Source organism: Paenibacillus spiritus (assembly GCF_008710135.1).
In the GTDB taxonomy this organism is placed as follows: domain Bacteria; phylum Bacillota; class Bacilli; order Paenibacillales; family Paenibacillaceae; genus Paenibacillus_AQ; species Paenibacillus_AQ glufosinatiresistens.
Window position 1 is genome coordinate 397,454 of sequence record NZ_VYKK01000004.1, and the last position, 208,293, is coordinate 605,746.

Consider the following 208,293-nt stretch of genomic DNA (forward strand, 5'->3'; position numbering starts at 1 on the left):
CCCACCTGATACGTGGGGTTGTCCATGACGCGGCCGCACAGCGGTCACGATTTCACATGCTTTTGCATTTGCTGAATGGCCGATTTCTCCAGCCGGGAGACCTGGGCCTGGGAAATGCCGATCTCGTCGGCGACTTCCATCTGGGTCTTGCCTTCAAAAAAACGCATGGATAGAATCCGCTTCTCGCGCTGGCCGAGCCGCTGCATCGCTTCCCGAAGCGCAATCTCCTCGATCCAGGACACATCCTTGTTCCGGTCGTCGCTGATCTGGTCCATCACATAGATCGGATCGCCGCCGTCATGATAGATCGGCTCGAACAGCGATACGGGGTCCTGAATGGCGTCCAGGGCGAATACCACATCCTCCTTCGGAACGCCGAGCGCCTCGGAAATCTCGAAGATCGTGGGCTCGCGCGAATTCTGATTGGTCAGGCTGTCGCGGACCTGAAGCGCTTTGTAGGCGATGTCCCGCAGAGAACGGGATACCCGGATCGGGTTGTTGTCCCTGAGATACCGGCGGATTTCTCCAATAATCATCGGAACGGCGTAGGTGGAGAACTTGACATTCTGGGATAAATCAAAGTTGTCAATGGCTTTCATCAGCCCGATGCAGCCGACCTGGAACAGATCGTCCACGAACTCGCCGCGGTTGTTGAAACGCTGGATGACGCTGAGCACCAGCCTCAAATTGCCGTTGACCAATTTCTCTCTGGCGGATAGCTCCCCCTGCTGCTGAAGCGAAGTGAAGAGTTCGCGCATCTCCGCGTTCGTCAGAACGGGAAGCTTGCTGGTGTCCACGCCGCAAATCTCGACTTTGTTACGGGTCATGATGATTAACCTCCCAAGGAGAAACATTAATGTACATTATCTCCCCGGCAGTCCATTTTATTCCTGACTGAATTTGCGCCTTTTATTCATACCATCTTGTTAAATTCTTTGCGAAGCCGCTTGATGATCCGCTTCTCCAGCCGTGAAATATAGGATTGGGAAATCCCGAGCAGATCCGCTACATCCTTCTGCGTCTTCTCCTCTCCGCCCCTAAGCCCGAAGCGCAGCTCCATAATCATCCGCTCGCGCTCGCTCAGCTTCTCCAGCGCCTTCTCCAGCAGCTTTCGGTCCACCTGCTCTTCGATTCCCCGGTAGATGGTATCATTCTCGGTTCCCAGAACATCGGAGAGCAGCAGCTCGTTGCCGTCCCAATCAATGTTAAGCGGCTCGTCGAACGAGACCTCGCTGCGGGTCTTGCTGTTGCGCCGCAGATACATCAAAATTTCGTTCTCGATGCAGCGCGAGGCGTAGGTCGCGAGCTTGATCTTCTTCTCGGGATCAAACGTATTGACCGCCTTGATCAATCCGATCGCGCCGATGGACACCAGGTCTTCGATATTGATTCCGGTATTCTCGAATTTGCGGGCGATGTACACGACCAGGCGCAGGTTGCGCTCAATCAGCATCGCCCGGACAGCGGCGTCCCCGCTGGGCAGACGCTGAAGCAGATAATCCTCCTCTTCGCGCGTCAGCGGCGGCGGCAGCGCCTCGCTTCCGCCGATATAATAGATTTCCTGACTCTTGAGTCCCAGCAGAAACAGCACCCGGTAATACTGGAGCTGCAGCGTCATTTTCCAATGGATCATCGTGGTACCTCCTTCAAGAAGTTCGGGCCCGTACCCGCAGGCGCCCCCGCTTCCGGCTGAGCCAGATCAGGGTGGATCACGGCCCGGTAAGCCCCTTCCGCAGACAACGTGCCGCCGTCCAGCCCAATCAGCGCTCGGGCGGTCACCCGTTCTTGACCGTCCATCGTAACGGTGACTTGGTCCGGCTTCAGCGCAAGCATGAACGAGGCGGCCCGGTTCACGCCCCGGTACGGCACCAGCCGCAGCCGGTCCCGCCAGACATAAGACTGCCCGTCCGATTCCAGCAGCAGCTGATCCGCGCCGTCCCGCGACAGACGCCCTTTCCACGAAGCGGGCAGATGCTCTTCCCACAGCGCGGCTTCCATCACCAGCACCGGCGTCCGTGTCAGCGGGTCGCACAGCCGGTTGCCGGTATCAAGCAGGCCCGGGCAGCTGATCCGCACCTCGCCGATCTCAACCGTAACCGTGCCGATATAGGATTCCAGGCGCTGTCTGTCTGTGCGGGCGGTGTGCAGACGTTTGAAGAGACCCAACACCAGCAGCAGGGTTCCCGCAGTGAACCAGAACCCGATGCGCAGCCGGAAGGAGAATCCGCCCGACGCCGTATACAGAATTCCGTTCCAGAGGTCTCCGCTGCTCTGTAGCAGATAATGAATTCCGATAATGCCCCCGGCCGCCGCAAAGTTCACGAGATAGAAGTATCCGAGCTGTCGAAGAAACCCCTGCAGGCTGCCAAAGCCAAACGCAATGCCGATCATGGCCAAAGATAATGCCGCTTTGACAACAAAGGTATACATAAAGCCCAGCTCCGGCACGAACATCATCACTACATACATGGCTCCGGTGCCCGACGACAGCGCCATTCTCCACCAGGGCATCCTTCGCTTGCCGAGCCAGGCCGTCAGCCAGAGCAGGATTCCGTCGATCAGGACGTTCACCAGAAAGACCAGATCGATATAGACCGCCATGTTCCCCACCCATCCGCCGCTCTCGCCGGTTCCTGATTGCGGCTTGCATTCTCCCGTCCGGCTTGTTGGACGATATGAATAGTATAGAAAGACATCCCTTCAAAGTCTGTCTAAACCTGCGGGCGCTATCGGGCTTTTTTTGTCGAGGGTTCTTTGGCTTTCCCTTCTTCGCAATAAAAAACCCGCTTCCTCGGCTAAAGCCGAAGAGCGGGTATGCGCCATCCAGATCCGATTCGCTATTCGCTTGTCAGGGTTCCTACTCGTGGTTGCCGCCGCGCGAGCGATTGCGCAGGAAGGTCGGGATATCTAGCTGGTCCGCGCTCGGCGTGTTGCCGAACGGACGCAGGGCCGTCTTGTCTGGTTGAGCCGGTTCAGGCTGCGACGCCGCAGGACGGCGCCCCGGCATGATCGAAGCACCCTTGTGCTCAAATCCGGTGGCAATGACGGTAACCTTGATCTCGTCCTTCATGCTCTCTTCAATGATTGCACCGAAGATCATGTTGACTTCCGGATCGGAAGCCGAAGTCACAATCTCGGCGGCTTCATTGACTTCATACAGCGACAGGTTGGAGCCGCCGGTAATGTTCATGATGACGCCGCGGGCGCCTTCGATGGAAGTCTCAAGCAGGGGACTCATAATGGCCTTGCGAGCCGCTTCGGAAGCCCGGTTCTCGCCGGTCGCGATGCCGATGCCCATCAGGGCGGAACCGCGTTCGGTCATGATGGTCTTCACGTCGGCAAAGTCGAGGTTGATGAGGCCGGGGACGGCGATCAGGTCGGAAATGCCCTGAACCGCCTGACGGAGCACATTGTCCGCTTCGCGGAATGCTTCCAGCATCGGCGTCTTCTTATCTACAATCTCAAGGAGACGGTCATTCGGAATGACGATGAGAGTGTCAACCTTCTCCTTCAGCGCCTCGATGCCCAGTTCCGCCTGGGTCGACCGCTTCCGTCCTTCAAACGTGAACGGACGGGTTACGACTCCGACCGTCAATGCGCCGCATTCGCGGGCAATTTCGGCGATTACCGGAGCTGCTCCGGTACCGGTGCCGCCGCCCATGCCGGCGGTAACGAACACCATGTCCGCACCCTTCAGCGTATTGGAAATCAAATCGCGGGATTCTTCGGCGGCTTTCTTGCCCACCTCGGGGTTCGCCCCCGCGCCGAGACCGCGGGTCAGCTTGTCCCCGATCTGCAGCTTATGCTCCGATTTGGCCATATGCAGCGCCTGGGCGTCTGTGTTCACCGTAATGAACTCCACACCCTGCACGCCGTTCTCAATCATCCGGTTGACGGCGTTGCTCCCGCCGCCGCCGACGCCGATGACTTTAATCTGCGCCAAGCTCTCCATTTCAAAATCAAATTCCAACATATTGTTCCCTCTCCCCCTCGAATAGTGCTTGGATGGCCGGTCCAAGTATATCTGGACGTTTGTCTAGGCGGTTTTTGCAAGATTCTTCCCAGCCGCTCTTACGGGGCATCAGATCGACATTTGCAAAAAAGCCTTATATGAAATCGCTAAAAATGTTCTTGAGACGTTCCACGATTCCCGGTTTCTGCGGCGCGGGTTCGCCGGCCGGCGCCGGATTCGGCTTGGCTCTGCCGGCCGTCGTCTTCTTGTTCGCGCTCGTTCCGCTGTTTCTACCCCGGAAGCTGCGCACCACATGGTGCAGAATTCCGACGCCGCTTGTAAATCCGGGGTCCCGTACTCCGATATAATCGGGTACCGCAATTCGGACGGATGCGGACAGTTCGGATTGGGCGGCTTTCAGCACGCCGGGCATGGATACCGTTCCACCCGTTAGTATATAACCTCCGGGAAGCTCGCTGTAACCAAGCCGCTTGGTCTCCTGGCGGATCAGATGGAAGATCTCCTGGACGCGGGGTTCGATGATCGCCGCCAGGTCCTCCTGGTTGAACTCCTTCTCGACGTTGCTGCCGATCCGCAGCACCTTAAATACAACATCGGAGGCCGCATCGTCCATCCAGGCGCAGCCGTATTTCAGCTTGACCTTCTCCGCCTGGTCGGTCAGCGTCCGAAGCCCGTAGGCGATGTCGTTCGTTACGAACTCGCCCCCGATCGGAATCGTCGAAGTGGCGACCAGTGCGCCTTCCTCGTACACGGCGATGGTCGTTGCGCCTGCGCCGATATCCACCAGCACCGCCCCCATGGATTTCTCATCCTTGGAGAGCGCCAATCCGCCGGCGCCCAGAGACATCAGCACCAGATCCTTCACCCGCAGTCCTGATTTCTCTACGCAGCGCAGCAGATTATGTATAGGCGTCTTCGCTCCCGTAACAATCGTTGCTTCTACTTCCAGGCGCACGCCGATCATGCCGCGCGGGTCCTGGATGCCCTCAAGTCCGTCAACAATGTACTGCTTGGCCACCACATCAATGACCTCGCGTTCCGGAGGAAGCGCGATCACCTCGGCCGCCTTGAGCACGCGGGCGATATCCTCGTCGCCAATCTCGCGGTCCTCGTTCTGGACGGCGACGACGCCATGGCTCGACTGCAGACCGATGTGGTTGCCTGAAATCCCGACGTATACTTCGGATATTTGAATACCGACCATCTGCTCGGCATGTTCAACAGCGCTCTTGATGGAATGGACGGTCTGGTCGATATCGACAATCGCGCCCTTGCGAATGCCTTCCGAATCGGCCGAACCGACACCGATAATATTCAAGGTTCCGTTCGTGATTTCTCCGATTATTGCCCGAACTTTGGATGTACCGATGTCCAAACTAACAATGATGTCATTGTTGCTCAACCCCTATGGCACCTCCCGTGTTATCGATATTCTTCGTTATGGTTTCCCGCCCTGGGGAAAGGTCCTTTTACATATTCCACATGCCCATTCCTTTCCCTCTTTTTTCTACAAATTTTTTGGAGACTCCAAATACGGGTCTGGATTCTAAAAATCCGAAGAAAAAAGAGGGAGTGCTCGTGCGTGTCAATAAGAATGATTGTAGCATTTTTTATACCGAGATAGTAGTGCCAGTTAAGGCGCCTGTTCTTCTGCGGAAGCGTCATCGCCTTCGGTGTAGAACGGAACGTAGGAGTCCGCCTCCAGCATCCGAATCAAACCGGGCTCTTCCGTCTCGATGACCTGATTGAGGTAGGCCACTTTCTCCTTCAGCAGCGAAACGGCCGTGATCACCTCGAAGTGCGACCTTGTGTACAGCTTGATCCGGTCCGGAAAAGAAAGCGTCGGCGACGGAACGATCTCCGATATATCGCTGGTCAGCTCATTGGGAATGCCTGCAAGGGTCTGGCAGAGCTTCGCCTTGTAGGGATCATTCGACTTCCAGTTCGTCAGAATCGGCTTCTCCACGGCGATGCCAGCGTGGTCCACGGATACAGCCGCTCCGCTGGAGAGGATGGCCTTCAGGCTGCCCTGCCCGTCCAGTTCATAGGCCACGGCCGGAAATTCGGTGATCCGGATGACGACACGGCCCGGGAAGGACTTGTCCACTTCCGCCTTCTGGATGGTCGGGAGTTCCAGCAGCGCCTTCTCCACCTTCGAGCCGGAGACGGCGAAGAACTGGCCGTTCTGCTTCAGGCCGCTGTGCTTGAGCAGCTCCTGCCGGCTCGAATACCGGCTGCCCGTGAACTCGATATCGGTAATGCGGCTGACGGGCGACCGGAAGAAGATGACGGCCAGCAGCGCGAAAAAGAGCAGCAGCAGAATCAGGGTGACTTTTCGGCTCATTTTTTTCTTGGGCTTGTCCTCCGGGAGAACAGGCAGACGCATATTGGACATAGTTATTCTCCGTTATATCGGCCCGTCCCCCCGCCGGAAGGCTCCGGCGGAGGAACGGCAGACGATTAGTTGGCCAGATCGACGGCGCCCGGAACCTTGCGGGTAATGCGCCCGCCAAGCTTGCGGAACAGAAACTCAATGCCGTCGTATCCGCGGTCGATGTGGTGGGCCTGCTCGACTACCGTCGTGCCCTGGGCGGCCAGCCCTGCGATGACCAGCGCAGCTCCCGCCCGCAGATCGGTCGCTTCCACGGTGGCTCCGTACAAGCGGCGCACGCCGCGGATGAACGCCCGGTTCAGGTCGATGGATATATCGGCCCCCATCCGGTTCATCTCTTCCACATGCTTGAAGCGCCCCTCGAACACCGTCTCCTTGATGACGCTGAATCCGTCGGCCAGCGCCAGCAGCACCATAATCTGCGATTGCAGATCGGTCGGAAAGGACGGATACGGAGAAGTCACGATGCGGTCCACCGCTTTGGGGCGGCCCATACAGCCGATTTCAATTATATCATTGCAGACTGCGATTTGAACACCGGCGCGCCGCAGAACGTGGATCAGCGAGCTCAGATGACCCGCGTTCGTCCCGCTCAGAACTACATTTCCCCTGGTAGCCGCAGCCGCAATCATCACGGTTCCGGCCACGATCCGGTCGGGAATGACCTCATACTCGCACGGCGTCAGCCGATCGACGCCCTGGATCGTAATCGTGTCTGTCCCCGCTCCGATAATTCGTGCGCCCATTCGGTTGAGGTAGTTCTGGAGATCCTGAATTTCCGGCTCGCGGGCAGCGCCCGTGATCACCGTCGTGCCCTCTGCCGTTGCGGCGGCCATCATCAGATTCTCCGTTGCGCCGACGCTCGGATAATCCAGGTGAATGTCGCAGCCGACCAGCCGGCCTGCCCGGCAAGAGATCTGCTCCCCCGTCTCCGTAATCTCTGCGCCTAGCGCCTTCAGACCTTCCAGATGAAGGTCAATCTTGCGTTCTCCGATCGCGCAGCCTCCCGGCTGGTAGATCGTAACCTCGCCAAAGCGGGAGAGCAGCGGTCCCATCAGAAAGATGGAGGACCGCATCTGCCTCATCAGCTCCGCGGGTACATGCGAGGTCGCAACAGAGGAGGTGTCCACGGTTACGGTATCGCCGGCATGCCCGGTGGCGCAGCCGAGACGGTCCAGAATGGCCAGCATCGTCTCGATGTCCAGCAGCTTCGGCACATTGCGGAGCACATGCACACCCTCGGCCAGCAGGCTTGCCGCCAGAATGGGAAGCGCCGCGTTCTTCGCTCCATGGATACGAATGGTGCCGGACAGGGGAATTCCGCCCTCAATCACCAATTTGTCCAATGTATCACCTCCGGGATTACCGTTCATCCCCGAAGACGCTTCGGCCGGAAGGCCGGAAGGTCTGGGTGATTGTCACGATTTATACGATATCGTATGTACGATGATCCGGGAGTGTGACTGGCGAAGAGGCGGAGGCGCAGCCGCCTTCGCAGCCGCCCTCGCTACTTGCGGCCTTTGGCGGCCAGCCGGCGCAGCTCTGCCGTGACGACGGCCGCGGAGTCGCGTTTGCCCAGCCGCTTCGACGCCTCCGACATGGAGCGGCGGCGCTCCTCGCTGCCCACGATGCCGGCGACGGCCTCGTGCAGGACGGAGCCGGTCAGGTCTTTTTCGAGAATGACAACCGATGCGCCCTCCTTCTCCAGCTGTCTTGCATTCGCCTCCTGGTGATTGTTCGTCACGTTGGGCGATGGGATCAGCACGGAAGGGATGCCAAGCGCGGTAATCTCAGCCAGGAAGGAAGCTCCCGCCCGGTTGACGATCAGCGTCGTGCAGGCCAGCACCTCCGGCATGTTGTGAATATACGGAAGCACATGCAGATGATTCGGCAGACTGCCGAGCTTCGCCCGCAGCGTCTTGCGCGTCTCCTCATAGTAGCCTTCCCCGGTGACGTAGATGTAATGGACGCCTTCGGACTTCATGACCAGCGGCGCCATATCGATCATCGCTTCGTTGATCGCCTTCGCTCCCCGGCTGCCGCCGATCACCAGCACGACGGTGCTGTTCTCGGGAATGCCGAGCGTAGCGTAGCCCCGGCGGGCATTGGCCGCCGCAACGGTTGTCGCCCGCGGATTGCCGGTGTAGATGACTCTCTTCGCCCCGGAGAAGGACGATTCCGTTCCCTCGAAGCTTACGGCGACGGTATCGGCATACCGGCTGAGGAATTTGTTGGTCAGACCCGGGATGGCGTTCTGCTCATGGATCAGGGTCGGAATGCCGAGTCTGGAAGCCGCATAGACTACCGGTCCGCACACATAACCGCCTGTGCCGACGACGACGTCTGGCTTGAATTCTCTCAGCATCGCTTTGGACTCCTTGACGCCCTTCAGGAAGCGCATCACGGTCTTGACATTGTCCATCGACAGCTTGCGCCGGAATCCGGTGATATCAATGGACTTGAACGGCAGGTTCTCCTGGGGAACCAGCTTGCTCTCCAGGCCCCTCGTTCCTCCTATATACAAAAAGGCGGGATTCTCTTCCTCCGCCTCCATCTGCCTCGCTACGGCGACGGCCGGGTAAATATGTCCGCCCGTTCCGCCGCCGCTCAGTACGACGCGCATAGCGTTCACCTCGCATAACGGGATAAGTTGAGTAGTATTCCAAGCGCTGTCAGCATAAGGGTCAGCGACGACCCGCCATAGCTGATCAGCGGCAGGGTAATGCCGGTAACCGGCATGAGCCCGATGACAACGCCGATGTTGATGACGACCTGCACGGCGACCATGCAGACAATGCCGACGGCCAGGTAGCTGCCGAACCGGTCCGGCAGGCTCATGGCCACTTTCATGCCCCGCCAGATCAGGACCAGGAACAGGCCCAGCACGGCGATGCCGCCGATGAAGCCGAGCTCCTCGGCCAGAATGGAGAAGATAAAGTCCGTCTGGGGCTCGGGCACATAGCTGAATTTCTGACGGCTCATGCCGAGACCCAGTCCGCCAAGCCCGCCGGGTCCGATCGCATAGAGCGACTGGATAATCTGGTAGCCGGAGCCGAGCGGATCGGACCAGGGGTCCAGGAACGCGGTAATCCGCTTCAGCCGGTACGGCGCGGCGGCGACCAGTCCGGCGAAGCCGGCAAGCCCTGCGGCCCCGAGGCCCAGCAGATGCTTCATCCGGGCGCCGGCGGTAAAGATCATCATCAGCGAAGCGCCCATCATGACCGTGCCCGTCCCAAGGTCGGGCTGAAGCATAATCAGAGCGAAGGCGCTGCCGATAAGAGCCAGCGGCGGCAGCAGCCCCCGGGTAAAGGTCGAAATGTCATAATCGTCCCGTCCGAGCCAGTTCGCCAGGAAGAGAATCATCCCCATCTTCATGAACTCCGAGGGCTGGATGCCGAAGGAGCTGATCCCGAGCCAGCTCCGCGCGCCGCCGCGGACGACGCCGATGCCGGGAATCAGCACGACGACCAGCAGGCCGAAGCAGACCAGCAGCGCCGGCTTTGCGTAGCGCCGCCATACCCGGTAATCAATGCTGGCCGTGAAGTACATCGCGGTCAGCCCCAGCGCTGCGAACAGCGCCTGACGCTTCACAAAGTAGAAGGAATCGCCGTAGTTGCGGAAGCCCAGGACGGAGCCCGCGCTGTAGACCATAATCATCCCGATGGCGAGCAGGACCAGGATCGGAATCAGCAGCCAGATGTCCGGCGCGTGACGCGTCTTGTTCATGAGGAGCACACCTCTTGCCAAGTAGTGGAGGCTTATCCACCGCCCCCCTACTTACAGATTATGCACCGCCTCTTTAAAAATACGCCCGCGTTCCTCGTAGGACTTGAACATGTCCCAGCTTGCACAGGCCGGAGAGAGCAGGACGACATCGCCCTCCCGGGCGATCCCGGCCGCTTCCCGGACCGCGCGGACCAGCGTGCCGGCGGCGCTGTCCTCATTGTCGACGGAAATCACTGTCTCCAAACCGGCCAGTCCGGCGACGCGCGCCAGCTTCTCCCGGGTCTCTCCGAGCAAGACCACGGCTCTGACCCGTTCCTGAAGAACCGGAAGCAGCTCCATATAGTCGGAGCCGCGGTCCAGTCCCCCGGCGATCAGCACGACGGGTCTGCGGAACGAGGTGAGCGCCATGGTGGTTGCCTTGGAGTTGGTTGCTTTGGAATTGTTGTAATAGGCGGCGCCCTTCTTGTCGGCGACATACTCCAGACGGTGCTCCACTCCCCGGAATTCGGCCAGCGGAGCCGCAAGGCCCGCAGGGTCTGCGCCCGCCGCAATGGCGATGGCGCAGGCCGCCAGCGCGTTCTCGACATTGAACCGCCCCGGCAGTCCGATGGAATCGACAGCGGCAATCTCGGTCTCCTGTCCCCCGGCTGACCGGTAGACTATCGTCCGGGACAGCTCGTCCTCGGTGTCCGGAACGAACGAGGGGCGCACGAAGACGCCTTCCATCAGCTGTTCGGTCATGGAGAAGGGCAGAATTGCCGCCTTCAGGTAGGGAACCAGGTCCCGGCAGACGGGGTCATCCCAGTTCAGCACCGCGGTATCCTCCGGTCCCTGGTTGGCGAACAGCTTCGCCTTGGACGCCACATAGTCCTCCATATCGCCGTGGTAATCCAGATGCGTCTCGGCAATATTGAGCAGCGCGGCGACACGGGGACGGAAAGTCTGGGTCCCCTTCAGCTGGAAGCTGCTGAGTTCAACGACCATCCAGTTGCCGGGGTCGGCTTCCTGGGCCGCCTGGCAGAGCGGCGTGCCGATGTTCCCCGCTACGATCGGTCTCATGCCGGCGGCTTCCAGCATCACGCCTGTCCAGGTCGTGGTGGTCGTCTTGCCGTTGGAGCCGGTAATGCCGATTATCGGCGCCGCGCACAGCCGGTAGGCGATTTCCACCTCGGTCACAATCTCGATGCCGAGTTCTTCGGCCTGGCGCACCGGCGGGGCGCTGTACGGGATGCCGGGATTTTTGACGAGCAGCTTAACGCCTTCGTGGATCAGTCCTTCCGGATGACCCCCGCATACAACAGAAATGCCCAAAGCCTCCAATTCGGATGCTTCGGGACTCTCTTCCCTGCTCTTCTTGTCATTGACGGTCACAAGGGCGCCGCGTTCATGCAGCACCTTCGCCACCTGAACGCCGCTCTTGGCGAGGCCCAGCACCACGACCTCTTCACCGCGGTAAGAATCCGGATGATTCATTTGTCTACAACCCCTTGCTGATATAGAGTCCAAGAGCCGCCAGCACCGCGCTGACCGCCCAGAAGGTCATGACGACCCGCCATTCCGACCAGCCGCCCAGCTCGAAATGATGATGAATCGGGCTCATGCGGAAGATCCGCTTGCCCCGCAGCTTGAATGATGCCACCTGCAGCACGACCGACAGCATTTCGATTACGAACACGCCCCCGATGACCACAAACAGCAGTTCGCTCTTCGTTACGATAGCGACGCCTCCGATGGCTCCGCCAATCGCCAGCGAGCCCGTATCGCCCATGAATACTTTGGCGGGATGGGCGTTGAAGACGAGGAAGCCGAGAACGGCGCCGATCATGGCGGCCGCGCAGACGCCGGCCGCGATCGAAGTCGCCTGCATCGCCACCACGGCATACGCCGCCAGCGCGATGGCGCCGACACCCGACAGCAGGCCGTCCACGCCGTCCGTGAAGTTGACGGCGTTCGTGATCGCCATCATCATGACGATGATGAACGGATAATAGAACCAGCCGGTCCAGTCGAAGCTGACCGAGGTTCCCGGTACCGCGATAGCGGTGCTGTGGCCCGCTTGGATCAGCAGCACGCTCATGACGGCTCCGACGACGAGCTGTCCCAGCAGCTTCTGTCTCGGCGTCAGGCCGAGGGAGCGGCGGAACACGATTTTGATATAGTCGTCCAGAAATCCGATAAGCCCGTAACCCAGCGCCGCCACCAGCAGCACGTAGAAATCGGTGTTCACGACCGAGAACTTCAGATAGCTGAGCGTGAACGCCAGAATGATAATGATTCCGCCCATCGTGGGCGTACCGGCCTTCTTGAGATGAGACTGCGGACCGTCGTCGCGCACCTGCTGCCCGAATTTCATTCTGCGCAGCAGCGGAATCAGCAGAGGAGCGGCAATGACCGCAAGGATAAAGGATACGGCGATCGTCAGAAGCAGCAGTTGATAATCCATGGGTACACCTCCTCCATAATCAGTTGTGCGCGGTTTCCGGGCCGTCCTGCAGACGGCGCAGCACTTCTTCCAGTCTCATGCCCCGCGATGCCTTGAACAGCACAACGTCGCCGGGACGCACCAAACGAACCAGCAGATCCCCAAGCTCTTCCTTGTCTTCAAAAGCATGCACTTCGCGAATGCCGCGCTCCCGCGCAGCTTCTGCCAAATGCCGCGACAGCGGCCCGCAGGTCAGAATCGCGTCGATCCGCTCTGGATCGGCGCCGGCGCCGATCTCGCGGTGAAATTCAATCTCCCGCTCGCCGAGCTCCAGCATGTCCCCGAGAACCGCGATCCGGGAACCGCCGGCCTTCATGCCCTGCAGAACCTCAAGCGCCGCGCGCATCGAGGTCGGGCTGGCATTGTAGGCATCGTTCAGCAGCGTTACTCCAGCTGCGGTCTTCGTCACTTCGATGCGCATTCCCGTCAGCTTCAGCGCCCCGAAGCCCTCCGTGATGGCCGCTCCGTCCAGGCCGAAATGCCGGGCGACGGCGATAGCCGCCAGAGCGTTGATGACATTGTGCATGCCCGGCAGCGGAAGCGTCAGCGTCCGGTCGCCGAGCGTGCGGCAGGTGAACATCGAAGTCGCGCCGTCCGTCTGCAAAAGCCCGGTCGGGTAGTCGTCGTTGGCTTCGTCCATTCCGAAGCGCACCGTCTGCATCTCCTTCGGGCCGGCGAAGCCCGGCTCGCTCATCACCTGCGCCAGCAGCGGCTCGTCGCCGTTGAGGATCAGCAGGCCGCCCGGCTTCAGCCCTTCGGCGATTTCCAGCTTCGCCCGGGCAATCTCCAGCCGGGAGCCGAGCTGAAGCAGATGCGACTCGCCGATATTCGTGATGACGGCCACATCCGGAGGCGCAATCTGCGTCAGCAGCGCGATCTCGCCCCGGGCGCTCATGCCCATTTCCAGAACCGCAATCTCCGTGTCCTCCGGCATCGACAGAATCGTCAGCGGAAGACCGATGTGATTGTTGAAGTTGCCCTGCGTCTTGTGAACCCGGTAACGGGTTGCCAGCAGCGCCGTGACCATATCCTTCGTCGTCGTCTTGCCGTTGCTGCCGGTGATGCCCACCACCCGGGGAGCCGTCTCCTTCAGGTATGCGGACGCCAGTCTCTGCAGCGCGGCCAGTGTGTCTTCGACCAGCACGGCATTGCCTTCCGGAGCGGGACCCTTGTCCCGCTGCCACAGCAAGCCGCCGGCTCCTTCGGCCAGCGCCGCCGCGCCGTAGTCATGGCCGTCGAACCGTTCGCCCGCGAGCGGCACGAACAGGCAGCCCGGCGACAGCTTCCGGGAGTCGGTGACCACGCCCGAGACGGCAGCGTCAAGCTGCGCGCCGGGCGAAGGTACGCCTCCGCACATGGCCGCGATCTGTTCTATCGTCTTCGTAATCAATGGTTTCTGCCCCTTATCGCTTCTTTGGCAACGACCCGGTCGTCAAAATCATGCTTGACCTTGCCGACAATCTGGTACGTCTCATGGCCTTTGCCCGCAATCAATACTACATCGCCGGAGCTTGCCATTTCAATAGCCCTGCCGATGGCTTCCCGGCGGTCGGCGATCAGCTCGTAGGCTTCGGCGGCTACGCCGTCTTCCGCCAGTCCCGCTTCAATATCCTTCAGAATCTGTTCCGGGTCTTCCGTTCTCGGGTTATCGGAGGTGACGAAGACATGATCGCTGTACCGGGCCGCAATCTTGCCCATCTTCGGCCGCTTCGTCTTGTCGCGGTCGCCGCCGCAGCCGAACACGGTCAGCACCCGGCCCTCCGCGAATTCATTCACGGTGCGCAGCACATTCTCCAGACCGTCGGGGGTATGCGCGTAATCGACGATCACGGCGTAGTCCTGACCTTCATTTACCGCCTCCACGCGTCCGTCCACGCCCGGCACCGCTTCAATGCTCGCCTTGATGGCTTCCAGCGGAATCTCCTCAAGCAGCGCGGCGGTAATCGCCGCCAGCGCATTGTAGACGTTGAACTTGCCGACCATGCGCAGTGAAATATCGGCGCTGCCCCGGAAGGTATCCACGTGGAACGAGGTGCCGCGCGCCGTAATCGAGATGCCGGAGGCTCTGACATTGGCCGGGTTCTCGATGCCGTATGTAATGACTTCGGCTGCCGTCTGGGCCCGGAAGTAGGCGCTGGCCGGATCATCGCCGTTCAGCACCGCGTACTTGCGCTCCTCTTTCCAAGGGGAGGTCACATTGCCCAGCCGCGAGAAGAACAGCCCTTTGGCCGCACGGTACTCTTCCATCGTATGATGATAATCAAGATGATCCTGGGTCAGATTGGTAAAAATCGCCGTCCGGAAGTCCGTCCCCTTCACTCTTCCCTGTTCCAGCGCATGGGACGACACCTCCATCACGCAGGCTTGTACGCCGCGCGCCGCCATGTCATGCAGGCTGCGCTGCAGCTCCAGCGATTCGGGCGTCGTTCCCGACATCGGATAGCTGGCGCCGTCGTACCGCATCTGAATCGTGCCGATCAGCCCCGTCTTGATGCCGTAATCCTCCAGAATCCGTTCGATCAGGTAGGTAGTCGTCGTCTTGCCGTTGGTCCCGGTGACGCCGATCAGATTCATCCGGCTGCTCGGCGAGCCGAAGAAGGCTCCGGCCATCGTCGCCATGGCGAACCGGCAGTCGTCCACGACGATCTGCGGCAGGTCTACCGCAAGCTTCCGCTCTACAACGAGAGCGGCCGCGCCCTGCGCCGCTGCCTGCGGCGCGTAGTCATGTCCGTCTACCGTGAATCCCGGCAGGCAGATGAACAGATCTCCCGGCTTCACCTTGCGCGAATCCGCCTGCAGATCGCCAATCTCCACATCGCCGTTTCCGTACAGCCGGGCCGCCGCCAGGCAGCCCGCCAGTTCTCCAAGTTTCATACTCGTTCTCCCCCGCTTCTCATATTCGTGGACTTTCCCGGTCCTTATCATTATGGACGGGAGGCTCCCATGTAAATCCGGATCGTCGAGCCCCGCTCGACCCGCGCCCCTGCTTTGGGCGCCTGGCTGACCACCGTGTCTCCGGTACCCGAGCGGACCAGATTGAAGTTCATGTTCATCTCTTCGTAAATATCCTGCACGCTGGCTCCCGTCAGATCGGGCACCGTAACGATCGGCGTCTCGCCGTACTTGTATTCCTTCGCCAGCTGATCGGTCCGCGGCGGCACCTTGAGCACATTCAGCGCATCCCGTAAAATGCTCTGCACAATCGGCGCCGCAACCACGCCGCCGAACTGAATCCCCTTCGGGTTGTCGACCGCCGTATACACGACGATCTGCGGATCGTCGGCCGGCGCGAAGCCGATGAACGAGACGATATGCTCCGTCGCCGAATACCGGCCGTTGACGACCTTCTGGGCGGTCCCCGTCTTGCCGCCGACCCGGTAGCCGTCAATGAAGGCCGGGCGGCCGGTTCCCTTGGCCACCACGCTCTCCAGCGCAGCCCGGACCTTGGCCGAGGTCTCCGCGGAGATGACCCGCCGGACCAGCTCCGGCTTCACCTCGGATACCGTCGCGCCGGTGTCCGGATTGATCCACGCCTTGGCGACATGCGGCTTAAAAAGGTTGCCTCCGTTGATGGCGGCCGATACCGCCGCCACCTGCTGGATCGGGGTGACCGAGACCCCCTGCCCGAAGGCCGTGGTCGCCAGTTCGACCGGTCCGACCCGCGAAGGCTTGAACAGAATGCCGTTCTCCTCGCCGTTCAGGTCGATTCCCGTCTTCGTTCCGAACCCGAAATTGCGGATGTACTGGAACAGCGTGTCTTTACCAAGCCGCATGCCGAGTGTGACAAAGCCGGGGTTGCAGGAATTCTCGACAACCTGCAGGAAGGTCTCGCTGCCGTGCCCGCCTTTCTTCCAGCACCGCAGCCGGGCTCCTCCGACCTCAATGTAGCCGGGATCGTAGAAGCGTTCGTTCGCCAGATCCACCTTCTTCTCCTCCAGCGCGGCGGCAAGCGTAATAATCTTGAAGGTGGAGCCGGGCTCGTAGGTCATCCAAATCGGAAGATTCCGGTTGTATACAGCCGAATCGTATTCCTGATAGTGCGCCGGTTCATAGGACGGCCGGCTGGCCATCGCCAGAATCTCCCCGGTCTTCGGATTCATGGCAATCGCCCAGCTGGCGTTCGCCTGATATTTCACCATGGCCTGGTCCAGCTCCCGCTCCATGATCGACTGAATATCCTTGTCGATGGTCAGCTCGAGGCTCAACCCGTCCTGCGGCTTGTCGTAGATCTCCGAGGAGCCCGGCATCAGCCGTCCGGCGGCATCGGACAAATAGGAGATATCCCCTCCGATTCCCTCCAGCTTCTTGTCGTACTTGCTCTCGATCCCCGTAATTCCCTGATTGTCGATGCCGGTGAATCCGAGGATATGCGCAGCCAGGTCCCCGTAGGGATAATACCGCTTGCTGTCTTCGGCGACCACGATGCCGGGCAGCTGCAAGTCGCGGATGGTCCGGGCCAGCTCGACCGTGATTTTGCGGCCGCCGGGCTGCAGCCGCACCGTCGCCTTGAACTGCGACAGCATGTCCTTCAGCTTCTCCTGGGTCATGCCGAGCAGCGGTGCCAGCCGGGCAGCCGTCGCTTCTTTATCCTTAACCTGGACCGGAACGGCATAGACCGTCGGCGTGCTGATATTGTAGGCCAGCGGCACGCCCTGGCGGTCCAGAATTTCACCCCGTTTGGCCGTAAAGGGAATGTTGCGCCGCCAGGATTCCTCCGCCTTGGCCGACAATTCGCTTCCTTCGGACAGTTGGACGTAAGCCAGCCGGACGACCAGCGCGCCGAACAGCATGACCAGCCCCAGCAGCGTCCACAGCATGCGCCGCCGGGTGACGACTCTGGATACTCTCAACTCTCATCCCCGCTTTCCCGTATAGTGACATGCCTTCTTTCCTACATGCCTATTCGGGACAGGTACGGGTTAGAACAAGCCTCGGGGTCAGCCGCCTTCTCCCCCGTCTTCCCCGGGAGGCTCGCTCGGCACGGGAATCTGCTCGCCGTATTTGTTGACCGGCGCAAGCTCCAGACTGACCTCGGTCCGGCCGTTCACTACCGTCTGCGTCTGCTTCGAGACATAGCCTTCGCCGCTGACGTGAATGCCGACCTTCAAGAGACTCAGCACCTCCAGCGCATCGCGCAGCGACTGCCCGGACAGATCCGGGATAACCGGCTTGTCGGTGGCCTCGCCGATGAGATAGATCTTCTGGCCGGTGGCAAGCGCCGTGCCCGCCGGCGGATACTGGCTGACGACTGAACTGCCAGTGCCTACGGAATCGAAATCATAGCCCTGATTCAGCAGCTCATTGCGGGCTGTCTGGAGCGGCTTGCCCACCATATTCGGAGCAGTGCGGACGGCTGCGGCCTTCTTGCCGCTTGCCGTCTCCTTGGCGGCGCCGCTCTCGTCCTTGCTGGAGAACTCCTTGGGCACACCCATGTACTCCAGCGACTGGGAGACGATCTTCTTGAACACCGGGGCTGCCAGGGCGCCCCCGCCGTCATTCGTATTCGCTTCGTCGATAATGACGATGACCGCAATCTTCGGATCATTGACCGGCGCGTAGCCGATAAAGGATACGATATTTTTTGTATAATCGTACTTGCCGTTGACAGGCTTCACCGCGGTGCCGGTCTTACCGGCCACACGATAGCCGTCAATATAAGCTTTGCGGCCGGTGCCGATCTTCTGGTCGGCGACAACCTGCTCGAGATAGAGCCCCGTCTTCTTGGCCGTCTCTTCCGAGATGACCTGACGCACAACCTCCGGCTTGGTGACAGTCTTCTCGCCGTTGTTCGGATTGTCGATCTCCTTGACGACATACGGCTTCATCAGCTTGCCGCCGTTGGCGACCGCCGACACCGCGGCGAGCTGCTGGATAGGCGTGACCTGCACCTTCCCGTGGCCGAAGGTCATCGTCGCGTATTCGACCTCCCACTTCGGCGTAATCCGGCCGGCGACTTCGCCGGGCAGATCGATACCGGTCTTCTGGTCAAAACCGAAATCTTCAATATATTTAACCAGCCGCTCCTTGCCCAGCATCTCGTAGCCCAGATTGATGAAGGCCACGTTGCTGGAACGCTTCACGCCTTCCAGATAGGTGATTGTGCCCCAGCCGGCCCGCTTGCTGTCATGCAGCTGCGTTCCCTTGATCCGGATGGAACCCGACATATAGGTGGCATTGGGATCAAAAATGTTCTCCTCGATCGCGCTGGCCAGAGTGACGATCTTGAAGGTGGAACCCGGTTCATAGATCGACTTGATCGCATGGTTATAAAAATCTTTCTGGTCTTTCGTCGCCCCGTAATTATTCGGATTAAAGGTCGGCAGGTTGGCCAGCCCGAGAATCTCCATCGTATTGGGATCGGCGGCGATCACGGTCATGCTCTTCGGATGATACTCGTTGAACGTCTCTTTCATGGCATCCTGGATATAATACTGAATCGTGCTGTCGATCGTTAATTTCAGGCTGCTTCCGTTGACGGCCGGCTCGTAGGCCTCTTTGCCGTCGGGAAGCTTGTAGCCCTTGCCGTCGCTCTGATAATCCAAGAAACCGTCTTTTCCTTTAAGCTGATTATTGTAGAAGTATTCCAGCCCGGCCACCGGTTTCCCGTCGCGGTCGGTATAGCCCAGCACATGGGCGGCCAGATCTTCCTTCGGGTAATAGCGCTTCTGGTCCCGGACCCAGCCGATGCCGGTCTCCTGGATCTTATGCTCCTTGGCCAGCTTCTCGGAGAATTCCGTGATCTTGTCGGCCACTTCCTGCCCGACCTTCCAGCCCTCGCTCCGAACCTCGCGGTTCTTCAGCAGCTTGCCGTCCTCGCCTTTGGCGTCGATAAGCTGTTCCAATTCATTCACCGGCTTGCCCAGAATCTCATGCAGCCCCTCGACCACCTCGTCGCGGATGCCCTGTTCATGGATAACCTGCGGCTCCACCACCACGGTGTAGGCCGGAACATCGCTCGCCAGCACAATGCCGTTGCGGTCGGTGATCTGTCCCCTCTGGGCTTTCAGGACCGAGGTGTGGCTCCATTGCTTCAGGGCATAATCCTTCCAGGAATCGGCGGCCCAGACCTGAATCCAGAAGACCCGGCCGACCAGAACAAGAAAAAAGAGGGTGATGCACCCTCCGATAAACAGTGTGCGCAGCTTAATCCGCTTGACCATACGCAAACCTCACAACCTTTTATTTTGAGAATCCAAATTCAAGCCGAGAAAACAGATGCCTTCCCTCTGCAGGGAAGGCCAGGTCGTACCCTCATGAAGTTCTAGTTGCCGCCTTTGGTGCTGACAGGCTTGGGCTCCACCGAAATGTAAGTCTCGCTATCCGGCATCCGGTAGCCCTGGGCCTTGGCTTTGTCCACAACCTGCTGTTCCAGTTCCTGCTTCTGCATCTGATACACGGCAATTTGCCGTTTGGTCTGGGCGATCTCGCCGTCGAGTGTCTGCGCCTGCTTGTTCAGGTCGTAGATATGTACGTAGCGCCACACCAGGACGCCGGCTACGAGAACGAACAACGCCAGAGTCAGCAGATACCGGAGCTTCTCCTGCAAAGGGAGCGGCGTCCGCCGGGTAACCACTTTGGTCTTCTCGCGGTAGCGCGGGTTCGATTCCGGTTTCCTCTGCGGTTGAACGGCCAGATTGCCGCGGGTATACGCCATCTGTTGACTCTCCTTTGTCCCCATTTGGTTTCAGCTTACAATTTCTCGGCGATCCGGAGCTTGGACGAACGGGCGCGCGGATTGTGCTCCAGTTCGGCCTCTCCGGGTACGATGGCTTTGCGGTTCACCAGCTTCAAAGTTCCCTTACTGTTGCAGACACACATGGGAAAATCCGGAGGACAGGTACACTTGCCCACATAACTTCCCAGAATTTGCTTGCAGATCCGGTCTTCCAGCGAATGAAACGTAATGACCGATACCCGTCCCCCCGGCGCCAGACAGCGAACTGCGGCATGCAGCGCTTCTTCCAGAGCGCCCAGTTCATCGTTGACTGCGATGCGCAGGCCCTGGAAGCTGCGTTTGGCCGGATGGCCGCCGGTGCGGCGGGTCGCCGCGGGTATAGCCTCCTTGACTATATCGGCTAATTCTCCTGTACTATTAATAGGCCGGACCGCACGGCGTTCGATAATCTTGCCGGCGATTCTTCGGGAGAATTTCTCTTCTCCGTATTGAAAAAGCACCCGGGCGATCTCCTGCTCCGGCCATTCGTTCACAATCTCCCAGGCGGTCAATTCCGCCTGCTGATCCATTCGCATATCCAGCGGAGCGTCATGGTTATAGCTGAATCCCCGCTCCCCCTCGTCGAACTGCGGCGAGGATACGCCCAGATCGAACAGAATTCCGTCCACCTGAGGGACTCCGTTCGCCTGCGGAACCCATTCAAGCGATCTCAGCGCATCTTCCAATTCGCGGAAGTTGGTGCGGACCAGCGTTACCTTGTCCCCATAGGGAGCCAGTCTTTCCCGGGCATTGTCCAATGCCCAGTCGTCCTGATCCAGTGCAATCAGATGGCCTCCTTCACCCAGTCTGGAACAGATCCGCTCGCTGTGCCCGGCCCCGCCGAGCGTGCAGTCTACGTAAATGCCGTCTGGTCGGATATTCAGTCCTTCCGTCGCTTCTTCTTTCAGAACCGTGATGTGATGAAACAAGCTGCAGCCCTCCAAAACGCCTGATCGCAATTCTCTTCCTACAAATCAAAATTGAAATCCACCAGTTTCTCGGCAATTTCATTGAACGACCCTTCCGACTCTTCGCAGTACCGTTCCCAGAGTTCCTTGTTCCAGATCTCCACCCGGTTCGATACGCCCAGCACGGCGCAGTCCTTGTCGAGCTTGGCATACTGCCTCAAGACCGCCGGCACGTTCACCCGGCCCTGCTTGTCCCACTGGCATTCCGTCGCCCCCGAGAAGAAGAAGCGGCTGAATGCGCGGGCCTCCGATTTCATCAGAGAGAGGCTCTTCAGCTTGTGTTCCATCATGCCCCATTCACTCATGGGATAAACAAACAGACAGGAGTCAAGTCCGCGGGTAATCACAAAGGAGGACCCGAGCAGTTCACGGAACCGGGCCGGAATGATGATGCGGCCTTTCTCGTCTATGCTGTGCTGGTATTCCCCCATAAACATCGGCTTGCCCACCCCTTGGCCGCGATTCCCCACTTCACTCCACTTTTCACCACTTAAGCATAATAGATTCGCCGCCAAAAATCAAAACCCTTCTTCCGGTAAAAGGGAATTGTTACCGGCAGACTGCCAGCGGTTCCGGCACAGCCCGCCGGTGCGTTGTCGAATCGCCGCTCTTCTGTCCGGCTCCGATTTCGCGGTTCCATTCTTTTTCTTCCATTATATAGGTGAATATTGGACAGGTCTCTCCGCAACAGCCGACAGCGTCTGCGGGGGCTTTCAACAGCAAACGGCAGCCCGGGGAATGTCTCTTCCCGGGCTGCCGCCAATCAGTCAAGCGGTATAAAGGATCAGTCGTTCAGGTTCCAGCTGTCCAGATAAGCCATCTGCTCTTGCGTCAGCGTGTCGATGCCGATGTTCATACTCTGAAGCTTGTACCGGGCGACCTGTTCGTCCAGCTCATACGGCACGTTCTGGACGGTAGCTCCCAGTCTCTCATAGTTGTCGTTGACATACTTCAGCGACAAGGCCTGGAGCGCGAATGTCATATCCATGATCTCGGCCGGATGGCCGTCGGCAGCGCCAAGGTTGACGAGCCGTCCCTCCGCGAGCAGGTACAGCTTGCGGCCGTCCTTCAGCTCGTATTCTTCGATATTACGGCGCACTGTCCGCTTGGCTGCAGAACGCTCGTCCAGATCCGGCTTGCACACTTCCACATCGAAGTGGCCGGCGTTGCACATAATAGCGCCGTCCTTCATGACGTCGAACTGCTCGCCGCGGATTACATAGCGGTTGCCGGTCACCGTCACGAAGAAGTCGCCGAGCTTCGCCGCTTCCGTGATCGGCATGACCTGGAAGCCGTCCATATGGGCTTCCACCGCCTTGATGGCATCCACTTCAGTCACGATAACGTTGGCGCCAAGGCCCTTGGCGCGCATGGCCACCCCTTTGCCGCACCAGCCGTAGCCGACGACGACCACATTTTTGCCGGCCACCATCAGATTCGTCGTCCGGACAATGCCATCCCACGCGGATTGGCCTGTTCCGTAGCGGTTGTCGAACAGATGCTTGCAGTAGGCGTCATTGACGGCCACCATAGGGAACTTGAGCAGTCCCTGCTTCTTCAGGGCCTTCAGCCGAATGATGCCCGTGGTCGTCTCTTCCGCGCCGCCGCGCAGATTCTCCATCAGATCAGGACGTTCCGAATGCAGGAGGGTGGCAAAATCGCCGCCATCGTCAATGATGAGATCCGGCTTGCTCTCCAGCGCCTTGATGTTAAGCGCCTTGAACTCTTCGGGACCCGGATTGTACTTGGCAAAGACCGTAATGCCGTCTTCGACCAGCGCCGCGCATACATCGTCCTGTGTCGATAGCGGATTCGATCCGGTAATCGTGACTTCCGCGCCCCCGGCCTGAACCACCTTGGCCAGATAAGCGGTCTTCGCTTCCAGATGCAGGGTGATCGAGACCTTCAGGCCCTTGAACGGCTGCTCCTTGGCGAACTGCTCGGCAATCCGGTTCAGCACCGGCATATGCCGGCGGACCCAGTCGATCTTGAGATGGCCTTCCGCCGCCAGCGACATGTCGGCGACGATGCTTTTGCCCATAGAATTGGAACTCATTGAAATCCCTCCCGATAGATATAGGGCCTCCGCCCGCTTCTTACATATACACAACCCGGTGAATCCCCGAATAATCCGGCGGCAGCTCCAGAAGCCCGTCCACCCAGGACAGCCCGTACCGGTTCAAGTAATGCGTTACATTATAGACCCGTTCCTGCGGACGGCCCAGCGGCATCAGCGAGCGTTCGATCCGTTCCCACTGGCGCAGTCCGGCATCGCTCTGCTTGGCGAGCGCATCCATGACTTTATTCTGCAGGAAGGCGATCTGGTCGGCAATCTTCTCCTTGTTGCTTGTTCCCAGCTTGACCAGCCCGGCCTGCACCCGGCCAATCTCTTCAATCAGTGGGTCATACATGGCGGCAAAAGCGGCCTTGGTTTCTTCAAACCGCCGGGCGAGCCCGCGCTCATCCTGCCCTTCCAGCCAGCTTGCCCGCTTCTCCTCCAGACCCTGTACGACGTCCTGGAACGAAAGGCCGAATTTCTCCATATGCTTCTGTGTAGTCCCTTCGACCATCGTATACGACATGCGGGGAAGAATCGGCGGTAGGCGCCGGCCCACCGTCTCGAACGCCCGGCGCGTAATCGCCCAGTAGGCGATTTCGCCCTGGCCGAGCACGGTTGCGAGCACCGGAAGCACATAATCCTGCATCAGCGGCCGGGTCAGCACATTGTTGCTGAAGCGCTCCGGGTGCAGCTCCAGCGTCTCCAGCAGCTGCTCTTCCGTGAACGACACCGTCTCCTTGCGGTCCGTGAAGCGTCCATTCTTCTTGACCAGCAGCAGACGCGCTCCTTCGTGGATGTAAAATAAATTGGCGCCGCCCGTCTCGACGTTCGCCTGAAGCTCATAGCCCCCGCTCCGGATTTCCCCGGCGGCCGCATGGTAAGACGCCTCCAGCTCGTCGTTCTCCCGGATCAGGCGGCGGAACAGCGGCTGCTCCAGCTTGCGCAGCTCGGGGTCGGCCGAATCCAGCAGTACCAGCCCGTGCTTGCCGAACAGACGGCCCATTAGCATGGCAAAAGCATCGCTCAGATTATCCGCCGCAGCTCCGCTGCGGACCAGCTCCATGACCTCGGATTTGAAGTCGCTCTCCTGCAGCAGCTTCTCCAGCTCGTCCGCCGCCCGGCTCCACTCTTCTTCTTGCAGCCGGACCAGACTGACCGGCGATTTGCCGCCGGCCGCATGCTCCATCCGGATTCGGGCCACTTCTCCCGAAGGGCTCAGCACATAGGTATGATTGACCTCATCCCAGTCATGGTCTTCGCCGGCGATCCAGAACACCGGGACCACCGGCCGTTTCAGCGTCTCGGACGCCTCTCTCGCCGCAGCGATCAGCGTAACCGCCTTGTACACGACGAGCAGCGGACCCGTGAACAATCCGCTCTGCTGGCCGCCGGCAACCACCAGGGTCTCCTGCCGCTTCAGCAATTCCAGCGAAGCCGCCACGGCCTCATGCCCGTTCAGCCGCCCGTTGTAGGCGGACAGAACGGCGAACAGCTCCTCGCGGCCGGCCCGGTCCGATTCCGTCTGATCCAGCCAATGAGCCCGATTCTGTATATCTTCGATGCTGCGAAATTCGCCCCCATAGAGGGACAAAGCGCTCTCCCGGCGTTCCAGGAACTCCCGGGCCAGCGCATTCCCTCCGGGCAGCGGCTCCGGCACTACATTCATGTCGCGACTGCCTCCTGTTCTCTCTCTAGCTCCTATGATTGTATCCAATGCGGCAAGTTCCGTCAAAACGGAAAGGCCGGAACGACCAACAAAAAGACGGCGTTCACTCTGGAACGCCGTCCTTGTCTTATGCGAATTCTTGGGATACCCAATGTCCCTTGGATACTTCAACCAGCTGTGTCTTCGATTCGTCGGTCTTCTCTTCCGCCGAGTAAATCGGGCTGCCCAGCTCGTCGTGCAGAATGATCCGCTTCTTGTTGACCTCGATCTCCGGGTCCGGAATCGGAATGGCCGACAGCAGCGATTTGGTGTACGGATGAACCGGATTGGCATAGAGCTCTTCGCTCTCGGCCAGTTCGACCATCTTGCCCAGATACATAACGGCGACGCGGTCGCTGATATGCTTGACCATCGACAGGTCATGCGCAATGAAGAGATACGTCAGGCCGAGACGGCTCTGCAGTTCCTTCAGCAGGTTGACCACCTGAGCCTGAATGGACACGTCCAGGGCAGAGATCGGCTCATCGCAGACAATGAACTTCGGATTGACCGCGAGCGCGCGGGCAATGCCGATACGCTGGCGCTGGCCGCCGGAGAATTCGTGCGGATAGCGGGTCGCGTGGTCATGGTTCAGACCTACCATGTCCAGGAGCTCCTCAATCCGTTTCTTGCGTTCGAGGCGGCTACCTGCCAGACCGTGAATGTCCAGCGCCTCGCCGATGATGTCCGATACCGTGAAGCGCGGATTCAGCGACGCATACGGGTCCTGGAAAATCATCTGCATGTCGCGGCGCATGGCTTTCATTTTGCCGGGCGACAGTTTGTAGATATCCGTTCCGTTGAACTTGACGCTGCCCGCCGTCGGTTCATACAGCCGGAGGACGGTACGGCCGGCCGTCGTCTTGCCGCAGCCGGATTCCCCTACCATGCCGAGCGTTTCGCCTTCACGGATCGAGAAGCTGATGTTATCGACCGCTTTGAGCACCTTGCCTTTGCCGACGTTGAAATATTTCTTGAGGCCTTCGACCTCGATCAGTTGCTTGCTCAAGAGTGCTGTACCTCCTTGGCCATCGGATGAAGATTCCAGCAGCGCGCCATATGCGTCTCGCTGAAGACCGTGGCATCCGGATCGATATGCTCGCACACATGCATGGCTTCACTGCAGCGCGCTGTGAACGGACATCCGATCGGCGGTTTGATGAGATCGGGCGGTGTGCCGACGATCGGAACCAGCGGATCGCCTTTCTTCTGGTCCAGACGCGGCATCGAGCGCAGCAGTCCCTTGGTGTACGGATGCTGCGGGTTCTTGAAGATTTCCCAACGGGTTCCGGTCTCGACGACTTCTCCCGCATACATTACGATGACGCGGTCACACATGCCGGCAACCACACCGAGGTCATGGGTAATGAGAATGATCGAGGTTCCCAGCTTCTGCTGCATATCCTTCATGACTTCCATGATCTGAGCCTGAATGGTTACGTCCAGAGCTGTTGTCGGTTCGTCCGCAATCAGCAGCGCCGGCCGGCAAGCAAGCGCAATCGCGATCATGACGCGCTGCCGCATCCCGCCGGAGAATTCGTGAGGATATTGGTTAAAGCGGGCCTCCGCATTCTTGATGCCTACAAGCTTCAACATTTCAATGCCCTGTTCTTTGGCTTTGGCCGCCGACATTTTCTGATGTTTGGTTAGCACTTCCGTGATCTGCTTGCCTACCTTGATGGTAGGGTTAAGGGATGTCATCGGGTCCTGAAAAATCATTCCAATGTCTTTGCCGCGAATGCTCTCCATTTGTTTCATGCTCTTCTTGAGAATATCTTCACCCTGGAAGATAATTTCGCCCTTCTTCACCAAGGAAGGAGGAGAAGGGATCAACCGCATGATCGATTGGGCGGTAACGCTCTTGCCGCTGCCGGATTCGCCGACAATGGCTACCGTCTCGCCTTTGCCAATCTCGAAGTTCATGCCCCGAACGGCCTGTACCTCGCCGCCCTTCACAAAGAACGACACATGCAGGTCCTTGACCTGTAGAATGGGTTCCATCTGATTCACCTCCTACTTCTTCAATTTGGGATCGAGCGCATCGCGAAGCCCGTCGCCGAAGATGTTGAACGCCAGCATCATCAAACTGATGAGAATGGCCGGGAACAGCATCTGCCACGGATACGCGAGCCATACACCCAAAGCATCGTTAATCATCGAACCGAGAGAAGCTCTCGGAGCCTGTACGCCAAGGCCGAGGAAGCTCAGGAACGCTTCGGCGAAGATGGCGCTCGGTACGTCCAGCGTAACCGTAACGATGATCGGTCCCACTGCATTCGGCAGCAGATGCTTGAAGAGCAGGCGGTTGGAGCTGGCGCCCATCGAACGGGAAGCCAGAATGAATTCGCGGTTCTTGAGCTGAATCATTTCACCGCGGACAATCCAGGCCATGCTGATCCAGCCGGTAATGGACAGAGCCAGGATAATGGTCCACAAGCTCGGTTCCATAACAACCAGCAGCATGATAACAACCAGCAGGTAAGGAATAGAGTAGAGAATTTCGGAAATCTTATTCATAATGCTGTCCGTGCGGCCGCCCAGGAAGCCCATGATGCCGCCGTAGATAACCCCGATAATCAGGTCGATGGCCGCTGCGGCCAGACCGACGATCAGCGAGATCCGCGCGCCGTACCAGGTACGAACGAACACGTCGCGTCCGAGCGTATCGGTACCGAACCAGTGGTCCGCATTCGGACCTACGTTCGTATTCAGCAAATCATTGGATTGATAGTCATACTTGGAAAACCAAGGGCCAACAATGGCCGCCAGTGCGATCACAACGAGCACACCGAGAGCCGTCAAAGCTACCTTGTTCTGGCGAAGCCGCTGCCACGCATCCTGCCAAGCCGAAAGGCTCTCACGCTGGATGACTTCCGCTTCCTTCTGGTCAACGCCAATTTTCTGAAAGTCTTCCGGTTTCAGATTTACGTTTGAAGTTGTCAATTGTTCAGAAGCCATCATTTAGCCCTCCTTTCCACTTGTCAGTTTGATGCGCGGATCGACGAACACGTAAGCGATATCCGTAATGAAACGGGCAACCATCAGCAGAACGCCGTAGAAGATGGTAATCCCCATGATGATCGGGTAATCGCGCGTGCTGATGGATTCGACAAATTGCTTGCCGATGCCGCCAATCCCGAAAATCTGCTCGATTACGACAGAGCCGGTGACAATGTTCGCCGTCATGGGACCCATGTACGTCACAACCGGCAGAATGCCGTTGCGGAGCACGTGCTTGAAGAGAATCGAGAACCAGTTAAGGCCCTTGGCCTTCGCTGTCTTGATATAGTCCGCACTAAGCACTTCGAGCATGCTCGAACGGGTCAGACGGGCGATGAAGGCAATCGGCGACGCGGATAGGGCCATGACCGGCAGGACATAATCCTTGGCCGAGCGGAAGCCCATGACATTAAAGATATGGAACTTGGATGCGAACAAATACTGCAGCATGGTGGCGAGCACGAAGCTCGGCACCGCAATGCCAAGTACGGCGATTACCATGAGAACGCTGTCGATCAGTTTGCGGTGGTACAGTGCAGCCAGCATCCCCAGAAGGACACCGATTACAACGGACACAATAATGGCGACAACGCCGAGCTTCAATGAAGCGGTGAACGTCTGGCTGATAATGTGCGTAACGTCCTGGTTCAACCGCTTCATGGAAACACCGAAGTCCCCCTTAACCACATTGCCCAAATATTTGAAATACTGCTCGTAGACGGGCTTGTCCAGCCCGTACTGCTCGTACAACCGCTGCCGGATTTCATCCGGTACTTTCTTTTCCGATGTGAATGGATCGCCCGGAATGGCTTTCATCAGAAAAAAAGTGGCGGAAATCAGCACAAGCAGTGAAACAAGCATATAGAAAAACTTATTCGCAACATAGCGTATCATGCCCGTCAACACCTCCTTTGACTTAGTTTCTGCCCACTTCATCGGCAATTTTGCCTTTGAAGCCTTTTTCGCACATAATTCGATTTTATGAAAAAAAAGCCCCGTTGTCTATTTGCTTATTTTGTAAATGTGATAAACGTTTGACAAAGAGGCGGACATACAAAAAAAAGGGATATATATGGAGACCCACATATATATCCCGAAGTTACAGTGTTCCTTCAGTGATCTTCTATTCAGTTCCGTTCGATCTTAGTGCTCGAGCAGGTAAGCGCGAGTCAGGTCAAGGGCACCGCTGAAGTCAAGCGTTGCGCCCTTCACATAAGGCTTCGTGAGGGAGTTGTTGGTGTAGTAGTACAGCGGAATCAGAATCATATCGTCCTGGATAATCATCTTCTCGGCTTCGGCGAACTTCTCCTGGCGAACAGCCAGATCGGAAGTCGATTTAGCTTCCTGGATCAGCTTGTCGTAAGCAGGGTTAGCATAACCGGTGTCGTTGTTACCGCCGCCAGTTACCCACATATCCAGGAACGTCATCGGATCATTATAGTCAGCCGTCCAGCCTGCACGGGCAACCTGATACTGCAGATGCTGACGGTTCTCGATGAATACCGCCCACTCCTGGTTCTCCAGCTTCACTTCAACGCCCAGGTTCTTCTTCCACATGTCGCCGATGGCCAGGGCAATCTTCTTGTGGCCTTCGCTTGTGTTATAGGAGAGCGTGAAGGCTGGCAGGGAAGTCAGACCTTCTTCTTTCAGACCTTCGGCAAGCAGAGCCTTCGCCTGTTCAACGTCTTCTTTGAAGAAGTCGTCTTTCACAGCCGTACGGTATTCGCCGTCAGCGCCGGCGATACCCGGAGGTACATAACCGTAAGCCGGAAGCTGTCCGCCCAGCGTTACCTTGTCGATCAGTGTCTGACGATCGATCGCCATAGCAAGCGCCTTACGGATCTTGGCATTGTTGAATGGCTTCTCTTTGACATTGAATTCGTAGTAGTAGACGCTGGCAATCCCTTTACGGTTGAATTCTTCCGGATACTTCTTCTCTACGATCGGAAGCTGTTCGGTCGGAATTTCGCCGTTCGGGCCGCCTGCGCGGTCAAGCTGCCCGCTCTCGTAAGCCTGCAGCTCGGTAGCTGCGCTGTTCACGAGGGAGAATTCGATCTTGTTAAGTTTAATGGAATCTTTATCCCAGTAGTTGTCGTTCTTGGTTACAGCCAGAGACTGGCCGGTTACCCAGTTGCTCAGCGTAAACGGACCGTTGACAATCATCGTATCCTTGTTCGTTGCCCATTTCTCGTTGCCTTCAACGGACTTATGAACCGGATAGTACGTATAGAAGCTCAGAAGTCCCAGGAAGTAAGGCGTAGGCGCCTTCAGGGTTACTTCCAGCGTCTTGTCGTCAACTGCCTTGACGCCAACCTGGTTGAAGTCGGTGACTTTCTTCTCGTAGTACTCTTGAGCATTCTTCAGGTAGTACAGCTGATAAGCATAAGGGGCCGGGTCGGCAGCGGCAGGGTTCAGAACCCGTTTCCAGGCGCGGACGAAATCGCCGGCTACGACTGGATCGCCGTTGCTCCATTTCGCGTCGCGAAGGTGGAACGTATATACCAGACCGTCGGACGAAACATCCCATTTCTCTGCGATGCCCGGCTCAGCCTGGCCCGTCTCGTCGTTCATGCGGGTCAAGCCTTCATACATCGTCTTCAGAACGGTGTTGGCCGTGCTGTCTTGAGCAAGAGCAGGGTCAAAAGTTGGAGGCTCGGAACTCAGGTTAATCTTGAGTGTCTGGTCGGAAGCCAGTTTCTCATCCGAGGCAGCTCCGCTGTCCGTGGCAGAAGCCGAAGCGGATGGAGCCTTAGAGGCAGCAGCGCCTTCGTTCGTGGCAGATTTGTTGCCATTGTTGTTGCTGCCGCATCCCGCGAGCACCGTTCCGATGACAAGAACGAGCGCGAACAGGAGCAAAAGACTTTTACTCTTCTTCATCTAGCAGTTCCCCCTAATTAGAATGTGGTATATGGTTTATGATTATACAACCAGTGGTCAAAAAAATCTATAGCTATGTTTTCAGAAAAAAATTTTTTTATAAAAACCCCGCTTAAAGTTGACGTCATTGCTTTAGTGCAGCATATAAACCTTACATGGTCTGTGATATGTATTTGATCATGCCTACTACCATGAAGAGCACGTATCCTGCTCCCATCAGCATAAAGCTGAGCCGCCATACCGCTCGGAACAGTCTTTTGCCGTCAATTTGCCCTTTCAGCCGGTTCTGGGCCCCGCCGATCAGCCCCGCCCCGATCAACACAATCAGAAGGATCAGGAAGAACCCGAAGCGCGAGTCGAAGATATTGTTGAACAGCGCCGATACGGACAACAGCAGAAACACGGTCGTCACATCCATGGCCAGAAACAGACAGCGCCTCTTCTCCAGCTTCATGAACCTGCCGATTCCGTAGACCAGGACGAACGGCAGTACGGGCAGGACACTGAGAACACCAAGAGAATTGCGGATAAACTCCACGCCGGTTCACCTCTCCTTTGCAATCATCCCTTCCACCAGCCGGGTCGCCATCCGGTTAAGCGGCGCTTCCGTTCCCGACGATTCTGCCAGTGCGGCCAGATGGCCGTTGATCCACCGGACCTCGGTCTCCCTTCCGGCCAGCACATCGGCCAGCATGGAAGAGGTATTGTCCGAAGTAGAGCGACACACGGCTACAATTCGTTCCCAGGCGTCGTTGCCGGCGTCGATTCCGCAAGAAGCCAGAATCCGCACGGATTCATCGCAAAGGAGACGCATGGCGTCCAGCCGGGCCTCCGAATCCAGCAGTTCTCCGTTCCGCACCCGCCAAATGGCGGTAAGCGGGTTGATTACGGCATTCACCAGCATTTTCCGGTAGATCAGGGTATCCACTTCATTCGACAGCCCTGTGGTAAATCCTGCTGCTTCCAGCACCTTTTGCAGCGGAATAGCATCCTCGGAATGGTCGGCCCCGCTCCCCCCGTCATATTCGCCGATCCACGTTTCTCCTTTCCCGGCATGGGTTACTTCCCGAAGGCTCCGGCCCGTTGCTCCCTCCGTCGTGACCGCGGCATACAGGCGGGCATCGGGAAGGCGTTCCCGCAGCATCGCTAAATGCCCCCCTCCGTTCTGGAGGCAGACAACCCGGACGCCGTTCCCGCGAAGCTGCGAGAGCGGTTCTGCCAAATCCCGGTGCAGCACATTCTGCTTGACGGCAAGCAGAATCCAATCCGGACTCCCGCCGGACAACCGGGCCGCAAACTCCTCTATCGGATAGGCCTGCAATCGGCCGTTCTCAGGCCGGACCGGCTCCGGACGCCCGGGCTCGTACAGCAGAAGTCCATCCCGGTTCAGCGTGTCGCTCTGCTCCCGTGTCCGGCACCAGAGCCGGACTTCGGTTCCCGATGCCGCCAGTCTGGCGGCAAAGAGCTTGCCGAGCGATCCCGCGCCAACAATATCGATTCTCATCCTCTCACCCGCCTTTTCTCCAGTATATTCGCGGCTGAAGACAAAGCAAATCCCGCCTTCTTGCGAATTAAACCGCAGGCGGGATTTCTATAGGGAACAGCGGAGACCGAACAATGCTTCAATCGATCCGCTCCAGGTTGCCGTTTGCGTCCATTTTGAAACGCGTCTTCAATTCTTCGTCCTCCTCGCTTAGAAAAGCGAGCCTTCGCGCCCGGTCCATAATCTGAATCAGCGCTTTGTAATCGTCGTTCACCACCCGGTAGTCACTCTGCGCGGAATGGACTTCCTTGGAGAGCCGTTCGTTCTCCCTCTTCAGGTCGGCCAGTTCTTCTTCCTTGTCCCGCAAATCCCGTTCCAGCATCTTGAGCTGCCTTCCCGTCTCATTGTAGGTGCCCTTCCATTGTCTCAAAAAGCGGATGACCGCGTCGATCGACAGCGAGCTTTCGCCGAATCCCGTTCCCCGTCCATACTCTTCGCTCTCTTCTCCGTATTCGAACCCCGCCACCTGCGCGCCCCGGACCGGCGTCTGTTTCTTGAGCTGGCTCTTCTTCTGGCGCTGGCTCTTCGCCAGCCCGATCGCTTCCTCATAGTTTTTGCGGACACAGCTGTTCCAGCGGAATCCGCAGGCAGCGGAGGTTCTGCCGATCTTCTCCCCCACTTCTTCAAAAGCGGCAAGCTGGGTGCTCCCTTCCCGGATATGGCGCAGGGTAATCTCGGCCAGGGTCAAATCGTCTTCCGTGCTCCATGCATCTTGTCTAACGGCTGTCATAAAGCCTAACCCTCCTAACGACATCTTTAAAATCACCGTCTTCCCGGCCGGCGGGACCGGCAGGCGAATAAGGATAAAAGCGGCATACTCATTCCTATGCCTCTCAACGAGTTCATAGAATCTATTTGATACTTATTTGTATTTCCACTTTAACCGGACCTCATACGCTATAATAAATTCATTGCATCAGAGGCTCCGCCCTGCGGAGTCTTTTTGGTATGGCACACGGCGCGATAACGGGTATCCTAATAACAGACAGGCCGTCATAAACTGGTATCGAAGGATTGAAGACTTACGGAGCATAAGCGTGGAGGCGATCGGGTGACTTACTCAAAAGGATATAAGGTTCGAATCTTAGCCATAGCACTGCTGGCATCGCTGCTCACCGCGCAGCCCGGACCGGCGCTCTCTGCCGAACCTTCGGCGGGCGCGGAAGCGCCGCGCCCGCAGGCGGATTCATCCTCGTTCCAATCCTCCGACAAAGCTACGAAAGATCTGCTGCAGCAGACCCTCTCGGCGGCGGAGCTGGACAAAGAAATCGCGCGAATCGATGCAGAACGGAAGAAGCTCGAGTCCAGAACCCGGGAGCTTCATCAGCAAGCCGACAAGAAAGAACAGTCGATTGCCGTGCAGCGGGAACAGGCGGGCGCCGTTCTGCGCGCCTACTATACCGGAGACCGGGACGGACTGCTGATGGCTTTTCTCAGCGCCAAGAGTCTTGGCCGCTGGCTGGCTCTTATGGATTATTATGAATGGATTGCCGGAAGGGATCAGGAGATTCTAGCCCGATATGAGCAGGAGTACGAAGATTTGAGCCGCACCCTTCGGGCGGCGGAGAAGGCGGAGCGGGAGCTTGCGGAAGCGCGGGAACAGCTGTCCGCCCAGCGGGAGCGGATTGCGGCGCTGAATCGGGAGATCGACGCCGGTGTCGCCGGAAGCGCCGATCCGGCTCAGATGAATAAACTGCTGAAGGAATTTGAAATGTATTGGAACAATGTCGGCGTGCGCGAGATTCGGACCTATTTCAAGGCGCTGTCTTCGGCGATGAAGAAGCTGCCCGATTTTCTGCAATCCCGGGACGGGGCGCTGGTTCGCCGCGGACTTGTCTATGACCTCAATCTGACGGAGGACGACCTCAATGAATTCCTGCATGAGCAGAATCCAATGTTCCAGGGGTTGAACTTTGCCTTCCGCGACGGGAAGCTGATTGCCAGCGGCACAGACGGTAATTTGGAGCTTACGCTGGAAGGCCATTACACCCTCCAGGATGAACCCGAGAACGCGCTGATCTTCCATGTGGACCGGATTGTCTTCAACGGTCTGGAATTGCCGGAGAGCACAAGGCGGGATTTGGAGAATGATTTCGACCTTGGGTTCTATCCTTCCAAAATCGTCTCTTTCCTTCGCGCCACCAAGCTTGAGATGGACGAGGGCGTCATGCACGTGAAGCTCAGCATCCATCTATAGGGCCGGGGATACCGGAGCGGAAGTCTCTGCCGACAGGGCTTCCCGGTAAGCTTCGGCTCCGAAGCGTCCGGTCAACAGCCCTTGTGCCGCATCCGCAGCCGCCGCCCAGTTCATATCGCCGCTCCGACCGCCCGGTACGGCCGCTTCTGTCAGCATCCACCGGGGCTTGACGATGCGGTCCATGCCGTAATTCCGGTACCATTCATCCGCTGCGGGCATTCTTCCCGTATCGGCCAGCCACCGGTTCTGGGATACCGCAGAGGTCACATATGCCATCCATTGGGCAGCGGTCTCAGGCTCTCTCGACTGGGCGGAGAGCAGGAAGACTCTCACCTTCAGGATGTCGAGCGGAACGGTGCCGGAAGACGTCAGCGGAACTTGCAGTTCCAGCCCGCTTCCGCGGGATTCTGACAGCGGCACTGCTGCCGCGCCCACTTCCCCCCGCCGCAGCTTCTGCCACAGCGCTTCATCCGTCTGCGAGGTCAGATAGAAACTGCCTCGCGACTTGGCAATCCATTCAAGTGCCTGTCCGTTCCCCTGATAATGGGCAAGAAAGGAAGCCAGCCCATACGGTTCGGCGGAACTCAGCGCCAGCACATAACGCCCGGCCTGTCCTTTCATTCCGCCGGACAGCCGGCTCCATTCTTCCAGCGAGTCCGGAAGCCCGCTCAGTCCGTATTCGCTCAGCGCTTCCCGCGAGTAAGCAAGAACATACGGATCCACATCCAGCGGGACGCCCCAGTTATAGCCGTTCCATTGCAGAAGCGGAAGAAGCAGATTAAGCGGAGCCCCCCCTTGGGTATGCTGGTATAAATCGACCGGCAGCAAATATCCGCTCTCCGCCAGACCGCGAATATCGCGGGCGTCGGCCATCAGGATGTCAGGGTTGTCACCGATGGTCAATTCCCGCAGCAATTCCCCGCGGTCTTCCTCTTCTCCGTTCCGGTTGCCCAGCTCAACGGCGACGCCGGTATCCTGCGTGTACTGCCGGCAGAGCTCCTTCATGAGAGCGAACTCGTTCTCGTTCAAGGACAGCGAGATCCGCAGCAGTCCTCCGCCTTCCGGCCGGTCGGCCTCGCGGCCGGGGTTCTCTTCCCGCGGCCGGTCCGGTTCCGGGCCTCCCTCCTCGCTCGGAAGCTCCATGCCGGGCGACAGACTGGTCAGCGACAGCAGCAGCACGGCGAACAGCAGCCAATAATTTTTGCGTCTCAGCATGGATGGAACCCTTCCTCTCTCAAGCTCTCACACAAACACCGCATTGTTCTATTTTACCAGACCGGCTCTTGCTTTGTCTGCCTTTAGATGACAGCGCTTCCCGAATCCTTGCCGGCAAGTTCGGGCCAGTACCCTCGCCGCCTTCCTCCGCGCAGTCCGAATTCAAGCAAGAAGAACGGCTCCGCGAGGGAGCCGCTCTTCTGAACGAGAAGAGGTCTGGTGGAACCAACGGCTACAGCAAATCGGCGGCCAGCTGCGCCAGCTTGGAGCGTTCGCCCTTCTCCAGTGTAATATGTCCGCTGATGCCCTGCTGCTTGAACTTCTCAACAATGTAGCTCAGTCCGTTGCTCGCCGCATCCAGATACGGATGGTCAATCTGCTCCGGGTCTCCCATCAGGATAACCTTGGAACCTTCTCCGGCCCGGGAGACAATGGTCTTGACTTCATGCCGCGAGAGATTCTGCGCTTCGTCGATGATGATGAACTGCCCCGGGATGGAACGGCCCCGGATATACGTCAGCGCCTCTACCTGAATGCTGCCGAGGCCCATCAGGATTTTGTCGATGTCGCCGGCTTTCTTCGTGTCGAACAGAAATTCGAGGTTATCGTAGATCGGCTGCATCCACGGGCGCAGCTTCTCATCCTTCTCACCCGGCAGATAGCCGATATCCTTGCCCATCGGGACCACCGGCCGGGCAATCAGCAGCTTCTTGTATTTATGCTCATCCTCCACTTTGAACAATCCGGCCGCCAGCGCCAGCAGCGTCTTGCCCGTTCCCGCCTTGCCCGTTATGGTCACGAGGGGAATCTCGTCGTTCAGCAAGAGCTCCAGCGCCATCCGCTGCTGGGCGTTGCGCGCGCTGATCCCCCAGACGGAATCATTGCCGAGATACAGCGGCTCCACCAGCGTGGCATTGTGGTTCACCTTCAGCAGCGCGGACTTGCCGCTGCCGATCTCGTCTTTCAGAATAATGAACTCGTGCGGATAGAGATCAAAGCTCAGCGGAAGTCTCTTGACCGGAAGCTGGCGGTTGCTGTAATACTCATCAATCAGCGACGGATGAACGGGAACCGATTGATAGCCGGCATACAGCTCGTTCAGGTCGCCCGTCCGGTCCGACAAATAATCTTCCGGAGTGACGCCCAGCACATCGGCCTTGATGCGCACCAGCACATCCTTGCTGACCAGAACGACCGGCCGGGGCTCCGGCTTCTCGTTCTCTTCCTGCAAATAATTGAGCGCCACCGCCAGAATGCGGTTATCGTTGGATACCTCGCCGAACATCTCCTGAACCCGGACGAAGCTGCGGTGGTTAAGCTCCACCTTGAGCGTTCCTCCGTGCTCCAGCTTCACGCCGCTGTGCAGATGCCCCAGTTCGCGGAGACTGTCAAGCAGACGCGAGACGGTCCGGGCGTTGCGGCCGATCTCATCGGCGTTGCGTTTCTTGGAGTCAATCTCTTCCAATACGACAGCGGGAATAATCACTTCGTTCTCTTTGAATGCAAAGATCGAATTCGGATCATGCAGCAGCACATTCGTATCCAGTACAAAGATTTTGCTCATATTATCCCCTCCACAGCGCCTGGTTTGGTCCCGGAAGATACATAACTCCCGCCGCCGGCGGCCAGACTAACGGAACAGCCACCATTCCTAGCGACAAAGGAGCATGCATCTTATGAGAAAGTCAATCGGTCTGTTGCTGGCCTTAATGCTGCTGACAAGCTGCGGTCATATGGCTCGGAAAGACTCATCACCCTCTCCTCAGGATAATCCCTCCGCTCTGTCGGAGCGGGATGCCCGGGTGAATCCGCTGTCCCAAGAGGGCGGGGCGGCTTCGGGCTCTGCCGGCGGCTCGCTTCCGCCGGAATCCAACGGGGCGGATAACCGCTCGGAAGAAAGTCAAATGTCCACTGGAGACGAACTCGAACTCAAGGATCACCTCGAGCGTCTCGCCCGCCGGGTACCCGGCGTCGAGGATGCTCACTGCGTCGTAATGGGGGATACCGCGATCGTCGGCCTGGATGTCGACGGCTCACTCAGCCGGTCCCGGGTCGGAACTGTAAAGTACGCGGTCGCCGAAGCCCTGCGCCAGGATGCCCGCGGCGCGAACGCTCTCGTCACCGCCGATATGGATCTCTCGCACCGGATCGCCGAGCTCGGCCGCCATTTCCGGGCAGGCCGTCCGATTGAAGGCTTCGCCACCGAGATGGCGGATATCATTGGCCGGATCATTCCGCAGGCGCCCGAGGATACCCATCCGGCTGAACCGCCGGCTTCAGCGGGGCCTTCGGCGAACCCCGCCGCTCCCGGAAGCGGCGCAGGCAGGTAGCAAAAAAGCCTGGTGAGCAGCGTCTCACTAGGCTTTTTTCATCGCATCAAACACTTGTCCGTCCAGCTTCTCGGAAGCCCGGCGGTCGTAGGTCTTCACATAAGTCGGCGCAGCATCCAGCTTCGCACCGTAGAAGAGCGCATTGCGCACCGCTTCCACCTGCACATCGAAGCAGCACATGCTGAACGGAACGCCTTCCAGCGGCTCCTGCCGCACGGCGGCACGTCCGCTGACCGCATGGACGGCTTCTTCGGCAAAGATCGTAAGATTCACCAGAGGATTAACCTTCATGTTGCGAACCAGTCTGGAACGGTGGTCGATCGCCAGCCGAAGCGTACCGGCATCCACAGCGTAGACCCAGGATACCGCCGTGCAGGTCGGTCCGCCGCTCTCGGCATCCACCGTGTTCAGCAGGCAGTAGGTTTCGTTCCGGAGCCGTTCAACCAGCGGTTCGGCGAGACAAGGAAGAGCTTCGTTCATACGGCTGGCCCCCTCTTGCGGTTAGGTGCTTATAGTTGATTGTATTATAGCATAGGACAAAACTTTCGTTCAATTTATCCTTCGTTCACCGCATTGTTCACCGCATCAATTTGTCCGCCTGACGCGGACATTCGTCAGGACCCGGAGGACCCGGCAAGCCGGGCCTGGAGCGCTCTGCTCGCCTCCTGAAGTTCTTCTTCATTAATATATACATACGGGCTGCGCCAGGTTCCCGTTACCGGTTTGAACTCGACCTTCTCCTTGTTGATTCGCCAGTAGGCCGAGACCATATTCTTGATCTGCTCTTTCTCCAGATCCGTCTTCATATTGCCCCCGACCGCATCGATCACGCCGCCGATCTTCACGATTCCTCCAAGCGATTGCATCCGGTCGATCAACCCGTGCAGCACTTCATTCTGGCGGCGGTTCCGGTCAAAATCATCCGAGCCCTCCGTCTTCGGCTTGCAATTGGATTTGCGGTAGCGCACGTAATCGAGCGCATCGTCGCCGTTCAGCTTGGCGGGCCCCTTCTTCAGGTTGATGTCCGTTCCGTCCACACTGTCGGTATAGCACATATTGGCGCTGATGTTCACATGAACGCCGCCCAATTCGTCGACTACGTCGCGGAATCCCTGAAAATCGAGTACGGTCACGTAATCGACCGGCACCCCGAGGTATTTCCCCATCATCGTCTTCATCTCGTCTTCAGCCGTCAGGCCGCTCTCTTCTTCCTTGCCCTTGAACCGGGCATAGAATTCATTAATCTTGGTCCGCTTGTAGCCCTTCAGCTCCACCACTGTGTCGCGGGGCAGGGAGACAATCGTCGCCGCCTGCTGATCGGGGTTGAACGCCGCCAGCATAATGACGTCCGTCAGGTTCGACGGATGCTTCGGCCGGTTGTCGGTCCCGAGAATCAGCATCGTGAGCGGCTTGTCCTTGGCCGATTGTCCGGCCGCTACCGGACGGTCCACCCCGGCGTCGAATACGCCGTTGTCCAATTTGTAATAGAGGTACGCCAGATAGCCGCCACCGATCAGAACCGCAACCAGCACCAGGGACAACAGTACCCGGGCCGTTCGGGCCAGCGGACTGCGCCGCTTGCGCGCCGGCGCGGATTTCGACCTGGCCGGAGATTTCGGCCGTGCCGGAGATACCGGCGATCTCCCCGGCGCTCCGGCTGGATCGGCTTTAGTATGGCTCATGTTCCGGCTGCTTCCCGTTCCTTTGGAACGCGGAGGCAGGCCGCCTTTAAATTCATTCATAACAGCAGGTTCCCATCCTTGTTCATTTGTTATTGTATTTAGGTCTCTATCTATTAGACGCCTCTTCCTGGAAGAAGTTGCATCATTCGAAGGGGGCTGCTGCTCCGTTCACCCTGCACCCCTGGCAGCCTTATCGGCAAAGACAGCCTTCCGGATACTCCGGAAGGCTGTCTGATCAGGGCTCAAGCCTTCGCTCTGCCTCGAATTACATATTCGATTCGGCCATCTTGCGGTGCTTCTCCGCACGTTCGCGCTCGCTCTTGTTCAGAATCTTCTTGCGCAGACGAACGGATTTCGGCGTAATCTCGCAATATTCATCATCATTGAGATATTCCAGCGCCTGCTCCAGCGAGAACATCAGAGGCGTCTTCAGCTTGACGGTCTCGTCCTTCGTCGCCGAGCGGACGTTCGTGAGCGCCTTCTCCTTACAGATGTTGACCACGATGTCGTTGTCGCGGGTATGCTCGCCGACGATCATGCCTTCATAAACCTCGGTGCCCGGTTCCAGGAACAGGATACCGCGGTCTTCAACGCCCATCATGCCGTAGAACGTGGTTACGCCCGTCTCCGTGGAGACCAGCACGCCCTGATGGCGGCCGCCGACTTGTCCGCCGATCAGCGGCGCGTAGCTGTCGAATGCATGGTTCATGACGCCATAGCCGCGCGTCAGCGTCAGGAAGTGGGTGTTGTAGCCGATCAGGCCGCGGGCCGGGATCAGGAATTCCAGGCGGACTTGTCCGTTGCCGTTGTTGATCATGTTGACCATTTCAGCCTTCCGGCTGCCCAGGCTCTCCATGACCGCACCCATGCTGTCTTCCGGAACATCAATCATGAGACGTTCCACCGGCTCCATCTTCTGGCCGTCGATCTCCTTGACGATGACTTCCGGCTTCGACACTTGAAGCTCATAGCCTTCGCGGCGCATATTCTCGATCAGAATGCCGAGATGCAGCTCGCCGCGTCCGGACACGATGAAGGCGTCCGGGCTGTCCGTCTCGTCGACGCGCAGGGAGACGTCGGTCTCCAGCTCTTTCATCAGGCGCTCGCGCAGCTTGCGGGAAGTCACCCATTTGCCTTCCTTGCCGGCGAACGGCGAATTGTTGACCAGGAAGGTCATCTGCATGGTCGGCTCGTCGATCTTCAGAACCGGCAGCGCTTCAGGGTTGGCCGGATCGGCAATCGTCTCGCCGATGTTGATGTCCTTGATCCCGGCAATGGCGACGATATCGCCGGCGCCGGCTTCTTCGGTCTCGATCCGCTTCAGGCCTTGGAAGCCGAACAGCTTCTCGATGCGCGCCGTCTTATGCTTGCCGTCGCGCTGAATAACGGTCACGCTCTGGCCCTGGCGGATGACGCCGCGGTTGACGCGGCCGATCGCGATGCGGCCCAAATATTCATTGTAGTCCATCAGAGTCACGAGGAACTGCATCGGCTCCTCGACGTTCTCCGTCGGGTTCGGAATGTGGTCAACGATGGTCTCGTAGAGGGCGAGCATGTTATCGTCCTGCTTCTCGGGGTCCAGGCTCGAAGTGCCGTTCAGCGCCGAAGCGTAGACAACCGGGAATTCGAGCTGTTCGTCGCTTGCTTCCAGCTCGATGAACAGATCGAGCACTTCGTCAATGACTTCCGCCGGGCGAGCAGCCGGACGGTCGATTTTGTTGACCACGACAATCGGGGTCAGCTTCTGTTCGAGCGCCTTGCGCAGAACGAACTTCGTCTGCGGCATGCAGCCTTCGTAAGCGTCGACGACGAGCAGAACGCCGTCGACCATCTTCATGATGCGTTCCACTTCTCCGCCAAAGTCAGCGTGTCCGGGAGTATCCACAATATTAATAAGGAAGTCTTTATAAGTAATGGCCGTGTTCTTCGCCAGAATCGTAATGCCGCGTTCCCGTTCCAGATCGTTCGAGTCCATAGCGCGTTCCTGCACGGTCTCGTGTTCGCGGAAAGTACCGGATTGCTGAAGCAGCTGATCGACGAGTGTCGTCTTGCCGTGGTCAACGTGCGCGATGATCGCAATGTTGCGGATTTTGTCTCTTGAATGCATAACTTGTATCCAAATCCTTTCATTTATCAAATATAACCGATTCAAATTTAAATCGTCTCTGGGCAGTCTCACAAAAGAAGCGCCGGGCAAGAGCCGACGCTTCGCAATATGGTCTATTGTAGCTTGAAAGCCGTATGAAAAGCAAGTCTTTTCATGAAATAATCAGAAGAAGAACCGTTTCCGGCGCCGCCCCGCGATGAGCCAGATTCCCCCGACGATCAGAAGAATGCCAATCAGGTACAGAACGGCCGCTCCGAGCATGCCGATGAACAGCAGAAGAATGCTGATTCCGCCGGCAACGGCGGCTCCTGCGGCCAGCCCGCGCGGACGCGGGATCTGAAGCGCATACTCGTACAGTCCAAGAGCCACGCCCAGAAGCAGCAGCGGCCACAGGTGAGGCATCAGATCCCAGCCCCAGACGGCGCAGATCTCGAACAGCACCCCATAGACTGTCAGAATGCCGGCAGGCACCAGAACAAGCGGTGATCCCCCTCGGCCAAAGAACCAGATATGCAGCAAAATACCGGGCACAAGCAGCAGCAGAGGCCAGAAATGGCGGCCCAGAAAGCCGAACACGCCCCACTTGCCCAGCAGAATGACTAAACCGGCGGCTACAATGAACACACCCAGTTTGAAATCTCGATTGGAGGACATTTTATCACGCATCCCTTCGGCACAGGCGTACCTCCCGCGCCAAGCGTCGAACAGTGTCCGAATTCGGCCGGGATTTACAATTATTGTAGCCGAAAAGTCCCGCCAACGCCAGCCGTCCGGGCCCCGGCCGTCAGGCCATCCGGGAGCGGATGCGCCGCCAGCCGCCCAGCGCAACCACCGCTCCGCCCAGCGCCGCCGGAATCAGGCTGTGAAGATCGGGGAGCATCAGAACGAGCAGCGGACCCAGCTTCCGGTCCTGCAGCAGCATGTCTCCGGAAGTATGCGCCAATATGAACGAACCGATATAGATCAGCAGCGGCATCCGGTTCAGCCAATCGGCAATCAGGCCGCTGCCCCAGACCACAATCGGGATGCTCAGAGCAATGCCGATGACGATCAAGGCAAGATCGCCGCCCGCGATGCCTGCAATAGCCAGCACATTGTCCAGGCTCATTACAAAGTCGGCGGCCAAAATAGTTCGTACAGCCCGCCAGATGGAGAACCCGCCGTTGACGCGAAGTTCGTCCTCGTGCTCGGTCAGCAGCTTCAGCGCGATCCACAGCAGCATCAGTCCGCCGCCGGCCTGAAGATACGGAATCTTCAGCAGCAGCACGGCGGCGAAAGTCAGCAGGCAGCGCAGAATGACGGCGCCCGCCGCTCCCCACCAGACGGCGGTTTTGCGGTGCGCCGCCGGCAGATTTTTGCTCGCCATCGCGATTACCATGGCATTGTCCCCGCTCAGCACCAGATTAATCATCAGAATCTCGCCCAGCAGTACGATCGAATCCATTGTCATTCCTCCCGCGCTCGCATGTATTAACATGTATGCGGGACGATGACAAGCTATGCCAAATCTAGAACCAGCCCTCGTCGATGGCGGATTCCCCGGCCTCATCGGCCGGTCTCTCATTGCCGAACGGCGTAATGCACAGCGTCTCGGTCCGGCCGACGGCGGCGGCCAGCCGTTCTTCGTATCCCGGAAGGGTCGCTTCGATCCGCTCGACGATCCGAAGGTTCGGGTTGGTCGTCGGGGATTTCGGCACAAACAGGGTGCAGCAGTCCTCGAACGGAAGAATCGAAGTCTCGTAGGTTCCGATCTCCTGCGCCAGCGCAATGATCTCGTTCTTGTCCATCGTCACGAGAGGCCGCAGCAGCGGCAGATCCGTTGCTCTTCCGATGACATTCATGCTCGGGAGCGTCTGGCTTGCCACCTGGCCCAGACTCTCGCCGGTCACGAGCGCAAGCGCCCCTTCCCGCTCGGCCAGCCGGGTTGAAATCCGCAGCATGGCGCGCCGCATCAGAGTGACCATCAGATTGTCCTGGCCGATTCCCGTGAAGGCGGTCTGCACCTCCGTGAACGGCACCAGGTGAAGCGTCACCGAACCGGCGTAGCGCGACAGGCGCCGGGTCAGGTCGATGACCTTCTGCCGGGCCTCCCGGCTGGTGTAGGGGTAGCTGTAGAAGTGGACGCATTCCACTTCCAGGCCGCGGCGCATGGCCGACCAGCCCGCCACCGGGCTGTCGATGCCGCCCGAGAGCAGCAGCAGCGCCTTGCCGTTCGTCCCCAGCGGGAAGCCGCCGACCCCCGGAAGATTCTCGCAGAACAGGTACGTGCCGTTCTCCCGCACCTCCACCCGCAGTTCCACCTGCGGATGATGAACATCGACGCGCAGATGGCCGAACTGCTGAAGAATCGGGCCGGAGACCAGCCGGTTCAGCTCCTGCGAGCCGTGCGGGAATGCCTTATCGACCCGGCGGGCGTTGACTTTGAAGGTCGTCCCCGGTTCGGGAGCGAGGGCTTCCATGAAGGAGCGGGCCGCTTCGATGATGGCCTGAAGCTCCGAATCCGCCGTTCGGACCGGGCTGACCGAAGCGATGCCGAACAGCTTCCGCAGCGCTTCCGCCAGCGGCTCTGCCGGCGCGCCGTTCAGCGCGACATAGATCCGGCCGAATTCGCGCAGCAGCTTGACCTGGGGGTAAGGCTTGACCATTTCCCGGACCTGCCGGTAGATGACTTTCTCGAACCTTACGCGGTTCTTGCCCTTGAGGGTAAATTCGCCGAATCTCAGGAGCAGCGTATCCGCTTCCTGCAGGCTTCTTCCCGGGACCTGCCCGGGGCTATGAATATTCATGATGGATGATTAACCTCCTGCCTTCAGTTCCTACAGTTAGAACGATTCGTACAGTATAGAACGGCTCCGCCGCAGGGCGCAATCCCGGCCCGCAAGGAGCGCGTAACTTCAGCTATCTGGCCGCCGGCTTCAGCTCGGCCACGGCTCTTGCGATCGCCTGCTCCAGCGCGGCGACGTCGGCTTCGGTGTGTTCGGCGCCCAGACTGATTCTCACGCCGCTCTGCGCCGTCTCCCGGTCCAGTCCCATCGCGAGCAGAACCCGGCTCGGTTCCGCCGTCTTGGAGGAACAGGCGGACCGGGTGGAGACGATCATGCCCAGCGCTTCGAGCTGCCGGGCCATGACCTCGCCCTTCATCCCGGGAAAGACAAAATGAACGATATGCGGCGCCCCGTCCATCGGGCTGATAAGCCGCAGCTCCGGCAGGCCGGCCACAAAGCGGGCCAGCCGGTCCCGCAGCGGCCGGAGCCGGGCCGCCTCTGCGGGCCCGTTCTCGGCGGCCAGCCGCACCGCCTTGGAGGCCGCGACCAGCGCCGGCACATTCTCGGTGCCGGCCCGCAGGCCGCCCTCCTGTCCGCCGCCGGCAAGGAGCGGAGCCAGCCGCACGCCCCGGCGGACATACAGCAGCCCGGCTCCGCGCGGGCCGCGCAGCTTGTGGGCGGACAGGCTGTACAGGTCCGCGTCCCAGTCCGCCGGCACCCCCGGCACGCGGCCGAAGCCCTGGACGCCGTCCACATGGTACAGCGTCCGCGGGTTCACGGCCCGGATGGCGCGCCCGATCCCGGCTGAAGGCTGGAGCGCGCCGGTCTCGTTGTTCACCTGCATGATGCTGACCAGCGCCGTATCCGGCCGGACGGCAGCGGCCACCGCTTCGGGGGTAACCGATCCGTCCGCCTGCGGATCGACCACCGTCACTTCCCAGCCTTCGTTCGCAAGCTGCACGAAGCTCTCGTAGACGGAAGGATGCTCGATCCGGCTGGTGACCAGATGTCGGCCGCGCCGGTCCGGATGCCGGGCGGCTCCTTTGACCGCCAGATTATTGCTCTCGGTCGCACCCGAGGTGAACAGAATTTCTTCCGGCTGCGCGCGCAGCGCCGCGGCGCAGGTGCTCCGGGCCCGTTCCAGCAGCTCCGCCGCCCGTCTGCCCTCTCCGTGCAGAGAAGCCGGATTGGCATAGAAGAGGGGCATCAGCTGCCCCATCGTCCGGACCACCTCTTCATAAGGAGGCGCAGCAGCGGCATAATCCCAGTAGATCATCAGTTCTCTCCTCCTCACAGCTTTTTCGGAACTCCTTCTAAGCTCCCTCCATAATCCTTCTGTACACAGCGAAAGGACCAAGCTGTCCTTCGCTTGATCCTTTCTATTATACCGCGTATAAGATCCAAATGGATGATTTCTATTGATCTGCGTATTTCTGCCGGTTCCGCTCAATCTTGGCGATATAATCCTGCGTCTCCTTCGGCAGCCGGTCTATCTGGTCCAGCAGTTCCTGATCCGTGCTGACCCCAAGCTTGAGCACCCGGCCCGGTCCGGCATTGTAGGCGGCCAGCGCCATGTTCACCTGGCCTCCGAACCGCTTGAGCTGATAGGATAAATATTTGACTCCGCCGTCGATGTTCTGCGCCGGGTCGAAGGGATCGGAGACGCCCAGCCCTGCGGCCGTGCCGTCCATAAGCTGCATCAGCCCCTTCGCGCCCGCGGAAGATTCCACATTGGGATTGAAGGAGGATTCGGCATCGATGACCGCTTTGATAAGGTCGCCGGGAACGCCGTATTTGGCACTGGCTGCCTGAATCAAATCCTCATAATCCGTGGGACGCCCTGCCCCACCTCCGAGAGAGACGCCGGAAATGGCTCCGCTGACCGATCCGCCGGAATCCAGCCGCTGCCACAGAAGCGCATCGGTATCCAGCGTTCCCTTGGCCAGGGCCGCCGCCGTGTCCGATATTCCTTCCTTCTGTCTGCCCTCCAGCAGCTTCGCGAACTTCACTTCGCCGCCCCCTTCGGAAGCGGATGCGGACGCCGCCGCGCCGACCGAGCTTCTCAGACTGACCCATCTTAGTTGTCCCGATACTGCGGGCACTGCAGAGCTTGCATTCATGTGGATATTTCCTCCCCGCCTCATTCTACTCTTTTTATCGGACGGGACGGGGCGGGAATGAAGCTCCGGGCGGCAAGAAGACCGAACACCGACAGGAAGCCGCCTATAAGCGCCCTGATCGGAACAGGACGCTTGATAGGGCGGCTTCCCGCGGCTTTGCCGATGTCCCTCTTCCCGGAAGAGAAGGGGCTCAGCGCGTCAGAGGAACCAGTACCAGATAACTCAGACTCGACAGGATGCCCAGGCCGATCGCCCAGGCCCCGACCGTCTTCTGCTTGCGGGCATAGGCGTAGCCCCCCAGCACGATGGCGGCCGGGCCAAGAAGAATGGACCAGATGAAGAGGGAAGCGATGCCCAGTGCGAGGCCCACGTAACCGGTCGTCCGGTTCGCTTCCTGCTCCCGGGCCTTCCCTTCTTCCCGCCCGTCTGCCGTTACGCCCTGCTCCGGCGAAGACAGTGCCCCTACTTCCGCCGCGTATTCCTCGCGGTGCTCCGGCGACTTGCGCGGATAATCTACCCGGCGCGGCCGCAGTATAATCGTCTTGCGTCTCGGGTTATCGCGGTCCATGGCGCCCTCCTAGGATTTCGGCTTGAACGTCAGACAGCAGGTCGCGGAGGAGTTCGGCGCGACGTCGCGATGATTCTTATCCAGCGTCATTTCCTCGGCAAATTCTTCCTTGAAGCGGCTGCCCGTATGCTTGTCGATCTCGATGATGATCTCCTCGGCCCGGCAGATGTTGCGTTCTCCCCAATAGCTGCAGTTGCTTACGCTGCAATTGACCACCGTTTTGGCGGTATCATTCATTAGGATCACCTCGCCGGTTAATGTAACCGCAGGCTCGGCTCCTTATGCGCAGCAAGTTGTTCCGGCCAAGGCGGCGGCCCGGCTGAATCCGAAGTCTCTCGGGCGGAACAGCAAAAAACCTCCCCGGCTGGGAGGCCGAGAAGGTCATGAACGCGGCGCTACACCTGATTCTGCATGCGCCGTTCAGTCAAGTAATCATTCTCATAATAGGTAAGATCGTCCCGAAGCTCTTCATACACCTTCGTGATCTCCAGGATGATATCCCGCGCCGGGCGAACCGGCTTCTTGCGGAAACGGATGGCATCCTGCCCGGTATACGCATAGCGTCCGTCCTCGGAGTAGCTCTCGCTCTTCGGATAGAAGAAGTTGTTCACTCCGTAATGATACGTATTGTACAGCGCCTTCTGCGCAAAATCGACGTCGAACTGGGCTCTGCGAAGGGCGACGCCCAGCTTCTCGTAAGACATCTCCGAGAAGACCAGCAGATGCCGAAGGTCCGACAGAAATCCTTCATAGAAACGGGTTGCATCTTCATCGTCACCCGGATCCAGTTGAGGCAGGGCGTAGTGGTTCAGAAAAAACTCCATTTTGTCGATGGCTGATTTAAGTTTTTCTCTCGTCGTTTCGCACAGCTTCTGGACATTGGCTGACATGGCGGTGCTCCCCCTTAAAGTTCCAGCTAGTATTGGATGGTGAAGTAACATACTTCCTTGCAATAATTACGCTTTCCTGCTTATATCCTACCATAAAAACGGGACCGGCGGTATCCTTTTTGCGTCCCGCCCGTCAGGCTTTTCGGTATGCATAATTCTGCGCGGCTTCCCGCAACCTAACGGAAAGATGTCTACGCATGAATGAAAGGAGCCTGATTGATCCGTGTCCCGAAAAAATGCGGCCATCGCTCTCTCCCTGACGGCGGTTCTGGCCGTCTCCGTGCTCGCTGCCCGTCCAGACCGGAAAGGCAACACTGCCGCCCCGGAGCCCGCTCCGCCTGCACCCGCCGCCGAGCAGCAGCTCAAAAGCTCGCAGATGGACCGGGATGTCATGGCTACCCGGGCCATCGCCTCGGCCGACCTCGGCCATGATCTGGAGCGCCTGCTGGCCGTTTCCCCCGGGAGCGGCAAAGGCAAGGCCCTTCCGGACCGGGCCGCCGCGCTGCAGCGCACCCACAAGCACATCGCGATGCTGATGTGGATTGATTTTGACCTGAACCAGGTCCGAACCTTCACCTCCCGTTCCCCGAAGGGCAGCGAGGCCGAGATGAAGCAGATGCGCCGCTACCTTGCCGCCGCCAAGAAGGCGCTCAAAGCGCACCGGACGTACGAATCCCCTTCTTTCCGCGTCGGGGACCGGTCCTACCGGCTGCTCGGACAGCGCAGCGAAGACGGCCGCACCGGCGTAATCGCCCTGCTTGACCAGGACCTGCTGAGCAAGGTCGAGGAACATCAGCGCAAGAACCTCCGGCTGATTCCCTATCCCCAGGAGGGCCGCTACCGCGTGGAATCGGTCCACACCGATACGCTACGGGACATGACGGTCAAGACCGGGCACGACAACGAGAACGCCAGCCACTATTACGAGAACGAGATTGTCGTCCGCTTCCGGAACGGCCATCCGACCGGCCGGCAGCTCCGGACGATCGCCCGGGACATTCACGGGGGTAGCCCGAGAAAGATCGGGTACGCCTACATTTTTAAATCCGCCGACATGAATTTCTCGCAGCTCCGGACCTACTTCGCCTACAAATGGCATCCGCAGTATACGGAGCCTCACTATCTGTATTTAACCAATGACCGCGTCGTTGCCCAAACTTCGGATGAAATCATGCCGAACGACCTGCTCTTCTCGGCTTATCAGTGGAACCTGCCGGCGATCGAAACCGGGAAAGGCTGGGCACTTACGCGCGGAAGCGGGGACTGCATCGTAGCGGTGGTGGATACCGGGGTGCAGAAGGACCATCCCGATCTTCAGGGACAGCTGCTGAACGGTTACAATGCGGTGACGGGCGGCGGTTCGGTTCCCGATGACGATGTCGGGCACGGCACCCATGTCTCGGGCATCATCGGAGCTCTGGTGAACAACGGCGAGGGCGTGGCGGGGATTAGCTGGTACAACAAGATTTTGCCGGTAAAAGCGCTCGACGCGAGCGGCGCGGGCACGACCTATTCCGTCGCCGAAGGCATCATCTGGGCCGCCGATCACGGCGCCCGGGTCATCAACCTCAGCCTCGGCAATTACGCCGATTCGCAGTTCCTGCACGATGCCGTCAAGTATGCCTACGACCGGGATATTGTGCTCGTCTCCGCTACCGGCAACGACAATACGGAACGGCCCGGCTACCCGGCCGCCTATCCCGAGGTGCTCGCCGTCGGCGCTACCAATGCGGGGGCGGAGCGCGCCTCCTTCTCCAACTACGGCGATTACGTCGATGTCTGCGCCCCCGGCGAATCCATCGCCAGCACTTACATCGGCAGCCAGTATGCCGCCCTGTCCGGCACGTCGATGGCCAGCCCGCATGTCGCTGCGCTCGCAGGCCTGGTCCGCTCGCTGAACCCCGACCTGACGAACAAGGAGGTCGTCGAGCTGATGAAGAAGAACGCCACCGATCTCGGCTCGCCGGGCCACGATAAATACTTCGGCTGGGGACAGGTCGATATCTACCGGACCCTGGCCGCCGCAGCCGGGGAAGATACGCCCCTTCAGCTCTGGCCGCAGCGGGTGCGGGAGAAGATCCGGCGGCTTGAGAGCCGGGAGTAGACCGGGGGACCCGCAGCTTCGCTGGTCGCGCGCGGCTTATGGGCCGGTCCGAAGCGCCACAGCATGCAAGGCGCTGCGTCCGGGAGGAGGCGGCGGCTTAGCGGCCGGGCTTGCGCTTACGCCCGCGCCAGATGCCGGGCCAGCAGCGGAAGCAGCAGCCGCAGGGCCCGCTCCGTATCCGCCTCGCTCAGAATCGAGTAGCAGATTCGGATGTGGCGGGAGCGGGCTTCGTCGGTGCGGCATACGCTGCCCGGCAGAAAGGATACGCCGGCCGCTGCGGCGTCGGCGGCCAGCGCGGCCGTGTCCAGCGGCCGCGGCAGGGACAGCCACAGGCAGAGTCCGCCCTCCGGGGCGGTCCAGCCCACACCGGGCGGCGCGATTTCCGAGAGGATCCGCGCCGCCTTCTCCATGCGCCGGCGCAGCGCGGCGCGGAGCCCCGCCGCATAGGCGTCATAGCGCCCGGCGATGAAGGGCAGCAGCGCGCGCTGCGTCAGGAGCGGGCTGCCGAGATCGCTGGCGGACTTGGCCGCGATCAGCCGGGTCAGCACATCGCCGTCGGCGGCCAGAGCGGCGAGCCGGAAGCCGGGCGCCAGCATTTTGCTGAAGCTTTTGAGATAGAGCACATGCCCGTCGGTATCCAGCGATTTGATCGGGGGCGGCGGCGGGCTGCCGAAGTAGAGGTCGCTGAACGGATCGTCCTCCAAGATCAGGGCGCCGTACGCCTGGGCCACCTCCAGCAGCGCCCGCCTTCTTCGCTCGCCGAGCGTCACGCCGCTCGGGTTCTGGTACGTCGGAACGGTATAAATCAGCTTGGGCGGCCGTTCATCGCACATCCTTAGAAGCATATCCACCCGCATGCCGTCCCGGTCGGTGGGAACGAACGCCATGCGCGCGCCCCGGCCGGCCCACAGATCAATGGCCCCCGTATAGCTCGGATCCTCCAGATAGACAACATCGCCCGGCCCGACAAAAGTCCGGGCCACAAGATCAATGCCCTGCTGGGCTCCGCTGGTCACCAGCACCCGCTCCGGCTCCGCGGCAATCCCCCTTTGACGAAGATGCCGGGCCATCGTCGCCCTCAGCTCATAATCCCCTTGGAAATTCCCGTACGCCGACATCAGTTCCGGCTGCCCGGTCACCAGCTTCGCCACGCTCCCTCCAAGCTCCCGAAGCGGAAGAAGACTCTCATGAATGGCCGCCAGGTGAAGCGGATAGCGCATTTCCCGGTCATCGAAATTCCGCCACAGCTGCGCCCGGGGCAGGCAATCGTTCAGCCTCTCCTGCCAGGCATAGCCCGAACGCTCCTTCCCCGGGGCCGCCTGCTTCACATAGCATCCGATTCCGTGCCGGCGTTCAATCCAGCCCTCCCGCTCCAGCTCGGCGTACGCCTTGCCCGCCGTCACCTGACTGACACCCAGCTCGCGGGCCAGATTCCGGATCGACGGCAGCAGCGCTCCCGGCGCCAGCAGCCCGGAAGCAATGCGGTGTCCCAGCGCCTCCGCAATCTGCAACGGAAGCGGTGGGGCCCCTCCCGACCGGTCCAGTCCAATCTGCATCCTCTCCCGCCTCCCACTGTTATACCGAGCCCTTTACTGTTATAGCTTCCTGCCGCTATGATACCATCAAAATCAACGGCAAGGGAGCGTTTCTCATGAATTACCGATATTCCGCCGCAGCCCGGAACCTGGGCAGCTCAGCCGTCCGCGAGATTCTCAAGCTTACCCAAGGCGGCGACATGATCTCCCTGGCGGGAGGCCTTCCCGCCGAAGATCTGTTCCCGCTAGAAGCGGTCCGCTCCGCCTATGAGAGCGTCTTCCGGGAGGACCGCGGGGTGCTTCAGTACGGCTTGACCGAGGGCTACGCCCCGCTGCGCGGGACCATCGCCGACCGTCTTCGGCATCAGGGCATGCCCGTCTCGGCGGACGAACTCCTGCTTACGACCGGTTCCCAGCAGGCGATTGACCTAATCTGCCGAACGCTGATCGACCCCGGCGATGCCGTGCTGGTGGAGTCGCCTACATACTTGGCCGCTCTCCAGGTTCTGGGCTCGTACCGGGCGAAGATCATTCCCGTCGACGGGGATGAGCACGGCATGGACCCGGACGATCTGGAGCGCAAGCTGGCGCTCCACCGCCCGAAGCTGCTCTATGCCGTTCCAACCTTCGGCAATCCGACCGGGCATACGTGGAGCTCTGCGCGCCGGCTCGCGGTCGTTGAGGCCTGCCGGCGGCACGGCACGCCGATTCTGGAAGATAACCCGTACGGCGAATTATCCTTCGCTCCCTCCGGCCAGCTCCCGCCTCCGTCTCTCTCCGCCGTCGCCCACTCCCTCGGCTGCGGGGATCTCGTCCTCTACACCGGCACCTTCTCCAAAATCGTAGCCCCCGCCCTCCGCACAGGCTGGATCGCTGCCGACCGCTCGCTGATTGCCGTGCTGGCCCGGGCGAAGCAGGCTGCCGATCTGCACTCCGGCACGGTGGACCAGCGCGCGCTGGAGGCGCTGCTGCGGAACTTCGATCTGGCGGGCCATATCGCCGCCGTCTCTCTGGAATACGGCGTCCGCATGAAGCGCCTCTCCGCCGAGCTGGCCGCCCGCGCCTGGGAAGGCGCCGTCTGGAACGAGCCCGAAGGCGGCATGTTCCTGTGGCTGGAACTCGCTCCCGGCATCGAGACGGCGCGGCTGCTGCCGCTCGCTCTGGAGCAGGGCGTCGCCTTCGTGCCCGGCGAAGTCTTCTTCGCCGGCGAGCCCCGGCGGAATACGATGCGTCTGAACTTCACCCACACGCCGCCGGAGCGGGTTCCGGCCGCCGCGGACCGACTGGAACGGGCGCTTGCCGGCTACAGGGCTGCGGCAAGCGTACAGAGCTGAAGACACAAACGGCGCCTACGCAATCCGCAGAGCGCCGCTTTTTCCTGCACGGCAGCTATTATGGCCCATTCACCTCTCCCAAGCGATTACTCCGGCAGAATTCATCACGTTCATCCTATATATAAAAAAAACGGCGGCGCCTGCATCTGCAGCGCGCCGCCGTCTGTCCACGACGAATTCCGTTCTATTCACAATAAGCTGTTGCCAGTTAGGAAAGTCTGCCGTAAGCCGGGTTCTGTGCTTCTGGTGGTTATAACGGGAACTACCCTCCCACGTCAAGCGACAATCATCTATCTAGGCCGTACATTGCTGCACAGCTCCAGCGACCAACCCGAACGCGCCCCAGGCGAGGGCTGCCTCCTCCCTTGCGGGATCGGCGGCGTTCCATTAGGTCTTGCTCCAGGTGGGGTTTACCAGGAACGAAGTCACCAGCGTTCCTCGGGGTCTCTTACACCTCGGTTCCATCCTTGCCTGTGCGCGTTGCGCCGTGAAGCGAAGCGGCCATCGGCGGTCCATTTCTGTGGCACTATCCTTCGGCTCGCGCCGACTGGACGTTATCCAGCACCCTGCCTTGTGGAGCCCGGACTTTCCTCCCGCGGCCTCTCGGCCGCCGGCGATTGTCTGTCAAACTTTCCGAAACAACACGGTATATTATACAGACTTTTGCTTGCCGGAACAAGTGAAATATTGCCCATTTTCATTGGAACCGGAACGGCTCCGTATTAACCGCCGAAGCGAAGACCGGCGTGGCATACTTGTGCTCACCCAGCTTGCCGCTGATCCATTCCGCCACCTTCAGCTTCATGATCTTCTCGGCATTGTGTCCGGGGTCGATCAGCGCCACCCCGGCCATCAGGGCATCCTGCGCCGTATGGTAGTCGATGTCCCCGGTCACAAGCACATCGGCTCCCCGGAAGAGGGCGCTCTGCAGGAACTTGCCGCCCGAGCCGCCGAGCACGGCGGCCTTCGAGACCGTCCGGTTCAGGTCGCCGACCACGCGCACCTGGTCGACCTGCAAGCCTTTCTTCACCGTCTCGATGAATTCGGCCAGCGACACCGGCTGCTTCAGCCGGCCGACCCGGCCCAGACCGAAGCTGCGCCCTTTCAGATCCATGGAATACAAGTCATAAGCCACTTCCTCATAGGGGTGGGCTTTCAGCATGGCCTGAATCACTTTGGCGCGGACGCCCAGCGGCACAATGGTCTCGATTCGGACCTCCTCGGCCCGTTCCATCTTGCCCTGCTCGCCGATGAACGGGTCCGTGCCCTCGCGCGGAACGAACGTCCCGTATCCCTCGATATTGAAGCTGCAATGGCTGTAGTTGCCGATCCATCCCGCGCCTGCATTCAGCACGGCGTCCAGCACCTGCTGATGATGGGATTTCGGAACAAACACGACCAGCTTGGACAGGCGTTCCGTATGAATATCTTTCAGCGGAGCTACGCCCTCGGTAATGCCGAGCGCCTCCGCCATCCAGTCGTTCATCCCGCCTTCGGTTACATCGAGGTTCGTATGACTGATATAGACGGCGATGTCGTGCTTGATCAGCTTCTCGTACAGGCGGCCCATCGGCGTATCCGTCTGAAGCTGCTGAATCGGCCGGAAGATGATGGCATGATGGGCAATAATCAGGTTGCAGCCGTGGGCAATCGCCTCTTCTACGACCTCATCCGTCACATCCAGCGCAACCAGCACCCCGGTGATTTCTTTCTGAAGACTTCCGAGCTGCAGACCGATCTTGTCGCCTTCCTCGGCCACATGCTTCGGAGCCAGCTGTTCCATGTACTGAATTACAGTCTGTCCTTTGGCAAGCATTCCAGCACCTCCGCGATCTTCCGGATGCGCGCTTCCAGTTCAGCGGATTTCTCCTCGGCAGCTCCCTGCTCCGAACGGGAGAGCGATTCCCGGATTTTCTTCAGTTTGTCGATTTCGCTTCGCCATTTGGCTTCAAAAATCTCCCCGCCGCTGCGCAGCAGCCAGGGCCCCATCAAATACTTTATTTCCCGGTCAATAATCGGACCGTTTCCGTCCGCCAAGGTGCTGTCTGCGTACAGCCCGGCGCCGTACGGAGCAGCTTCCGCTGCGGACGGAATCGCAGCCAGCACCTCATAAATCTTGCCGTCTTCCTCCAGAATCCGTTCGCCCGTCAGCAGCCAGCCGTTTCGGTCCAGCCACCTGCGGACGATATCCTCGCCGACATTCGGCTGAAGCAGCAGCTGCTTCACCCCGTTCAGCTTGCCGGCGGCAGCGCCCCGCTCCAGAATGGACGCGATCAGCCCGCCGCCCATGCCGGCAATCGTAATGCAGTCGGCCTCGCCGGCCTCCACCACGTCCAGCCCGTCTCCGCGGCGCACCTCCACGGCTGCGCCAAGGCCTGTCTCCGCCACAGTCCGCCGCGCGGCCTCATAGGGCCCCGGATTCACCTCTCCGGCGATGGCCCGGACCGCTCGGCCTTCCTGTACCGCAGCCGCCGGAAGAAGCGCATGGTCCGATCCGATATCGGCCAGCACACTCCCCGTCGGAATCTGCTCCAGCAGCTGTGCCAGCCGCCGCGATAATTTGACAATGCTCATGTTGTTACCCACACCATCCATTTCTTCCGAAATCCAAAAAGCAGCGCCAGCCCGATCCCGATTTTGGCGATGAGCAGCGTCGGCAGCCAGTCCGGTTCCGTGCCGCGCAGCACCAGGCTGTCCAGCTCAGGCATCAGCCACAGCGCCGCCCCTACCGCAAAATACACGCCGGCGATTCCGCTGATCCGGTGATGGAGAAGCCAGCTCAGCCAGATCATCAGCACACAGAGCGGAAGCCAGAGCAGCTGGAGCTCGGCAATTCCCGCATCCGGACGCACACTCCCGAAGAATTCCGCATAGAGCAGGCAGAGAGCGCCGTAGCCGGCGAACTGCAACAGCCCGATTCGCATGCCGAATCCGAGGATGCACCACAGGAGTCCGCACAGGGCCAGCAGCGAAGGCTTCCAGTAAGGCGCGGTTAGATCATGAAGTCCGATCATCCAGATACCGAAGAGGAGCGTCAGCAGGCTTCCGATCCCCGCCAGAATCAGACTGAAATTCGGTTCACGGACCCGAAGAACGCCGGCATACCCGTAGCACACCACCAAAATCGATATCGCTGTCGCGATTTGCAAACCCCAGGGAAAAACGCTAAAATAAAAGCCAATTAACAAAATCAAGGAAATTACGCCAAAACCAAACAGCCAGACTTTAATGCTGCCCTGCTCCAGATTTCGCAGCGAAATGGGGTTCCCGCCGCGCTCCCGGCCTTCCTCATCGTACAGATTAGTTAGAAAGTCGCAGTATTGCTCCGGCAGCAGCTTGCTCCGGCGCCAATACTGAATTTCACGCAAGATCGTTTCCCGCTTCTCCGTATTCAAGGGCACGTCCCCCAACTTTCGCATCTACTAGAGTTCCGGTTAAGTTCCGGTTACGACAAGACCTCCTGCCGCATGCAGCAGAAGGTCAGAACAATCGCCTTTATTCGAGAAAATCCTTCAGCCGCTTGCTGCGGCTCGGATGACGGAGCTTGCGAAGCGCCTTCGCTTCGATCTGACGGATGCGTTCGCGCGTTACGCCGAATACCTTGCCCACTTCTTCCAGCGTCCGGGTGCGTCCGTCGTCCAGCCCGAAGCGGAGACGAAGCACATTCTCCTCGCGCTCGGTCAGCGTATCGAGCACATCCTCCAGCTGTTCTTTGAGCAGCTCATAGGCTGCCGCGTCGGCCGGAGCCAATGCTTCCTGATCCTCAATGAAGTCGCCCAGATGCGAATCGTCCTCTTCCCCGATCGGGGTCTCCAGCGATACCGGCTCCTGCGCAATCTTCATGATTTCGCGCACCTTCTCTACGCTCAGCTCCATCTCCGCCGCAATTTCTTCCGGCGTGGGTTCGCGCCCGAGTTCCTGCAAGAGCTGCCGGGATACCCGAATCAGCTTGTTGATCGTCTCCACCATGTGAACCGGAATCCGGATCGTACGCGCCTGGTCGGCAATCGCCCGGGTAATGGCCTGACGAATCCACCAGGTGGCATACGTACTGAATTTGAAGCCTTTGTTATGGTCGAATTTCTCGACCGCCTTGATCAGACCCATATTGCCTTCCTGAATCAGATCAAGGAACAGCATGCCGCGGCCGACATAGCGCTTGGCGATGCTGACAACCAGACGCAGGTTCGCTTCGGCGAGCCGGCGCTTGGCCTCTTCGTCCCCGTTCTTGATCCGCATAGCCAGTTCGACCTCGTCGTCTGCGGACAGCAGCGGAACGCGGCCGATTTCCTTCAGATACATGCGCACCGGGTCATTGATCTTGATGCCGGGCGGCAGCGACAGATCGTCGTCAAAGCTGAAGTCGTCGCTGTCGTTGTTCTCGTTGTCCTCGCTTGGACGCAGATTCACTTCTTCGTCGTTATCGTTGACCACCTCGATGCCGAGATCGCTGAGCTGCTCATAGAACTCATCCATCTGTTCGGGGTCCTGATCGAATGGCGATAACTTCTCCATAATATCCTTGATGTTCAAGGATGACCGTTTCTTGCCCTGCTCAATAAGCTGATCCTTAACCTGGTCGAGCGTAAATTCCGTCTCCAGTTCCGTATGCTGATCGTTCGCCATTATACGACTCCCTCCTCCCTAGCTGCCTGCTGACTGAACGTTTATTGTCGCTCTAGGGCTATAATCTCACTTGCAATTTGAGCCGCGCGCAAAAAATCGCCGGCTCGCTCCGCCCGGATCATCTCTTCCCGCTTCTGCTCCATCTGCCGCTGCACCGGGTACTTCCGCACTTCGCGGATGCAGTCGTCCAGAACCTGGGGATTCCATGCCGGCGGCGATTCCATCATGGCTATGGAGGCAGCGGTCTTCTCCAGCTTGTCGTCCTGAAGCGAGGACAAAAAGCGGCTCAGATCCGGCTGCTTGCCTTGCGCATAATAAGCATATAGATAAGCGGCCAAAGCCGCATGATCCTCGATGTTGAATGCATCGCCAAGGCGTTCATTCACATAAGCGGCGGCGTCCGCGTCCTGGAACATGACAGCCAGAAGACTGCGTTCCGCCGCATGATAGGCCGGCAGCAGGGCTCGCTTCTGCACCTGCTCTTTTTTATGCCTACCATTATTCCACCTTTTGTCGTTATTATCCCCTTCGGGAATGTTTTTTTGCAGAGAGGCCCGCAGCAGATTGCAGTCCTGCTTCAGACTCTCGTAACTTAGATTCAGTTCGGTTGCAATCTCCTTGAGATAGACCTCCCGTTCGGTCGACGACGGCAGCGCGGCGATGATCTCCAGCGCCTCCTTAACATAGGCAATCTTGCCGTCTTCCTCTAGGAGTATATGGCCTTTTTTCAGATATATAAGCTTAAATTTCACCGTGGAAACAGCGGCATGAATGACCTGATCCATGAAGCGTTCCCCGCCGTAGCGGCCAATAAATTCGTCGGGGTCCAGCCCGCTCGGCAGTACGGCGATCTTGACCCGCAGACCGACATTCTCCAGCATCGGAATCGACTTCATCGCAGCGGCCTGTCCGGCTTTGTCGCCGTCGTAAGCGACCACCACTTCATCCGCCAGCGTCTTCATCAGCGCCGCATGGCCTTCCGTCAGAGAGGTGCCCATAGTCGCCACGCCGTTGTGCACGCCCGCTTCCCAAGCCGAAATGACATCCCCGTATCCTTCGAACAGAACGATTTGCCGCGTCTTGCGGATGGAGGCTCTGGCTTGATGCAGGTTGTACAGCAGCCGGCTCTTGTTGAACAGTCTGCTCTCCGGCGAGTTCAGGTACTTGGGCTGTCCTTCGCCCAGAATACGGGCGGCGAACGCCACGGTCTTGCCCGTGCGGTTGGCGATCGGAAAAATAATGCGGCCCCGGAATCGGTCCACATAGCCCCGGCCTTCGCTTCTTGCCGACAGCAGTCCGCCCCGTTCCATTTCGGCCAGATCGAAGCTCCGCTTCTCCAGAAACTGCTGAAGGGTATCCCAGCGGTCCGGTGCAAAGCCGATCTGGAACTGGTCAATCATCTTGTCGCTGAAGTTGCGGCTCCGCAAGTAAGCCATCGCTTCTTTGCCGTATTCCGTGTTCTTCAGCAGAAAATGATAGAACTTGGCCGACAGGTCATAAGCCTGAAGCAGCCGATCCCGCTCGGGATCGGGCGCGGCATGTCCGCCGGACGGGCCGTCAGGTACAGCGATATCGCTCTCGTCGGCCATAATCCGGACGGCCTCGGGAAAGGACAAGCCTTCAATCTCCATACGGAACTTGATGGCATTGCCTCCCATGCCGCAGCCGAAACAGTGGAACACTCCGCGGTCGGGCGTCACAGTAAAAGATGGGGTGCTCTCCGAATGGAAAGGGCACAATCCCCATAAATATTTGCCCCGCTTCGTCAGGTGAACGACCTTTCCTACTGTTTCGACAATATCATGTCTGGCCAGTACGCTCTCGATGACCTCTTCGGGAATGCTCCCGTGTCCGCTTGCCAATACAAACCACCTTCATCTCAAATAAATAGTATTCGCTATGGCTGGACATTTTCCTGCAACCGGGATAAAAGATTTGTCAGTTTATGTTGAAAAAATAGTTTCTCCCCCGCCGTAAGCGGCTTGGGGCCTTTGCCGTAGCGTCCGCTGCGGCGTTCCTTGGCTCTGGCGTGCCGGCCTTCCAGCATCATATCCATGTTGTCGTCGCCGTAGACAATCCCGCGAAACGACAGACACAGGCACTTCTTGCCGAGCGCCAGCGCCGCCAGGCCGTAATCATTCGTCAGCACAAGATCGCCGGGCTTCATCCGGTTGGCGATATAGAGATCGGCACTCTGATCCCCGCTGTCGACGCGGACAATCTCCACTCCCTCTTCCCTCTGAAGTTCGTGGTTGTAGGAAGAGACCATGATCACCGGAACCCCGGCCGTGCGGGCCGCTTCGGCGATTTCGCTTTTGACCGGACAGGCATCTCCGTCTACCAGCACCATCTGGTTCGAGGATCTGGAATGGGCCATCTTCTCAGCCACCGCCGTTTCCCGTGTAATATATATACGCGCCGCCTTTCCCAAAATCCTTCAAGATCAACAAGGTCCGGGAAAAGCGTAAATACGGAACGGCTCCTCCGGCTTGCGCCAGGCACCGTTCCGTATATTTATACCCCAAAGTGTTCCGTGCTACCAATTCCCGCTAATGGACGGGTATTACCAGACCAATTTGCCGAAATCGGCAAAGCGCTTCAGGTCGGCGTCGATGCCCGACAGCAGGGCCAGACGGTTGCGGCGAACCGCATCGTCCTCGGCCATAACCATGACGGAATCGAAGAATGAGGTGACCGCTTCCTTCAATCCGGACAGAAGCCGGAGCGCTTCGGCGGCATCCTTAATTTCCAGCGCCTTGGCGTAAGGAATGCGCAGGGACTGCCATCCTTCATAGAGCGCTTGTTCAGCCGGATCATCAAAGACGCCGGTATCCACCGCATCGCCGCTCTCCGCCTTGGCGGCCAGATTGCTGACGCGCGTGAAGGAATCCACAGTAGCTTTGAAATCATCCTGCGAGGCTATCGTCTCCGCCAGCGCCCGGCTTCTGGCTACCACTGCCGCGATATCGTCATAACCGGCCGACATGGCCGCATCCACGACATCATAGCGAATTCCCAGATCGGACAACAGGCGCTTCACGCGAAGGCCGAAGAACTCGTATAAGTTTATACGCAGTTCATTTGCAGAAAGTTTCAAATTACGGACATTTTCATGCACGTCGACGGCAATATCAAAAATGTCGCCCAGCTCGATTTCCAGACCGCGCTCCAGAACGATCTGCACAATGCCTGCGCTCTGGCGGCGCAGCGCGTAAGGGTCCTGCGATCCGGTCGGAATAATCCCGATCGAGAAGCAGCCGACGATCGTGTCGATCTTGTCCGCAATGCTGACCAGAGCTCCCGCTTCCGTGGAGGGCACATCGTCTCCGGCAAAGCGCGGCTGATAGTGCTCGAACACGGCCTTGGCAATCGTCTCCGGCTCTCCGGCCTTGCGGGCGTAATCTTCGCCCATCGTCCCCTGCAGTTCAGGGAACTCATATACCATTTGTGTGACAAGATCGAACTTGGCGATGTCCGCAGTCCGCGATACTTCGGCCGCTGCCGTATCCGTAACCTGCAGCTTCGCTGCCAGCTTGTCGGCGATGGCGCGAATCCGGCGGACCTTGTCGCCCACGCTGCCGAGCTCTTCATGGTAGACAATCGTTTCGAGCTTGGCCAGCGCATCCCCGATCTTCAGCTTCTGGTCTTCTTCATAGAAGAACTTCGCGTCGGACAGCCGGGCACGCAGCACCTTCTCATTCCCTTTTGCAATGACGTCCAGACTCTCGGCATTGCCGTTGCGGACGGTTACGAAGAAGGGCAGCAGCTTGCCGGAAGCATCCAGAACCGGGAAATAACGCTGATGCTCGCGCATGGAAGTGATCAGCACTTCCTGCGGAATATCAAGGAACGACGGATCGAACGTGCCGAAGAGCACGGTCGGCGTTTCGACCAGGAACAACACCTCTTCAAGCAGGTCTTCCTTGATGGCAATCGTCCATGCTTTATCATCGGCCAGTTGATGAATCTGGTTAAGAATCATCTGCTCCCGTTCTTTTACATCGGCGATGACATGCTGGGCGCGCAGGCTCTCCACATATTCCGCAGCCGATCCGATTACGGCTTCTTGTCCGAGGAAGCGGTGTCCCCGGCTGACCCGGTCTGCCCGGACGCCTGCCACCGACAGATCGATCACATCCTGGCCGAAGAGGGCCACGATCCAGCGGATCGGACGAACGAACTTGATCTCATGCGCTCCCCAGCGCATATTCTTCGGGAAGGTCATGGCGGAGACGATGCCGCTCAAGCCCTCTCCCAGCAGGGAAGCCGTCTCTACCCCCTGGCTGCTCTTGGTGGCGTAGACGTACTCTACGCCCGCCAATTCCCGGAAGGTGAACTGTTCCGGCGAGACGCCCTGGCTTCGGGCGAAGCCGAGAGCGGCTTTGCTCCAGCCGCCGCTTTCGTCCAGCGCGATTTTGCGGGAAGGTCCCTTGACTTCTTCATTCACATCATCCTGCTTGTCGGCCACTTCCTTGACCCGTACGGCCAGACGGCGCGGGGTTGCGTAGGCCGTTACCTCGCCGTGGGCGATGCGGGAAGCCTCCAGCCACTTGACGGTCCGCTCCTGGAGCTGATCCATGGCGGCGCGGAGGAAGCGGGCCGGCACTTCTTCCAGCCCGATTTCAAACAGCAGATCTTTAGGCATGGGACGCACCTTCTTTCTTCAGAAGCGGGAAGCCGAGCTTCTCGCGTTCCTCTACATAAGTCGCGGCTACCTGGCGGGCCAGGTTCCGGACGCGGGTAATAAAGCCGGTCCGTTCGGTTACGCTGATCGCGCCGCGCGCGTCCAGCAGGTTGAAAGTATGGGAGCATTTCAGCACATAGTCATAAGCCGGGAAGACCAGATGGCGGTCCATGGCCCGCTTGGCTTCCGCTTCATACGTATTGAACAGATTGAACAGCATCTGCACATCCGAGACCTGGAACGTATACGTCGAGTGCTCAACCTCGGCCTGATGGAAGACATCTCCGTAGGTCAGACCGTCTACCCACTCCAAGTCGAACACATTCTCCTTCTCCTGGATATAAGAAGCCAGCCGCTCCATGCCGTAAGTAATCTCCACGGCCACCGGATGGGTCTCGATTCCGCCGACCTGCTGGAAATACGTGAACTGCGTAATCTCCATGCCGTCCAGCCATACTTCCCAGCCGAGTCCGGCACAGCCGAGCGACGGATTCTCCCAGTTGTCCTCGACGAACCGGATGTCGTGCAGCAGCGGATCGACGCCGAGCGCCTTCAGACTGTCCAGATACAGCTCCTGAATGTTGTCGGGGGACGGCTTGATGATGACCTGGAATTGGTGATGCTGATACAGCCGGTTCGGGTTCTCCCCGTAGCGGCCGTCGGACGGACGGCGGGAAGGCTCGACATAGGCGACTCTCCACGGCTCCGGACCGAGCGAGCGGAGGAAGGTCATCGGGTTCATCGTTCCTGCACCCTTCTCCGTATCGTAAGGCTGCACGATGATGCAGCCCTGTCCGCCCCAGAATTCCTGAAGCGTCAAAATCATCTGCTGAAAGTTCATGCTTACCACTCCTTCGGCTCAAATCTTGGTTCAGACTTATGGAGGCGCCAAAAAAGCTCCCGCCCCCATGCCTGATCAACAGACATAGGGACGAGAGCTGTAATCTCCCGCGGTTCCACCCTACTTGATTTTAGCGACAGAGAAGACTGAACCATCCGGATCTTCCGCCGCAAAATCCACTTTCACGTTACTGCTACCGCGCTCCCGGGCGCCCTTTCGCCTGCCTGTCGTCCGCCGGGCTCCCACTCTCCCCGACTCGCTGTCTACCGGACACTCAAGGCCGCTACTTTCCCGTTCACCGCGCGTCATATGGAATCTATATTAGCGCATCCGGCTCCGTCCGTCAAACCCCGTATTTGTCGAGCTGGTCGAGGAAGTTTCTCGATTTCAGCTTCAGCCCCAGCTGCACATCCATGAAGGACCGCATAATGGCCTTCAGCTCATCCCGCGTCTCCTTCTTGACGTCCACGCTGCCGAGCCGGGTCAGATCCAGCTTCGCGAACAGACGAAGCAGCTTGAGTGCCTTCGGCGAGACAGCCGGGGCGGCAGGGTCGTTATGCCGGCAGCGGCGGCAGAGCATTCCCCCGAGCCCCGCGCTGATGCGCACGTCTTCATCCTTCTCCTGCGCGCCGCAGAGCACGCAGTTCTCCAGTTCCGGGCCGTAGCCGGCGGCCTGAAGGATTTTCATCTCGTAGACATTAAGAATAATATCGGGTTCCTTGTCTTCGTCAAGCGCCGTCAGACAGGCGGAGAGCTGCCGGAACCAGAACGGTCCGCTCTCCTCTTCATGAAGCACACGGTCCAGCAGTTCGCAGGCATAGGAAGCGTAAGCCGCTTTGGTGAGATCCTCGCGCAGCCCGTGGTGGGATACGATGATCTCGCCCGCATTCAGCGTTCCAAGCCCGCTGTTGCCGCGGAAGAATACGTATTGTCCCAGCGTGAACGGCTGAATGAGGGCCGAATGCCGGCTCTTCGCCTTCTTCGCCCCTCGGACCAGCACGCCTATCTTGCCCGCGTTCTCGGTACAAAGCGTAATGATCGCATTCCCTTCTCCGTAGTCCATGCTGCGGAGGACGATCCCTTCCACTCGGTGTAGCACATCTCTTCCTCCAGCCACTGGGCCGGCAACCGGTCCCTACCGGGCTTCTTCATCATAGACGATCGGTTCCTCCTCCGCCGGTTCTTCCGCTGCCGCGCCGGCGGCTTCGGCCGCCTGCCGGTACAGCAAGTAAGATTCGACATCACCGGTCTTTGCAAAATACTTCCACGAAAAATCTCGCATCGTATTCATCCCCCTTCGCCAAACGCGATGTCTCTTTGACTTAGGATGGAACGAAGGGACCGGATCTATCCGTGCAAATCCTGCCAGCGGCCAAGGAAGCGGCGGGGCCGCTTATACGTCTTTGTGGAAGCCCAGGTCGCGCAGGACGCGTTCCTGGTTGCGCCAGTCTTTTTTCACTTTCACCCATAATTCCAGGTAGATCTTCGAGCCGAGCAGGTTCTCGATATCCGTGCGCGCCCGCCGTCCGACCTCTTTCAGCATGGCCCCCTGCTTGCCGATGATAATGCCCTTCTGGGAGTCCCGTTCGACAAAAATAACCGCGCCGATATGAACGACGCCGTTGTTCTCCACGCGCATATCTTCAATGGCGACGGCAATGGAATGCGGAACCTCTTCCCGGGTCAGGTGCAGAATCTTCTCGCGGATGAGCTCGGCGATTACAAACTGTTCGGGATGATCGGTTACCTGGTCTTCCGGGTAATATTGCGGGCCTTCCGGCAAATACTTCTGGAGCTGCTTCAGGAGAGTATCGACATTGCTTCCCGCCTTGGCGGAGATTGGAACCACCTCGGCGAACGGATGCAGCTTGCTGTACTCGGTAATGAGCGGCAGCAAGGCTTCCGGCTCCAGCTTGTCGATCTTGTTCATCACCAGAATGACCGGGGTCTTCAGCCCCTTGAGCTGCTCGGCGATATAGCGGTCGCCTCCGCCGAGTCCGTCGGCGGCGTCGATCAGGAACAGCACCGCTTCCACCTCGTTCAGCGTGCTCATCGCCGTCTGATTCATATAGTCGCCAAGCCTGGACTGGCGTTTGTGAATGCCCGGCGTGTCCAGGAATACAATCTGCGATTGGTCCTTTGTGTAGACGCCGTGAATTTTATTGCGGGTCGTCTGCGGCTTGTCCGACATGATCGCGATCTTCTGACCGATCACCTGGTTCATCAGCGTCGACTTCCCGACATTCGGTCTGCCGATAATGGCGACAAAACCGGATTTAAATGCCATCAATTTCTTCCTCCTCGTCAATGCCTTGCCTGTGAGCCCTGCACTTGTCCAACCATCATACCAGACGGAACAGACCGATTCAATGCAGACGGCAGCACGTCAATCCGCCTCCGGAACGGCCTCGCAAAAAACAACCCCCGCCATATTAAGGAGGGGGTTGGAGGTTCAAAGATGAAGTCAGGCGTCCTTCTGTCCCTGCCGAAGCTCATCCGGTCCAAAGGCGCCCGGAAGGAGATCGCGAATCGTCGTCTCCCGGATATCGCCCTTCATGTTCCCGAGATACACCGGCATGTCAGGGTCGCAGAGCTCCAGCATCACCTGGCGGCAGACGCCGCAGGGCGTAATCGGCTGATCCGTATCGCCGACCACCGCCAGCGCCTTGAAGGAACCCGGCGCCAGTCCCTGGGAGATTGCGCTGAAGAGCGCGCTTCGTTCCGCGCAGTTGCCGGCGCTGTAGGCCGCATTCTCGATGTTGCAGCCGTGGTAGACCTGTCCGTCCCGCCCCAGCAGCGCGGCGCCAACGCCGAAGCGCGAGTATGGAATGTAGGCCTTGGCCCGGGCTTTGATCGCTTCCTGTAGCAGTGTCGTGGAATCCATGGGTCATTCCTCCTGATTCGCTTAAATGACTTCAATGAGTCGTACTCCCGATTATGACACAATCCCTGCAATCCAGTCTATCACCGGACGGTAGAAGACATAAATCCCCGCTGCGACAGCGAACAGCGCCGTCAGGAGCACAGCGCCGGCGGCGGTATCCTTGGCAGCCTTGGCAAGCGGGTGAATCTCCGGCGACGCAAGATCGACTGCCGCCTCGATCGCCGTATTGAGAAGCTCTGCGGACAGCACCAGCGTAACGGCCAGCAGCAGCAGCATGACGTCCCGGCCCGGCACCCGGAAGAAGGCGGCCGCAGCCAGGACCACAACCGCAACGACGCTATGGACCCTCATATTCTGCTCCGAACGGTACGCCTGGACAATGCCCTGCGCGGCATAGCGGAAAGAATGCAGAAACCGCTTGATTCCGGTCGCCTCCGGCTTGGGCATCAGCGCGTCAGCCCCACCTGGGACAGCACCTGCTCCTGCTTGCCCATCATGACCGCTTCTTCCGCTTCCGTCCCGTGGTCGTAGCCCATCACATGCAGGAAGCCGTGGACGAAGAGAAAGCCCAGCTCCCGCTCCAGCGAATGCCCGTATTCTTCCGCCTGCTCCCGGGCGCGCGTTACGGAGATAATGACATCCCCCAGCAGCTCCGGAATGTCGCCGTCTTCGCCGTTCTCATCCACCTCATATACGATATCCGGTTCGCCTTCTCCCGATTCGTTCATAGCAAAAGACAGTACATCCGTCGGACGGTCGATCCCCCGGTACTCCCGGTTCAGTTCATGAATCCGCTCATTGTCAACGAAGGTAAGATCCAGCTCTCCGCTGTCCACGCCTTCCATTTCGGCGGCCTTCTGCAAAATTTGTTCGAGCAGGGCAATCAGCTCTTCGCCAATCTCCATTTCATTTTGTTCATTGTTCCATACCAGCTCCAGGCTCATGCTTCAGCCGCCCCCTCTTCTTTTTTGGGCTTCTTGGCTTCCTCCGGATACTCGATCCGGGAATGGAAGATTCCCATAACCGTCTCTTTCAGCGTCTTGGCGATAATGTCCAGCTCGCGCAGCGTCAGGTCGCATTCATCGAACTGATGATCGTCCAGCCGGCTCTTGATAATCCTCTCGATCATGGTCTCTACCTGCCCGACGGTCGGGCTGCGGAGCGAGCGGACCGCTGCTTCCACACTGTCCGCAATTCCGATGACCGCGGCTTCCTTGGACTGAGCCTTCGGTCCGGGATAACGGAAGTCGTCCTCGGTGAAATCCGGCGCCAGCCCTTTCTCTTCCGCCTGACGGAGCGCTTTATGATAGAAATAGTGCAGGAATGTTGTGCCGTGATGCTGCTCCGCGATATCGCGAATCGGCTTGGGCAGCTTGTACTCTCTCAGCATCTCCACGCCGTCGCGGGCGTGGGCGACAATGATCGACTTGCTGAGAGAAGGGTCGATCGAATCATGCGGATTCTCCATATTGTTCTGATTCTCGATGAAGTAGAACGGACGCTTCGTCTTGCCGATGTCGTGATAGTAGGAGCCGACCCGGCAGAGCAGCCCGTCCGCCCCGATGGCTTCCGCCGCCGCTTCCGACAGATTGCCGACCATCACGCTGTGGTGATACGTTCCCGGCGTCTCTGTAAGAAGCTTGCGCAGAAGCGGATGATTCGGATTGGAGAGCTCCACCAGCTTAAGCGCCGACAGAATGCCGAACGTCGTCTCGAAGAAAGGCATCAGTCCGATGACCAGTACCGAGGTCAGGAGCCCGCCCGTCAAGGCAAAGCCTACTGCGTACAAGGTATCCATCTCTTTCCAGGCCGAGTTGCCCAGAAGGAAGAGCGCGAACACCGTCAGTGCACCGGTCAGGCTTGCGAGAATGCCGCCTTTCAGCACCGTAGACCGTTGGCCTGCCCGGTGCGTCGCGAACACGGCCACATAAGAAGTGACGAGTGCAAAGAAACCGTAGTTGAAATCAAACACCGTGTTCTGCTGAACGTTCAGGACAATGCTGGCGATCAGGGCGAACAGCGTGGAACAGAAATAGGCCAGCGACACATCGAGCAGCAGCGCAACCAGCAGCGCCCCTACGGAGACGGGAGCCAGGTAGCCGATGAAATGGCGGGCGTCGCTCTGAAGCACCGCAATAATCCGAAGCGAAACGATGGTGATGAAGAAGACCAGAAGCAGCATGAGCAGCTGGGCGTTGTTGTATTTAAATCCTTTATAGTCCAGATGGCGGATATACATCAGCAGACCGACGGCGAGAATAGCCGACAGAAGGAACAGACCGAGCTCCGGCCAGTAGTTGACCTCATTGTTGAGCAGACCGTTCTCGTCCAGCAGCTTGTACAGCTCGGGCGTGATCTTCTCGCCCTTGGCGACCAGCACATCCCCCTGCTCGATGTATACCGGCGGCGTGTTCTCCCGGGCTTTCACTTCCGCTTCCTTCGTCGCGTCCTCATCGTAGAACTTGTTGGCCGTAATAGCCAGCCGGGCCAGCTCCTGCACGACTTCCCGGGCCGTCCGCTGCGACAGCGAACTGATGCTGACCTGCTCGGCGACTTTGGCCCGCGCGGCATCGGCATCGACAATCTGGTCGTTCATCAGCTTGCTGACAATATCCCGGGCCACCGGCTTCATCTCGATGATATCCTGGGAAGTCAGCCGGGGAATCTTGATATACGTCTCTTCAGGAATCGTATAGGTCTGTTCCTTGATCTTCGTCTGCATCTCCTGCAGAAGATGATCGGAGTACGAACCCGCCGAACGGCTGGAGGCCACAAAATTCAGAATGAAATCGCTGGCCCGCTTCGGAATCTCCTCCCGGTAGATGGCCGTCTTGTCGCTCTGGGAGATTGAATCATCCTGATTGAGCCGGTCGATCCGGTCCAGCAGCGACGTAATCAGATTCTCCGCCCGAAGCGGAATAATCTGATACTTCGGCTGAACGCTCTCGGCCGCTTCTTCCTGCGCTTTCAGCGTCGCCTTCTTGTCCTGAATCTGGACAGGCGCCGTAATTTCCTTGGCGCTCAGCGCGCCCTCCTTGATATCGTAGCGTTTCGGCAGCAGGTCCGGCGACATGCTGAAGTAGAACATCAGACCCAGCAGAAAAAACAAAGCATAGCGCGTTGCCGCGCTATACTTCCATCCGTTGTTGTTGTATTTGAATCCGCTGAATTTACCGGGCTGTGGCGAAGGCATGAAGACAATCCCCTTTATTCAAGGTTTTCGGCTGAACGTTCATAGGCAACGATGATTTTTTGGACAAGGGAGTGACGAACCACATCCTGCTCCGCAAAATAGACAAAGCCGATTTCTTCAACGGACGACAAGATCGTATTCGCTTCGATAAGACCCGATTTCTTGCCCCGCGGCAGGTCAATCTGGGTAACGTCGCCCGTGATGACCATCTTCGACCCGAAGCCCAGACGCGTAAGGAACATCTTCATCTGCTCCGGCGTGGTGTTCTGGGCCTCGTCTAAAATGATGAAGGAGTCGTCCAGCGTGCGCCCGCGCATGTAGGCCAGCGGAGCGATCTCGATCAGCCCGCGCTCCAGCGCCTTGGATACCTGATCCGGCCCCATGACATCATACAGAGCATCATACAAAGGCCGGAGATAAGGGTCTACCTTCTCCTGAAGGTCGCCCGGAAGGAACCCGAGACTCTCGCCGGCTTCCACCGCCGGACGGGTCAGAATAATCCGCTTGGCCGTGCCCTCCTTGAGAGCGGCTACAGCCAGAACAACGGCCAGATACGTCTTGCCTGTACCCGCCGGCCCGATGCCGAAGACAATATCGCGTTTCTTGATTGTAGTTACGTAGTGCTTCTGTCCGATGGTCTTGACGCGGATCGGCTTGCCCCGGTAAGTCGTCGTAATCTCGCCTTTGAATAGATCCAGCAGTTGATCGGCCTTGAAATCTTTCGCCAGCTCGACCGCATACTGAACGTCCCGCTCGGTCAGAATGTACCCGCTGCGAATCAGTGTCAGCAGCACCTGGAAGAGCTGATCCAGCATATCCACCTCGCGGCTGCCTCCGCGGATTGTGATTTCCGCTTCGCGGGAATCGACCACGGCGGGAATTTCCTGTTCAACCAGCTTCAGAAACCCGTCCTGCGGACCGAAGAGCGCCAGCGCTTCGCCCGCATTCTGCAATGATATCCGTACGCTTGCACTCTGCTCTGCCAAATAGCCTCATTCTCCTTGGTTGTATACTATCGGTAGCTCCTGAGAGATAACCTCTTCCACTTCAAAAAGCACTTTCATATAAACTTTACCATTCTCTTTCTTCTCATGCAAAATTTTTTGACTCCGAATGACGCTGTCCGTGCCGTAGCGGGCCGCAATATCGGCCATCGCCGCGGTCAGTCCTTCCCGCTTCGCCTCCGCCGCGGTTACGGTCTCGGAAGTCTGGCCGACCTCCATCTCCTTCTCGGTCATTACACCGACAGGAAGCTCGATCCCCCGCCAGGTCAGCGGGTCCATCTGGGACAGTGTACGGGACTTCGCATACGGCTCGCGGCCATAGCCCCAGAGCTGCACCGCCCAGTTGCCCAGCACGAGATAAGTCCGGTCTTTGCGCCCTCCGGTGTAGGCGTCCCGGGTGCGGGTCAGCGGCACGGCAATCTCGTACTCGTGCCAGACGAGCCCTTTGACCGTGCCTTTGGCCACGACGCTCTGACTGTTCTCCTCGTCTCCGAGCGTGCCGGAGATGAGAATCTGGCCCTTCTTCACGCGGGCATGGCGGGAGACAACCGGCCGGCCCTGCTCGGCAAACACATCCGTCACCACGGCGTCGCTGCGGCTGACCAGATGGCGCGGACTGCTGAGCGGCTTCTCGGGAGGCAGATCGGCCTCGACCACCTGAATCGTAATTACGGTCCCGCTGCGCTGAATCCCGACCCAGGAGACGCCAGGAAGCCGGCTTGCGAGCTTCTTCGACAGCTTGTCCGGCTCCTCCAGCCGCCAAATCCACTGAAACGCCGAGAGCCCCTCGCGGCGGGCCGCATCCAGGATATCCTCGCGGGCCAGCCGCTGGTTCCCTTCCACGCGGATGCTCCAGACGAGCGAACACAAGAGAAACAGCAGCACCGCAAAGAGCACCATCCCGGCCGCAAAAAACTTGCGCTTCCACAGACGCGCCAGCCGGAACGGCAAGCCGTCCCGCTTCGTTATCCTGACCCGGCAGCCTGTCCCCCGCACGAACGGACGCAGCCGGCAAAAGTCGCCCAGCAGCAGCTTCAGCGACACCCCGTCCTCCCCGGTCCGAACTTCCCAGACCACAATGCCCGCCTCCGTCAGCGCATTGAGCAGCCGTTCGGGCCGTTCGCCGGTAATCCGGACTCTAACCGTCCCGCGCAGCTTCGATGCCGGCGGTTGCTTCATAGGCCATCCCCGCTTTCTTTATAGCTGATCTCGCCAATGATCCCCTCCACGGCCATGTCTCCGCCGATGATCGAGGCAATCTCGAGTCCTTCGCCTTGGATTTCCAATACTCCGTTCTTCAGCGCCAGCTTCAGCCGGCCGGGGGAAAAATCCAGCACGCCGCGGTGGTTCTCGATATGCAGCTGCCGGTTACCGATCAGGGTAAGGCGAGGCAGATCATGCACCAAATCCTGCGGCAGATCCAGCATCCCGCCGGTCAAGCCCCGTAGTCTGCGGCCAATCCGGGTCATAGGTAGAGACTCCCCCTTCCTGTACTTCTAACCTTATGCGGAAGAAAGGCGCTTTATGAGAGCGGGGAGATTCCGGCATGGCAAAAAAGAGTGTCCCCGTCACGGCCGGTAAGGCCGCTTGGGGGACACTCTTGCCTTGCAGGGAAAAGGCCGCTTGACGGACGCGGCCAAGGATTGCCGGCCAGCGGCCGGACAGCAGCGCAGCCGGCTGCGCGCTTAACGGGGAGGCCGGCTTCCGTGCGGCCGGCGGGCCCGGGGCGGCCCGAGGATCTCCGCCCAGATAAGCCCTTGGCGGAGCCGCTCGGTACGCTCCGCCTCCTCGGCCTTGGCTCCGCTGCGGACAGGGCGGTTCCGGGCGGTCTGCCCGGAACGGGCATTGCCCGGAGCCGTCGTCTCGATCTGGTCAAAGACCGCATGCATGCGGTCCAGCTCGCGCTGCATAGACCGGATGCGGTCGTCCAGGCTCGTGTCCGGCTGCTCCTGCGATATCCCTTCGCCCGTCTCGTAATCGGGCGAAGGCGGGGGCGGCGCAAAAGGCGACGCGCCGCGTTCTTCCGCCGGCCGCTGCCCGGCCGGCGCCGGACGGTCCGCCCGGGTTCCGGGCGGACCCGGGAACCCGCTCCCCCCCGCGGGGCGGGACCCCGGCTCCCGCGCCTGCTGCGCGCGGGGAACCGGGCTGTCATCCCGCCGCCGGTCCGGGGCGGGACGGGACTCTCCGCCGCCCTGGCCGAACGGAGGCATGCCACCCCGGCCCGGCGGACTGCCTTTTCGGCGGGAGCCCTTGCCGAGACTCGACAGCAGCGCAAACGCAATGACCGCCACCACATACACTATGCTCACGGGGAATCACCTCTTCTGCCGCCGATGGACGGTCTTATTTGCCGCTCTTCGGCGCGTCCGGCCCTTCGGCATCGCTTGTTTTGCCCAGCGAACCGCGCATCTGCGTATCGGCTTCAATGTTCTTCAGATTCATATAATCCATCACGCCGAGCTGGCCGCCGCGCAGCGCTTCAGCCATGGCCAGCGGCACCTGGGATTCGGATTCCACGACCAGCGCCTTCATTTCGACGACGCGGGCTTTCATCTCCTGCTCCTGGGCAACGGCCATCGCCCGGCGCTCTTCCGCCTTCGCCTGGGCGATCCGCTTGTCGGCTTCCGCCTGCTCGGTCTGGAGATAAGCGCCGATGTTCTTGCCGACGTCGACGTCCGCGATGTCGATGGACAGAATTTCAAAGGCCGTCCCGGCATCCAGCCCCTTGGACAGCACGGTCCGGGAAATGGAATCCGGATTCTCTAGCACGTCCTTGTGCGAGCCGCTGCTGCCGACTGTCGTTACAATCCCCTCGCCGACACGGGCGATAATCGTCTCTTCGCCGGCGCCCCCGACGAGCCGGTCGATGTTCGCCCGCACTGTAACGCGGGCCTTGACCTTGACCTCGATGCCGTCCTTGGCGACGGCCGCAACGGTCGGAGTCTCGATCACGCGCGGGTTAACGCTCATTTGAACAGCCTGGAGCACATCGCGCCCGGCCAGATCAATCGCGGCGGCGCGGGTGAATTCCAGCGGAATATCCGCGCGCTGGGCCGCAATCAGGGCATTTACTACCCGGTCGACGTTACCGCCCGCCAGATAGTGACTCTCTAGCTGGTTGATATTGAGGCCAAGCCCCGCCTTGGTGGCCTTGATCATCGGGTTGACGATCCGGCTTGGCGTGACGCGCCGCAGCCGCATCGCGACCAGCGTGATGATGCTGATGCGCACGCCCGAGGCCAGGGCCGAAATCCAGAGCATAAACGGGAAGAAACTGAAAAACACGCTCAGTACGATGACCGCAACGACCGCGATCAGCAGAATGGTGACCAAAGATGCATCCATGCCACTACCTACCCTTCAACTTGAATTGTTTGAACGACTACCTTGCCGCCTTCTACGCGAATGACCCGCACCGGCACGCTGGCGGCGATAAATCCGCCCTCCGTAATGACGTCGAAGCGGCGGCCGCCGATCTCCGCCGTCCCGGCCGGACGCAGCGGCGTCAGACTGACGCCTCTCTCCCCCAACAGCTCCGGCAGCGGGGCAACCGGGACGAAGCCTTCCTCCCGGGTCAGGCTGCTGCTGAGGATGAACCGGTTCCAGATCCCCCGGTCCCGAAATACCATAACCACAATCGCAATGACCACGACCGCCGCGCCGAAGGCGATGCCGAGCGAGAACAAGGCATGCTCCAGACTGAACGCTGCCCGCACCACCCCGGCAATCAGACACGCCGAGCCAAGCAGACCCAGAATGCCGAAGCTCGGTACAAAGACCTCCAGTACGAGCATCACCAGTCCGGCAATGAACAGCAGCCAGGTCTCGGCCCCTGCGAACCCCGCCACGTAGTTCCCGAAGAAATACAGGACAAAGGCGACGATGCCGACGATGCCAAAGACACCGAACCCCGGGACTAGCAGCTCGATCACAACTCCGGCAATTCCGAGGAACAGCAGGATCGTCATCACGATCGGATTCGTCAGAAAGGTCGACAGCTTCTCCGCTCCGGTATGCTTCACCTGAATCATATCATGCCCGCCGTACCCCATCCAGTCCGCCGCTTCCTTCACCGTCGGCTCAATCGCATCGGCGTAGCCTGCCTTCAGCGCCTGCTCCGGCGACAAGGCGGTGATCTCTCCCTTCTCTTTCTTCAAGCCGATCTCCGGCTTGTCAAAGACAAGGTTGCGGTCGGTCATTCCGGCGGCAATGTCGGGATCGCGCCGGTTCAGCAGGGCCGCGCCTGTCATTTTGGCTTTCCAGAAGGAGATCAGCTTGGCGTCTTCAATGGCTCTTCCCGATCCGTCCACCAGCGAGGCTGATCCCATCATGCTTCCCGGCTTCATGACAATGGCATCCGCGTTCAGCGCGAGATAGCTTCCCGCAGAAGCCGCATCGCCTTCGATGTAGGCCAGGACGGGAATCCTGCTGTCGCGGATCAGGGCCCCGATCTCTTCGGCGCTTGCTACCAGGCCTCCCGGCGTGTCAATCGTCAGGACGATCAGAGACGCCTCATACTTCCGGGCTTCCTTGAACCCCCGCTCCAGAAACGCCTGCAGCCCCCGTTCAATCCGCTGATCCACCGGTATGACGTACACCGGGCCCTGTCCCGCAACATCCGTCTTCACGGAAGGCCTCGCTTCCCCGGAACCAGACGCAGCGGAGACGGAGGGCAGGGCCAGCAGCATAAGCAGGCACACCAGCATCAGGCAGACGGCCGGCCATCTTTTTTGAAAGGTCACGTTTCTCTCCTCCATTCCCTTGCGGATCGACATTCCCCTTAATGCTACATACGCAGGAATAACGAAAGCGTTTCATCGGCCGGAAGGCCGGGAGACAATCCCATCATACCCGCCATACTCCCCAAAGATTCCGAACTGCGTCTAAATGCGGCTTAAATAAAGAAAAGCCGCCACACATGTGGCGACTTCTCGTCAATCTTAAAGGTGCTTTGCTTATTGCAGAAATTGCTGAACCGCTTGGTTCACGAGTTTACCGTCGGCGCGCCCCTTGACTTTCGGCATCAGCGCGCTCATCACCTTGCCCATTTCGCTTTTCGAAGAAGCACCGGTTTCCTGGATGGTCTGCTGTACAATTGCCTTAATTTCTTCTTCGGTAAGCTGCTGGGGAAGATACTCCTGAATAACCTCGATTTCTGCTTTATTGCTCGCGGCAAGTTCGTCGCGGCCCGCTTTCTCAAATTCCTGGAGGGCATCTTTGCGCTGTTTGATCTCACGACTAAGGATATCAAGCACTTCGCTGTCGTCTAATGTTCTCTTCAAATCTATTTCAAGATTCTTTATCGTCGAACGAACCATTCGAATGGTGGAGAGTCTGAACTTGTCCTTACTCTTCATCGCTTGCTTCATATCTTCGTTCAATCGTTCGCTAAGATTCATGCTACTTCTTTTCCTCCTAGAACTTTCTCTTGCGAGCAGCCTCGGACTTTTTCTTGCGCTTAACGCTTGGCTTTTCATAATGCTTGCGTTTCTTCACCTCAGCCAAGACACCATCCTTTGCGATGGAACGTTTAAAGCGACGAAGTGCAGCATCAATTGTCTCGTTTTTGCGAACTTTCGTTTCAGACACCAGTTTTCCCTCCCTCCGACCAGACCGTCCAAGAGCATAACACGGTTCATCAAATTTCATTATAGTTCATTGCAAAACAGGGTGTCAACCTATAGTGAAGGTTTTTATTCTCCCGCTCAGGAATGGGAAGCCGAGATGCCGGTCAGGGCACCGAGCTTCGCTCCGCCGAGCAGATGATAATGCAGGTGGTAGACGGCTTGTCCGCTGTCTGGGCCGCAGTTGTTAATCAACCGGTACCCGCTCTCGGCAATCCCCAGTTCGGCGGCGAGCTTCTGCGCAACCTGGTGAATCTCGGCGATCAGCGGGAGGTCCTCCTCAGTCACATCGTTCATCGTCGGAATCGGCTTCTTGGGAATGATAAGCACATGAACAGGGGCCGCCGGTTCGATATCGTGAAAAGCGAGAATCCGCTCATTCTCGAATACTTTATTGCTCGGAATGGTACCTTCGATGATTTTGCTGAAAATCGTCTCCATCTGGCTCGTTCCTCCTACAGAATCAAGATCACGGTCGCTCCTGCAATCGCTGTTCCTCCATCATACAGGAAAATGTTCTTTCGCGAAAGACGGAGGACCTCTATTCAGGCCCCGAAAAAGCCTAGTCGTGCAAACCTTGAGGCTGCGGCCGATGAAGCCTGCGGATGACAGCCTTCCAAGGCTGTATCAGTAACAGTTGTCCCTGTTTGGACTTGATCCCCGGAAGCGGCGGTCCGGTGAACAGCCGGACGGATCGCCCGCCGCCGTTCAGACCGGTCTTTCGATTCCTGCCGTTCTGAAGCCTTGCGCCCGCTTCTGCCGCGGAATTAGCGGCGGAGAAATGCGGAACAGTAAAAAAGACAAAAAAAAGAAACACCCTTCGCAAGCTCAGAGAGCTGCTCTGGCGGCGAACGTATACTTGGGAGTTCATCCCCCGCATACGTCCGCCGAGGTGTTTCAAGAAGATGTCGGCTTAGCTGTATTATAACAGCGGGGTGCCACAGCCTCTGTGACCGTTGTCACACCCCGCTTGCGGTTTTACATTTTTTCCAAAACGATTCGCGACCCCTGTCCGCCCGGCTCGGCCGGGACGACGATGAGCTTGCGGGCGAGGCGCGCGCGCAGCTCGGGAACGTGGCTGATGATGCCCACCGACAGCTTGTCGTTATGCAGCCGTTCCAGCGACGTAATCACGGTATCCAGCAGTTCGGGGTCAAGCGTCCCGAAGCCTTCGTCCAGGAAGAAGAACTGCAGCGGATACTGCCCGCGAAGCTGGATCTGGGCCGACAGCGCCAAGGCCAGCGAGAGCGAGGTCAGGAACGTCTCTCCGCCCGAGAGCGTGGAGACCGGACGCTTGACCCCGCCGTTGCCGTCATCGCGAATCACGAACCCTCCGCCGGAGTCCACCTCCAGGGAATAGCGCTGCTTGCTCAGGTAGCGCAGCCGCTGGGAGGCGGCCTGGCAGACCTGCATCAGCTGCTCTTCGGCGATGTACTCAACGAAGGCATTGCCCCGAAGACAGGACTGCAGCTTGCCGAGCCGTCCGCGCTGCTCTTCTTCCGCCGCCCGCAGTTCCTCCAGCTCCATCCACCGCACATGGCGCCGGCGCAGGTCTTCCAGGTCGCGCTCGGCCCTGGCCCGGCTCTGAAGCGCTTCCTCATCCGCCGCCTTGGCCTGGTCCAGCCCGTCCCTGGCGTCTGCCCATTCCTGCTCCCCGATGCGTTCGCCGTTCAGCTTCTCCACAATGTGGCGAAGCTGCGCTTCCGTCCGGGCCAGACCTTCGCGGTGCTCCCGGATCAGGGCCTGACCCCGCTCCTGCTCTCCGGGGCTCAGCGCCGCCGCAAGCGCCTCTTCAGCCGTAGCGAACGGAGAACCGCTCAGCAGCTCTCCGAAGCGTCCGGCCGCCTGTTCCTCATGCTCTCTGGCCGACTCGAACGCTTGGCGGGCGATTGCGGCTTCCTGGGCAAGCGCCATCGCAGCCTCGGCGTTCTGCCGGTGCAGAGCCCGCGCCTGCTCAGCCGCCGCCCTCAGCCCCTTGAGGCGCTCCTCGCATGCCTCCAGCAGCCCTGCGGCCGGCCGGCCTTCGGTCCACTGGAACAGCCGCTCTTCCTTCTCCCGGATCAGTTCGCCCCGGCTCTGTATGCCCGATTCGCACTGGACCAGCTGTTTGTCCAGCTCGGCAATCTCTTCCCGAAGTCCCTGGACCAGCATCGTCTTGTCCTCCAGGAACTTGACGCTGACTTCCAGCCGGGCGCGGATATCCTCGGCCTGCTCGTCCTTGCGCCGCAGCTCCCGGCTTGCTTCCTCGGTGTCTTCCGGCGCAAGCCCGGGAAGCTCTTGCCGCCATGCTTCCAGGAGAGCCGCCGCTCTGCGGTTCAGCTCATCGGCTTTGCCCGCGGTCTGCTCCGCCCAGCTTCGCTCGGCCTCCACCGAGGCCGTCTCCTTCTCCCCGAGCTGCCAGGCGGCCTGCCAGGCGCTGCTCCAGCGCGTTCCGGCTGCCCGCAGTTCCCGGGACCGGCTGCCGGCTTCCCCGGCGGCGCGCTCCAGCTCCTCCAGCATCGCTGCGGCAGCCGGCCCGTCTGCCGCAAGCCCGGCCGGTACCGCTTGGTCCCCCCCGACCGCTGCCGCCTGGTCCCCATCTGCGCCGTTCCGTCGCGCAGATTCGCTTCCGGCTGGCGCTTCGCCCGCGGCTGCCGCCGGCGGGAACGCTTCTTCCGCAGGCAGGCTGTAGGACTGCGCCAGCAGGATGCGGTCCTGCTCGGCCTGGACGCGCAGGGCGGCGGCAAGCTCCGCCGCTCTGCGCTGGAGAAGGCGCGTCTCCTCCAGCGCCCGGGACGCTTCTTCCGCCCCGTCTTCGCCGTCTTCCTGCGGCGCGGCGGGGGCGGGGTGGCTCAGGCTGCCGCAGACCGGACACGGGCAGCCTTCCTCCAGTTCGCGCGCGAGCGAGAGCGACAGCCGGTGAATCTCGCCGCTGCGGCGCGCGTCCTCCAGCGCCGCGGCGCGCCGGTCCAGCGCATCGGCCGCGCCGGAGGCGCGCAGCGCCAGCTCCTGCATCGCTTCCAGATGCAGGGCGATCTCACCGGCGGCGCGCTCCCGCTCCGCCGTCAGTTCCGCCGCCGTCTTCGAGGCGGCGGCCAGGCGCTGCTCCGCCGCAGCCAGCGCAGCGGCGCGGGCGGCGCGCTCCCGCTCCGCGTCATCCCGCAGGGACTCCGCGGAGCGCAGCGCTTGCAGACGCTGCATCGCTTCCTGCAGCGTCTGCCGCTCCCGGGAGCGGACTTCGAGCGGCTGCAGCATCGCCTGCAGCTCGGTCTGGCGCTTCTGGCCTTTGGCCGCGAGCTCCCGCTCCCGTTCCAGGCTCTCCTTCTGGCCGCCCAGACGGCGGCCCGTCTCCTCGCGGCGCCGGCTCCAGTCGGCCAGCTCGCGGCGCAGAGCGCCCAGCTCGCCTTCCAGCTCCAGCGCCCGGCGGAAGCGCTCGGCGCCTTCCCTAAGACCCGGCTCCTCGCGCTCCAGCGCCGCTGCGCACTCCCGGTCCGACGCTTCGGACCGGCGCGCCGCCTCCTCGGCCCGGGCGCTTCTTGCGGCCTGGGCTTCGGCGGCGGCCTTCTTCGCTTCGGCGGCCGCCGAAGCCTCCTTCCAGGCCCGCAGCGCCGGAGCAAGCTTCCCGGCCTCGTCGCTGCGGCCGAGCGCCGCCTCCAGGCGGGCGATCTCCGGCTCGGCGGCCAGCAATACCTGACGCCGGCGCTCCCGCTCTTCGCGTTCGGCCTGAAGCTCCCGGATGCGGCCGAAGCGCTCGAACCGTTCCTGCGCCTCCGCCAATCTCCGGCGGCAGTCTTCGGCATGCCGGACCGCTTCCGCGAGCCGCAGCCCGGAAGCCTCTACCTCCTCGGCTCCGGCATTCCCGAGCCCCTGGCGCTCGGCCTCCAGACTGCGAAGCGCCGCCTCATTCTCCTTCACCCGCCGGCTCAGCTTCAGGGACAGCACATCTCCGTACTGCTCCAAGTGGAACAGGCGCTGCAGCATCTGGCGGCGGTCCGCTCCGCGCAGCGACAGAAATTCTGCGAACTTGCCCTGGGGCAGCACAACCGCGCGGGTGAAGTCATCCATCTTCAGTCCGATCCGTTCCTCTACGCTGCGGGTAACATCGGCCAGCTTGTCCGCCACTACGACATCGCCGCCGTCCGTCACCTCGACGAACCGGCTGACCGTGTTGCTTACGGTCTGTTCCCCTGTCCGCTTGAAGCGCCGTTCCACCCGGAAGCGGCGCGGCCCGTCCGCGCCCGACAGCTCGAAGGTGAAGGACACCGCGAGCTGGTCTTCCGAATGGTTCATAATTCCCTGGGTCCCGCCCGGCGCCCGTTCCACCTTGCCGTACATCGCCAGGGTAATGGCATCCAGCAGGCTGGACTTGCCGCTGCCCGTCGGACCGAAGATCCCGAACAGCCCGGTCTCGCACAGATGGGCAAAATCAATCTCCTGCGGCTCCCGGTAGCTCTGGAGCCCCGACAGCTTCAAATGAATCGGCTTCATTCGGCCTCCTCCTCCCGTTTGTCTTCCTCCTGGGCCAGCTGCAGGAACAGCTCCACCATCGCCTCGTCCGGCTCCGCGCCGCCTGTCTGCCGCTGGTAGAACTTGCGGAAGAGTTCGTGCACTGGCAGACGGGAGCGCAGCGACGCTTCGATCTCGCGCTCCATCTCGGGGTAGACCGGCCGGATGTGAACGATGCCGTCATGGGCCCGGCGGAGCCGCTGAATGTCGCCCAGCGACAGCGCCTCGTCAAGACGGATGCGCAGGTCGATGAACGCCCCGGCGTCCATGCCTTCGTCCAGCCGGCGGTAGACTTCGTCGAGTCCGCCGGCCACGTCCCACTCTACCAGCGGACGGCCGCAGCTCAAATAGACTTCCCGGATCAGCGCCTCTCCGCCGGGAGCCGCATCCAGCACGGTCACCGACTTGGCCTGGCCCGCCTCCGAGAAGCTGTATGCAAGCGGCGAACCGCTGTAGCGGATGTGGCCGTTCCCCTTGACCCGCTGCGCCCGGTGCAGGTGGCCCAGAGCCGTATACTGGGCCCCGCAGTCCAGCGCGGAGGGATCCACGGTATAGGCGCCGCCGACCTGGATCGGCCGTTCGGAATCCGACTCGACCCCGCCCAGCACATAAATATGGCTCATCGCCAGATTAACGGTCTGCGGCGTGAACTCGCGGGCCAGCGTCTTCATCAGCATCCCGACCCTGGCGCTGTAGGCAAGCCGCAGGCCGGTCTCCTCGTTGTCCTCGGCCAGCAGTTCGCCGAGCCGGGCTTCGGAGGGATACGGAAGCGCGGCAATCTTCGCAAGCTCTCCGGTACGCGAAATGCCGACCGTCAACGGACTGGCCGCCGGCATCCCCACCAAATGGATGCCCTGGCCGGAGACCAGCGGCGATACCGAAGCTACCCGTTCCGGATGGTCATGGTTGCCCGATATGACGACCAGGGGACGTCCGCCGGCGGTAAGTCTGGCCGCCGCTTCATAGAATAACTGCTCCGCCGCCGCCGGAGGGTTGACGGAGTCGTAGACATCTCCCGCCATCAGCACCAGATCAATCTTCTCGTCGTCGGCAATGGCCACCAGCTCGTCAACGAACGCTTCCTGCTCCGCCTGCCGGCTTCTCCCCTCCAGCGTGCGTCCGAAGTGCCAGTCGCCCGTGTGCAAAATCCGCATAACATTCCTCATTCCCGCCCGCCCGGGCGTATAGTAAGCGGCGCAAGGCCCGGCTCTAGAGCCGGACCGCCTCGCCGTTGTCAAAGAAATAGAGCCAGGATTCGGCGATCTCCTCTCCGAGAATATCGCCCAGCGCCTTCGCGTACAGGGTTAGCTGGACCCGGTATTTCTCCCGCAGGGCGTCGATTCCACCCTTGTGCGGCAGTACGGCGTCCGTCTTGTAGTCCAGCAGAATCAGCCGGCCGTTCTCCCGGAAGAGACAGTCGATGACCCCCTGGATCAGCACACGGCCTCGGACCTTCGCGCCGGAGCGTTCCAGCTCTTCGGCAGCCCGGCCGAGCGCCCCTGCGTTCCGGTACGCCTCGGAAGCCGGAACCGTGTAGCTGAACGGCAGCTCCCGCCGCTTCCACTCGGCAGCCCGCAGCCGCTCCCCGATCGGAGAGCCGCAGAACCCGGCGATATCGCCGGGTTCTACCGACGACCGCTGCTCTTTGGTCAGAATCCCGCTCTCCTGCAGATACTCCAGCACCGCCTCGACGGCTGCGCTGTCGGCCGGTCCGTCCAGCGGCATATGCTGCATGACCGTATGGTACGCCGTACCCCGCTCTGCCGGTGATATTCCGCGCGCTTCCATGAACTTCGGCCGCCGGAGATGCAGCTGATCGGGCGTAGAGGTTCCTGCGCGCGCCGGTTCCTCCGCGCCCGCACCTGCGCCGGGCGGCGTGAATCCGCTGCCGTCGCCCTCTGTGACGCCGTCTTCCCCGAGCAGGTCGTAAGAAGGTTCGTTCTGGAGCGTCAGGAGCGATTTCAGCTCTGTCACGGACGTCTTCGCCGGAAGAGCGGATGCTTCCTTGTACGGATATACCCAGCCCAGCCGCGAGGCTGCTTCTGCGCTTCCGCTTCTGCTGCCGTAGGCCGGAATCGGCCGGCCCTGGCTCAGCGCTTCCAGAACGGCCTCCCGCTCGGCGGCGTCCTCGCCGCGGGCGGGCGGCGCAAAGCCGGCCGCAAGTTCCGCGGCGGGCAGAATGCCGACGCTCCAGCCGGCGCCGTCGTCCGTCAGGGCGACGGCTTCGCCTCCGGCGATTTTGCGAAGAATCGCTGCGCCCGGATGGGTAATGAGTGCCGGTCCGAGCCAGTCCATGTAGCTGCGCGCCCGGGCCAGCACATGATCGGCGACGGACCCGCCTCCGGCGGCCGCCAGCCAGCTCCCCGCCGAAGAGGCGAGATCGCGGAGCGTGCCGACCAGAATCATTTTGTCGCGGGGACGCGTCAGGCCGACGTACAGCACCCGCATCTCTTCCGCCAGCAGTTCCATTCTGGAACGGCGGGAGATTGCCAGGTAAGGCAGCGTCGGATAGGCGACGCGGGTCTCCCGCTCCATGAATCTCGGACCGAAGCCGAGCTCTTTGTGCATGAGGAAGGAGGCGTGGAGGTCCTGACGGTTGAACATTTTGGACATGCCGGCCAGAAAAACAACGGGAAACTCCAGCCCCTTGCTCTTGTGGATGGTCATAATGCGCACGCCTTCGCCTTCCTCCGCGCTGCCGCCCGCAGCGCCCAGGTCGCGGCCGTTGTCACGCAGGCGCTCGATGAACACGAGGAACCGGAACAGTCCGCGCGAAGCCGTGTCCCGCTCGAACTGCACCGCCCGGTCATACAGCGTCTTGAGGTTGCTCTGGCGCTGGACGCCGCCGGGCAGTCCGCCGACCCATTCCAGATAACCGCTCTCGCCGTAGATCCGAAAGATCAGCCCGCTCAGCGAGCCCTGGCGCGCCTCGTCCCTCCAGGAAGCGAGCCGGTTCAGGAACCACAGGAGCTTGCGCCGCAGTTCGTCCGGCACCGGAGCCGGCGGCTCCTCCTCTGCCGGGGAGGAGAACGCCGGGTTCTCCTCTTGGAGAGACGGCTTACCGGCCGTCCCGCTTCCCGCTTCGCTGCTTGCGGCGGTCTCTGCCGCGCTCTCGGACAGCGGAGCCGCATAAGGACCGGAGACACGCTGCGCATCGCCGGCCGGCACCGCGGCCAGACCCGCCCCCGGACTCCATGCGCCGTCAGTCCCGGCCGCGGCCAGCATCGCTTCGTAGAAGCTGCCTCTGGCCTGAAGCCGGACCAGCGCCAGCTCTTCCTCGGTCAAGCCCACGATCGGCGAGCGCAGCGTACCGGCCAGCGGAATATCCTGCTGCGGATTGTCGATCGTCTTGAGCAACGAGAGCATCACTTCGACCTCAGTCGCCTGAAAATACCCGGCGCTGCTGTCTCCGTAGGCCGGTATGCCGGCCTGCCGCAGCTCTTCCATCATCAGCGGCGCCCAGACGCTTGCCGAGCGCAGCAGAATAACGATGTCTCCGTAGACGGCCGGGCGCATTCCCTTCATCGCCTTGTCGTAAATCTGCATCGGAGCGGCGCCCGAAGCGCCGACGATTCCGGCAATCCGGCGGGCGATGGCGCGCGCTTCCAGCTGCGCCGTCTCGCTCTCGGCCAGTTCGCTCTCGGCGTTCTCCGCTCCTTCTTCCTCGGCGGCGGGGACGCTTCGCGCGGATGAGCCGCGGTCGATCAGCAGCAGCTCCGGCGCGAACGCCGTCTCCGCCGTGCGCGCATCCGCTCCCGGGAAGCTTGCGCCGTACACGAGCTCGGCCCGATCGTCGTAATCAATCTCGGCCACTTTCTCGCGCATGATCCGCCGGAAGATGCCGTTGGCCGCGTTCACGACCTCCGGCCGGCTGCGGAAGTTGCGGGACAGGTCAATGACGATTCCGCCCGCGCCGCCTTCCGCATCCGCTTCTGTACGAACTCCGCTGGAGTAGCTCCGGTATTTATCGAGGAACAGGCCCGGCTCCGCCAGCCGGAACCGGTAGATGCTCTGCTTCATGTCTCCGACCATGAACCGGTTGCCCGGCGTCTCGCGGGCAATCAGCCGCACAATCTCCTCCTGGACGCTGTTCGTATCCTGATACTCGTCCAGCAGCACTTCATCGAACCGTTGCCGGTATTCCAGCGCTGCATCCGAAGGCTGCGGGTCTCCGGGGCGGGAATCGGGGTGGCGCAGTATCTTCAGGCAGTAATGCTCCAGATCGCTGAAGTCGACCAATCCGCGCGCAGCCTTGGCCGCCCGGAAGCGGGATTCGAATTCGATGACCGTCTCGGCCAGCTCCCGCATGATCGGAGCCGCTTCGCGCATTTCCCGCAGGAAATCGCCCGGCGGACGGCCGAACAGCGATCCCTGAAGATCGGCCAGCGCCTTCTTGGCTTCATCGCGGAGCGTCTTGACCTTCTCCTGCAATCCGGGATCGGCCGCATCCTTCCGGCACGGCTTCAGCTTCCCGAACGCCGCCGACCGGAAGCGGCCGTGCAGCTCTTCCCAGCGGCCGGAGCGCACGGCATCCAGCAGGCCGCAGACAATGTCCAGGTCAGCCTCCAGATTCTCGGCATAGGGAGCGGGGCCCTCGGGCTCGCGGCAGAGTTCAAGGCCGCGGCGGAGCCTGCTCTCGGCGCCTTCAAGTGTCAGCGCCGCTTCATCCAGCAGGCTGCGCACCCAGAGCGTCTCGCCCAGCTGCTCTTCGCTCTCCGCCTCGAAGGCGGCGGCGGTCTCGCGCAGCCATTCGTCCGGCCACGGGTGGCTGCGGGCGAAATCGCGCAGACGCTGGACCAGCGCCAGCACGGCGTCGTCGCTGCGCTCTCCGCTGAACCAGTCCGCCATGCGCACGAAGAGTCCGTCTTCGCCGCTCTCGCCGTATTTGTCCTCGAACAGCTCCTCCAGCAGCTCCTGGCGCATCAGCTCGGCTTCGTGCTCGCTGAGAATCCGGAAGCCGGGGTCGAGGGGGATCATCTGATAATACCGGCGGATGACCTCAAGGCAGAAAGAATGGAGCGTCGTAATCGACGCTCTTCCCAGCAGCGCCAGCTGCCGCCGCAGATGCTCGTTCTCCGGCGCTGCATCCAGCTCGCGCTCCAGCGCTTCGCGGATGCGCTGGCGCATCTCCGAGGCGGCTGCCTTGGTGAAGGTGGCGACGAGCAGCCGATCGACGCTGAAGCCGGCCTCGGGATCGCTGATTCTGCGGATAATCCGCTCAACCAGCACCGCCGTCTTGCCGGACCCGGCCGCGGCTGCGACCAGAATATCGTCTCCGCTCTCACTGATGGCGCGCCACTGGTCGTCGCTCCAGTAGCTGCCCTCCGGCTTGGGCGGAAGTCCTGTCCGTTCTTCTCCGGTCACTTGTCGTCCTCTCCTCTCAGCATCTCCCACATTTCGGTCTTGTCCGGCTTGCCCAGCCGGTTGTATCCGTTGCCTTCCACCGCTTCGTCGAACTGGCAGACCGGACGGTAGGCGCAGAACGTGCAGGCGGTCTCCTGCCCGATCTTGTACGGAGTGATGGCTACATCGCCGTCCGTAATGCGTGTGCCGATCTCGGTCATCGTACCCCGGACCTTCTTCAGCAGCCGGTCCCACTGATCGGGGGAAGCGACCGACGAGCTGCTGTAGAAGGTGCCGTCGCTCTTGACGGCGGCCGGAATGACGCTGGAGTGGCCCTTGTCGAAGCTGCTGTCCATCAGCGAGACGATCTCGCGGTCGGCCACCAGCAGGCCCTTCATCTTGAAGCGCTTCAGCAGCTCGCGCCCCGCTTCCTCCCGGCTCATGCCGTTCGCCGACGTCAGCAGCGGATCATGGACATGAAAGTACAGTGTTCCCGCCGGATAAGCCGGTTCTCCCAGCCATTCCTCGGCATGGGTCAGGAGCACGTCCAGATAGGTCAGCATCTGCAGGGCCAGCCCGTAGTACACTTCATGCAGCCTGAGGTCTTTCTGGCTGGACTTGTAATCAATGACCCGCAGCAGAATTCCCTGCTCCCCTTCGGCGGTATCGACGCGGTCGATCCGGCCCGCCACCTCCAGCACACAGCCGTTCGGCAGCGGAACGCGCAGCGGCGGCAGCGGCTTGCCCGGGCCGAAATCCAGCTCCAGAAAAGCCGGCTCAAAGCTGCCCCGGCGGGCGTGTTCGCCGAGAATGACCGAAGCCCGGCCGACGATCGACTTCAGCTTCCGCGTAATGTAGCCGTAGCGTTTGGTGCTGAGCAGGATTTGGCCCTGCAGCATCGGAGAGAGCCGGTCTACGGTGTCTCCCGCCCTGCGCAGGCACTCATCCGGCGACAGGCTGGCCCATCCCAGACCCCGGTCGCGCAGCTCTTTCGCCATTTCGCTCAGCGCCGCATGGAACAGCTGTCCGATGTCCGGCGCCTTCAGCTTGTACATCTGCCGTTCTTTCAGCCTCAGGCCGTGGGAGGCAAAATGCGAGAACGGGCAGGCGGCGAACTGCTCCATCCGCGACACGCTGCCCCGCAGGGTGCGCCCGCCGTACAGGCGCAGGCTGGTGCCGCTCCGCAGCCGCACACCGCGGTTGCGGTAGAAGAGCGATCCCGCCAGCACCTGCAGGCGGGGCTGCCACGCTTCCTCCGCCGCGAACCAGTTGTAGGCGTCCCACCAGACTTCCGGCAGTTCTCTTCCCTGCTTCCATTCCCGAAGCTGAAGAATCAGCATCCGAAGCGTCTGGCCCGGCTCGGCGATGAATCCGGCCTGCTCCTCCGGCGGCGCAGAAGACGGCACGCCGGGCAGAAGATGCTCTCCGAGTTCCGGATACATCCGCCGAAGATGGCGGATGATCTCCGACGGCAGCATGGTCTTGCCTTCGTTGTCGAGGGTGGTATAGCTGATCCACAGCCGCTCGGAAGCAACCGTCAGAGCGCTGTAGACCAGGAAGCGCTCGTCCAGAACTTGGCGCGAAGTGACCGGCCCCAGCTCCACGCCGGTCCCTTCCAGAAGATTCCGTTCGTTGTCCGACAGCAGTCCGTCTTCCTCGAACAGCGCGGGTACCACGCCCTCATTGAAGCCGAGCAGAAAGGCGTATTTGATCCCTTCCAGCCGCGTCCGGTCCATGGAACCGACCAGCACCTGGTCGAGGGAAGGCGGCACCAGCCCCATGCGAAGCTCGGCCAAGCCGGTCTCCAGAATGCCGGCGAACAGTTCAACATCCATCTTCTCCGGGCCCATCATCTCGTCGATCTGATCCAGCAGGTCCATGACCGCTCCCCAGATCTGCCGGTGCTCGCGTGCCGCCTCCGGCTGTCCGAGCTCCAGCGCGCGGGCGCTCATCGCATCCAGCTTGCGCGCTACTTCGGCATCTTCGAGAAGCTGGTAGACGGCCCGGCACAGGTCCGAAGCCGTCGTCTTCCGGGAGACGGCTCTGTCCAACGGCTCCAGCGGTCCCGTCACAGCGCTCCGGCAGCGCTCCATCAGGTCTCCGAGGGCGACGTCCCTCACCGGAGCGCTCTCCAGCGACAGGCTCGGAAGCTCCCGCCATTCCTTCTTGTCCGTCCAGCGGTAGCCGTGGATGCCGCAGGCGAGCACATAGTTCTCCAGCGCGTCCATATCGGCGCGGCCCAGGCTTCCGTCCGGCGGCAGCAGCAGATCGGTCTTGATGCAGCGGAACACATCCTCGTACTTCCAGTTCCGGCGGACGACATCCATCGCGCCCCGGATGAATTCCACCAGCGGATGGTGCAGCTCGCTCTCCTTGCGGTCCATGAAGAACGGGACGCCGTAATCCCGGAACAGGGCGGGAGCCAGATCGCCGTAATCTTCGAGATTGCGGACAAGCACGGCCATCTCGGAGAAGGCGGCGCCTTCCTCCCTCGCCAGCCGGATCATCTCGCGCAGCGCGCCTTCCAGCTCGGCCCGCCGTCCGGCCGCAGCATGAATCGTCAGCGATTCGCCGGCGGGCTGTTCCCCCCGGTACACCCGGCGGCGGTCGAAGCCCCGCTCCAGGTGCAGGAGCACCGGCGAAGCGGCGAACCGGGGAGCCTCATCCAGAAGACGGTCCCGGATGTCGGCCCCAAGCTCCTCGGCCATTCCCCGGAGCTTGACGTAGGCGGCGGCGGTGGGGTGAAACAGATCCAGCTCATGCGGCTTGGCTCCGCCGCGGTACGGCTGATCCAGCGTGAGGGCCACCGTAACATTCCGGGCATGCCGCATCAGCTGGCGGATCACCGTATACTCCATAACCGTGAAGCCGCGGAAGCTGTCCAGATAAATATCCGCTCCGCGAATCAGCCCCGAAGCGGGAATCTGGGCGGCCAGCTCTTCCAGCCGGTCCTCGTCGTCGGTATACAGATTCTCCATTTCCTTCTCCAGATCGGCGAGCACGATGCCGAGATCGGCCAGCTTGCCGGCCAGTATCGGACTGTCTCCGGCGCTCTCCAGCAGGCGGGGCAGCAGCTCGTCCAGATCGGCCGACCGGAGGCAGCACTGCTTCAGCTCGGCATGCAGCGCGCTCAGCCGCTCGACGAAGCCCGGCCGGTCCGCCGACGCCCCGAACAGCTTCAGCTCATTCTTGCGGCGGCCGAGGATTTTGTAGATCAGCATCTTCTTCCCTTCGGAAGTAATCGGCACCGCTCCGCTGCCTCCCAGCTCCTGCTTGACCCGGTAGGCCAGTCTCGGGAAGCTCAGCGTATGCGCGCGCAGACTTCCCCCCGCTCCGCAGGCCGCAAGGAGGCCCTGCTCCGCACCGAACGAGGCCTGCTCGGGCACGAGCTGGAGGATCGGCGCGCCCAGCGGGTCCTCCTTCAGCGCCGCGCAGATGGCCTCCCGTATCGCCGTCGTCTTGCCGCTCCCGGCCCGTCCGACAAGAAATGTAACCGCCATATTCTCCGGCTCCTTCCGCTCTCTCGCATTCTATGAAATCGTCCCTGTATTATACCATATGGCCGTTAACCGGAACAAACGTTTGCGGGTTCCTATAAATAGAAAATCTTCTCGGGCCTCCGCGCAAAAAAAAGCCCCGGCCAGAGCCGGGGCTGAGATACTGCCGGTCGCAACTCATCCGGCCGGGTTCGGCCCGGTCCGTCAATGCTGCGTCTTGCTGGTAACTTCAAAGATGGCGAACTTCAGGTAGTGTCCTTCGTCCACACCGAGAATCTGCGGATGATCCTTGCCTGCGGCCCGCCATTCAATCAGGCGGAGCGTCTTGCCCGCATCCTCGGCCGCTTCGGCGATGGTCGCAAGGAACAGCTCCGGGCGCATATGGTACGAGCAGCTCGCCGTCACCAGGTAGCCGCCTTCGTTGACCAGCTTCATGCCGTGCAGGTTGATGTCTTTGTAGCCGCGGCAGGCGCCCTTGACCGCGCTCTTCGTCTTGGCAAAGGCCGGCGGGTCAAGAATGACCACGTCCCAGGTCCGTCCGCCTCCGGCCGTCATCGGCTTGGAGGTATCGACTGTGGAAGAAGCGCGCTCGGCGCGTTCTTCGAGCCCTTTTACCTGATTGCGCAGGTACTGGAAGGCATCGTCCACCACAAACTCCACGCGGTCCGAGAATCCGTTCAGCTCCACGTTGACCTTGGCGCTCTCGATGGCATGGGCGGATACGTCCAGGCAGGTCACCTTCTTCGCGCCGTGCTTGCAGGCGTTCAGCGTGAAGCTGCCGGTATGGCTGAAGCATTCCAGCACCGTCGCTCCGTCCCAGTACGGGAACGTGACTTCCTTGCCGCTCTTGTTGACGGGAACGCGCCGGGCCTCGCCGTCTTCGCCTTCCACTTCCGCCAGCTCGATTCCGCTCCGGGCTCCCCAGCCCTTCATCAGCGGCGCAATCGCCGAGCGGTTCTCGCGCTGGTCGAAGAAGTAGCCGGTCTTCTGGCCCTCCACGATGTCGATTATGAGCTTGAGCCCGTTCTCGGTTACGGTCACATGGCGCGGACACTCGCCGTACAGCAGGCCGGTCTTCTGTTCCAGCCCTTCCAGCTCCCGCACGGAAACGTCGCTGCGCTCATAGATGCCCTGCGGCCCGACCGTCCGAACCAGCGCCTCCACAATCTCTCCCCGCACCTTGTCCATGCCGAGCGTCAGGATCTGAACGACAAGAACGCTTCCGAAGCGGTCTACAATCAATCCCGGCAAAAAGTCGGCTTCGCCGTACACGAGCCGGTACGCGTCCTCTCCCGGCAGAAACCGCTCCCGGTGCGCCAGCGCCCGGCGGAACCGGCTCTCGAAGAACGCGGTGTCCATGGCCTCAAGCGGCGTATGGGATACGATCCGCACCCGGATCTGGGAAGCGGGGTTGTAATAGCCGGTCGCCAGATAGCGTCCCTGATGGTTGCGGACCTCGACCAGACTGCCGGCCTCCGCCTCTCCTTCCAGGGAAGCGACCTCGCTCGCATAGACCCACGGATGCCCCTCTTCGAGCCGTTTCTTCCGGCTGCGCTGCAATAGAATGGATGCCAATCCTGCCAACTCCTCTTCTCGTCATGCCTTATCGGCTGTCTTCATATATTGGTACAACCCCGCAGGCCTGTCAAGCGGGACCCCTTCCCCTATTATGTCTGCAAAGGAGTCTGGCCTTCCATGCTATCCGCTCTGCTCTTTCCGGTGCTGTACGGGCTTGTCATCTTTCTGGCCGGCATGAAGCTGATGGAGACGGCGCTCTCCCGGCTGAGCGGCCCGCTGCTTGAAGCCGCGCTGCGCCGCGCCACGGCCACGCCGCTGACCGGCATGGCCGTCAGCGCCCTGCTGACGGCGCTGCTCCAGAGCAGCACGGCCGTCACGGTGCTGGCAATCGGCATGGTCAATGCCGGGCTGCTGACCTACGGCCGGACGCTCGGCATCGTGCTGGGGAGCAACATCGGCACCTGCCTCACGACGGAGCTGATCGGCCTGCAGATCAGCCGGTACGCCGGACCGCTGCTCGCCTGCTCGGCCGCGCTGTGGGCCGCCGGGGTGACGGCTGCGGAGATCTCGCCGTTCCGTCCGGGCCGGGCGGCGGCGATGGCCCGGCGGAGCGGCGAGCCGCTGCAGTTCATCGCCCTGGCGGCGGGCGGGTTCGCGCTCGTGGTGTGGGGAATCGCCGTGATGCAGTCCATCGCCCCCGAACTGAAGTCCAGCGGTCTGCTGGACCTGCTGCTGGAGAGAGCGGCGGGCGGCGTGCTCTGGGGCTTCGCCGCCGGAGCCTGCCTGACGGCGCTCCTGCACAGCAGCGCGGCCGTCATCGGCATGGCGATGGGCGTCGCCGCTGGCGGAGGCCTGCCGCCCGCGCTCGGGATCGCGCTTGTGCTCGGCGCCAACGTCGGCACCTGCCTGACGGCGGTGATCGCCGCCATCGGCGGCACCCGCTCGGGCGCGTTCGTCGCCTGGGCGCATGTGGCGCTGAACGCCGGCGGGGCGCTGCTCTTTCTGCCGCTGACCGGCGCCCTCGAGCGGGCGTCCGCCCTCTTGGGCGGGGGCCCCGCCGCCCAGCTCGCCCACGCCCAGACGATCTTCAACGTCGCCTGCTCGCTGCTGGCGCTGCCGCTGTGTTACCTGCCGGTCTGGTCGCGCGGAGAGCGGAATCCCGACGGGCCGCTGCCGCATTGAGCTTAAGCTTTCGGAAGCTGTGCGGCTTCCGGGAGTGGCTTCCGGGGACGCCCCCAACACCAATACGGGCAGCGGCGATTACTCGCCGCTGCCCGCGCCTGCAAGCCTCTCCCTGCTCCGGCCTGATCTACTTAACCGTAACGCTGACCGTCACCGTCTTGCCGCCGAATTTGCCCTTCAGAACGGCGGTGCCCTTCGATACCGCCGTTACGACGCCTTTGTCCGATACCGCCGCCACAGACGGCTTCGAGCTGCTCCAGCCCGTCAGCGGGGCAACCGAAACGGTCTTGCCCGTATCGTATTCGGCCGTCACCTCCAGTGAATACGAGGCCCCGACCGGAAGCTTCAGCTTCGTGTCGCTTGCGGACAGCTTCTTGAGCTTCGGCACGACCGAGATCTTGACGGTGGCCGGAAGCCCCTGATAGGAGCCGGTGAGCGTCGCGGAGCCTTCCGCTGCCGCCTTGACGCTCATTCCCTTGACCGTCGCCACAGAGGTATTGGAAGAGGTCCAGTTCATGCCCGAGGACAGGTTGACCGTCTTGCCGTTCGTATAGTAGCCGGTTACTTTAAGAGTCTTCGATGTTTTGAGATTCAGTTCGAGACTGCCGGATTCCAGTTCCAGCTTGACGATCTTCGGTTCGGCTGTCACCGGAATGCTGATCGTCTTGTCCCCGTACACGCCTTTGAGCACGGCATTGCCTTTCGTCAGCCCTTTGATGACCTTGCCGGTGTCCACGGTCTTGATGACGGCGCTGACGCCGTTCAGACTCCAGACGATCTCGTCTGTAACATCCCGTTCATTCCCGTCGTCCAGTACGGCCGTTATGCCGGGAAGCGGAACCGTCTCGCCGATGACGACGCTGATCGGACTGTCCGGTCCGATCAGTACCAGCGTCTTGTTCTTGACGGTCACGGTCAGCTCCAGCGCCTTGGAACGCACCGGAGAAGCCGAGGAACCGAATCGTTCGCTCTCCAGCCGCCCGGTCAGAACGGTCTTGCCGGGTTCGCCCGCCACGATCTTGCCGCCTGCAATCTCCGCTACGTCCTCATCTGCGGACGTCCAGACCATCTCGCCGCTCATGTCGATTTTGTCGCCGTCCAGCTTGATGCCGGATATCTTCGGCAGCGCAGCTGAGCCTGACGTATAGAGCGCCAGTTCGTTCTTCTCCGCTTCCAGTCCGCTCAGCGTCGGATAGACCGTCACCCGGAAAGTCCGGGTCAGTCCCTTGTACTCGGCCTTAATGTTCGATACGCCGGCGGCTCTGGCCGTCAGCTTCACTCCGTCGCTGTCTTTGGCGAGCGTGACGGCGAGCTGATTGTCGGAGGTCCAGACCGCGTCGCCCGATACGTTCAGCGTCGAGTTGGCCGAGTCCCGGACTTCGCTCTTGATCTTCATCGACTCTCCGATGAACAGGGAGGAGTTGCCCGCAGGCTTCAGCAGCAGCGCCTCGTAAGGAGCGCGCACATAGATGTCCACGGAACCGGCCACGCCCAGATACCGGGCGGTTACCGTCGCCTTGCCCGGAGCAACGGCGGTGATCAAGCCCTTCTCTACGGTGACGACGGCAGCGTTGGAGCTTGACCAGACCGGCTCGATTTCTTCGCCTGAGCTGCCTGCCTCGGCTTCAAGCTGAACCGGGTCGTCGCCGACCAGCAGCTCCAGCTCTTCGGTCGGTTCGCCATCCCGGACCAAGGCAAGCGAGGCATACGGCAGCTTGACCGTTGCTTTGAAAGTAGCGGACAGCCCCTTGTATTTGGCCGTTACCGTTGCCGTTCCTTCGCCGGCCAGCGTCAGCTGCCCGTCCGCAACCGCCAGGACCGAGGAATTGGAACTGCTCCAATCGGCATCCTTCGTTACATCGACGGTCCCATTCTCCGTAGCGCCGCCTGCTGCCGTGGCCTGAAGCTTCAGAGATTCCGCGCTGTCGCCGAGCTTGTAGGCGGCCGCTCCGTTCTCGATCTTCAAGTTCTTGTACGGATAGGAGGCAGAGACTTCAACCGTAGCTACCGAACTGCCGTAGGTCGCTTTGACCAAAGCGCTGCCTGCTCCGACTGCCGTGACCACGCCGCCCGATACTGCAACCGCGGCGGAATTGGAAGAGGTCCAGACCGCCCCTGCGGTCACGTCCTTCTTGACTGTGCTTCCTTCCACGGCTGCCAGCACTTTCAGCTGCTTCGGCGACTGTCCGACCGTCAAATCCAGCTTGGCGCCGCTGTCCAGTTCAATCGAGGTTACATCCCCCGCTGCCGCATAAGCCCCCGCCGGGAATGCCGCAGCGGCGAACAGTACAAGTACCAGAAGCCATAAATTCCATCTTCGATTCACTCTCATTGTTCTCTCCTTCAAGGTTTGAATGGGCACACTCCGCAATCTGTCTCTATTCCCTTATCGGCAGCATGGCCGGAAGTCTTTAACCCGGCGCGTCCGAGCCGAGGCGGCGGCTCCTTCTTCCATCAGACGAAGGTCCTGTACGGGCCATGCAAAAAGACGGTTCTCCTTCATGGAAGAACCGTCTTGCAAGCTTGGTATTCGAATCGCGTTCTATACGCGTTCTATCCATAGCGAAAGATACGACGGGGTCTCGTTCGTCCGTTCCGGCAAGTCTAGCGCACCAGCTCCGCTGCCGCTTTCGCAGCCTCCGGCGCAGAGGATTCAACGAGTTCGCCGCGGCACTCGTTCACCCCGGCTTCGGTAATCCGCACCTGGCACATCCGTCCCTGCAGCTCGTCGCCTCCTTCAAAGAACACTTGAAGGTAATTGTCCGAGAAGCCGTGCTGCACGGACCGCGCAGGCGCATCCTTGGCGGAGCGCTCGGGAATGACATCGAGCGTCCGGCCGACAAAGCGCCGGGCATACGCCAGCTGCATCTCTTCGGACAGGTCGATCAGCTGCTGAACGCGGGCATTCTTGATCTCTTCATCGACCTGGTCTTCCATCCGCGCCGCCGGTGTGCCCGTCCGTTTGGAATACGGGAACACGTGCATTTCGGAATAGTTCACGGCCTTCATGAAGTCATAACCGGCCCGGAACATCTCGTCGGTCTCCCCCGGGAAGCCGACAATGACGTCGGTGGTGATGCCGACATCCGGCATCGCCTGGCGAATCCGTTCCATTTTGCCGAAGTATTCCTCGGTGGTATACTTGCGGCGCATCCGCTTCAGCACTTCGTTGTGTCCGGCCTGAAGCGGGATATGCAGATGGCGGCACATCTTGGACGAGCGGTTCAGCACATCGAGCAGCTTGTCGTCAATCTGGCTTGCTTCAATCGAGCTAATGCGAACGCGCTCCAGTCCGTCTACCTTATCCAGCTCCCACAGCAGGTCCGCCAGCCGGTAGTTGTCGAGATCGTCGCCGTAGCCTCCCGTATGGATACCGGTCAGAACGAATTCCTTGTACCCGGCTTCCACCAGCTTGTGCGCCTGCGCCACAATCGATTTCGGGTCCCGGCTGCGCGACAGCCCGCGCGACCACGGAATGATGCAGAAGGTGCAGAAGTTGTTGCAGCCGTCCTGAATCTTCAGGAAGGCTCGGGTCCGGTCGGCAAAGCCCGGCACATCCATCTCCTCGAACTCCCGCGTCTTCATGATGTTGCGGACGGCGTTCACCGGCTCGCGGGAGCGGCGGATGGCGTCGATATGCGTCAGAATCTGCGCGCGGTCCTGGTTGCCGATAACCAGATCGACCCCCGGAATGTCCAGAATCTCTCCCGGGGAAGTCTGGGCGTAGCAGCCCGTTACCGCGACGATAGCGTCCGGATTGCGGCGCACGGCCCGGCGGATCATCTGCCGGCTCTTCTTGTCGCCGGTGTTGGTCACCGTACAGGTATTGATCAGATACACATCGGCTGTCCCTTCAAAGTCGACCTGTTCGTATCCGGCATTGCTGAACAACTGCCAAATGGCCTCCGTATCGTAGAAGTTCACCTTGCAGCCTAATGTGTAAAACGCGACGGATGGCATTCTCAAGCTTCCCCCATTTCTCCGGATTCATATAACATACAGGCGGCGGCGACCATGCCCGCCGTCTCGCAGCGCAGAATGCGCCGGCCCAGGCCGACGCAGACGGCTCCCGCCGCTTCGGCCTCCCGGCATTCTTCTTCGCTAAAGCCGCCCTCCGGCCCGACAATCAGCAGCGCCGAAGCTTCGGCGGAAGGCTCAAGGCCCCGCAGCCAGGGAGCCACAGCCGAACGAAGCTGGTGTCCCTGTTCTTTCTCATAGCACAGGTAGACGGCGCCGTAACGGTCAAACGTCCGAAGCAGCTCCTTCCAGCTTAAGGGAGCATTCACTTCCGGAACGCGGTTCCGGTGCGCCTGCTCGGCAGCTTCCTTGGCAATTTTGCGCCAGCGGTCCAGCCGTTTGCCCTCCTTGCGCTCATCGTACTGCACAATGGTTCTCTCCGACAGAAACGGCACGAACGCGGCGGCGCCGATCTCGGTGCCCTTCTGGATGACGGTCTCCATCTTGTCGCCTTTCGGCAGACTCTGGGCCACCGTAATCCGCAGCCTCGCCTCCTGCGTCTGCGGGAGTTCTTCCAGCAGAGTTACGCGGACAAAGTCCGGGCCGATCTCCTCAACGGCAGCCAGCGCCTCCCGGGACCGGCCGTCGCTGACAATGAGCTTGTCGCCCGCCTTGCCGCGCATGACTCTGGCGATATGCCGGGCATCGTCGCCCGTCAGGGTGGCCTCCGTCTCTCCGAATTGTCCGGGGGATACAAAATATCGCTGCATGTCTATCAACATCCTGTTCCTGCATGAATTTGACGCCCTGATTGTGGAATCAGGGACAAGATTAAGCTATAGGCCGAACAGTCGGCCAAAGAAGGTGAACAGCTCTTCCCGGATATCGAACGCCCAGATCTGAAGCGGCAGAATGACCGCTCGGGAGAGCGCCGGAATGAATACAATCAGCAGAAAAATGAAAATCGACCACTGCTCGAACTGCTGCAGCTTGCCTCGAACCTGCCCGGTCGCCAGATCCTCAACGACCCGGTAGCCGTCCAGCGGCGGCAGCGGAATCAGGTTGAAGAAGAACAGGAACAGATTCATATAGACGAAAATGGAGAAGAACGTATCGAACGCCCGCAGCAGCTGCACATTGGAATTGGCGTCCACTACACCCGCTGCAATCAGCGCCATATAGACGGCAGCTCCCACAATCGCGAGCAACAGATTGCTTACCGGACCGGCTACCGATACGATGATGCCCATCAGCCGGGGACGGTCGAAGTTGGCCCGGTTGACCGGGATCGGCCGGGCCCAGCCGAATCCCGCGATGACAATCAGGAGTACGCCGAAGAAATCAATGTGCGATGCCGGATTCAGCGTCAGCCGGCCGAGCAGCCGGGCCGTCGGATCGCCGAATTTATTGGCGAAGTACGCATGCGCGAACTCATGCACCGTGAACGCAATCATAATGGTAACCAGAAAAAACGGAAGCTGTTCCAGCGGCATTGCTATAATTCGTTGCAGAAAATCCATATTTACCTCTTTCCGGCCGTAATCGCCACCCAGTCTTCTTCCTTCGCGACTTCCAGAATGTCGAAGCCCGACTTCTCCAGGGCATCCGCCACCAGACGCTCTTTGTCTTTATAGATGCCCGAAGTAATGTAGATGCCGCCCGGCTGAAGGGCGCGGTAGACATCGTCCGTGAAGAGCACGAGAATCTCAGCCAGAATATTCGCAACCACAATATTCACGGGCAGGGTTACGCCAAGGTCTTCCGCCCCTCCGGCGGGCTCCGCTTCATCCGAAGCCGAGCCTCTGGCCGTTGGCCACATGGCCCCGGCGGCCGTGTCCGAAGCGCCTTCGCCGCCGAGCAGCGACAGCAGATCGCTCTCTTTGACGGTGATACCGGATTCCAAGCCGTTCAGCCGGACATTGTCGGCTGCGCTCAACACAGCGACCGGGTCCAGGTCCAGCGCCAGCACCGAACGGGCGCCGAGCAGCTTCGCGCCGACGGCCAGAATGCCGGAGCCGGTGCCGACGTCGATGACTTCTTCGCCGCCGGCGATCACCTTCTCCAGCGCGCGCAGACAGAGCGCGGTCGTCGGATGGGTTCCGGTTCCGAAGGCCATGCCGGGGTCGATGCGGATGATTTTCTCGTCTGGGCTTAGAGGCTCGTACTCTTCCCACACCGGCTGAATCGTCAGCGTCTCGCTCACCCGCAGCGGCTTGAAGTACGCCTTCCAGGCATGGCTCCACTCCTCTTCGTCCACGGTCTTCCAGGAGAGCTCCGCTCTGCCCGGCTCTATGCCGTAGTCCCGCAGTTCCAGAATGCGCGGGCCGATCTCGGCCACAGCCGCATTCATATCCGCTTCCAGGGCAAAGTAGCCCTTGATGACGGCCTCGCCTTCGGGAATGTCGTTCAGCGGCTCATCGTACAGCTCGCCGTACCGCGTGTCGCGGACCTTGGAGAGCGTTCCCGACTCCTCGATCGATACCCCTCCCGCTCCGGCTTCCACGAGAAAGTTGGAGATCATCTCCTGCGCTTCTTCGGTTGTATGTATGGTCAATTCCTGCCACAGCATGATTCGTTAGCCTCCCAAATGATAATGCCTGTTAAATTTGTGCAAAAGCCAGTCCCATTTCCGGCTGCAAGCGGCCTCCGTCATTATACCATCGTTTGCCCGTCCGGCGCCAAACCGCTGAACGCACAGTCCCTCGTATGATCGTTCACCATCCCGGACGCCTGCATGAACGCATAACAGATCGTGGAACCGACGAATTTCATGCCCAGCTTCTTGAGCGCCTTGCTCATGGTATCGGATTCCGGCGTGCTTGCCGGCACATCGGCGGCCGACTTCGGAAGATTCACTCTCGGCTCTCCGCCCGCGAAGCTCCAGAGATACTCCGAGAACGAAATGCCCCGCTTCTTCAGTTCCAGATAGACCCCGGCGTTGGCGATAACCGCGGCGATCTTGAGCCGGTTGCGGACGATGCCGGGATTATTCATCAGCTCCAGGAATTTGGCGTCGTCGTAGAGGACGATCTTCTCCGGATCGAAGCCGTCGAATGCCTCGCGGTAGTTCTCCCGCTTCTTCAGGATGGTGTACCAGCTCAGCCCCGCCTGCATGCCTTCCAGCATCAGCAGCTCGAACAGCTCCCGGTCGCCTCTGACCGGCCGCCCCCACTCCTCGTCATGGTAGGCCCGGTACAGCGGATCGGCGTTGACCCAGGCGCAGCGTGCAATCTCCATTCTTCCTCCGACTCCTCTCCGGCCGTTCCGGTTGGGACTTGCCCGTCCCGTGAATCTTAACACTACTGAAAGCCGGGGGTTATTGTCAATGGCGGCGCGGCGAAGGAGAATCTCTCCCCTGCCCAAAGAAAAAGGAGACCCGCCGCGGGTCTCCTTCTCTACTATCTGTTCGTCCACTCTTCCGTTCCGGTCGCATACGCGTTGTATCCGTGGCCGACGGAAGCTTCCATAATATCGGTGTACGCTCCGTGCGATTCCTTCACATCGGACCAGACCGGCGTTACGCCGACCTTGTCGCCTGTGCTGCGCTTGAGCAGCCGGTTGAAGATCTTCACCGCTTCGGTCCGCGTTACGGCTTGGTCCGGGCGGAAGGTTCCGTCACCGTAGCCGTTGATCAGACCCTGCTCGGCGAGCGCTGCAATCGCCTTCCCGGCCCAATGGCCCTGCGCATCCGCAAAGGAAGCGGAGCCCGCCGCCTTCCAGCCGTAAATGTTCGCCAGCGTCTGCGCCAGTTCGGCCCGGGTTACTTTGCCTTCCGGCTTGAACGCGCCGCCGGCATAGCCGGTCATCCAGCCCTGTGCGCGGGCAGCGGCGATGTCCTTGGCCGCCCAGTGTTTGGCGGCGACGTCCTTGAAGGAAGCTGCGGCTTTGACCGGTGCGTTCTTCGTCATCGTCCGGCCCAGAATAGCGGCCAGCTCGGCGCGGCTGATGCCGTTCTCCGGCTTGAAGCTGCCGTCCGGATACCCCTTGATGTAGGCGGTATGCGTACCGCTGCCGGTCTTGGCCGGATTGATTTTAAAACTGTGCTCGACGATCGACTGGCCGACATGAATAATGCCGTCCTTGATGTAGCTGTCTTCGCCCTGTTGTTCGCTGCGCGTATCCTTGCGGCTGTCGTATACTTCGTAGCCGTCCTTCTCGGCGAGAATGTAGTAATCGCCTTCCGGATAGACCATCCAGCCGTACTGTCCGCCCTTCACGCTTGTCTGCGGGTCCAGATTGCGGTTCGGCGCAAAATCCGGCAGTTCCGGCAGTTCGACAAGCGCGTCGACAGTCCGGCCCTTGGCCCGGTTCAGCGCGGTATCGCTCCAGTGGAGCGTGACCTTGACGCCATCGACCGGCTTGCCGGTAACGGAGTCGGTAATGATGCCGTACGGGTCGATCAGCTCGGCGCTGATGCTGACGTTGCCGGCTGCGTCAACGGTCACCTTGGCGACGGTTCCCGCCAGCTTCTGTCCGTTCGGGGCCACCACTTGAAGCGGCAGCTTGTAGGTTCCGGCCGGCACGTTCGGCATGGATACCTGTCCGCCCGGCTTGATGGTAACACTTCCGAGGCTCTGGCCGCCGGCATTCAGCAGCTGTCCGGTCAGCGGCAGAGAGGAGCCGATCGTCTGCGTCAGCGGCGTCTGCAGGGCTTGGCCGGACCCATCGACTACCTTCAGGGTAATCTGGCTGTTCGGTACCGTGGCAGCGGCCGTAGCTACAGGCGTTGAGACCGGAGACGAAGCTTCGACGGTGTAGGTCCATTCCTTGACTTCGCTTGCAATCATGCCGTCTTTCACGGCGTATGCCTTGATCGTTACATTCTCACTTACAGTAATCGGTCCGGTGTACGCCGGGCTGCTTGTCGTAGGCACGCTGCCGTCCAGCGTGTAATAAATGGTCGCGCCTTCGGTCGCTGTGCTCAGGGCAACCGTCGTTCCGGCCGTGACCTGGCCGGAACCCGGCAGGGCGGAGACCGGCTGAACGGTCTGAATCAGACGGGTCTCGGCTGTATTGGAGAGCCCTTCTTTTGCGCCTCCCCATACAGCAAGGCGGAACTGGTAAGCGGTGCCGGCAGGCAGCCCGGTGACGACAGCCGAGACAGACGCGGCGTCCACCGGCAGCGCCAGCGTTGCGGTCTGCCAGTTCACTCCGTCGGCCGAGTATTCCACGGCGACGGAAGTCGCTCCCGTTGCAGGGCTGAATGTCAGCTTATACCCCTCCGCGGTCTCCGCAGCCTTCAGATCGGAGATCGGTTTCGGGAAGACCTTGACGGTAATGCTGTCGGAATTGCCGCGGTCGATATAGGCGGCATAAGGACGGCCTTCCGGATCGAAGGCGAGTCCGGGCAGATAAATTCGTCCGGCCGAGAAGTTCTCAGCTCCGACCTGTTCCCAGACTGTGCCTGTCCATTTGCGGACGTTAAGCGGCGCTGCCCCTTCCTGCATCTCGGTATACGCCAGGTAAGGCGTTCCCGCAGGATCGAAGCCAAGCGTCAGCTCATTTGCCTCCCACGGAGTCGCGGTTCCGGCGCCTACCGGATTCCACGCGCCGTCTTTCCATTCTTTCACGACGATGGCCGAGCCGCTGGCCTGATCCTTAAAGGCGATGAACGGAGTGCCGCTCACCGGATTGACGGCGAGAGCAACCTTGCTCTCATAGCCTACGCCGGTCGCATCCGCCGGAGCGCCGCCTATCGTTTCCCAGCGGTTGTCTTTGTAGACGGCCAGGTACGGCAAGTATTTGTTGTCGGTTTCACTGGTGTACGCCGCGTAAGGCGTTCCGTCCGGAGCCAGATCAAACGCCAGCGATTCGACGGTACTGCCGCCTTCGCTGAATTGCGGATCGCCGGTTACGGTCCAGCTTCCGTCTGCGAACGTCATGACAGTCACGGCGCCGCTGCGTGCGCCGGCGCGGCTGTAATCATAATCCTGATAAGCGAGGTAAGGCCGGTCGCTGCGGTCTAGCTTCAGAGTAATCTGATTGGCCTGACCGGAGGTGAATCCCGGATTTCCCACAAGGACCCACTGACCGTTCTCCCATTTCTTCACCGTCGCCCGGCTGTCGTTGTCGTTGTCCCGGTAAGCGACATAAGGCGTCCCTGTGCTGTCCAGCGCCAGGGATACATAGGCGTTGCCAAGGTTATCGGCAACCGGGTCCCCGACTTCTTCCCAGGCCGTACCGTTGAACTTCATCACGGTGACTTTGCCGGTCATGGCCGAATTGACAAAGGCAATATAGGGTGTGCCCTGTTTGTCTACCGCAATCGAAGGACTTTTAATCTGGTAATCGGTAATGCCTTCTTTGCCGACGATGCGCCAGCCGAAGTCGGGCATCGTGGCTTCCGCTACATTGGACAGGCCGCCGCTGCGTCCGTCTTTGATGTTAAGGCGGAAGTAGTAATGCTTCCCGGGAACGAGTCCCGTCACTGTCGCATAGCTGGAATATTGATGAAGAGGGATGTCCATATTCAAGCGGGACCGGGTCCAGTTGATATTGTCCTGCGACTGCTCGACCCATAGCTCCGTAGCGCCCGGTTTCTGCGTAAAGCTCAGGTCGGCCTTGCTCTCGGTGGTATCGGACACCGACAGGTCGGTAACCGGCTTCGATTCCCAACCGACCATCATGACCGGGACGATCTGGTCCTGGATTTCGGCCGCCCCCGAGAAATTCAGCGCGCCGATCTGCGTGCCGGCACCGCTTACCGTCAGGGTCGTCAGCGTGTCTTCTTTGATTCCTGCACTGCTCCCGTATTGATGGGGAGCGGTCTGGCCGGCATTGCGTTCAACCACCAGTCTGGACAGGTTGTCCGCATTATCGTCGGAGTTCCCGTACACAATCCAGTATTTATGGTTCGGGTACAGCTTGGCCCCGGGCTGCGGGAAGCCGAAGAACTCATTGCGGTACGAGGTTTCATACGGGCTGACATTCTTGTTGTCCGCCAGTGTGGAAGTGCCCTCCGCGTTCATCAGAACCGTACCGGGACGCCCGTTGTCGTCGCTGTAGATGGCAACCGAGCTCTCGGCGGAAGTATAGCTGCCCTGCTCTTCGTAACGGAGTTTCAGGTAGACGTTGGAGATTTCCGCATAAGCGTTGCCGACCTGGAACGGCGTTGCGTAATACGTGCCCGGAGCAAGTTCGTCGTACGTAGCCGACGTGACCGTGCTGTGATCGCCCATCGTGTCATAGAGCGGCAGCGCCCCCGCCGATGCGCTGGACCCTTGGTAGAAAGGGACGACCAGTGAAATAACCGTAAGAACGGTCAAAGCTCGCTTCAGAACTTGCCTGAAGCCCTTGGGTATAATCATTCAGTCAACCTCCAATGGATGTAATGTACCTGTTATATCGACCGCCGCCACGAATTACTGAATATTAAAATAAAGAAATTTCAGATATGAAAATTATTCCTTTTTCAGAAAGGAAAAGGGACGCCGCGCGTACAAAAAAAGCCCGGCGCCTGTTGCGCCGAACTTAAGGTTTGTAATCCGCTTGCCAGTCTGTATTACCGGTTCTTCAGCTTGTAAAATTCACCCTGCCGGGCCAGCAGCTCGTCGTAGGCGCCGACCTCCGCGATCCGGCCCTTCTTCATGACGACAATCCGGTCGGCTCCCCGGATCGTGGACAGCCGGTGGGCGACGATGAATGTTGTCCGCTTGTGCATCAGGCGCTCGATCGCGTCCTGGACATGACGCTCGGATACATTGTCCAGCGCGGAGGTCGCTTCGTCCAGGATAATGATCCGCGGATCGCGGACCAGAGCCCGGGCAATGGCGATCCGCTGCCGCTGGCCGCCGGAGAGCTTGCCGCCGTGCTCGCCGACGGAGGTGTCCAATCCGTTCGGAAGGCTGTCGATCACGTCCTGCAAATTGGCCATATAGACGGCCTCCTGCACCTTCTCCTCGCTGATGTGGGGCAGACCGTACGTAATATTCTCCCGGATTGTTCCCGAGAACAGAAGATTATTCTGAAGCACGATGGCCAGCGACTGGCGATAGCGCTTCATGCTAAGCTCCGTCATCGGAATGCCGTCCACCTTGATGATTCCGCTCTGCGGCTTGTAGAACCCGATAATCAGATTCAGGATCGTCGATTTGCCCGAACCGGATTCGCCGACAAAAGCAATGGTCTCCCCTGCCCTGACTTCCAGCGAGAAATCCTCCAGCACATGGCGCTCCGATTCGGAGTAGCGGAAGCCCACGCCGCTGAATGAGTAGGCCCCCCGGATCGCATCGGGCTTGGTGCGTCCCCGGTACTCCTCCGTCTCGTTGGACATGAGCACCTCAGAGACGGAATGCAGCGATTCCAGACCCTTCACCAGGTTCGGATAGACATTGAGGATGGAGGTGACCGAGCCGATGATCATATTGAAGAATCCCTGATACATCACGATATCGCCGATTTCCATCATCCCCTTGTGGGCGAGGAAAGCCGTGAAGAACAGGCAGCCGGCCTGGAACAGCTGGAACACCACCCAGCTCGAAGAGCCGAAGTAGGCCTCCAGCACATCAAGCATATGTCCCCGCTGGCGGATGTTCTCCAGCGCGCTGTCCACTTTGCGGATCTCGACCTCTTCCAGCCCGTGCGCCCGGGTAACCGGAATCATCTCCACCGTCTCCGAGACCTTGCCGGACATTTCTTCGATATTGCGCCGCACTTCGTGATTGCGCTGCGACATCCGGCCCCGGAAGACCCGGACGAGATAGATGGATACGGGCGCCATGAGAATGAAGAACAAAGCCACAATCCGGCTGTGATACAGGGTCAGGCCGGTCACCACCGCCAGGTTGATTCCGGCCGGAATGACGGTCATCAGCATCTGGCGGGACAGGAAGTCGATCGCTTCGACGTCCCGCAGCACCTTGGACTGCATCTTTCCGGCGTTCATGTCGCCGTGATAGCCGAGCGAGAGCTGCTGGAGCTTGCGGACAAGCGAGCTGCGAAGCCCGGCTTCCACATGCCGCACCGCCTGGCTGATATACTTGATGTGCATCGTATGGGTAGGAATATTCTGAGCGATAACGATGAGAATAACCACCAGATTGATCCAGAATTCCCGCATGCCGTGTTCGTTCGGATAGCCGACGATATTAATGATGTTCGCCGTCACGACCGGCAGCACCCAGACAGGCGAAGTTTTGAGAATGTAGTACAGGGCGGACAGCGCTAGCTTGCGCGTATGCTCCCGGTAGAGGCGCCACAGAAGAGAGAACGGCTTCGGAGCGCTCTGTCCGGTCTGATCGGCCGCAAACCACTCGGTGTAGTCCAGGGTCGATTCGGTTTTTGCCATAGGATTCACTGCCTTCTTGTCTTATAATAGACTTCATGCCTTGGGCCCGGCCGGCCCGGCGGCATAAGGTAAAGACAGTATAGCCCTCCTCTGCGCAACCGGCCATCACATCATCGGTCCTGTTTGGAGAGGCGGGTTCACATAATCGGACACCTCCGCCGAGGGAGGAGCCGTCCAAGAAGAAGGAGGCTTGCGAATATGGAACCGGCAACCCGGGAGGAACAATTCTTTCCGCATGTCCGTTCGGACATCTGCCTGTACGCGCCCCACCGGCGCACGGTATGTGGAGGCTGGACCTGCGGCCTGCATGTACACCATATGATGTTTGAGTTTATTCTCGTGACCCGGGGAACGCTCAGCGCCTTTGCCGGGCATACGGCGCATACGCTGACAGCGGGCGATCTCTTTCTGGTGTCTCCAATGCAGCTCCACGGCTACCGTGCTCCGCTGGAGGAGGGCTGCTCCTTCGTCGCCGGGCATATCGGCGCCGAAGACGAAGAGCTGCTGGAACTGTTCGAGAGCGAGAACGCCTGCGCTTATCCAGCGGGTCATCCGCTGACCGAAGCGCTCTCTCCTTCCATTCTCGGGCTGTTCAACAAGCTCGAAGGACCGCGTCCGCCCCGCGTCTCTGCGGTCATGCTCGGGGTGCTGGAGATTATCGAGCGCATTCATGCCGGCTTCGCGGCCGAGGCCGCGCGCAAAAAGCCGGCTGCGCGCAGAGAGCCGGCCTATCTGATTGCCCGCGAGATCGAGCGGCTGCTGCGCCGCCCGCAGATGGACGGCGAGCCGTCTCCCGCTGTCGGCCCCGATGAGGCGGCGGGAGACTGGCTGGAAGACATCGCCCGGCGGCTCAACATCAGCCGCCGCCACTGCCACCGGCTGTTCCGCCAGGCCTATGGCATGTCCCCGAGACAGTATCTGATGATCCTCAAGCAGCAGGAAGCGATGCAGATGCTGGACAGCAGCACAGATACGGTGGAGCAGATCGCCTACCGGCTCGGCTATGTCAATGTCCAGAGCTTCATCCGCCAGTTCACGACCTGGGTCGGCTGCACGCCGGGCGCCTTCCGGCGCAACCGGCCGGATTCGGCGGAGTACTTTCCTCCGAGCCTGTCCGCTTCGCTGCCGGCAGTCCCGTCTACCGGTCGCGATCCGTCAGCTTGATCCCCCATACGGAATCCTTCCGGTTGGAAGCGACGAGCCGCAGTTCGGGCAGCCGGGGATCGCCCGGCGCATGCTTCTCGAGAAAAGCGCAGAAATGCGATCTCAGCCCGATCTCCAGGTCCAGCTTGTTGTATTCGTTCGGATGGCGCTCCATCTCAGCCAGAGCCGCCTCCCAGCGGCTCAGATCGCCGGGCTCCGATGTTCCCCGCTCCGTCCGGTCGGCCAGGGTCTTCAGTTCCGCATAGGCGCGCTTGACGCCGGGCGCGTACAGACGCTTCTGATTCAGCAGTGTGAGCAGCGCAACTACCAGCGCCAGGCCGCCCCACATGATCCATTTGTCCATTGATCGGCACTCCTTCCGTACCCGGTTACACGGGTATTCCCTCTCTATTATACCTAAGCGGAGAATGCCAAACAGCCCGGTTCTGCGCGAGCAGCCGGGCGGTTCAGGTTCAGAGGGGTTCAAGCGAACCCGGATCTTCGGGACTTCCCGGATTCCTGCCGCGCCTCGCTTAAGATTCCTGCTCCTCCCGGAGCATTTCCCGAAGCTGGCGTCTGTCGGCTTCCGCGGAGCGGTCCATCGCTTCAACGTCGTCGCGGTCCGCCTCGGCGGCGGAGAACTCGACATCTTCATTCCGGGCGGATGCCAGAAGCTTCATCTTCTCCGTACCGGTCTTCACTTTATCGTAGCGTTTAACCATTGCCCATTCCTCCGATTCCCGGCGCTTGTCTGCGCCTGACTAGATCATTCCGCCGGCTTCCTCAATGATGGACAGCGCCTGGTGAAAAGTCGATTCGTCGATAACGACGGTCAAAAGAACATTCCGTCCGGTCGGCCCGCCGGCCCCGCCGTCGCTCATCCCGCTGGCGCTGGGATCGGCCGCCGCCATAACGCCGGCGTCCACTTGACCCGTGGCTGCGGTCCCAAGCGTGGTGATCTGCCCATTGGCGGGGATATAAGCATCATTGAAGCCGCCGCTGTAGCGGCTGAAAGTATCGATGGACATATCGACTACGCGCATGGACTGGAGCTTGCGGGAGACGCTCTCCGCCTCTTCGGGACTTTTGAAATATGCCAATATGCTTTTCTCGGCCATCCTGTATAACGCGTCCTCTCTGAATAAGACTCGGCTCTAGGCCTGACTCCCTCCTAGCGTGCGCATGAGACCGGCAATTTATCCGCAACGCCTGCCCGGGCCGGATCGCCTTCCCCCGAAATGCCCCCAAAAAAACAGCCTCTCCCTAAGGAGAGGCTGCGAGTCCGATTCATACAGGCTTTGCTTATGGCCCTTCCGTCCGTCAATCGCCGCGGAATGCCCGCTTCATCCGGTCAAAGAAAGACTGCTCCTGTTCATGCGTCTCTTCGCCGTTGAGCGAGGCGAACTGGCGCAGAAGGTCCTTCTGCTCGTCGCTCAGCCGGCTAGGCGTTACGACGACCACGCGGACATGCTGGTCGCCGCTGCCGGTTCCGCGCAGGCGCGGAACGCCCTTGCCTTTGAGTCGGAAGAACGTGCCCGTCTGGGTGCCTGCCGGTATCTTAAGCTTGACCTTCTCGGTCAGCGTCGGAATCTCAATCTCGTCGCCGAGCGCCGCCTGGGCGAACGTCAGCGGCACTTCGCAGAGAATGTCGTCGTTCTCGCGCACGAAGAAATCATGCGGCTTTACCCGGATAATAATGTACAGATCGCCGGAAGGGCCGCCGCGCAGGCCGCCTTCGCCTTCGCCGCTCATGCGGAGCTGGGCGCCGTCGTCGACACCCGCCGGAATCCGCACATGGATTTTACGCTGCTTCTTGACCTTCCCCGCTCCGCCGCAGGTGTGGCACTTCTCCTTGATGATCTTGCCGGTGCCGCCGCAGTTGGAGCAGGAACGGCGGTTGACCATCCGACCCAGCGGCGTGTTCTGTACAACCTCCTGCTGGCCGCTGCCGTGGCAGACGCCGCAGACCTGCGGCTTCGTTCCCGGCTTGGCGCCGGTGCCGAAGCAGGTATCGCAGTCCTCGGTCCGCGGAATGGTAATATCGGTTTCTTTGCCGAAGACCGCTTCCTTGAACTCGATCGTCATCGTATACTGCAGATCGTTGCCCCGCTGCGGAGCATTCGGATCGCGCCGGCCGCCGCCGCCGAAGAACATATCGAAGATATCGCCGAGACCGCCAAAATCGCCGCCGCCGAAGCCGCCGCCCATTCCCTGGTTCGGATCGATGTGCCCGTACTGGTCGTAACGGGCCCGCTGCTGTCCGTCGCTGAGGACATCATAGGCTTCCTTGACTTCCTTGAACTTGGCCTCGGCGTCCGGCGCTTTGTTCACGTCCGGATGGTACTGGCGCGCCAGCTTCCGGTAGGCCTTCTTGATTTCGTCGTCCGAAGCGCCTTTGTCTATGCCCAGCACCTCATAGTAATCCCTCTTGTCCGCCATCGGTCCTCACCTCCGTTTCCCCTTGCATTCTGTTCAACCTGTGCACTTTGCCTGCAATCAAGCAAAAACGGCTGCACCGTCCCGGTAAGGGACGGCAACCGTTTTGTCGAAATCGGCCTACGCTCCGCGCCCTGGCGCGTCCGGTCGGCTTATTTCTTGTCTTGGTCGTCCACGACTTCGTAGTCGGCGTCGACGACATTGTCTTTCTTCGCTCCGGCCTCGCCTGCCGCTTCGGCTCCAGCGCCTTCGGCCTGGGCTGCCTGCTCATACAGCTTCACAGAGAGCTGCTGTACCACTTCGGTCAGCGCTTCGACCGCTGCGTTGATCTCTTCCAGATTGTCGGTTCCTGCGGCTTCCTTCAGCTTATCCTTCGCGGCATTGGCCTTCTCGACTTCGGAAGCATCGGCCTTGTCGCCGAGGTCCTTGATCAGCTTCTCGGTGGAGTAGATGAGCTGGTCGGCGTTGTTCTTCGCTTCCACCAGTTCCTTGCGCTTGCGGTCTTCTTCCGCATGCAGCTCGGCATCCTTCATCATCTGTTCCACTTCGGCGTCGCTCAGGCCGCTGGAAGACGTAATCGTAATCTTCTGGCTCTTGCCGGTTCCCTTATCGGTAGCCGATACGTTGACAATCCCGTTGGCATCGATGTCAAAGGTAACTTCGATCTGCGGTACGCCGCGCGGTGCCGGCGGAATGTCGTTCAGCATGAATTTGCCCAGCGTCTTGTTGCCGCTTGCCATCTGGCGTTCGCCCTGCAGGACGTGGATTTCCACGCTCGGCTGGTTGTCGGCAAAGGTGGAGAACACCTGCGACTTGCTGGTCGGAATCGTTGTGTTGCGCTCAATCATCTTCGTGAACACGCCGCCTGCGGTCTCAATGCCCAGGGACAGCGGCGTTACGTCGAGCAGCACGACGTCTTTGACGTCGCCTGTCAGCACGCCAGCCTGAACGGCAGCGCCCAGAGCAACCACTTCGTCCGGGTTAACGCCCTTGTGCGGCTCTTTGCCCGTCAGGCGTTTGATCGCTTCCTGAACAGCCGGAATACGGGTCGATCCGCCGACCAGCACGATGCGGTCGAGATCGGCCGGGGTCATGCCGGCATCGGTGAGCGCCTGGCGTGTCGGTCCGAGTGTGCGTTCTACCAGATCGGCGGTCAGCTCATCGAATTTCGCGCGGGTCAGGTTGACTTCCAAGTGCTGCGGCACGCCGTCGACCACGGTGATGAACGGCAGCGATACCGTAGTGGTCAGCACGCCGGACAGTTCTTTCTTCGCCTTCTCGGCGGCATCCTTCAGGCGCTGTACAGCCGCCTTGTCTTTGCCCAGGTCAATGCCCTGTTCCTTCTTGAACTCGGCAACCAGGTAATCGATGATCTTCTGGTCGAAGTCGTCGCCGCCGAGGCGGTTGTCGCCGCTGGTCGCTTTAACTTCAAAGAAGCCGTCGCCCAGTTCCAGAATGGAGACGTCAAAGGTGCCGCCGCCCAGGTCATAGACGAGGATCGTCTGATCTTCGGCTTTTTCCAGGCCGTAGGCCAGGGCCGCAGCCGTCGGTTCGTTCACGATGCGCAGCACTTCGAGACCGGCAATCTTGCCGGCGTCCTTGGTCGCTTGACGCTGGGCGTCGTTGAAGTAGGCCGGTACCGTGATAACCGCCTGCGTCACCGTCTGGCCGAGGTAAGCTTCGGCGTCGGATTTCAGCTTCTGCAGAATCATAGCGGAAATTTCCTGAGGAGAATATTCCTTGCCGTCGATGTTCTCTTTGTGGTTCGTGCCCATGTGGCGCTTGATCGAAATGATCGTGCGGTCCGGGTTCGTGATCGCCTGGCGCTTCGCCGTCTCGCCGACGATGCGTTCGCCGTCCTTCTTGAAGCCTACAACCGAAGGAGTCGTGCGCGCGCCTTCCGGGTTAGGGATAACGACGGCTTCGCCGCCTTCCATTACAGCCACGCAGGAGTTGGTGGTTCCCAAGTCAATGCCGATAACTTTGCTCACTGTGATTGCCTCCTAAAAGTTTTTACGGAGCTTATGCTTCCTGAATTTACTTCGCAGTAAAAACTGCTTCGAAAGCATAGACCAAGTTTTTACGGAGCTATGCTTCCTGTATTTACTTCGCAGTAAAAACTGCTTCGGAAGCATAAACCAAGTTTTTACGGAGCTTATGCTTCCTGAATGTACTTCGCAGTAAAAACTGCTTCGAAAGCATAAACCAAGTTTTTACGGAGCCTATGCCCAAGCCCTTAAACGCTGACTTTGACCATGGCCGGACGAAGCACTTTATCCTTCAGCAGGTAGCCCTTCTGGACTTCCTCCGTTACGATGCCTTCTTCATGCTCCTCGCTCTCCACCTGCATAATCGCCTGGTGGAATTCCGGGTTGAACGGTTGTCCTGCCGCTTCCATCACGGTCAGGCCTTCCGACTTCAACACGCCGTCCAGTTGACGGAAAATCATGTTCACGCCCTTGGCGAACGCTTCGGACTCACTTCCGGCCGGCGCTGTCGCAAGCGCCCGTTCAAAGTTGTCCAGAACGGGAAGCAGCTCGGTCACGAGCTTGGCCGTTGCGTACTGGGCCAGCTCTTCCTTCTCTTTCTGCGTGCGCCGGCGGAAATTATCATAGTCGGCCTGCACCCGCAGCAGACGGCCCTGGCTCTCCTCCACCAGCGCCTGAAGGCGCCGGCTCTCTTCCGAAGCTGCATTCGCAGCCGCCGGTTCGGCTTCAGAAGCCGCTTCTGCCGTCTCTATCGCTTCGGCCTGATCGGCCGCCGTTTCCTCATTCACAGCGGCATTGCCTTCCATTTCTCCGGCAACGCCTGTCTCTTGAACCTGTTCCTCTTTCAAGTCTGTTCACCTCCTTAGAATGCGTCACCGCTGTCTATCAGACACACTAAACTCACTTATACCAGTGTGCCAGCATCGCTGTCAAATTTTGCGAGAGTGCGTTCATAATGCCCATCACGCGGGCGTACTCCATCCGGGTCGGCCCCAGGATGCCGATGCTGCCCACCGCCTGGCCGTCCAGCGAATACGTGGCGGTAATCAGGCTGCAATTGGCAAAAGCCTCATGGTCGTTCTCGGTGCCGATCCGCACCTGAATGCCGGAGTTCGCCGGCGCCGGGGTCAGAAGCTTCAGCAGCGTCGGCCGCTCTTCCAGAAGGTCGAGAATATCCTTGACCTTGTCGACATCCTTGAATTCGGGCTGGGTCAGCATATTGGTCGTGCCGCTCAGGTATACGCGCTGCTCGCTATCGTTGTCCAGCGCCGCATCCAGCATGCCCATCAGCTCTTCGTAATGCGTAATATGCCGCTGCATCTCTTCGGCCAGCTCGTTGTAGAGCCGGGTCTTCAGCTTATAAAGAGGAACCCCGACGAGCCGGCGGTTCAGCATATTGACCATCTTCTCCATCTCGGAGAGCGAGATTTCCGGAGGAACGCTGACCGTCCGGTTCTCGACCTGCCCGGTGCTGGTTACAATGATCGCCACCGCCGTCCGGTCATCCAGAGGCAGCAGCTGGAAATGGCGCAGAGAAGTATGAAAAACCTCCGGTCCCAGCAGGATGGAAGTGTAGTTCGTCATATTGGACAGAATCAGAGCCGCGTGCTGGATCACCTGTTCCGTTTCGTTCAGCTTCTCGGCAAAAAAAGACCGGATCGTTCCGGCTTCGTCCAGCTCCGCCGCGCTTCCGGGAACGAGATGATCGACATAATAGCGGTAGCCCTTGTGCGAAGGAATCCGGCCCGCCGACGTATGCGGCTGCTCCAGATATCCGAGCTCTTCCAGGTCCGCCATTTCATTGCGGATAGTAGCGGGACTGTATCCGACATCTCCGCGTTTGGAGATGCTTCGCGACCCTACCGGCTCGGCCGAACGAATATAGTCGTCAACAATCGCATTCAGTATCATTCTCTGACGTTCGGTTAACATTAGCATTCCCTCCCGGCGGTTGTCGTTATCCATTTCGTTAGCACTCATCGAAGACGAGTGCTAACCGCTACTACAAAAATACCAAATTCCAGGCTGCATTGTCAAGCGCAGACACGAATGCAGCACGGGAATTCGGCGTATAATTGCGCGGGTCTTTCGGACAGGGCGAAGCCCTCCTTCTTCGGGGAAGGGAGGGGCTTCCAACGTCCGCAGCTACCGACGGTTCTTCAGCCGCATCTTCTAGGAAGAGGCTGATTCTTCGCGCCGGAACCGGAAGAGCTTGACCAGCTCCATCAGCACAACGGCGCCGAGCGCGAGTCCGGCTGCGGGCAGCCAGTGCTCCATGGCGAAGTCACCGGGAATCGAGAAGAACCGGCGGATGCCCGGCAGTACCGTCAAGCCGTACAGCAGCAGGCAGACGGCAACCGCGCCCAGCACATACTTATTGGCCAGAAATCCGGCCTGTACAGACGTCTGCGAATTGGACCGGGCGGCGAACGTCTGCAGCGTGCGCGCCAGAATCAGCGTGGTGAACGCCATGGCGACGCTGATCTCGGATGAATAGCCGAGTCCGATCGCCTGGGAAGCAATGACGGCTGCACCGATTAAGAGACCGCGGATCAGCACGACGCGCAGCGTCCCTCCGGCGAACAGCCCTTCCTTGATATCACGCGGCCGGCGGTTCATAACGTCGGGCTCCGCTTTCTCCAGGCCCAGCGCAATCGCGGGCAGCGAATCGTTCACGAGATTGATGAAGAGAAGCTGAATGGCCGTGAACGGGTTGATCCAGTCCATCAGAAGCGCGAAGAGGATGGCGAGGATCGCGCCGAGATTGCCGGCGAAGAGGTAGGCGATCGCCTTTTTGATATTGTCAAAAACAGTCCGCCCCACGCTTACCGCCTGGACGATTGAGACAAAGTTGTCGTCCGCCAGAATCATCGCGGCCGCATCCTTGGCGACATCGGTGCCGCTGCCCATGGCCACGCCGATGTCGGCCTGCTTCAGCGCCGGAGCATCGTTGACGCCGTCGCCGGTCATGGCCGTTATCTTGCCTTTGCGCTGCCAGGCGCGGACGATCCGGATCTTGTTCTCCGGCGATACGCGGGCGTAGACGCCGATGGATTCCAGCTTCCGGTCCAGTTCTTCGTCGCTCATCGCGTCCAGCTCCTGGCCCGTTACGGCAATTTCCCCCTCGCCCATCAGACCGATGTCGCGTCCGATCGCCTGGGCGGTCGTCTTATGGTCGCCGGTTATCATGATCGTCCGGATGCCCGCGCGGTTCGCCTCTTCGATTGAACCGTAGACCTCTTCGCGGGGCGGGTCGATCATGGCTGTCAGTCCGACCAGCACTAGGCCCCGCTCATCTTCGGGTCCGACATCCGCGCTGTTGTCTTCGGCCCGCTTGTACGCATAGGCCAGCACCCGGAGCGCCCTCGACGAGAACGCCTCGTTCGCTTCCACGAATCCGCGCCGCAGTTCTTCGGTCAGCGGCGCTTCTTCGCCGTTCAGGAAGACCCGGTCGCAGCGGTTGAACAGCACATCGGGTCCGCCCTTGGTCAGCAGCGTCTTCCTGCCTTCGAATGTATGCACCGTCGTCATCAGCTTGCGGTCGGAATCGAACGGCACCTCGGCCTCGCGGGGGAAGTTCTCCCGAATCTCCCGGTAGTCCCGGTTCCGGCTGTCGCTGAACGCAATCAGCGCCACCTCAGTCGGATCGCCGAGCTGCTTGCCCTCTTCATTGATATGCGAATCATTGCACAGCACGGCGATATGCAGCAGCCGCCGCTCCGCCTCGGACCATTCCTCCTGCTTGTCGGAGAACAGATGATGCCCGGCCTGGGGCAGATAATAATCCACGACCGTCATCTGATTCTGGGTCAGCGTGCCGGTCTTGTCCGTACAGATCACCCCCGCCGAACCGAGCGATTCCACCGCCGGCAGCCGCCGGATGATCGCGTGCCGCTTGGCCATCTTGCTTGTGCCGACCGACAGGACAATGGTCACAATCGAGGACAGGGCTTCCGGGATGGCGGCAACGGCCACCGCCACGGCGAACATCAGCGCGTCCAGGATGGCGGGCATGAGATCGCCGCCGTCCGACGAGAGCCAGACGCGCAGCGCCTGGACGCCGAAGATCACAATGCACAGCAGCAGGATGGCGATGCCGAGCTTTTTGCCGAAATCCTCAAGCTTGCGCTGCAGCGGCGTCTGCTTCGCCTCCGCACTCTCGATCAGTCCGGCGATCTTGCCGATCTCGGTGCCGCTTCCCGTCTCGGTAACGATCAGCCGGCCCCGGCCGTAGACGATCAGCGAACCGCTGAAGACCAGATTGCGCCGGTCGCCGAGCGGCACCTCCTCCGCAATCGGTTCAACGATCTTGTCGACCGGCTCGGATTCTCCCGTCAGCATCCCCTCTTCGACGCGCAGGCTCTCCGCTTCCAGCAGCCGTCCGTCCGCGGGCACGTAGTCCCCGGCTTCCAGAAGCACAACATCGCCCCGCGCCAGCTCCCGGGCGGGAAGCCGCAGCGTCTCTCCGCCGCGTCTCACCTTGGCTTCCGGCGCGGCCATCTTCCGGAGCGCATCCAGCGAACTCTCGGCCTTCAAGGTCTGCACGACGCTGATGACCGCGTTCAGCACCAGCACGCCTGCGATGATCAGTGATTCGGCCGCATGCCCAAGCGCGATCTGCACGCCGGCTGCAACCAGCAGCACGATGACGAGCGGATCGCGGAAGTTCTCCGCGAACAGCTTCCATACCGGAACCCGGCTCGCCCCCTTGAGTTCGTTATATCCCTGTTCTTCCAGCCTCCGCTGCGCCTCATCGCTGCTGAGACCCTGGTCGGCGCTGCCGAGCGCCTCCAGCACCTCGGCGGATGTACGGCGGTAATATTCCATCTGACGCACGCACCTTTCCGTAGATTCTCCCTGGCTTAACGCATGTTGACCCTATTCTGTCCACCCTCTTTATTATTACCCGCCCGGCTCAACATGATCTTCTCTGCGGCGCACCGGCTGAATGGATGCGAACAAAGCCCTCTTCCGGTATCCACGGAAGAGGGCTTTGGCGAACATATGACATAGACCGACCGGCACCAGGCGGCAGAGCGCCGGACCGGACGGCTCACGAATTCTCGGGAATTTCGCTAGGACAACAGCTTCAGCACAGCGATTTCATCGCAGGCATGCTGCTTCGGACAGTTGACGCAATCGGTCCAGACCTTTTCGGGGAATATCTCTTTATCCACGACCCGGAATCCGTTCTTCAGGAAGAAGCTTACGGCGTAGGTGAGAGCCATAATCTTCGGGATGCCCTGCTTGCGGGCTTCCTCGGTCAATTTCTCCACGATCAGGGAGCCGATTCCAAGTCCTTTGCATTCTTCGCGCAGACCCAGCGAGCGAATCTCGACCAGATCGCTGCCCAGACGGCAGAGCGAACCGCAGCCGACCACCTTCCCGTTCACCTCGGCAACGACGAAGTGACGGAGCTGGCGCCTGAGAGCTTCCCGGGATCTGGGCAGCATAATTCCGCGCTGCGCATATTCCTCGATCATCAGGTACAGCGGCTCGATATCCTCCACGGTTGCATTGCGGCATACCGCGGCGTTCGGGACAGTTGGCAGCGTCTTGGGCTTTGCAAGCACTTGTCTTCACTCCCTCGTCAAATACTATGAATAAATATACATCACAGTGTATGACAATTCAAGCGGTAATTCAAAATTAAATCTCTTCAACCGTCCCGACGAACTCGCCGAATACGTCGTTGCCGAACAGAATTCCCTTGCTGCTGAGCCGGTAGGTGCCCCCTTCGCGCTCCAGCAGCCCGGCGCTTACCAGCTTATGCAGCTGCGGGCCAAAAATATCCTCCACCGGCCGCCCGAACTGCGCTTGGAAGTCCTCGCCGCAAATCCCGTCCAGCATACGCAGCCCGACCATCATGAAATCCTCCATCGCTTCAGCTTCCGGTACGGCATGCGTCTCCAGCCGCGGCAGCCCCGAGCGGCAGGCTTCATTGTACGGATTGACTCCCTTGATGTTGACATGCCGCAGACGCTTCGCATAGCCGTGCGCTCCCGCACCGAGTCCGTAATAATCGCGGTTGCGCCAATAGGCAATGTTGTGGCGGCTCTCCTTGCCCGGCTTGGCAAAATTGCTGATTTCGTACTGCTTGTATCCGGCCGCGGCCATCTCTTCCATCAGGAGCTGATACATCCGCAGCTCGTCCTCTTCATTGGGCAGCGGCAGCTGGTTCTTGTTGAACAGGGTGTGGAACAGCGTATTCTCTTCCACCTTCAGACTGTAGATGGAGTAATGGGGCAGATCCAGCGCCAGCGCCCGGCGGACGCTCTCGGCCAGCATATCGACCGTCTGGTTCGGCAGGCCGAACATGAGGTCGATCGAGAGATTGTTCAGACCCGCCGCCCGGGCATTCTCCAAGCTGCGGTAGACATCGTCGGTATTGTGAATCCGCCCGATTCCGCCCAGCAGATCGTTCTGGAAGGCCTGCACGCCGAAGCTGACGCGGTTGACGCCCCCCTCCTTCATCACGGCCAGCTTGTCCGGATCGGTCGTTCCCGGGTTCGCTTCCATCGAGAACTCGATATCTTCGGCCCAGTCCGGAAAATGCCTGCGGACACTCGCCAGGAAGAACGCCATCTCGTCGGGCTTCAGCACCGTCGGCGTACCGCCGCCGACAAAGATGCTGCGGATCGTCCCCGGCGGGTTGTCCCGGACCGTCAGCTCCATCTCGCGGTCCAGCGCCCGCAAATAGTCCATGACCGGCTGATCCTTCAGCACATAGGAATTAAAATCACAATAGAAGCATTTATTCGTGCAGAACGGAATATGAATATAGACCGCTTCCGGCGGGGAGCCGGCGGGCCGTTGCGTTTGGCTTACGGAATTCATGGGATTCCCTCCTTCGGGATTATCGGTGGTGGTCTTTCTGCCAAAAAGAAAAAGGAAGCCTGACGGCTTCCTCGTGCCTGCGGCGCTCAGCTATTCGTCGATCTTCAGAACCGCCATAAAGGCTTCCTGCGGCACCTCGACGCTGCCGACCTGCTTCATCCGCTTCTTGCCTTCCTTCTGCTTCTCCAGCAGCTTCCGCTTACGCGAGATATCGCCGCCGTAGCACTTGGCAAGCACGTTCTTGCGCATGGCCTTGACGGTCTCGCGGGCGACTACCTTCGTGCCGACGGATGCCTGGATCGGCACCTCGAACATCTGGCGCGGGATAATGCCGCGCAGCTTCTCGCAGATAATCCGGCCCCGGTTATAGGCCCGGTCGCGGTGAACGATGAACGACAGCGCATCCACCTGCTCGCCGTTCAGCAGAATGTCCATCTTCACCAGATTGGACTGGCGGTATCCGGAGATTTCGTAGTCGAACGAAGCATAACCCTTCGTTCCCGATTTCAGCTGGTCGAAGAAGTCGTAGACGATCTCCGACAGCGGGATCTGATACGTAATGGTAACGCGCGTCGTGTCCAGGTACTCCATATTGACGAATTCGCCGCGCTTGTTCTGGCACAGCTCCATGACCGTTCCGACATAGTCGTTCGGGACGATGATCGCGGCTTTCACAAAAGGCTCTTCGACATAGTCGATCTTGCCGACTTCCGGGTAGTTCGACGGGTTGTCGATCTGAAGCTCTTCCCCGTTCGTCAGCTTGATGCGGTAGATTACGCTCGGCGCGGTCGTAATCAGCGGAATATTGAACTCGCGCTCGATCCGCTCCTGGATAATCTCCATATGCAGCAGGCCGAGGAAGCCGCAGCGGAAGCCGAAGCCGAGCGCGCTCGACGTCTCCGGCTCGAAGCTAAGGGAAGCGTCGTTGAGCTGGAGCTTCTCCAGCGCTTCGCGCAGGTCGTTGTAATCGGAAGTCTCGATCGGGTACAGGCCGCAGTAGACCATCGGATTGATCTTCCGGTAACCCGGAAGCGGCTCGGGTGCCGGAGTTTTGGCGTCCGTAACCGTATCGCCGACCCGGGTATCGCCCACATGCTTGATGCCGGCCACAATGAAGCCGACGTCTCCGGGAAGCAGCTCTTCCACAATGCTCATTCTCGGCATGAACGCTCCGACTTCGATAACCTCGAACGACTTGTCGGTCGCCATCATCTTGATCTTCGAACCCGCGCGGATGCTGCCGTCCACCACCCGGACGTAGACGATAACGCCCTTGTACGGATCATAGTGGGAGTCGAAGATCAGCGCTTTGAGCGGGTTGTCCATGCTTCCGCTCGGAGGCGGAACCTGCTTGACGACCTGCTCCAGAATCTCCTTAATGCCGATGCCCGCTTTGGCCGAAGCCAGAACCGCTTCGCTCGCATCAAGGCCGATGACATCCTCGATCTCCTGCTTCACCCGTTCGGGATCGGCGCTCGGCAGATCGATCTTGTTGATAACCGGCAGAATCTCCAGGTTGTTGTCCAGCGCCAGATACACGTTGGCGAGCGTCTGGGCTTCAATCCCCTGGGCGGCATCGACAACGAGCAGCGCGCCTTCGCAGGCGGCAAGGCTCCGCGATACTTCGTACGTGAAGTCCACATGTCCCGGGGTATCGATCAGGTTTAGCAGATACTCCTGCCCGTCATCGGCCTTGTAACCGAGCCGGACGGCCTGCAGCTTGATCGTAATCCCCCGTTCGCGTTCCAGATCCATCTGGTCCAGCACCTGCTCCTGCATCTCACGGGAGCTGAGGGCGCCCGTATATTCCAGAATCCGGTCGGCCAGCGTCGATTTGCCATGGTCTATATGTGCGATAATCGAGAAATTGCGGATTTGTTGTTGTCTCTTCTGAACGTCAGTCATTCCTTACCCCCACAGACAGCCTGTTGTTAATCCCCTTATTATATCAGCAGAGCCTGCGCCCAGCAATCCCGAAGGGCGGGAGCCGTCATTCTCCGGAGTCGAACAGGGATACAATCCAGCGGATGCCCGCGCGCGAGGCGTCCTGAAGCAGTCCGGCCGTCTTGTCGGCCAGCACATCGACCGGCGGCTCCGGCGCTTCCGGCACGAGAATCTGGCCGGGGGTCAGCGCCGCTTCCTTCCCGGAAGGCAGTCCGCCGCCTCCGGGGTCCGGCAGCACGGTCTGCCCGCCGGAGGACTTGGCACTCTCCGGCGAAACGGCCGTTCCCGCGCCGGAGCTTCCGGTCCCGGCTGCGGCTGTTCCCGCGGCCCCGGCACTTCCGGACGGCAGAAGCGTTACCGGAATGTACAGGTAGCCGCCCCCGCCGTCCGGCTCGACCCGGTAGCCGGTCACGGCCCCGGTTCCGGCCGCCGGGGCTGCGGCGGCCGGTTGATTCCCGGCGGGCAGCACGCGGTAGCCCGGCACCGGGGAAGAGACGGCGGCTTTCCCGCCGCCGAACTGCATGCCCACCAGAACGCCGATCCCGATCCACAGGCCGAGTACGGCGATTTTTTTGCCAGCCCGGTTCATATCCGTTCCTCCCTCTTCTTCTAATTGGCGGGTGCATCCGCCTTCTGGGCCTCATGGCCGCTCCAGTAGACATCGGCAATGGCTTCGCCCAGCGCGTCTGCCGTCCGCTTCAGTTCTTCCTTCGTACTGTCAACGCCGCCGATCTCGATCAGCACGCTGTTGGGAGACAGCGACTGATTGTACTCGCCGTTGCCCTGCGCCGAAGTCTTTCCCCAGATGCCGCGCGAAATTCCGGGATACTGCTTCTCCAGCCGCTGATGAATCGCGTTGGCGAACGCTTCATTCTTCTTCCAGTCCTTGTTCTCGTGGCCGAGAATGAAGTAGATCTGCGCATAGGACTGCCCGCCGATTACCGTTGTCGTCTTGTCGTGGCGCTGGGAGTCCCGGTGAATGTCGATCATCTCGTCCAGCTCGCCGTTGGCCGCCATCGCCGATTTGACCGTCATCCGGGAGTATTTATAGGAGAAATTCCAATTGTAGTCCGGCATCGTAGAGGCATAATCCTGCGTGGAATGCAGCGTGCCGATGCCTCTCTTCTCCAGGACGGAGGCGACATAGGAGCCGACCAGCATGACATTCCGGTCGGGATCGGCCGAGCTTGGATTGTCGCTTGCCGTTCCGAGCAGCGGATTATAAGACTCTCTTGCATGGGAATGGTAGATGAGCACCCGTTTGATTGCCGGATCGCCTTCGCCGCCGCTTCCGGCGCCGCCTTGGCCCTGGCTGTCCGGGGCGGCTGATTCGGCCGGCTGCCCGGACGGCTCCGGGGACGATGCGGCCGCTGCCGGGTCAGGGGACGATGCAGGGTCAGTCGACGGCGCAGGATCCGGGGCGGCCTGTCCGCCGGTTCCCGGATGATAATCGGCCGGAGCGCCGCCCGCCCCGCCCGAACCCCGGCGAAGCAGCACCGGATCGTCGGCGGCCAGACCCGGAACTTCGCGGGCAATCAGGCTCTTGGGATCGGAAGGATTGATGCTGGTCAGCATCTCCAGCACAAAGGCCGTTACTTTGTTCCCCGACAGCGCCGAACCCTCTTTCGCCTTCGGGAGATGCGCCACCTCCATGCCGAGCATCTCCTTGAAGAACCCGCCGGACAGCGAAGCGGCCAGACCCTGCATCGACGGCAGGGGGGACGGGTTCAGCTTGTGCCCGGCCGCTCCTCCCGCACCCAGCAGAACGAAGAAGAGCAGGGAGCCCGCCGAGAGCAGCAGCAGCGTCCGTCCCAAAGCCAGCATGTCCAGGAAGCGGCTGCGCAGCCGCGCCAGGTTCCAGAGTTGAAACCAGTGTCTGTTCATTATCGTTATGTCCTCCTTGCACCCTCTGTAATCTCTTATACTCCCAATCTATGAGGAAGAGGAGAACGATAGAACAGATTCGCCTGCAAAAAGAGACAGGCCGTCATCCCGAAATGTCCCCGGAAGTCCGGCCTGTCCTGTACCCGGATTACGCCGCGCCTTCGCCGCAGCGCCGCCTGTGGTCAGTGCGTATACGCCCCGACATTGCCGGGATCGACGGCTTCATGAAGCGCAGCGTTGAGGCCGCTCGCCACGACATTCGCAATATCTTCAATAAACTCGTCAATCTCTTTCGGCGTAACGATGAGGTCATGTCCGAGCGGCTCCAGCACTTCCTTGACCAGCGAGAGCCGTTCCTGCTCGGAGATGTCGTTGAGCAGGCCCATGATCCGCTTCGTGTGCGGCGCTCCCGTTCCGCCGAAATGCGAGCTCATCATCTCCAGCACATTGTTGACGATGGTGGAGGCGTAGCAGACCGTCGGAACGCCAATGGCGATGCACGGAACGCCGAGAACTTCCTTCGTCAGCCCCCGGCGCTTGTTCCCGATGCCCGAGCCGGGATGAATGCCGATGTCGGCAATCTGGATCGTCGTGTTGACCCGTTCCAGCGAACGAGAGGCCAGCGCGTCGATGGCAATAACGGCCGCGGGCTTCGTTCGTTCGACAATCCCCTGGACGATATCGCTGGACTCGATCCCGGTCAGCCCGAGCACGCCGGGCGCAATGGCGCTGACGTTCCGGTAGCCGGGAGAGACCTGATCCGGCACCAGCTCATAGAACTGGCGGGTAATCAAGGCGTTCTCCACGACGAGCGGACCGAGGGAATCGGGCGTCACATTCCAGTTGCCGAGGCCGACGATCAGTACAGGCGCATCCTTGCCGATGCCGATCCGGGCCATGAACTCCTCGAATTCGCGGGCGAACGCCTCGGCGACCTTCTGCTGAAGGCCGGTGTCTCCGGTGCGCAGACCGGGCACTTCCAGCGTCACATAGTTGCCGAGGCTGCGGCCGATCGCCTGCGAACCTGCGGCGGTTGTAACGCTGAGCCGGGTGATGGTAATGCCGTCCGCTTCCTCTACATTCTCGTTAACTCCGGGAATGGTACGGGCTCCGCCCCGGGCCGCCAATTCCCGCGCTTCGATGGCAAGATCCGTGCGAACGCCGTACAGGCTCAAATCAAGCTGCATTCCAGTCAGCCTCCTTGGATTAGGGTTGTTTCTATTGTGCGGGAAGGAAGGAGCATTTATACAGGGGAGGAAAGAAGGGAAGCCGCTGATTTTTCAGGAGATAACCACGGTTTGCTTGTTGCATTTTGGGAAGGCGCATGCTAAACTATTTTAAGTTGTGAGTCACAGAGATTTGTACTGCCTTACAGGAGGTGAATGCAATGCCAAACATTAAATCCGCGGTTAAACGCGTCAAGACGACCGAAAAACGCCGTGCCCTGAACGCTTCCCAGAAGTCTGCGCTTCGTACAGCTGTTAAAGCAGCCGACGTTGCTCTGCAAGGAACGGAAGTAGAAACCGCTCAGGTTGCTTTCCAGGCTGCTTCCAAGAAGCTGGACAAGGCCGTTACTAAAGGTCTGGTTCACAAGAATGCGGCTGCCCGCAAGAAATCCCGCCTGGCGAAGAAACTGAACGCTCTTAAGGCGCAAGCCTAAGAAGCTATCATAATGAACAGATGAAGAACCTGAACGCCTTCCTTCCGGAAAGCGGTCAGGTTTTTTTGTGCTATTCGGGAACAAAAAAAGACCGTCCTGCCGACGGTCCCCTTTTGCGAGGCAGGACATCCTCCTTCAATCCGCAGCGGTTCCCTGCGGAGCCAGCCGCAGAATGAACAGCTCCAGGCCAAGCACCTTATCCACGCCGCCGGTCTTCATCTGATAATCCAGATCCGCCAGCCGGCTTAAGATATCGCGAAGCTGGCCGGCCCCGAACTTGCGGGCCTGCTCGCCCGCCAGCTTCACCGCATAGGGATGAACGCCGATCTGGGAAGCGATCTGGCCTTGGGCATAGCTCTGGGCCGACAGCTCTTTGACTTGGAGTATAATCCGGAACTGCCGCGTAATCAGCGCGGCAATCTTGATCGGTTCCTCCTTCTGCTTCAGCAGCTCGTGGAGCATATCCAGCGCCTGATCCAGCCGGAGCGCGGCAATATGCTCGACGAGCGCAAATACATTCTGCTCCATTCCTTTGGCCACCAGACTCTCGACCGCCGCCGCATCCACCGTTCCGCCGGTTCCCGCGAACAGGCACAGCTTGTCCATCTCGGCCGTCAGCCCCTGAAGCCCGGTCCCGGCGCTTGCAATCAGCGCTTCGGCCGCACCGCTGGCGGCCTGGCAGCCCCGGCTGGCGATGCCCCGCTCCACCCAGCGCAGCAGTTCCTCCGCGCCGAGCGGATTGAACGCCAGCACCGTGCCCGCGGTCTTCATCGTTTTGACAATTTTCTTGCGCTCATCGAGCTTGTCGCTGTTCACTAGGAACACCAGGACGCTGAAGTCGGCCGGCGCATTCAGGTAATCCTGAAGCGCCTCGATCCGGTGGTCCAGCTTGGCGTTCTCCTTGCCTGAGGTGAAGAGGGCCGCATCCCGCACCAGCAGCAGCTTACGGGGGACCATGAACGGCACCGTCTCAGCCTCCTCCACCACCGCCTGGATCGGCGTCTCCGAGAGATCGAACGGAATGACCGCGAAATCCCGGTCTTCCTTGGAAATCAGTTGTTCCTCCAGAAACTGGACGAATTCATTCATACGAAACTTCTCGCTGCCGTACAGGCAGTATACCGGCGATATCCGGCCTTGTCTGATGTCTTTGGCCGCGCTTTTGGCATCCAAACTGCTTCACGTCCTTTGCTTGCCGCACCTCGGGCGGCCACTCTTCTCTATCCAGTGTACCACAAGCCTCCCTCACCGGCACCGTCCCGCCCGCTCCCCCGGACACGCGAAGGAACCCGGACGGAAAGTCCGGGCTCCTTCTATTCTGGACGGATCATCTATATAAACGGGTGCGGGCAGGCTCTAGAAACCGCTCCGCCGCCGGTCATACCAAGGGTTCCCGCGCACTTGACGCCGCCCTGTATGTCCCGTCCTTCTGCTTCTATTGTATTCTCCGGTTCAACGAAAGGTTCCGTACTCTTCCGTTCCTTGCACAAAAACGGCCGTCGATCTTACGGAGCGCTGCTGGCCCCGGTTCCTTCTGCGCCCGCTGAGGGGGCGGGAGTCGGTTCCGGTTCGGCGCGGACTGCGGGCCTGTACTGCTCCGTCCGTTCCTCTTCGCCGCTTCGGACGGTATAGACGAAGGTCTTCCCGTCGGCCGACCAGCCTCCGCTGACCCATTCTCCGGCAAGCGCCACCGAATTCAGCCGCTGCCCTTCCCGGTAGCTTCCTTGCTCCGGGATACTGTAGAAGTTCAAGCGCCCGTTCTCCAGCCGGGCTGTATACAGGCCATCCGGGGAGGTCCAGGACGAGTCGGCAGCCTCGGCGGGAGCCAGCCCCATTATGCCCGCGGAACCGCCGCCGGCGCTTCTCTCTTCCGGTTCAGCCATAATAGACATTTGGAGCGAATCGTGATCCGCCGCGCCAGGATCGGAGGACGGTGCGGAAGAAGGTGCTGCGGCCTTCTTCTGCTGCGTACCCTGGCGCAGGTCCTTCCGGACATCCGAACCGGAGGCGTCAGTTGCGGGAGCCTTCGCCGAAGGCTGCTTCCGATCCGCCGGTTGCTTCGCCGCCGCAGCGTCCCTGTCCTCGCCGCCGGTCTGGCCGGTGGCGGGAGCGGCTTCAGAAGGCGCCGCCTCTTGGCCAAGCGCATTTGCTGAAGAAGCCGCATTTGCCTGGTCCGGAGCCTGGGCAGCCGTTGCCGCAGCTCCGTCCGGTTCGCCTTCCGGCACGGCAGCCCCTTGCCCCGAGTTCGCTTCCGCATCCGGCGAAGCAGCGGCCGCCGAAGGAGCTGCCGCGTCCTTGGTGCCGGTATCCTGGACGGATAACAGGCTGTTCTCCACTTGAGCGTCGGGAAGCTCCTTGGGCATATTAAAAATCGCAATGCCCAAAATCAGCGCCGCCGCTGCCGCACCGATTCCGAACCGTCCGCCCATTCCCATGCCGCCGCGCCGCCGCGAACGGTCTCCGGAGCGGCGGGTCATTTCGTTCTGCGCGTCCTTCGCCCCCGACAGCCCGGCAGGCGGGACCACGGGAGATGGCTCCCCTGCCGCCGCCCGGTCGATCTCGTCCAGCCGGGGCAGGATGGCGTCGACCAGGCTGAACGGAGGCCGAACCTCCGGCAGCCGTTCCAGCTCCATGGAGAGCAGCTTCAATTGAGTAAATTCCTCGGCGCAATCCGGGCAGCCGTCGATATGCCGGAACAGCTCAGCCGCTTCCTCGCGGCTCAAGTCATGATCCACATAGCGATGCATCCATTCTCTCACCTCCGCGCAGCTCATCCCGTTACACCACCTTTCTGATAATCCTGTAGTCGGCTCTGCAGCTGCTGGCGGGCCCGGAACAAATAAGACTTCACCGTATTCAGGGGCAGACCCAGACAGTCCGCAATCTCGTTGTAAGACAAATCCTGCAGGTAGCGAAGCACAACCACCGTCCGGTGATGCTCGGGAAGCTGGTCGATCGCCTCGCGGATATCCTCGGCCAGATAGGAGGAGAGCACTTCGCGCTCCACATTCTGCTTCGATGTGAACACCATTTCGTGCTCATCGATGGATACCGTCGGCTTGGCCTTTCTGAACTTGTCGATGCATATATTCGTGACAATGCGCTGTACCCAGGTCTTGAACTGGGCTTTCTCTTCATAGGAATTAATCTTCGTGTAGACGCGGACCAGCGCTTCCTGGGAAGCGTCCAGCGCATCCTGTTCATTATGAAGAATATAGAAGGCCGTCTTGTAGACCTGTCCTTCGATCTGTCGCAATAGGGTGATTAGAGCGTCGCGATCGCCCGATTGAGCGGCTCTGATGAGTCCCTGCTCCACCACGAAGGTTCCCCCTCTCATGCAATCTTACTGACGGGCAAGACTGCGGAATAGTTGCAGACCTGATGCTGCGTTCCGGACTTCATTTGTGACAATTTATGCACCCGGTCAACCTTATGTATAAATGACCCATCCGGGAGATTCCTAATCTAGCATACTAGGGAAGTCCCAGGCAATCAAATTCCAAGTCTTTCTCCGCCAACAGGCAAAAGAGCCGGGAGCAAAACCGCTCCCGGCCCGTCTCACGCGCACGTCCCGCCCGGCGGGCGGTGGCCCCTTAGCCTTGCGCCGTATAAGCGGCTCCGAAGCCGCTTATACGGCGCACCCGGAGCCGCCCCGCATGTCAGTCCCAGATCAGCTTCAACGTATGGGTCCCGTCCGCCCCGGTGTAGGTCAGCGAGCCGTCCTCCCGCCTCTCGTAAGAGGCCGGCGTTTCTTCCGTCTCCGAATCGGGGTGATAGATTCGCGCCTTCCGTTCATACCCGCCGTTCCCGTCCGGGGTGCTGTAGATATAGAACAGCGCAACCTGCTCGTTGTCGATGCCCATCTCGAACTGATAGCCGCCTACCGAATGAAAAGAGACAATTTCCTTGGCTTCCGCCTCTCCGGTTGTCCCGACATTCTTCAGATCCAAGAGCCATAGCTTCTCCTCGCTGGGCTGGGCGGCGCCCGGTAGATGGGCGCTCGTAGACATCAACACATAGGGGCCGACATTGAACAGCGAGTTCAGCCGCATATCGGCGTCGGCTCGGGCCTGCTCCAGATAGACGGTCATCGGCAAGGTGCAGATCAGCCGGGCATCCGCCGCCTCCACCGACAGCACGCCTTTCTGCTTGGGGCTTAAATACAGCTTGTACGGCGTTGCGGCGTGCTCATCGAGCGTGCCTCTGCCCAGGAGCTTCGGCAGCGGGAACCAGACGATGCCCTCGGGCGACTCCGCCGCATCGACGGCATATTTCAGTTGCTCGTCCGGCACCTCAATCGAGTAGGTGCCGCTCGGCAGCTTGAACTCGGCAGCGGGCGGCGATGAGGCCGGGGGCGATGAGGCGGCGGGCGAAGCCGGCGAGAACGAAGGCGCACTGCTGGCAGCCGCCGGCTCCGTGGCCTGCGGCGCGCCGGTCTCGCCCGGCGCTGCGGCGGAGGCGGCAGGCCCCGGCGAAGCAGCCGGGGCAGCCGAGATGGCTGCGGCCGTTCCGCCGCCGGGCGCTACCCGGACGGCGGGCCCGGGGCCGCCGTCCCCGCCGCCGGCAAGCTGCGCGGCCGCCGCCACGAGCAGCAGCGCCGCTGCGGCGCCCGCCGCGGCCAGCGCGCGGCGCCGGGTCTGCGGGCGTGCCGCGGCCGCCCGCTCGATGCGGGACGCAAGCTCCGGCGTCATGCCGCCGGAGCGGTACGGACCGTCCGCCGCCCGGCCGTACCACGTCGGCCGGGCCTCTTCAGGGGCCTCCGCCTCCGGGCCGGAGGCCTGCCGGTTCAGATAGGGCTTGTCCTGCCTTTCTTCGTCCTTCATTCGCTCTCCTCCTTCTCCAGCGCCTGCCGCACCTTCGCTCTCGCCCGCGCCAGCCGCGATTTCACCGTTCCGGGCGCTACGCCCAGCAGTCTTGCCATCTCTTCTCCGGTCAGATCATACCGGATGTCGAGCACCAGCGCTTCCCGGTAAGGCACCGGAAGCGCCATAATGATTTGCCAGATCGCATCTGTGTACTGGCGGTTCAGTGCCTCCCGCTCCGCGGACGGCGCAGCTTCCGCATCCCGTCTGCCGGTGAAGAAAGGCAGGCTCCTCAGCCGCAGGCTGCGCCGCCAGTTCAGCGCCTGATTGCGGGCAATGGTCAGCAGCCAGGTTTTTACCGTCGAACCGCCGCGGAATGAAGATAGATGCGTGTAAGCCCTCAGAAAGGTCTCCTGGCACACCTCGTCCGCCTGATCCCGGCTTCCCGTCAGAAAATAAGCATAATTCCATATATCATCGCCATACTCCGCCATCAGTTCCCGAAGGGTCCTGTCCGGAGATGATACCATGGCGCGAAGATCGTCTCTCTCCGGCATTTTGTCACGCTCCCGTATAATAAGACACCCGGAGCAGCCAAAGGTTCCCGTTTCTCCACAAAAAACATTTCCTTTCAATATGAAATAAGAATACGCCCACCCGATCCCTCCCTGCTGGTTCAGCTGATTCTGCTGGTTCTGCTCGTTCAGCTGGTTCTTCCGGTTCTTCCGTTCTACTGGATCTGCAGGTTTATCGGTCTATCGGTTCTGCTGGGTCGGTTCCGCCTGTGCCGGTTCCTCCAGCCGATGCCGCACCTGCAGCGTTCCATCTTCAATCCGCATCTGCACCTCTCCCTGCCGGTCAGTCCGGCAGATCTCTGTCCCGGCCGCCGTCAGCCGGTCCAGCACCTCCTGGCCCGGATGCCCGTACAGGTTATTCTTCCCCACGGAGATGACCGCCGTTGCCGGATTCCAATAGCGCAGCCATTGCTCACTGCTTGAGGTCCGGCTGCCGTGGTGCGCGACTTTCAGCACATCGACATGTTCTGCGGGTGCGGTCCCGGAACGGGAGGCCGCTTGGGCAGCGACCATGTCCCGCTCCTGCTCCTTCTCCATATCCCCGGTGAACAGGAAGCTGCGGCCGCTCAAGGTCAGCTTGAAGACAACCGACCTGTTGTTCTGCTCCTTGCAGACCGGCAGTTCCTCCCGTTCTCCCCCGTTCGCTCCTGCCGCCCCCTTCCCCCCTTCCGGCCCAAGGAACTCAATTGTCGTACTGCCGTCCGGCGCAAGACGCATTCCCCGGTGAACGGCATACAGACGCACTTTCTTGTCCAGCGCAGTCTGCATCAGCTTCCGGTAGGCATCCGTATCGGCGATTGTACCGTTGAAGAGCAGCGCCGACACCGGTATCTCTTCCAGCACTGCCTGAAGGCCTCCGGCATGATCCTGGTCGCCGTGCGTCAGAATGACGGCATCCAGCCGGTGAATGCCCCGCTTCTTGAGCAGCGGAACCAGCGTCTTCCGGCCCACCTCATACGGGTCGCGCCGCATCCGCCAGGGCTCTTTCTTACCGAAGCTGACGGTTCCTCCGCCATCGACCAGAATATGGCCGCCCGAGGGGGTCTCAATCAGGATGCTGTCGCCCTGGCCCACATCCAGAAAGCTGACGGAACCTTCCGCTGACAGAAACGCCGTCCGGTAGCCGAAGACCAGCAGCCCGGCAAGCGATGCCGCCAGCAGGGACGCGGACAGGCCAAGGGCGCGAGACCGGACATCGTTCGTCCCCTTCCGGCGTTCCGCCTCGATCTTCTTCAGCAGGCCGGGATTCAGCGGTCTTGTCTCGTCGATGCCGAATACCGGCGCATTGCGCCTGTCCGCCCGGAGGCTCAGACTCTTCAGCAGGCCGTACAGCAGGCCATAGTAGGCTGCGATCCATAACGGACTCGGGGAAGGCCAGATCATCGATCCGGCGAGATCCGCGCACCCGTCCACGGCGGCGAATGTAGCCCGGTTCATCCCGTGCACGGCATAGGCCAGACCGGACGCGCCCGCCTTCCAGACCGGAGCCAGCAGCAGCGCGGCGGTACCCGCCGGAAGCACAACGAAGCTGATGAACGGCACCAGCGCCAGGTTGGCGGCGAACGACAGCAGCGCGAACTGATTGAAGTAACAGATCGTCAGCGGAAAAGAAACCAGCTGCGCCGCCGCCGTAACGGCCACTGCGCCGCGAAGCCGCTTCGGAAGCGCCGATAAGAGCGGCGCCGCCAGGGGAACAAAGACCAGCAGTCCGGCTGTAACCAGAAAGGACAGCTGAAACCCGACATCCGCTAGATTATACGGATTCCAGAGCAGCATCATGAGCCCTGCCGCGCAGAGCAAATGCAGTCCGTCCTTGAGCACGCCCCGGCGCGAGGCGTACAGGCCAATCATCGACATCAGACCCGCCCGGATCACCGAAGGCCCGGCTCCGGTAAGCAGCACATACAGCGGAACTAGAAGCAGCGCAGCCGTAAGCGAGGTTTCGCGCGTCAGCCGGAGCCGGGCCAGGAGGAACAGCAGGCAGCCGACGAATACAGCCACATGCATGCCGCTGATTGCCAGAATATGCGTCAATCCAAGCTTGGAGAAATCGCGGTATGTACCCGGGTCCAGGTCATCCTGCATCCCGATAATCAGCCCTTTGAGATACCCGGCATCCTTGTCGTCAAAAATCCGGTCCAGTTCCAAAGCCATGCCGCTGCGCAGGCGGTCCGCCCAATGCAGCGGCAGCCGCAGGCTGAAGCCGGCAAGCGGGGTTACCTTCGCCTGCGAAGCGCCTTGGGCGGTCAGGAGCCAGTGAATGCGATGGTTATGCAGATAACGGCGGTAATCGAAACCGCCGAAATTGCGCGGACCTGCAGGCTGCTCCAGATTGCCCGCCAGTCTGATCCGGTCCCCCCTCTGCCAGCCGCCAACGATTCCAATCTCTTCTTCGGCGGCCAGCTTGAGCTGGACCTGTACGATCTCGTCCCGCTCGGAGAAACTGTTCGCATCCGCCTGCTCTTCGTCGGAACCGCTCTCCGAAAGAGAGGGTAGCCCCCCGGTAGTTCCGGTGTTCCTGGTCGCTCCGGCGATTCCGGCGATTCCGGTGGTTCCGATGGTTCCGGTAGTTTCGGTAGTTTCGGTGGTTCCGGCGGTTTCGGTATGTCCTGTTCGGCCATCCCGGATTTCTCCCAGCTTCAGCTTGAAGCTGACTTTATCGCCGTCCCGTTCTACCGTAGAGACGATAGTACCCGATGCTGTCACCGGTGCTCCATCCGGTTCTCCCGCCGCGGTCTTCAGCGCTTGCGGCAGCAGGCTGATATTGCGGCCTTCAGTCCAGGCTCCGTAGAGGGTGCCGATCACCAGAGCGGCCCACAGCATCGCCGCCCAGCGGACGGCCCGTCCCGCGGATGAGGGCGGTCGTCTTCCGCTGTACAGACAGAAGCCCGTCGCTGCCAGCGCCGCCCCCAGACAGAGCGCCATGCTTCCGGAGGGGTGCAGCAGGGCGACGGCCAGCCCTGCGGTCCAGGCTGCCGTGACGGCAATCAGCGGTCTTCGGTACATCGCAATCCCTCTTTTCTGACATAATGGAATCTTTAAAAGCTGCCGGGGGCGTTAGACGCCAAAGAACCCCTGCCGTGTGCATCTTGCGATGCGGCAGGGGTTCTTCCCCGGTCAATCCTTATTCGAATTCTCCCGCGATCCGGGTTCTCTAGTCGATGGCCTCCAGCAGCGTCTCCCTCGGCGGCTCGTAGCCTTCAAGCCGGCGAAACAGAATGCCCTTGGCGTTCATCATGTCCTCCACCTTATCCATATCCTTTCGGTACGGACGGTTGTAGACGATTTCCCGCACCCCGCTGTTGGCCAACATGTTCGCGCAGGTCCAGCACGGCTCGTCGGTCACGTAGACCGTACTGCCTTCCCGGTCGGTACGGTCCGTGAACAGCAGCAGATTCTGCTCGGCATGGATCGTACGGATGCAGCGCTGCTTCTTCACCATCCGCTCCACGCCGTCCTCCATCTTGCGTTCGTACTGCTCGGCCACCATGCATCCCGCTTCAGAACAGTCGGGGAGGCCCATCGGCGCTCCGTTATAGGCGGTGCCGAGCAGCTTCTTGCCTTGAACCAGCACAGCGCCGACATGGCGCCGTGGACAGCGCGAACGGGTGGATACCATGAAGGCAATATCCATGAAATAGGTGTCCCAATCCTTGCGATTCTCCGTGGTCATGTCACTGATCTCCATTTTATGTGCGCATTTTGCCCTATTGTAGCATAACCCTGGCCTGTGTACTACGGGCTTAGCCCCGCCGCTATCCGAATTCAAAAAGCGACCGCACGCTCAAGCTTCTCCAGCAGCTTCGGACCAATTCCTTTGACCCGTCCCAGATCGGCCAGGTCCCTGAACGGTCCGCCGCCGGCACGCTCGTCCAGAATGGCCTGCGCCTTCTTCTCTCCGATTCCGGGCAGCTCGGTCAGCTCCGCGAGCCCTGCGGTATTGACATTGATCCGCCCGTCCTTCGGGATGCCGGAAGAAGGAGGCGCGGAAGCTCGCGTTGTTCCTGCGCCAATGCCGGCGGCAGCCGTGCCCGCGATCTCCGGGGAAGCGGCGTCGCCGGCTCCGGTGCCCGCGGCTGCCCGGATACCCGAGCCGGCCGGTTCCTTGGCAGCCGGTGCCTTCGCGGCTGCTTCGTTGACGCCCGCTGCGGCGCCGGCGGCTTCGGTGACGCCCGCCGGGGCGGCCGCCCCCTTTTCTCCGGCTATGCTGCCCGCAGCGGTGGCGGTCCTCTCCTCTCCGGCTCTGCTGCCATCAGCGGCGGCGGCCGGCGTTCCCGGCGCGGCCGAGGCCGAGAGCCTCACGGCCATTTCGCCATTCAGCGTCTCCCAGCCGCTGATCCCCCGGTCCGTCCGGATGGCGGACCCGATCCAGATCCCGCCAGCCAGCGCCAGAACCAGTCCGGCGGCGATTCGTATTTTGCCCATAATCGTCTTCCTCTCCTTAAATATGCCGGATTCCCAGGCATGAGCCCGGGATTCGGCGCATACACATAACGAAGAACTTTGCCGTCACGATACTAGCGCGAAGGGAGGTTAACACAGGATGAAAGCGGGATTTATCGGTACCGGCAGCATGGGCAGCCTCCTGATCGACGCTCTTCTGTCTTCGGGCGCGCTCCAGGCCGCCGATGTGCTGGCCAGCAACCGCAGTCCGCAGAAGCTGATCCGGCTCGCGCAGCGTTACCCCGGCCTTTCGCTCTGCAGCCGCAATTCGGAGACCGCGGCAGGCAGCGATCTTCTGTTCCTGTGCGTCAAACCGCTGGAGTTCAAGGCGCTGATCGACGAGATCGGTCCCGTGCTCCGCGCCGAGCAGATCGTCGTCTCCATCACAAGCCCCGTTCAGCTGCATCACCTGGAGAGCGTCCTGCCCTGCAAGATCGCCAAAATCATACCGAGCATCACCCACCGCGTATTCAGCGGCGCCTCACTGTGCATCTTCGGCAGCCGGCTCGGCGAAGACGACCGCCGCTTGCTGCTGAAGCTGTTCTCCCATATAGGCATTCCGGCCGAAATTCACGAGGAGCACACCCGGATCGCTTCCGACTTCTCCAGCTGCGGGCCCGCGTTCGTCAGCTATTTCCTGGAACGCTGGGTCGAGGCCGCCGTCCGGGAGACCGGGATCGACGAACGGCTTGCCGTCCGGCTTGCCGGCGAAATGCTGCTGGGGACCGGCCGGCTGCTTACCGAAGGCGAATTCAGCCCCCAGGAGCTTCAAGAACGGGTTGCCGTTCCCGGAGGCATTACGGCCGAAGCCCTGAATCATCTTCGCCGCAGTCTGGACGGCGTCTTTGAGCAGCTGATTGAGACTACGCAGGGCAAGTACGAGGAGGACATCGCCAAGCTGGACCGGCTGTTCGGCCGGGACAGCGTCATTCAGGAGCCGCTGGACCGCTGACCTTGGTTCGCCCGCCCCCTTGTGCCACGCCAAAAAGCCCGCAGGCAGAGTTCTCTCTGCACTGCGGGCTTGGCGTGCTTCGCCTGCCCCGAACGATCGGTTAACCGGATGGTCGGACTTAACCGACGACGATATTCACCAGCTTGCCCGGTACTGCAATGATTTTGCGGACCGTCTTGCCTGCGGTTGCGGCTGCGACGTTCGGAAGAGCGAGCGCATGCTTCTGCATGTCTTCCTGTCCGAGATCGGCGGCAATCACCGTACGTTCGACAATTTTGCCGTTGACCTGAACGACGATCTCCACTTCCGCATCCACGGTGAGCTTCTCGTCGAACGCCGGCCAAGGCACGTAGCTGATGCCGCCTTCGTGGCCGAGCCGTTCCCACAGCTCTTCGGCGATATGGGGAGCAAGCGGTGACAGCATTTGAACGAAGCTCTCCATCGCGGCTCTCGGCAGCGTATCCTGCTTGTAGGCATCGTTGATAAAGATCATCAGCTGGCTGATCGCCGTGTTGAAGCGCAGGGCCTCGAAGTCTTCGGTAACCTTCTTGACCGATTTATGCCAGGTCCGCTTGAACTCTTCGTTACCGCCTTCCGGCTGAATCTTCGGATTCAGGCTGCCGTCTTCGGCCACGAACAGGCGCCAGACGCGCGAGAGGAAGCGGTGAATGCCTTCCACCCCGGACGCGCTCCACGGCTTCGTCGCTTCCAGAGGACCCATGAACATCTCGTAGACGCGCAGCGTATCGGCGCCGAACTCGCCGACAATCTCGTCGGGATTGATAACGTTGCCGCGCGATTTGCTCATCTTCTCGTTGTTCGTTCCCAGGATCATCCCCTGGTTCACGAGCTTGTGGAACGGCTCCTTCGTGCTGACTACGCCGATATCGTACAGCACCTTATGCCAAAAGCGGGCGTACAGCAGATGCAGCACGGCATGCTCGGCGCCGCCGATGTACAGATCGACCGGCAGCCATTCCTTCTGCTTCTGCGGCGAGCACAGCTCCTGGTCGTTGTGCGGATCGATGTAGCGCAGATAGTACCAGCAGCTTCCCGCCCATTGCGGCATCGTGTTGGTCTCGCGGCGCGCCTTCATGCCCGTCTCCGGATCGACGGTCTCCACCCAATCCGTCACATTGGCCAGCGGCGATTCGCCGGTGCCCGACGGCTTCACGACATCGACATCCGGCAGCATCAGCGGCAGCTGATCCTCCGGGACGGTCTTCATTGTGCCGTCCTCCAGATGAAGAATCGGAATCGGTTCCCCCCAATAACGCTGGCGGCTGAACAGCCAGTCGCGCAGCCGGTAGGTGACTTTGCCTTTCCCGGCCCCCTTCTCCTCGAGCCGGGAAATCATAGCGGCGATGGCGGCGGCATTGTCCAGACCGTCCAGGAAGTCCGAGTTGACATGCGGACCGTCTCCGGTAAAGGCCTCCTTCTCTACATCTCCGCCTTGCACCACTTCCACAATGTCCAGTCCGAACTGCTTGGCGAACTCCCAGTCGCGGGTGTCATGCCCCGGAACGGCCATAATCGCACCGGTTCCGTACCCGGCCAGAACATAATCCGCAATCCAGATCGGCAGACGCGCGCCGCTGACCGGATTGACCGCATACGCCCCGGTGAAGACGCCGCTCTTCTCCTTCGCAAGGTCCGTCCGCTCCAAATCGCTCTTGCGCGCGGCCTTGTCGCGGTACTCGTCTACGGCAGCGCGCTGCGCCTCGGTTGTAATCGCGCTCACCAGCTCATGCTCGGGCGCAAGTACGCAGTAGGTGGCTCCGAACAGCGTATCGGGACGGGTCGTGAATACCGTCAGCGATTCGTCACGGCCTTCAATGCCGAAGGCGACTTCCGCGCCCTTCGACTTGCCGATCCAGTTGCGCTGCATATCCTTGATGCTCTCGGACCAGTCCAGCTCCTCCAGATCCTCCAGGAGACGCTCGGCGTACTCCGTGATGCGCAGTACCCATTGGCGCATCGGCTTGCGGATGACGGGATGGCCGCCGCGCTCGCTTTTGCCGTCGATGACCTCTTCATTCGCCAGCACCGTGCCCAGCGCCGGACACCAGTTCACCGCCACTTCGTCCACGTAAGCCAGCCCTTTGTTGTAGAGCTGGATGAAGATCCACTGCGTCCATTTATAGTAGGCCGGATCGGTCGTGCTGATCTCGCGGTCCCAATCGTACGAGAAGCCGAGCGACTTGATCTGCCGGCGAAAATTGTCGATATTCTTCTTCGTGAATTCACGCGGGTCGTTGCCGGTATCAATGGCATACTGTTCGGCCGGGAGGCCGAAGGCGTCCCACCCCATCGGATGGAGCACGTTGTAGCCGCGCATCCGCTTGTAGCGGGAGACGATATCCGTTGCCGTGTAGCCTTCCGGATGGCCGACATGCAGTCCGGCTCCCGAAGGATACGGGAACATGTCCAGCGCATAGAACTTCGGCTTCTCCGGGTCCTCTCCCGTCTTGAATGTATGCTGCTCTTCCCAATACTTCTGCCATTTCGGCTCCACCTTCTGCGCTTGATAACCCTGCGCGGAAGGCATGTTCTCCTTGATGTCGCTCATGGACATTTCCTCCTAGAATGAATGAAATCCCCCACAAAGTGAGGAGCTGCTCCGATCCTTGGTCGGGGTATCCGGCTAGGACTTCCGTTCCCGCTGGCGCAATCGCCATTAAAAAAGCTCCCCGTCCCTAGCGTTATCGCTAGGGACGAGAAGCCTGAAGTTCCCGTGGTACCACCCTAGTTAGCCGGCGCCATGCTTTGGCCGCCTGCTCACTTGTACACCCGGTAACGGAGGTGAACCGGCGACGCCTACTGTGCGCCGGAATATTGCGCCGTTACCAGGAAGCCTCTCGCAAGAGATGTTCCATCGGCTGAACCTTCCGCTGCCGCACCTTCGGGCCGCTGCTCCGAGGCGAGTTCGCTCTTCCTGCCAACCGGCTCGCACCAAGAAGCGCCGGCTCTCTGAATGGCATGACTTGTAAGCTACTGATCCTCATCGTCGCGTATCTCCAACATTATAACCAACGCATGTCATTCTAGTCAATCCGCGTCCGGTTCATATAATAGACCCCCGCATGATGGAGCACGACCTTCCCGGCGGCGAAGATCGGCACCGCCAGAATCAGCCCGACGATGCCGCCGACTTCACCGCCGACCAGCAGCGCGAGAATAATGAGAAGCGGATGAAGATGAAGCGTCCGTCCCACCACATACGGCGAGACGATGTTGCTCTCCACCATCTGGCACAGCGTATTGACCACCACGACATAGAGAACGAGCCGGAATGAAACCGTCGAAGCCACGATGACCGCAGGAGCGGCCCCGAGAAAAGGCCCCAGATAAGGGACAATATCGAAGACCGCCACCATTCCTGCGAACAGAAGCGGATAGGGCATGCCGATGATGGTGTAGCCGATATAGGCGAGCAGTCCGATGACGAGGCAGACAATAAATTGGCCGCGGATGTAGCTGCCGAGCGCAGCGTCGATCTCGCGCAGCAGTTTCACCGTGGATTTGCGGCGCGACCGGGGCAGGCACGAGACCAGCAGCCGCTCGAACACGTCAAAATCCTTCAATATATAGAAAGCCAGGAACGGCACGATAAAGGCGTCGAACAGAATTCCGATGGTCGTGCCGATATGATCCAGCAGATTAGAGATTCCATGGGCCAGCCGGTTCTCCATCTCCACCAGCCAGCTGTCCATTCCCCGCCCGACTCCCGGCGGGATGATTCCGGTATCCATGCTGCGCATCATGCCCTGAGCCCTGAGGGTCATCTCCGGCAGGTGCTCGTTCAGTTCCTCCAGCTGCTTCAGGAACATCGGAATCAGATTGATGGCGATCACCGTCAATACCGTCAGGAAGACGGTATAGATCAGCAGAACGGCCACGCCGCGCGGCATCTTGCGTTTACCGAGCCGGGCTACGACCGGATTCAGCACATAGGAGACGATGATGGCGGCAACGAACGGAGCCAGCACCGCTTTGAGGAACAGATAGACGCCGTGCAGCATAGGCCGCAGCAGCCAGAAGAAATACAAGATGATCAGAACAAGCAGAAGCCCGATCATTCGCCGGAACCCTTTTCCCTGAAGCCACTCTTCCACATTCTTCCCTCCCGGTCCGATCCTGGTGGAACGCATGTACAGTCAGTATGTGTGGAAGATGCGGGAATTAACCGTTGGACCGAGGAAATCTTGGAATTTTGTTATGCCGCTTGGGAAGTTGGTATGGCCTCGACCAGAAGAGCAGAGTACGATAATTCCGAAATATAAAACGCTTACATTTTAAGGAGGAATGTTTCGGATGACAAGGTTCAAACGGTTCGGCAGCGGTGCTCTTCTCCTGCTTCTTATTACGCTGATGGCGGGTACCCCTTCCGCTTCGGCCGCTACTACCTTTTGGGAGCCCCTGACTTATTTTAATTCTTCCACCTGGCAGAAGGCGGACGGTTATTCCAACGGCGGCATGTTCAACTGCACCTGGCGGGCCAACAACATCTCGTTCACCAGCGGCGGACAGCTCCGGCTTGCATTGACCAGTTCAGCTTACAACAAATTCGACGGAGCCGAAATGCGGTCCGTGAACAAGTACGGGTACGGCAAATATGAAGTGAGCATGATGCCGGCCAAGAATACGGGCATTGTCTCCTCGTTCTTCACGTACACCGGTCCTTCAGACGGAACGCCTTGGGATGAGATCGACATCGAGTTCCTGGGCAAGGACACCACCAAGGTGCAGTTCAACTATTATACCAACGGCGTCGGCAACCATGAGAAAATCGTCGATCTCGGCTTCGACGCCTCGAAGGGATATCATACGTATGCCTTCGACTGGCAGCCGGGCTCCATCAAATGGTATGTCGACGGCGTGCTGAAGCACACGGCTACAAGCAATATTCCGTCCCATCCCGGTAAAATTATGATGAACCTCTGGAACGGCACCGGCGTTGATTCCTGGCTGGGCTCCTACAACGGCGCCAATCCGCTCTACGCTTACTACGATTGGGTCAAATTTACCGGCAACTGATTTCTCCCTCTCCCGGGCTCCGGCTCTCGCCTAACGCGATAGCCGGAGCTTGTTGCGTCGGCCCCTCCCATGTTCACAATTTGTTATCCGTCTTGTCATCTTGGTATAGCGGCGGCGGATACCCGCTCCGTACAATGAAGACAAGAACAAACGCAGGAGGAGCAGATCTGTGAAGCGCAGCAAATGGATCCTGGCAGGGGCGGCCGCTCTGGGCGTGACCGCGGCCGTATGGGGAGCCGCCGAGCTTGCTCCCGCCTCTCCAACCGCCTCCGGGGGTTGGGAGGATTCTCTGGACGCTTACCGTCCGGATAAGTGGCACAAAGCCGACGGTTATTCCAACGGCAGCATGTTCGACTGTACCTGGAGAGCCGATAATGCAGCGTTTGCCGGAGACGGCTTGTTGACTCTGTCGCTGACGAAGGCGGCGGACGGCAGGCGCGACGGCGCCGAGTACCGTTCTTCCGGGAAGTATGGCTACGGACGTTACGAAGTCCGGATGAAGCCGGCGGCCAATCCGGGGATCGTATCTTCTTTCTTTACTTATACCGGTCCTTCGGAGGGCGAGCCCTGGGATGAGATTGATATCGAATTTCTCGGCAAGAACACGACGCAGGTTCAATTCAATTATTTTACCAACGGAGAAGGCGGCCACGAGCATGTGGCGGATCTCGGCTTTGACGCCTCCCGGGAGTTTCACACCTACGGATTTCAGTGGAGCCGGGAGGCGATCACCTGGTATATTGACGGCAAGCCGGTCCATACCGCAACGGACAACCTTCCTTCTGCGCCGGGCCGGGTCATGATGAATCTCTGGAACGGGACAGGCGTCGATTCCTGGCTGGAACCGTATGACGGCCAGGCGCCGCTGTACGCATATTATGATTGGGTCCGGCATACCCCGGAATAACGAAGGGCAAATCCCTTTCGCATACAAGAAACCGCCTTAAATTAAGGCGGTTTCTTGTCCCTGCGGCCGTCAGCGCTTCTCCTTGTCCCAGCGGTTGACTTCCCGCGTCATGGCGTCTCCGCCGTACTCGCGCCACTTGCCGACGAAGTCGTCAAACTCGCCGAGGCTGCCGTCTGCAAATATGATTCGCTGATACGTCTTCTGCTCCAGCTTGCGCAACAGTTCCCTGTCGGCTTCCATGGCCGGAATCGGCGGTCCGGTATACTGCTCCTTCCGGGAGGCGTCCTTCTGGCTCAGCAGCACCGGCGCAATATCCTTCGGAATCTCCTTGGTGACACGGGACGGAATCCGGGCCCCGTCGAAGGTCAGCGTGTAGGAGGCCACCCGAATTCCCCCAAGCGGGAGCGCGGAGGGCTCAATGCTGGGCTTGCCGTTCACCATCGTCCAATCGTATCCTTCTGCAAGTCCGTTCGCGAACTCGCCGGTAGACGTGGCGTAGGAGTCGAACAGGTAGTTCTGGTACGTGAACAGAATCTCGGGATGCTTCATTCGCTTGTTGATAAGAATGGCTCCATTGACGGGCAGAGAGCCTCTTCGCTGCACCATTCCTCCGGGACCGGAAGGTATGGCCACGGGAACAACGGCCGACTTCGGGTCCTGGGCGGCGAGCTTCGACAGCGGCCAGCCTCTCATCCAGTAGGGACCGGCTATGATCCCCGCTTTGCCGGAGACAAAGAGATTGGCGGCCCCTTCTTCATCGAACCAGGCGCTGTCCATGGACACATATCCTTTCATCACCCAGTCCTTCATCTGTTCGATGCCCTTGCGGGCTGCCGGCTGGACGGAGCCGTACGCCAGCGAGCCGTCGGATTCGCGGTTCCATTGCTCGGGGACGATGCCGTAAGCGCCGAAGATCCAGCTGCTGTCTCCCATCCAGGTATTGGGTCCGTTCCGGAAGCTGACGGCCAGACCGAACGTATCCTTCTTCCCGTTGCCGTCCGGATCCCGGTTCGTGAAGGCATCCAGTACCCGTTCCAGCTCGTCCATGGTTCGCGGGACGGGCAGGCTTAGCCGATTCAGCCAATCCTGACGAATCCAGAGAATCGGATCGGAGCTGTACTCATAATCCATAATGGGGATGGCATACCGCTCTCCATTTCTCACAAAGGCATCCCAGGCGGAAGGATCTTCGGCCACCGCCTTCTTCCAGACCGGCGACGCATAGCGTTCGAACAGGCTGCCGACCTCCCGGAACTGACCGGAGCCGATCAGCTCCTGAATGACGTCGGCGTCCCGGGTTGTGACCACATCGGGCATATTGCCCTTGGCCAGCTCCAGACGAAGCTTGTTGGCGTAGGTCTCCGTTGTGCCGGAGATCGTCCACAAATAACGAATCCGGATGCCGAGCCGTTCTTCGGCCCACTCGGTGTGGACATTGTGCTCCAGGCTCTCGTCCTGCTTGAAGGTCAAATTGGGATTCACGGAACCGACCGTATACAGGTCTACAGGCGGATTGTACCGTCCCTGCTTCGCATCAAAGAGGATGTCCGTCTTGGCCGGTCCGGTTCCCGGCTCATCGGCATGGTTCCCCGGGGAACAGCTTGGCAGCATAAGCAGCATGGCAAGCAGCGCGATTCGATGTTTCATGGTGTCTCCCGCTTTCTCACGATTTCTGAAAGAATTAAACCGATTGTATCACAGGCCCTCTGCCGCCCTGTGATATAATTTTTTCATTATTATGCAAAGGATGATCCTATGGCACGGCGGGCAAATCTGTTTGTCAAACTGGTAGCGCTTCTTCTTACGCTCATCTCTGTAACGCTGCTGTTCTACGGAAGGTCTTACCGCAGGGACGTCAGCGTCATTACGAACCAGATCAAGATTACCGACCTGAATCATCTGGAGTTCTTCGCCCAGCAGATGGACAACAACATTAACCAGCTGGCCGGCAATATGTATGCGCTTCAGCGGGACCCGACGATCCGCGATTATGAGCATATTCGCCAGCTCGGGCATCTGGTCGATCCGAATCAGACCAACCTTACCGTGTTGGAGAAGATCTCCCTCCAGACCGGCTCCAGCACCTGGGAGAATCAGATCGCCCTGTACAAGCCGCAGAGCGGCGAGACGCTCGGTTCCGATTCGTCGATTCTCTTGGATTCCTCCATGCTGAACCGGCCGCTCCCGGAGAACTGGGAATACATCCGGTCGGCAGAAGGCGGGGATACGGCCGGATTTCAGCTGGTGCTGTCCGATCCCGCAGAGAGCCGCACCGATCCGAAGCAGGCCGAACTTCTCATGACGGTCTTTTTTCCGGTCTCCAATCTGGAGCGCATGTTCGAAACCTACCAGTCGCAAAACATCGGCGATACGTTTCTGTATCATCCCTATTTCGGCTTCATCCTTTCCCGGAACGCCGACCGGGACAAGGCCCGCCAGCTGTCCGCCGCGCTGCCGGAGGAGGGAACCCGGGAATCCTCAAAGATCGTCGCTTTGAGCGAAGGGCGTTATCTCGTCAGCTCCGTGTCTTCCTCCGCCATCGGCTGGAGAATCGTTCATTACTCGCCTCTGGAAGAGATCATTCAGCCGATCAAGGGCAGCCGGTATTCCTTTCTGACGGCCTCGATTCTTCTTCTTGCCATGAGCATGTTCTTCTCCCTGCACCTCTACAAGCAGGTTCAGAAGCCGGTCAGCCTGCTTCTTCGCTCTCTGAACCGGATGAAGGAAGGACGCTGGTCCACACGCATCCATGTCCGGACGAATGCGGAATTCACGATGCTCAACGAGGAGTTCAACGACATGGCAGCGACGATTCAATCGCTGATCGAGCAGGTGTACCTGGAGCAGATCCGAGCCAAGGACGCGCATTTGAAACAATTGCAATCCCAGATCAACCCGCATTTTCTGTATAACTGCCTCTTCTTCATCAAGAGCAAGGCCGGCATCGGCGACACGGAAGCGGTGGAAGCCATGGCGCTGAGTCTCGGCGAGTATTACCGCTATATGACGAAACTCGACCATTCCCTGACGACTCTCCGGGACGAGCTTCGGCTGCTGGAGAATTATCTGGCGATCCAGAACTTGCGCAAGCAGCGCATCCGCTATCATCTGGAGGTTCCGGAAGACATGCTTGGCCTGGAGATTCCGCGGCTGCTGATTCAGCCGGTGGTGGAGAACAGCATCATTCACGGCATCGAGAAGAAAATCGGCCAGGGCTGCATCCGGATCAGCGCCTGCCGGACCCGCGAAGCGATCCTCGTCACCGTAGAGGACAACGGTGCCGGCATGACCGACGAGGCGATCAGCCGGCTGTACGCCAGACTGAACGATCCGGTCCGGGAAGACCGTCCGGACGAAGGCGGCTGCGGTCTCTGGAACGTCCAGCAGCGGCTGAAGCATCATTACGGCGAAGCCTCCGGACTAAGAATCGCTTCGGTGCCCGAGGGCGGACTGCAAATTACACTTCATATGGAACAACACAAGGAGGACCCTGATGCATCACATTCTGCTGGTTGACGACGAGCCTTACGTGGTCGATGACTTGTCCATCTCCGTTAACTGGGGAGAACTGGGCTTTGAACAGGTTCATAAAGCCTACTCCGGGCGCGAAGCGCTGGAGATTCTTCAGCACAATCCTGTCGATATTGTAGTGACGGATATCAATATGCCGGAAATGTCCGGTCTGGAGCTCATTGCGGCCATCCGCAGCCGCTGGAAGCCTACCCGGGTGGTCATGCTGACCGGATATGCCGAGTTCGAATACGCCCGCAAGGCGATTGAGGAGCAGGCCAGCGCCTATCTCCTGAAGCCGATCTCCAACGACGAGCTGATCGAAGTGATCGGCCGTCTTCAGCAGGAGCTGCGCGAGGAATGGAGCTCGAAGGCTTCCTATCAGCGGACCCTGCAGACCTTCCGGGAGCATCTGCCGCTGCTTCGGGACCGTCTGCTGGGCGAGCTGCTTCAGGGACGCAAGCTTCCCTCCGCTCAGCTTGCCGAACGGCTGGAGCAGTTCGATCTGCCTCTGCGTCCCGGCCGCCCCGTCTGTCTGGCCGTGGTGCGGCCGGAAGAATTTTTCCGCAATCAGGACATGAACAGCATGCTGCTCTTCGAGTATGCGATTCTGAATATTGCGCATGAGCTTTTTCAGGACGGCTTCCATATCTGGTCCTGCAAGGATGTGCATGACTACCTCGTTATTCTGCTTCAGCCCCGGGCCGAAGAGGAAGAGACGGGCGAATGGGAACGTCAGGTAACCCAGAGCGCGTATCAGCTTCAGAATCATGTCGGCATGCTGATGGGCGGAGGTCTCTCGGTCGTCACGACGGATTGGGGCAGCTTCCCCGGCCAGGTCTACAGCCTCTATCAATCCGCCATTTCCGCAATCCGGCAGCATATCGGCAGCGAGAAGGGCATTTATCTGAATGCCGCGAGCTCCGCTGGCGCTCCCCAGGTAGAAATCCTTCAGCCGCTCTATGAGCCTCCCATGCTGTTCCATATGTTCGAGGCCAACAACTGGGAAGGGATTCAGGCCAAGCTGGACGCCATTATTGGAGAGATGCAGCGCAATTCCGATCTCTCCCTGGAGCATATCCATGAAGTCCGGCTTCATCTGGAGACGGCCTTCTATTACTTCGCCCACAAGAACAACCGGCTGCTCAGCGATATTGTCGGCAATCCGCTGCTGGAGCCCGCTTTGTTTCAGACCCCGGACAAGCTGGGGCAGTGGGCCGAGGCCATGATTGAACGGCTGCGGGATTATTTCGACTCCGAACGGCGCGACAACCGTCTGGGTCTGATACACCGGGTCCACGCCTATATCGACGCCAACCTGCATTACGTGTCGCTTCAGTCCATTGCCGACCATGTCGGGATGCATCCCGTGTATCTGTCCAAAATGTACAAGCTGGAGACAGGCAGGCGCATCAGCGATTACATCAGCGGAGCGAAGATGGAAAAAGCGGCGTATCTGCTGACTCATACGCCGCTTAAAATATACGAGATTTCAGCCGAACTCGGCTATTCCAACGCCCACTACTTCATCAAGCTGTTCAAGGAGTACGCGGGAATGACGCCGCAGGATTTCCGCGACCGGGCGCTCTAGCGCCCGGCTGCTTCAAACTTCAGCTCCACCTCATGCAGACCTCCGTCGGCCAGGAGAGGAATCCGCCCATTCTCCAGAGGCTTCCCGTCCATCGTCAGCACCGCCGTGTCGTCCTTCACCCGCCGGAATCCTTCCGGCTTGACGATCCGGATGTGATAGGCCGCCCCTTCCAGCCTCAGCGTATAAGACAGCTCGGTGTCCGTATCCGCAAGGACGGGGTCGAGCGCAAGCCCATCCGCCTTGTATTCCAGCCCAAGCGCCGCCATCAGCGACAGCGTGAGCCAGGTTGACGTTCCGCTCAGCATCGGACCGATGTTCTCTCCGGTCTCGCTGTTGTTGTATTGGGTGCAGAATCTCGGGTTGCCGCAGACGGCAAACGGGTCGTCCATTGTACGGAATGGAAATACCCGGTCCATCAGCCAGTGTCCGCTCTGTCCCAGACGCGCCGCAAGCGCCGGGTCCTGCACTTCCTTGGCCCCCTTGAACATCGCAGCCGCCGCCATCATGCAGGCGTGCTTGAACACGCCGCCGTTCTCCCGGTCACCCGGGAAGTATTCGTCGGAAGCCGTATGCGAGGATACGCGTCCCAGCGCGACGGACGAGACCAGCTTCAGCCCGTAAGGCGTCCAGAGCCGCCGGTCGAGCGTATCCAGCATAATCTTGATCTGCTCTTCGTCGGCGCAGCCGGAGAGGACGCTCCAGCTGAAGGAATTCAGGAAGTACGAACCGTCGTGGTCCGGATCGGCGGACAAGCCGTCGCCGGCCGCTCCGAGATAGGCATACTCGCCGTCCGGGTACCGGTTGAACAGTACGCGGGCATAGAAGTCCTCTTTCCAGGCATGCTTCTGAATCCGTTCGCGCAGCTCTGCGCCAAAATCCGCAAGTTCAGCGGCGTAAGCCCCGCTGCCCTTCTTCTCCGCCAGCTCCGCCAGTTCATCCACCGCCAGCTTGAGCAGGAAGGCGTTCATGACGCTCTCGGAATAGTCGCTCTCCAGCGGGTCGCCGAAGGTGCCGCCCGCTTCCAGCTGGCGCCGGTAGCGCGCTTCCTTGTCCGGGCCGTTGATGCAGGTGCTGTCCAGCTTCAGGCAGTCGTTCCAGTCCGCATAATCGAGCAGCGGGAGCCCGTGACGCCCGACCGAAATCCGCCCCGAATACGTAATGATCGCCTGCAGTGTCTCAAAGACGGGACGCTGGCGCGAAGTTCCCGCTATCCCGCACGGTTCCTCCAGAAACTCGATATCGCCCGTCAGCATGACGTACCGGTATACCGCCTGAATCAGCCAGAGCGCATCATCCGACCACTTTCCGGGCTCTTTGCCGACCCAGAAGAAGTTGTGGTAGGCATAGCCGAACTCGAATACCATGCCGGTCCACTCTTTCAGCAGACTGCGGACCAGATCGCGGCGCCCCATGCCGACAAAATAATACATCGACGCATACAAATCCTGAATTTCCCGGAATCCGATTTCCCGGTATCCTTTCTGGGTCTGGCAGAAAGAACGCGAGACAAAGGTCTGATACAGCACCTGGAACGGCAGATTGCGGTTCACATAGGCGTCCAGCGGCTCCGACCCGGAAGCAAGCTGCAAAAATTGCCCGTACTCGCGGACAAAGCCGCGCGCTTCTTCCAATGCCGCTTCGGCGGTCTCCGGCGAAGCGAACCGCGCAAGCAGAGCGGCGACTTCATCTTTAAGCGCGTCGTCGCTCCAGACGCCGCCGGCCTTCTCCGAGACCAGTCCGGTGAGCTGGTCAACGGCTACGGTTGCCCCGGCCGCGATCTCAAGCGGAGCGGCGACGGCGAAGAAGCCCGGTCCCTTGCGGTTCAGCACGCTGCTCAGCCGCAGCGCACCCGAAGGGCGGTGCAGCGAGCCGGTCCCGACAAATTCGTTGTAGCTGACGCTGTATTCGCGCGGCAGCTCGGGGCCGTTCGGACCATGGACGACCATGGAATGGAACCGCAGGTCCGTCCGTCCGGCTTGCGGATAATAATCGGGACTGACGGCAACCACCGCTCCGTCTTCGTTCCGAAGCACGCCGCCCTGCATAATGACATTGCTGTACAGCACATCCTCGAACAGCGCATTCGGAGCGGCCGAACCGAACATGCCGGTGTAGACGAGTCTCAATCGCCGGGACGTCTCTCCATGGTTGGCAATATCGATCCGCTGCACTTCCGTTGCCAGCGGCTCGCCTGCCCGCTGCGGCAGAATAAAGAGCGTTCGTGTAATCTCCAGCCCGCAGCGGGTCCGGTAGCGGATGACCGTCATGTTCTGGGAATGGGTGCACACCGCCGATTCGATCCGGGCATCCCCCGGTTCCGCCGAGTAGAAGATCTGTTCGCCGTCCTCCAGCAGATAGAACTGGCGGTTGGCCGGAAATCCGTTCTCTTCCTGCCGCATATCCCAGCGGGTAGCCAGCACCTGGGTCGCCGCGTGCGACCGGAAGCTTCCCCCGCCCAGCCGGTCTACGACGCTCTTGGGCGTAGTCTGAAGCGCATGGTCGAAGCCGATCCGGTTGCCGAGCAGCAGATTGACCCCGAAGTGCGGGCCGGGCAGCGGACTCCGCAGATCCAGAATATGCTCGCCGTCCTTGTTCAGCGAACCCGCCCAGCCGGCGGCTTCATCCAGCAGGCGCAGCGCCTCCCAGGCGGCCGCAGCCGGAACCGCCGCCTCCCGGATCTCCAGATCGGCTCCGCGCACATGCAGTGACAGCCCTTCGCTTCCTCTGCCCAGGGTCAGCAGCGCCGAAGCGCCGCTTCCCGCCGGGGGAAGAAGGGCAGCCATGCCCGGAAGCGACAGCAGTTCCCGGATCGCCGGCAGCCGGTAAGGCAAGCCGGCTACCCCGATCGCAGCCTCGTGCGAAGAATCCGCAAATACCGCGCTGACCGGGGCATCCGGAGCGATCAGCCCGGAGAATGCCTCTCTCAGCACGTCTTCAGGCGACTTCTTCAATTCTCTTGCAGCCAAGTAATTCAGCATATGAATCTTCCTTCCTGGCACAGCCGGATCAGCCCTTGACGGCCCCGGCGGTCATGCCGCTGATAAAGTATTTCTGGGTCATGAAGAACGTCACCATAACCGGAAGCGTAACCACCGTCGATGCGGCCATCAGCAGATCATAACGGGTATTGTATTGTCCGACAAAGAGCCGGATGCCGACCGGGATGGTCTGGACATCGGAGCTGGTCGTCAGCACCCAGGCGAAGAGCAGTTCATCCCAGGCCGTCAGGAAGATGAAGATACCGGTCGCGATAATGCCCGGCAGGGAGAGCGGCAGGATGATTTTGTAGAAAGCCTGGAATTTGGTGCAGCCGTCAATCACCGCCGACTCCTCCAGATCCCGGGGGATGGAGACGAAGAAACCGCGCATAATCCAGATACTGATCGGCGTATAGAAAGCCGTATAGACCAGAATCATGCCCCAGTACGTGTCGATCATCGGGAGACCGAACGTATTTTTGATCCACAGGAACATCAGATAAATCGGGAACAGGAACATGATGCCCGGGATGAGCTGGGTGGAGATAATGCTCATGCTGAACAGCTTGGAACCCGGGAATTCAAACCGGGCGAGCGCATAGCCCGCCATCACCGCAAAGGCGCCGGCGAGAAGCGTCGTCACGCTGCAAATAATCAGACTGTTGCGGAAGTAGACGGCAAAGTTGACCGTATCCCACATATTGACGTAATTGACCCACTGCGGCTTCGGCAGAGAGATGGTCGTGATGCCGTTCATAATCTCGTCGTTGGCGTGCAGCGAGGTGAACACCATCCAGAGGATGGGGAACACGGTAATAATGACGATCAGCCAGGTCATCGTCGTCAGCAGGAAAGAACCGACAGAGCGGCGGGCGCGATGCTTGCTTAATGTACTCATTGTGCGTTCAACTCCGTTCTGAATGAGCGATACCAGACTCCGACTACGCCCAGCATCGCGATCATCAGCATCAGGGATGCAGCAGAACCCGAGCCGAACGCCCAGTATCCGAAGGATTGACGCGTCAGTGCGGTCATGAGCAGATCGCCCCACTCGCCGGGATAACCGGCCCCGTTGCCGAACATGGTGGAGACGATGTTGTAGGAATAGACATTGTTGATAATCTGGAAGAGCAGCTGCACCGCAATAATCGGCTTCAGCATCGGCAGGGTGATATGCCAGAACTGCCGGATCTTATGCGCCCCATCAATGGTTGCCGCTTCGTAAATATCCCCTGGGATCGTCTGGAGTCCCGCCAGAAAAATAACCATCAGGAACGGCCAACCTCTCCAGATGGTAGGGATGATAATCGCCCAGATGGTATTATGGCCCATCAGCCAGAAGGGCTTCTCGTCCATCAGGTGCAGCACGTCAACCAGAATATGGTTAATGATGCCGTTCTGCTGCCACATGAATCCCCACAATACGCCGACCACATAGGAAGGTACGACCCAGGGAAGCAGCATGGCGGTACGGGCGATGCCCCGCCCCGGGAAATCCCGGTTCATCAGGATGGCCATCATAAGGCCCATGACCATGACTCCGGCCGTTACAATAACCGAATAGATGATGGTGTTCCGAATCGCATAGTCCAGCCCCTGCCGGACCGGGTTGTCGGAGTTGAACAATAAGCCGACATAATTGTCCAGCCCCACAAACGGCGCCTTCAGGTATTTAACCAGTGTGAATTGATTCAATTTCAGGAAAGACATCCAGATGCCCTCAAGCATGGGCAGCAGATGGACCATCATCATGAACAGGAGTGTCGGCAGCATCAGCAGATAAGCAAATTTATGTTCTTTGACCTTTTTGCGCCATAACGAGCGTTTCTTGCGGGCGGGGGCTTGGCCCCGGGTGTCGGCTTCCGTATGGAGTCCCATCTCATATCCCTCGCTTTGTCAATGAAGGGCCGCCGCGCCCTTTCAGCCGCAGCGGCCTTTCGTTATTCTTTATTGGTTGACGATCGACTTAACTTCGGATGCGGCCGCATCCAGTTCCTTCTTCACGCTCTCTTCGTTGTAGGTGCCCTTCACACCGGCAACAATATCCCAGATGTTGGCAAAATGCTTCTGCAGCGCAGTCTCCGTCGGGCCCCACTGCGGAATAGCCGGGTAGCCGCGTCCGTATTTGGTCGCTTCGGCGAATGCCTTCATGCTCACATCCTGGTTCGGATCGTTCAGAACCGACAGCTTGGACGGCAATTGGCCGGATACATCGGCATACGCCTGCTGGGCTTCATCCGTAGACAGGTATTTGATCAGATCCCAGGTGGCTTCTTTATGCTTCGAGCCGCTGAAGACCGTCAGGTCGCTGCCGCCTACGAAGGTATACTGGCCGCCGGGTCCTGCCGGAAGCGGAGCAACGGCGAAGTTCTTGGCTGCGGCCTTGTCCGACATCCCGCCGTTCGCCTTCGGAGTCGCAAAGTTCTTGGCAAGCCATGCGCCGGAGATAATGACCGCCGATTTGCCGTCGCCGAAATCGCTTTCGATTTGGGACGAGTTTTTCTCCAGTGACGCTTTCTCGACCAGACCCTCATGCGCAAGACCGGTATAGTACATGACGCCCTGGAGTCCCTTCTCGTCGTTGAACGTTACAGTCTTGTTGTCGTCCGCCAGCACGCTGCCGCCCGCTGCCCAGACCCAAGGGAAAATGTTATGGACAACGTTCCAGTCATTCTTGCCCGGGAGCCCCAGAGCCGCCATCTTCTTGCCGTCGACCGTTACGCCGTTCACTTTTTCCAGTGCGGCTTTGAACGAATCCCAGTCTTTGAAGGCTGTGGCGGTGTCCACGCCGGCTTGTTTGAATGCATCGGTCCGGTAATAGATCGCCCGGGCATCGACGAACCACGGAACCGCGTAGATGTCTTCCTGTCCCGATACGGAGGTTGTATCCCAAATTGCAGGCAGGTAGGATTCAGCGCCTCCTACGTCGGCCACCTTGTCGTTCAGCTTGTCGATGCCGCCCATGCTGGCAATCGCCGGCACCCAGGTCGTGCCGAGCTGGAGAAGGTCAGGACCGGCTCCGCTCGTAGCGGCTGTCGTAATCTTGGTCCAGGCAGAACCCCAGTCCAGCACGGTAACCTTCACGCTCACGTTCGGATGTTCTTTCAGATACGGATCAATCGTCTTCAGGAAGTCGGCGTCCGGCTTCGGGCTGTTCGGCATGATCCAGGCGGTCAGCGTAACCGGGTCCTTGCTGGCCTCTGCCTCGGCAGGGGCCTTCGAAGCGCTCGGTGCGCTCGAAGCACTTGATGATTTAGCGTTGTTATCCGAACTTTGCTCCTTGTTGTTCCCGGCATTGTTGCCTCCGCATCCGCTGATGGCTACGGTCAGTGCCATGAGCAGAATGCCCAGTGACGCTCCTGTCTTTTTCATTCCTACAATCTCCCCCATTTAGTTAAGGTTGTGTAAAAGAATGCGGAGGCGGCTGTCCGTCCCCCGCATCTTCATTATAAAATTGGCGCTTCCCGGTCTAAATACCAAATCCCGAGCCGGGATAACAAAATATCAACTCGACACCAGGTGTAGGTCATCGATTACAACATCCAGATTGCCTGCGCTGTCCTCGATGTTCCCGAGCTCAAAAGAAACCCGTCCGATCGGCGTGCCGCCTCCGGTTACGTCGAATTCAACGGTATATTCCTTATACTCCGTTCCGAGATCAACGATCTGGCTTCCGTAGCCGTGCCAGGCATAATTATCCGCGGCATCCAGCCAGCCGAGACTGACATTCATTTTGCGCGGCTTGCTGGCCTTAGCCTTGAAAGTAAGAGTGTAATGGCTGCCGTCGTTGTACGTAATGCCTTCATAGTACACCTGCCGGTCCCAGCTGTTGCTTCCCACGGTTCCGACCTGAATCTTCAGCGCTTCATCTTGATTCGAGATGGACAGGGCTCCGCTGTCGGAGGAATAGAAGGTCCATCCCGCAAGCGAAGGGGCCGAGAAGTCGCCGTTAGGCATCAGGTTCTCGGAATAGGGCTGCCCGGCCAGAACGGGATTGACACGGATCAGCGAGACATTATCCAGCTTCACGGTATGCTGGCCCAGCGCCTCCGTAACTTTGCCGAGACTGAATTGCAGCACGGCGGAGACGTCACTGGCCCGAGCGGTAAAGAAGTATTCAAAATGGCCGTTCGCTTCGGTCAGCGGCACGATTTCGTTCAGATAAGTCGTCCAATTCTTGTCTATCGTTCCGTCATGTTGAATCAGCACCCGAATATCGCGGGCAAGCGAAGCTCCTGCATCGAAGCTGAGCTTGTAGGTTCTTCCCTGTTCCAGTGCGAAGGGCGCCTGCTTCACCTGAACATGCCAGTCTTCCTCGCCGCTTCCGCCTACCGTTACGGCCAGTTGGCCGTTATCTGCGGCCATGAAGCTGTTCGGATCGCTTTCCCCATCCTTCTTGAACAGCGTCCAGCCTTCCGTCTCCTGATCCATTGTCCCGTTCACTACAGCCTCCCGGGAAAGATCCAGCCAGGCCAGCCGGTATCCGCTGCCGCTGAGCCGGAAATAATACGTCCCGGCATCCAGACTCAGCGGTGCGCCGGACAGCGAGCGGTAAGCCGTTTCGGCATTCCCGATCTCCGCTGCATAGACATCGGCGGTCGCAACGGCCTTCTTAGAACTGTCCAGCACGGTCAGCTCCAGCCGCGACGAAGCTTGGTCGCTTCCGGCGCGGATCGTCGGAACGAAAGTCCCCTGCCGGTTAATCTGGACTTTGAAATCCGCATAATCGCCTGGGTCCATTCCGGTCATATCCTTGCTGCCTTCCTGGCCCGGCGCCAGATCAACGCCCGAGGCATTCCAGTACTGATCGGCCTGCATATGCAGATATTGGTCGAGAACCGGAGGCGATGGCTTGCGGACCAGACGAACATTGTCGAGTTCCACGCTTCCTGCGGACAGACCCATCAGAAAGCTGAGTGTACCTGCACTGTTCCCGGAACCGGGCACCTGAATTTCCGTGCTGTAGGAAGTCCATCCGGTTGAGAGCTCCATCTGCGAGCCGTCCGGGTAAAGGACTTCGCCGTCTTTCGTTGTCAGACGGATGCCGAGCGGTCCCCGGCTGTCCGAACGGGCATCGAACGAGAGCTGGTAAGAACCTGCGGCCAGAGGCAGCCCTGCCTGCGAGAGCACTGCGGCATCAGCCGATGAACCCGGCGTCTGGATGTCGGCGCGGAACTCTCTCTTCATCAGCGGCAGTTCCAGGCGGTTCGTTACGCCGGCCGCAGCCTGAATGCCGGAAGCGGAGTCGGTCCCGAACGTCCAGTAGCCCATTCGGCCGCTGCCCAGCTCGAACCCGCCGTTGTAGATCAGATTGCCGTCGGCAAGAGGCGTCCGCTCCACAGGCAGCGGCTCGGTCTCGACGACCTTGACATTCGTGAAGTAGGCATCGACATCACTCAATCCGAGGTTGAATTCGAACCGGGCATTGTTATCCGTCGGCTGATTCATGTTAAAGGTGTACGTGTAGGAAGCCCATTGGTCGGTCAGATCGAAGAACCGTTCCTGGGAATAGGCCGTCCAGCCTCCCCCGAATTCGGTCAGCTTGCTCATCACCCGCCGGGCCGCGTCCGCTTTGGCATCGAACGTTACTTTGTAGGCTTTGCCCTTCTCCAGCATCATCGGCATCTGGGTGAGCTGAATCGAATAATTCTGCGTGCCGGCCTGATCGACCGTAACTTTAGCCGCGGTTCCCTTCTCGGCATCGGTTACAACCTGGACATGCCCCGATCCTCCGGCGTTCTCGATGAACTGCCACTCAGCCGGCACGCCGCTCGCCGCAGCTTCTCCCGTGAAGTTCCCGTTATAGATCTGGTTGCCGTCCGCTAGAGCCGGACGCTGCGGATGGGCATCGCCCGAATGGACGGGGCGTTCTCCGACCGCCGGCCACTGATCCAGTCCTTTGTATTGATAGACGCGGACGTAGTCCACATACATGCGGTCCGACTGGAAATTATCGGCCGGGTTCCCCGGCCAGGAACCGCCCACGGCCAAGTTAAGGATCATATAGAAAGGCCGGTCGAACGGAGCCGGGTACGTATAATAGTCCGGCTGCCCTTCTCTTTTCGTTCCCCAATCGCTGGTTTCAAAATACTTCTCTCCGTCTACGTAGTAGCGGATCAAGCCGGGCAGCCACTCCATCGTAAAATCATGATAGTCGTCGGCAAAGGTCTGGCCTTTCGGCAGTACATAGGTCTTCGACTGCGAGACATGCGGGATATCATAGTGAAGCGAACCGTGAACCGTCCGCGGATACAGATCGGCATTCGCCTCGTCTCCGGCAACCGGTCCGGTCAGCTCCATGATGTCCATCTCGCCGCTGCCCGGCCAAGGGCCGTATTGATTCTCTTCATCGGTCGGCATCATCCAGATGGCCGGCCACATGCCCTGCTGAATCGGCAGCTTGGCCCGGACCGTGAACTTGCCGTAGGTCCAGTCTCCCTTCATCTTGGAGGTCAGCTTGCCGGACGTATAATTCTTGCCGCCGTACGCCTCTTTCCGCGCCTCCAGCTCCAGGACTCCATGGCCGCTCTCCTTCATCAGCTTGGCATTATCCGGATGGTAATACTCCAGTTCGTCATTGTAGACGACGCCGGTATTCTGGACATTCCATTTGGATTCGTCGATCTGCTCGCCGTTGAATTCATCGTTCCACACCAGCTCCCACTGCGAGTCATCCGTGGAAGGAGTCGCGGTTGGCGATGCCGTCGCGGTTGGTGATGCCGTCGCGGTTGGCGATGCCGTCGCGGTTGGCGATGCCGTCGCGGTTGGCGATGCGGTCGCGGTTGGCGATGCGGTCGCGGTCGACGATGCCGTCGCGGTCGGCGATGCCGTCGCGGTCGGCGATGCGGTCGCGGTTGGCGATGCAGTCGCCGTCGGCGATGCGGTTGCCGTTGGCGATACGGTTGCCGTTGGCGATACGGTAACCGTCGGCGAGGAGCCTGTCCCGCCTGTTCCTGCCGTTGCTGCCGCTGGCGGCGAAGAGACCTTATCTCCGGTCAGTCCCTGAAGCACCGTTCCCGAAGTGAGCGTCTTTCCGTTAAACTGGATGCCTTCCGCCTCCACTTCCAGCCGGTCCACGGTTCCGCGGTTCTCAATTCGAGAACCGGAGGCTGCTGCATCCACGATAAGCGTGCCTACCCGCACATCCGGCGAAATCACGATGCCGGCAGGCTGGACCAGCTCCAGCCGCGCAGCGGAGCTTCCTTCTTCCAGCACCACCCGGACCGGCGCGGCGGATTTATCCACAATCACCCGCTCCAGCGCGGATTTCCGGAATACTACAGAATGCTCTCCTCCGCCGGAGATCCGGCTCACGCCCGCCACCTGTAGGCCGGTCACATTCACGTCTCCCTCGGCGGCTCCCGGAGCTACATACAAATTCCCGGCCACCGCCGCGCCCTGCACGGCTACATTCGGCCGGTTGATAATCAGACTTCCCTGGAGGCTGCCCACCTTGTAGCTTCCTTCGGCCGGACTGATCCATCCGATCATCCGGTCCAGCAGCGCGGCAAGCTCGCCCCGGGTAAGCTCCGCCTTCGGCGCTATTCTCCCAGAAGCATCACCGCTGAGATAACCTGCGGCCAGCAGCGCATTCACGGCTTCGCGGGCGTATGCCGAGACTTCGGCCCCGTCAGTTCCGGCGTTCACAAGCGACTTCGAACCCGGCTCCATCCGAAAAGCCCGGTACAGGAGCGCCGCCGCTTCCTGCCGCTGGACGGCGGCATCCGGCCGGAAGCTGCCGTCCGGATAACCGGCTGCAAGTCCGGCTGCATACGCCTGCCGAACCGGTTTCTCATACCAGGAAGAAGCGCCTACATCCGTAAAGGCAGGTTGTCCTTCCGCCGTATACCGGAAGATCCGGGTCATAACGGCTGTCAGTTCGGCGCGGGTGACCGCACGCTTAGGCTCATAGCGGCCTTGGGCGTCTCCCTGCAGAATGCCGGCCGCAGCCAGCTTCTCCGCCGCCCCGGCTGCCCAATGGCCCTTCATGTCCGTGAATTTCGCCTGCGCGGTTGCGCCTTCGGCTGCATCGCCGGCGGCAGCAAGGGCAACGGCTGGAGCCGCCTGAACGGAGCCGCCGGCCTTGCCTGCTGCAGCTCCGGCCGAAGTGTTCCCGATCGGCAGGCTGGTCAGCAGCAGGAGCCCGACCAGAAGCTTGGAAATGGTAGTGCGATACAAAAGTCATTCCTCCCCCTATGAACATCAACGAATTCCGGCGACTGTATCGCCGGATGCTTCCAGTATAGGGGCCGCTCTCTTGGGGAGGACATACCAATTCCTTAGCCCGCATACCAAAGATGCAAGCCTTCCCGAGTACGAAGCCCGCAGGGTTACACGTGTGATTTCGCACAAAAACCCACTCTCCCGGCAGGCGTGAGCCTCCCGAAAGAGCGGGTTTCGTTCATGCTATGTAACTTCTTCGCCGGGCAGAAGCTCCCGCCTTACGAAGTAGCCTGAATCTGCGGAAATTCGGGCACGGCTTCCTCGCCGCAGAACAGATCATCGAGCGAGCTGAGCGTGCCGTCCTCTTCCACCTGATACACCGACATTTTCTCGCCGTTCACCGTCAGTTCGATGAAGCAGCCCCAGCAATAGAATTGATGGGAACCGATCTTGCCTATATCCTTGGACCCGCAGTTTGGACATTTCATTCTCTTCATTCCACCTATCCGTTGACAATATTAATGGCTTTCTCCAGGCGTTCTTCGCTCATTGCGGGGACAAGCAGCGCGTCCTCCCCAATGGATATTTCCTCGGAACACGGCAACCATTTGCGGCCTTCCATCAGATCGGTCACAAGCCCGTCACTGATTTCAAGGGCTACTATTGTGTTTCCCATCTTTTGGTCAAAATAAACATCGGATACCTTGCCGAGAATCGTTCCGGTTGCCGTTACGACCTGGAGATCCTTGAGCTTATTCTTCCCTTCCAGAAAGGTGTATGGAATACGGTCGGAATCCGTCTTCTGAATCGCTTCTTCGCTGGTTATCATAACGGCATCCTCGCCATAGGCGACGATGTCCTTCCATGCCACAACTTTCACATGACCGCCGAAAAAAGACTTGCTTTCCAGTTCTATACCCGCAATCGTCCAGTTTGAATCCAGTATACAGTCAACAATTTTGCCGATGACCTTGCCCTCTTCCACACCGAACACGGAGAGTCCGATCATATCCTGCATCTTCATGTCCTGGGTCTCCTCCCTAATCGATCCTTGCGGGAAGCGGACAAGCCTTACCTTGCGCCGGACTTCACCGCATTGAATGGAGATGAGCGGTCCGAAACCGTGAGCCCATGACCAGCCGCCAAGCGCCTACGCTTACTTACGCAGCCGATGCAAAATGGTTTCAATTTTTCGGGCGACGACTTCCATTTCTTCAGTAGTATTACCCAATCCTGTGCTAAACCGAACCGCGGACGTCAAAAGAGGCTCCGGCAGATTCATGGCCTTCAGCACATGCGATACTTCCAGCGAGCCCGAATTGCAAGCCGAGCCGCTGGAAGCGGCGACCCCTTCCATATCGAGATTCATCAGCAAGATATCCGAGCGGACGCCGGGGAAGCTCACATTCAGAATATGGGGGGCAAAATGCTCCGGGCTGCCGTTGACGGCATACGCATCCGGTCCGATCCGACGGTCGAGCTGCGAGAGCAGCTCGGTCCGCAGCGCCAGCGCCCGGGCCCGTCTCTCCTCCAGTCCGGAGACCGCCAGCTCCACCGCCTTGGCGAACCCGGCCATGCCGGCCAGATTCTCCGTCCCGGCGCGCCGGGAACGTTCCTGCAGCCCGCCGTGCAGCCGGGGGTGCAGCGGAGCGCCGGAACGCACATAGAGGCCGCCGATTCCCTGCGGCCCGTTAATCTTGTGCCCGGCGAAGCTCATATAATCGACGGGAAGCCCGCGGAGAACAATCGGCAGCATTCCAATCGCCTGAACGGCATCGACATGGAGAAGAATACCGCGCTCCCGCGCCAGCTTCCCGATTTCTTCGATCGGCTGTACAGTTCCGACCTCGTTGTTCGCATACATCACACTGATGAGAAAAGTGTCCTCCCGAAGCGCAGCTTCGACATCGGCCGCCGATACCCGGCCCGTCCGGTCCACCGGCAGCCGGGTTACCGCATAGCCGAGCCGCTCCAATTCGTCCGCGGCATGCAGAACAGCGTGATGCTCCACCGCCGTCGTAATGAGATGCCCGCCCTGCGGAGCCCGGGCGGACGCAGCGCCGAAGAGCGCCAGATTGTCGCTCTCCGTGCCGCCTGCGGTGAACACCCACTCCGCCGGCGAACAGCCCAAAAAGGCGGCGATCGTATCGCGCGCCTGGCTTACGGTTCCTTTGGCGGAACGGCCAAAGGCATGAACGCTGGAGGCGTTGCCGAACTGTTCCGTCATTATCGTCATCATGGCCGCGGCAACCTCCGGATGAATCGGAGTCGAGGCAGCATGGTCCACATAGATTGAGTTCATCTTCATTCTCCCGGTTCAAGCCTCCGCCCAACAGCAGGTAAATCGGTGGGCTTGGAGGGTTATACATTCTATCACATACTACCCCTTGGAGGCAAAAACATCAACCCGGCGCCTTCCATCCAATATTGTCCAAGCCGCAGATGGTGAAGCTTCAGGAAAGTAAACCGGCCACCTGACATAGAATTTTGAAGAAGAGAAGAATTACAGGAGGTCGGATAAATCCTATGTACGCACATTATTATCACAGACAAGGGTGGCAGCGCGCAGCCTTCCAGCCGGTCTGGGCGACCAGCTATGCCCAGGCGCTGGAGCTTATGAAGCAGTCGGTACAGGGCGAGAAATCGGACGAATGGTTCTATGACCAGCTCATCCGGCTGGCGCCGAACAAGGAGCAGGCCGACATTATCGTCTCCATCCGCAATGATGAGCGAAGCCACAACCGAATGTTCCGTCAGATCCTTCAGGAACTGACCGGACAGCAGGTCGGACCCGGAAATCCCGAAGAAGCTGAATCCCCGCCCGCCACCTTCCGCCAGGGCCTGCAGACCGCTCTCTTCGGCGAACTCTCCGCAGTCGAGCGCTACCGCAAAATGTGGTTCGGGCTGCCGCCGGGCGTCTACAAAGACACCGTCTTCGGCATTATGATCGACGAACTCAAACACGCGGACAAGTATAATTACCTGCTGGGTACGCTGCATGAGCACAAGGCTACTTGAGGGTCAGGGCGTAATTCTGTTCTAGGCAGAAAGGGGCTCCATTTGTGGATAGCCCCCTTGTTTGTATGAACTTATTTCTTACATAATATTTTCACTTCTGCTAGATAGAAGTGAAATAGCCTATTATTATTGTCTCGAAACTAATTACATGGTAATTTACGGGTAAATAGTTGAAAGATGAGGTTACTAGTTGTCCACCGACCTTTAAACCGCCTTATCCCTTTTAATCATCCCAATCAGTTAATTTTATTATTCCTTATACTTGAGAACAAAGAGAACGACTCCCCTTTCCCCTCAAAAATAAAGTCATCTTTTGTAGTAGCTCGCTCTAGGGATTCCGGCAATGGATAACAGATGTGTCACGCTATGCCGGTTGCGTAGTTCCTCAATTATTTGGTAGTTGTCCTGTAGACAGGGGCAACCTCCCGGACCAGATTTGGATAACGCTTTTTCGAGAATCCACCTGCGCTTTCAGGTAATTCTACTCCTCTTCGACATTGGCAAACTTCGTGTTTGGACGTCATTTAAAGGGACTTCTGCTTCCCTTGAGAGTATCGTAGACCTCCCCAGCCTTGTATTTCTTCACCAATTCTTGAAGCTGATTCTTGTTTCGGATACACAATCGGGTCGAGACTGTAGTGTATTTATCTTTCCTTTCCCATTTAAGCCTTTGCCGCCTTTCTGTCCTTTTTTATCCATACGAAAATCCTCTCTAAGTTCACTTCATCCTCATGATACCATGTGGACTTTTGTGAGTGTTACTTGAAGGGGATAATAGCTTTTTGCTGCCTTTTAGTTATTGTTCATACTCTTGTTAATTTCTCCAAATAGCTAGGCAAGATGCTCTGGAACATAGTAAAAAAATCGAGCAGCAACTCTCTTGGTAATGGAAGATTGCTGCTCAATGTTTGTGGTGGACAGAACCTCAACGCACCCCAAAAATACCAACCTACAAGGCGTTTTTAGGGCGAAATGAAGCGATCACAGGAACCAAAACCACATCACTCAGGACTTGCGCGTAACAGGGACTTTTATCAATCATAAGTTGTACTCGGCTCACTCAGGTCGTAAAGTCACTCTTTAGCTGAGTATTCATTAACACTAAAGGTAAGGATTTTATCAAAGATCACGTAGTCTTTTCGACTGGTGAATGGCCCTTTATTATTATCATGCTTATCTATGGCATAAAATACATTTCCAGATCCATTCTGTTTATTCTCATACCAAGTAATAAATGCGTTGACTTCGTCCATACTCAGATCAAATTCTTTCTCAAGACCAGTATTCATGGTCACAGTAAGAATTGCACGATCACCGGTTGACTGTTCCGGGACTGGTGTAGGTACCGGTATTGAAGTCGCTGAGGGCTCAGGGGTTGGCGCTATTGTGGGTACAGGTTCCTCAATTGTAATCGTTTCTACAGTTTTTAATGTTCCGTTAGTTGCTCCAGTAGAACCGCCAACAATATACAATTGACCATTTACTACAGCTGCACCACTTTGATATCTACTATCAGTTAAATTAGTAAAACTGGATACATTATTTTTCGCTGGGTCGTAAATCTGAACAGTAGAAAGAACCGTTGATCCATTCTTTCCTCCTAAAATATATATTTTCCCATTGAGTGTTGCTACTGCTGCTCCATGGGGGGCATTTTGTAAATTTGCTTTTGCCTCCCAAATATTTAAGATTGGATCATACTCATAAATAGTATCAGAAGTTATTTGGGGGGTAGTAGGCGTTTTCAATCCTCCCAATATATAGATTTTCCCGTTATTGACAGCTCCGACTGGCCCATTAGCAATTACAGGTAAATTAGTTTTAGTTGACCAGACTCCTGTTGTCGTATTAAATGCCTCAACGGTCGACACAAATACGTTGATATCTGTTGCTCCTCCTACGACATAAATGTTGTCCCCAACAACAGCAGATGCTGCCCACGATCTCCCAGCTTTCATCGGTGTTGTAGTGGTCCATGTATCGGAATCAGGGCTGTAAACCTCTACTTTGGGAGTTCTTACAGGGGTACCACTCGCATTATCGTAGTAGCCTCCAATGACATAAATCTTATTGCCCACAACCGCTGCGGTAGCAGCAGCCCTTGCAGTAGGCATATCACTTTTTTTAGACCATAAGTCTGATGATGGATCATAAACATATGTAGTTTTTTGTTTTATGCCATTAGCTGCTTGATCTGAGTTTCCTACGCCTCCAAATGCATATATCTTACCTCCGTATTCCACCATTGCTGCTCCAGCCCTTGCTTCTGGAAGGCTGGTTTTTGGGGTCCATACTTCGTTAGATTCTGCAAACCCTGAAGTAACAGTAACCAGAGATCCAAAGATCATAAATATTGAAACTAGCCATATAAATTTTCTTTTCAAAAAAACCAACTCCTTTAAGATGTATGCATCAAGCCTACACTAAAAAAGAGTGTACAAATAGTCTGTTATTCAACATTTATTTACAATAAACTTAAGAGTTAAAGGGAATATGTGTATTAACAGAAAATCTCTCCGGAGTTTCATATTATCCAGAATTACCATCCGCTTTGGTTACCTTTAGCTTATATACTTAAGGCCCTGAATAAATGCCCAAAATATTTCTCGACTTTAACCTTCCATCTCGTCGATATCTGTGGTCCCGAACCTCTTCAGGCGCTCGGTACGCTTCCCCAGGAGACATACCTAATCAGGGACAAATACAAAAGTCAACCCAAAAATTAACCTAGTTGGTACTGCCCCCGTAACGTGAGACAAATTAAAACACCTTCAAGACAATGGAACCAGTCGTAAGATAGGAAGATAACCCTGGAGGTGTATTGCGTTGGCAACCAGAGTGAGCTTTCCAGTAGAAATAAAGATGAAAGCTATAGAAATGAGGTTAGCACAAGTTCCGGTGAGAGAGGTTATGGAAGAGCTGGGAATACGGAATAGGACACAGATAAAGACATGGATGAGCTGGTACCCGAACACTCTTCAGAGCTTGAAAAGGTAAAAGCAGAGAATCGGTTTCTTAAACAGCAATTAGACAAGCGGGTTCAGTGGATTATGCAGCGTGAGGGACTACAATGCCGCGCAAGGGTGAAGAAACAAAAGACGACAGGGCAACTCGCACAACCTGCGGAGCATCTGCCCAATCGGCAATTTCATGCGTCAGGCCCCTTGCAAAAACTAGTCACGGACCTTACCTGCTTGCCGTTTTGGGGCAGGATGCTGTACCTTTCAAGTATCTTAGATCTGTACAACAGAGAAATTGTCGCTTACAGGATAGCGGACAAGCAGGACACGTCCTTTGTATTGGATACGTTGGTCAACTTCCAAAGCAGGCCAATATGCTGCTCCACAGCGATCAGGGCAGTGTGTACACGTCTCAGGCGTACCGGGCGCCAGTCAAGGAAAAAGGCATTACCATGAGCATGTCCCGTAAAGGAACGCCCGCGGATAATGCCCCCATGGAATCGTTTCATTCCACCCTAAAGTCTGAAACGATTTATCTTGAAGATCTGTAGGGGTATAACGACGGCCATCGTTGAACGGACCGTTCGAGACTACCTCACCCACTATAACTCAATTCGGATTCAAGCGAAACTAAATAACCAGTCGCCGGTGGATTTTTGGCGAATGACTGCTTAAACTTGCAAGGTGTTTTGATCCCTGTCTCACAATCAGGGTGCAGTCCCATTCCCGCCTCGTACAAAGAAAATACGTTAAGAAAAATCCCAGAATGCACCCACCGAATGTTATGGGCGCGGCGAGACTGTTAAACTTCCTGCTTTGCCTTACTTATACTTCTGTCATATTTATTCCCAATAAAGACCCCGACAGGAGCAGGCCCATCGACGTCTAAACGCACATTAATTGGAGTCTTCCATATGCCACCTTACTCTCTTTCCGTCAGCCCCTCCGCAAGCATGTACCCGCGCAGGCACCTATGGCTGATTCAGTAAAGTGCGGGTAACTTACGGGTAACGAATTTCATATCCCCTTTGAAATCACGGAATTCTGCTTCTTTCTAAATATAGAACATATAATTATCCACCTGCTCCTCTTCCTTGAAGGAGATCAAGTCCAGCAGCGTGGTAGAATCTAGCACGTCGGCGATGCTGTCCCGGATGCGCAGCCAGAGGTCGCGTTTGGCCGGGTCGTCTTCTTCCGTGAAGTCCACGGGCGAGATCGGGCCTTCCAGGACGCGGATAATGTCGCCGGCCGTGATCTGCGCGGCTTCGCGGGACAGGATATAACCGCCGTAGGCGCCCCGGATGCTCTTGACGAGTCCGGCGTTGCGCAGCGGTGCGATGAGCTGCTCCAGATAATGCTCGGAGAGCCCGTTCTTCTCGGCGATGCTCTTCAAGGAAGTCGGGCCTTCGCCGAATTTCAGGGCCAGCTCCATCATGATGGTCAGGCCATATCGTCCTTTAGTTGAAATCTTCAAAGGAACACCTCTTTCAAAATAGTGGCTGAGTATAGTATAATGGATTGTTCTTGAAGGCAATGTCGTATTTCAATCTATTCCGATATATACTCTCTGTTTATGTTATCATATCCCGGACAACAGGGGGAAAGCAAGTCGCAACTTTCGGACCGTTTGTATTCCACAGGCGGACACAAATTCAGATAAAGATGGTGATACTGTGGCAAAGGCAATCGCGGACACACGGGTGGTCGTCGGCATGTCGGGAGGCGTGGATTCTTCCGTAACGGCGCTGCTGCTGAAGCAGCAGGGTTACGACGTCATCGGTATTTTCATGAAGAACTGGGACGACACCGACGAGTTCGGCGTCTGTACCGCAGAGACGGACGCCGAAGACGTCCGCCGCGTCTGCGAGCAGGTCGGCATCCCTTACTATACCGTCAATTTCGAGAAAGAATACTTCGACAAGGTGTTCACGTATTTCCTGGACGAGTATAAGGCCGGACGGACGCCGAATCCGGACGTCATGTGCAACCGGGAGATCAAATTCGGCGAATTCCTGAACCGGGCGCTCCAGCTCGGCGCCGATTATGTGGCGACCGGCCATTACGCCCGAGTCGTGGAAGAAGACGGGGTATACCGCCTCCTTCGCGGCGTGGACGCCAACAAGGATCAGACGTATTTCCTGAATGCCCTGAATCAGGACCAGCTCTCCAAGGCCATGTTCCCGATCGGGCATCTGCCCAAGCCGGAAGTCCGCCGGATTGCGGAGGAAGCCGGTCTCTATACCGCCAAGAAGAAAGACAGCACCGGCGTCTGCTTCATCGGCGAGCGCAACTTCCGCGAGTTTCTGAGCCACTATCTGCCTGCGAAGGGCGGAGAGATGGTAGACATTGCGACCGGCGAAGTCAAGGGCCGGCATGACGGGCTCATGTATTACACGCTCGGCCAGCGGCAGGGCCTCGGCATCGGCGGATCGGGAACGGGCGAACCGTGGTTCGTGGCCGACAAGGATCTGGAGCGCAACATTCTGTACGTGGTGCAGGGAGACAAGCATCCCAGCCTCTACTCCACCGGCCTCGTTGCTTCTGGCGTAGCCTGGACTTCGGGCCGGGACCTACTGGCGGACGGCCCTCTGCGCTGCACGGCCAAATTCCGCTATCGGCAGCCCGATCAGGGCGTAACTTTAAGCCGGCGGACGGACGGAACGGTTCAGGTGGATTTTGACGTACAGCAGAAAGCCATTACGCCCGGCCAGGCCGTCGTCTTCTACCAGGGCGAAGAATGCCTGGGCGGAGGCACGATCGAATCGGCGGACAAGCTGGTTCCGCTGACGTAAGCCTACATTCCGGCAGGCCCGTCAGGTTCCCGGAGAAACGTCCGGTGATGCGCAATCCGCGGCGGAATGCCCACACAGCCGCCCTCAACCAACAAGGCCCCTGCGGTCCGAGCGAAACGCTCGGGCGGCAGGGGCCTTCTTTTGTCAACTTGCAGCGGAAGATTAGCCTTCCCCCTCATACATCTGCTCCAGATAAGCCGTCACGCTAACATCCTCTTCCCAGGGATACCGAAAGCCCATTCCTTCGGCTACTTCCTGCCCGGTCCGGCGGAACAATTCTCCGGCGGTGAGCAGCGCTCTCCAGATGGCTTCCTCCTTCGCTTCGGGATAAGTCTCCAGCAGCAGGTTCCAGTCTTCCGCCGGGGTGTAGCGGTCGAGGTACTTGCCGTTCTTGCCGGTGCTGACCGAGAACCCTTCCCGGATTCCGGCCCGCCATTCCAGCATGCGGATAAGCATTGGCCGGACATACAGATTCAGATGGTCCAGCGCATAGAGCAGTTCTCTGCGCCGGAGTCCCTTCGCGATATAAGTGGAGACCCAGCGAAATTCGTTGCAGCAGTCCCGGAATTCAGCTTCACTCGGCTCCTTGATCCAGTAGAGAGAGTCGCCGGGAGCAGGAAGCTCCGGCAGCAGGCTGTCCTTGTCCAGCAAGACAACCGCAAGTGTATCGCCTTCATTCCAGCGGGCGGCCTCGGCAGCCGGACACAGCGTCAGGTCAATCCGGTTGCCGTCAGCCAGCTGCATGAGATAGGCATATCGGGTCCGCTTCGCCTCGGAGGGAGCAAGCGCCGATTCGTCGGGTCTCTGCAAAATCACCCGCTCCCCGAACCCGTCGATCCACTCCCGGTCGGCAATCAGACTCTCCATCTCATTCACGACATAGACAATATCGTAATCCCGGAAGCGGTCCTTCGGCGCATTCGGGTTCGTTCGGGAGCCGGTCATGCCGACGGCACGGATGCGCTCGTCCCTGCGCGCCGTATTCAGAATCAGCTCCATCATTTCCTGCCCGCTTCGTCGATGCCTCAAGGTATACAACCTCCCTGTAGTTACAGCTTCCTCGTATTCGACGTGCTCTGCACGCTCTGACTTCCCATACACGCTCTTCGCTTACAGCGTCCTTCCCGTCTTCAGCCCGAGCCACGCTCCGAGCAGACCGACCGCCAGCGACAGAAGCGCGTAAGCCGCCGCCCGGCCATAGCGTCCGTTCTCCAGCAGGGTCACCGTCTCGTAGCCAAAGGTGGAGAACGTGGTGAAGCCGCCGCAGAAGCCGGTTCCGGCCGTCAGATACCAGCCGCGGGGGATCAGATCGCCCGCCCCGGCCAGAACGCCCAGGATGAAGGAACCCAGGATGTTAATGAACAGCGTTCCCCACGGAAAAGCGTTGCCGAATCGCCGGCCGATCCAGCCCCCGAGCCCATAGCGGCAGGCGGCTCCGATGACTCCGCCGATGCCGATGCCAAAGAGGTTCATCCGGCCGCCCTCCCGGCTCGCATCGTCCGTTTGCCTAGCCAGACGCCGGCGGCTGAGAGCGCAATTCCGCCGGCCAGGCTCAGCAGCATATAGAGCAGGGCCGTTCCTGCCTCTCCGCCTTCGAGCAGCTTGACGGAATCAACCGTGAAGGCCGAGAAGGTGGTGAACGTTCCGGTAAAGCCCGTTCCGATCATCAGCCGCACTCTGGCGGGAATCCGGCCGGACTTCGGCGACACCGCAAAGAACCAGCCCAGGAAGAGGCAGCCGGCCCAATTGATCAGCAGAATGGACAGCGGCAGGCCGCCTGTCCCCGCCGGCACAGCCAGCGTCAATCCGTAGCGGCAGAGCGCTCCGGGGAACGCGCCAAGCGCCAGATACAGCAAATTGCGCACCATCTATTCCTTCTTTCCGAATTATCCGCCTATTCTCCGCCTATTCTCCGCTCTCCGGCGGACGTCCCCGCCGCAGCGCCTGATTGTGGCGGATCTTCGCTTCGTTGCCCTGCTCGCTCGCCTGGTAGAACACCCGGCGGGCGATGGCCTTGGGCAGGTACTCCTGCTTCACGTAGTGGCCCGGATAATCATGCGGATATTTGTAGCCGCCATGACCGAGCGCCGAAGCCCCCTTGTAATGGGTATCGCGCAGGTGCATCGGGACCTCCGCCGATTTCAGCTCCCCGATGGCGTCCGTCGCCCGGGCAATGGCGGTGTACACCGCATTGGACTTCGGGCTCTCGACGGCGAACAGAATCGCCTGGGCAATGTTCAGCTTCGCCTCCGGCCAGCCGTTGTTCCGGTAGGCATCCAGGGCGCTGGTCGCCTGGACCATCGCCTGGGGGTTCGCCAGGCCGATGTCCTCGCTCGCCGCGGCAATCAGCCGGCGGAGGAACACGAGGGGGTCCATGCCGAGCTTCTCGACGGCATAGAGGAACCAGAAGAGCGCGGCGTCGCTGGAGCCGCGGATGCTTTTGTGAAAAGCGCTCAGCACATCGTACTGCGTGGACTCGTCTGCCTTGACCGTCGGCCGCCGGATCGATTCTTCGGCTACCTCAAGCGTGACATGCACGCTCCCGCCTTCCTCCGGCGAGGTCGTCAGCGCCGCCAGTTCCAGAGCATTCAGCGCGCGCCGGATGTCGCCGTTCGCCATGGTTGCGATATGGTCCAGCGCCTCTTCCTCCACCTGAAGGTCCATGAAGCCAAGTCCGCGCTCCTTGTCGGCCAGCGCCCGCTTCATGGCGATCAGGCTGTGCGCCTTGGTCAGCGATTCCAGCTGGAAGAGCGTCGAGCGGCTCATGAGGGCGCCGTTGACATAATGGAAGGGGTTCTCCGTCGTTGCTCCGATGAAGATGATCGTTCCCTTCTCCACCGCCGGCAGCAGCGCATCCTGGCGCGAGCTGTTGAACCGGTGCACCTCGTCCAGAAACAGGATGGTCTTCGTGCCGTACAGCGAGCGGTTCGTCTGGGCCCGGTCGATTACCTCGCGTACGTCCTTGACGGAGGCCTCGACGGCGTTCAGCCGCACAAAATCGCCCCGGGTCTGGTTGGATATAATATGGGCCAGCGTCGTTTTGCCGCAGCCCGGCGGCCCGTACAGCAGAATCGACGAGACCTGATCCGCTTCGATGGCCCGCCGCAGCAGCTTGCCGGGGCCTACAATATGCTCTTGTCCGATATATTCATCCAGAGTTCGCGGCCGCATCCGGTCCGCGAGCAGGCGGCCGTCGCCGGCTCCTTCCCCGGTTCCATCGTTGAATGAGAATAAATCCATGCGTTCACTTCCTCAAACGGGTATAGTCTGGTTCAGCCGCTCTTTCTATCATACCATACCCGGAGGAAGGTTCTGCGAAAAAGAGCATCACTTCTCCCGCGCGGTAAGACCCGCGCCGAAAGAAGTCATGCTCTTGCCTTGCTCTTCTGTCAGGACCGGCCGCCTGCGGCGAGGGCCCGCATTTTGGAGACAATCTTCCGGATGCTCTCTTCCGACAGATGATAACGCCGGCACAGCTCCGGCACGGGAGAACCACTCCGGTACATTCCGTAGATCTCTTCATTCCGGCGCGCAATCATGCCCCGGGAGCCGCATTTCTCGCCCCAGCCGACGCGCTGTTCGCTCTTCTTGGGGATGTAGAGCAGTTCACCCTGAATATAATCCTGCAGCTCCTCCAGCAGGCCAGGGGGAAGCACATCCCGCCCGTTCACATAACTCAAACCTGATTTCCTCCTCTAACAGGTGCATGCCCAAGGGTCCGAGTGTCTTACAGACCAGAATATCCATCGCCACCTGCCTCCTTTCCGTTCGCTGATTGGTTATATTATACAGAGCAGGCCTGCGCCGCGTCCACCTCAGAACGGCGCGTCAGCATGCCCTTGTCTTTTAAGCAAAAAGGGAGCCTCTCGGCCCCCTCATCTTACGGATTTCCGCCTGTTAGACGGAAATCACCTCGTTCACTGAAATCATTGCCCTTCAGCCTCCTTTCCGCTGGTTATCGTCCGGCCGGACACTTTATATTAAGCCATAACCCGCGGAGAGACTCCAGCCCAAAAACAGTTATAATCAATCGCTACCGCCCTTTCGGATCAGCGGATGGCCGAATCCGACAGCACGCCGGACAGATTCTCGAGCTGCTTCGACATCCGTTCCATCTCCGAACCGGCCGCCATCTGTTCCCGGCCGACGGCCGCCATCTCTTCGGACATGGCTACCGTCTCCTGCGTAACCATGGCGATATTCGCAGCCGCTGCGCCCAGTATGGATTGGGAGTTCTGGAGCTGCTCCATGGAAGCTGTAACCTGCTCCAGCCCGTTCAGGAACACGTTCATCGTATCCCGGACTCCATTCAGAATATGATTCGTCGCCTGGACGGCGTCTTTCTGGGATTCATACAGGGGCATCGCTTCTTCCACCAGCCCGGCGGCCTCATCGGCTTCCCCGGTAATCTGCTGCATGAGAACCCGGATATGGCCGAGGTTCGTCCTGGACAGATCGGCCAAGCTTCTGATTTCGCCGGCAATCACCGCAAAGCCTTTTCCCGCAGCGCCCGCGCTGGCCGCCTCAATCGAAGCGTTAAGCGAGAGGATATTGGTCTTGTTCGCCATATCCTGAAGCAGCTGAAGCATCTGACGGATCGACAGTACGCTGTCTCTCAGCGACCAGACCTTCTGCCGGACCTGGGCGGACATCGTCTCCGCGCCGACCGTCTTCTCCGTCAGCACCTGCATATAATCCGTTCCCTGAATCACGGCGTGGTCCAGTTCCCTGGCCCTTGCGGCCATCTCGCCGCTCCGGCCGGCCATCTCCTCCAGTCGGGCCGACAAGTCGCCGACCAGGCCGTTCATCTGCTCCGCATCGCCGCCGAGCCGTTCGCAGCCGCGGACGATGTTCTCCGTTGCGGCTGCGATACTCTCTGCCCCGACGCGGGAACTGCGGGCCGAACCGGTCAGCTTCCCCGAGGTTCGTCTCATCTCTTCAGACGAGCGCTGCGTCTGCTCCGCGAAGCGGGACAAATGATCCATCATGGCGTTGAAGCTGCCGCCCAGCGCGCCGATCTCATCCTTGCGGTCGAAATCCGTCCGGAGGCTCAGGTCGCCTTCCGCACCACGGCGGAACAGCTCTGTCAGCTGCTTCAGCGGCCGGCCCAGGCTCTGGCGGATCAGCAGTCCGAGTACGATTCCCGACAGGAGAAGCCCGCCGGCCGATACCCAGGCAAAAGCCTGAACAATGGTATCCAGCGGCCGAAGCAGCGTCTGGCGGGGAATGCTTCCGATGAGGAACCAGCCGGAGAGCGGCATATATTCATACAGGAACAGCGACTTCTCACCGCCCAACCCTTTGCCGTCATAGCTGCCGGCCTTCTGGCCTTCCGCTTCGGGTACGGCGGGAAGCGAAGGTGCGTAGTGTTCTCCGGCGAGCGCAGCATCGGCATCATAGACAAGGGTTCCGTCTGCTGAAACTACTTGAATGGCTCCGCCTTTGCCAAAAGACAGACCGTCCATAACGGACCGGATAGTATCCAGGGGAACCTCTATCAAGGCGTAGCCAATCGTTCGGCCGGTAATCGGATTATTGAGTACCCGGCCTATGGCAATTTGAGAGGCCTCGGCCGCTTTGCTGACAAAGCCTTCTGCGCGCGGAGGAAGCACCTGCGTTACTCCGGGTTTCTGTCCGGCAAGGTCCGCCAGCCAGCCCAGCTCCCGCTTCTCCGCCGGATTGTCGCCGCTGACTCCCGGCTGGATCATCTCCGTACTGACCGTGGAGACGGTCTTCGCCAAGTCGGCGGAGAACAGGGTAATGGAGCCGATGCTCCGGTTGGAGGAGGCATAGGAACCGATCAGTTCGGTCAGTTCAGAGGCGGCCTGCTCCCGTTCGTAAGAACCGGTTCCGGGCGAGGACAGGGCATTCAGCCGGTTGACCAGCTCCTGGTCGGATTGCAGCCGGGCCCCGACCTCCGTCATCTGCCCCAGCAGCATGTCCAGCTGGGCGCGGGACTGGCTGATCGTCTGACCGGCATTCTGATGGACGAGATTCTCTACAATCCGGCTTGTGCGCGTGTAGACGACAGCCGACAGCAGAGATACTGTCAGGAGCACAACGGCAAGCACAGACAGCGTGAGTCTGGCTTGGAGCGAATGAAGCAGGCGGGTTACAGCGGACAATGGTCGTTTGGCATTTAGCGGTGTATTCATGATGGTCGTTAACCCCTCTTATTTCGGGTAGAAGCCTATGCCTCGATTATAGAAGGGGGGCCGATCGGTCAGACATACCAAAGTTCCGTCTCATGTAACAAATTGTCAAGGTCAGGCTTCCGGTTGCGCTTCCGGCCAGCCTTCCGCCGTCTCTACCGCGCCGGCTGCGGCCGCGAGCGCGCCAGGCAGCTCCCCGCTGCCGAGCAGCCAGAGCTCATGCAGGGCTCGGGTACAGCCGACGTACAGCAGCTTGGCATCCCAGGCGGCTTCGCCGTAGTGCTCCCGGTCGGCGTCGGCCAGCAGAACCGCATCGAATTCAAGTCCTTTGGACAGATAGATCGGCAGCACGGACAGTCCGCCCTTGTACTCCGTCATGCCGCCGTCGATCAGGTTCAGCCCGGGGAACCGGGGCAGCAGTTCGGCATGCAGCGCCTCCGCGTCCGCAAGGCTTCGCGTCAGCACCGCCACGGTCCGGTACTCCCGGCCGGACAATTCGGCAAGCGCCCGGGCGATGACCCGGACGCGCGGGGAAGCGTCGGGCAGCGGCGCATCGCTTCCATTGCCGCTTCCCGACGCCGGCCCGCCGGCCGATCCGGTCGCCGCTGGTTCCGAACGGATCAGCCGCACCGGGCTGCCGCTGCGGAAGACGGGCACCGCCAGCAGCCCGCTTCCGACGCCGTGCGCCAGAATCCCGTTCGCGAACTCGATGATCTCCATGGTCGAACGGTAGCTGCGAGTCAGCGCATGGTAAGCGGTGTCGGACGGGTCGAATAAACCGCTCATTTCGGACCAGTCATGGACGCCGCGATAGGCATGGATGCCTTGCGACAGATCGCCGAGAATGGTGAAGGAATGGCCCTTCACATAGCGGTCCAGCATGAAGATCTGAAACGGTGAGAAATCCTGCGCCTCGTCGATGACGACATGGTCGAACCGCTGGATACTCTCGTCACCGTTCAGCAGATAGTGAATATAAAGCATCGGCGGCAGATCTTCCTCTCGGAGCAGCCCTTTCTTCAGGGCCTTCTGCGTGTCCTTCAGGACGGAAGCGGGGATGGCGTCCGGCGCTTCGACCGGCCAGCCTGCCGGAACCTTGGCGGCCCGGAAGATTATGCGGTAGATGCCCGCCGGCTCGTATTTCGGCCATTTCGCTGCGTACGCCTTCTCGCGCTGGGCCGCCTTCTTCTTCCGTTCCTTGAGCGCGGCGGCGGAAGGGCTCTTCTTCAGCTCCATCTCGATCCAGCGGTGAATCCGCGCGAGAACGCGCTCCTTGCGCCGGGCCGGAGCATACGGCGCATATTCCCGGTCATGCCAGTCGAGAATCATGCGGCGCGGCAGGATTTTGCCGTCCCAGGGCGAGAAGTCGCCTTCCGGCACCGCCGTCTCTTCCAGCAGCCCCACCGCCTCTTCGATGACGGGAACGAGTGCCGTCGAGCCTTTGAAACGGGCCGGCGTCTCTTCCGTCAGAGCCGGCATCGGGCCGGTTCTCTCGAACCAGCGGTCGTAGGTCTCCTGGGCCGCATCCGGCGCAAGCTCCACGCCAAGCGCCTCCGAAGCCCAGTCCGCGAAGGTGCTCTGGGCGATATTGCCGACGCCGAGCTCGGGAAGCACATCCGATATGTAATCGAGGAACATGCGGTTGGGCGCGAAGATAATCATTTTCTCGGCCGTGACCTGCTCCTTGTACTGGTACAGCAAAAAAGCGAGCCGGTGCAGCGCCACGGTCGTCTTGCCGCTGCCGGCCACGCCCTGGATGATGAGCGCGGTATTCTTGGCCGCCCGGATAATCCGGTCCTGCTCCTCCTGGATGGTCGAGACAATGTCGCGCAGCCGGTTGTCCTTGTTCTCGCCGAGCCGGTAGACGAGGAACTCGTCCGAGACCGCCGGTCCGTCGCTCTCGCGGTCGAACGTGTCGGCCACGCGCTCCAGAATCCGCTTGCGGATCACCACGTTCCGCTTGAGGTAGACCAGCCCTTCAATGAGGCCTTCTTCCGGCGTCTCATAGCTGACCGGTTCCCGGCCGCCGGTAAAGGAGTAGAATAGGCTCGCCACCGGAGCGCGCCAGTCGATCACCATCGGGTGGTCGCCGGCTTCGTCGCGGTCGGCGCCGATTTTGCCGATATACAGCGCCTTGCGCTGACCTTCGCCGTTCTCCTGGAAATCCAGCCGCCCGAAGTACGGCTCCTGCCGCAGCTTGGCCAGCGCGTTCCGGCGCTCCTCGCGGATGCCTTCCAGCACCTGCTCCGTGTAGTCGTGTCCGGTATAGACCGGCGTATTCCGCAGCCGTTCGAGCTGAGTGTCAATCTCGTACAGCACCGCATCCAGCCTGCTCTGTTCCTCTTGATAGGCACTTTGAAATGTCTCTTCCAAATCAGTTACCTCCTAAAAGTTTGCGCTGATTAAGCTTCCGGCATTGCTTCAGCAAACTCGCTTCGAAAGCATACGCTTAGTTTTGCGTACGAATAGGCTTCTTGCATTGGCTTCAGCAAAACTCGCTTCGAAAGCATACGCTTAGTTTTGCGTACGAATAGGCTTCTTACATTGGCTTCAGCAAAACTCGCTTCGAAAGCATACGCTTAGTTTTGCGTACGAATAGGCTTCTTGCGTTGGCTTCAGCAAAAGGGTATCCAGCATATCACAACAAGTGAAAATATGCCAATATCAATTAGACAAGGCGTAACTCACGCCAAAAAACCGCTCCCTGGTTCTTGGGGCGGTTCCTTGGCATGAATGAATCGTCATGTCCCGTTACATGCATGCCGCCCGGCTCGGATGCATCAGACCGGCTTCTGCTTTTTGGGCCAGATAAAGTGGGATACGCCGATGAGAAAATCAATGCCAAGGATCAGCATCCACTTCCATACCGTTTGAATCAACAGTTCCGTTCGGGACGCCTCGCCCACCGCCCAGTCGGTGAAGACCAGCAGTCCCGCTCCGATAACGAAGGCTGCGGCATGCCTGAGCACGCCTTTCATATCCTGTATGGCGTAGTCCATCCCGTACCGCTTCACGGGCTTCTCTCCCTGCTTGAGCACATAGTACCGAAAACGTTCATCCGCCCAGCGGATCATGCTTCTCCCGAATGCGATCGACACGCCGATATACACCGCGGCTAGGGCATGCGCCAGCGTCGCCGTCGCGCCGTTATAGAGATCGACGCCTGCGACGACCAGCAGATATAAATCGAGCACCGGCGTCAACGACAGCAGCGCCATTCCCAACGTCTTCTTCCCAAGCACATACCGAAGAAGGAGTCCAAGAATAATGCATACCCAAAAAGCGGCTTCACACACAATCATTGATCCTACAATGAAGTTCAACATCCATGCCCCTTTCCAATACACTTGTGCTTTTTAACGCTGTCATCATATCACGCCCCTCTTTGCAATACAACTGTATTTTATAAACCGGGCCGATGTGCTACAATGAACACATGCCAAAAATCGTGAATCATGAACAGAAAAAAGAATATATCGCCGCCGCTGCCTGGCGGGTCATACTCAGGGAAGGAATGAAAGGTGCGACAGTGCGCGGGATTGCCCAGGAGGCCGGCATGTCGCTCGGCGCGCTGAGGCATTATTTCTCGACCCAGGAGGATCTGATTGCCTATGCCATGCAGCTCGTACGGGAACGGGCGCTCCTGCGTATCACCGCGAATGACCGGCCGGATCTTCCTCCGAAGATCAGAGTGCTGAATCTTCTCTTTGAAGTGGTGCCTTGGAGCGAGGATACGCGGGCGGAAATGGATGTCTGGCTGGCCTATGTGTTCTCGCTCGGCCCCAAAGCGGATACGCTCGGCGTTCAGCAGGAGATGCGGACCGGGATGCAGAGCCTTATCGCTTACTTGTCCGAGGTGCGCATGCTGCGCGAGGGAACGGATCCGGAGCTGGCAGCCGAGACGCTGTACTCGCTCGTCGACGGTCTCGCGATGCATGCCTACCTCGAACCAGGACGCTTATCGAAGGAGCGGATTGCCGCCGTACTTACGGGTTATTTGGATTCGATCTGTGTTGCGGAGCAAGGAGGCTGAGCCTGACTGTCGGTTCAGGAATAAGTTCATATGAAAAGAGGCGCGAACATCATATTTGGAAGAACGATCACTCTTGCTCTTTGTATCTTGATGCTTACGGCCTGTCACAGCTCTTCCTCGCCGCCGCTCTCCATGATTGATGTTTCACTGTACCGAACAGAGTCTACACGGGCACAGCCGGAGTTGATTGATATCATCTCCGATACGGCGAAGCTGGACACCGTTGCCCATCAGATCAGCGAAGCCGTGCCGGTAGCGAAGATTCCCGGGGCCGATAAGATTGACCGACTCTATGTGCTTCAGTGCTCCTACGATTCAGCAGGCAAGGTTGCCCACACCGATTCTTATATGTACGCGGTCGCCGAAGACCAGAGCGCTTATATCAAGCCGTTCAAGCTAACCTCCGGCTATTCGGTCGACCTATTCGATTCAGAAGCCAAGTCAGCGCTGTGGCACAAGATCGGGACGGAGGGCTGGAAGGCTGTGAAGCCCCTTCTGTAAAAGACGCCAACTAAGCCCCGGAAGCCCGCGTCCCGCTTCAAAAATAAAAACCGCCCCTCTTCCAAGGGACGGTTCGCATGGATGCGGCTGCCGCTCTACAGCATCGCGTGCAGAATAAAATTCGCCAGGAACAGTCCGGCGATGACGTACAGCGCCGGCGGCACCTCATGCCGGCGGCCGAGCGCCAGCTTGACGATCGGGTAGGTAATGAAGCCGAACGCCATGCCGTCCACAATGCTGTAGGTGAACGGAATCATGACCATGACGAGGAATGCGGGGAACAGCTCGCTGAGGTCATAGAAATCCATGACCCGCACGCTCTGGACCATGAGTCCGCCGATGACGATGAGGATCGGAGCAATGGCGCTGTCGGGGATGTAGGTCAGCAGCGGAATGAACAGGAAGGTCGCACCGAACAGAATGCCCGTCACGAGCGGGGTCAGCCCGGTGCGTCCGCCTGCGGCGATGCCGGCGTTCGATTCGGCGGCGGCTACAACCGGGCTGCTCCCGAAGATACCGGCCAGAATATTGGCCAGCGAGAGCGCCCGCAGGCTGCTCTTGAACCGCTCCGGCTTGCCGGCCAGCTCTGTCTGCGAGGCGATCAGCCCGATGTTCTCAAAGACGATGATCAGCAGCAGCAGAAAGACGGCAATCCAGAACACCAGGCTGAAGAACCGCTCCCAGCCCATGCTGGCAAATACGCCGCCGTACCCGGTGAAGATATGCCCGGCTTCGACCCGGCCTGAGGTGTGTCCCGCTCCCAGCAGATAGGCCAGACCGGTCCCGGCCAGCATACTGATCAGAAGCCCGCCCTTAGTCTCGCGCAGGAACAGCACCAGCGCCAGCAGAAGGGTCAGGCAGGAGGTCAGGACCTTCGGATCGCTGAAGTGACCGATGGCGACGAGCGTCGTCTGGTGGGCAATGACGATCCCGCTTTTTTGCAGTCCGATGAAGGTTAGGAAGAGTCCGATGCCGACGGTAATGGCATGCTGCAGATTCCGCGGAATCGCATCGCTGAGAATCCGGTAGAGCGAAGTAAACGCCACAACGGCGAACAGCACCCCCGATATGACGACAACGGTCAGCGCCTCGCGCCAATCGAGCTGCATGGAATGGACGAGCGTATAGGTAAAAAAGGCGTTGATGCCCATGCCGGGCACCACGACGATGGGCGTTTTGCCGATAAAAGCCATCAGCAGGCAGCCTGCGATGGAGGTCAGCAGGGTCGCGACCATACCGGCCCGCAGCGGCATGCCGGCGTCGTGGAGAATGTTGGCGTTGACCATGACAATATAGACGGATGCAAAGTACGACAGTATGCCTGCCGACCACTCCCGCTTCCAGTTGTCCTCTGCCTGCAGGCCGAGAGGGCCGCGCCAAAAATGGCTTGTCATTAGAATAACCTCCGATACAATTCCGCTGGCTCATTACCCGGTTCTGCCAGGGTTCAAACACGGGCCCGGGCGGCCCTCCCAAAAAGAACGAGCCGCCGGTTACCGGCGACTCGCCCCCTACTATTCCTGTATGCGTGTAATTCGGCAACTCTATACCTGAGCGGCGCCTAAATTTACAGGCGGATTCCGCCGCGCTCCAGCAGCTCGCGCACGGCTACGCTCACCATAATCAGACCGGCGACCGGCGGCACAAAGGCGTTGCTTGCCGGCGGCTGCTTCGCCTTGCGGATATCCGGCGCATTCGGCGAGACAATCTTGTCCGTCACGTCCTGCCGGGGCTTCATCGGCTCTTCGGTGGAGAAGACCACCTTGACGCCCTTCTTGATGCCGTCCTTGCGCAGCTTCTGCCGGATGACCCGGGCAATGGGGTCCATGGTCGTCTTGGAGATGTCGGCAACCTGGAACTTCGTCGGGTCCATCTTGTTGGCCGCGCCCATGCTGGAGATCATCGGGATTTTGCGGGCCAGGCATTCCTTAATGAGATGAATCTTGTAGCAGATCGTATCCGAAGCGTCGATGACATAATCCAGCTTGTACTTGAACAGCTCCTCGTACGTCTCCTCGGTGTAGAACATATTCAGCGCGATCGCTTCGCATTCGGGATTGATCAGCTTGACCCGCTCCACCATCAAGTCCGCTTTCTTCTGCCCGACGGTCGTCGTCAGGGCATGAATCTGGCGGTTGATATTGGTAATGTCGACGGCATCCTTGTCGATCAGAATGATGCGTCCGATGCCCGTGCGGGCCAGCGCTTCGACGGCAATGGAACCGACGCCGCCGATGCCCAGCACAGCCACGGTGCTGTTCTTCATAAGCTCCAGACCTTCCGGCCCGATGGCCAGCTCGGTCCGCGAGAACTGATGCAGCATAAGGGCGTTCCTCCTTAGGCCTGGGCCGGCTTCTTGTCTGCGGCCGGCTTCAGCGCAAGCTTGATGTGCAGGTCTTCCAGTTGGACAGGCTCCACCGAAGACGGTGCGTTCATCAGCAGATCGGTAGCGCTGGCCGTCTTCGGGAAAGCGATCGTCTCGCGCAGGTTGCTCCGGCCGGCCAGGAGCATGACCAGACGGTCGAGACCGAAGGCGATGCCGCCGTGCGGCGGCGTGCCGTATTCGAAGGCATCCATCAGATAACCGAATTTGTCATGGGCCACTTCATCGCTCATTCCGAGAGTCTTGAACATCTTCTCCTGAACATCGCGCTTGTAGATTCGCATCGAACCGCCGCCGACTTCGTAGCCGTTCAGCACGATGTCATAGGCCTGGGCCCGAATTGAACCGGGATCGGTATCGAACAGCGGCAGATCTTCTTCGCGCGGCCGCGTGAACGGATGGTGCTCCGCCACATAGCGCTTCTGCGTTTCGTCGTAGCCGAGAAGCGGGAAATCCGTCACCCACACGAACTTGAATACACTGTCGTCAATCAGTCCGAGCTGGCGTCCGATCTTCAGGCGCAGCGCGCCGAGCACGTCGGCGACCACTTTCTTGTTATCGGCGGAGAAGAGCAGCAGGTCGCCGTCTTCGGCGCCGGTGCGTTCCTTGATAGCGGCGATTTCGTCTTCCGACATGAACTTGACGATTGGACCGCGGAATTCGCCTTCCTTCACCTGAATCCAGGCCAGGCCCTTCGCGCCGTAACGCGCGGCGTACGGACCGAGATCATCGATCTCCTTGCGCGGCCAGGTGCCGCAGCCCTTGGCATTCAGGCACTTCACTTCTCCGCCCTTCTCGATGACGGAGGCGAACACCTTGACGCCGCTTGTTGCCACGATGTCGTTCATCTCCACGAGCTCCAGGCCAAAGCGCAGGTCCGGCTTGTCCGAGCCGTACTTGCCCATGGCGTCCGCGTAAGTCAGACGCTGGAACGGCAGTTCCAGCTCGACTCCGACCGTCTCGCGGAACAGGCGCTGCATCAGGCGTTCCATCATGCCCAGCAGATCTTCCTGGTCCAGGAACGAGGTCTCGATGTCGACCTGGGTGAATTCCGGCTGGCGGTCGGCCCGCAGGTCCTCGTCGCGGAAGCAGCGGGCGATCTGGTAATAGCGTTCCACGCCGCTGACCATCAGGAGCTGCTTATAGATCTGCGGCGACTGCGGCAGGGCGAAGAATTCGCCTTCATGCACGCGGCTTGGCACGAGGTAGTCGCGGGCGCCTTCCGGCGAGCTCTTGGTCAGGATCGGCGTCTCCACGTCGATGAAGCCTTCTCCGTCGAGGAAGTCGCGGAATACCTTCGACGCCTTGGAGCGGAGCAGCAGCGTCTTCTGCATTTCCGGACGGCGCAGATCGAGGTAGCGGTACTTCAGGCGCAGCGTCTCGTCCACTTCCACACCGTCTTCGATGAAGAACGGCGGCGTTTTGGCGGCGTTCAGCACTTCAATCTCCGTAATCCGGACTTCCAGCTCGCCTGTCGGCAGGTTCGGATTGACCGTCTCGGGATCACGCTTGACGACGGTTCCCGTGACGGCGATCACGTATTCGCTGCGAACCTTGTCTGCCGTGGTCAGCGCTTCGCCGGAATATGCCGGATTGAAGACGATCTGGACCAGACCGCTGCGGTCCCGCAGGTCGATGAACAGGACGCCTCCGAGGTCGCGGCGGGTCTGTACCCAGCCGTTCAGGGTTACAGTCTGTCCGATATGCTCCTGAGTCAGTTGACCGCAGTTATGAGTTCTTTTCATCCTTGATCTACCCCTTTTTTATATAAAATCGCGGTACAGCAGCCTAAGCCTGCGGCTTCAGATGCTCCGCCAATTCCTCCAGCTTGACCGTCTTCTGATCGCCGGTCGCCATTTCCTTGAGCGCGATCTCGCCGCGCTGCAGTTCGTCTTCGCCCAGAATAGCCGTGTAGCGGGCGGCAAGCCGGTCCGCCGATTTCATCTGGGCTTTCATTTTGCGTCCGAGATAATCGCGCTCGGCCGAGATGCCCCGGCTCCGCAGCACGAACAGCTGCTTCGAGATTTCGGTATCCGCCGCTTCGCCCAGCGCAACGAGATAGACATCCAGCGGCGCCGACTTGGTCAGCTCAATCCCCTGGTGCTCGAGAATAAGGAGAATGCGTTCCAATCCGATGCCCAGGCCGATGCCCGGCTGATCCGGCCCGCCGATCTCCTGCACCAGACCGTTGTACCGCCCGCCGCCGCCGACCGTATCAATCGAGCCGATCCCTTCGGCCTTGTACTCAAAAGCGGTGTGCGTATAGTAATCCAGGCCGCGGACGAGCCGGGTGTTGACGGAGTAGTCGACGCCCATTGCATCCAGATGAGCCTTCACCCGGGCAAAATGCACGGTGCATTCCTCATCGAGGCTGTCGAGAATGGACGGCGCGTCCGTGAACTTTGCCTGATCCACCTTGCAGTCCAGCACGCGCAGCGGGTTGCGTTCCATCCGGCGCTGGCAGTCCGCGCACAGCGTGTCCTTCATCGGCCGGAGGAAGCCCAGCAGCGTCTCCCGGTAAGCCGCCCGGCTCGGGGCGTTGCCGACAGAATTGATCTCCACGCGTACCCCGGCAAGGCCCAGGTCTCTGCAGAACTGGTAGCCGAGCGAGATCACCTCGGCGTCGATGGCGGGATCGACAGCCCCGAAGGCTTCAACGCCGAACTGGTGGAACTGCCGGTAGCGGCCGGCCTGCGGACGCTCGTACCGGAACATCGGCCCCATATAGTAGAGCTTGCTGACATCCGGCTCCCCGTACAGCTTGTTCTGCACATAAGCGCGGACGACGCCTGCCGTTCCTTCGGGACGAAGCGCCAAATCCCGTTCTCCCTTGTCCTTGAAGGTGTACATTTCGCCTTCCACAATGTCGGTCGTCTCGCCGACGCCGCGCTCGAACAGCTCGGTATGCTCGAACATCGGCGTCCGGATCTCCCGGTAATTGAACCGGCGGCACAGATCGCGCGCTTTCTCTTCTACCGCCTGCCACTTCTCCGCCGCGCCAGGCAGCACATCCTGTGTGCCGGTCGGCTTCTCGAATCGTTCTTTTGCCACAGCTAGCTTCCTCCTTCTGCAATCAAAAAATCCCTCATCCCCGTTGTGTATCACAACTAGGGACGAGGGATGGTCGTTGACGACGATCTCCCGTGGTGCCACCCACATTCCGGAACCGCGGCCAGCCGATTCTTGCGCTGTACCCCTTGCTCCGCTTCAGTAGCGGTTAACGCCCGCCTACGCGCCGCGGCTACTGAATGGCCCGCTCATTCGGTTGCGGACACCGTTCGCCGTGCGTTCTCGGGGAAGTCATTCATTCGCTCATCAACGGTTCCCTTCCAGCAAGCGGGAATCCTCTCTGGGGATGTGGGGGCGAATTACTTGGTCCCGTCATCAAAACAGCTATTACGTATATTGTTCGATTTTAGCGGAACACCGCGTTATAGTCAAGCATCAAGCCATTGCAAAAAAAAGTGACCTTCAGCATACCGCTGAAGGTCCATCACATATATTATAAAAAAGGGGGTCATGCTGTTATTATAAACCGGCTATATTAAAGAAACATGATCGTTATATTACGAGAACATTACAATAAAGAAAGCGCTTAATATTTAAGCGTCCATTCTTCCTCCATACGCAAAGGCCGTCCCGCAGGACGGCCTTTGTGGACTAATCAAGCACTTCGACAAACGCATTCTTGCTGCGCAGCGCGCTCACAATATCCGCCTCATCGGCATCGCCGATCCGGAAGCTCATGACATAATGCAGTTCGCTGAGATCCGCATCGGTGTACTCTCTGCCGGGTGCGATCACATGATCCTTATCCACCGTATCGCGTCCGTCCACCTGGTCATCCGGCGCAGTCGCCGCCGCAGCGACGATCGGCCCCACCGGAGCATTATAGGAGGAACCGATTCCCGTCCCGCCGATGCTGGCGCTGTTGTACGGGATAATCGGCACCAGCAGCGTCCGCCCCTGTCCAAGCGGTTCCGTCAGCGGCGACATTTCCAGAGAATCTGTCCTGTAGCCGAGCAGAGCGGTCTTGGCGCCTTCCGCTTCGTCTTCGGACCTGAAATAGGCTTGAATATGTTTGCTCATGATCTTGGCCTCCTCCAGAATATTATAGAAAGCGGCCGATGCCTCTTCGCTGCTTCAGCGTGAAGGCTCCGACTGCTGTAAAGCCTTCAGAATTTCGCGCACAAAAGCCGGTTCGTCTTTCGGCGTCCGCGACGTAATGAAGTTGCCGTCCACGACGACCTCTTCATCCTTGAACTGGGCTCCCGCATTGACGACATCGTCCTGCAGCGGCGGATACGAGGTGACCGTCCGTCCTTTCAGCAGTTCGGCGCTGATCAGGATCTGCGGTCCGTGGCAGATCGCCGCAATCGGCTTGCCTGTTCCGTCCGCCTCCTTGACGAAACGAAGAATTTCGCTGTCAAGCCGCAGATTCTCTGGCGAAGATCCGCCCGGAATGACAACTGCGTCGTAGTCGCCCGCCTGCACGTCGGCAATCGCCTTGTCCGCTGTATAGACGGCCTCGCCTTTCTTTCCTACCAGCTTCTCGCCCTGCTTCAGGCCGATGATGTCCGCCTGGTGTCCGGCGCCCGTCACTCCGTCATAAGGCACCTTCATTTCCGAATCTTCAAAGCCGCTGGCCAGCAAAAATGCTACCTTGCTCATGAGAGTTCCCTCTCCTTCCTGTTGTTCTAAGGTCTCGTTCTTCTATTACCCGCTCCGTTCCCTTTATAAGCACTTTCACGGGCCAAAAGGCGGCTCTGCTCACGAACGCGGCACGGCCAGCCAGCGAAGACTCGGCCAGGCTTCCGGCGCCTGCCGCCTCTCTTCCGCCGCCTGCGCCGCCGCTTCTCTCCAGCAGGTCAGCTCCGCCGCCTGCGCCCGCCGGATCTGGGCTCTTCTTGATTCATGCATCGCACACCGGCTCCTTCTCTTCGAATGGAACATCCTTATAATTCTATAACCTGTCCCAACCGGCTGCCCGCTATCCGGCGCAAAAAAAAGTCCGCATTCCTCTTCGGAATACGGACCCTCTCTTGTTCTTCTTAATCCCTGCTGTCTATAATCAGCGTCACCGGGCCGGAATTGACCAGCGACACCTCCATCATGGCGCCGAACCGTCCGGTCTGCACCGGAAGGCCCGCAGCGGCCAGTTCGGCGTTGAAGCGCTCATAGAGCGCCTCGGCTTCTTCCGGCCGGGCGGCCGCCATGAAGTTCGGCCGTCTGCCCTTACGGCAGTCCCCGTACAGGGTGAACTGCGACACGGACAGCACCGATCCGCCGGCGTCGATGACGCTGTGGTTCATTTTGCCCGCTTCATCTTCAAATATCCGCAGTCCGGCGATCTTGGCGGCGACATACTGCGCATCCTTCTCCGTATCTCCGTGCGTCACGCCAAGCAGCACCATCAGCCCCTCGCCGATCTCGCCGATAACCTCGCCGTCTACGGCAACCCGCGCTTCCTTGCAGCGCTGCAGAACCGCTCTCATCTCTCTTCCTCCCGCTTACTGCATGATCCGGTGAACCGTGTAGACATCCTTGACCCGTTTGACCTTCTCGACGACGGAATGCAGATGATCGGTATTGCGGATCAGAATCGTCATATGGATCATCGCCATCTTGTTCTTGTCGGAACGGCCCGCCACCGCCGAGATATTCGTCTTGCTCTCGGACACCGCCTGCAGGACTTCATTCAGAAGGCCGCTGCGGTCATGGCCGGTAATCTCGATGTCGACGCTGTAGTTCGCTTCCACGCTCTCTTCCCATTCCACCTCAATGACCCGTTCGGCCTCCTCCCCCTCGCCTTCGGCCCGAATGTTCGGGCAGTCGGTGCGGTGAACGGAGACGCCGCGGCCGCGCGTTACGTAGCCGACGATATCATCGCCCGGCACCGGATTGCAGCAGCGCGCAAAACGAACCAGCAGATTGTCGATTCCCTTGACACGGACGCCGTTCGTCGGCTGGTTCCGGCGTTCCGCCGGAGCCTTAATCTCCTTGATCTCCTGCGTCAGCTCCAGATGGTTGGCCGCTTCCTCCTGCTCTCTGCGGATCTTCTCCGTGAGCTTCGTAGCGATCTGAGCCGCCGTAATTCCGCCGAAGCCGACGGCCGACAGCATGTCTTCAATATCATTGAACGCGAATTTCTTGGCCGCTTCGGTCAGCTTGTCGTCGGCCATGAAGTCGGACGGCTCGAAGCCCTGCCGCTTCAGTTCCCGCTCGATGGCTTCCCGGCCCTTCTCGACGTTCTCCTCGCGCTTCTCTTTCTTGAACCACTGCTTGATCTTGCTTCGCGCATGCGAAGACTGGGCGATCTTCAGCCAGTCCCGGCTCGGTCCGTAGGAATGCTTCGACGTCAGAATTTCGACAATATCTCCGGTCTTCAGCTTGTGGTCAAGCGGCACGATGCGTCCGTTGACCTTGGCGCCGATGGTCCGGTTGCCGACCTCGGTATGGATGCGGAAAGCGAAATCGAGCGGAACGGAGCCGGCCGGCAGCTCGATAACCTCGCCTTTTGGCGTAAACACAAAGACCAGGTCGGAGAAGAAATCCATCTTCAGCGATTCGACAAACTCCGAGGCATCCTTCGCCTCATGCTGAAGCTCCAGAATCTCGCGGAAAAAAGGCATCCGGTTCTCGGGATTGGGGGCCGTACCCGCCGTCCCTTCCTTGTATGCCCAGTGCGCGGCGATACCGAACTCGGCCGTCCGGTGCATCTCCCAGGTGCGGATCTGAACTTCCGTCGGTTCCCCTCCGGGTCCCACCACCGTCGTATGCAGCGACTGGTACATATTGGCCTTCGGCATGGCAATATAGTCCTTGAAGCGTCCCGGCATCGGCTTCCACAGCGTATGAATAATGCCGAGCGTCGCGTAACAATCCTTGATATTATCGACAATGATCCGAATGGCCAGCAGGTCATAAATTTCGTTGAACTGCTTGTTCTTCGTGTTCATCTTGTTGTAGACGCTGTAAATATGCTTGGGACGGCCCGAAAGGTCGCCTTCAATCCCCATCTCTTCCAGCTTGGTGCGGATGCGCCCGATGACGCTGTCGATGAACTGTTCCCGCTCGGCCCGCTTCTTGTGCATCAGATTGGCGATCCGGTAGTACTGCTGCGGATTCAAGTAACGGAGGGCAATGTCCTCCATCTCCCACTTGATCGCGGAAATCCCGAGCCGGTCGGCGATGGGACAAAAAATCTCCAGCGTCTCATAGGAAATCCGGCGCTGGCTCTCTTCCGACTGATATTTCAGGGTCCGCATATTGTGCAGCCGGTCGGCCAGCTTAATCACAATGACCCGGATGTCCTGGGCCATCGCGATGAACATCTTGCGGTAATTCTCGTTCTGCTGTTCTTCCTTCGAGCGGAAACGGATGCGCTCCAGCTTGGTCAATCCGTCCACCAGCATGGCGCAGGTATCTCCGAACGCTTCCCGGATCTGTTCCAGGGATACCGTAGTATCCTCTACCACATCATGCAGCAGCGCCGCGATGATGGAGATGACGTCCATCTCCATGCTCACGACAATCTCCGCTACCGCCAGCGGGTGCAGAATATAGGGTTCTCCCGATTTCCGCACCTGCCCGTGGTGGGCCTGATCGGCGAAATCGTACGCTTCGCGAATCCGGTGCAGATCCTTATCGTGTATGTAGGCCCCGGCCTTTTCCAGTAAACGCTCTATGCCCATACGTGTCGTGTCCGTTTCCTTTCTATAATAAATCCGTCATGCCCCGTCGGGGCCGGAATTTAAGTTGTCTATAATTATGACGCTTGCACCTGATTACGTCAACACTTGCCAGGCACTGGAAAAACGGCGTCCCGCCGACCGTTTTATCGAATATTTTTCACAGAATACGCGAAAAGACAGTTGTCAAATGGACAGGTTCTCATTAAGCTGATAAAGGCGCTTTGGCGCACAGAGAACGTTATGATCCATAACATGATGAGGAGTGAATGGTTTGCAACGCGAAATTCAAGTCAATGAGAAGCTGCCTTTGGGACCCGGTTTTCTGCTGAGTCTGCAGCATCTGTTCGCCATGTTCGGCAGCACCGTCCTGGTGCCCAACCTGTTCGGGGTCGATCCGGGGATGATTCTGCTGATGAACGGCATCGGCACCCTGCTGTATATCCTGATCTGCAAAGGAAAAATCCCGGCCTACCTGGGCTCGAGCTTCGCTTTCATTTCTCCGGTCACATCCGTACTCCTGAATTACAAGAACGACCATTCCCACGGCTATTCGCTCGTGCTCGGCGCTTTTATCGTAACCGGCATTATCTTTGTCGCCGTTGCTCTCATTGTCCGGTTCGCCGGAACGGCCTGGATCGACGTTGTATTTCCTCCCGCGGTGATGGGCGCTATTGTCGCTACTATCGGCTTGGAGCTTGTTCCGGTGGCCGCCGGCATGGCAGGATTAATCTCAACGGACGGATCACCCGACTGGTCGCCGGACCCCAAGACCATCACGATTTCCATGGTTACGCTTGGTGTAACCGTACTGGGCTCGGTTCTTTTCCGCGGATTCCCAAAAATCATTCATATCCTCATTGGCATCGTAACCGGCTATGTGCTGGCCTATTTCCTCGGCGCCGTCAACACCGGCAACATCTCGGCCGCCCATTTCTTCGATACGCCGACCGTTACGACGCCTTCGTTCGACTGGAAGGTGATTCTCACCATTATTCCCGTTTCTCTCGTCGTTATTGTTGAACATATCGGCCATCTGCTCGTTACCAGCAATATTGTCGGCAAAGACCTGGCCAAGGACCCCGGCCTTGACCGCTCGCTGCTCGGGAACGGGATCTCTACCATTCTCTCCGGCTTTGTCGGCTCCACGCCGAATACGACATACGGCGAGAACATCGGCGTCATGGCCTTGACCAAGGTCTACTCGGTATTCGTGATCGGCGGCGCAGCCGTGATTGCTATCCTGCTCTCGTTCTCGGGCACGTTCTCTGCGGTCATCTCCAACATTCCGCCTGCCGTTATGGGCGGCGTCTCTCTGCTGCTGTTCGGCGTTATTGCCGCTTCCGGTCTGCGAATCTTCGTGGAGCAAAAAGTCGATTTTGCCAAACCGACCAATATGATTCTCGCTACTCTCGTTCTGGTCGTCGGCATCAGCGGCACGAAGCTGGTCATCTACGGCGTGGAACTGAAGGGCATGGCCCTTGCCACCATCGTCGGCATCGTCCTGTCTCTCCTGTTCAGACTGTTCCAAGCGCTCGGCTGGTCGAACGACCAGGAAGAACTGGAGCAGGCCAAAGCTTCCGATGTATAACCGCGGTTAGCCGCCGGTTTTCGCGAATCTTGGTCTGTGCGCAATAAACAAAAGCCGAGGTTGTTCGTACGTTGTACGGACACCTCGGCTTTTGTTATGGGAAATTCTTATTTCCCGGAAAATATCGGCCCGCTTATGCGTCGTAGCTGAGCAGCGAAATAATCTCTACGTCGGGCAGCTTCGCCCGTCCGTTCAATTCTTCCAGTTCGATCAGGAACGCCGCCCCGACCACATTGCCGCCAAGCTGGCGAACCAGGTTAACCGCAGTCGAAATTGTGCCGCCCGTTGCCAGCAGGTCGTCGGCGATCAGCACGTTCTGGCCCGGTCTGACCGCATCGGTGTGCATAGCCAGCCGGTCCTTGCCGTACTCCAGGTCATAGCCCACCTCAATGGTCTCGTAAGGGAGCTTGCCGCTCTTGCGAATCGGGATGAAGCCGACGCCCAGGGCGTAAGCAAGCGGAGCGCCGATTACAAAGCCGCGGGCTTCCGGTCCGGCAATCAGATCGATCTGAAGATGAGCTACCCGCTCCCGCAGCGCGTCTATGGCCTGGTGATACGCCCCCCCATCCATAAGCAGCGTCGTAATATCCTTGAAGCTGATCCCCGCCTGCGGGAAATCGGGAATGACCCGAATGATTTCTTTGAAGTCCAAGTTGATTCCTCCTAAAAGTTTTGCATAGCATACGCTTCCTTGAGCTTTCTTCGGCAAAACTGCTTCGGAAGCATAGGCTAAGTTTTGCATAGCATACGCTTCCTTGAGCTTTCTTCGGCAAAACTGCTTCGGAAGCATAGTCCTAAGTTTTGCATAGCATACGCTTCCTTGAGCTTTCTTCGGCAAAACTGCATCGGAAGCATAATCTTAAGTTTTGCATAGCATACGCTTCCTTGAGCTTTCTTCGGCAAAACTGCTTCGGAAGCATAGGCTAAGTTTTGCATAGCATACGCTTCCTTGAAACTAGCATTACCGGTAGCCCTTAAGACACCGATACCCGGTAGAGACGTTCCCTCAGCCACTCTCGAAGCTGCGGTACACTGCCCTCCATGAAGACACGCTCCATTTCAGCCATCTGCCCCAGCCGCTGATAATGGGATGAAGTCGTCAAGCTCTGGGAAGCCGGCGACACGACAAAGGTAATCTGCCCGTCGGCCCGGCGGATAAACTCCAGCTCCTCGAACACATCGAGCATGCTGGCCACCATCCTTATATTCAGGGAGCAGCGGCGGCAGAGCGCGGCCAGCACCTCGCGTTCAGGCAAGGGCGAAGCAGTCAATGCGGCCAGCTGCTGATAGAGCAGCTTGAAGATTTCCCGCGAAGGCGGCTGCAGACGCTCCCGTCCGGAACGGATGGGATGCAGCAGCGCTACATTCTCGGCTTCAGGAAATAGCAGGTGAATCGCCTCCAGCTCCTCCGGCGACTCCGGCATATCCAGCAGACAGAGCAGCGACGGAGCAGCCGGCGCTTCCTTCTTGTCTGCCTGAAGCGGATGAAGACTGCCGTTATTGTCATATCCCCACAGCTCGAATCCTTCCCAGTCCCTGCCCTGTCGGGCACTCTCTCCCCGGACAATGGCCACGGCGGTTCGGTCCGGTTCTCCGCACTGCAGAAGTTCGAACAACCGCCGGGACTTGGCGAAGGCCGAAGCCGAGCCTCTGAAATCAAAGAACTGGGCTTCCGGCACGGCCAGATCCTGCACCATAAGCTGCGGCTTGCGCATGCCGTTCCATTCATTTACCGACAGCTCGGCCAGCACATCGACTGAAGTGCCGACAGGAAGCAGATCCATCAGCGCCCCTCTGCCAAAAGCCACTGCCTCAATCACGTCTCCTCCTTGCTGCAAAGCCAGCTTCAGATGGCGGTTGCCCTGGCCCATAGTACGGGCTTCCTTAACGACTGCTCCCCGGATGACAAAGCGCGGAAGCGGATTGCCCATTCCAAAAGGAGCCAGCCGGTCCAGCTCATCGGCGGCCCGGAGCGTCAGCGCTCCGAGAGGGATCTCGCCGTCCGTTTCGGTGACCGGCACGAAATGCTCCGGCTCCAGCACTTCGGAGGCGTAGGCGGCAAGTGCCGCCGCGAACTCCTCCAGCCGATCGCGGTGCAGGCTCATGCCTGCCGCTGCCGGATGGCCGCCGTAATGATCCATGCACTCCCGGCATGAAGTCAGCGCCGCGTAAATGTCCAGGCCCGGTATAGAACGGGCCGAGCCTTTGCACATCCCGGTCTCGGGATGAATGTCGAGGATAATGACCGGACGGTAATACCGTTCCAGGATTTTGGAAGCCACGATGCCGACTACTCCGACGTTCCACCCTTCGCCCGCAAGCACAATGACCGGCGGGAGGGCCTCCAGCGCTTCCAGCCGGGCGACCGCCTCTTCCGTAATCCGCTCTACAACAAGCTGGCGTTCCTTATTCAGCATGTCCAATTCGCCGGCGAGCTGAACCGCTTCTTCCATATGCTCTGCGGTCAGCAGAGAGACGGCTCTCCCGGCGTGATCGAGCCGGCCGCTGGCGTTGATGCGCGGCGCCATGCCAAAAGCAATATGAACCGAGTTCACTGCACCGGGAGAAGCTCCGCTCACTTCCAGCAGAGCACGGACTCCCGGGAACCGGGAGCTGCGCATGCTCTCGATTCCGCGGCGCACCAAGGCCCGGTTCTCGCCGGTAAGCGGCATGAGGTCCGCAACCGTTCCGATAGCCACAATCTCGGTCCACTCGGGAGGAACATCGCCGTCCAGCAGCGCTTCCGCCAGCTTATAGGCAACCCCTACCCCCGCAAGTCCCTTAAAAGGATACGGACAGCCGGGAAGTTTCGGATTAATCAGAGCATAAGCCGGAGGGAGCTCCTCCGGCGGCTCATGGTGATCGGTTACAATCACCTCTATGCCCCGTTCGTTGGCATAAGCAATCTGGGTGCATGCGCTTATCCCGGTATCCACCGTAATAATCAGGGACACGCCCTGGGTCAGCGCCCAGTCAATCGCGTGGTTGTGCAGCCCGTACCCCTCGTTGGATCGATGGGGAATATAAATATCGAATGAAGCCCCCAGATGACGGAGCAGATAAATCATCAGCGATGTACTGGATACGCCGTCGGCGTCATAATCGCCATAGATCAGAATATGTTCTTCCTCTTGAATCGCCCTGCGGATCCGCGGAACCGCTTCTTTCATCCCTTTGAGCAAAAAGGGATCATGTCCGCATTCACTCTCCATGAATGACAGCGCATCTTCCGGGCGGGTTATTCCCCGCGCGGATAGCAGCTGTCCCATCAGCGGAGAAACCGCCAATCCCTTGGACAGTCTCGCAGCCGCGGCAGCATCAGCGGGCGGAATCTTCCATGTCGACTTTGAACGCAGCATTGTCTTTCACCTTCTCTTCCAAGCCTTTCCCTACTGCAGCAGAGTCGGCATCTCGCTGTCGGTCAGTTCGTAATTCGTTTTGTATGGATATCCCGGATCATAAGGAACGACATCCATATGCACATCCCCGACGTGTACGAAGCGGTGTTGAAGCAGCTTCTTGGCACAATCGGCAATTTCATGCGCTTCGGCCACCGAAATACGCGGATTGACGCTGATGGTGCATTGCAGATTGACATGCCGTCCTTGTTCCAGAGCCTTCATTTGCTCTACCCGGATAACGCCGTGTACCTTTTGAACCGTATCTATGAAACTCACCGCATCCTCATGAGGAAGCTCTTGAGTTTCTTTGCGTTGCGTAGTAATCAGGATCATCATAAAGCCTTTGCGAAGAACAAAACAGGCCGCCAGCAGTCCGGCTATCGGGTCCATATAGAGCAGCGGATGCAGATTGAGGTATCCGCCCAGCATAGCCAGCGCAATGCCGAGAATGACCGTCAGCGACGTATAGATGCTGTACCGGTGACTGTCCGCATAATCCGCATGGCTGCCATTGCCCAGCTTGCGGAAGTAGCGGTACTGGTACTGAAATACCGCTTCCCGGATAAGCAGCGGAACGAAGACCGCCAGCAGCGCATACTGGCTGGGGGCAGACATATGTCCGCGGTTCAATTCGCGGATCGCAGAGAAAGCAATCTGCAGTCCGCCCATCAGAATAAGAACAGCAAGCACAATCCCAAGAAGCGGCTCTGCGCCTTTCTTCTCGTCGCGCACAAGAGAACGCGCCCTTGGTGAGCTTCCTTTTCCATTTCGTTTCTGGAACACTTCCGCGAACCGGGTCGCGGCGTCCGCTCCGGTGTACAGGGCATCTCCGAGCAGCGCCTTGCTGTCTGTAAAATACCCGGCAATTCCCTTGCCGATCGCCAAAGACAGATCACTGCATATCCCTGTCCATTTCACTTTATCGCCATGAGGCAGCTGTCCAGTGCCCATCCGGTTCCCTCCTTGCCACTTTCCTGTCAATCCTGCCTGGCGGCGGACCAGACGCCTTCTGCCCGCCGATGCCAAGAGGCTTCAAAGCCGCGTCGTTGCTGGACGCGGCTTTGTCTGCTTATGTTTAGGCTTTGGCCGGTTTGCTCTTGACTTTCTGTTTCTGCCCTTTCTTCAGGACCAGCCACAATGGGCTAGCGATGAAGATGGAAGAATAGGCGCCGAACAGCAGACCGATAACCATTGCCAGCGAGAACATCCGAATCGATTCACTGCCGAGCACCATCAGGAAGAAGGCTGCAATGAATACGGTGAAAGCCGTATACAAGGAACGCATCAGCGTCTGCTGGACACTCTGGTTGACCAGATTCTTCAGATCTTCATACGTCTTCTGCTTGCCGAATCGCAGATTCTCCCGGATCCGGTCAAAGATAACAATCGTATCGTTGATCGAATAACCGATGATCGTCAGCACGGCCACAATGAAGGTCAAGTCCACTTCCAGCCTGAAGATGGAGAAGATCGCGACTACCATAAAAGCATCGTGGAGCAGCGCCACGATGGCGGCCACTGCAAATCTCCACTCAAAGCGGATACTAACATAGATGATAATCCCGATACAAGCCAGCAGAACAGCATAGATTGCGTTCCGCGCAAGCTCCTTCGCCATTTCGGTATCCACGGTGTTGATCTCGAAGGAAGCCTGGCTGTCCAGTTTCTTGATGGCCGTTTGAATGGCGGCATCCTGATCACTGGAGAGCACCGAGTCATACCGGATATTGACGCGTTTCTCGCCTGTGGTCAATTCCGGGTCATGGCCGATATTCAGCGGCTGCAGCGCCGATTTGACTTGCTCCGAGGTCAAATTCTTGGACAGCGATACGTCGACATTGGACCCGGCCTTGAAATCAACGCTGTAATTCAGATTGAAGATGGCGAGGAACACAATCCCCAGAACGGTAAGAGCCGCAGAAAAGATATAAAAATATTTGCTCAAGTGGACAAAGTCCATTTTTTTCTTAAAGCGCACTGATTTCACTCTCCTTTACCCCGAACTGCTTCGGCTTCGCAAGCTTGCCGGATTTAACCAAAACTCCGAGCATCCAATGGGCAAAATAGAGGTTCGTCAGGATACTGAGCAGAATTTCGACAATCAGGATCAGAGCGAAGCCTTTTACCGCGCCGGTACCGAATGCGAACATAACGGCCGCTACGATAATCGTCGTGATATTGGAGTCCATGACGGTACGGAAGGAAGTTTTATTCCCTGCCTTAACCGAAGACATAATGCTCTTGCCGTTGCGCATTTCTTCCCGGATGCGCTCATTGGTAATGATATTGGCGTCAACCGCCATCCCGATGCCCAATATAAAGGCCGCAATGCCGGGGAGCGTTAGAGTAAAGTCCGCCAACACAAACACAAGAATCAGAAGCCAGGTATGAACAATCAGCGCAAATCCGGCAACCAGACCGGGAATCCGGTACATGATAATCATGAAGAGCAGAATGATGACGGAACCGACCAGACCGGCCCGGATTGTCTCATCCAGCGACTGCTTGCCGAGCGTTGCACCCACACTCTGGGAGTATTTCTCCGTCAGCTTCAGCGGAAGGGCGCCGAGGTTGATGGTATCCGCCAGCTCGCGCGCTTCTTTCAGACTGTAGTTGCCGGAGATCGAAGCTTTGCCGTCGGTCAGAACCGCCCGGACTACCGGCGGGTCGGACAAGAGTGTATCATCGAGATAAATTGCCAGTCTCTGACCGAGCAGACGTTTCGTGACTTCCGCAAATTTATCTTTATCCTTAACCTTGATGCTGATTTCAATGTTATTGAGGTTGTCACGGCCGATCGTAGCCGCGTTCTCTACAAAGTCGCTTCCCACAAGCTCAACTTTGCTGAAGGTTCCTTCAGGGTCGCCTGGCGCAGCGCTGCGGAACGTCAGCTGGGCCGGTTCCTTCATCTTCTTGCGAACCTCCGCCTCATCGGTTACGCCGGCGATCTTCAGCCGGATGCGGTCGGTGCCTTCGGTTGTTACTTCAGGCTCGCTTGTTCCCAGTACGTTGGCCCGTTTCTCCAAGCTCTCGGCCGTTCGGATCAGAGAGGCACGTGTAATCTCCTGGCCTTTCTCCATCGGCGAAGCCTGGTACAAAATTTCAAATCCGCCCTTCAGGTCAAGGCCTAGGCGGACTTTGTCGAGCAGACCGGGGGTGCTGACTGCCATGACCGCCGTTAGGACGAGCACGGTAAGGATGAAGCTCAAGAATCGTTTCATGCTCTTGCTAGTTCCCCTTTCATAACTTCAATATTCCTATTATAGCCACGTGCCAAAAGAGCGTCAATTCAAGCAGACATTGACACTTGTGGCGATTCGCCTGCGGACAGCTCAAAGAAAGACCGGCCACTCGCCTGAAGGAAGCAAGCCTCAGGGCTCCCGGCCGGCTGCCGCTGTCCACAGCGTCACCCTTCTACTTTACGCCTTGGTGAAGCCGTTTGCAAAATGAAAATTTGACCTTGCTGCCGTTTTACAGCCCTTTATAGGCCGATATTGTCAAATAGTTCATATACGCATTCGCTTTGAGGGAATAGATATCGTTAACGACCCGGTATAGCGGCGGCATCCCCTCCTTCGCGTAGTTGCGGCTGACGTATTCCCAAATGTCCCGGGCGTTCACATATTCGTATCCCAGCAGCCGGAACTCCTCGGCTTTGCTGCGGCACATGTCCTCCAACTCTCGGCTGAGCTCCTCGTGTTCGCGTCCCGGTTCCATGTGTCCCTAGCCTCCCTTGTCCAGATGCATTAACTGTGCGTGATTCCATTATTACATTCGACCTCTTCACGGGGTATCCTGCCTGAATCCCGCAAATTTGTCGTACATGCCGGTCATGTCCGCCCGAGTTCGGCGCATATCATACAGAAGACCTGTCGGGCTGCCGTTCATTACCAGCGGAAGAGGGATGCCTTTTGAAGAAATCGCATAAACAGAGTTTTATCCAGGGAACCATGATCCTGCTTGCCGCTGGCCTGATCAACCGCATGCTGGGATTCATCCCGAGAATTGTTCTGCCCCGGGTCATCGGAACCGAAGGAGTAGGACTGTATCAGCTTGGGTATCCGTTCTTTCTCGTTCTCGTGACCGTCATTACCGGAGGGCTGCCCCTGGCCGTCGCTAAAATGGTAGCCGAAGCGGAGAGCGGCAATCGTCCGGAACGCACCAAATCCGTACTCCGTACCGCCCTTGGTCTCAGCTTCGGGCTGGGCGTGTTCTTTACCTTGGTATCCTTTCTCGCGGCGTCCTGGGTCTCCACGTCCATCCTGACCGACGGGCGGGTCTACTACACCTTCATTGCCATGTCGCCCATGATTGCCATTGTGTCGATTTCGGCGGTCTACCGGGGCTACTTCCAGGGCAAGCAGAATATGATTCCGTCGGCGCTGTCGTCTGTACTGGAGACCGTTGCCCGCATTGTCTTCATGCTATGGCTGTCGCTCGCTCTTCTTCCCAAAGGAATCGAATATGCGGCTGCAGGAGCCATGCTCGGCGTGACAGCCGGTGAAATTGCCGGGATGCTCGTGCTGCTCGTTCAGTACTTCAGAAGCGCCCCGGGAGAAGCTACTCCCAAAGAACCGGCAGACACGCCAAAAGCATCCGCTGGAGAAAATCCCTCTCCCCGGACGCTTCGCCGCCTTCTTCGCATCTCGGTGCCGGTAACCGCGGGAAGACTCGTAGGTTCGTTCTCCTACCTGCTGGAATCCATCGTTACAGCCCGAAGCTTGGCTCTGGCAGGAGTGGCCACTTCGGTTGCGACCGCCCAGTACGGAGCGCTCCAGGGCATGGTTATTCCCCTGCTGCTGCTTCCGAGCGCCTTGACCAGTTCACTAGCCGTTTCTCTGGTCCCTTCCCTCTCGGAGGCTACCGCCCGGGGAGACCACCGAACCGTCCACAAGCGCATGCATCAGGCCCTTCGTCTGGCCTTGGTCACGGGCGCTCCGTTCGCGGTAATTATGTATGTGCTGGCCGAGCCGCTCTGCCGGCTGCTCTACGGCAGTGCTGAGACCGCGCCCATGCTGCGGCTGATGGCGCCATTCGCCGTCCTGCTCTACGTCCAGGCTCCTCTGCAAGCCGCGCTGCAGGCTCTGGACCGGCCCGGCCGCGCCTTGATGAATACCCTGATCGGCGCGGTCGTGAAAATTGTGCTCATCTTTCTGCTCGCCTCCCGTCCGGAGTACGGGATCACCGGGGCCATTCTCGCCATCATTGTCAACAGCGTACTGGTCACGCTTCTTCACGGCGCAAGCGTCGTCTCGCTGCTGTCGCTCAAGCTGCGCCTGAGCGATCTCTTGCGCATCGCGGCAGCCATGGTCATCATGGCTGCCGGCATGACGTACATGTCTTCGCATTTCGCCCTTCCCGGACCTGAAGCTGTCCGATTTCTGATTCCGGCCGTCGCCGGAGGCGCGCTTTATATTGGCATTGCCCTGTTATCGGGCCTGCTCTCCCCCCGCGATCTGGGCCGGCTGCCGCGGCCAAGACGCCGCTAGCTTAACGGGAGCGGCTGTGGTCGACATACAGATGTCCCTTATGGTCGATCGAACACAGAAAGACATCGCGGAAATCCTGCGCTCCCTTTTGCCGAATCTGCCGTCTTAGCCAGAACCGGGTTTTACCGATCAATTCCAAATTGTCATCCTCTACTTTGCCGTCCATGATCAGCGGGATGGGCAGTCCCTCATACCGGATTCGCCCCTTCACCTCGTGGGTGAGGCGGGCCGGAGCCATGCCCGATTTGGAAGCCCCTTCCGCATTCTTGCCGCTGTTGCCTGCTTGATTGGACGAAGACAAGCTTCCGTTCTTCTCAATCACCGTAAGCTGCCCGGTTGTCTCCAGAATGGCGAACTCGACATCTGCAGGACTGGAAACGTTCTGGCCGCGCAGCTGCAGAAGCAGGTCGTCCAGGTTGTACCGCTGTCTGCGCATCTCCTTCTTCTGAATTTTGCCGTCGGCGATCAGAATGCTGGGACGGCCGTCCATGAACAGGCGCAGTCTTCGGCTCTTCAGGCTGATGAGGGCGAGCAGGACCTGGGTCAGTACGAGCGTTGCCATGGGAACAAGCCCTTCATACAAGGGACGACTGGGGTCCTCGATAACAAAGATGGCAATTTCCGCAATCAGAATGGAGATGGTCAGGTCGAACACCGACAGCTTGCCGATCTCGCGCTTCCCCATAATGCGCATGCTCAGGAGAATCAAGGAATACATCAGCAAGGTCAGTAACACAAGGGCTCCGAGGTGCCGAAACATAGTTGCTTCGCTCTCCTTTGTTCCGCCGGCTTCTCACAAGCCTCGCGCATTCAAATGTGGATGGGAATCTCCCTTTATTCTGGCCTGGCCCTGCCGCAGGCATTCCGAAGCTTCCGTATCAATTCCTGGCAATCTTTCGCTCTCCGCGCTCTGGGGTTGTACTAATGGGGCAAGCTGCCCCATAGAATGAAGATGAACGATGGTGAGTCGATAAAGGAGGAAAGCCCATGTATATGCTGCGCCGTCTTTTCTCATGGAAGATTGGAAATCCTGTTCTATCCGGTCTTTGCCGGTCCTTCACCTGGATGCTGCTTGGCGCTCTGGTTCTGTCCCTGCTGCTGTGGAGCAGCGGATTGAGTGAACAGGACCTCTCCGTCTATACGTATGTGGTCCATGCCGTGGCCGCTATGCTTGGGGGCTGGAGAGCAGGGAACCGAACCGACCGCAAAGGCTGGTATCAGGGGAGCCTGACCGGGCTCATTTATGGCGTGTTGATTCTGTTGATCGGATTCCTTGCGCTGGACAGCAAGCTGGTTCCGCTGGATGCCCTGCTGGTTGCCGCAGCCGGCGGAATCGGAGCGCTTGGCGGAATGTTCGGTGTGAATTTTCAGAAAGCTTAAGTTAATCTGCGAAAAATCGAAACCGACTCCTGGAAATTGTGGTACACTGTCCTCATCTGCTGTTTTGGCTATCAAGGAGGCTTTGATCCCTTTGCTGTACCATTCCATGAATACCGTAGTGATCTTCACCGTAGTCTGCGTCATCCTGCTGATCTGGCTGGCGACCCTTCGCAATCCGTTTCTGGCACTGGTTCAGATGGGCCGGGAAATGCTTCATTCCTATAAATTCCTAGTCTTGTTCGTCTGTATGTTCGGCGTGCTGGTTCTGAACAAATATGAACTGCAATTCGAGACAAAGATGAACCTTTCGGCGGATTACACCCGAATATTCTTCGGTTTGGAGGGGCATTTCGTCCGTTATTTCCAGGATGTTTTTTATGCCTCCTGGCTGACACCGATAATTGTCTTCTTCTATATCTTCATGCTCCAATCCGTACTTGCAGCTGCAATCGGCGTCTATCTGAACGACAAGAACAGGTTGATGGTCTATGCGACCTGCTATGCGGTCATCATCATTTATGCGATCGCCATTCCGTTCTTCCTGTTCTTCCCGGTCAATGAGGCCTGGTCTTACGCTCCGGCCGGGGTTCGCTTCCTGATGCTGGACGTATTTCCCAACTTCGAGCAGGAATACAGGGCGCTTTCGGGCCTGAATAATTGCTTTCCCAGTCTGCACACGGCAATCTCCATGACGATGGCCCTGCTGGCCTGGCGTTCAGGCAACCGCCGCTGGATCGCCATTACTACCGTGACCGCTGCGGTGATTATCTTCGGGATCTTTTACCTGGGCATTCACTGGCTAATGGATATGCTGGGCGGTACCGTGCTGGCAGTTGCTGCTTCCTCTCTGGCCATGAAGCTCGCCAAGGTGACGCTCCAGAGCAAGGACTTTCAAGTCCAGCGCAAGGCGCTGAAATCCCGCAGACCCTATTCTTATGAAGAATAAATTAGGCCTCATACTTTGCTTCAATCTCTTTAATTTAGTGGTTGAAGCACAGTATCCTGTGGCTCTCCACTCCCCCTAAAACCATTCAAAGTTTGAACTTCCCGCTTCCGTTCTCTCCGTAAAACGCAAAAAAACCAGCTCAGAATAAATTCTGAGCTGGTTGGGACTTGTCCGTTATTAGAAGTTAGTTGCTCTCCGTAATCGAGTGGCTGATAGACCCCCGGTCAAAGGTAAGCTTCGTCACATCATTAACCTTCAAAATCACGATATCGTCGGTAATTTCTACGATCGTGCCGTGCAAGCCGCCGATGGTCACCACCTTATCGCCTTTGGACAGCGCCTTCAGCATAGCGTTGCGGTTCTTGGTCTTCTTCTGCTGCGGACGAATCAGCAGGAAATAGAAGACCACGAACATCAGAACAAACGGCAGGATCAATCCATAGATCGAACTGCTGCTCCCCGTAGGTGTACTCGCATATTGGAACATCTTTTTCCCCCCTTTCTACAGATAGACCGACAACACGAAAATATCAAAAACCTTTCGGATTATCATTTAACCCGTATTGCGCAAAAAACTCATCGCGGAAATCAAGAAGCCGGTCTTCCATAATCGCCTGGCGCACCTGGCGCATCAAATTTAACAGGAAATGAAGGTTGTGATAGGTCGTAAGCCGCAGTCCGAACGTCTCGTCCGCCTTAATCAGATGGCGCAGGTAGGCGCGCGAATAGTTGCGGCATGTATAGCAGTCGCACTCTGGATCAAGCGGCCCGAAATCACGGGCATATTGAGCATTGCGGACAACCAGTCTTCCCTGGCTCGTCATTGTGGTACCGTTGCGGGCAATCCGGGTCGGGAGCACGCAATCGAACATGTCTACCCCGCGGATAGCGCCTTCAAGAAGCGCATCCGGCGAACCTACGCCCATCAAATAACGCGGCTTGTTCTCGGGAAGAAGCGGCACGGTATAATCCAGAACTTCATACATCAATTCCTTCGATTCCCCTACACTCAGTCCACCAATAGCATACCCCGGGAAATCCATGGAAGTCAAATCTGCTGCGCTCTGACGGCGAAGGTCTTCGTACATGCCGCCTTGTACAATTGCGAACAGCCCCTGGTCTTCCTTCCGGCCGTGGGCATTCAGACAGCGCTCGGCCCAGCGGGACGTCCGCTCGGTTGATTTCTTCACGTACTCATACTCCGCCGGATACGGCGGACATTCATCGAACGCCATCATGATATCGGAGCCCAGCGCGTTCTGAATCTCCATGGCCACTTCCGGAGAGAGGAACAGCTTGTCTCCGTTCAAATGGGAACGGAAATGAACGCCTTCTTCCGAAATCTTGCGCATTTCAGCGAGCGAGAATACCTGAAAGCCGCCGCTGTCCGTCAGAATCGGACGGTCCCAATTCATGAACTTGTGCAAGCCTCCGGCTTCGCGCACAATCTCATGCCCCGGGCGCAGGAAGAGGTGATAGGTATTGCTCAGAATGATGTGGGCATCCATCGCCTTCAGTTCCTCGGGACTCATGGTCTTGACGGTCGCCTGTGTGCCCACCGGCATGAAGCAAGGCGTCTCGATCACGCCGTGGGGGGTGTGAACCCGGCCCAGCCGGGCGCCGGACTGCTTGCAGGTCTTGATGTGTTCATAAGTAATTGCTGCCATATTTTCGTCAACCATCCTCTAGCTCTTAAGCTTAATAAATGAACATTGCATCGCCGAAACTGAAGAACCGGTACTTCATCTCAACCGCTTCCCGATAGGCGGACAGAACGGATTCGCGTCCCGCCAGCGCGCTGACCAGCATGACCAGCGTTGACTTCGGCAGATGGAAGTTAGTAATCAGCGCATCGACCAGTTTGAACTCATACCCCGGATAGATGAAGATGTCGGTCCAGCCGCTGCAAGCCTCCAGCGGATTCTTCCCAAAGCGGGTGCCTACCGTCTCCAGCGTCCGGCAGGAGGTAGTGCCTACAGCAACAATACGTCGGCCCTCGGCTCTCGCTTGGTTCAGCACCTCCGCCGTTTCCGGGGACAGGCTGTAATACTCGGCATGCATGACATGCTCTTCAACCGTCTCCGCCGACATCGGCCGGAATGTTCCCAGCCCTACATGAAGCGTGATATAAGCAAGGGTCACTCCCTTGGCTTCAATCTGTTTCAGCAGCTCTTCCGTAAAATGAAGACCCGCCGTCGGCGCCGCCGCCGATCCTTCATGACGGGCATAGACCGTCTGATAACGTTCACGGTCGTCCAATTTCTCTTTGATATAAGGAGGCAGCGGCATCGTTCCCAACCGGTCCAGAATCTCCTGGAAAATCCCCGAGTACCGGAATCGGATGGTCCGCCCGCCCATTTCGCCTTCCTCCTCGACTACCGCGCTCAGTTCGTCACCGAACACAATAACCGAGCCCGTCTTGAGCTTCTTGCCCGGTTTCACGAGCGCTTCCCAGCGGTCCTCGCCCAGATTCTGAAGCAGCAGCACTTCCGCCTTGGCGCCCGTGTCTTCCTTCACGCCGAACAAGCGGGCCGGAATGACCCGCGTATCGTTCAGCACCAGCGTATCGCCGGGCTGAAGCCGATCGACAATATCCGTAAAGACCCCGTGCTCCGTCTTGCCGGTCGACTTGTCCAGCATCAGCAGACGGGAGGCGCTGCGCTCCTTGAGCGGGGTCTGCGCAATCAGCGACTCCGGCAAATCAAAATCATACAAATCCACTTTCATCTGTATCTTCATTCCTTAACTATCGTGACATTGTGAAAATAATGCTGCAAAATATCCCGGTACGTCCGACCTTCATCCGCCATACCCTTCACGCCCCATTGGGACATGCCCAGGCCATGGCCGTTACCCCAGCCGATAAAATAGAACCCCGGCGATTTCTCGACGACACGGGCCTCGCCCCCGCCGTTCAAGATGACCGTTCCGCTGCCACCGCCCGTCGTCAGCCCGGAAGCCGACAATACGCCTTGGGCTGGGGAGCTTCCGGCCGTAACCGTCTTGCCATCGGCGCCTAGTACAGTATAACTGGCCGCCGGCACAATATCAAACCGTGTACTCGGCAGTCCGCCGAGCGCCGAGCGGAACAAATCGGGGTACTTCACTTCGACCACGGTTCCGTTGGCCTTGAGCTGAACGACCCGACCGGAAGGCCCGCGTCCGGTCACCTGAAGGTTCGTAATGGAGGACGGCAGCGTGCTGCCCGTCTTCCCGCTAAGGCTCTTGAGAATTTCGGCTGACGTATACGGTCCCTTGATCCAGCTGTAGCTGCCGGATTCCAGCGTCTGGTTCAGCACCACCGCCGTCTCCCCGGCATTCATCTTGCCTACGGGGGATACTCCGCTCTGAACGACAGGGAGCGGCCGCACATTGACATCATTCACCGTTGCCGTAAGCTTGGCCAAGCCCCCCGCTGTCTTCGTGCCGGTCAGCTTCACATTGTCTTCCCGCACGTATCCGGACGCCCCGCTCGGGAGCAGTACATAGTACCACTTCTTGGCGGTGGCCGAAGCCGCAGCGTCACCCGAGCTGTCCACGCTCGCAAATACCGAACCGCTGCCGCTGCCCCATACCTCCGACGGGTCGGCAGTAACGCCGCCGGCATTGGAGGAGAAGACCGTCTCCACCACTTTGCCGCCGCTCATCAGCACTTCGCCGGCTGTCGCATCTACCGCCTTGATGATCGAGGCCGATTCCGCTCCGATTCCGTTATAGACCTGGCTCAGCGTCGTGTCTACCACATTGGCGATGTCGAACCGGTTGCCCTGTGCCAGAGCATAGCTCCGGGCTGCTACCGCCTGTGCCTTGAGCGCTTCTTCCGGCCAGCTTGCCGACACCTCTCCACCTACAACGGCATAGAGATACTGCTCCAGCGGAACTTCGTTAACGACCGCCAGCGATCCGTTCATACTGCTTAGCTCTATATCTCCGCGGTATGTCCGTTTGGAACGCTCGGCCAGCTGGATACCGGCTTCGTTGCCGGCCGCGGCAAAGGCCGCTCCACTGCCCGAGATCTGGTAGTGTGGAAGCTGCACTTCGCTGCTCCAGTCTCCTCCGCTGTCGGTTCTCACCAGAATTCCGCTGCCGGAATTGGCGAGCGGCAGCTGGGCGAACGCTTGCTGAAGCAGCGTTTTGGCTGCCGCAAGGTCGGCTTCATTGGCCGCTTCGCCGACCCATACCTCATAACGGGCGGCGCCGTCGCCGGGCACTGCTGCCGTCCAGGCATCCAGTCCCGACGCAGCCAGGGTCAGGCGGGCCGCATCGGCTTCCGCAAGAGTCGGATAGCTGCCGGCCGACAAATGCTTGCCGCCGCGGACGGCCGGCGTCTGTCCGCCCGGAAGCGAGATTCCGGATGCGGCAACACGGGACGCGCCATCCTTGGCGGCCGCTTCGCTGGCATAAGGCCCGGTGTAGAGCTGATAGACCGTCCCGCCGTTCTTGGCGCTGCGGAACAGCTGCGGCTTATCGCTTGTCCCCTGCAGGATCTTCGCCGCAGCCGCAGCTTCGGACCAACTCGCCGTCTCCAGGACTTTGACCCGGTAGGTATCCAGGCTGATTCGCACTTTCGCATTGGCGGCCACCGGGAGAAGCGCCGCTCCGCCTCCCGCTTCGGCCAGATTCCAGCCCTGTGCGGACTGGAGCGTCACGAAGGGCGTCGTTGATTTATATTTGCTGCCAAGATCGGCATATAAGGCTACCCGAATGTCGGCGCCGGCCGCCAGGCTTGTCCCGGCCGACGGGATTAAGATTCCCGCCGTTACCGCCAGACCGAGCAGCAGTGTTCCGGCGCGTCTAATGCTGCGTTTTCTGCGTCCTGCTTCCATCCTTTGTCCTCCTTAGGGTCATTCCGTTATTAACGGCCGGAAGAGCCGTTCTGCTCCGGCATGGGAAGTCCCAAATGCTGATAGGCTGCCGGAGTGACGATCCGTCCTCTCGGCGTACGCTGAAGAAATCCGATCTGCAGCAGGTAAGGCTCGTAGACGTCTTCAATGGTCTGGCTTTCTTCGCCGATGGTCGCAGCTATGGTATCCAATCCGACGGGACCGCCCCGAAAGCTCGTTATCATTGAATACAGCATCTTGTGGTCAATGCTGTCAAGGCCCCTGGGATCAACCTGAAGCATCTTTAGCGCTTCGCCCGCCACTTCCGGCGTAATAATGCCGTCGCCCCGTACCTGCGCGTAGTCCCGCACCCGCTTCAGGAGCCGGTTGGCGATACGGGGAGTCCCCCGCGAACGCAGCGCCAGCTCGTCGGCAGCGTCTCCGACCATCTCGACGCCGAGAATATCGGCGCCCCGGGAAATAATATAGCTGAGCTCATCCACGGAATAGAATTCCAGACGGCTGACCACGCCAAAGCGGTCGCGCAGCGGAGCGGACAGCAGTCCCGCCCGTGTCGTCGCGCCTACCAGTGTGAACGGCGGCAGGTCCAGCCGGACCGAACGGGCGCTCGGCCCTTTGCCGATCATAATATCGAGCGCAAAATCCTCCATCGCCGGGTACAGCACTTCTTCCACCGTTCGGTGAAGCCGGTGAATCTCATCGATGAAGAGCACATCGCCCTCCTGCAGATTCGTCAGCAGCGCAGCGAGATCGCCGGGCCGCTCGATCGCCGGACCCGACGTGGTCCGGAGATTGACGCCAAGCTCGTTGGCGATGATGTTCGCCAGCGTTGTTTTGCCAAGACCCGGGGGGCCGTACAGCAGCACATGATCGAGCGCTTCCTTGCGCATCTTGGCCGCTTCAATGTAAATCTTCAGGTTCTCCTTGACCTGGTTCTGTCCGATATATTCAGCCAGATAGCGGGGACGCAGACTGAGTTCCACCGCCTGGTCTTCCATCATCAAATTCGCGGATATGATCCGGTCCTCCATCATTCATCGCTCCACTTCCTATGAAATCGCCGCCGGTCCGGCGAACTTACTTCGCTACATACAGCAGCTTGAGCGCCTTCTTCATCAGAACATCGACCGAACCCGCGTCTTCCCCGCTCTTCTTCAGCGTCAGCCATACGCGGTCCAACTCGCTCTCCGTATAGCCCAGAGCCCGCAGGCCGTCCTTGGCTTCCTGCCATGGCTCGGCATTGCCGGCTTCCGGTTCCGCCGCGAACAATCCCGTCTGCATTGTAATACCGCTTAGACCGTCCAGCTTGTCCTTCAGGTCGAGAATCATCCGCTGGGCCGTCTTCTTGCCGATGCCGGGCAGCTTCGTCAGGAACGTCACATTCTCCTGATAGATCGCCGAGATCACATGATCCGGCGTTCCGCCGCCCAGGATGCCCAGTGCCACCCGCGGACCGATCCCCGACACCTCGATCAGCTTGCGGAACAGCCGCTGCTCTTCACGCGTCGGGAAGCCGAACAGCAGAATCGCATCCTCCCGCACATGATGGTGTGTATAGACGGTCACCGGACCTTCCTTCTTGGCGAACGCAAAAGGATTGGGGCAGAAGACCCGGTAGCCGACGCCCTGCACCTCGATCACTACGTATTCGGATTCCAGATGTTCAACCGTTCCCCGCAAAAAATCAATCATCGTCCCAATACCTCATTTATCTTCGAATTCAGCGTGTAAGAGTGCGCGTGGCAGACCGCCACCGCCAAGGCGTCCGCTACGTCGTCAGGCTTCGGGATCTGGCTGAGCTTCAGGAACATGCGCACCATCTCCTGGACCTGTTTCTTCTCGGCCTTGCCGTATCCGACAATCGCCTGCTTCACCTGCATCGGTGTATACTCGGACAGCGGCAACCCCCGCTGCACCGCAGCCAGCACCAGCACACCCCGGGCCTGCGCCACCGGAAGAGCCGTCGTCACGTTGCGGCTGAAATACAGCTTCTCCATCGCCACCGCATCCGGCTTGTACCGGTCAATCAGTTGGATCATGCCGTCATAGACATGCGACAGGCGCTCCGCCTCCGGCGTATGCGCCTCTGTCTGAATGCAGCCGTACTGAACCGGCGTCAGCTTGCTGCCGTTCTTATCCACAAAACCGAAACCGACAATGGCCAGTCCCGGATCAATTCCCAAAATACGCATGGATGTACTCTCCTCTGTCGGCATACGTCCCACAAGCGAACATATGTATTCCTTTCACTCATTATAGCAAAAATCCACCCGAGCGGGTGGATAAACTTTCGAATTCTGCCCGCCGCTTCCGTTCCGGACACAGCAAAAAAGCCGTGCCATAGACACGGCTTTTCGCCTTCTGCGTCACTGCGCTTCAATCTCTCCGCTGGCCGGGCTGCCCATACAGCGCCTGTTCCGACCCGTCCCGGGCGTAATCGCTGAAGGTCGACAATACGCTCCGGTATTCATCCGCATCCTGGATGCGAATCCCTTCTCTCAGTTGCCTCCACATTTCTTCCGGCAGCGAAGATTTTAGCGCCCCTTGATCGATTTCGTAAAACGTCCGCAGCGCCCTGTCCCGGCGCGGCGGCCCTTGGAACAGAGTCAGCCGCCCCAGCGCATCAATGCCGATATAAGCATTGTTCTTGCAGCCCGGCGACAGGTCATCGATCCGCTTTTCCAGCCATACATCTCCGTCTTCAGACAACCGGGGACTCCAGTCGGAATGCCGCTCCATCAGCAGCAGAACGAATTTCGAATCAAGCAGCCCGGGCTCTGTCCGGATTTCTTCACCGTTTGCGTACACCGTCCGGTAGTGCACACGCCGCTTCGCGGCGGCATCGTCTCCGATTACTTGTCTGATTTCTTCATAGACCTTGGCATCAGGGCCGCCGGACTCGTCCGCAGGAGGCAGAGCTTCCTGCAGGAAGACAGCGGCAGCGGGGCCGTTCTCCATGAGAGAAGCTTCCGGCAGACGGCGCGTCTCCAGCAGACTCGTCATGCGCTCCGGGATCCAGGCTCCGGGCCCGGCAAGGAGAAGAATCGAAGCGCAGGCGCAGCAGGCTCCCACCCAGGGAGCACTTTTCCACCGTTTCCAACGGCGCCAGAGCTGTTTTTTCAGGCTAAAAGCGTGGAACATGAACATCCCTTCATTCTGCTTTTTCCTAAATTGTGCCCTGCCGCTGACAAAATATGCGTATCTTCTACCCTTTCAGCAACTGTTCTACTTCTTCCCGGACCGGCATACCGCCTTGTGCTCCCAGTTGTTGAACAGACAGAGCAGCGGCAGCATTCGCGAACCTCAAAGCTTCCTTGATCGGCTGGCCTTCGCTTAACGCCGCCCCAAGCGCTCCCACGAAGGTATCTCCCGCTCCAGTCGTATCTATAGCTTCAACTTTATAGGATGGGATGCGGACAACCGCGTCCTTCTCCCAGTAGACAGCGCCCTGTTCGCCCAAAGTTACAATCACTTTCCCGGGATACGCCTTCAGAACGTCCTCCAAATTCTGTTCCGGGAACCAGGCATGGAGTTCATGCTCATTCGGAATGACCCACGTGGCCTTCAGCAGCGTTTCCGGAGCCAGCCCTCCGGCGGGCGCCGGGTTGAGGATCGTCTTCACTCCGCAGGTGCGGCAGCAGTCCAGTACCGAATCAATCGCATCGGCAGGAATCTCATTTTGAATGAGTACTACATCCGATTCCTTCAGGCGCGCGGCGGCCCGTCTCACCAAATCCGGATTTACCAGCGCGTTCGCTCCTTGGATCACCACAATACTGTTGTCGCCGTCCGCCTCGGATAACGTAATGTGCGCAGTCCCGCTCCCGCAAGCATCGGTATCCTCCAGCCATGAGACATCGACACCCTGCGAGAGGAGATTGCGGCGAATCATTTCGCCGTAGCCGTCCTTACCTATGCATCCCACAAAAAAGGTCTCAGCGCCAAGCCTGGCTGCTGCCACCGCCTGATTCGCCCCTTTGCCTCCGGGCGACAAATACAACCGGCTGCCGATTACTGTCTCACCGGCTGCCGGACGCTTATGGACATGCACCGTCAAATCCATCGCCGCACTGCCTACAACCGTTACCTTACCCATTGCAGAACCTCCTCTTGTACATCGGATTTGCCGGGATAACAAAAAAGTGCTCCGCTCCTTATAGGAGCTGGAACACTGGTTGAATGATTAAAATGGCGCGCCCTGAGAGATTCGAACTCCCGACCTTTTGATTCGTAGTCAAACGCTCTATCCAGCTGAGCTAAGGGCGCAAATGGAGCGGACGACGGGAATCGAACCCGCGACCCTCGCCTTGGCAAGGCGATGCTCTACCGCTGAGCCACGTCCGCTTACTGCTATCCGGTTGTACTTAAATGGCGGAACCGACGGGATTCGAACCCGCGATCTCCTGCGTGACAGGCAGGCATGTTAGGCCTCTACACCACGGTTCCAAGAGGCTAAGGTGTTTCTTGAGGTCCCCGGAAAGGAATCGGAATACGCTGCAAAGCATACCTTCACTTTGGGGAAATAAATTGCGGGGGCAGGATTTGAACCTGCGGCCTTCGGGTTATGAGCCCGACGAGCTACCGGGCTGCTCCACCCCGCGTCGTTAGCAAATGACCCGTAGGGGATTCGAACCCCTGTTACCTCCGTGAAAGGGAGGTGTCTTAACCCCTTGACCAACGGGCCATATCATTTGAACAACAAAAAATATAATATCACATAGTCCGATATAAAGCAAGTGTAAAATTGAAATCCGCCAGAATGATAGGATGAACAAAAAACCACCGCCGGTAGATCGGCAGTGGTTGTCTGTGCTTGGCGGCGTCCTACTCTCCCAGGACCCTTCGGTCCAAG

167 protein-coding genes, 5 tRNA genes, 1 other RNA gene, 1 pseudogene and 1 other annotated feature are annotated in these 208,293 nt (G+C 59.3%); of the genes and pseudogenes, 21 read left to right on the forward strand and 153 right to left on the reverse strand.

What is annotated here, in order from left to right; translation table 11 throughout:
• Positions 1-44 precede the first annotated feature (44 nt).
• From sigG to F4V43_RS03790, 28 genes are all read right to left on the reverse strand, one after another.
• Positions 45-827, reverse strand: a complete 783-nt coding sequence (gene sigG, locus F4V43_RS03655; protein ID WP_150456882.1) for an RNA polymerase sporulation sigma factor SigG — start codon at positions 825-827, stop codon at positions 45-47.
• A gap of 86 nt (positions 828-913) precedes the next feature.
• Positions 914-1,633: an RNA polymerase sporulation sigma factor SigE gene (sigE, locus tag F4V43_RS03660; RefSeq protein WP_150456883.1), complete on the reverse strand. Its 720-nt coding sequence runs from the start codon at positions 1,631-1,633 to the stop codon at positions 914-916.
• Positions 1,630-2,601, reverse strand: coding sequence for a sigma-E processing peptidase SpoIIGA (gene spoIIGA, locus F4V43_RS03665; RefSeq protein ID WP_191089465.1), 972 nt, complete (start codon positions 2,599-2,601; stop codon positions 1,630-1,632). Before spoIIGA ends, sigE begins: the two co-directional genes overlap by 4 nt.
• Before the next feature lie 256 nt (positions 2,602-2,857).
• A complete protein-coding gene (gene ftsZ / locus F4V43_RS03670; RefSeq protein ID WP_150456885.1) occupies positions 2,858-3,973 on the reverse strand; it encodes a cell division protein FtsZ in 1,116 nt (371 codons plus the stop codon).
• A 133-nt stretch (positions 3,974-4,106) separates the two neighbouring features.
• Positions 4,107-5,375: a cell division protein FtsA gene (ftsA, locus tag F4V43_RS03675; protein WP_150456886.1), complete on the reverse strand. Its 1,269-nt coding sequence runs from the start codon at positions 5,373-5,375 to the stop codon at positions 4,107-4,109.
• 231 nt (positions 5,376-5,606) lie between these two features.
• Complete coding sequence (locus F4V43_RS03680; protein ID WP_150456887.1) at positions 5,607-6,368, reverse strand: cell division protein FtsQ/DivIB; 762 nt, start codon at positions 6,366-6,368, stop codon at positions 5,607-5,609.
• Between the two features lie 65 nt (positions 6,369-6,433).
• Positions 6,434-7,738, reverse strand: coding sequence for a UDP-N-acetylglucosamine 1-carboxyvinyltransferase (murA, locus tag F4V43_RS03685; RefSeq protein WP_191089466.1), 1,305 nt, complete (start codon positions 7,736-7,738; stop codon positions 6,434-6,436).
• A 134-nt stretch (positions 7,739-7,872) separates the two neighbouring features.
• Positions 7,873-8,988 (reverse strand): undecaprenyldiphospho-muramoylpentapeptide beta-N-acetylglucosaminyltransferase, encoded by a 1,116-nt coding sequence (gene murG / locus F4V43_RS03690; RefSeq protein WP_150456889.1) that lies wholly within the window; start codon positions 8,986-8,988, stop codon positions 7,873-7,875.
• A 5-nt stretch (positions 8,989-8,993) separates the two neighbouring features.
• Entirely contained in the window at positions 8,994-10,091 is a 1,098-nt protein-coding gene (spoVE, locus tag F4V43_RS03695) for a stage V sporulation protein E (RefSeq protein ID WP_150456890.1), read from the reverse strand.
• 51 nt (positions 10,092-10,142) lie between these two features.
• Positions 10,143-11,564 carry a UDP-N-acetylmuramoyl-L-alanine--D-glutamate ligase gene (murD, locus tag F4V43_RS03700; protein ID WP_150456891.1) on the reverse strand — a complete coding sequence of 474 codons (1,422 nt, stop codon included), beginning with the start codon at positions 11,562-11,564 and terminating at the stop codon, positions 10,143-10,145.
• A 4-nt stretch (positions 11,565-11,568) separates the two neighbouring features.
• On the reverse strand, positions 11,569-12,534 hold the full coding sequence (mraY, locus tag F4V43_RS03705; RefSeq protein WP_150456892.1) for a phospho-N-acetylmuramoyl-pentapeptide-transferase: 966 nt from the start codon (positions 12,532-12,534) through the stop codon (positions 11,569-11,571).
• Positions 12,535-12,553: 19 nt separating this feature from the next.
• Positions 12,554-13,960, reverse strand: a complete 1,407-nt coding sequence (locus F4V43_RS03710; protein ID WP_150457045.1) for a UDP-N-acetylmuramoyl-tripeptide--D-alanyl-D-alanine ligase — start codon at positions 13,958-13,960, stop codon at positions 12,554-12,556.
• Positions 13,960-15,447, reverse strand: a complete 1,488-nt coding sequence (locus tag F4V43_RS03715; RefSeq protein WP_150456893.1) for a UDP-N-acetylmuramoyl-L-alanyl-D-glutamate--2,6-diaminopimelate ligase — start codon at positions 15,445-15,447, stop codon at positions 13,960-13,962. Before F4V43_RS03715 ends, F4V43_RS03710 begins: the two co-directional genes overlap by 1 nt.
• Before the next feature lie 50 nt (positions 15,448-15,497).
• Entirely contained in the window at positions 15,498-17,390 is a 1,893-nt protein-coding gene (locus F4V43_RS03720; RefSeq protein ID WP_411898446.1) for a stage V sporulation protein D, read from the reverse strand.
• Positions 17,391-17,510: 120 nt separating this feature from the next.
• Positions 17,511-19,733 (reverse strand): penicillin-binding transpeptidase domain-containing protein, encoded by a 2,223-nt coding sequence (locus F4V43_RS03725; RefSeq protein WP_150456895.1) that lies wholly within the window; start codon positions 19,731-19,733, stop codon positions 17,511-17,513.
• A gap of 101 nt (positions 19,734-19,834) precedes the next feature.
• Positions 19,835-20,227, reverse strand: a complete 393-nt coding sequence (locus F4V43_RS03730; RefSeq protein WP_223879761.1) for a hypothetical protein — start codon at positions 20,225-20,227, stop codon at positions 19,835-19,837.
• A 35-nt stretch (positions 20,228-20,262) separates the two neighbouring features.
• Complete coding sequence (rsmH, locus tag F4V43_RS03735) at positions 20,263-21,216, reverse strand: 16S rRNA (cytosine(1402)-N(4))-methyltransferase RsmH (protein ID WP_150456896.1); 954 nt, start codon at positions 21,214-21,216, stop codon at positions 20,263-20,265.
• Between the two features lie 38 nt (positions 21,217-21,254).
• Positions 21,255-21,692, reverse strand: a complete 438-nt coding sequence (gene mraZ, locus F4V43_RS03740) for a division/cell wall cluster transcriptional repressor MraZ (RefSeq protein ID WP_150456897.1) — start codon at positions 21,690-21,692, stop codon at positions 21,255-21,257.
• A 347-nt stretch (positions 21,693-22,039) separates the two neighbouring features.
• A complete protein-coding gene (locus tag F4V43_RS03745; RefSeq protein ID WP_150456898.1) occupies positions 22,040-23,311 on the reverse strand; it encodes an adenosylhomocysteinase in 1,272 nt (423 codons plus the stop codon).
• A gap of 40 nt (positions 23,312-23,351) precedes the next feature.
• Positions 23,352-24,980 (reverse strand): bacillithiol biosynthesis cysteine-adding enzyme BshC, encoded by a 1,629-nt coding sequence (gene bshC / locus F4V43_RS03750; protein WP_150456899.1) that lies wholly within the window; start codon positions 24,978-24,980, stop codon positions 23,352-23,354.
• Positions 24,981-25,107: 127 nt separating this feature from the next.
• Complete coding sequence (locus tag F4V43_RS03755; protein WP_150456900.1) at positions 25,108-26,028, reverse strand: ABC transporter ATP-binding protein; 921 nt, start codon at positions 26,026-26,028, stop codon at positions 25,108-25,110.
• Positions 26,025-27,020, reverse strand: a complete 996-nt coding sequence (locus F4V43_RS03760) for an ABC transporter ATP-binding protein (RefSeq protein ID WP_150456901.1) — start codon at positions 27,018-27,020, stop codon at positions 26,025-26,027. The genes F4V43_RS03755 and F4V43_RS03760 overlap by 4 nt, the downstream gene beginning before the upstream one ends.
• A 12-nt stretch (positions 27,021-27,032) precedes the next feature.
• A complete protein-coding gene (locus tag F4V43_RS03765; RefSeq protein ID WP_150456902.1) occupies positions 27,033-27,980 on the reverse strand; it encodes an ABC transporter permease in 948 nt (315 codons plus the stop codon).
• Positions 27,981-28,913: an ABC transporter permease gene (locus F4V43_RS03770; protein WP_150456903.1), complete on the reverse strand. Its 933-nt coding sequence runs from the start codon at positions 28,911-28,913 to the stop codon at positions 27,981-27,983. It abuts the gene before it with no gap.
• A 249-nt stretch (positions 28,914-29,162) separates the two neighbouring features.
• A complete protein-coding gene (locus F4V43_RS03775) occupies positions 29,163-30,896 on the reverse strand; it encodes a peptide ABC transporter substrate-binding protein (protein WP_150456904.1) in 1,734 nt (577 codons plus the stop codon).
• 151 nt (positions 30,897-31,047) lie between these two features.
• Positions 31,048-31,434 carry a DUF3397 domain-containing protein gene (locus F4V43_RS03780; RefSeq protein WP_150456905.1) on the reverse strand — a complete coding sequence of 129 codons (387 nt, stop codon included), beginning with the start codon at positions 31,432-31,434 and terminating at the stop codon, positions 31,048-31,050.
• Positions 31,435-31,440: 6 nt separating this feature from the next.
• Complete coding sequence (locus tag F4V43_RS03785) at positions 31,441-32,400, reverse strand: ketopantoate reductase family protein (RefSeq protein WP_150456906.1); 960 nt, start codon at positions 32,398-32,400, stop codon at positions 31,441-31,443.
• A 118-nt stretch (positions 32,401-32,518) separates the two neighbouring features.
• A complete protein-coding gene (locus tag F4V43_RS03790; RefSeq protein ID WP_150456907.1) occupies positions 32,519-33,169 on the reverse strand; it encodes an RsfA family transcriptional regulator in 651 nt (216 codons plus the stop codon).
• Positions 33,170-33,490: 321 nt separating this feature from the next.
• Here F4V43_RS03790 and F4V43_RS03795 point away from each other — a divergent pair, with 321 nt between their 5' ends.
• The gene (locus F4V43_RS03795; RefSeq protein ID WP_150456908.1) at positions 33,491-34,636 is read left to right on the forward strand and encodes a coiled-coil domain-containing protein; all 1,146 of its coding nucleotides are present in this window, start codon (positions 33,491-33,493) and stop codon (positions 34,634-34,636) included.
• Here F4V43_RS03795 and F4V43_RS03800 read toward each other — a convergent pair.
• Positions 34,631-35,851, reverse strand: coding sequence for an extracellular solute-binding protein (locus F4V43_RS03800; RefSeq protein ID WP_150456909.1), 1,221 nt, complete (start codon positions 35,849-35,851; stop codon positions 34,631-34,633). The genes F4V43_RS03795 and F4V43_RS03800 overlap by 6 nt on opposite strands.
• A gap of 232 nt (positions 35,852-36,083) precedes the next feature.
• A complete protein-coding gene (locus F4V43_RS03805) occupies positions 36,084-37,415 on the reverse strand; it encodes a PhoH family protein (RefSeq protein WP_150456910.1) in 1,332 nt (443 codons plus the stop codon).
• A gap of 112 nt (positions 37,416-37,527) precedes the next feature.
• On the opposite strand from F4V43_RS03805, the gene F4V43_RS03810 reads away from it, so the two are divergent.
• Positions 37,528-38,181, forward strand: a complete 654-nt coding sequence (locus tag F4V43_RS03810) for a YhcN/YlaJ family sporulation lipoprotein (RefSeq protein WP_150456911.1) — start codon at positions 37,528-37,530, stop codon at positions 38,179-38,181.
• Between the two features lie 27 nt (positions 38,182-38,208).
• Here F4V43_RS03810 and F4V43_RS03815 read toward each other — a convergent pair whose 3' ends face one another.
• The 11 genes from F4V43_RS03815 to F4V43_RS03865 all read right to left on the reverse strand — a co-directional run bounded on the left by F4V43_RS03815 (position 38,209) and on the right by F4V43_RS03865 (position 48,313).
• A complete protein-coding gene (locus F4V43_RS03815) occupies positions 38,209-38,661 on the reverse strand; it encodes a pyridoxamine 5'-phosphate oxidase family protein (protein WP_150456912.1) in 453 nt (150 codons plus the stop codon).
• A 134-nt stretch (positions 38,662-38,795) separates the two neighbouring features.
• A complete protein-coding gene (locus F4V43_RS03820) occupies positions 38,796-39,863 on the reverse strand; it encodes an LCP family protein (protein WP_408638305.1) in 1,068 nt (355 codons plus the stop codon).
• A 265-nt stretch (positions 39,864-40,128) separates the two neighbouring features.
• Positions 40,129-41,970 carry a translational GTPase TypA gene (typA, locus tag F4V43_RS03825; protein ID WP_150456914.1) on the reverse strand — a complete coding sequence of 614 codons (1,842 nt, stop codon included), beginning with the start codon at positions 41,968-41,970 and terminating at the stop codon, positions 40,129-40,131.
• Positions 41,971-42,132: 162 nt separating this feature from the next.
• On the reverse strand, positions 42,133-42,624 hold the full coding sequence (locus F4V43_RS03830) for a hypothetical protein (protein ID WP_150456915.1): 492 nt from the start codon (positions 42,622-42,624) through the stop codon (positions 42,133-42,135).
• A 130-nt stretch (positions 42,625-42,754) separates the two neighbouring features.
• Positions 42,755-43,414 (reverse strand): TerC family protein, encoded by a 660-nt coding sequence (locus tag F4V43_RS03835; RefSeq protein ID WP_150456916.1) that lies wholly within the window; start codon positions 43,412-43,414, stop codon positions 42,755-42,757.
• Positions 43,415-43,478: 64 nt separating this feature from the next.
• Complete coding sequence (gene thiI, locus F4V43_RS03840) at positions 43,479-44,756, reverse strand: tRNA uracil 4-sulfurtransferase ThiI (protein WP_150456917.1); 1,278 nt, start codon at positions 44,754-44,756, stop codon at positions 43,479-43,481.
• Between the two features lie 112 nt (positions 44,757-44,868).
• On the reverse strand, positions 44,869-46,011 hold the full coding sequence (locus F4V43_RS03845; RefSeq protein ID WP_150456918.1) for a cysteine desulfurase family protein: 1,143 nt from the start codon (positions 46,009-46,011) through the stop codon (positions 44,869-44,871).
• Positions 46,012-46,150: 139 nt separating this feature from the next.
• The gene (locus F4V43_RS03850; RefSeq protein WP_150456919.1) at positions 46,151-46,855 is read right to left on the reverse strand and encodes a lytic transglycosylase domain-containing protein; all 705 of its coding nucleotides are present in this window, start codon (positions 46,853-46,855) and stop codon (positions 46,151-46,153) included.
• A 190-nt stretch (positions 46,856-47,045) separates the two neighbouring features.
• Positions 47,046-47,423, reverse strand: a complete 378-nt coding sequence (locus F4V43_RS03855; protein WP_150456920.1) for a hypothetical protein — start codon at positions 47,421-47,423, stop codon at positions 47,046-47,048.
• Between the two features lie 9 nt (positions 47,424-47,432).
• The gene (locus tag F4V43_RS03860) at positions 47,433-47,660 is read right to left on the reverse strand and encodes a DUF1540 domain-containing protein (protein WP_150456921.1); all 228 of its coding nucleotides are present in this window, start codon (positions 47,658-47,660) and stop codon (positions 47,433-47,435) included.
• 158 nt (positions 47,661-47,818) lie between these two features.
• Complete coding sequence (locus F4V43_RS03865; RefSeq protein WP_150456922.1) at positions 47,819-48,313, reverse strand: YpuI family protein; 495 nt, start codon at positions 48,311-48,313, stop codon at positions 47,819-47,821.
• 223 nt (positions 48,314-48,536) lie between these two features.
• On the opposite strand from F4V43_RS03865, the gene F4V43_RS03870 reads away from it, so the two are divergent.
• The gene (locus F4V43_RS03870; protein WP_223879762.1) at positions 48,537-50,417 is read left to right on the forward strand and encodes a S8 family peptidase; all 1,881 of its coding nucleotides are present in this window, start codon (positions 48,537-48,539) and stop codon (positions 50,415-50,417) included.
• Positions 50,418-50,533: 116 nt separating this feature from the next.
• Here F4V43_RS03870 and F4V43_RS03875 read toward each other — a convergent pair whose 3' ends face one another.
• Positions 50,534-51,973, reverse strand: coding sequence for a PLP-dependent aminotransferase family protein (locus F4V43_RS03875; protein WP_150456923.1), 1,440 nt, complete (start codon positions 51,971-51,973; stop codon positions 50,534-50,536).
• A gap of 95 nt (positions 51,974-52,068) precedes the next feature.
• Between F4V43_RS03875 and F4V43_RS03880 the strand changes: the two genes are divergently transcribed.
• The gene (locus F4V43_RS03880) at positions 52,069-53,286 is read left to right on the forward strand and encodes a PLP-dependent aminotransferase family protein (RefSeq protein WP_150456924.1); all 1,218 of its coding nucleotides are present in this window, start codon (positions 52,069-52,071) and stop codon (positions 53,284-53,286) included.
• Positions 53,287-53,495: 209 nt separating this feature from the next.
• On the opposite strand, the gene rnpB is transcribed toward F4V43_RS03880, so the two are convergent.
• The 30 genes from rnpB to F4V43_RS04030 all read right to left on the reverse strand — a co-directional run bounded on the left by rnpB (position 53,496) and on the right by F4V43_RS04030 (position 91,042).
• Positions 53,496-53,919, reverse strand: an RNA gene (rnpB, locus tag F4V43_RS03885) — RNase P RNA component class A.
• 64 nt (positions 53,920-53,983) lie between these two features.
• Positions 53,984-55,102, reverse strand: coding sequence for a Nif3-like dinuclear metal center hexameric protein (locus F4V43_RS03890; RefSeq protein ID WP_150456925.1), 1,119 nt, complete (start codon positions 55,100-55,102; stop codon positions 53,984-53,986).
• Positions 55,078-55,860 (reverse strand): tRNA (adenine(22)-N(1))-methyltransferase, encoded by a 783-nt coding sequence (locus tag F4V43_RS03895; RefSeq protein WP_150456926.1) that lies wholly within the window; start codon positions 55,858-55,860, stop codon positions 55,078-55,080. Before F4V43_RS03895 ends, F4V43_RS03890 begins: the two co-directional genes overlap by 25 nt.
• Positions 55,857-56,681 carry a hypothetical protein gene (locus tag F4V43_RS03900; protein WP_150456927.1) on the reverse strand — a complete coding sequence of 275 codons (825 nt, stop codon included), beginning with the start codon at positions 56,679-56,681 and terminating at the stop codon, positions 55,857-55,859. The genes F4V43_RS03895 and F4V43_RS03900 overlap by 4 nt, the downstream gene beginning before the upstream one ends.
• Positions 56,682-56,781: 100 nt before the next feature.
• Entirely contained in the window at positions 56,782-57,912 is a 1,131-nt protein-coding gene (rpoD, locus tag F4V43_RS03905) for an RNA polymerase sigma factor RpoD (RefSeq protein ID WP_150456928.1), read from the reverse strand.
• A gap of 41 nt (positions 57,913-57,953) precedes the next feature.
• Complete coding sequence (gene dnaG / locus F4V43_RS03910) at positions 57,954-59,774, reverse strand: DNA primase (RefSeq protein ID WP_150456929.1); 1,821 nt, start codon at positions 59,772-59,774, stop codon at positions 57,954-57,956.
• A gap of 35 nt (positions 59,775-59,809) precedes the next feature.
• Entirely contained in the window at positions 59,810-60,289 is a 480-nt protein-coding gene (locus F4V43_RS03915) for a DUF188 domain-containing protein (RefSeq protein WP_150456930.1), read from the reverse strand.
• Positions 60,290-60,475: 186 nt separating this feature from the next.
• On the reverse strand, positions 60,476-62,557 hold the full coding sequence (glyS, locus tag F4V43_RS03920; protein ID WP_150456931.1) for a glycine--tRNA ligase subunit beta: 2,082 nt from the start codon (positions 62,555-62,557) through the stop codon (positions 60,476-60,478).
• Entirely contained in the window at positions 62,550-63,437 is an 888-nt protein-coding gene (glyQ, locus tag F4V43_RS03925) for a glycine--tRNA ligase subunit alpha (protein ID WP_150456932.1), read from the reverse strand. The genes glyS and glyQ overlap by 8 nt, the downstream gene beginning before the upstream one ends.
• A gap of 343 nt (positions 63,438-63,780) precedes the next feature.
• A complete protein-coding gene (recO, locus tag F4V43_RS03930; protein WP_150456933.1) occupies positions 63,781-64,536 on the reverse strand; it encodes a DNA repair protein RecO in 756 nt (251 codons plus the stop codon).
• A 36-nt stretch (positions 64,537-64,572) separates the two neighbouring features.
• Complete coding sequence (locus tag F4V43_RS03935) at positions 64,573-64,719, reverse strand: YqzL family protein (RefSeq protein ID WP_150456934.1); 147 nt, start codon at positions 64,717-64,719, stop codon at positions 64,573-64,575.
• 111 nt (positions 64,720-64,830) lie between these two features.
• Positions 64,831-65,724 carry a GTPase Era gene (era, locus tag F4V43_RS03940; RefSeq protein ID WP_150456935.1) on the reverse strand — a complete coding sequence of 298 codons (894 nt, stop codon included), beginning with the start codon at positions 65,722-65,724 and terminating at the stop codon, positions 64,831-64,833.
• 177 nt (positions 65,725-65,901) lie between these two features.
• Positions 65,902-66,321: a cytidine deaminase gene (locus F4V43_RS03945; RefSeq protein WP_150456936.1), complete on the reverse strand. Its 420-nt coding sequence runs from the start codon at positions 66,319-66,321 to the stop codon at positions 65,902-65,904.
• 51 nt (positions 66,322-66,372) lie between these two features.
• Positions 66,373-66,768 (reverse strand): diacylglycerol kinase, encoded by a 396-nt coding sequence (locus F4V43_RS03950; protein WP_223879763.1) that lies wholly within the window; start codon positions 66,766-66,768, stop codon positions 66,373-66,375.
• Complete coding sequence (gene ybeY / locus F4V43_RS03955) at positions 66,768-67,265, reverse strand: rRNA maturation RNase YbeY (RefSeq protein WP_150456937.1); 498 nt, start codon at positions 67,263-67,265, stop codon at positions 66,768-66,770. Before ybeY ends, F4V43_RS03950 begins: the two co-directional genes overlap by 1 nt.
• On the reverse strand, positions 67,262-69,514 hold the full coding sequence (locus F4V43_RS03960; protein WP_150456938.1) for an HD family phosphohydrolase: 2,253 nt from the start codon (positions 69,512-69,514) through the stop codon (positions 67,262-67,264). Before F4V43_RS03960 ends, ybeY begins: the two co-directional genes overlap by 4 nt.
• A 14-nt stretch (positions 69,515-69,528) precedes the next feature.
• Entirely contained in the window at positions 69,529-70,500 is a 972-nt protein-coding gene (locus tag F4V43_RS03965) for a PhoH family protein (RefSeq protein WP_150456939.1), read from the reverse strand.
• Between the two features lie 6 nt (positions 70,501-70,506).
• Complete coding sequence (yqfD, locus tag F4V43_RS03970) at positions 70,507-71,697, reverse strand: sporulation protein YqfD (protein ID WP_150456940.1); 1,191 nt, start codon at positions 71,695-71,697, stop codon at positions 70,507-70,509.
• On the reverse strand, positions 71,694-71,987 hold the full coding sequence (gene yqfC / locus F4V43_RS03975) for a sporulation protein YqfC (protein WP_150456941.1): 294 nt from the start codon (positions 71,985-71,987) through the stop codon (positions 71,694-71,696). Before yqfC ends, yqfD begins: the two co-directional genes overlap by 4 nt.
• Before the next feature lie 216 nt (positions 71,988-72,203).
• Positions 72,204-72,827, reverse strand: coding sequence for a hypothetical protein (locus F4V43_RS03980; protein WP_150456942.1), 624 nt, complete (start codon positions 72,825-72,827; stop codon positions 72,204-72,206).
• Between the two features lie 34 nt (positions 72,828-72,861).
• Positions 72,862-73,863: a flotillin-like protein FloA gene (floA, locus tag F4V43_RS03985; protein WP_150456943.1), complete on the reverse strand. Its 1,002-nt coding sequence runs from the start codon at positions 73,861-73,863 to the stop codon at positions 72,862-72,864.
• 8 nt (positions 73,864-73,871) lie between these two features.
• Positions 73,872-75,275: an NfeD family protein gene (locus tag F4V43_RS03990; RefSeq protein ID WP_411898447.1), complete on the reverse strand. Its 1,404-nt coding sequence runs from the start codon at positions 75,273-75,275 to the stop codon at positions 73,872-73,874.
• A 198-nt stretch (positions 75,276-75,473) separates the two neighbouring features.
• Entirely contained in the window at positions 75,474-75,917 is a 444-nt protein-coding gene (locus F4V43_RS03995) for a GatB/YqeY domain-containing protein (RefSeq protein WP_150456944.1), read from the reverse strand.
• 16 nt (positions 75,918-75,933) lie between these two features.
• Complete coding sequence (gene rpsU / locus F4V43_RS04000) at positions 75,934-76,107, reverse strand: 30S ribosomal protein S21 (protein WP_005547957.1); 174 nt, start codon at positions 76,105-76,107, stop codon at positions 75,934-75,936.
• A gap of 116 nt (positions 76,108-76,223) precedes the next feature.
• Entirely contained in the window at positions 76,224-76,583 is a 360-nt protein-coding gene (locus tag F4V43_RS04005) for a histidine triad nucleotide-binding protein (RefSeq protein ID WP_150456945.1), read from the reverse strand.
• A gap of 537 nt (positions 76,584-77,120) precedes the next feature.
• Positions 77,121-80,609, reverse strand: a complete 3,489-nt coding sequence (locus F4V43_RS04010; RefSeq protein ID WP_150456946.1) for an AAA family ATPase — start codon at positions 80,607-80,609, stop codon at positions 77,121-77,123.
• Positions 80,606-81,781 carry an exonuclease SbcCD subunit D gene (locus F4V43_RS04015; protein ID WP_150457049.1) on the reverse strand — a complete coding sequence of 392 codons (1,176 nt, stop codon included), beginning with the start codon at positions 81,779-81,781 and terminating at the stop codon, positions 80,606-80,608. Before F4V43_RS04015 ends, F4V43_RS04010 begins: the two co-directional genes overlap by 4 nt.
• A gap of 55 nt (positions 81,782-81,836) precedes the next feature.
• Positions 81,837-85,991 carry a helicase-exonuclease AddAB subunit AddA gene (gene addA / locus F4V43_RS04020; protein WP_150456947.1) on the reverse strand — a complete coding sequence of 1,385 codons (4,155 nt, stop codon included), beginning with the start codon at positions 85,989-85,991 and terminating at the stop codon, positions 81,837-81,839.
• A complete protein-coding gene (gene addB / locus F4V43_RS04025; RefSeq protein WP_150456948.1) occupies positions 85,988-89,470 on the reverse strand; it encodes a helicase-exonuclease AddAB subunit AddB in 3,483 nt (1,160 codons plus the stop codon). Before addB ends, addA begins: the two co-directional genes overlap by 4 nt.
• Positions 89,471-89,671: 201 nt before the next feature.
• On the reverse strand, positions 89,672-91,042 hold the full coding sequence (locus tag F4V43_RS04030; protein WP_150456949.1) for a class I SAM-dependent rRNA methyltransferase: 1,371 nt from the start codon (positions 91,040-91,042) through the stop codon (positions 89,672-89,674).
• Between the two features lie 120 nt (positions 91,043-91,162).
• On the opposite strand from F4V43_RS04030, the gene F4V43_RS04035 reads away from it, so the two are divergent.
• The gene (locus F4V43_RS04035) at positions 91,163-92,167 is read left to right on the forward strand and encodes a Na/Pi cotransporter family protein (RefSeq protein ID WP_150456950.1); all 1,005 of its coding nucleotides are present in this window, start codon (positions 91,163-91,165) and stop codon (positions 92,165-92,167) included.
• Positions 92,168-92,294: 127 nt separating this feature from the next.
• Here the strand turns inward: F4V43_RS04035 and F4V43_RS04040 are convergent, their stop codons facing one another.
• From F4V43_RS04040 to F4V43_RS04075, 8 genes are all read right to left on the reverse strand, one after another.
• A complete protein-coding gene (locus F4V43_RS04040; RefSeq protein WP_150456951.1) occupies positions 92,295-94,499 on the reverse strand; it encodes an Ig domain-containing protein in 2,205 nt (734 codons plus the stop codon).
• Positions 94,500-94,771: 272 nt separating this feature from the next.
• Positions 94,772-96,127, reverse strand: coding sequence for a tRNA (N(6)-L-threonylcarbamoyladenosine(37)-C(2))-methylthiotransferase MtaB (gene mtaB / locus F4V43_RS04045; protein WP_150456952.1), 1,356 nt, complete (start codon positions 96,125-96,127; stop codon positions 94,772-94,774).
• Between the two features lie 2 nt (positions 96,128-96,129).
• On the reverse strand, positions 96,130-96,894 hold the full coding sequence (locus tag F4V43_RS04050; protein WP_150456953.1) for a 16S rRNA (uracil(1498)-N(3))-methyltransferase: 765 nt from the start codon (positions 96,892-96,894) through the stop codon (positions 96,130-96,132).
• 66 nt (positions 96,895-96,960) lie between these two features.
• Complete coding sequence (locus F4V43_RS04055) at positions 96,961-97,644, reverse strand: site-2 protease family protein (RefSeq protein ID WP_150456954.1); 684 nt, start codon at positions 97,642-97,644, stop codon at positions 96,961-96,963.
• A gap of 2 nt (positions 97,645-97,646) precedes the next feature.
• The gene (prmA, locus tag F4V43_RS04060) at positions 97,647-98,693 is read right to left on the reverse strand and encodes a 50S ribosomal protein L11 methyltransferase (protein ID WP_150456955.1); all 1,047 of its coding nucleotides are present in this window, start codon (positions 98,691-98,693) and stop codon (positions 97,647-97,649) included.
• 83 nt (positions 98,694-98,776) lie between these two features.
• Positions 98,777-99,361, reverse strand: a complete 585-nt coding sequence (locus F4V43_RS04065; protein ID WP_191089467.1) for a DNA-3-methyladenine glycosylase I — start codon at positions 99,359-99,361, stop codon at positions 98,777-98,779.
• 161 nt (positions 99,362-99,522) lie between these two features.
• Entirely contained in the window at positions 99,523-103,431 is a 3,909-nt protein-coding gene (locus tag F4V43_RS04070; RefSeq protein WP_150456956.1) for an S-layer homology domain-containing protein, read from the reverse strand.
• Positions 103,432-103,625: 194 nt separating this feature from the next.
• Positions 103,626-105,410, reverse strand: coding sequence for an ABC transporter ATP-binding protein (locus F4V43_RS04075; protein WP_150456957.1), 1,785 nt, complete (start codon positions 105,408-105,410; stop codon positions 103,626-103,628).
• Positions 105,411-105,608: 198 nt separating this feature from the next.
• Here F4V43_RS04075 and F4V43_RS04080 point away from each other — a divergent pair, with 198 nt between their 5' ends.
• Entirely contained in the window at positions 105,609-106,574 is a 966-nt protein-coding gene (locus F4V43_RS04080) for a helix-turn-helix transcriptional regulator (RefSeq protein WP_150456958.1), read from the forward strand.
• On the opposite strand, the gene F4V43_RS04085 is transcribed toward F4V43_RS04080, so the two are convergent.
• The 14 genes from F4V43_RS04085 to gpr form a co-directional block, all read right to left on the reverse strand.
• Positions 106,549-106,917 carry a hypothetical protein gene (locus F4V43_RS04085; protein WP_150456959.1) on the reverse strand — a complete coding sequence of 123 codons (369 nt, stop codon included), beginning with the start codon at positions 106,915-106,917 and terminating at the stop codon, positions 106,549-106,551. The two genes, F4V43_RS04080 and F4V43_RS04085, sit on opposite strands and share 26 nt — an antisense overlap.
• A gap of 169 nt (positions 106,918-107,086) precedes the next feature.
• On the reverse strand, positions 107,087-107,275 hold the full coding sequence (locus F4V43_RS04090; RefSeq protein WP_150456960.1) for a YfhD family protein: 189 nt from the start codon (positions 107,273-107,275) through the stop codon (positions 107,087-107,089).
• Between the two features lie 39 nt (positions 107,276-107,314).
• Positions 107,315-107,671, reverse strand: a complete 357-nt coding sequence (locus F4V43_RS04095) for a hypothetical protein (protein WP_150456961.1) — start codon at positions 107,669-107,671, stop codon at positions 107,315-107,317.
• 202 nt (positions 107,672-107,873) lie between these two features.
• Entirely contained in the window at positions 107,874-108,992 is a 1,119-nt protein-coding gene (dnaJ, locus tag F4V43_RS04100; protein ID WP_150456962.1) for a molecular chaperone DnaJ, read from the reverse strand.
• Between the two features lie 149 nt (positions 108,993-109,141).
• On the reverse strand, positions 109,142-110,980 hold the full coding sequence (dnaK, locus tag F4V43_RS04105) for a molecular chaperone DnaK (protein ID WP_150456963.1): 1,839 nt from the start codon (positions 110,978-110,980) through the stop codon (positions 109,142-109,144).
• 245 nt (positions 110,981-111,225) lie between these two features.
• Positions 111,226-111,825, reverse strand: a complete 600-nt coding sequence (gene grpE / locus F4V43_RS04110; RefSeq protein ID WP_411898442.1) for a nucleotide exchange factor GrpE — start codon at positions 111,823-111,825, stop codon at positions 111,226-111,228.
• 52 nt (positions 111,826-111,877) lie between these two features.
• Entirely contained in the window at positions 111,878-112,909 is a 1,032-nt protein-coding gene (gene hrcA, locus F4V43_RS04115; protein WP_150456964.1) for a heat-inducible transcriptional repressor HrcA, read from the reverse strand.
• 240 nt (positions 112,910-113,149) lie between these two features.
• Complete coding sequence (locus F4V43_RS04120; protein ID WP_150456965.1) at positions 113,150-115,804, reverse strand: cation-translocating P-type ATPase; 2,655 nt, start codon at positions 115,802-115,804, stop codon at positions 113,150-113,152.
• A 248-nt stretch (positions 115,805-116,052) separates the two neighbouring features.
• Complete coding sequence (locus F4V43_RS04125) at positions 116,053-116,550, reverse strand: N-acetyltransferase (RefSeq protein ID WP_223879765.1); 498 nt, start codon at positions 116,548-116,550, stop codon at positions 116,053-116,055.
• A 76-nt stretch (positions 116,551-116,626) separates the two neighbouring features.
• A complete protein-coding gene (hemW, locus tag F4V43_RS04130; protein WP_150456966.1) occupies positions 116,627-117,814 on the reverse strand; it encodes a radical SAM family heme chaperone HemW in 1,188 nt (395 codons plus the stop codon).
• A 90-nt stretch (positions 117,815-117,904) separates the two neighbouring features.
• Positions 117,905-119,719 carry a translation elongation factor 4 gene (gene lepA / locus F4V43_RS04135; RefSeq protein ID WP_150456967.1) on the reverse strand — a complete coding sequence of 605 codons (1,815 nt, stop codon included), beginning with the start codon at positions 119,717-119,719 and terminating at the stop codon, positions 117,905-117,907.
• Positions 119,720-119,804: 85 nt separating this feature from the next.
• Positions 119,805-120,347, reverse strand: a complete 543-nt coding sequence (locus tag F4V43_RS04140; protein WP_150456968.1) for a hypothetical protein — start codon at positions 120,345-120,347, stop codon at positions 119,805-119,807.
• A gap of 20 nt (positions 120,348-120,367) precedes the next feature.
• On the reverse strand, positions 120,368-121,642 hold the full coding sequence (locus F4V43_RS04145) for a stage II sporulation protein P (RefSeq protein WP_150456969.1): 1,275 nt from the start codon (positions 121,640-121,642) through the stop codon (positions 120,368-120,370).
• A 182-nt stretch (positions 121,643-121,824) separates the two neighbouring features.
• Entirely contained in the window at positions 121,825-122,829 is a 1,005-nt protein-coding gene (gene gpr, locus F4V43_RS04150; RefSeq protein WP_150456970.1) for a GPR endopeptidase, read from the reverse strand.
• A gap of 200 nt (positions 122,830-123,029) precedes the next feature.
• Here gpr and rpsT point away from each other — a divergent pair, with 200 nt between their 5' ends.
• Positions 123,030-123,302, forward strand: coding sequence for a 30S ribosomal protein S20 (rpsT, locus tag F4V43_RS04155; protein WP_150456971.1), 273 nt, complete (start codon positions 123,030-123,032; stop codon positions 123,300-123,302).
• Between the two features lie 135 nt (positions 123,303-123,437).
• Here the strand turns inward: rpsT and holA are convergent, their stop codons facing one another.
• From holA to F4V43_RS04195, 8 genes are all read right to left on the reverse strand, one after another.
• A complete protein-coding gene (gene holA, locus F4V43_RS04160) occupies positions 123,438-124,475 on the reverse strand; it encodes a DNA polymerase III subunit delta (protein ID WP_150456972.1) in 1,038 nt (345 codons plus the stop codon).
• A gap of 332 nt (positions 124,476-124,807) precedes the next feature.
• The gene (locus tag F4V43_RS04165; protein WP_150456973.1) at positions 124,808-126,076 is read right to left on the reverse strand and encodes an anti-sigma factor; all 1,269 of its coding nucleotides are present in this window, start codon (positions 126,074-126,076) and stop codon (positions 124,808-124,810) included.
• Complete coding sequence (locus tag F4V43_RS04170; protein WP_150456974.1) at positions 126,073-126,621, reverse strand: RNA polymerase sigma factor; 549 nt, start codon at positions 126,619-126,621, stop codon at positions 126,073-126,075. The genes F4V43_RS04165 and F4V43_RS04170 overlap by 4 nt, the downstream gene beginning before the upstream one ends.
• Positions 126,622-126,961: 340 nt before the next feature.
• Positions 126,962-128,125, reverse strand: a complete 1,164-nt coding sequence (locus tag F4V43_RS04175) for a hypothetical protein (protein ID WP_150456975.1) — start codon at positions 128,123-128,125, stop codon at positions 126,962-126,964.
• Positions 128,122-128,661 carry an RNA polymerase sigma factor gene (locus F4V43_RS04180; RefSeq protein WP_150456976.1) on the reverse strand — a complete coding sequence of 180 codons (540 nt, stop codon included), beginning with the start codon at positions 128,659-128,661 and terminating at the stop codon, positions 128,122-128,124. Before F4V43_RS04180 ends, F4V43_RS04175 begins: the two co-directional genes overlap by 4 nt.
• 198 nt (positions 128,662-128,859) lie before the next feature.
• Positions 128,860-131,685, reverse strand: coding sequence for a DNA internalization-related competence protein ComEC/Rec2 (locus F4V43_RS04185; protein WP_150456977.1), 2,826 nt, complete (start codon positions 131,683-131,685; stop codon positions 128,860-128,862).
• A 148-nt stretch (positions 131,686-131,833) separates the two neighbouring features.
• Complete coding sequence (locus F4V43_RS04190) at positions 131,834-132,352, reverse strand: deoxycytidylate deaminase (RefSeq protein WP_150456978.1); 519 nt, start codon at positions 132,350-132,352, stop codon at positions 131,834-131,836.
• Between the two features lie 92 nt (positions 132,353-132,444).
• Positions 132,445-133,104 carry a ComEA family DNA-binding protein gene (locus F4V43_RS04195; protein ID WP_150456979.1) on the reverse strand — a complete coding sequence of 220 codons (660 nt, stop codon included), beginning with the start codon at positions 133,102-133,104 and terminating at the stop codon, positions 132,445-132,447.
• A 118-nt stretch (positions 133,105-133,222) separates the two neighbouring features.
• Between F4V43_RS04195 and comER the strand changes: the two genes are divergently transcribed.
• Positions 133,223-134,074, forward strand: coding sequence for a late competence protein ComER (gene comER / locus F4V43_RS04200; RefSeq protein WP_150456980.1), 852 nt, complete (start codon positions 133,223-133,225; stop codon positions 134,072-134,074).
• A gap of 118 nt (positions 134,075-134,192) precedes the next feature.
• On the opposite strand, the gene leuS is transcribed toward comER, so the two are convergent.
• Entirely contained in the window at positions 134,193-136,643 is a 2,451-nt protein-coding gene (leuS, locus tag F4V43_RS04205) for a leucine--tRNA ligase (RefSeq protein ID WP_317983764.1), read from the reverse strand.
• A 138-nt stretch (positions 136,644-136,781) separates the two neighbouring features.
• Positions 136,782-137,091 (reverse strand) — a binding site (T-box leader).
• A 27-nt stretch (positions 137,092-137,118) separates the two neighbouring features.
• Positions 137,119-138,189 carry an AI-2E family transporter gene (locus F4V43_RS04210; RefSeq protein WP_150456981.1) on the reverse strand — a complete coding sequence of 357 codons (1,071 nt, stop codon included), beginning with the start codon at positions 138,187-138,189 and terminating at the stop codon, positions 137,119-137,121.
• A gap of 199 nt (positions 138,190-138,388) precedes the next feature.
• On the opposite strand from F4V43_RS04210, the gene bglS (F4V43_RS04215) reads away from it, so the two are divergent.
• Together bglS (F4V43_RS04215) and bglS (F4V43_RS04220) are read left to right on the forward strand one after the other, a co-directional pair.
• Positions 138,389-139,111, forward strand: coding sequence for a beta-glucanase (gene bglS, locus F4V43_RS04215; RefSeq protein WP_150456982.1), 723 nt, complete (start codon positions 138,389-138,391; stop codon positions 139,109-139,111).
• Positions 139,112-139,319: 208 nt separating this feature from the next.
• Complete coding sequence (bglS, locus tag F4V43_RS04220) at positions 139,320-140,018, forward strand: beta-glucanase (RefSeq protein ID WP_411898448.1); 699 nt, start codon at positions 139,320-139,322, stop codon at positions 140,016-140,018.
• Positions 140,019-140,087: 69 nt separating this feature from the next.
• On the opposite strand, the gene F4V43_RS04225 is transcribed toward bglS (F4V43_RS04220), so the two are convergent.
• Entirely contained in the window at positions 140,088-141,665 is a 1,578-nt protein-coding gene (locus F4V43_RS04225; protein ID WP_150456983.1) for an extracellular solute-binding protein, read from the reverse strand.
• 108 nt (positions 141,666-141,773) lie between these two features.
• On the opposite strand from F4V43_RS04225, the gene F4V43_RS04230 reads away from it, so the two are divergent.
• Positions 141,774-143,534 carry a sensor histidine kinase gene (locus F4V43_RS04230; RefSeq protein WP_150456984.1) on the forward strand — a complete coding sequence of 587 codons (1,761 nt, stop codon included), beginning with the start codon at positions 141,774-141,776 and terminating at the stop codon, positions 143,532-143,534.
• The gene (locus tag F4V43_RS04235; RefSeq protein WP_150456985.1) at positions 143,512-145,119 is read left to right on the forward strand and encodes a response regulator; all 1,608 of its coding nucleotides are present in this window, start codon (positions 143,512-143,514) and stop codon (positions 145,117-145,119) included. Before F4V43_RS04230 ends, F4V43_RS04235 begins: the two co-directional genes overlap by 23 nt.
• Here F4V43_RS04235 and F4V43_RS04240 read toward each other — a convergent pair.
• From F4V43_RS04240 to F4V43_RS04275, 8 genes are all read right to left on the reverse strand, one after another.
• Positions 145,116-148,097 carry a GH36-type glycosyl hydrolase domain-containing protein gene (locus F4V43_RS04240; RefSeq protein WP_191089469.1) on the reverse strand — a complete coding sequence of 994 codons (2,982 nt, stop codon included), beginning with the start codon at positions 148,095-148,097 and terminating at the stop codon, positions 145,116-145,118. The two genes, F4V43_RS04235 and F4V43_RS04240, sit on opposite strands and share 4 nt — an antisense overlap.
• A 28-nt stretch (positions 148,098-148,125) precedes the next feature.
• A complete protein-coding gene (locus F4V43_RS04245; RefSeq protein ID WP_150456986.1) occupies positions 148,126-148,995 on the reverse strand; it encodes a carbohydrate ABC transporter permease in 870 nt (289 codons plus the stop codon).
• Positions 148,992-149,975 carry a carbohydrate ABC transporter permease gene (locus tag F4V43_RS04250; protein ID WP_150456987.1) on the reverse strand — a complete coding sequence of 328 codons (984 nt, stop codon included), beginning with the start codon at positions 149,973-149,975 and terminating at the stop codon, positions 148,992-148,994. The genes F4V43_RS04245 and F4V43_RS04250 overlap by 4 nt, the downstream gene beginning before the upstream one ends.
• Positions 149,976-150,044: 69 nt before the next feature.
• On the reverse strand, positions 150,045-151,469 hold the full coding sequence (locus F4V43_RS04255; RefSeq protein ID WP_150456988.1) for a sugar ABC transporter substrate-binding protein: 1,425 nt from the start codon (positions 151,467-151,469) through the stop codon (positions 150,045-150,047).
• Between the two features lie 132 nt (positions 151,470-151,601).
• Positions 151,602-156,275, reverse strand: coding sequence for a carbohydrate binding domain-containing protein (locus F4V43_RS04260; protein WP_150456989.1), 4,674 nt, complete (start codon positions 156,273-156,275; stop codon positions 151,602-151,604).
• 263 nt (positions 156,276-156,538) lie between these two features.
• Positions 156,539-156,748 carry a hypothetical protein gene (locus F4V43_RS04265; RefSeq protein WP_150456990.1) on the reverse strand — a complete coding sequence of 70 codons (210 nt, stop codon included), beginning with the start codon at positions 156,746-156,748 and terminating at the stop codon, positions 156,539-156,541.
• A 14-nt stretch (positions 156,749-156,762) separates the two neighbouring features.
• The gene (locus F4V43_RS04270) at positions 156,763-157,284 is read right to left on the reverse strand and encodes a PRC-barrel domain-containing protein (protein ID WP_150456991.1); all 522 of its coding nucleotides are present in this window, start codon (positions 157,282-157,284) and stop codon (positions 156,763-156,765) included.
• A 132-nt stretch (positions 157,285-157,416) separates the two neighbouring features.
• Positions 157,417-158,562, reverse strand: coding sequence for a cysteine desulfurase family protein (locus F4V43_RS04275; RefSeq protein ID WP_150456992.1), 1,146 nt, complete (start codon positions 158,560-158,562; stop codon positions 157,417-157,419).
• A gap of 224 nt (positions 158,563-158,786) precedes the next feature.
• Between F4V43_RS04275 and F4V43_RS04280 the strand changes: the two genes are divergently transcribed.
• Positions 158,787-159,278: a ferritin-like domain-containing protein gene (locus tag F4V43_RS04280; protein ID WP_150456993.1), complete on the forward strand. Its 492-nt coding sequence runs from the start codon at positions 158,787-158,789 to the stop codon at positions 159,276-159,278.
• A gap of 1,073 nt (positions 159,279-160,351) precedes the next feature.
• On the opposite strand, the gene F4V43_RS04285 is transcribed toward F4V43_RS04280, so the two are convergent.
• Positions 160,352-161,662: a Kelch repeat-containing protein gene (locus F4V43_RS04285; protein ID WP_150456994.1), complete on the reverse strand. Its 1,311-nt coding sequence runs from the start codon at positions 161,660-161,662 to the stop codon at positions 160,352-160,354.
• 442 nt (positions 161,663-162,104) lie between these two features.
• Between F4V43_RS04285 and F4V43_RS04290 the strand changes: the two are divergent.
• Positions 162,105-162,913 (forward strand): annotated as a pseudogene (locus F4V43_RS04290) (IS3 family transposase).
• A 379-nt stretch (positions 162,914-163,292) separates the two neighbouring features.
• On the opposite strand, the gene cymR reads toward F4V43_RS04290, so the two are convergent.
• A complete protein-coding gene (gene cymR / locus F4V43_RS04295) occupies positions 163,293-163,712 on the reverse strand; it encodes a cysteine metabolism transcriptional regulator CymR (RefSeq protein WP_150456995.1) in 420 nt (139 codons plus the stop codon).
• 199 nt (positions 163,713-163,911) lie between these two features.
• Between cymR and mnmA the strand changes: the two genes are divergently transcribed.
• The gene (mnmA, locus tag F4V43_RS04300; RefSeq protein WP_150456996.1) at positions 163,912-165,030 is read left to right on the forward strand and encodes a tRNA 2-thiouridine(34) synthase MnmA; all 1,119 of its coding nucleotides are present in this window, start codon (positions 163,912-163,914) and stop codon (positions 165,028-165,030) included.
• A gap of 162 nt (positions 165,031-165,192) precedes the next feature.
• On the opposite strand, the gene F4V43_RS04305 is transcribed toward mnmA, so the two are convergent.
• The 8 genes from F4V43_RS04305 to F4V43_RS04340 all read right to left on the reverse strand — a co-directional run bounded on the left by F4V43_RS04305 (position 165,193) and on the right by F4V43_RS04340 (position 174,505).
• Complete coding sequence (locus F4V43_RS04305; RefSeq protein WP_223879767.1) at positions 165,193-166,059, reverse strand: aminoglycoside 6-adenylyltransferase; 867 nt, start codon at positions 166,057-166,059, stop codon at positions 165,193-165,195.
• An 81-nt stretch (positions 166,060-166,140) separates the two neighbouring features.
• On the reverse strand, positions 166,141-166,503 hold the full coding sequence (gene crcB / locus F4V43_RS04310; RefSeq protein ID WP_150456997.1) for a fluoride efflux transporter CrcB: 363 nt from the start codon (positions 166,501-166,503) through the stop codon (positions 166,141-166,143).
• Complete coding sequence (crcB, locus tag F4V43_RS04315) at positions 166,500-166,898, reverse strand: fluoride efflux transporter CrcB (protein ID WP_317983765.1); 399 nt, start codon at positions 166,896-166,898, stop codon at positions 166,500-166,502. Before crcB (F4V43_RS04315) ends, crcB (F4V43_RS04310) begins: the two co-directional genes overlap by 4 nt.
• Positions 166,899-166,935: 37 nt before the next feature.
• Positions 166,936-168,270: a replication-associated recombination protein A gene (locus F4V43_RS04320; RefSeq protein ID WP_150456998.1), complete on the reverse strand. Its 1,335-nt coding sequence runs from the start codon at positions 168,268-168,270 to the stop codon at positions 166,936-166,938.
• 149 nt (positions 168,271-168,419) lie between these two features.
• Positions 168,420-168,710 (reverse strand): CD3324 family protein, encoded by a 291-nt coding sequence (locus F4V43_RS04325; protein ID WP_150456999.1) that lies wholly within the window; start codon positions 168,708-168,710, stop codon positions 168,420-168,422.
• 369 nt (positions 168,711-169,079) lie between these two features.
• Complete coding sequence (locus F4V43_RS04330) at positions 169,080-171,185, reverse strand: methyl-accepting chemotaxis protein (protein ID WP_150457000.1); 2,106 nt, start codon at positions 171,183-171,185, stop codon at positions 169,080-169,082.
• A 111-nt stretch (positions 171,186-171,296) separates the two neighbouring features.
• Positions 171,297-173,555: a HelD family protein gene (locus tag F4V43_RS04335; RefSeq protein ID WP_150457001.1), complete on the reverse strand. Its 2,259-nt coding sequence runs from the start codon at positions 173,553-173,555 to the stop codon at positions 171,297-171,299.
• A 407-nt stretch (positions 173,556-173,962) separates the two neighbouring features.
• Positions 173,963-174,505, reverse strand: coding sequence for a hypothetical protein (locus F4V43_RS04340; RefSeq protein ID WP_411898443.1), 543 nt, complete (start codon positions 174,503-174,505; stop codon positions 173,963-173,965).
• A 113-nt stretch (positions 174,506-174,618) separates the two neighbouring features.
• Here F4V43_RS04340 and F4V43_RS04345 point away from each other — a divergent pair, with 113 nt between their 5' ends.
• Positions 174,619-175,215 carry a TetR/AcrR family transcriptional regulator gene (locus F4V43_RS04345; protein ID WP_150457003.1) on the forward strand — a complete coding sequence of 199 codons (597 nt, stop codon included), beginning with the start codon at positions 174,619-174,621 and terminating at the stop codon, positions 175,213-175,215.
• Between the two features lie 183 nt (positions 175,216-175,398).
• Positions 175,399-175,716, forward strand: a complete 318-nt coding sequence (locus tag F4V43_RS04350; protein ID WP_150457004.1) for a hypothetical protein — start codon at positions 175,399-175,401, stop codon at positions 175,714-175,716.
• Positions 175,717-175,811: 95 nt separating this feature from the next.
• Here F4V43_RS04350 and F4V43_RS04355 read toward each other — a convergent pair whose 3' ends face one another.
• The 9 genes from F4V43_RS04355 to F4V43_RS04390 form a co-directional block, all read right to left on the reverse strand.
• The gene (locus tag F4V43_RS04355) at positions 175,812-177,110 is read right to left on the reverse strand and encodes an NCS2 family permease (RefSeq protein WP_150457005.1); all 1,299 of its coding nucleotides are present in this window, start codon (positions 177,108-177,110) and stop codon (positions 175,812-175,814) included.
• Positions 177,111-177,283: 173 nt separating this feature from the next.
• Positions 177,284-178,039, reverse strand: coding sequence for a ThiF family adenylyltransferase (locus F4V43_RS04360; RefSeq protein ID WP_150457006.1), 756 nt, complete (start codon positions 178,037-178,039; stop codon positions 177,284-177,286).
• A 14-nt stretch (positions 178,040-178,053) separates the two neighbouring features.
• Positions 178,054-179,844: an aspartate--tRNA ligase gene (gene aspS, locus F4V43_RS04365; protein WP_150457007.1), complete on the reverse strand. Its 1,791-nt coding sequence runs from the start codon at positions 179,842-179,844 to the stop codon at positions 178,054-178,056.
• Positions 179,845-179,887: 43 nt separating this feature from the next.
• Complete coding sequence (gene hisS / locus F4V43_RS04370; protein ID WP_150457008.1) at positions 179,888-181,150, reverse strand: histidine--tRNA ligase; 1,263 nt, start codon at positions 181,148-181,150, stop codon at positions 179,888-179,890.
• Between the two features lie 609 nt (positions 181,151-181,759).
• Entirely contained in the window at positions 181,760-182,188 is a 429-nt protein-coding gene (locus tag F4V43_RS04375; protein ID WP_150457009.1) for a hypothetical protein, read from the reverse strand.
• Between the two features lie 54 nt (positions 182,189-182,242).
• Positions 182,243-182,770, reverse strand: coding sequence for a type 1 glutamine amidotransferase domain-containing protein (locus F4V43_RS04380; protein ID WP_150457010.1), 528 nt, complete (start codon positions 182,768-182,770; stop codon positions 182,243-182,245).
• Positions 182,771-182,869: 99 nt separating this feature from the next.
• Complete coding sequence (locus F4V43_RS19645; RefSeq protein ID WP_191089471.1) at positions 182,870-183,019, reverse strand: hypothetical protein; 150 nt, start codon at positions 183,017-183,019, stop codon at positions 182,870-182,872.
• 131 nt (positions 183,020-183,150) lie between these two features.
• Positions 183,151-183,594 (reverse strand): D-aminoacyl-tRNA deacylase, encoded by a 444-nt coding sequence (gene dtd / locus F4V43_RS04385; protein WP_150457011.1) that lies wholly within the window; start codon positions 183,592-183,594, stop codon positions 183,151-183,153.
• Between the two features lie 15 nt (positions 183,595-183,609).
• Complete coding sequence (locus F4V43_RS04390; RefSeq protein ID WP_150457012.1) at positions 183,610-185,793, reverse strand: RelA/SpoT family protein; 2,184 nt, start codon at positions 185,791-185,793, stop codon at positions 183,610-183,612.
• 271 nt (positions 185,794-186,064) lie between these two features.
• Here F4V43_RS04390 and uraA point away from each other — a divergent pair, with 271 nt between their 5' ends.
• Complete coding sequence (uraA, locus tag F4V43_RS04395; RefSeq protein ID WP_150457013.1) at positions 186,065-187,381, forward strand: uracil permease; 1,317 nt, start codon at positions 186,065-186,067, stop codon at positions 187,379-187,381.
• A 133-nt stretch (positions 187,382-187,514) separates the two neighbouring features.
• Here uraA and F4V43_RS04400 read toward each other — a convergent pair whose 3' ends face one another.
• From F4V43_RS04400 to F4V43_RS04425, 6 genes are all read right to left on the reverse strand, one after another.
• Positions 187,515-188,033: an adenine phosphoribosyltransferase gene (locus F4V43_RS04400; protein ID WP_150457014.1), complete on the reverse strand. Its 519-nt coding sequence runs from the start codon at positions 188,031-188,033 to the stop codon at positions 187,515-187,517.
• 322 nt (positions 188,034-188,355) lie between these two features.
• Positions 188,356-190,740 carry a single-stranded-DNA-specific exonuclease RecJ gene (gene recJ / locus F4V43_RS04405; RefSeq protein WP_150457015.1) on the reverse strand — a complete coding sequence of 795 codons (2,385 nt, stop codon included), beginning with the start codon at positions 190,738-190,740 and terminating at the stop codon, positions 188,356-188,358.
• A 30-nt stretch (positions 190,741-190,770) separates the two neighbouring features.
• Entirely contained in the window at positions 190,771-191,733 is a 963-nt protein-coding gene (locus F4V43_RS04410; protein ID WP_150457016.1) for a cation diffusion facilitator family transporter, read from the reverse strand.
• Between the two features lie 124 nt (positions 191,734-191,857).
• Positions 191,858-192,760 (reverse strand): protein translocase subunit SecF, encoded by a 903-nt coding sequence (gene secF, locus F4V43_RS04415; protein WP_150457017.1) that lies wholly within the window; start codon positions 192,758-192,760, stop codon positions 191,858-191,860.
• On the reverse strand, positions 192,750-194,003 hold the full coding sequence (secD, locus tag F4V43_RS04420) for a protein translocase subunit SecD (RefSeq protein WP_150457018.1): 1,254 nt from the start codon (positions 194,001-194,003) through the stop codon (positions 192,750-192,752). Before secD ends, secF begins: the two co-directional genes overlap by 11 nt.
• A 250-nt stretch (positions 194,004-194,253) precedes the next feature.
• Positions 194,254-194,499, reverse strand: a complete 246-nt coding sequence (locus tag F4V43_RS04425) for a post-transcriptional regulator (protein ID WP_150457019.1) — start codon at positions 194,497-194,499, stop codon at positions 194,254-194,256.
• 233 nt (positions 194,500-194,732) lie between these two features.
• On the opposite strand from F4V43_RS04425, the gene spoVB reads away from it, so the two are divergent.
• Positions 194,733-196,271, forward strand: coding sequence for a stage V sporulation protein B (gene spoVB / locus F4V43_RS04430; RefSeq protein WP_150457058.1), 1,539 nt, complete (start codon positions 194,733-194,735; stop codon positions 196,269-196,271).
• Position 196,272: 1 nt separating this feature from the next.
• Here the strand turns inward: spoVB and F4V43_RS04435 are convergent, their stop codons facing one another.
• Positions 196,273-197,031, reverse strand: coding sequence for a DUF421 domain-containing protein (locus F4V43_RS04435; RefSeq protein WP_150457020.1), 759 nt, complete (start codon positions 197,029-197,031; stop codon positions 196,273-196,275).
• Between the two features lie 227 nt (positions 197,032-197,258).
• On the opposite strand from F4V43_RS04435, the gene F4V43_RS04440 reads away from it, so the two are divergent.
• Positions 197,259-197,651 (forward strand): TIGR04086 family membrane protein, encoded by a 393-nt coding sequence (locus F4V43_RS04440; RefSeq protein ID WP_150457021.1) that lies wholly within the window; start codon positions 197,259-197,261, stop codon positions 197,649-197,651.
• Positions 197,652-197,742: 91 nt separating this feature from the next.
• Positions 197,743-198,597 (forward strand): phosphatase PAP2 family protein, encoded by an 855-nt coding sequence (locus F4V43_RS04445; protein ID WP_223879768.1) that lies wholly within the window; start codon positions 197,743-197,745, stop codon positions 198,595-198,597.
• Positions 198,598-198,781: 184 nt separating this feature from the next.
• Here F4V43_RS04445 and yajC read toward each other — a convergent pair whose 3' ends face one another.
• From yajC to F4V43_RS04515, 14 genes are all read right to left on the reverse strand, one after another.
• Positions 198,782-199,084: a preprotein translocase subunit YajC gene (gene yajC, locus F4V43_RS04450; RefSeq protein ID WP_150457022.1), complete on the reverse strand. Its 303-nt coding sequence runs from the start codon at positions 199,082-199,084 to the stop codon at positions 198,782-198,784.
• A 43-nt stretch (positions 199,085-199,127) separates the two neighbouring features.
• On the reverse strand, positions 199,128-200,264 hold the full coding sequence (gene tgt, locus F4V43_RS04455; protein WP_150457023.1) for a tRNA guanosine(34) transglycosylase Tgt: 1,137 nt from the start codon (positions 200,262-200,264) through the stop codon (positions 199,128-199,130).
• Between the two features lie 31 nt (positions 200,265-200,295).
• The gene (gene queA, locus F4V43_RS04460) at positions 200,296-201,324 is read right to left on the reverse strand and encodes a tRNA preQ1(34) S-adenosylmethionine ribosyltransferase-isomerase QueA (RefSeq protein WP_150457024.1); all 1,029 of its coding nucleotides are present in this window, start codon (positions 201,322-201,324) and stop codon (positions 200,296-200,298) included.
• Positions 201,325-201,332: 8 nt separating this feature from the next.
• Complete coding sequence (locus F4V43_RS04465; protein WP_150457025.1) at positions 201,333-203,423, reverse strand: SpoIID/LytB domain-containing protein; 2,091 nt, start codon at positions 203,421-203,423, stop codon at positions 201,333-201,335.
• Between the two features lie 29 nt (positions 203,424-203,452).
• Positions 203,453-204,472, reverse strand: coding sequence for a Holliday junction branch migration DNA helicase RuvB (ruvB, locus tag F4V43_RS04470; protein WP_150457060.1), 1,020 nt, complete (start codon positions 204,470-204,472; stop codon positions 203,453-203,455).
• 46 nt (positions 204,473-204,518) lie between these two features.
• Positions 204,519-205,133 carry a Holliday junction branch migration protein RuvA gene (gene ruvA, locus F4V43_RS04475; protein WP_150457026.1) on the reverse strand — a complete coding sequence of 205 codons (615 nt, stop codon included), beginning with the start codon at positions 205,131-205,133 and terminating at the stop codon, positions 204,519-204,521.
• Positions 205,130-205,633 (reverse strand): crossover junction endodeoxyribonuclease RuvC, encoded by a 504-nt coding sequence (gene ruvC / locus F4V43_RS04480; protein WP_150457027.1) that lies wholly within the window; start codon positions 205,631-205,633, stop codon positions 205,130-205,132. The genes ruvA and ruvC overlap by 4 nt, the downstream gene beginning before the upstream one ends.
• Before the next feature lie 184 nt (positions 205,634-205,817).
• Positions 205,818-206,582: a BofC C-terminal domain-containing protein gene (locus tag F4V43_RS04485; RefSeq protein ID WP_223879769.1), complete on the reverse strand. Its 765-nt coding sequence runs from the start codon at positions 206,580-206,582 to the stop codon at positions 205,818-205,820.
• Positions 206,583-206,646: 64 nt separating this feature from the next.
• Positions 206,647-207,537 (reverse strand): ribokinase, encoded by an 891-nt coding sequence (gene rbsK / locus F4V43_RS04490; RefSeq protein ID WP_150457028.1) that lies wholly within the window; start codon positions 207,535-207,537, stop codon positions 206,647-206,649.
• A gap of 93 nt (positions 207,538-207,630) precedes the next feature.
• Positions 207,631-207,707 (reverse strand) — tRNA-Arg (locus tag F4V43_RS04495).
• Positions 207,708-207,710: 3 nt separating this feature from the next.
• A tRNA-Gly gene (locus F4V43_RS04500) sits at positions 207,711-207,785 on the reverse strand.
• A 25-nt stretch (positions 207,786-207,810) separates the two neighbouring features.
• A tRNA-Asp gene (locus F4V43_RS04505) sits at positions 207,811-207,887 on the reverse strand.
• Positions 207,888-207,968: 81 nt separating this feature from the next.
• Positions 207,969-208,042: transfer RNA gene (locus tag F4V43_RS04510), tRNA-Met, on the reverse strand.
• An 11-nt stretch (positions 208,043-208,053) separates the two neighbouring features.
• Positions 208,054-208,125, reverse strand: a tRNA-Glu gene (locus F4V43_RS04515).
• Between the last annotated feature and the right edge of the window lie 168 nt (positions 208,126-208,293).

Excerpts from the sequence above, each read along its gene's own strand:
- F4V43_RS04195 (WP_150456979.1), bottom strand. The coding sequence starts at position 133,104 with ATGGGCAAAATACGAATCGCCGCCGGACTGGTTCTGGCGCTGGCTGGC.
- F4V43_RS03945 (WP_150456936.1), bottom strand. The coding sequence starts at position 66,321 with ATGGATTCCACGACACTGCTACAGGAAGCGATCAAAGCCCGGGCCAAG.
- F4V43_RS04485 (WP_223879769.1), bottom strand. The coding sequence starts at position 206,582 with ATGTTCCACGCTTTTAGCCTGAAAAAACAGCTCTGGCGCCGTTGGAAA.
- F4V43_RS04065 (WP_191089467.1), bottom strand. The coding sequence starts at position 99,361 with ATGGAGATTGCACGCTGCGCCTGGGTCAACGCCGATCCGCTGTACCGG.
- typA (WP_150456914.1), bottom strand. The coding sequence starts at position 41,970 with ATGCATTCAAGAGACAAAATCCGCAACATTGCGATCATCGCGCACGTT.
- F4V43_RS04435 (WP_150457020.1), bottom strand. The coding sequence starts at position 197,031 with ATGTTTCGGCACCTCGGAGCCCTTGTGTTACTGACCTTGCTGATGTAT.
- F4V43_RS04225 (WP_150456983.1), bottom strand. The coding sequence starts at position 141,665 with ATGAAACATCGAATCGCGCTGCTTGCCATGCTGCTTATGCTGCCAAGC.
- F4V43_RS03785 (WP_150456906.1), bottom strand. The coding sequence starts at position 32,400 with ATGAGAATCGATATTGTTGGCGCGGGATCGCTCGGCAAGCTCTTTGCC.
- tgt (WP_150457023.1), bottom strand. The coding sequence starts at position 200,264 with ATGGCAGCAATTACTTATGAACACATCAAGACCTGCAAGCAGTCCGGC.
- F4V43_RS04175 (WP_150456975.1), bottom strand. The coding sequence starts at position 128,125 with ATGAAGGACGAAGAAAGGCAGGACAAGCCCTATCTGAACCGGCAGGCC.
- spoVE (WP_150456890.1), bottom strand. The coding sequence starts at position 10,091 with ATGAACAAGACGCGTCACGCGCCGGACATCTGGCTGCTGATTCCGATC.
- F4V43_RS04380 (WP_150457010.1), bottom strand. The coding sequence starts at position 182,770 with ATGAGCAAGGTAGCATTTTTGCTGGCCAGCGGCTTTGAAGATTCGGAA.
- crcB (WP_317983765.1), bottom strand. The coding sequence starts at position 166,898 with ATGGTGCGCAATTTGCTGTATCTGGCGCTTGGCGCGTTCCCCGGAGCG.
- F4V43_RS03880 (WP_150456924.1), top strand. The coding sequence starts at position 52,069 with ATGAATTACCGATATTCCGCCGCAGCCCGGAACCTGGGCAGCTCAGCC.
- ruvC (WP_150457027.1), bottom strand. The coding sequence starts at position 205,633 with ATGCGTATTTTGGGAATTGATCCGGGACTGGCCATTGTCGGTTTCGGT.
- secD (WP_150457018.1), bottom strand. The coding sequence starts at position 194,003 with ATGAAACGATTCTTGAGCTTCATCCTTACCGTGCTCGTCCTAACGGCG.
- lepA (WP_150456967.1), bottom strand. The coding sequence starts at position 119,719 with ATGACTGACGTTCAGAAGAGACAACAACAAATCCGCAATTTCTCGATT.
- F4V43_RS03730 (WP_223879761.1), bottom strand. The coding sequence starts at position 20,227 with ATGGCGTATACCCGCGGCAATCTGGCCGTTCAACCGCAGAGGAAACCG.
- F4V43_RS03935 (WP_150456934.1), bottom strand. The coding sequence starts at position 64,719 with ATGCGAGATTTTTCGTGGAAGTATTTTGCAAAGACCGGTGATGTCGAA.
- F4V43_RS04360 (WP_150457006.1), bottom strand. The coding sequence starts at position 178,039 with ATGCTGCATCAGTTCTCGCGGACCGAGCTGGCCATCGGGCCGGAAGGT.
- F4V43_RS03990 (WP_411898447.1), bottom strand. The coding sequence starts at position 75,275 with ATGGAGGAGAGAAACGTGACCTTTCAAAAAAGATGGCCGGCCGTCTGC.
- F4V43_RS04245 (WP_150456986.1), bottom strand. The coding sequence starts at position 148,995 with ATGAGTACATTAAGCAAGCATCGCGCCCGCCGCTCTGTCGGTTCTTTC.
- F4V43_RS04280 (WP_150456993.1), top strand. The coding sequence starts at position 158,787 with ATGTACGCACATTATTATCACAGACAAGGGTGGCAGCGCGCAGCCTTC.
- yajC (WP_150457022.1), bottom strand. The coding sequence starts at position 199,084 with ATGTTCCAATATGCGAGTACACCTACGGGGAGCAGCAGTTCGATCTAT.
- F4V43_RS03950 (WP_223879763.1), bottom strand. The coding sequence starts at position 66,768 with ATGCCCAAGCCGGAGGCGACCGGAATCAAGCGGTTTCTGCATTCTTTC.
- mraY (WP_150456892.1), bottom strand. The coding sequence starts at position 12,534 with ATGGATTATCAACTGCTGCTTCTGACGATCGCCGTATCCTTTATCCTT.
- F4V43_RS04080 (WP_150456958.1), top strand. The coding sequence starts at position 105,609 with ATGGAACCGGCAACCCGGGAGGAACAATTCTTTCCGCATGTCCGTTCG.
- F4V43_RS04190 (WP_150456978.1), bottom strand. The coding sequence starts at position 132,352 with ATGACCACGGAGAATCGCAAGGATTGGGACACCTATTTCATGGATATT.
- F4V43_RS03775 (WP_150456904.1), bottom strand. The coding sequence starts at position 30,896 with ATGAAGAAGAGTAAAAGTCTTTTGCTCCTGTTCGCGCTCGTTCTTGTC.
- rpsT (WP_150456971.1), top strand. The coding sequence starts at position 123,030 with ATGCCAAACATTAAATCCGCGGTTAAACGCGTCAAGACGACCGAAAAA.
- yqfD (WP_150456940.1), bottom strand. The coding sequence starts at position 71,697 with ATGAAGCAACCGCCGGCATCGAAGCTGCGCGGGACGGTTAGAGTCCGG.
- F4V43_RS04255 (WP_150456988.1), bottom strand. The coding sequence starts at position 151,469 with ATGAAAAAGACAGGAGCGTCACTGGGCATTCTGCTCATGGCACTGACC.
- F4V43_RS04425 (WP_150457019.1), bottom strand. The coding sequence starts at position 194,499 with ATGGAACCGGGACGCGAACACGAGGAGCTCAGCCGAGAGTTGGAGGAC.
- F4V43_RS03995 (WP_150456944.1), bottom strand. The coding sequence starts at position 75,917 with ATGAATCTTAGCGAACGATTGAACGAAGATATGAAGCAAGCGATGAAG.
- prmA (WP_150456955.1), bottom strand. The coding sequence starts at position 98,693 with ATGCTGTGGCAGGAATTGACCATACATACAACCGAAGAAGCGCAGGAG.
- F4V43_RS04185 (WP_150456977.1), bottom strand. The coding sequence starts at position 131,685 with ATGTACCGAAGACCGCTGATTGCCGTCACGGCAGCCTGGACCGCAGGG.
- hrcA (WP_150456964.1), bottom strand. The coding sequence starts at position 112,909 with ATGTTAACCGAACGTCAGAGAATGATACTGAATGCGATTGTTGACGAC.
- F4V43_RS03765 (WP_150456902.1), bottom strand. The coding sequence starts at position 27,980 with ATGATGGCTTCTGAACAATTGACAACTTCAAACGTAAATCTGAAACCG.
- F4V43_RS03890 (WP_150456925.1), bottom strand. The coding sequence starts at position 55,102 with ATGCTTGCCAAAGGACAGACTGTAATTCAGTACATGGAACAGCTGGCT.
- murG (WP_150456889.1), bottom strand. The coding sequence starts at position 8,988 with ATGCGCGTCGTACTGAGCGGCGGCGGAACGGGCGGACATATTTACCCG.
- F4V43_RS04330 (WP_150457000.1), bottom strand. The coding sequence starts at position 171,185 with ATGAATACACCGCTAAATGCCAAACGACCATTGTCCGCTGTAACCCGC.
- leuS (WP_317983764.1), bottom strand. The coding sequence starts at position 136,643 with ATGAGCGACATCAAGGAGAACATGCCTTCCGCGCAGGGTTATCAAGCG.
- F4V43_RS04050 (WP_150456953.1), bottom strand. The coding sequence starts at position 96,894 with ATGCAGCGATATTTTGTATCCCCCGGACAATTCGGAGAGACGGAGGCC.
- F4V43_RS03815 (WP_150456912.1), bottom strand. The coding sequence starts at position 38,661 with ATGAACGAAGCTCTTCCTTGTCTCGCCGAACCGCTGGTTGAACGGCTC.
- F4V43_RS04035 (WP_150456950.1), top strand. The coding sequence starts at position 91,163 with ATGCTATCCGCTCTGCTCTTTCCGGTGCTGTACGGGCTTGTCATCTTT.
- dtd (WP_150457011.1), bottom strand. The coding sequence starts at position 183,594 with ATGAGAGCGGTTCTGCAGCGCTGCAAGGAAGCGCGGGTTGCCGTAGAC.
- F4V43_RS04055 (WP_150456954.1), bottom strand. The coding sequence starts at position 97,644 with ATGGATTTTCTGCAACGAATTATAGCAATGCCGCTGGAACAGCTTCCG.
- F4V43_RS04180 (WP_150456976.1), bottom strand. The coding sequence starts at position 128,661 with ATGCCGGAGAGAGACGATCTTCGCGCCATGGTATCATCTCCGGACAGG.
- spoVB (WP_150457058.1), top strand. The coding sequence starts at position 194,733 with ATGATCCTGCTTGCCGCTGGCCTGATCAACCGCATGCTGGGATTCATC.
- aspS (WP_150457007.1), bottom strand. The coding sequence starts at position 179,844 with ATGAAAAGAACTCATAACTGCGGTCAACTGACTCAGGAGCATATCGGA.
- F4V43_RS04005 (WP_150456945.1), bottom strand. The coding sequence starts at position 76,583 with ATGGAGACGATTTTCAGCAAAATCATCGAAGGTACCATTCCGAGCAAT.
- spoIIGA (WP_191089465.1), bottom strand. The coding sequence starts at position 2,601 with ATGGCGGTCTATATCGATCTGGTCTTTCTGGTGAACGTCCTGATCGAC.
- F4V43_RS04235 (WP_150456985.1), top strand. The coding sequence starts at position 143,512 with ATGCATCACATTCTGCTGGTTGACGACGAGCCTTACGTGGTCGATGAC.
- F4V43_RS03845 (WP_150456918.1), bottom strand. The coding sequence starts at position 46,011 with ATGATCTACTGGGATTATGCCGCTGCTGCGCCTCCTTATGAAGAGGTG.
- F4V43_RS03875 (WP_150456923.1), bottom strand. The coding sequence starts at position 51,973 with ATGCAGATTGGACTGGACCGGTCGGGAGGGGCCCCACCGCTTCCGTTG.
- F4V43_RS03895 (WP_150456926.1), bottom strand. The coding sequence starts at position 55,860 with ATGAGCATTGTCAAATTATCGCGGCGGCTGGCACAGCTGCTGGAGCAG.
- rpoD (WP_150456928.1), bottom strand. The coding sequence starts at position 57,912 with ATGGCGAACGATCAGCATACGGAACTGGAGACGGAATTTACGCTCGAC.
- addB (WP_150456948.1), bottom strand. The coding sequence starts at position 89,470 with ATGGCGGTTACATTTCTTGTCGGACGGGCCGGGAGCGGCAAGACGACG.
- murA (WP_191089466.1), bottom strand. The coding sequence starts at position 7,738 with ATGAACGGTAATCCCGGAGGTGATACATTGGACAAATTGGTGATTGAG.
- F4V43_RS04085 (WP_150456959.1), bottom strand. The coding sequence starts at position 106,917 with ATGGACAAATGGATCATGTGGGGCGGCCTGGCGCTGGTAGTTGCGCTG.
- F4V43_RS04040 (WP_150456951.1), bottom strand. The coding sequence starts at position 94,499 with ATGAGAGTGAATCGAAGATGGAATTTATGGCTTCTGGTACTTGTACTG.
- F4V43_RS19645 (WP_191089471.1), bottom strand. The coding sequence starts at position 183,019 with ATGCATGAATCAAGAAGAGCCCAGATCCGGCGGGCGCAGGCGGCGGAG.
- F4V43_RS03850 (WP_150456919.1), bottom strand. The coding sequence starts at position 46,855 with ATGAATGCAAGCTCTGCAGTGCCCGCAGTATCGGGACAACTAAGATGG.
- F4V43_RS03720 (WP_411898446.1), bottom strand. The coding sequence starts at position 17,390 with ATGCTGTGGACGCTGCTGGGGCTGGTCATGCTGTTCGGCGCGCTGGTC.
- F4V43_RS03830 (WP_150456915.1), bottom strand. The coding sequence starts at position 42,624 with ATGTCCTCCAATCGAGATTTCAAACTGGGTGTGTTCATTGTAGCCGCC.
- murD (WP_150456891.1), bottom strand. The coding sequence starts at position 11,564 with ATGAATCATCCGGATTCTTACCGCGGTGAAGAGGTCGTGGTGCTGGGC.
- F4V43_RS04010 (WP_150456946.1), bottom strand. The coding sequence starts at position 80,609 with ATGAAGCCGATTCATTTGAAGCTGTCGGGGCTCCAGAGCTACCGGGAG.
- rbsK (WP_150457028.1), bottom strand. The coding sequence starts at position 207,537 with ATGGGTAAGGTAACGGTTGTAGGCAGTGCGGCGATGGATTTGACGGTG.
- F4V43_RS04320 (WP_150456998.1), bottom strand. The coding sequence starts at position 168,270 with ATGGATTTATTCTCATTCAACGATGGAACCGGGGAAGGAGCCGGCGAC.
- F4V43_RS04070 (WP_150456956.1), bottom strand. The coding sequence starts at position 103,431 with ATGATTATACCCAAGGGCTTCAGGCAAGTTCTGAAGCGAGCTTTGACC.
- F4V43_RS04140 (WP_150456968.1), bottom strand. The coding sequence starts at position 120,347 with ATGAACCGGGCTGGCAAAAAAATCGCCGTACTCGGCCTGTGGATCGGG.
- sigG (WP_150456882.1), bottom strand. The coding sequence starts at position 827 with ATGACCCGTAACAAAGTCGAGATTTGCGGCGTGGACACCAGCAAGCTT.
- era (WP_150456935.1), bottom strand. The coding sequence starts at position 65,724 with ATGGCATTTAAATCCGGTTTTGTCGCCATTATCGGCAGACCGAATGTC.
- F4V43_RS04390 (WP_150457012.1), bottom strand. The coding sequence starts at position 185,793 with ATGGGCATAGAGCGTTTACTGGAAAAGGCCGGGGCCTACATACACGAT.
- F4V43_RS03855 (WP_150456920.1), bottom strand. The coding sequence starts at position 47,423 with ATGGACCGCGATAACCCGAGACGCAAGACGATTATACTGCGGCCGCGC.
- F4V43_RS04120 (WP_150456965.1), bottom strand. The coding sequence starts at position 115,804 with ATGGAATATTACCGCCGTACATCCGCCGAGGTGCTGGAGGCGCTCGGC.
- glyS (WP_150456931.1), bottom strand. The coding sequence starts at position 62,557 with ATGCCTAAAGATCTGCTGTTTGAAATCGGGCTGGAAGAAGTGCCGGCC.
- F4V43_RS03715 (WP_150456893.1), bottom strand. The coding sequence starts at position 15,447 with ATGAAACTTGGAGAACTGGCGGGCTGCCTGGCGGCGGCCCGGCTGTAC.
- F4V43_RS03790 (WP_150456907.1), bottom strand. The coding sequence starts at position 33,169 with ATGACAGCCGTTAGACAAGATGCATGGAGCACGGAAGACGATTTGACC.
- ftsZ (WP_150456885.1), bottom strand. The coding sequence starts at position 3,973 with ATGTTGGAATTTGATTTTGAAATGGAGAGCTTGGCGCAGATTAAAGTC.
- F4V43_RS04075 (WP_150456957.1), bottom strand. The coding sequence starts at position 105,410 with ATGGCAAAAACCGAATCGACCCTGGACTACACCGAGTGGTTTGCGGCC.
- bglS (WP_150456982.1), top strand. The coding sequence starts at position 138,389 with ATGACAAGGTTCAAACGGTTCGGCAGCGGTGCTCTTCTCCTGCTTCTT.
- yqfC (WP_150456941.1), bottom strand. The coding sequence starts at position 71,987 with ATGACCCGGATTGGCCGCAGACTACGGGGCTTGACCGGCGGGATGCTG.
- F4V43_RS04090 (WP_150456960.1), bottom strand. The coding sequence starts at position 107,275 with ATGGTTAAACGCTACGATAAAGTGAAGACCGGTACGGAGAAGATGAAG.
- F4V43_RS04465 (WP_150457025.1), bottom strand. The coding sequence starts at position 203,423 with ATGGAAGCAGGACGCAGAAAACGCAGCATTAGACGCGCCGGAACACTG.
- thiI (WP_150456917.1), bottom strand. The coding sequence starts at position 44,756 with ATGAATATTCATAGCCCCGGGCAGGTCCCGGGAAGAAGCCTGCAGGAA.
- F4V43_RS04270 (WP_150456991.1), bottom strand. The coding sequence starts at position 157,284 with ATGAAGATGCAGGATATGATCGGACTCTCCGTGTTCGGTGTGGAAGAG.
- F4V43_RS03770 (WP_150456903.1), bottom strand. The coding sequence starts at position 28,913 with ATGATACGCTATGTTGCGAATAAGTTTTTCTATATGCTTGTTTCACTG.
- F4V43_RS04165 (WP_150456973.1), bottom strand. The coding sequence starts at position 126,076 with ATGAGCTGCGCGGAGGTGAGAGAATGGATGCATCGCTATGTGGATCAT.
- mtaB (WP_150456952.1), bottom strand. The coding sequence starts at position 96,127 with ATGCCATCCGTCGCGTTTTACACATTAGGCTGCAAGGTGAACTTCTAC.
- mraZ (WP_150456897.1), bottom strand. The coding sequence starts at position 21,692 with ATGTTTATGGGGGAATACCAGCACAGCATAGACGAGAAAGGCCGCATC.
- F4V43_RS04410 (WP_150457016.1), bottom strand. The coding sequence starts at position 191,733 with ATGGGCACTGGACAGCTGCCTCATGGCGATAAAGTGAAATGGACAGGG.
- F4V43_RS04355 (WP_150457005.1), bottom strand. The coding sequence starts at position 177,110 with ATGACAAGCCATTTTTGGCGCGGCCCTCTCGGCCTGCAGGCAGAGGAC.
- F4V43_RS03745 (WP_150456898.1), bottom strand. The coding sequence starts at position 23,311 with ATGAGTTCCAATTCTATGGGCAAAAGCATCGTCGCCGACATGTCGCTG.
- F4V43_RS04375 (WP_150457009.1), bottom strand. The coding sequence starts at position 182,188 with ATGAGCAAACATATTCAAGCCTATTTCAGGTCCGAAGACGAAGCGGAA.
- hemW (WP_150456966.1), bottom strand. The coding sequence starts at position 117,814 with ATGAATTCCGTAAGCCAAACGCAACGGCCCGCCGGCTCCCCGCCGGAA.
- F4V43_RS04230 (WP_150456984.1), top strand. The coding sequence starts at position 141,774 with ATGGCACGGCGGGCAAATCTGTTTGTCAAACTGGTAGCGCTTCTTCTT.
- sigE (WP_150456883.1), bottom strand. The coding sequence starts at position 1,633 with ATGATCCATTGGAAAATGACGCTGCAGCTCCAGTATTACCGGGTGCTG.
- F4V43_RS03680 (WP_150456887.1), bottom strand. The coding sequence starts at position 6,368 with ATGTCCAATATGCGTCTGCCTGTTCTCCCGGAGGACAAGCCCAAGAAA.
- F4V43_RS03800 (WP_150456909.1), bottom strand. The coding sequence starts at position 35,851 with ATGCTGAGACGCAAAAATTATTGGCTGCTGTTCGCCGTGCTGCTGCTG.
- F4V43_RS04145 (WP_150456969.1), bottom strand. The coding sequence starts at position 121,642 with ATGAACAGACACTGGTTTCAACTCTGGAACCTGGCGCGGCTGCGCAGC.
- F4V43_RS03865 (WP_150456922.1), bottom strand. The coding sequence starts at position 48,313 with ATGTCAGCCAATGTCCAGAAGCTGTGCGAAACGACGAGAGAAAAACTT.
- comER (WP_150456980.1), top strand. The coding sequence starts at position 133,223 with ATGAAAGCGGGATTTATCGGTACCGGCAGCATGGGCAGCCTCCTGATC.
- F4V43_RS03810 (WP_150456911.1), top strand. The coding sequence starts at position 37,528 with ATGAGAAAGTCAATCGGTCTGTTGCTGGCCTTAATGCTGCTGACAAGC.
- F4V43_RS03960 (WP_150456938.1), bottom strand. The coding sequence starts at position 69,514 with ATGCCTTCGCCACAGCCCGGTAAATTCAGCGGATTCAAATACAACAAC.
- F4V43_RS04275 (WP_150456992.1), bottom strand. The coding sequence starts at position 158,562 with ATGAACTCAATCTATGTGGACCATGCTGCCTCGACTCCGATTCATCCG.
- queA (WP_150457024.1), bottom strand. The coding sequence starts at position 201,324 with ATGAAAGTGGATTTGTATGATTTTGATTTGCCGGAGTCGCTGATTGCG.
- crcB (WP_150456997.1), bottom strand. The coding sequence starts at position 166,503 with ATGAACCTCTTTGGCATCGGCATCGGCGGAGTCATCGGAGCCGCCTGC.
- F4V43_RS03820 (WP_408638305.1), bottom strand. The coding sequence starts at position 39,863 with ATGAGCCATACTAAAGCCGATCCAGCCGGAGCGCCGGGGAGATCGCCG.
- F4V43_RS03915 (WP_150456930.1), bottom strand. The coding sequence starts at position 60,289 with ATGGCCCATTCCAGATCCTCGAACCAGATGGTGCTGGTAGACGGAGAT.
- F4V43_RS03805 (WP_150456910.1), bottom strand. The coding sequence starts at position 37,415 with ATGAGCAAAATCTTTGTACTGGATACGAATGTGCTGCTGCATGATCCG.
- F4V43_RS03725 (WP_150456895.1), bottom strand. The coding sequence starts at position 19,733 with ATGGTCAAGCGGATTAAGCTGCGCACACTGTTTATCGGAGGGTGCATC.
- ruvA (WP_150457026.1), bottom strand. The coding sequence starts at position 205,133 with ATGATTGATTTTTTGCGGGGAACGGTTGAACATCTGGAATCCGAATAC.
- F4V43_RS04015 (WP_150457049.1), bottom strand. The coding sequence starts at position 81,781 with ATGCGGATTTTGCACACGGGCGACTGGCACTTCGGACGCACGCTGGAG.
- gpr (WP_150456970.1), bottom strand. The coding sequence starts at position 122,829 with ATGCAGCTTGATTTGAGCCTGTACGGCGTTCGCACGGATCTTGCCATC.
- F4V43_RS03760 (WP_150456901.1), bottom strand. The coding sequence starts at position 27,020 with ATGGAACCCATTCTACAGGTCAAGGACCTGCATGTGTCGTTCTTTGTG.
- ruvB (WP_150457060.1), bottom strand. The coding sequence starts at position 204,472 with ATGGAGGACCGGATCATATCCGCGAATTTGATGATGGAAGACCAGGCG.
- bshC (WP_150456899.1), bottom strand. The coding sequence starts at position 24,980 with ATGAATGTAGTGCCGGAGCCGCTGCCCGGAGGGAATGCGCTGGCCCGG.
- F4V43_RS04440 (WP_150457021.1), top strand. The coding sequence starts at position 197,259 with ATGTATATGCTGCGCCGTCTTTTCTCATGGAAGATTGGAAATCCTGTT.
- F4V43_RS03835 (WP_150456916.1), bottom strand. The coding sequence starts at position 43,414 with ATGGATTCGATCGTACTGCTGGGCGAGATTCTGATGATTAATCTGGTG.
- floA (WP_150456943.1), bottom strand. The coding sequence starts at position 73,863 with ATGGATGCATCTTTGGTCACCATTCTGCTGATCGCGGTCGTTGCGGTC.
- glyQ (WP_150456932.1), bottom strand. The coding sequence starts at position 63,437 with ATGAACTTTCAGCAGATGATTTTGACGCTTCAGGAATTCTGGGGCGGA.
- F4V43_RS04250 (WP_150456987.1), bottom strand. The coding sequence starts at position 149,975 with ATGGGACTCCATACGGAAGCCGACACCCGGGGCCAAGCCCCCGCCCGC.
- F4V43_RS04265 (WP_150456990.1), bottom strand. The coding sequence starts at position 156,748 with ATGAAATGTCCAAACTGCGGGTCCAAGGATATAGGCAAGATCGGTTCC.
- F4V43_RS04345 (WP_150457003.1), top strand. The coding sequence starts at position 174,619 with ATGCCAAAAATCGTGAATCATGAACAGAAAAAAGAATATATCGCCGCC.
- ybeY (WP_150456937.1), bottom strand. The coding sequence starts at position 67,265 with ATGAGCCTGGAGCTGGTATGGAACAATGAACAAAATGAAATGGAGATT.
- F4V43_RS03860 (WP_150456921.1), bottom strand. The coding sequence starts at position 47,660 with ATGAATGATACCGCCAAAACGGTGGTCAATTGCAGCGTAAGCAACTGC.
- dnaJ (WP_150456962.1), bottom strand. The coding sequence starts at position 108,992 with ATGGCGGACAAGAGGGATTACTATGAGGTGCTGGGCATAGACAAAGGC.
- F4V43_RS04240 (WP_191089469.1), bottom strand. The coding sequence starts at position 148,097 with ATGCTGAATTACTTGGCTGCAAGAGAATTGAAGAAGTCGCCTGAAGAC.
- F4V43_RS04095 (WP_150456961.1), bottom strand. The coding sequence starts at position 107,671 with ATGGCCGAGAAAAGCATATTGGCATATTTCAAAAGTCCCGAAGAGGCG.
- recJ (WP_150457015.1), bottom strand. The coding sequence starts at position 190,740 with ATGCTGCGTTCAAAGTCGACATGGAAGATTCCGCCCGCTGATGCTGCC.